Here is a 225,284-nt window from a genome sequence, read left to right on the forward strand (position 1 = left end):
GTTGTCGCGAGCATGGCAAGCCCCGCGCCCGCCAGCCGGCCAACCCTCCGGCACCGAAGCCTTACCAATCCCCAATCCCCAATCCCCAATCCCGGCCCTCAGCCCTCAGCCCTCAGCTCTTGCGCCGCGCCTCCAGCAGATCCAGATTGCGGATCAGGCGGCGCGCGATCTCGTCGGAGATCCTGCGCTGGCGGGTCAGCTTGAACAGTTCCTGGCGTTCGGCCTGCAGCCCGGCGTGGCGCAGCTGGCGCAGCACGTCGTCCAGCCGCCGCGCCTCTTCCGGGTCGCTCTCCATCGCCTCGCCGTGGTCGAGGTGGCGCTGGTACAGGGCGCTGACCCGGATCGCCGCCTCGTTGTACAGGTCGGCGTGCTCGCTGTCCTGCACCAGCCGCTGGCGCAGCGTCTCCACCGCCGCCAGCGCCGCGCGCGAGGATTCGCGCCGCGCCAGGTCCTCCTCCAGGCGGTCGCTGGGTTCCTCCGGCAGTTCCAGCCCGCGCAGCAGCCGCGGCAGCGCCACGCTGGCGACCAGCAGCGAGGTGACGATCACCGCGCTGGCCAGGAAGATCGCCAGGTCGCGCGCCGGGAACGCGGCGCCGTTGGGCAGCGCCAGCGGCAGGGTCAGCACGCCGGCCAGGGTGATCGCGCCGCGCACCCCGGCCAGCGAGGTGGCCACGATGATCCGCGATGGCGGGCTGCGCCCGGACTCGCCGCGGCGCCGCGCCTTGAGCAGGTTCCAGCGCAGCGACAGCCACACCCACACGAAGCGCAGCAGCAGCAGGCCCACGTAGATCGCCAGCGCATAGCCCAGCAGCCACCATGGGTTGAGGTGCCCGGCCTCGTCGATGTTGTGCACCGCGCCCTGCACGATGCCCGGCAACTGCTCGCCGAGCAGCACGAACATGATGCCGTTGAGGGTGAACTGGACCATGTCCCACACCGCCGAGCGCTGCACGCGCATGCTGCCCGGCGCGCGGCCGCTCAGTTCCACGTAGCTCATGCTGATGCCGGCGGCGACCGCGGCGAGGATGCCGGAGGCGTTGATCGCCTCGGCCAGCAGGTAGGCGGCGAACGGCAGCAGCAGGTTGACCAGGATCGCCGCGCCGGGCTCCTCGCCGACCTGGCGCCAGATCCAGCGCTGCGCCAGGCTCGCGCCCAGGGTCACGCCGATGCCGGCGGCGACGCCGACCAGCGCCACCCACAGGAAGGTCAGCGAGGCGTCGGCCAGCGAGAACGTGCCGGTGACCGCGGCGGCCACCGCGAACTGGAAGCAGACCAGGCCCGAGGCGTCGTTGAGCAGCGATTCGCCTTCCAGGATGTGCATCAGCCGCTTCGGGATCGGCGCGCGCGAGGCGATCGAGGACACCGCGATCGGATCGGTCGGCGACACCACCGCGGCCAGCGCGAACGCCACCGCCAGCGGCATCGCCGGGATCATCCAGTGGATCAGGAAGCCGGCGCCGACCACGGTGAACACCACCAGCCCCAGCGCCAGTTCCAGGATCGCGCCCTTGTCGCGGAACAGGCCCTGCTTGGGGATGCGCCAGCCGTCCAGGAACAGCAGCGGCGGCAGGAACAGCAGGAAGAACAGTTCCGGCTCCAGCGCGTAGCCCTTCTTGAACACCCCGGCGATGACCGCGCCCAGGCCGATCTGCACCAGCGGCAACGGCAGCGAGAACGGCAGCATGCGCACCAGATAGCCGCTGGCCACCACCGCCAGCAACATCGCCAACACCACTTCGATCGAATGCATGCTCGTCCGGACGGCGGCGCCGCGCCGACGGCAGCGCGCCATGAATGGGGGAAGCGGCAAGCAAAGCGCACCGCAGGCGCGATGTCCAGTGGCCGCAGCGCGCGGCGTTTAGGCGGCGGCGCGGCGGCCGTTGCAACCGGGCCTGCCGCGCAGGCCATGGAACACGGCACGCGCTAGTATCGCCCATCCCTGTCCGCGCCCGAACCGGCGCAACGCCGCCGGAGACGCCATGCTGACCATCCAACAGCTCAATGCCTTCATCGACGACCCGACGGTCAGCGACAACGTGTCGCAGATCTGGGCGCTGATCGGCCAGCATTTCGAGCAGGCCCAGGCGAGCCTGCCGGCCGAGCACGCGATGCCGCGGCGCGAGCTGTCCTTCCACGACCACGTGCGGCTGCTGGGCTATCTGTGCCTGCTGCTGGAAGGCGTCCCCGGCGACCTGGTGGAGATCGGCGTGTGGAAGGGCAAGTCGCTGGTGCTGATGAACGAGGTCAGCAACCGCCAGCGCCGGGTGATCGGGCTGGACCCGTTCGCGCTGCCGAACCAGTTCGAGGAGTTCAACCACTACCGCCAGCTGCTGCTGCCCAATGCGCAGTTCATCCGCGGCTACTCGGAATTCTGCGCCCAGCACTTCTTCAACATGAAGCCGGAGGTGGCGCTGCTGCACATCGACGGCGGGCACACCGGGCGCAACGTGCTGCTGGATTTCCTGCTGTACGGGCCCAGCGTGGTGAGCGGCGGGTTCGTGGTGTTCGACGACTACGGCGACCACCAGCACTCCCCGGAAGTCGGCCCGGCGGTGGACCTGCTCCGCGCCACCGGCTACTTCAACGCCTTCCACGTGCTCGGCTGCGCGCACGGGTTCGAGAACAGCTACGTGCTGCAGCGCCTGTAGGCCGCCGCGTGGACGGCGCCGCGCGTGCGCTCAGCGGCCCCGCTGCGCAGCAGCGTCCGCCGCGGCGGTGCGCGGGGTCTCCGCGGCCTGGGCCAGCGCGTGCAGGTCGTCCACGAACCCGCGGTAGGCCGCCGCGCCCGCCTCGCCGCCGCCCTGGCGCAGCACCCACGACGGATGCACGGTGGCCAGGGCGCGGGGGCCGTCGGCCAGCGCCTGCCACTGCCCGCGCTGCGCCATCAGCGCGAACCCGTTGCCCAGCACCGCGCGCGCCGCGGTCGCGCCCAGGCACAGCACGATGCGCGGGCGCACCCGCGCCAGCTCGCCGGCCAGCCAGAAGCGGCAGGCCTCGACCTGCGCGCGCTCGGGATTGCGGTGCAGCCGCGCCTTGCCGCGCTGCTCGAAGCGGAAATGCTTGACCGCATTGGTCACGTACAGCCCGGCGCGGGCGATGCCCAGCTCGCCCAGCGCGCGATCGAACAGGCGCCCGGCCGGGCCGACGAACGGCCGCCCGCTCAGGTCCTCCTCGTCGCCGGGCTGCTCGCCCACCACCATCACTGCCGCATCGCCCGGGCCTTCGCCGAACACGGTCTGCGTGGCCGGCTGCCACAGCGGGCAGCGGCGGCAGTCGCGCGCGGCCGCGCGCAGCGCCTCCAGGCTGTCGCCGGCGTCGACCGCGGGCGCCGGCGGCGGCGCGGGAATGCGCCGGCGTACCGGCGCCGGCGCGCGTTCGGCCATCTCGCGCACGCGCTGCCCGGCCTCGCGGATCAGGCCCGGCAGCAATCGCGTCTCCGGCAGGTTCTTCCAGTACTTCTGCGGCATCTCCTGGCGCATCATGGTCGGATTGAGCCGCGCCGGATTGAAGATGTTGGCGTAGTAGGTGCGCCACAGCGCGTCCTGCGCGTCGTCGGCCGGCGCCGCGTCGCGCGACGCCCCGGCTCCGAACTGCAGCGCCTCCCCATCCCAGCGCACGCTGCGGTACGGCGTCAGGATCGCCCAGCGCATGCCGGCGAAACGCCGCGCGAAGAACGGCGCGACGCGATCGACGATGTAATGCTCCGGCTCGAACCAGGCGACGAACGCCTCCGCCTCGCCCGGCACCTCGCGGAAGCGCACGAACGCCTTCATCTTGTGGCTGTCGCGGCGCACCGCCTGCGCCCATTGCTGCGCCCGATGCACATCGGCATCGGTGACCCGCTGCAACAGCGCCCGCTCGCCCGCGGCGATGCGCCACAGCAACCGATACAACACCGCATGCCGCTGCGGATCGCGATGGCACAGCACCGCCCCGGCCAACGCCAGGAACTCCGCCGATACCCGCGGCGGCGGCACCACCGCCGGCAACGCCCCCACATCGACCCCGGCCAACAGACCGCCCTGCGCATCCGCATCCCAGACCAACCTCTCCGGCGCCACCTGCGCGCACCACCCCGCCCGCGCCGCCGCCCGCCAGGCCTCCAGACTCCACCCCGGCACCACTTCAGCCTGAAACACCGCCCGCCCCCCGCTTCCAGCCAACCCCAGAACCGACCACCGCCACGCCCTCCGGCTCACCGATCCGGCGCATCGGCGAACGCTCGATCACCCGCTCGCAGGGAGCACCCCACCCGCCACCGCAACCGCTGTTGCTGTTGCTGTTGCTGTTGCTGTTGCTGCCACCATCGCAACACCCCAGCTCCCGCACCACCACCATCCCACCCAGTCAATCAAACAACCCACCCTGCCGCGGCGCCGGCGCCAACTGCGCCCGCAACCGCTGCGGATCGTCCAACCGCCGCCGCGGATGATGATCGGCCACACTGACGAACGGCAGCACCTTCTTCATCGGCATCCGCAACCGCGCCAGGTCTTCCACCCGCAACCGCGCATGCCGCCGCGCCAGCAACAACCGCTCCACATTGCGCGTCCCCAGTCCCGGCACCCGCAACACCATCTCCCGCGCCGCCGTGTTCAGATCCACCGGAAACCGCTCCGGATGCCGCAACGCCCAGGCCAGCTTCGGATCCACGTCCAGATCGAGCATCCCGCTGGCCGCCTCCGGCGCGATCTCCTCCACCGAGAAATCGTAGAAGCGCAGCAGCCAGTCGGCCTGGTACAGCCGGTGCTCGCGCTGCAACGGCGGCGCCTGCAGCGGCAGCTTCGACGAGGCATCGGGAATCGGGCTGAACGCGGAGTAGTAGACCCGCCGCAACCGGTAGTTGCCGTAGAGGTTGTGGCTGGTGCGCAGGATCGCGCGGTCGTCGGCGCCGTCGGCGCCGACGATCATCTGCGTGCTCTGCCCGGCCGGCGCGAAGCGCGGCGGCTTGGCCCGGATCGTCTTCTCGGCCTTGCGCGCCTCCTTGCTCTCCTCGATGCGCCAGCGCAGCTCGCCCATCGCCGCGCGGATGCCGCCGACGTTCTTTTCCGGCGCCAACCGCGCCAGGCCCTGTTCGGTCGGCAGCTCGACGTTGATGCTGAGCCGGTCGGCGTAGCGGCCGGCCGCGGCCAGCAGTTCCGGCGCCGCATCGGGAATGGTCTTGAGGTGGATGTAGCCGGCGAAGCGGTGTTCCTCGCGCAGCTGCCGCGCCACCTCCACCAGCTGCTCCATCGTGTAGTCGCTGTTGCGGATGATGCCGCTGGACAGGAACAGGCCCTCGATGTAGTTGCGCTTGTAGAAATCCAGGGTCAGCTTCACCACTTCGGCCGGGGCGAAGCGCGCGCGGCGCACGTTGCTGGAGACGCGGTTGACGCAGTACGCGCAATCGAACACGCAGAAGTTGGTCAGCAGGATCTTCAGCAGCGACACGCAGCGGCCGTCGGGCGTGTACGAATGGCAGATGCCCATGCCCTCGGTGCTGCCGATGCCGCCGCTGCGCAGCGAATGGCGCTTGTCCGCGCCGCTGGAGGCGCAGGAGGCGTCGTATTTGGCCGCGTCGGCGAGCACGGCGAGCTTTTCCAGGGTGTTCACCCGCGGACGATGCCCGCTGGCCGTCTCAGCCTGTGAGACGGCGATGCGCCCTCGGCTTCACCGCGATGAACGGCTCAGGCGGGCGCCGAGGCGGCGCGGCATCCGCTCAGGCCGCGGCGCGCTGCGCGGTGCCGTCGAACCGGTACAGGTCCATCGCCAGCAAGCCGGCATCGATGCCGGCGTCGATGCGCTGCGCGCCCAGCCCGTCCGCGCCGGCCGCGCCCATCGCGAAGTAGATCGGCAGCCAGTGCTCGTCGGTGGGGTGCGCGCGCTCGGCGAACGGCGCCTGGCGGCGGTAGTCGAGCAGCGCCGGCAGGTCCTCGCGCCGCAGCGCCTGCTCCACCCAGTCGATGAACGGGCGCACGTACGGCGCGTCCTTGCCCTCGGCGTAGCGGCCGAAGTCGTGCAGGTTGTGGGTGATGCTGCCCGAGCCGACCAGCAGCACGCCGTCCTCGCGCAGCGGCGCCAGCGCGCGGCCCACCGCCAGCTGGTGCGCCGGCCCCAGGTCGGGCTGGATCGACAGCGGCACCACCGGGACGTCGGCCTGCGGATACAGCAGCGACAGCGGCACCCATACGCCGTGGTCCAGGCCGCGGCGCTCGTCCACCTGCGGCTGCAGGCCGGCGCGCGCGAGCCGCTCGGCGACCTCGTGCGCCAGCGCCGGCGCGCCCGGTGCCGGGTACTGCATCTCGTGCAGCGCGCGCGGGAAGCCGCCGAAGTCATGGATGGTCTGCGGCTGCGCCGCCGCGCCGACCAGCGGCCGCCGCCCCAGCCAGTGCGCCGAGGCCACCACGATCGCGCGCGGGCGCGGCAGCGCCGCCGCCAGTTCGGCCAGCCGCGCGCCGACCAGGCCCGGCTGCAGCGCGGTCATCGGCGAACCGTGGGAGACGTACAGCGAAGGCAGGCGGGACATGACGGGTTCTCCATGGGAATGGCGCGGCGACCGCATTGCCGGGCGACGCGGCCGCAGGCGGTCGGCAAGGACGCGTGCCGTGCGCCGGGGCGACGACGCCGGCCGATGACGCAGGAATCCAGGGTATTCCCGACCCATGGGGAGATAAATTACCCTCCGGCCAGATATCTATTTCGGGAACGGCAACAATGGATACGCTGGACGCGATGCGCGTGTTCGTCACCGTCGTCGACCGCAACGGTTTCAACGCCGCCGCCGAGGCGCTGGGCATGTCCACCGCCAGCGTCACCCGGCAGGTGGCGTGGCTGGAGAAGCGGCTGGGCCTGCGCCTGCTCAACCGCACCACCCGCCGGGTCAGCCCGAGCAGCGCCGGCACCGCCTACTACCAGCGCTGCCAGGTGCTGCTGGCCGAGTTCGACGACATGGAGGCGGCGGTCGGCGAGCAGGCGCTGACCCCCTCCGGTACGCTGCGGATCAACGCGCCCTTCAGCTTCGGCATCGCCCGGCTGGGCCCGCGCCTGGCCGGCTACCGGGCGCGCTATCCGCAGGTGGCGCTGGACCTGTCGCTGTCCGACCGGCTGGTGGACATCGTCGAGGAAGGCTACGACATGGCGATCCGCATCACCCGTCAGGTGACGCCGACGCTGATCGCGCGCAAGCTCGGCGAGGTGCAGGCCTACCTGTGCGCCTCGCCGGACTATCTGCAGCGCGCCGGCACGCCGCGCCTGGCCGCCGACCTCGCCGGGCACGAGTACCTGAACTACAGCTACGTGCCGCTGGAGGAGATCACGCTGCACGGCCCCGACGGCGAGACCCGGGTGCGGGTGCACGGCGGGCTGCGCGCCAACAGCGGCGACGTGCTGCGCGAGGCCGCCATCGCCGGCATGGGCATCGTGCTGCAGCCGGACTTCATCGCCCAGGACGCGCTGGAGGACGGGCGCCTGGTACGCGTGCTGCCCGACCACCAGCTCGGCCCGATCGGCGTCTACGCGGTCTATGCCAGCCGCAGCCACCTGGCGCCGAAGGTGCGCAGCTTCATCGACTACCTGGTCGAGGTCGGCATCGAGCGCGAGATGCACGGCGACGCGGCCGCCTGACCCGCGGGTCGCCGGCGCCGGTCGGACACAACATCCTGCGCGTGGCGATGATCGAAGCGGCGGCGCATGCGCACAATGCCCGCGCTTCCTCCCCTCCTCCAGGAATTCGCCATGAGCAAGATCGCGATCGTCTATTTCAGCGGCTACGGCCACACCGTCAAACAGGCCGAGGCCGTGCACGCCGGCGCGGCCAGCGTCGGCGAGGCCACGCTGTACCGCATCGACCAGGACGGCAACCTGCCGGACGCCGCCTGGGACGCCATCGGCCAGGCCGATGCCATCATCTACGGCAGCCCGACCTACATGGGCGGGCCGGCCTGGCAGTTCAAGAAGTTCGCCGACGCCAGCTCCAAGCCGTGGTTCTCGCAGGCATGGAAGGACAAGGTGGCCGCCGGCTTCACCAACTCGGCCTCGGTCAACGGCGACAAGTTCGCCACCATCGCCTACTTCTGGACCCTGTCGCAGCAGCACGGCCAGATCTGGGTCGGCACCGGCCTGCTGCCGGCCAACACCAAGGCGCACGGCCCGGCCGACACCAACTGGACCGCCGGCTCGGCCGGCGCGCTGGCGATCTCGCCGTCGGACGCCTCGCCGGAGGAAGCGCCGCGCGTCGGCGACCTGGAAACCGCCCGGCTGCTGGGCCAGCGCGTGGCGCAATACGCGGCCAGGCTCAAGCGCTGAGCCGCGTTCCCGCGTCGCCACCGCCACGGTGGCGACGCAGTTGGCCGTCGCGCGCCCGGCGCCGGCCAGGCAGTGCCGCCGTTACCCGGCCGGCGCATTCGCCGCGCGCAGGTGGTCGATGAACACGCGCAGCTTCGGCGCCAGGTGCTCGCGCGCCGGGTAGTACAGATAGAAGCCGGCGAAGGGCTGTTGCCAGTCGTCGAGCACGCGGACCAGGCGGCCGGCGGCGACGTCGGCCGCGACCACCGACTCGAATCCCTGCGCCAGGCCCAGGCCCGCCAGCGCGGCGGCGTGGGTCAGGCCGCTGTCGTTGAACACCAGGGTGCCGTTCACCTCCACCTCGAAATCGCGGCCGTCGCGGGTGAACTCCCAGGCCATGCGCCGGCCGTTGCTCATGCGGTGCACGATGCAGTCGTGCTCGACCAGGTCGGCCGGCGTCTGCGGCACCGGATGGCGCCGGAAATAGGCCGGGGCGGCGCAGATCACCTGGCGCTGCATCGGTCCCAGCGGCACCGCGATCATGTCGCGCGCCAGGCATTCGCCGAGGCGGATGCCGGCATCGAAGCCCTCGGCCACCACGTCCACCAGCGCCGCGTCCACGCACAGCTCCACTTCGATCTGCGGATAGCGCGCCAGGAACGACGGCAGCCACGGCATCACCAGCTGGTCGGCGACCACCCGCGGCAGGGTGATGCGCAGGCGCCCGGCCGGGCGATCGCGCACCGCGTCCAGGTCCAGGAACGCCGCCTCGATCTGCGCCAGGCCCGGGCTGACCCGCTCCAGGAAGCGCGCGCCATGCTCGCTCAGCGCCACCCGCCGGGTCGTGCGATGCAGCAGGCGCACGCCCAGCTGCGCCTCCAGCGTGCGCACCGTCTGCGACAGGGCCGAGGCCGAGACGCCCAGTTCGTCGGCGGCGCGGGTGAAGCTGGCGTGGTGGGCGACGCGGGCGAAGGCGACCACGGCAGGCAGGGGACTTGCGGCCATTATGAAGTTCAGCTTCAAGGAAGATGCGGACTATGCCAGTTTATCGGCTTGGTCGAGCGGCGCATCCTGCCCCTCCCGCGGTCACGGACCGCTTGCCAGGAAGCTTCCCATGTCGCTCGACCACTACCGCCTGCTCGGCCGCTCCGGCCTGCGTGTCAGCCCGATCTCGCTGGGCACGATGACCTTCGGCAACGACTGGGGCTGGGGCGCCGACGCCGCCGAGGCCGAGCGCCTGTTCGCGCGCTACGTCGAACGCGGCGGCAACTTCATCGACACCGCCAACATCTACACCAACGGCAGTTCCGAAACCCTGCTCGGCACGTTCGCCCAGGGCCGCCGCGACCGCCTGGTGATCGCCAGCAAGTACACGCTCAACCCCTTCCCCGGCGACCCCAACGGCGGCGGCAACCACCGCAAGAACCTGCTGCAGTCGGTGGAGGCCAGCCTGAAGCGGCTGCGCACCGACTACCTGGACCTGCTGTACCTGCACATCTGGGACGACACCACGCCGGTGGAGGAAGTGATGCGCGGCTTCGACGACCTGGTGCGCGCCGGCAAGATCGTCTACGCCGGCATCTCCGACACGCCGGCCTGGCAGGTGGCGCGGATGCAGACCCTGGCCGACCTGCGCGGCTGGTCGCCGCTGGTCGCGCTGCAGATCGAATACAGCCTGGCGCAGCGCACGGTCGAGGCCGAGCTGGTGCCGATGGCCGAGGCGCTGGGCCTGGGCGTGCTGGCCTGGTCGCCGCTGACCATGGGCATCCTGACCGGCAAGTACAGCCGCCAGGACCTGGCCGCGGTGCAGCGCCGCGCCGCCGACGGGCAGGCCGGCGCCGAACGCGGCGATGCCGCGCATGCGCACGAGATGCTGACCGAGCGCGCGCTGGACATCGCCGACGTGGTCAAGCAGGTCGCCGCGGAGATCGGCCGCTCGCCGGCGCAGGTGGCGCTGGCCTGGCTGCTGCAGCGGCCGGGCGGCGGCGCGATCCCGATCGTCGGCGCGCGCACGCTGGCGCAGCTGGACGACAACCTCGGCGCGCTGGAGCTGCAGTTGGAGGCGCAGCAACTGCAGCGGCTGGATGCGGTCAGCGCGGTGGCGCATCCGTTCCCGCATGCGTTCGTGCGCCTGCCGATGCCGCGGCAGCTGGTGTCCGGCGGCACGCGCCTGCAGCCGCGCACGGCTGCGCGCTGAACGGCGCGACCGGATGCGTTGCCGACGCTGCGCGAACGCCGGCCGTGACATGGTCGGCACCTGCACGCAGCGCGGCGCGGCACGGCGCGTTTGCAGGATCGGACAAGCATCCTGCGCGATCGCGATAACGCCGCGGCGCGCCGCGCCCGCATCCTCCGTGCCCCTGCGGCGGCATCCGCGCCGCACCGTTTTCCAACGTCTCCCCCACTCCCAACAGGAGCTTCCCGATGCAAACCCGCACCCTCGGCCGCAACGGCCCCCGCGTGTCCGCCCTCGGCCTCGGCTGCATGGGCATGAGCGCGTTCTACGGCGGCCGCAGCGACGACGCCGCCTCGATCGCAGTGATCCACGCCGCGCTGGAGCACGGCGTCACCCTGATCGATACCGCCGACATGTACGGCCCGCACACCAACGAAGTGCTGGTCGGCAAGGCGCTGGCCGGGCGCCGCGAGCAGGCGTTCCTGGCCACCAAGTTCGGCATCAAGCTTGATCCCAACGATCCCAGCGTGCGCGGCGTCGACGGCCGCCCCGAGTACGTGCAGGCCGCCTGCGAGGGCAGCCTGCAGCGCCTGGGCGTGGACCACATCGACCTGTACTACCAGCACCGGGTGGACCCGAACGTGCCGATCGAGGACACCGTGGGCGCGATGGCGCGGCTGGTGGAACAGGGCAAGGTGCGCTTCCTGGGCCTGTCCGAGGCCGCCGCCGGCACCATCCGCCGCGCGCATGCGGTGCACCCGATCACCGCGCTGCAGAGCGAGTATTCGCTGTGGTCGCGCGATCCGGAGAGCGACCAGGTGCTGGACACGGTGCGCGAGCTGGGCATCGGCTTCGTGCCCTACTCGCCGCTGGGCCGCGGCTTCCTGACCGGCGCGATCCGCTCGCCGGAGGACTTCGACGCCGACGACTACCGCCGCCACTCGCCGCGTTTCCAGGGCGAGAACTTCGCGCGCAACCTGCAGCTGGTGGAACAGGTGCGCACGCTGGCCCAGGCCAAGGGCGTGACGCCGGGCCAGCTGGCGCTGGCCTGGGTGCTGGCGCAGGGCGAGGACCTGGTGCCGATCCCGGGCACCAAGCGCCTGGCCTACCTGGAAGAGAACCTGGGCGCGCTGCAGGTGACGCTGAGCGCCGAGGATCTCGCGCAGATCGAGGCGATCTTCCCGGCCGACGCCGCCGCCGGCACCCGCTACCCGCCGACGATGATGGCGACGCTGAGCCGCTGAGCCGCAGGGTCGATCCCGGCCGCGCCGCGCCTGCGGCCGGCCGGCACGCGGCGCGGGCCGATTTGCCCGCGCCGCGCCGGCGTCGCATGATGCCGGACGTGATCTCGTTCATCGTCCCCGCCCACGACGAAGCCGCCCTGATCGGCGACACCCTGGCGTCGTTGCACATCGCCGCACAGGCGCTGCACCTGGACTTCGAAACCCTGGTGGTGGCCGATGCCTGCAGCGACGACACCGCGCAGATCGCGCGCCGCCACGGCGCGCAGGTGCTGGAGGTGCAGCTGCGGCACATCGCCGCCACCCGCAATGCCGGCGCCGCCGCCAGCCGCGGCCGCTATCTGCTGTTCGTCGATGCCGACACCCGCGTCAACACGCCGGTGCTGGCGGCGGCGTTGCGCGCATTGCACACCGGCGCGGTCGGCGGCGGCGCGCAGGTGCAGCTGCTCGGCGACATCGCCTGGCACGAGCGCATGGCGCAAGTCCTGTTCGGCTGGCTGTTCCGCCGCACCGGCATCGCCCCGGGCTGCTTCCTGTTCTGCACGCGCAGCGCCTTCGCCGCCGCCGGCGGTTTCGACGAGCGCTACTACGCTGGCGAGGACGTGGCGCTGAGCCGCGCGCTGGCGCGGCACGGCCGCTTCGTGATCCTGCGCGAGCCGGTGCACACCTCCGACCGCAAGCTGCGCAGCTTCAGCAAGCGCGAGCACCTGGGCCTGCTGCTGCAACTGCTGCGCCGCGGCCGCGGCATGCTGCGCTCGCGCGATGCGCTGGGCTTCTGGTACGGGCAGCGCCGCGGCCGCTAGGCGCGCCGTCCATTCCCATACGGGTTGGGTGGGCCTGCAAAGCGGTTGCGCCGCATTCGGGCGGCTTTCTACCATCTGCACATGGGCGAGAACGGCAAGCTGGAGATCAGGAACGCGGTGATGGCGGACCGGCAGGCCATCGTGGCGTTGATGGCGGCGCTGGACTATCCCGGCACCGAGGGCTTCATCGAGGCGCGCCTGGCGCAGCTCCTGGCGCATCCGGACGAGGCCTTGCTGGTGGCCGCCGCAGGGGACGACGTGGTGGGCGTGTTGTCGCTGCATTTTCTGCCGCAGTTGGCATTGGCCGGCGACATAGGCCGCATCAGCTATTTCTGCGTGGACGATCGCGCGCGCGGCGCCGGCGTGGGGCAGCGCTTGCTGGCGGAGGGCGAGGCCCTGGCGCGGCAGCGCGGCTGCGACCGCCTGGAGGTGCACTGCCATCGCCGGCGCGAACGGGCGCACGCCTTCTACCGGCGGGAAGGCTTCGTCGAAGCGCCCAAGTATTTCGCCAGGTTGCTGCGCGATTGAGGACCGTCTGAGGTCGCCAGCGGCAGGCAGCGACGCGATCTTCCGGCGCGCGGTTGCCGGCGCCGATCCGCTGGCAGTACGCTGCGCCCCCCTTGCGCGAGCTTTCGCATGACCGTCGAACCCAGCAGGCCCATCGCGGTGCGCATCCTCGGCACGGGCGACTATCTGCCGGCGCGGCAGGTGGCCTCGGAAAGCTTCGACCGGCGCTGGGGCAAGCCTGCCGGCTGGACCTTGCGCCATGCCGGGGTCGGCGTGCGCCACTATGCCGGGGCCGAGGAACCGGCCTCGCTGATGGGCGAACGCGCCGCGCGCGCGGCGCTGGCGGCGGCGCAATTGGAACCGCGCGAGGTCGATTGCGTGATCTCCGCCTGCAGCGTGATGGAGCAGGCGATCCCGTGCAGCGCGGCGCTGCTGCACGCGCGGCTGGGCCTGCAGGGCAGCGGGCTGGCGGCCTTCGACGTCAACGCCACCTGCCTGAGCTTCGTCGCCGCGCTGGACCTGGCCGCCTGCGCGATCGCCGCCGGCCGCTACCGGCGCGTGCTGATCGTGTCCAGCGAGATCGCCAGCGTCGGCCTCAACGACGAGGACATGGATACCGCGCCGCTGTTCGGCGACGGCGCCGCGGCGGTGGTGCTGGGCGCGGACACGACCGGCAGCGGCTCGCAACTGCTGGCCGCGCACCTGGAAACCTATTCCGAAGGCATCGCGCATTGCCGGGTCCGCGCCGGCGGCACCCGCCTGCGCCTGGAACACGGCGTGGAGGCGTTGCGCGCCGGCTCGCTGTTCGAAATGAACGGGCGCGCCACCTATCGCCTCGCCGCCGCGCAGTTGCCCGGGTTCCTGCAGCGGCTGCTGGACAAGGCCGGCGTGGAGCTGGCGCAGTTGCAACGGATCGTGCCGCACCAGGCCAGCGCCAAGGCGCTGCGCCATCTGCAGGCCGCGCTGCGGCTGCCGACGGACATGCTGGTCAACGTGATCGGCACCCGCGGCAACCAGATGGCCGCCTCGATCCCCGGCGCGCTGCACCAGGCCATCGCCGACGGCCGCATCGTGCGCGGCGACCTGGTCGGCCTGGTCGGCTCCGGCGCCGGGCTGGCGTTCGGCGGCGCGGTGCTGCGGTACTGACATGGCGCGCATCCTGGTCACCGGCGCCTCCGGCTTCATCGGCGCGCACATCGTCCGCGCCCTCGCCGCGCAAGGCGCGCAGGTCCGCGCCAGCGGCCGCAATGCCGCGGCATTGGCCGCCTTCGCCGGCGATCCGCGCATCGACGTGGTCCGCGCCGAACTGTGCCGCGACGACCTGGCGTCGCTGCTGCACGGCTGCGAGGCGGTGATCCACTGCGCCGCGCTGTCCGCGCCCTGGGCCAGCGCCGAGGTGTTCCGCCAGGCCAACGTGGTCGCCACCGAGCGCATGCTCGCCGCCGCGCAGCGCGCGCAGGTGCGCCGCTTCGTGCACTTCAGTTCGCCGAGCATCTATTTCCGCTTCGCCGACCAGTACCAGGTGACCGAGGACTTCACCCCGCCGCCGCGCTGGATCGGCGGCTATCCGCAGACCAAGTGGGAAGCCGAGGAAAAGGTGCGCGCCGCCGCCGCGGCCGGGCTGCCGGCGCTGGTGCTGCGCCCGCGCGCGGTGTTCGGCCACGGCGACAACGCGATCGTGCCGCGCCTGCTGGCGGTGGCGCAGCGCGGCTGGTTCCCGCTGGTGCACGGCGGCCGCGCGATGATCGACGTGTGCTGCGTGGAGAACGCGGTGGCCGCCGCGCTGGCCGCGCTGCGCGCCGAGCAGTTCGGCGACGGCCGCGCCTACAACATCAGCAACGGCGCGCCGATCGCGGTGCGCGACCTGCTCACCGAACTGTTCGCGGCGCTGCGGTTGCGCGTGCGCCTGCTGCCGGTGCCGCGCCGCCTGGCGCTGGCGCTGGCCACGGTCGGCGAACAGATCGCGCTGCGCCGCCGCGGGCAACCGGAGCCGCGGCTGAGCCGCTACGGGATCGGCGTGCTCGGCTATTCGCAGACGCTGGACATCGGCCGTGCCCGCCGCGAACTCGGCTACGCGCCGGTGCTGTCCACCGAGGCCGGGATCGCGGCCCTGGCGCGCGGATGAGACCGCCGCGGCAGCGTCCGGATTGGGCATGCGCGGCATCGTGCGGCGACGCATGCGCACGCGTCAGTGCGGGAGCGGCTTCTGTCTCGGCGGGGCTTGCCCGCCAGAGCGCCGCGGCCGAAACATCGCCCACGCATCGCGCAGCCAGGCGAGGACGGGCATGAGCGCGCCGACGCTGCGCTGGAGGCTGTACGAAGCCGGGCACTGCACCCATCCCGAGCGCGCCACGCGCCGCGGCGCGGCGCTGGCGCCGTGCCAGTTCCCGGCGCTGGCGGCGCTGCTGCAGCATCCGGTGCACGGCAACCTGCTGTTCGACACCGGCTACTCGCGGCACTTCCTCGACGCCACCGCGCATTTTCCCGAGCGCCTGTACCGGGTGCTGACGCCGGTGCACCTGGCGCCGGGCCAGTCGCTGCGCGAGCAGCTGGCGCGCGACGGCATCGATGCGGCGGCGATCGGCTGGATCGTGCTGTCGCATTTCCACGGCGACCACGTCGGCGGCGTGGCCGATTTCGCGCAGGCGCGCATCGCCTGCGCGCGGCAGGCCTGGGACGACCTGCAGCGGCGCGGGCGGCTGGCCGCGCTGCGCGAAGGCTTCCTGCCGGCGCTGCTGCGCGGCGCGCGCGAACGCATGCACTGGTTCGAGGACCTGCCCGTCGGCGCGGCGCCCGCGGCGCTGCGCGACTTCGGCGCGCCGCGCGACCTGTTCGGCGACGGCAGCGTGCTGCTGGTGCCGCTGCCCGGGCACGCGCCCGGCCATTACGGCCTGTGGTTCGAGGATGCGCACGGGCCGGTGTTCCTCATCGCCGATGCGGCCTGGTCCAGCGCCGCGCTCGCCGACGGCACGCCGCCGCCGGCGCTGGTCACCCGCCTGCTCGGCGAGCACCGCGTCTACCGCGACACGCTGGCGCGGCTGCACGCGCTGCGCCTGGCCGAACCGGCGCTGCGCCTGGTGCCCTCGCATTGCCGGCAATGGCGGCCGGCCGCGCGCGCGGCCGCCGATGGCTAGCGCGCCGGCGCTGCTGATCACCGGCGCGCGCGCGCCGGTGGCGCTGGACCTGGCGCGGCGCTTCGCCGCGCAGGGCTGGCGCGTGCACCTGGCCGACAGCGTGGCCTGCCGCATCTCCGGCTGGTCGCGCGCGGTCGCCGCCAGCCATCGCATCGCCCCGGCGCGCTACGCGCCGGCCGCCTACATCGCCGACCTCAATGCGCTGGTCGCGCGCCACCGCATCGCGCTGCTGCTGCCGACCTGCGAGGAAGTGTTCTACCTGGCGCGCTACCGGCAGGCGCTGCCGGCGCAGCTGGACGTGCTGGTGGACGCCTTCGACACGCTGCGCGCGCTGCACAGCAAGTGGCAGTTCCTGCAGCTCGCGCGCACGCTCGATGCCGAGGTGGACGTGCCCGACAGCGCGCAGGTGCGCAGCCTGGCGCAGGCGCGCGCGTGGGCCGGCAGCGCGCCGCTGGTGCTGAAGCCGGAATACTCGCGCTTCGGCGTGCACGTGCGGGTGCATCCGGATGGCCTGCCCGCCGCCGCGCCGCCGCTGCCCGAGCAAGGCGACTGGGTCGCGCAGCGCTATTGCGCCGGCGAGGAGCGCTGCTCGTACGCGGTGGCGCGCGACGGCGTGCTGCTGGCGCATGCGGTGTACCGGCCGCGCTACCGGTTGCAGCGCAGTTCCAGCTACTACTTCGAAGCCGCGCCGTCGCCGCAGATCGAACGCTTCACCGCGCAGCTGGTCGGCAAGCTCGGTTTCAGCGGACAGATCTCCTTCGACTGGATCGTCTCGGCGCAGGGCCGCTGCAGCGTGATCGAATGCAACCCGCGCGCGACCAGCGGCCTGCACCTGTTCGCCGCCAGCGACGCGCTGGTCGCGGCGCTGGACGGCAGCTGCCGCGATCCGGCGGCGGTGGTGCGCCCGGCGGCCACGCGCGCGGCGATGCTCGGCCCGCTGATGCTCGGCGTCGCCCTGCCGGCGGCGCTGCGCCACGGCCGACTGCGCCGCTGGCGCGAGGACTACGCCCGTGCCGACGACGTGCTGGCGCCGCGCGGCGACCGGCGCCCGCTGGCCGGCGCACTGCGCGACCTGGGCAGCCATGCGCGGCTGGCGCTGGCCCAGCGCTGCACGCTGCGCGAGGCCTCCACCCGCGACACCGAATGGGACGGCGAAGCCCTGCCGCCGCCATGACCGCCGCCGAAGCCGCTGACGACTACGCGACGCAGGCGCGGCGCTTCGCCGCGCTGCATGCCGGCCGCGACGCGCGCAGCGTGGCCAGCAACCTGCACGCCCGCATCGAGATGCTGCAGGCCGGCACGCTGGCGATGCCGGTGACGGTGGGCCAGGCGCACCCGGGCAATGCATGGGTGTGCTCGCCGCGCACCACCTATGCCGACTACGCCGCCGAGGAGGCCGCGCGCCTGCTGCCGCGCGCGCTGGCCGCGCCGCTGCGCGGGCTGTGCGGCGGCATCGGCGCATGGCTGGACTGGGCGCGGATCGACCGCGCGGTCACGCTCAACAACTGGCTGCTGTCCACCAACCTGTATCCGCCGCTGCCGCCCGACGGCCTGGGCGCCTTGCTCGATGCCGCGCGCGCACGCTGGCCCGACCACGCGCTGTGGTTCCGCTCGTTGAACCGGGTGGACACGCCGCACTGGCTGGACGCGCTGCAGGCGCAGGGCTTCACCCTGATCGGCAGCCGCCAGGTCTATCTGTACGAGGACTGGCCGCGGCTGCTGCGCCACCGCGACCTGGCCCGCGACCTGAAGCTGACCGCGCGCACCGACCTGCAGCGCTGCGGCAACGACGCCATCGGCGAGGCCGACTACCCGCGCATCGCCGCGCTGTACGCGCAGCTGTACCTGGACAAGTATTCGCACTGCAATCCGGCCTACCACGCCGACTTCCTGCGCGCCTGGCACCGCGCCGGGCTGCTGCGCTTCGACGGCTTTCGCGACGGCAGCGGCGAACTGGCCTGCATCACCGGCCTGTTCGGCATCGGCGGGACGCTGACCGCGCCGATCGTCGGCTACGACCTGCGCCAGCCGCAGCGGCTGGCGCTGTACCGCACGCTCACCGCCTGCGGCTTCGAACACGCGCTGCGCCATGGCCGCCGGCTCAACCAGAGCGCCGGCGCGGCCACCTTCAAGCGCCAGCGCGGCGGCACGCCGGTGATCGAATACAGCGCGGTGGACGCGCGCCACCTGCCGCTGCGCCGGCGCCAGCCGATCGCCGCGCTCGGCGCGCTGACCGAACGCATCGGCGTGCCGCTCATGCGCCGTTACCGGCTCTGAACGGCGTCGCCCGGACCCATCCCGGCGCTGCAGGCAAACGCAGGACCGCTGGCGGCGCATGCGACCCGATCCATCCGACCGGGAGCGCCGCGGCCGGTCCCGATCGCGCCGGGAATCGCTAAAGACTTCGCCTGTGCCGCCGATAATTCGGCATTCGTTCGCGGCACGACCACGATGGACCTAAACGATGTTTCTCGCCGGCCTGTCCCGTGTCCGCGCACCACGCTCACGGCGCCGCCGTTCCTTCGCCAGGCAGGCCGGAACATCGGGCGCGTTCAAGCCGATGCATCGGCTGTCGCCGCGCCGCCAGCGCACCTGCGTCGCCCTGTCCTGGGCGGCATCTGAACATCGTTTACTGCCGCGGATCGGGGGCCCTGTGGAGTGGATCGCGCACCTGGCGCACGCCGGCACCCTGCTGATCGTCAATGCGTTGCTGGCGGCGGTGTCGGCGGCGGTGTTCCTCGCCATCCATTGGACCGGACGCAAGGCGACGCCCGTCCGCGGATTGCTGCTGCTTGGCCTGAGCTACGGCACCTTCGCCGTCGGCTTCGGCATCCTGCTGCTGCCGGCATTGCCGGTGTACGACGCCAACGTGGTACTGCTCGGCAACCTGACGCTCGATCTGGCCACGGTGTTGACCCTGGTGGCGGTGAACGCCTACCTGCGCCGGCCCCTGGTGCAGACGCGGATCCTGGTACCGGTGGCGCTCATCGGCCTGGCGGAGATCTACTGCCTGCAGCAGGGCGGGGTCGATCTCCGGATCATGGTGATCTTCGGCTGCGCCCTGCGCGGCCTGTTGACCGTCGCCACCGGCGTGGCCCTGTGGCGCCATGCCGACGCGACCGCGCGGACGGCGGCGCGCTTCACCGCCGCCTTCCACTTCCTGTGGGCCTTCATGCTGCTGCTGCGCATCGCGTGGTGGTCGTTCAACCCGTCCGCGGACACCGGCCACGACCCGACCTCGACGTTCGGATTGCTCTCGCGCATGGTGCTGACCTCCATCATCACCCCCGGGTTCCTGTGGATGCTGACCCGGCAGATGCATGCGGAACTGATTCGCCACGCCTCGCAGGACGCCCTCACCGGCGTGGCCAACCGTCGCGTCATGTGGGAAAAGGGCGAATCGGCCACGCAGAGGGCGCGCGACAGGAATTCGCCGATCGCGGTGCTGATGATCGACGTCGACCACTTCAAGAGCATCAACGACCGCCTGGGCCACACCGCGGGCGACCAGGTCCTGGTCGCCATCGCCGACACGCTCGCGCGGCACATCCGCAGCCCGGACCTGCTCGCCCGGGTGGGCGGCGAGGAGTTCATGGTGCTGGTCCCGCACGGCGACGAAGCGGTGGTGCGCGACATCGCCGAACGCCTGCGCCGCATGGTGGAGCGCCAGGAGATCGTGGCCCCGTCCGGCGCCCCGGTCGCCTGCACGGTCAGCATCGGCTACTGCATCTCGGCGCAGGCGCAGGTCGAGTGGCAGAAGCTGGTCCTCATCGCCGACCAGGCGCTGTACGCGGCCAAGCGCGGCGGGCGCAACCGGGTGACCGGAACGGTCGTCGCCTAGCGCCCCGCGGCACACAGCGTGCCTGCATCCGCGCTGCAGCAATGAGACCGCGCGCACCGGAACAGCAGCGCAGCACAGCGCGACAGCGCAGCGCAGGCCGAGCACCGCAGCGGCGCCGCGCCGCCTGCCGCCCAGCGTGCACCATCGGGCGCATCGATCCAGGCACCGATGCGCCGCGCATGCGACGCTAGCGGCCATGACCGACTGGCATCCCTCGCTGTACCGACACTGGTTCGCCGTGGCCCGCGCCGACGCGCTGCGCAGGCGGCCGCTGGCGGTGACGGTGATGGACCGGCACGCGGCGATCGCGCGCTGCGCCGACGGCAGCCTGCTCGCGCTGGAGGACCGCTGCCCGCACCGGCATGCGCCGCTGTCGGCCGGCTGCGCCACCGGCGACGGCCTGGCCTGCCCGTACCACGGCTGGCGCTTCGACCGCGACGGCGCGCTGCGCGAGATTCCCGGCATGCCGCCCGGGCAGGCGCCGCCGGCGGTGCGGGTACGCGCATTCGCCGCGCGCGAGCACGACGGGCTGATCTGGCTGCGCCCGGATCCCGCCGGCGACGCCGCGCCCGCGCAACTGGTGCAGGCGCTGCAGCCGCCGTCGCGGCGTTTCCTGTGGCGCACGCGCTGGGACGCGCACGTGGTCGATGCGCTGGAGAACTTCCTCGACCCGCTGCACACCCACCTGCTGCATCCGGGACTGGTGCGCCGCGGCGGCGCGCGCACGCCGATGCGCGCCTGCCTGCAGACCAGCGCCGGCGGCTTCCACGTCGACTACAGCGGCGCCGCCGCGCAGAGCGGCTGGCTGTACCGGCTGTTCGAATCGCCGCGCACGCTGGAGCGCGCGCATTTCGCCGCGCCCGGCACCGCGCAGATCGAATACCGCTACGCGCGCGGCGGCCGCGTGCGGATCAGCCTGCACTTCACCCCGGTCGGTCCGCGCAGCACCGAGGTGTTCGCCAGCCTGCACGTGGACGGGCGCTGGGCGCCGGCGTGGGCGGTGCGCTGGCTGGTATGGCCGCTGCTGCGCAAGGTCGGCGAACAGGACCGGCGCATGCTCGCGCTGCAATCGCGCAACCTGCAGCGCTTTCCCGGCGTGCGCGGCGCCTCGACCACACTCGATCTGGTGCGCGAGCCGCTGCGCCGCTACTGGGACGGCGAGCCGCTGCCGGCGCCCGGCGCGCAGCAGTCCATCGACCTCATGCTGTGACCGCGTCGGACATGCCGAGCGCGTCGATCGCCTGCGCCAACGGCACCGGCCGCCCGATCAGGTAGCCCTGCACATGGTCGCAGCCATGCGCCCGCAACCATTGCAACTGCTCGGCGCTTTCCACTCCTTCGGCCACCACTTCCAGACCCAGGCTGCGGCCGAGCGTCAGCAGGGCCTCGCAGATCGACGCATTGCGCGCGTCGCGATGCACGTCGGCGACGAAGCTGCGATCGATCTTCAGTGCATCCAGCGGCAGGTCGCGCAGGTAGGCCATGCTGGAAAAGCCGGTGCCGAAATCGTCCAGCGCCACGCAGACGCCGAGCGCGCGCAGCTGCCGCAGCACCTCCAGCGCCTGCTGCGGTTGCCGCATCAGGCTGCTTTCGGTCAGCTCTAGGTGCAGGCCGTCGGCGGCCAGGCCGGCATCGGAGCAGGCCTGTGCCAGGTCGGCGACCAGGTCGCCATCGAAGAACTGCAACGCCGAGACATTCACCGCCACCGGCAGCGCCGGCCAACCCTGCGCCGCCAGCTGCCGCCGCGCCTGCGCCGCGGCGCGCATCACCCAGCGGCCCAGCGGCAGGATCAGCCCGGTGTCCTCGCACAGCTGGATGAACTGATCCGGGGCGATGTGGCTCCCGTCCGCCTGCGGCCAGCGGATCAGCGCCTCCAGCAGGCGCGGCGCGCCGGTGTCGGCACGCACCACCGGCTGGAAGTACAGCTCGAATTCCTGCCGCTCGATCGCCTGGCGGATGCGCCCGGCCAGGCGCAGGCGTTCGCCGATGCGCGCGGACATGCTGCGCTCGAAGCGGGCGATGCCGCGCCCGTCGGCCTGCGCCGCGTGCGCCGCCTGCGCGGCGCTGCCGATGGCCTCCTCGGCGCCGGCGGCATCGTCCGGACAGAGCGCCACGCCGACATGCGCCTGCAGCTGCAGGGCGAAGTCGCCGCCCTGCACCGGCGTGGAGACCGCCTCAAGCAGCGCCTGCAGCGCCTGCGGCAGCTGCTGCGGATCCAGCACCGCCAGCACGAAGTCCTGCGATGGCTGATAGGCGGTCAGGCCGAAGCGCTCGCCGAGCCCGCGCAGGCGCGTCGCCACCGCGCAGCGCACCGCATCGCCGGCGGCGCGGCCCAGGGTGTCGCCGATCAGCGCCAGGCCGCGCAGCTGCACGTAGGCCACCGCGTAGGCGGCTTGCGGCCGTGCGTTCAGCGCCTCGGCCAGCGCGCGCGGATTGAGCAGCCCGGTAGTGACGTCATGGCTGGCGCGGAACGCGAGTTCGCGCTCGTAGGCCAGGCGCTGGCTGACGTCCTCGGCCAGGATCAGCCGCGCCGGCGCGCCGCCGAGCTCCAGGTCGGCGCTGTGGACGCGCACCGACAGCAGGCTGCCATCCTTGCGCCGGTGGGTCCAGATGCTCGGCTCGTCGAAGCCCTCGCGCGGCTTGCGCACGTCAGCCAGCAGCCGCTCGGCATCGCCGGCCGGTCGCAAGTCGAGCAAGGTCATCGCCAGGAACTCGTCGCGGCTGTAGCCGTACTGGCAGATCGCGGCCTGATTCACTTCCAGGAAGCGCAGGCTGTCCACCGCGAACATCCAGAACGGCAGCGGGTTGCGCTCGAACATCAGCCGGAACTGGCGCTCGGCATCGAGCAGCCGCGCCGCCACCTCCAGCCGCTCGCTCACGTCCTGCACCGCACCGGTCATGCACATCCCGTCGCGTCCCTGCACCAGCGCGCCGCGCGCGGCCAGCCAGCGCAGGCGCCCGTCCGGCATGTGCATGCGGTACACCGCGTTGTACTCGCCGCCTCCGTGCACGGCGTCTTCGTAGCAGCGCGCCACCCGCTCGCGGTCGTCGTCGTGCACCCGGGCCAGGAACGCGTCGACCGTCATGCTCATCCGCGGCAGTCCCAGCATCGTCCCCGTGGGCTCGGCCAGCGACAGCTGGCGCTGGTCGGTGTCGATCTGCCAGGTGCCGATGCCGCCCATCTCGTGCGCCAGGCGCAGATCCTCGTCGCCGCGGCGCAGCCGTTGCAGCAGATGCCGCTGGCGGCTCTCGGCACGGCGCAGGCTGCCGAGCAGATAGATGAACCCGGCCAGATACAGCAGGTACACCGCGCCCGCGCCACCGACGAACCACCACCAGCCCGCCAGCGCCTCGCGCACCGACAGCCCGGCCACCGCCAGCAGCGGATAGTCGCGCCCGCCGCTGATCGCCACCATCCGTGCCTGGTGGCCGATCATCGCTTCGCGCATGCCCAGCGCCAGGCCCTGCGGCTGAGACCGGGCCAGGTCCGGCGGCAGTTGCACGCGGCCACCGGCAACCGGGCCGCTGGCGGTCAGCAGCAGGCCCTGGGCGTCGATCAGGCCGACCACGCCGTCGTGCCCGGTATCGAAGCCGGTGACGATGGGTTGCAGCGCCGCAACCCGCCAGCGCGCCAGCACCCAGCCGCCGGAGGCCAACGGCAACGCCAGGCGCACCACCGGCTCGCCGTCGGCGGTGCGCTGCAGCGGTCCGACGAACACATCCGCGCTCTGGCGCTGCGCCTGCCGCGCCCACTGGCGCACGCTGGGATCGCTCGCACCGCCGAGCCAGCGCGCGCCCTGCGCATCCAGCAGGGCCACGCTGTGCAGTTCCGGATGCCGGGCCAGCAGGCGCTGCAGCGAAGCCTCGACCAGCGCCGGCGCGCGCGCCGGGATCTCCGCGCGCAGGGCCTGTGCATTCGCCGCCTCGCCACGCAGTGCCTGCCCGAGGATGTGCAGCTTCATCTGCAGCAGGCGGTCGGCGCTGGTCGCCAGCGCCAGGCTCTGCCGCTGCGCGGCCGCCAGCCGGTTGTCGCGGTCCTGCACCAGAACATAGACGAGCGCGCAGGCCATCGCCACCGCCAACAGCAGACCCCACACCAGGATCGCGTGCAGTGGCGCACGCAACGCACGCCGCAGGCGTTGCCTGAAGCGCAGATCGCGCGTCTTGGGGGTGGCGGAGAAGCGGCGCGGCATAGGTCATGGTTAGAGCGGCACGGCGGCGGCGAACTTGACCGCGCCGGGTGCTCCGCAGTTGCCTGCGCCGTTTAGGTTCGCCGGTGCCGCCGAGCCGCTATCTCAGTCGGGCCAGCGCGCCAGTTGTTGCGGCGCGATCCCCACCCGCCGGCAGGCGCGTTGCGCGATGCCGTCGTTGAGCGCGATGCGGAACAGCGGCGCCAGCCCGCGCAGCACCCATGCCGACGCCGCTGCGCGGACGCCTTGCAGGCGCCCGCGTCCGAGCATCGCCGTGGCCCAGGGCGGCAGCAGCGCCGCGCCGGCGCCGAGGAACAGGTCGCGCGACAGGCCCGCGGCCGGCACCGGCAGGCGCAACCCGGCCAGCACCGCCAGCACCTCGCGAGCGCGCGTCCACCCGCAGCTGCGGTTGCAGCTGCGCGAAGTAGGCCTGCACTTCGCGCTCGGACGCCGGCACCGCCTGCGCGCCCAGCGCCTCGGCCACGCGCCGCACTTCGTCGTAGTAGCGGTCGGCGATGGGCTCGGGCACCGGGCGGCAATAGCGGCGGTAGCCGTGCAGGAAGCCGTAGGCCTCGGTGACGTGCACCCAGGTGAGCAGCGCCGGATCGTCGGCGGCATAGGCGCGGCCGTCTGGCGTGCGGCCGCGGATCCGGGCGTGGATCGTGCGCACGCGCTGGATCAGCCGTTGCGCCTCGGCCTGCGGCGCGTAGCTGGTGGCGGCGACGAACTGGGTGGTGCGGCGCAGGCGCCCGACCAGATCGTCGCGGAAATTGGAATGGTCGTACACGCCGGCCAGCGCCAGCGGATGCAGGGTCTGCAGCAGCAACGCGCACAGCCCGCCGGAGAGCATGCCGGGGAATTCGGCATGGATGCGCCAGGTGACGCTGTCCGGGCCGAACAGGCCGGCGTCGCCGCGCGGCTGGTCGTAATCGATGCTGCTGTGGCCGCGCGGGAACGCGCCCAGCACCCAACGGCGGATCTGGGCGGTGGCGGGAGCGGTGAGCGTGCGCAGCATGGCGGTCATCGCGCCATGGTAGCGAGCGGCATGCATGCGCCGCGCAAACCGCGCTGCCGCGCGCAGCGCGGGTGCTGCGCCGGGACCGGTCGGCGCGGGCGGATGCCGCCGCGCCCGTTGTGCAGATGCAGCATGCCTATCGCGGCCGGTGTGCTAGAAAGAAGCTGCTTCAAGATTGCCAAGGGCGTCGCCGCCTGTCACCGCATCTGCAAGGAGCCTGTCATGATCGCTTTGTTCAAGGGGTTGGGGTTGTTGCTGGAGGACAACGCGCTGCACCAGCGCTCGTTCCCCGAACAGGTCGCGCATTGGCAGCACAAGAGCGAGGCCCAGCTGCGCTCGGAAGTCGACCTGCTGGCCAAGGCCAAGCAGCAATGGCTGGTGGCTTCGATCGTCGGCTGGCAGGCGATCTCGCTGGTGATCCTGGGGGTCATCACCAACCAGCTGTGGCAGCACGACTACCACGTGACCTTCTCGCGCGTCGTCATCGTGTTCAGTTCCTGGGTCGCGATCCTGTTCGTGATCTGGTTCATCGCCAACATGTTCGACCGCACCGCCGGCTTCGAGCGCTGGCTCACCGCCTTCAACAGCCGCGAGCCGCTGTCCGTCGACGCCGATACGGTGGAGTGCGTGGCCGATGCGCTGAACATGGCGCGCAAGTATCCGGAGATCCTCGAATACAAGCGCGAGGTGGTCGCCAACCGCGAACTGCGCCACGAGGACATCCGCATCATGCGCGAGATGGGCCGCATCCGCCTGCATGCCGAACTGGTCGCCGCGCTGACCCAGTTCGAGGGCCTGCCGCCCGGCGGCCAGACCGGCGTGTTCCGCGTCGCCGGCTGAGCCGGCTGCGGCACGCGTTTCCCGCTGCGGCGCGCATACGAGCGCGCTGCGGCGCTGCGCAGCGGATGTCGGGCTTTCCGCGCTGCCACGCAGTCCGTTCCGCAGTCGTCGCCACCTCCGTCGCCGCTGCCTGCCGCGACGTCGCCGCACGCTGCCGCCGATCGCACGCACGCCATGAGCTGAAGCCGCTGCCGTTCGCGGCGGGATGACCGCATGTAGGCGCGGCATTCCTGCACGTGCGCCTGCGCGGCGCATGCCGTCTCCGCGTCGCCACGACCATCGCAACGCCGGCAACGGCGCCGCGTCTTCCCGCTGCCCGCATCCGCGCCTGCGGCGCTGCCGCGTGGAAGCGCACCTGGACCTGGCCTGCAACCATGTCGCCGAAGCGATGCGCCGGGGGCGACCGGACCGCCTTCCACGCCCGCGGCGTCGGCCGGCACCCGTGGGCTGCCGGAGCCACGAACACTCGAAACCGGTACACGCCGCGCCGGCCGCGGACGCTTCGCAAAACCCTCTTCGCGAAATATAATCATTCTCGATTAGCCCTCCCCGCCTCTACCCCACGGTCCCGATGAAACTGCATCCCCTCCCGCTCGCCTGCCTGCTCGGCATGGCGGCTTCCGCTCCTGCGCGCGCGACCGACATCGCCGATGCCGCGCAGGCCACCGCGCTGCCCACGGTGCAGGTCCGCGCCGAGGCGGCCGACGACGGCTTCCGCAGCACCGCACCGGCGCACGCCGACAAGTCGGACGCGCCATTGGCGCAGACTCCGTTCTCGATCACCGTGGTGCCGCGCGCGCTGCTGGACAGCCAGCAGGCGCAGACCCTGGCCGATGCGCTGCACAACGTGTCCGGCGTGGTCGCCAACACCTTCGGCCGGCGCGGCTGGGACGACCTGATCATCCGCGGCCAGACCGCCTCCGACTCGCTGTTCGTCGATGGCCTGCGCACCGCGGCCAACAACCGCGTCGCCGAACAGCTGTTCGGCATGCAGCAGGTGGAAGTGCTGAAGGGGCCGGCCTCGCTGCTCTACGGCCAGGTCCTGCCCGGCGGCTTGGTCAACCTGATCAGCAAGCGCCCCGAGCGGCAGCCGCTGCGCCGCGCCGAACTGGAAGCCGGCAGCGACGGCCTGCGCCAGGGCAGCTTCGACCTGAACCAGCCGCTGTCGGCCAACGGCAAGGCCGCGCTGCGGCTTAACGGCCTGGCGATGAATTCGGAAGACCCCACCGACCACGTGTACTTCCGCAGCCGCTGGATCGCGCCGTCGCTGTCGCTGGACCTGGGCGAGCGCACCGATTTCGTGATCCTCACCAGTTACCAGGAGCGCGACTACATCCGCCAGCAGGGCCTGCCGTGGGAAGGCAGCGCCGAAGCCAATCCGAACGGCAGGATCGACCGCTCGCTGTTCACCGGCGAGCCCACCCAGCCGCCCTACCACAGCCACCAGAGCCGCGTCGGCTATGTGCTGGACCACCGCTTCGATAACGGCTGGACCCTGCACCACGCCGCGCGCTGGCAGGAGTTCGGGTTGGACGGTTTCTTTATCGCCAACAACGGCCTGGCCGCCGACCTGCGCACGCTGCGCCGCACCGCCACCGACCAGCACTACGACGGCCGCACCTGGGTGCAGGACACGTATCTGCAAGGCGGCTTCGCCACCGGCGCCTGGCAGCACACGCTGACCGCCGGCGTGGACGCGTTCAAGACCTGGGAATGGAACGTGCAGTCCACCTGCCGGGTCGGCACGCTGGACATCTACGCGCCGGTCTACGGCGGCGCGATCACCTGCCCGGCCACGCCCACCCGCGACAACCTCAGCGTGGTCGCCTCCGGCGGCCTGTACCTGCGCGACCGCATCCAGTTCGCGCCGGACTGGCAACTGCTGCTGGGCCTGCGCCACGACCGCAGCCGCAACCGCAGCGAGGACCGCCTCACCGGCGTGGACGCGCGCAACGACGCCAGCGTCACCACCGGCTCGGCGGCACTGATGTTCGATGCCGGCGGCGGGCTGCGCCCCTACGCCAGCGTGGCCACCTCGTTCTATCCGAACGTCGGCACCGACGTGCAGGGCGCGCAGTTCGATCCGGAGCGCGGCCGCCAGGTGGAACTGGGGGTGAAGATGGAACTGGACGCCGGCACCAGCCTGAGCATGGCGCTGTACGACCTGCGCCGGCGCAACGTGCTGCAGAGCGATCCGCTCAACGACGGCTACAGCATCGCGGTCGGCGAACAGCGCAGCCGCGGCGTGGAGCTCAACGCCGCCGCCGACCTGGGCAGCGGGCTCAGCCTGTTCGCCGGCTACGCCTACACCGACGCGGTGGTCACCGACGATGGCGCGCAGCGCGTCACCACCGTCGGCGACCGCCTGTACAACGTGCCCAGGCACAGCGGCTCGCTGTGGCTGCAGTACGCGCCGCACGGGGTGGACGACGGCTGGACCGTCAGCGGCGGCGCGCGCGCCGAAGGCGAGAAGACCGCCTACGGCCACCGCATCCCCGGCTACGTGGTGTTCGATGCCGGCCTGGCCTACCGCCAGGGCCACCTGCGCTACGCGCTGAACCTGAAGAACGCGTTCGACCACGACTACTACGCCGGCGGCCTGCAGCGCGCGGTGGCGCTGGGCGACCCGCGCACGCTGCTGTTCTCGGTGGGCGTGGACTACTAGGCGCGTTCCCTTCCGCTGCGTGCCCCCTGTAGGAGCGACTTCAGTCGCGACGCGCGGAGGTGGGATTGGCGGCGGTTCAGGCTGCCTGTCGCGGCTAAAGCCGCTCCTACAGTGCACTCAGCGAGTTCGCCGCGAGATTTCGGCTAAAGCCGCTCCTACAGTGCGCCCCGCGAGTTCGCCGCAAGATTTCTGCAGGAGTGGTTTTCATCCGCACGAACGAAGCCGTCCATCGCCCGGCTTCGGCAGCAGTCGGGACTGAAGTCCCACAGTGCACCCAGTCGACCCGCGGCAAATCGACTGGTCTGCCACACGCCCCTGTAGGAGCGACTTCAGTCGCGACGAGCGAAGCCCGCAAAAACTCGGCGGCTTCGTGACTGTCGGGCAGAAGCCCGTTACAGCATCCGCAGCAAAAAGCCTGGAGCCTGCCGCGCTCAGCCCCGCACTCAGCCCCGCGCGCAACGCTGCGTCGCGGACGGGGTCTCGGGCGTGACGCATTGGTCGAAATCGGGCGACAAGCCGCCGATCTCGCGGCGCTGGCCGACCGGCAGGTCGAACTCCTGCAGCATGCGCGGCACGCACGCCGCCGGATCGTTGCCGTTGGGCGCGCCCGGCGCCGTGCAGGTCGCGTAGACCTGGTAGTGGCAGCGGCCGCTGCGGCTGTCCACGCAACGGAACGTGGCCAGCCCGCCGCGGTAGGTGGTGCGGCTGAAGATCACCGCCACCCCGCGCTCGCTGGTATGCACCACCGATTCGCGGCTGGCGCTGGTGGACAGGTCGAGGTTGGCGTGTCCCTGGCAGCCGGCGATGCCGAGCAGGCACGACCACAGCATGGAAAGCAGGCGCATGGCGAATTCCTTGTTCCAGTGCGAAATGGCGGAGGCGGCGCTACATGCCGCGGAACAGACTCATGTACGGCTGGCTGACGGTCAGCACTTCGTCGCGGTGGCGCAGCTTCATCCGGCCCTTGCCGGTGTCGTCGCGGACCACCGAGGCCACCGCCTTCAGGTTGACGATGGTGGAGCGGTGGATCTGCCGGAACGCGGCCGGGTCCAGCACGTCCAGCAGTTCGCGCAGCGGCGTGCGCAGCAGCGCTTCGCCGTCGCGGGTCAGCACCGTGGTGTACTTGTTGTCGGCCTGGAAATAGACCACGTCGTCGAGCAGGATCAGCCGCGTCTCGCGGCCGCTGTTGGCGGTGATCCAGGCCAGCGGCGGCGGCGCGGTGGGCGACGGCGGGCGCTGCCCCAGGCGCTGCAGCAGGGCATCGAGCACCGCCACGTCCGGGCCCTGCGCGGCGCGCGCCTGCAGCCGCTGCACGGTCGCCAGCAGGCGTTCGCGCGCGATCGGCTTGAGCAGGTAGTCCACCGCGCCCTGTTCGAACGCGTCGATCGCGTACTGGTCGTAGGCGGTGACGAACACCACCTGGGTGCGCGGGCTCAGCTCGCCCAGCGCGCGCGCCACCTCGATGCCGCTCAGGCCGGGCATGCGGATGTCCAGGAAGGCCACGTCCGGCTGGTGCTCGGCCAGGCGTTCCAGCGCGCTGGCGCCGTCCTCGCATTCGGCGACGATGCGCAGCTGCGGCCAGACCTCGGCCAGCAGCGCGACCAGCGCGGTGCGCAGCAGTTCCTCGTCCTCGGCGATGACCGCATCAACCATGGCGCGCTCCTGCCGGCAGCGGCGGCGGCACCGGCGGCGACGGCGATTGCCATTGCGGCGGACATGGCAGGGTGATCGTCGCGGCCACGCCGCTGGGGAAGTTGGACACGATCGCGAACGTGGCCGCGCCGGCATAGGTCAGGCGCAGACGTTCGCGCAGGTTCTTCAGGCCGATGCCGGTGCCGCTGGACTGGCTGTTGAAGCCCAGGCCGTCGTCGGCGACGGTGACGGTGACGTGGTCGTCGAAGGCGCGCGCCAGGATCCAGATCGTGCCGCCGCCGGGCTTGGGCTCCAGGCCGTGCTTGATCGCGTTCTCCACCAGCGTCTGCAGCATCATCGACGGCAGCGCCAGGTGCTTCATCGTCTCGGGCACCTGCACTTCCAGTTGCAGCCGCGCGCCCATCCGGATCTTGAGGATCTCCAGGTAGGCCTGGGCGCGTTCGAGTTCCTCGCCGAGCGAACTCAGCGCGTCCTCGGCGCTGGGCAGCGAACGGCGCAGGTACTGGATCAGGTAGCCGAGCATCAGGTCCGCGCGCGGCGGATCGGTGCGCGCCAGCACCTGCGCGCTGGCCAGCGTGTTGTACAGGAAGTGCGGTTCGACCTGCGCGTGCAGCAGGTTCAGCCGCGCCACGGTCAGCTCCTGCTCGGTGGCCGCCTGCGCAGCGGCGGCCTGCTCGTCGCGGCGCTGCTCGGCGACGCGGCGCGCCACGGCGCGGCTCAGCGCCTCGGCGTTCTCGTAGTTGCTGCCCTCGTCGACCGCGAACAGGTCGATCCAGGCGCTGGCGTCCGGCTCCAGCAGCAGGGTCAGGCTGCTGGTGCCGGCGCCGGGCGTCACCGTCGCCAGCACCTGGTTGCGCTTGACCGCCACGCGCGCGGCCAGGTTCCAGCGCGAGGGCTTGCGGCCGTTGTACGGATCGATGCGGCGCACTTTCGCGCGCACCTGCAGGCTGTCGGCGGCGCTCTCGATCTCTTCCACCCGCGGCAGTTCACGCACCGCCGCATCGACCAGCGCGAACGCCTCGCGGGTGTCCAGCGGGATCTCGATCTGGCGCCGCTGGCGGCTGGACAGGGTGGCGCTGTCCAACTGCCCGGCGATCAGCCAGACCCGGCGCAGATGGGTGATGCCGGCGACCAGCGCCGACAGCATCAGCAGCATCGCCAGCAGGCCGAAGAACCAGCCCGGCGGTTCCTCCATGCCGTAGAACAGCCCGCTCCAGACGAAGCCGGCGACGATCAGCGCCGCCGCCCAGGCGCAGAGCAGGCGGACGATCAGGGACAGGCTGGAAACCATGGCGGCGGGGATCGGTGACATGGCCGCGAGCATAGCCGCGGCGGCGCGGGCCGCCAGTCCCCCGGCGACGAAACCGCGCCGGCGCGGACGGGACGCCGGATCGGCGGAGCGAAACCGCGGCGCTGGCGTCGGTGCGGACGTCGGCCGCGCGGCGGCCCCCGGGGCCCCGGCCGCCGCCACCGGCTTCGGCAGCGATGCGCGTGGTGCGTCCCGTGCGCCGCACCGGCCGTTCGCCTGCAGGCGCGCATGGCGCGGGCGGGCCACGCGACGCGAGCGCGGCCGCTCGCGTAGACTCCGCTCGCACGATCGAGGAGCCCGGCATGCACCGACGACATTTCCTGCGCAGCGGCGCGCTGGCCGCCGCCACGCTCGGCGCCGGGCCGTTGCTCGCCCACGCGCGGCGCGGCGCCGCGGCGGCGCCGCCGGCGTCGCCCGCCCTGCCGGTCCTCCCTGCACCGCCCGCCCCCGCCGCCTTCGCCACGCCGGCGCCGCTGGCGCCGATCCGCGCCAGTGCCGACCGCATCGTCGCGCTGCACGCCTGCACGCGGCCGTTCCGCGCGCAGGGGCCGCGCATCGAGGCCGAGCGCATCGGCCGCAAGACCGTGATCCACAACTACGGCCATGGCGGCAGCGGCTGGTCGCTGTCGTGGGGATCGGCGGCGATCGCCACGCAGCTGGCGCGCGCCACCGGCCAGTCGGAACTGGCGGTGATCGGCTGCGGCGCGATCGGCCTGACCACCGCGCTGGTCGCGCAGCGCGCCGGGCTGCGCGTGCGCATCTACGCCAAGGAGCGGCCGCCGGAAGTGCGTTCCTCCTTCGCCACCGGGGTGTGGTCGCCGGATTCGCGCGTGTGCAGCAGCGCCTACGCCACGCCGGAGTTCGGGCGGCGCTGGGAACAGATGGCGCGCACCTCGTTCGGCATGTACCAGAACCTGCTCGGCCTGCCCGGCGATCCGATCGAGTGGCGCGACGGCTATGTGCTGTCGGATGTGCCGTTCGACCAGCCCAGCGGCCATGGCGGGAACGGCGAGCCCGATTACCCGTCGCTGGAGGCGCAGTATCTGGCCGACCTGGGCCCGAACTCGCAGGCGCTGGCACCGGGGCAGCATCCGTTCCCGGTGGCGCACGTGCGCCGCTACACGCAGTTGGTGTTCAACATCAGCGCCTATGCGCGGCTGCTGCTGGACGACTTCCTCGCCGCCGGCGGCGAGATCCAGACGCGAGAGTTCGAAAGCCCGCGCCAGTTCGCCGAACTGCGCGAGAAGACCCTGGTCAACGCCACCGGCTACGGCGCGCGCGCCCTGCTCGGCGACGACAGCCTGGTGCCGGTGCGCGGGCAGACCGCGCGGCTGGTGCCGCAGCCGGAAGTCACCTACGGGCTGGTTTACCGCGGCCACAACCTCAACGTGGTACCGCGCCGCGACGGCCTGCTGGTGCAGGCGCAGGCCGACGGCGACTTCGGCAATCCCGACGCCACGCCCGACCGCGCCGCCTCCGAAGCGGCGGTGGCGCGGCTGGCTGCGCTGTTCGCGTAAGCCGCGCGGCGCGCTGGTTCCCCAACCTCGCCGTGGCGGCGGCGACTTCGGTCGCGCGATCGATGGACATGCCGCCTGCGCGCTGCTTCGCTCGCCACGCCGTGGCGGGCGAGGCAGCGGTCGCCGAAGCCCCGGCGCGCCGCTTCGCAGGCGAGCGGCTGCGCTTCGCTCGTGCCAGCGCGCGGACGCCGTGCTGCGCCTCGCCGTCGCCTCCGCGACCGACCGGCGCGCGGGACATGCGTGTACGCGCTACAGCCGGCTGACGCCGCGGATGCGGATGTCGCCGCTGTCCACGCCATGCCGCTGCGCCGCCTGCGCGCGCAGCTGCTGCAGCAGCCGCTGCGGGTCCAGCGGCTCGCCGCTGTCCCAGCTGTGCGCCAGCGTGCCCCAGGCCACGCGCTGGCCGTAGCTGTAGGCCTCGTAGTCGGCCAGGTAGTGGCGCGCGCGCTCAGGTACCGACGTGCACATCGCCTTCGTAGCCGTTGCAGCCCAGGTGTTCCAGCGCGATCGACAAGGCCAGCGCGTAGCTCTGCGCGCAGTAGCCGCCGACCTGGCCCACGCGCTGCCGCGAGGCCACGCACAGGCAGGGTTCGCGCCGGTCGCAGGCGTCGTCGTGCACTTCCACGTACGGCCGGCCGAGGCGCGCGACCGCCGCGGCGGTGGCGGCGCTGTCCGAGCATGCGCCCGGATCCAGCAGCAGCATCTCCACCTGCGCCGCATCGGCCTGGGCCAGCGCCTGCAGCAGTTCGGCCTCGCTGGCGCAGCCGCGCACCGCCAGGGTCTTGCCGGCGCGGCCGGCATGCGCGAGCAATTGCCGCAGCACCGGCGGCGCGATGCGCGCCGGGCGGCCGCGATGGCCGGCCACGCAGTCCGGGCCGCGCAACAACAGGATCGACATGGCCGCGCCCTCAGTTGGCCAGCGCGGCGCGTGCGCCGAGCCGACGCGCGGCCACGCCCAGCGCGATGGCGTAGCTGTCGGCGAGCGCGCCGTTGGCGATCACCGTCAGCAGCGGCGCGTGGCGCGGATGCAGCAGCGGCTCCAGCGCCTGCGCGCTGGCGTCGTGCATCTCGATGTACGGATGGCCGAGCGCATCGAGCGCTTCGCGCAGCTGCGCGCCGTGTTCGGCCAGCTCCGCGGCCGGCAGCTCGCCGGAATCCAGCAGCACCAGCTCGGTCTCGTCGTGCGCGCCCTGCCGCAGCCGCGCCACGATCTGCGCCGCATCGGCGCAGGCCACCGGCACCACGCGGGCGCCGGACGCGCCGGCCAGCCGCCGGGCCACGGCAATGGCCGGCGCATCGCGGTGCGGGCCCTGGATCAACAGAATCGACATGGAACACATCCAACGGAAAGGACGCTGCAGACTCTAGGCGCGTGCCGCGTAAGCGCGCTATTTCGCCATGGCGTTGGGGCGTAAAGCTTGCGTAAGAAGTGCCGGGATTGGGGATTCGGGATTGGGGATTCGCAAAGGCGCCGGGCCGCGAAGCTCGGCTCTACGATGTCCTTTCTTCGAATCCCCAATCCCGAATCCCCAATCCCGGCAATGCGCCCCCGCTGCACTTCTGCGATCATCCGCGGTTTCCCGCTGCCGTCGCCGCCTGGAACGATGCCATGACCCAAACCGCCTTGCGCCGCGATGTCGGCCCGTTCGCCCTGATGCTGACCGGCCTGGGTTCGATCATCGGCTCCGGCTGGCTGTTCGGCGCCTGGCGCGCGGCCGGGCTGGCCGGCCCCGGCGCGATCTGGGCCTGGCTGCTGGGCGCGGCGATCGTCACCACCATCGCCCTGGCCTATGCCGAACTGGGCGCGATGTTCCCCGAGTCCGGCGGCATGGTCCGCTACAGCCACTATTCGCACGGCTCGCTGGTCGGCTTCATCGCCGGCTGGGCCAACTGGATCGCGATCGTGTCGGTGATCCCGGTGGAGGCCGAGGCCTCGGTGCAGTACATGGCATCGTGGCCGTGGCAATGGGCGCAGGACCTGTACGTGCAGCAGCCCGGCGGCGCCGGCGAGCTGTCGGTGCCGGGCCTGTACATCGCCGCGGCGCTGGTGCTGGTGTATTTCCTGCTGAACTTCTGGAGCGTCAAGCTGTTCGCGCGCTCCAACAGCCTGATCACCGTGTTCAAGCTGGTGGTGCCGGCGCTGACCGGCGTGGCGCTGATCGCCAGCGGTTTCCACGGCGAGAACTTCAGCGTCGGCCTGCATGGCGGCGCGCACACCATCGATTTCGCCGCGGTGCTGACCGCGGTGGCCACCGCCGGCATCGTGTTCAGCTTCAACGGCTTCCAGAGCCCGGTGAACCTGGCCGGCGAGGCGCGCGATCCCGGGCGCAGCATCCCGTTCGCGGTGCTGGGTTCGATCGCGCTGGCGACGGTGATCTACCTGATCCTGCAGGTGGCCTACATCGGCGCGGTGCCGCCGGACCTGCTGGCCAAGGCCGGCTGGCACGGCATCGATTTCCGCTCGCCGTTCGCGCAGCTGGCGATCATCGTCAACCTGCACTGGCTGGCGATGCTGCTGTACGTGGACGCCTTCGTCAGCCCCAGCGGCACCGGCATCACCTACACCGCCACCACCGCGCGGATGATCTACGGCATGGAGCGCAACGGCACGCTGCCGGCGGTGCTGGGCAAGCTGCATCCGCACTGGGGCGTGCCGCGCCCGGCGATGTTCTTCAACCTGGCGGTGTCCTACCTGTTCCTGTTCTTCTTCCGCGGCTGGGGCACGCTGGCGGCGGTGATCTCGGTGGCCACGATCATCTCCTACCTGACCGGCCCGATCAGCGCGATGGCGCTGCGCCGCCACGCGCCGGAGATGCACCGCCCGCTGCGCATCGTCGGCCTGCCGGTGCTGGCCGCGGCGGCCTTCGTGCTGGCCACCGAACTGCTGTACTGGGCGCGCTGGCCGCTGACCGGCGAGATCATCGTGCTGATGCTGGTGGCGCTGCCGGTGTACGCCTACTACCAGCACCGCCAGGGCTGGCAGGATTTCGGCAAGCACCTGCGCGGCGCCAGCTGGCTGATCGCCTACCTGCCGACCATCGCGCTGCTGTCGTGGGCCGGCAGCACCACCTTCGGCGGCCATGGCTATCTGTCCTACGGTCCGGACCTGGCCGTGGTCGCGGTGGTCGCGCTGGGCTTCTATTTCTGGGGCGTGCGCGCCGGCTGGCGCACGCCGTCGCTGCAGCAGGCCAGCGCCGGCTGAGGCCGGCGTCGGCTCAGGCGCCGCGCAACGCCTGCAGCAGGCGCGAGACCAGCGTGGCGCCGATCAATCCCGGCAGGCTGCACAGCAACAGCAATGTGGCGGTCTCGGCGACGGAGTCGAAATCCAGCCCCAGCAGCGCGAACGCGGCGCCGAGGCAAGCCAGCGACAGCAACCATCCGGCCAAGCCGGTCCGTACATGCGCGTACCAACCACGCGCATCCGACCAGCGCCGCGCGACGAGGGCGCCGGTCAGCAGCGCCGGTAGCGCACCGGGTATGTAGGACATCAGCGCCATCATCAGTGCGACGGTCAGCGCATCGCCGGGCGACAGGGCCTCGGACCAAATCAGAAGCATGAGCGCCGCGACCAGGAACGTCCCCAGTGGCGGGCCCGCCATCACGAAGGCCAGCACCACCCGGGCGCGCATCCACCGGGGATGCGATGCCGCGGCCGCAGCGGGCCGGGGCGCGTCTTCCTTGATCGCAACCGCAGGCGGCCCGGATACGTCAGGCGCCGCCGATGCAGGGTCCGGCGGCGCGTTCGTCATGCCGCAGCCCGGCTCACCGCCGCTGCGCGGCGCTGGCGTCGCGGGTGGCGCGGAACTCCGAGTCGCTGCTCCAGTTGGGCCATTGCGGCGAGTTGGCCAGCTCGGCGCCCAGCGTGTACAGCACCTGCAGGTCGCGCGCGGCGCCGGCGAAGGTCCAGCTCGGCAGCCATTCGTCGCCGGGCTGGTGGTAGCGCTTGGCGGTGTAGTCGTCGGCGGCGGCCTTGCCCGCCTTGATCCCGCCGTCCACCCAGTCCTGCCCGGCCGCGAACGACAGCGCCGGCACGCCGCGCTTGGCGAAGGAGAAGTGGTCGGAGCGGAAGAAGTAGCCCGCTTCCGGCTTCGGGTCCGGCGTGTAGCGCAGGTCCCAGCGCTTGGCGACCGTCTTCAGCTCGTCGAGCAGGTCCAGCTTGGCGGTGCCGTAGATGCCGAAATCGCGCGACGGGCCGAACGGGCTCATGCCGTCCATGTTGATCACCGCCACCGTGCGCGCCAGCGGATACAGCGGCTTGGAGGCGTAGTACTCCGAGCCGAGCAGGCCCTTCTCCTCGGCGGTGACCGCCAGGAACACCACCGAGCGCTGCGGCGCCGGGCCCTTGGCGAACACCCGGCCCAGTTCCAGCAGCGCGGCGGTGCCGCTGGCGTTGTCCAGCGCGCCGTTGAAGATGCGATCGCCGTTGGCGTCCGGAGCGCCCACGCCGATGTGGTCCCAGTGCGCGGTGTAGATCACGCTGTCGTCCGGGTGGGTGCTGCCGGGCAGCCGCGCGACCACGTTGTGCGAGGTGATCACCTCCGACTTCACCGCGTAGTCGGCGTGCAGCCGCTCGCCCTTCAGTTCCACCGGCTTGAACTCGCGCGATTGCGCCTGCTTCTTCAACGCCTCGAAATCCAGCCCGGCGCGCTTGAACAGGTCCGCCGCGACGTCGCGCTGGATCCAGCCCTCGAGCGCGGGATGCGCGGACCTGGGATCGTCGCGGACCACGTCGAACATGCTGTTGGTGTTGGAGCTGGCCACCGTGGCCCAGCCGTAGGAGGCCGGTGCGGTCTCGTGCACGATCAGCACGCCGGCCGCGCCCTGCCGCGCGCCTTCTTCGTACTTGTAGGTCCAGCGGCCGTAGTAGGTCATGCCCTTGCCGTCGAACGCGCCCTTGCCGGTCTCGAAGTCCGGGTCGTTGATCAGCACCACCGCGATCTTGCCCTTGAGGTCCACGCCCTTGAAATCGTCCCAGCCGCGCTCCGGCGCCTTGACCCCGTAGCCGACGAACACCAGCGGCGCGCCGTCGATGGCGACCTGGCTGCTGCCGTCGAGCGCGGCGCGCACGGCGATCTGCTGGCCCTGGGTCAATGCCTGGCGCTGGCCGCCGGCCTCGATCGCCAGCTGCGGGGTACCGACGATGTCGGCGCGGCGCAGCGGCACCGCCTGCGTCCACAGGCGCTTGCCGTCGCGCAGATCGCCGCCCGGCTGCAGGCCGGCGGCCTGGAACTGCGCGCTCAGGTAGGCCACGGTCTTGTCCTCGCCCGGCGTGGCCGGCGCGCGGCCCTCGTAGGCGTCGGACGCCAGCGTCTTGACGTCGGCGGAAATGCGCTGCGTATCGAAGCCCGGCGCGGACGGCGGCGCCGCCATCAGTGCGCCGGACACCGCCAGCGCCAGCATGCCCATGATCGGTCGCTTCACTCTTGCCCCTCGGTTGTGGTTTGCAGGTCCGAGTGTAGCGACGGATGCCGTGGCCGGCGCGCGAGCGGGCGGCGCTGTGCCATCAGTCACGTTCCGACCCCGCCGCGCGCCCACTATGCTGGACCATTCTCTTTGCCAGGCCCGGCCCATGCTCCGACCCTTGTCGCTGTTGATCTCCAGCATCCTCACCCTCGGCGCCGGCGCCGCGATCGCCCCGGCCAGCGCCGCGCCGCCGGCGCTGGCGGCCAAGGCCACCGTGCCGGAGATCGCCTACACCCGCTTCACCCTGCCCAACGGGCTGACCGTGGTGGTGCACGAGGACCACAAGGCGCCGGTGGTGGCGGTGAGCATCTGGTACCACATCGGCTCCGGCGACGAGCCGGCCGGCAAGACCGGCTTCGCGCACCTGTTCGAGCACCTGATGTTCTCCGGCTCGGAGAACCACAAGGGCACCTACTTCCAGCCGTTCGAGAAGGTCGGCGCCACCGACATGAACGGCACCACCTGGTTCGACCGCACCAACTACTTCGAGACCGTGCCGACCACCGCGCTGGACATGGCGCTGTGGATGGAATCGGACCGCATGGGCCACCTGCTCGGCGCGATCGGGCAGAAGGAACTGGACACCCAGCGCGGCGTGGTGCAGAACGAGAAGCGCCAGGGCGAGAACCGCCCCTACGGGCGCGTGGACGAGAACATCCTGGCCAACATCTTCCCGGCCAACCATCCCTACCAGCACGACACCATCGGCTCGATGGCCGACCTCGACGCGGCCTCGCTGGACGACGTCAAGCAGTGGTTCCACGACAACTACGGCGCCGCCAACACCACCCTGGTGCTGGCCGGCGACATCACCGTGGCCCAGGCCAAGGCCAAGGCCGAGCAGTACTTCGGCGACATCCCCGCCGGCAAGCCGGTGCCGCGCCAGCAGCCGTGGATCACCCCGCTGGCCAAGCAGACCCGCGGCGTGCAGCACGACCAGGTCGCGCAGCCGCGCATCTACCGCACCTGGGTGGCGCCGCAGCTGGGCACCGACGACGCGGTGCAGCTGGACCTGGCCACCACCGTGCTCGGCGGCGGCAAGACCAGCCGCCTGTACCAGCGCCTGGTGTACCGCGACAACCTGGTGGACGACGTCTCGGCCAGCATCCAGCCGTTCGCGCTGGCCAGCCAGCTGCAGATCAGCGCCGACGTGAAGGACGGCGTGGACCCGGCCAAGGTCGAGGCCGCCATCGCCGACGAACTGAAGAAGTTCCTGGCCGAAGGCCCGACCGCCGACGAACTGCAGCGCGCGCAGGTCAACTACCGCGCCGGCTTCGTGCGCGGCCTGGAGAAGGTCGGCGGCTTCACCGGCAAGGCCGCGATCCTGGCCGAGGGCCAGGTCTACCGCAACGATCCGGGCGCCTACAAGCACGACCTGCAACGCGCCCAGGCCGCCACCGCGGCCAGCGTGCGCAAGGCCGCCGACACCTGGTTCGGCAAGGGCGACTACCTGCTGACGGTGCTGCCGGCCGGCGAGGGCTTCGACCCGGTGGCCGAGGACAAGGCGCTCAAGCCGCTGCCCGCGGCCGACGGCAAGCCCGCGCCCAAGCTGCCGGCCAAGGCCAGCTACAGCGCCGGCAAGAACCAGGTCGATCGCGCCGCCGGCATCCCGGAGACCAACCAGTTCCCGAGCCTGAGCTTCCCGCAGCTGCAGCGCGGCAAGCTCAAGAACGGCATCGAGGTGGTGCTGGCCGAGCGCCACACCATCCCGGTGACCCAGATCGAACTGCTGTTCGACGCCGGCTATGCGGTCGACCAGGGCGGCAAGCTCGGCACCGCCAACTTCACCGCGGCGCTGATGAACGAGAGCACCCGCAGCCTGGATTCGGTGGAAGTGGCGCAGCGCCGCCAGCGCCTGGGCGCGATCACCAGCGTGGCATGCGAACTGGACAGCTGCGCCGCCTCGCTCGATGCGCTCAACGACCAGCTGGCGCCGTCGCTGGCGCTGTTCGCCGACATCGTGCGCAACCCGGCGTTCAAGGCCGAGGACATCGAGCGCGTGCGCGGCCAGTGGCTGGCCTCCATCGCGCAGGAGAAGACCCAGCCGCAGGGCCTGGCGCTGCGCACCCTGCCGCCGCTGCTGTACGGTCCGCAGCATCCCTACGGCGTGCCGCTCACCGGCAGCGGCACCGAGGCGGCGATCAAGAGCCTGAGCGCCAGCGACCTGACCGCGTTCCAGGCCAACTGGCTGCGCCCGGACAACCTGCGCATCCTGGTCGCCGGCGACACCACCCTGGCACAGATCATCCCGCAGCTCGACGCCGCGTTCGGCGACTGGCAGCCGCCGGCCACCGCGCGCCCGGGCAAGACCCTGGCGCAGGTCGCCGCGCAGCCCAAGCCGCGGGTGTTCCTGATCAACCGCACCGACGCGCCGCAGTCGCTGATCCTGGCCGGCCTGCTGGCGCCGTCCACCAAGGCGCCGGACAACCTGGCCATCGGCGTGGCCAACGGCGCCTTCGGCGGCACCTTCACCTCGCGGTTGAACATGAACCTGCGCGAGGACAAGCGCTGGGCCTACGGCGCCAACAGCTTCATGCTGGATGCGCAGGGCCAGCGCCCGTTCCTGTTCTTCGCCCCGGTGCAGACCGACAAGACCGCCGAGTCGGCCGCCGAGATCCTGAAGGAAGCCAAGGCCGTGGTCGGCGACAAGCCGCTGACCAGCGATGAGATCGCCAAGATCAAGAACCAGCGCATCCGCGCCCTGCCGGGCAGCTTCGAGACCACCGGCGCGGTGCTGGGCGCGGTCGAGAGCATCGTCCAGTACGGCCGTCCGGACGACTACGTGCAGACCCTGAAGGCGCGCCTGGAAGCGATCGACCAGAACGCGGCGCAGGCGGCGATCAAGCAGATCGTCGCGCCGCAGGCGATGACCTGGGTCATCGTCGGCGACCTCAAGCAGATCGAGGCGCCGGTGCGCGCGCTGAAGCTGGGCGAGGTGCAGGTGCTGGACAGCGACGGCCAGCCGGTCAAGGCGAAGGCCAAGGCCGCCGCCAAGCAGTAAGGCCGCACGCGCATGGCCGGGCGGTCCCGGCCATGCGTCAGGCACGCAGGCGCGCGCGGATCGCCCGCGGTGCCGCGATGCTGCGTCGATGGCCCATCGGCCAGGCGACATGGTTGCGCGCCGGCAGCGCCGCCGCTGTCCGACCGATCGCGTGGAGCGGCGACACGCCACTGTTCGGTGCGCCGTTCGATGCTGTACTGCCCTGTCCACCTCTAAGCGTTCGCCAACGACTGTGGCGGCACCTTCCCGTGCCTGCGTCCGGGGTTGGAAACGTCCGCCATTTCGCCACCGGCCCCTTCGGTGTCCTCGGTTTCCTGCACAGGCTGACCGCAGGGAACAGGCAGGCAGCGGGTAGCCGAACCGGCAAGACGCGCACCGCCGGCATCGCCCTTCACGGCCCTTGGCCGCGGCGCTTGCTATCCCGGGTACCCGTCCCGCCCGCCATTGCCCGATGCCGACCGCCTCGCCCCGCCGCACCGACGCCGCACCGCGCATCCGCGTCGGCTGCGCCGGCTGGTCGATCGCCAGCACCCAGCGCGCGCTGGTCGGCGACGGCGCCAGCCAGCTGGCGCGCTATGCCACTCGCTTCGACGCGGTCGAGATCAATTCCTCGTTCTATCGCCCGCACCGCCCCGCCACCTACCAGCGCTGGGCCGAGAGCGTGCCGGCGGATTTCCGCTTCTCGGCCAAGCTGCCGCGCACGATCACCCACGACGCGCGCCTGTACCGCGTCGCGCCGCTGCTGCAGACCTTCCTCGGCGAGGTCGGCCACCTCGGCGACAAGCTCGGCTGCCTGCTGGTGCAGTTGCCGCCGAGCCTGGCCTTCGACGCGCGCACCGCCGCCACCTTCTTCGCGATGCTGCGGCGCCGCTGGCACGGCGGCATCGCCTGCGAACCGCGCCACGCCAGTTGGTTCTGCGCCCGCGCCGAGGCGCTGTGGCAGCGCCACGGCATCGCGCGCGTGGCCGCCGATCCGGCCCTGAACGCCGCCGCCGCGCAGCCGGCGGGCACGGCGGCGCCGGCCTACTGGCGCTGGCACGGCGCGCCACGCATTTATTACAGCGACTACCCCGACGCCGTCCTGCAGCAGTTGGCCGCACGCGTCGTCGCCGCCACGCCGGCGGCGGGCGAGGCGTGGGTGATTTTCGACAACACCGCGCTGGGCCACGCCCTGGACAACGCCGCCACGCTGCAGGGGCAGTTGCGCGTGGGAGGCAGTGGCGTCGGCCCAGGCACCTGACGCAGCGCGTCACACGGACGCCGCCAACGGCCACGTCAGCCGCGAAGCGCGGACCGGTGACGCCGCCATTCACGAACACGCGCGCACCGGCAATCATGCCAAGCGAGCGGCGAACCTGTGGGAGCGACTTCGGTCGCGACGGGCCTTACCGATAGTGCGTCGCGGCCGAAGTCGCTCCCACAAAAGCCCGCGCTTGCCGTGGACACCTGGGTCGCATGCTCCAGGCGCTGGGCTTCGGGCGCCTGCCCACCCCGGCGGCCCCAGGCTATGGCCCATGGCAATCGAACTGATGGCGGCCGCCTCCGACACACCGTGGAATCCGTACCGCAGCGCGATTGGCCCCGCTCTTGCATCGCTCCGGGCATGTCCCCGCCGTCCACCCTCCGATTCAAGCCGGCCGGCCCCGGGCCGATATCGCCAGATCGGCCACCTGCGTCGTGCCTGGACCGAGACCGCTCCGCGCTTTCCCCGTTCGCCGGCATGCGGCCGCCACCGCCACCGGTTTCCCGCCTCCCGCTTCGGTCGTTTACCATGCCGCACGCATCCTGCTCTGGACCCGAGATGAGCCATGCCGCTCCTCCCTGCTGCACCCCGCTGCTGAGCCTGTCGCTGGGCCTGCTGCTGGGCGGCTGCGACACCGCCGCGGCGCAGGCCGCGCCGGCCGCGGTGCAGACCGCGCCCGCGCCCGCGCCGCTGACCCCGGACCTGGCCTACCCCGAACTGTTCCAGGCCGTGCAGCAGCAGGAACTGTTCGACGACCAGAAGCATTTCGTCGATGCGCTGCCGCTGCGCGACCCGGCGCTGATCAACGCCGACTACCTGGCCCAGCGCCAGCAGCCGGGCTTCGACCTGCGCCGCTTCGTCGCCGCCAACTTCGAGGAATCCGGCCCGGTGCAGACCGAGGCGATCCGCCAGGACACCGGCCTGCGCGAGCACATCGACGCGCTGTGGCCGCTGCTGGTGCGGCGCCAGGTGGACGTGCCGGCGCACAGCAGCCTGCTGTCCCTGCCGCAGCCGTACGTGGTGCCGGGCGGGCGCTTCCGCGAGGTCTACTACTGGGACTCGTACTTCACCATGCTCGGCCTGGTCGAGAGCGGCGAGACCGAGCGCAGCCGGCAGATGCTGGACAACTTCGCCTACCTGATCGACACCTACGGGCACATCCCCAACGGCAACCGCACCTACTACCTGAGCCGCTCGCAGCCGCCGTTCTTCTCGCACATGGTGCAGCTGCAGGCCAAGGTGGAAGGCGACGCCGCCTATGCGCGCTACCTGCCGCAGCTGCAGAAGGAATACGCGTACTGGATGGAAGGCGCGCAGGCGCTGGCGCCGGGCAACGCGCACGCGCACGTGGTGCGGCTGGCCGACGGCAGCCTGCTCAACCGCTACTGGGACGCGCGCGACACCCCGCGCCCGGAAGCCTGGCTGCACGACGTGCGCACCGCCGCGCAGGCCAAGGACCGCCCGGCCGCGGAGGTCTACCGCGACCTGCGCGCTGGCGCCGAGAGCGGCTGGGACTATTCCAGCCGCTGGCTCGGCGACCGCAAGACCCTGGCCACGATCCGCACCACCGCCATCGTCCCGGTCGACCTCAACAGCCTGCTCTACCACCTCGAATCGACCCTGGCCCTGGCCTGCGCCAAGAACCCCGGCGCAGCCGGCTGCGACACCGACTACGCGGCCCTGGCCAGCGCGCGCAAGACCGCGATGGACAAGCACCTGTGGAGCGATGCCGGCTACTACGCCGACTACGACTGGCAGCAGCGCCGCCTGCGCGACCAGGTCACCGCGGCGGCGCTGTATCCGCTGTTCGTCGGCGTCGCCTCGCCGGCGCGCGCCAAGCGCAGCGCCGCCACCGTGCAGGCGCAGCTGCTGCGTCCCGGCGGCCTGGCCAGCACCCGCCTGCACACCGGCCAGCAGTGGGACGAGCCCAACGGCTGGGCGCCGCTGCAGTGGATCGCGGTGAACGGCCTGCGCCGCTACGGCCAGGACGCGCTGGCGCAGCGCATCGGCAGCCGCTTCCTGGCCCGCGTGCAGGCGCTGTTCGCGCAGCAGCACAAGCTGGTGGAGAAGTACGGCGTGGACGCGCAGGCCAGCGGCGGCGGCGGCGGCGAATACGCCCTGCAGGACGGCTTCGGCTGGACCAACGGCGTGACCCTGCTGCTGCTGGACCTGTACGCCACGCCCGCGGCGCCGGCCACGGCCGCGCCGGCGGCGCAGCGCCAGCCCGAGCCGGAGCCGGCCACGCCCTGAGGCGGCGGCCGGCGGGTATGCTGCGGTCCTTGCCCACACCAAGGACCGAAGATGAGCGTACGTACCCTGGCCGAATTCCTGTCCGCCTCGCGCGAGAAGGACGCGTCCGCCGACGCGTTCGAACTGGAGAACCCGCACCTGCTGGAAGTGCGCCTGGACGGCCTGGTCTGGGCCAAGGCCGGGGCGATGGTCGCGCGCAAGGGCGCGGTCAAGTTCACCCGCCAGGGGCTGATGGAACAGGGCCTGGGCAACCTGCTGAAGAAGGCGGTCAGCGGCGAAGGCATGCAGCTGATGAAGATCGAGGGCCAGGGCCGCGTGTACCTGGCCGACGCCGGCAAGAAGATCACCCTGCTGCGCCTGGCCGGCGAGGCGATCTTCGTCAACGGCAACGACGTGCTGGCCATCGAGTCCGGCATCGACAGCCAGATCACCATGATGCGCAAGGTCGCCGGCATGCTCTCCGGCGGCCTGTTCAACGTGCGCCTGAGCGGCCACGGCATCGTCGCCATCACCTCGCACTACGAACCGCTGACCCTGCCGGTCAACGCGCAGACCGGCCCGGTGTTCACCGACCCCAACGCCACCGTGGCCTGGTCCGGCGGGCTAACCCCGGAGATCGTCGCCGACGTCAGCCTGGGCACGCTGCTCGGGCGCGGCTCGGGCGAAAGCATCCAGCTGCGCTTCGCCGGCGACGGCTGGGTGGTGGTGCAGCCGTACGAGGAAGTGGCGCTGCAGGCCAAGAGCTGAGGCGTGGACGCGTGCAGCCGGCCTTGGCTGCGCGTGGAAGCGCTCGACCTCCGCGCATCGCCGTCGAGACGGCGCGGCGCGCGCTGCAATGGTGCGCGCTGCGCTGCGGTGACGACGGGTTGCGGACGTGGAAGAGGCGACCGGGCTCGAGCGGTTGCGCACGAGTCGCATGGATTGCCCCCCCTCACGGTGCTGCGAAATGCGCTGTGCGTGGAGAAGGCGGCTCGGTGTGGCCCTGGACGCCAGGCTTGGCACCGCGCCAGGCCGCGCAACGCCCGAGGCCGAGCACGAGCCTGACCGACACCGCCTCGGCGCGCCTGGCTGTGCCGCGGCCCCGTACGCGGGCGGTGGATGCGCAGCTTCCGACCTGCCGCAGGAGATCGGGCCGCGCGCTACTGCGCCGGCGTCTCCGCCTTGATCCCCATCGCCTCGCGATAGCGCTGGTACAGCGCCATCACCTTGTCGATGTACTCGCGCGTTTCCGCATAGGGCGGCACGCCGCGGTAGCGCGCCACCGTGCCGATGCCGGCGTTGTAGGCGGCGGCGGCCAGCGTGCGGTCGCCGTCGTAGCGGCGCAGCAGCGCCTTCATGTAGCGCGCGCCGCCGGCGATCGACTGGTCGGCGGCGAACGGATCGGCCACGCCGTATTCCTTCGCCACGTCCGGCATCAGCTGCATCACCCCCTGCGCGCCCTTCGGCGAGACCGCGGCCGCGTCGAAGCCGCTTTCGGCATGCGCGATCGCGCGCAGCCACGGATCGTCCACGCCGGTGGCGCGCGCCGCGGCACGGAAGTGCTTGGCGTGCATGTTCAACTGTGGCGCGCCGACCTTGCCCAGGCCCGGATGCGCAGCCTCGCCCGGCGGGGTCACCGCGGTGAAGCGCAGGTACGGGCGCGAGCCGGGCAGGTTGCGCGTGGAATACACCAGCCGCCCGTCCTGCTCGCGCTCGTACAGGGTGCCGCTGAACACGCCCATGCTGCCCCACAGGTTGGGCGTGGCGATCGCGGCATCGTCGAGTTCCTTCGGCGTGCACTTGGAGCCCGGCTCCGGCGCGGTGGCCAGGCTGACCGTGCCGTCGCGCACGCAGCGGTACACCGTGCGCGCCTGCGCATCGGCGATGGCGCAGCAGCACAGCAGCAGGCTCAGCAGCGTTCGGACACAGGCCATGGGACGGGAGACGGGGCGGACGAAGGCAGGGCGCGCATCATCGCGCACCGGGCGTCGGCGCGGGTGAGGACCGGCCGGGGGGCCCTTCTGCTCCGAAGGGTCACCGACGCTGCGGAGGTTGCTGGCTCCGTTCGTCGCGACTGAAGTCGCTCCCACAGGGACTTGCGGCAAGCCGGTCAGGTGCACTGCAGGAGCGGCTTCAGCCGCGACAGAAGCCATGGGGTGCCTGTCGCGGCTGAAGCCGCTCCTACAAAGGCGAGCGGCCGAGCCGATACGGCGCGCAGGCCGCCAACTTCTGGTCCGCGCTCGCCGCGCATCGATGGCTTCGTTCGTGGTGGTTGGAAGCGCTCCGGCACGAGCCGCGGCCGCCTTCCTGGGTGGGACTTCTGCCCCGACGGGCCACCGACGCCGCCGAGGCTCCTGGGCTCCGCTCGTCGCGACTGAAGTCGCTCCCACAGGGACTCGCGGCGAGCCGGTCAGGTGCACTGTAGGAGCGGCTTCAGCCGCGACAGGGAGCCTGAACCGCCGCGGATCCCAACTCCGCTCGTCGCGACTGAAGTCGCTCCCACAGGGACTTGCGGCGAGCCGGTCAAGTGCACTGTAGGAGCGGCTTCAGCCGCGCCAGGGAGCCTGAACCGCCGCGGATCCCAACTCCGCTCGTCGCGGCTGAAGTCGCTCCTGCAGGGACTTGCGGAGCGCCGGCTGGGTGCACTGTGGGAGGGACTTCAGTCCCGACTGCATCGAAGCCTGCGCTCGCACCACGCCGCTCGTCGCGGCTGAAGCCGCTCCTGCAAAAGGCGAGCGGCCGAGCCGCTATGGCGCGCAGGCCGCCAGCTTCTGGTCCGCGTACCACAGTGCGCGGCGCGCCAGGTCGTAGGCGCTGTCGGCCTCGCGCGGCAGCAGTTGCTGCGCCAGGACCGGATCGGCGCCCTTGGCCATGGCCTTTTCCACGCGCTGCAGGGCGTCCAGGTGGAACAGCGCGGGTTGCAGCAGGCGGCTGCGCTGCGCCGCCGGACAGGCCGCGCGACGCTGCTCCAGTTCGCCGATCGCCTTGCGCAGGCGGCGGCTGGCCTCGCCATCCAGCCCGGGCGCCTTCTCGAACGCGATCGGCGCGGCCTTGTAGGCGTCGCCGGTGGCCTCGCTGCCCAGATCGCCCGGGCGCTCGTGCAGCCCGGGATTGAAGCGCACATCCGGCGGCGGCCGCGCCACCGCCGGCTGGTGGGTGCTCTTGGGCAGCAACTTCTTCATCGCATTGCCCATGCCCTGCATCGCCACGTCGCCCAGGGTGCCGTCGCTGGCCCAGTCCTTGTCGAAGCGGGTGCGCTGGTAGTCGATCGGATTGGGGCGCTCGAACAGGCGCTTGGCCTTGGCCAGGTCGCGCGGGTTGGTGGTGCCCGGCGGCGTGCCTTGCGGCTCGGCGAACGGATCCACCGCCACCCCGTCCGGCAGCCGCGCGCTGCCGTCGCGCGCGTACAGCGTGGCGGTCAGCGCCGCAGGTGCCGGAGCGGCCGCGCTGGCCCGGGTTGGCGGCGGCAGAGCGGGCGGCGCTTGCGCCGAACGCGCGGCAGCCGGCACGCGCGACGAGGACGCCTGCGGCGCCGACTGGGCCGCGGGCGCATGCCGCGGCAACGGCGCAGCAGGTGCCGCCGGGCGCGGCACGAACACCAGCCGCAGCGCGTCACGGGCAGGCGCCGGCGACGGCGACGGCGCGATCAGCAGCAACCGGCCCAGCAGCAGCAGGATCAGCAAGGTGATGGCGGCCGCGCCCAGGCGCAGCAGCCGGTCTTCCACTGGCGCAGACGTCACGACGATCGGGATTCCATAGCGAGGCATGCGTCCACCGGAGGATTGTCTCCGGACCCCGCTATGGTGCCGTGAGTTCCTGTGCCGGCACGTGTCAGCCGGCGTCCGATGCGGGCACGCCATGGCACGCGCCGCCGGACGGCAGGTGCAAACCCCTGCTGCGCTTGGCGCTGCGCCACGCGGCGCGGAAACCGCTAAGGTGGCCCGCGCCGATCCCGCGACAGCCGGCGTACAGCTGCGCGCGCCGGCGCCACCCGATGACACCCCTGCAATGGAGAACGCAATGATCCGATGGCTGGGCGCCTGCCTGCTGAGCGCCGCCGCGGCGCTGCCGGCGACCGCCGCGAGTTCGCACCTGGACGCCATCGCGCAGCGCGGCGCGTTGCGCGTGTGCACCACCGGCGACTATCTGCCGTACAGCCTGCTGCGCGCGGACGGCCGCTACGAAGGCATCGACATCGCCCTGGCGCAATCGCTCGCGGCCAGCCTGGAGGTGCCGGTGCAGTGGGTGCCCACGCGCTGGGCGACGCTGCTGCCGGACCTGCTCGCCGATCGCTGCGACATCGCCGTCGGCGGCATCTCGGTGTCGCTGCCGCGGCAACGCCACGCCTGGTTCAGCGCCGTGCTCGACGTGGACGGCAAGATCCCGCTGGTGCGCTGCGCCGACCAGGAGCGCTATCGCGACGTCGCCCGGATCAACCGCGCCGAGGTCCGCGTGATCGAACCGCGCGGCGGCACCAACGAAGCCTTCGCCCGCCGCGAACTGCCGCGGGCGCAGCTGACCCTGTCCGACGACAACACCGCGATCTTCCGCGAACTGGCCGAAGGCCGCGCCGACGTGATGATCACCGACGCCTCCGAAGCGCGTTTCCAGCAGCGCCGCAATCCCGGCCTGTGCGCGGTGAACCCTCAACAGCCGCTGCAATACAGCGAGAAAGCGTTCCTGCTGCCGCGCGACGACATGGCGTGGAAGGCCTACGTGGACCAGTGGCTGCACCTGAGCAAGGCCAGCGGCGAATACCGCAAGGCACAGGCGCCGTGGCTGGGGGAGGCTGCGGACCAGCATCGGTAAAACGGTCCGTTGCCGCGATCTGCATTGCACGGCAGCGTTCATCCGTGCGGCGCGTGGAGGACACCATCAGCGTCCTTCGCATGCGCTGGCTGTGTCAGAACACTTCCCGATCAGTGGATGGAGCAACACAGCATTGTGGGAGCGACTTCAGTCGCGACGGGCGTCACCGGTAAAGCCTGTCGCGACTGAAGTCGCTGCTACACGATGCATATCTGCAAGCTCCGGAATCGCTTCTCCAGCCGGCTCAGCGTCACTCGCCTGAGCACCTCGCCGCGCCGCGGCCCGCCTATTCCAGCGTCACCGGCAGATCGCGATTGGCCGTGGCCTGGTTGCCGCTGTAGTCGCGCGCGGTGATGCGGATCAGGTAATCGCCGGCGGGCAGCGCGTCCGGTTGCCACAGGCCTTCGGCGATGCGGCCGTCGCGCACCGTGTTGGTCACCACGTAGCGGAAACGGGTGCGCGCGCTGCCGTGCACGGTGATGCCGCTGTCGGCGGCGTAGGCCACCTTGACCGCGTCCGGATCGGCGGGCATGCGCTCGAACTCGATGGTCGGCCGCGGCGCTGCCGCGCCCGGCAGCGGCTGGCCGCGCGCGTCGAGCACGTCGTAGCCGAGCGCGTACAGTCCCAGGCGCCGCCGCGGCAGGTTGCGGTCCACCTGGTCCCAGGCCTCCACCACGATCTGCACGCCGCCGGTGCCGCGCGGCACCCGCACGCGCCCCTGCGTGGCCGGCAGCGCCTGGCCGCCCGCATCGCGCAGCTCGATGCGCTGGATCTGCGGCGGATAGTGGTCGGCGTAGTCGCGGAAGCCCAGCAGCACCGCGTTGCGCTCGAAGCCGTTGGCGCCCACGCTCAGGTGCACGTGCGCCATCGCATTGATCGTGCCCAGCGCGTCGCCGGCGGCGAAGCGGGTGCCGCGCAGCACCCGCACCCGCTCGGGCACACCGCTGTCGTCGGCGAGCAGGTGGAAACGCTGCGGATCCAGCACCGCGCCCTGCGCGGTGCGGCCCACGCGCATGTGGATGTAGCCGAGCTGGTCCAGCGCCATGCCTTCGCCGAGCTTGCCCAGCGCCCAGGTCGCATTGGCGCTGGCGATCTTGGCGTCGGCGATGGCGTAGACCGTCTGCCCGACGTCGCCGCGGATGTCCAGGCCCGCATGCAGGTGGTCGCGGCTCTCGCCCTGGTAGTTGCCGCGCACTTCGCCAAGCGTACCGACCACTTCGTGCCAGCCGTCCTGCGGGCGCAGCGGCCAGCGGCCCTGGGTGACCGGCAGCGGCTGCGCGGCGGCCGGCCCGGTCACCGGCGGCGGCGCCACGGCGGCCGCCTGCGGCGTGGTCGGTACCAGCCGGTGCACGCGCGCGCTGCCGGCATCGGTGACGTAGACCGCGCCATCGGCGGCGACGGCGACGCCGGCCGGACGCGCCAGGCGGGCCTGGCTGCGGTCGCCGGACAGCACCAGCACGTGCCCGGTCGAGGTGACCTGCAGCACGCGGCCATCGTCGCTGCCGACGTAGCAGTGGCCATCGAAGGTGAGCGCCAGGCTCAGCGGCCGCGACAGCGGCGACGCATCGCTGGCGCCGGCCAGGGTGAGCACCCGCCCGTCCGGCCACAGCTGACGGATCGCGTCGTTGCGCAGGTCCGCGATCCACAGCACGCCGGCGCGATCGAGCTTCAGGTCGGTCGGCGTATCGAAGCGCGCGGCGGCGCCGGTGCCGTCCGCGTAGCCGGGGCGCTCGCCGCCGGCGAGCGTGCGCACCTGGCCGTCGCGCTCGATCACGCGGATGCGGTCGTTGTAGGTGTCGGCGACGTAGACCCGCCCCTGCGCATCCACCGCCACGCCCATCGGGCCGTTGAAGCGCGCCTGCGCGGCCGGGCCGTCGCGGAAACCGGCGGTGCCGTCGCCGGCCAGCGTGCTCACCACGCCCTGCGCGCTGAGCGTGCGGATCGCATGGTTGCCGGTGTCGGCGATGTACAGCGTGCCCGCCGCGTCCACGGCGATGCCCGACGGCGTCGCGAACCGCGCCGCGCCGGCGGCGCCGTCGGCGAAGCCTTCGGCGCCGCCGGCCAGGGTGGACACGCTGCCGTCGCGGCCGATGCGGCGAATGCGGTTGTTGTCGCCGGCATCGGCGACGTACAGCACGCCGTGCGCATCGACCGCGAGGCCGTAGGGATCGGCGAAGCGTGCGCGCGCCGCGGCGCCATCGGCCAGGCCGCGCACGCCGTCGCCGGCCACCCACTGCAACTGCGCCAGCCAGCCCAGCGGGGTCGGCGCCGGTGCGCTGGAGCCGCGCGCCGCGGTGTGGGGGCGCAGGCTCGGCCACCATGCGAACAACGCGAGCGATACGAGCGCCAGCGCCAGCAGCCACACCCCGGTCTTTCTCATGCCCTGCCCGCGCGACGAATGGTCAGGCACCTTAGACAAAGCGCGCGGCGCAGGGAAGCGCTCGCGCCGCGCCGCATCGCAGCGACTTCAGCCCATGCACCCGGGACCGACGGGGTCGGTCCGGAGCGCGCGCGATCAGCCGCCCTGGCCGAGCTGCTCGGCCAGGTCGTTGCGCGGCGAGCGGCCGTACAGGCGGCTGTATTCGCGGCTGAACTGCGAGGGGCTCTGGTAGCCGACGCGGTAGCCGGCCGAGCCCACGTCCATCCGCTCCACCACCATCAGCCGCCGCGCCTCGCGCAGGCGCAGCTGCTTCTGGTATTGCAGCGGGGTCATCGAGGTGACCGCGTTGAAGTGGTGGTGCAGCGAGGAAGCGCTCATGTTGACGTGGCGGGCCAGGTCCTCGATCCGCACCGGCTTGGCGTAGTGCTGGCGCAGCCACGCGATCGCCTTGGCGATGCGGTTGCTGGGGCTGTCCTCCTGCGCGATGCGCAGCAGGTTCGGCCCGCACGGGCCGGTCAGCAGGCGATACAGGATCTCCTGCTCGATCAGCGGCGCCATCGCCGCGATGTCCTCGGGCCGTTCCAGCAGCTTGAGCATGCGCAGCGCCGCATCCAGCAGGGCCGGGTCGGCGGTGTTGACCGACACCCCGCGCACGCACACGGCACTGGCCTGCGCCGGCAGCGGGATGCGCTCGAGCAGGTCGCGCAGCCGGTCCGGGCGGATCGCCATGCCCACCCCCAGCAGCGGCCGCTCCGGGCTTGCCTGGGTGATCCGCGACACCACCGGCAGGTCCAGCGCCACCAGCAGGTAGTTGCCGACGCCGTAGTGGTACTCCTCGGTGCCCAGGCTCAGGCACTTCTCGCCCTGCGCCACCAGGGCGAAGCATGGCCACTGCGCGGTGTGGGCCTTGGGCGATTGCGCCGTGCGGTGCGAGCAGAAGAAGCCGTCGATGGCGGTGTCGCCATCGCCGTCGGGAACGGTCAATCGGGCAACCAGAGCGGCCATTTCTTGATAGCGGTCGGCAAGCGCGGTCATCGGCGTCGGGCGCAGGGCGGTCAATCCAGGGACGTACAGCTTGCCTGATGCTGCGACGGCGCGGTCGACGCCGCCATCCGGTTTGCAGGATCGGACAAGAATTCCGCGGGATCGCGCTAACGCGCAGCGGCGCCGCGCTCGCATCCTGTGCAGGCCGGATCCCCCCGCGTCCACCGGAGTGCTCCCATGCCCACCCTGTCCCCCTCCCGCCACACCTGCGCGCCGCGTGCCGCCGCGCCAGGCCGCTCCCTTCCCCTTTCCCACCACCGCGCCGCGCCGCGCAAGGCGCAGGGCTGAGCCGATGCACGCGCATACCGAAGCCCTGGAAATCACCACCTTCCGCCTGCTGGACTGCACCTGGCGCACCTTCCTGCGCGCCAACGCCGAGGTCGACGCCTGGCTGCAGCGCCAGCCCGGCTTCCGCTCGCGCCGCATCGCGCGGCGCCGCGACGGCACCGTGGTCGACATGCTGTTGTGGGACAGCGTGGCGCACGGCACCGCCTCGGCGCGGCGGCTGATGCGCGAACTGCGCGGCGCCGCGATCCACGCGCTGATCGACCCGGACACGGTGTCCTGGGACATCGCGCCGGTGCAGCACGTCAGCGGCGAGGAGACCGGCGACAGCGAGCCCGAGACCGAAGCCGACAGCCTCGCGGCCTAGCCGCGCGCGCCGGCGGTGCGCGCCAGGCCGCGGCGGTGCGGCCGTGGGGACATCGCCGCGCGCGGCGTCACACCCAGCCGCGGCGCCGGAACCAGGCCAGCGGCACCACCACGCTCAGCGCGATCACGCCCAGCGCCCAGAAATAGGCGTCGTGCCACTTGAGTTCGGGCATGTAGGCGAAGTTCATGCCCCAGATGCCGACCAGCACCGTCGGCGGGATGCCCACCACCGACGCCACCGCCATCACCTTCATGACGTTGTTCTGGTCCATGTTGATCATGCCCAGCACGCTGTCCAGCAGGAACTCGACGCGGTCGTCCAGGTGCTGCTCGAACTCGCTCAGGGTGACCAGGTCCTTGTGCAGCAGGCCGATCCGCTTGGCCGCATCGGCGCCGAACCACTCCGGCGTGGCGCCGTCCAGGTAGGTGGCCAGGCGCAACAGGCCCTGGCCGGCGTTGTGCATGCCGCCGAGCCGCCGCCCCATGCCGCCCACGGCGTGCAGCATCCGCTCCAGGTCGCGCGACTTGTGCGGTTCGTCGAAGGCCGTGCGGGTGGTCTCGGTGATCTCCGCCTCCAGCGCTTCCAGCCGGTCCGCCAGGCGCCCGACCAGTTGGTCGAGCAGGCGCAGCAGCAGGTCGTCGCTGGTCCGGCACGGATGCTGCTCCAACTGCGCGGCCACCGCTTCCAGCGAGCCCATGCGCTGCTCGCGCTGGGTCACCAGCACCCGCGGCGACACCGCGAAGCCCAGCGGTGCGGTCGGGCCGTCGTCGTCCTGGAAGCGCGGCACGTTGAGGAACAGCACGTCGCCCTCGACGCGGACCCGGCTGCTGAACTCGATCTCGCCGATCGCCGCCCGCGTGGGCAGGGCGAAGCCTACGCTGCGGTCGGCCTCGGCCAGCTCCTCGCTGCCGGGCTGGCACAGGTCCACCCAACAGAACGGCTGGGCGGACGTTCCGGCGCTGCGGTGGATCGTGATCATCGGATCGGCTTCGTGGCGGAGAGGGCGCGAGCATCCTCCGCCGTGCGTGCAGCGTCAACGCGCCGCAACGCGGCGATTCAGCTGCGGCGGCGGCGCGCCCGCCGCGAACCGGCGTCAGCCGCGGGCCACGCTGCGGCGCTTGAACGCATAGCCCACTCCCAGGATCAGGAACCACGCCGGGCTGGCCAGCAGCGCCTGCCGGGTGTCGGTCTGCAAGGTCAGCAGCGCCAGCACGAAGGCGAAGAACGCCAGGCACACGTAGCACATGGCCACGCCGCCGGGCATCTTGAACGCCGAGGCCGCGTGCAGCTGCGGGCGCTTGCGCCGGTAGGCGACGTACGCGCACAGGATCAGCGACCAGACGAACATGAACAGCACCGCGGCCAACGTGGTGACCAGGGTGAAGGCGGTGACCAGGTTCGGGATCAGGTACACCAGCAGCGTGCCGCCGAGCAGGCAGGCGCAGGAGAACAGCAGCCCGCGCGCCGGCACCGCCGCGCGCGACAGCCGGGCGAAGCCGCGCGGCGCATGCCGCTCCTCGGCCAGGCCGTACAGCATGCGGCTGGTGGAGAAGATGCCGCTGTTGGCCGACGACGTGGCCGAGGTCAGCACCACGAAGTTGATCAGGCTGGCCGCGGCCGGCACCCCGGCCAGCACGAACAGCTCCACGAACGGGCTCTTGCCCGGCACCACCTCGCGCCACGGCGTCACCGCCATGATCGCCACCAGCGCCAGCACGTAGAACACCAGGATCCGCACCGGGATCGAGTTGATCGCCTTGGGCAGGTTGCGCCGCGGGTCGGCGGTCTCCGCCGCGGTGGTGCCGACCAGTTCGATGCCGACGAAGGCGAACACCGCGATCTGGAAGCCGGCGAAGAAACCGCCGATGCCCATCGGGAACATGCCGCCGTCGTTCCACAGATTGGCCAGCGAGGCCACGTGCCCGGACGGCGACTGGAAGCCCCACACGACCAGCCCGGCGCCGGTGAGGATCAGCGCGCAGATGGCCACGATCTTGATCAGCGCGAACCAGAATTCCATTTCACCGAACAGCTTCACCGTCACCAGGTTCAGGCCCAGCAACAGCAGCACGCACAGCATCGCCGGGATCCACGGCGCCAGGCCGGGGAACCAGAACTGCGCGTAGGCGGCGATCGCGATCACGTCGGCGATGGCGGTGATGATCCAGCAGAACCAGTAGGTCCAGCCGCAGAAGAAGCCGGCCCAGGGCCCGAGCAGGTCGGTGGAGAAGTCGATGAAGGACTTGTACTCCAGGTTGGACAGCAGCAGCTCGCCCATCGCCCGCATCACGAAGAACAGCATCGCGCCGATGATCAGGTACACGAACAGGATCGACGGTCCGGCCAGGCTGATGGTCTTGCCCGAGCCCATGAACAGGCCGGTGCCGATGGCGCCGCCGATCGCGATCAGCTGCAGGTGGCGGTTGGACAGGCTGCGCTGCAGATGGTCGGGCTGAGCGGACGGTTCGGACATGGGCGCGGCCGGCGGCGGAGGACGCCACAACATAGAAGATGGCACGCGCCCGCGCCAGGGCGTTGCGCACGCTTCGCATGCGGAAAACGGCACACGACACGGCGCGTGGGAGCCATCCGCCCGCGCCGGAAGCGGGAACGGCGGCGCACGCGGCGCCGCGCCTCACACGATCTTGGTGCGCCGCCACCACTGCGTGACTTTTTCCTCGCGCACCAGCGTGAACAGCCCGGCGCCCAGGATCAGCGCGATGCCCACCAGCATCGGCCAGTCCAGGTGATCGTGGAACAGCCAGTAGCCGAAGCCGATCGCCCACAGCATCTGGCTGTACTGGGTCGGCGCCACCGCGCTGACCGGCGCCGCGCGCGAGGCGTACATCAGGAAAATCGCGGCCATGCCGGCGGGCAGCCCGTAGCCGGCCAGCAGCAGCCATTGCTGCGGGGTCGGCCACACGAAGGTCGGCAGCATCAGCAGCGCGCCCATCAGCAACGGGCCGAGCACGCCGGCGCCGTACAGGGTCAGGCGCTTCTCGCCCGGCCCGGCCATGCGCAGGCTGATCACCGACACCGCTCCGACCAGGCCGCAGACGATGGCCGCGACGTGGCCCTCGCCCAGATGCCGGAAGCCCGGCCGCAACACGATCAGCACGCCGACGAAGCCGACGATCACCGCCAGCCAGCGCCGCCAGCGCACCTCCTCCTTGAGCAGCAGCACCGACAGCACGGTGACGAAGATCGGCATCAGGAAGATCAGCGCGAACGCCTCGGCCATCGGCAACAGGGTGAACGCGGTGACCGCGGACAGGTTGCCGACCGCGCCGGTGAACGCGCGCAGCAGCCAGATGCTGGGCCGCTGCGCCACCACCACCTCGCGCCAGCGGTCGCCGGGTTTCTTCAGGAACGGCAAGGCCGTGAGCATCAGCAGCGCGCCGAAGAACACCACCTCGTAGGCCGGCAACGCCCCTTCCAGGCCCTTCACGAACGCATCGCTGATCGAGTAGGCGGCGTAGCAGGCGAAACCGAGCAGCACACCTTTGAGCATCGCGGATCCTGGCAGTTGGCGTGGCGTGGGCGCCGGCCATCGAGGGGGGAGCGCCGCATTATGCGTTGCCACCGCCGCTGCGACCATGAAGGCGCGACGCGGCGCGTCGGCGCACGACTTCGCCGCGAGGCTCGGTTACGATGCCTTCCCGCTCCGACGACCTTGGCTTGCGCCGTGCGCGCTGGCGCATCCCCCTACCGACGTGAACCCGTATTCCGGCCCCCTGCTGACCCGCCCGCTCGCCGCCGCGCTGCTCGCCGCGCGCGATGGCGGCCACGCCACCTGGACCGGATCGCTGGACCTGCAACGCAGCGAAGGCCAGGCGCTGCTCGCCGCGGACGGCTGGCAGTGGCGCGGGCAGCCCTATCCGTATCCGCCGAAACTCAAGGACCGCACGATCTACTACTGGGACGGCGAGGACTTCGCGCCGGTGTCGCGGTTCGGCGGCGCGCTGATCAAGCTGGTGCCGACCGAATGGGGCGCGCCGACCTTCGAGATCGACGGCATCAAGATGCTGCCCAGCGCGCAGCTGTCGCCGTTCGAGGATGCGCGGCGCAAGGTCGCGCTGATCGAACCGCGCGGCAAGCGGGTGCTCGACACCTGCGGCGGGCTGGGCTATTTCGCCGCCTGCGCGCTGGAGGCCGGCGTGGCGCAGCTGCATTCCTTCGAGAAGAACGCCGACGTGCTGTGGCTGCGCACGCTCAATCCGTGGTCGCCGGACCCGGCGGCCAGCGATGGCCGCCTGCAGCTCGCGCATGCCGACGTGGCCGAGGCCATCGCCGCGATCGCCAGCGACTCGATGGATGCGCTGCTGCACGATCCGCCGCGCTTCGGCATCGCCGGCGAACTGTATTCGCAGGTGTTCTACGACCAGCTGGCACGGGTGCTGCGCCGCGGCGGACGGCTGTTCCACTACACCGGCAGCCCGAACAAGCTGACCAGCGGCCGCGACGTGCCGCGCGAGGTGGCCAAGCGCCTGGAAAAAGCCGGCTTCCGCGCAGAGCTGGCGCTGGACGGCGTGCTGGCGACGCGCCGCTAGCCGCCGCCCGACGCGCACCGCCCCGTAGGAGCGGCTTCAGCCGCGACAGGCACCGCCAGCAAGCCCAGCGTGGCCAAGGCCGCCGGCACAACGCGTGAACCAGGCGCGCCCGCGCGCCGCACTCACACCGAAGCAGCGATATGCTCGCGCAGCCAACGATGCGCCGGGTCGCGGTGCACGCGCTCGTGCCACAGCATGGCCATCTCGTAGCCCGCCACCGCCAGCGGCGGCTCGCACACCTGTAGGCCGGGATGCGCGCGCAGCAGCCGCGACGGCAGCATCGCCACCAGGTCGGTGCGCAGCAGCACGTCGATGACGAACAGGAAATGCGGCACCGACAGCACCACCCGGCGCTGCAGGCCGCGCTCGCCCAGCGCTTCGTCGGTGACGCCGCTGAACCCACCGCCGTCCGGCGACACGATCACGTGTTCGAGCTTGCAGAACTGCGCCAGTGTCGGCCGCCGCTTCAGCCGCGGATGCCCGGCGCGGCCGGCCAGCACGTAGCGTTCGGCGAACAGGGTGCGCTGGCGCAGGGTCGGCGGCGCGCCGGCGCGGGTGTGCAGGGCCAGGTCGATCTCGCCCTGCTCGGCCTGGCGCGCGATCTGCGGCGGCGACATCTCCAGCACCGCCAGGCGGGTGCCTGGCGCCGTGCTGCGCAATGTCGCCAGCGCCGGCAGCAGGATGGTCGATTCGCCGTAGTCGGTCGCCGCCACGCGCCAACGGTTGCCGGCCTGCGCGGGATCGAACGGCGCGGCCGGCGCGACCGCGCGCTGCAGCGCTTCCAGCGCCTGCCGCAGCGGCGCGCGCAAGGCGTCGGCGCGCGCGGTCGGGCGCATGCCGCGCGGGCCGGGCAGCAGCAGCGGATCGTCCAGCGCCTCGCGCAATTTCGCCAGGTGCACGCTGACCGAGGGCTGCGACAGATGCAGGCGCTCGGCCGCGCGGGTCACGTTGTGCTCGGCGAGCAGCGCGTCCAGGGTCAGCAGCAGGTTCAGGTCCAGGCGTCCGAAATTAAGCATGGTAATTCCTGGAATGTCCGCAATTCATTTCAACTATATCTTGCCGTGGCCTACCTTGCCCGCATCCCGTCACCGAGGTCGCCCATGAACGTGTTGCTGGTCTACGCCCACCCCGAACCGAAATCGCTCAACGGCGCGCTCAGGGACTTCGCCGTGCAACGCCTGCAGGCCGCCGGCCACCACGTGCAGGTCTCGGACCTGTACGCCGTGCAGTGGAAGCCGACGCTGGACGCGCACGACAGCCTGGACGGCGCAGCCGGCGACCGCTTCGAACCGTCGCTCGATTCCAGGCGCGCGTTCGCCAGCGGCCGCCAGCGCGAGGACATCGCCGCCGAGCAGGACAAGCTGCGCTGGGCGGACGCGGTGCTGCTGCAGTTTCCGCTGTGGTGGTTCTCGCTGCCGGCGATCCTGAAAGGCTGGGTGGACCGCGTCTATGCATATGGCTTCGCCTACGGCGTCGGCGAACATTCCGATGCGCGCTGGGGCGACCGCTACGGCGAGGGCACGCTGGCCGGCAAGCGCGCGATGCTGATCGTCACCACCGGCGGCTGGGAATCGCATTACGCGCCGCGCGGCATCAACGGCCCGATCGACGACGTGCTGTTCCCGATCCAGCACGGCATCCTGCACTACCCCGGCTTCGACGTGCTGCCGCCGTTCGTGGTCTACCGCACCAGCCGCATGGACGCGGACCGGTTCGCGCAGACCCGCGACGCACTGGGCGAACGCCTGGACGCGCTGTGGAACACCGCGCCGATCGCGTTCCGCAAGCAGAACGGCGGCGACTACGCGATCCCGGCGCTGACGCTGCGGCCGGAGGTCGCCCCGGGCCTGACCGGATTCGCTGCGCACGTGCGGGCGCCCGGCGAGGACGCAACGCCGCAATAGGCCTGGCCCGCATGGCGCATGGGATCGCGAAGCGCCTGTAGGATGGCGCGTGCGACAACGGTGTCGCGCCCGTCATCGGATCATGCAGCACGTGACCCTCGCATCGCTCGCCCGCCTGTTGGTCCTGTGCGCCGCCGCGCTGCTGGGCGCATGCGCCACGCAGGCGCCGCGCGCGCCCGAACGCACGCCGGCCGAGGTCAAGGCCGACATCGCGCGGCGCATCCCGGCGGCGATTCCCGACCGCAGTGGCTGGGCCAACGACGTCTACGTCGCGCTGTCCTCGCAGGAACTGGCCACCAGCGCCGACAACATCTGCGCGGTGCTGGCGGTGATCGAGCAGGAGTCTACCTACCAGGCCAACCCGCCGGTGCCCGGGCTGGGCAAGCTGTCGCGCGCTGAACTCGGCCGCCGCGCGGCGGCGCTGCACGTGCCTGCGTTCATGCTCGATGCGGCGCTGGCGCTGCGCTCGCCGAACGGCCGCAGCTATGGCGAGCGCATCGCCGCGGCGCGCACCGAGCAGGAACTCAGCGGCATCTTCGAGGACGTCGCCGGCAGCGTGCCGCTGGGCCAGCGCCTGTTCGGCGATCTGAACCCGGTGCGCACCGGCGGCCCGATGCAGGTGAGCATCGCCTTTGCCGAAGCGCATACCGAGGGGTATCCGTATCCGCTGCAGACGGTGCGCCACGAAGTGTTCAGCCGTCGCGGCGGGGTCTGGTTCGGCACGCGGCACCTGCTCGGCTACCCGAGCGATTACGACGCCCTGCTGTACCGCTTCGCCGACTTCAACGCAGGCTGGTACGCCAGCCGCAACGCGGCATTCCAGGCCGCGCTGGCGAAGGCCAGCGGCACTACCCTGGCCCTGGACGGCGACCTGCTGATCCCCGGCGCCGGCATCGACCAGCCCGGCGCCACCGAGCGCGCCGCACGCAGCCTGGGCGCGCGCATAGCGCTGCGCGACGAGGCGATCCGCCGCGACCTGCAGCGCGGCAACGCCGCCGACTTCGGCGACACCGCGCTCTACCGCAAGGTCTTCGCGCTGGCCGAGCGCAGCGCCGGCAAGCCGCTGCCGCGCGCGGTCCTGCCCGGGATCACCCTGGAAAGCCCGAAGATCACCCGCACCCTCACCACCGCCTGGTTCGCGCAACGCGTCGCCGAACGCTGGCGCCGCTGCATGGGCAGGTGACGCCGGCGGGCCGGTGCGCTACTTCGGCTTGTCCAGCACCAGGAATACCCACGCGATGGCGACGGCCAGCAGCAGCAACAGGACGGTGAAGAAGCCGTCCCATGCCATCCAGAACCAGTAACGCCCGGGATCGGCGTCCAGCAGATACACCTGCGGCGAACCGAAGCGCGCGCCGCTCGTGTACACACCGCTCAGCAACGCCTTCACCCACACGTACAGCTTCAGCAGCGCGCTTGCCGCCATCGTGGCGACCACCAGCAGCGACACCGGCCAACGCAACCAAGCGGCCAGCCGGTGGCCCGCTCCGCGCGGAGGTTCGCGCTCATGCTGCGCTCGTCGGTGCTTGGCCATCGTCTCCATCGCCTGCGGTCGTCGCCGGCATTTTAAGGCCGCAGGGCATGCGAGCGCGGCAACTGCGTCGGCGCAGCGATGCCGCTATACTCGCCGCGCACCGGCCGGACCGCCGCCACTGCACCCGTCAAGGAAGATCGCGCCGGCCTCGCCCCGGCATGCCGCATGCGTCGATTCCCTTGTCCTTTCGCTACCGTGCCGGTCGCCGGCGGGTGGCTCGTTTCGTTACAAGGAAATCCTCTTGAAGAATCTCATCATCCTCGTCCTGCTGGCACTGTGCGCGACCGTGCTGTCCGCCTGCGATCCCACGACCGGCAACAAGTCCATGTCCCCGGACGACTACCTGACCCACAACGTCTCGGTCTGGAACGGCATCGGCACGGCGATCGCGCCGTGGATCGGCGGCGAGCGCGGCGAGCAGCTGCTGACCGATGCCAGCAACCTGAAGTCGATGCAGCCGCACCGCAACGCGCTGAACAATCCGCGCAAGCAGATCGCCGGGTACGGCAAGGGCTACGAAGGCTTCGGCATTCCCGAAGACGCGCAGGACGTGGACGCCAGGCTGAAGGCGTACCAGAAGAGCACCGACGCGATGCTGGCGACGATGCAGGAAATCACCGCACTGCCCGACGGCTACACCGAAGCGCAGGTGCAGCCGCTGCTGGAACGGCTGAACACCGAATCGGATGCCTACGACAAGGACGCCGCGGCGCTGGACGCCGCGCAGAACGCCTACGCCAAGAAACACCGCATCAAGCTGGTGAGCCACGGCTGAGCGGCAGCGGCCCTGCGTCAGAGAAGCGGCCTCCGGGCCGCTTTTTTTTGCCTTGCGCCGTGTAAGCAGCCGGTCAAAGAAGGATGAGCACCTGCCCCCGGCTTGCTGCGGCTAGCGCCCCGCCCGCTGCTGCGGCAAGCCGAGCAGGCCGATGCGGCGGAACCACATTTCCAGCGGCACCGTGACCAGCGGCGGCAGCGCCGCCAGCAGGCTCAACAGCCACGCCCACCACGGCCAGCGCAGGCGGACCGCGGCGATCACGCTGGCGACCAGATAGACCAGGAACGCCACCCCGTGCAGGCGGCCGAACAGCCACACGCCCAGCTCGGTGGTCTGGGTGCCGTACTTGAGCAGCATGCCCAGCAGCAGCCCGGCCCAGGTCAGGCCTTCGAAGAAGGCGGCGAAGGCGAACAGGCGGCCGGCAGGCGGGATCGGATGGGAAGGCACGCGCAACTCCAGTGGGAAGGAAGACGCCGCGACGCGATGGCGGCGGCGACGCCCGCTGGCGATGCCATTCTACAGAGTCGGTGCTGACGCCGGCACCGAGTGGCCGTGGCGCGCCGTCACGCCCTCATTCGTCGTCGAGCAACCTGTCCAGCATGCGCTGCGGTTGCTCCAGGAACGCGCGCGTCAGCCGGTAGTGCTCGGTGTCGCGATACTCCACGCGCTGCAAGCCGCCGTGCGCAAGGCGCCTATGCGTACGCTCGCGACGGCGAGCGACGCTGGATCGCCAGCGAAGCAGCGACCGCTCCGCTCAAGCGCGATCCCAGCCCGCCGCTGCGTCAAACCCTGTGTGTAGACGCGGGTACGCCGCGCACCGCAACCGCCCTTAGCGGCGGTCCTCCAGCACCGCCACCCCTTCGGGCGCAAGCTGCACCACGTCGCTGGCGGCGCCCGCGCCGAGCAGCGAACGCATCGGCGCCGGCAGCCGCACCTGCTGCGGATCGGCGCCATGGTTGATCAGCACCACGACGCGGCGGCGGCCATCGCCGCGCACGCCCACCTCCACCTCCGCGGGCACGTCCGCCAGCGGCGCGCGCACCTGCGCCTCGCGCAGCCAATCGCTGGTGAGGCGATCGAGCGTGGCATCGTCGAGCCAGGCGCCGACGTAGCTGATGCGGCCCTTGCCGACGCGCCGGGTCAGCAGCGCCGGCTCGCCGTCCAGCCAGCCGTTGGCCTGGCCATAGCGCAGCGGCACCTCGGTTTGCGGCGAGCGCGCCTGCAGTTGTTCGGCCCAGATCCTGGCGCTGCCGGTCCCGGTGGTTCCGGCGACCGGGATCGGCTTGTCCAGCGCATAGAACTGCTCCACGCGCCCGCCCAGCAGCTCGCCGAGCGGGCCGGGCTGGCGCTGCGGCTGCAGGCCGTTGTCGGCGTTCTTCATCGCGCTGCGCGGGCCGAGCACCAGGTGCCCGCCGCGTTCGACGTAGGCCTTCAGGCGCCGCGCCTGCGCGTCGCTGAGCACGTTGAGCGAAGGCGCGACCACCAGCTTGTAGCCGTCCAGCGGTGCCATCGCCGAAACCACGTCGACCACCTGCGCCTGCTGCCGCAGCGGCCGGTAGAACGACTTCATCTGCACCACCGCGTCGAAGTCGGCCGAGTGCTTCTGGAACCCGAGCGCCCAGCGGCTGTCGAAATCGTTGATCAGCGCGACGTCGGCATGCGGCGTGGTGCCGGCCAGCGCCGCGCCGGCCTTGGCGAACTCCGCGCCGACCTGCTGGATCTCCGCGTACACCGGCACCGGCTCGCCGTCGGCCCCGACCAGGGTGCCGTGGTATTCCTCCTGCCCGTTCGGCGCCGCGCGCCACTGCCAGTACGCCACCGCGTCGGCGCCATGCGCGACCGCCTGCCACGCCATCGCCCGCACCTGGCCCTTGCGCAGCGCCATGTTGGTCGCGCGCCAGTTGACGAAGCCCGGCTGGGTCTCCATCACCCAGTAGTTGCGCTGCTTGTAGCCGCGGGTGAGGTCGTGGCGCGCCGCGTTGTCCACCCAGTCGTAGCGCTCGCCGGCGACGTAGTCGTCCCACGCGGCGATGTCGAGCACCTCGTGCACCTTGTAGGCGTCGAAGCCGGCGAACCAGCCCATCGTGTTGGTGGTGATGAACTGGCGCGGATCGGCGTGCGGCCGGATCGCGGCGATCTGGTTGCGCGAGTAATCGGTCCAGGTGTCGCTGACGAAGCGCTTCCAGTCCAGCAGCAGGGCCGGATTCTGCCCGTCCTCGTGCACCGGGATCTGCGCGAAATCGTTGTAGGTCTGGCTCCAGTACGCGGTCGCCCAACGCTGGTTCAATTCCTCGATGCTGCCGTACTTGCGCTGCAGCCAGGCATGGAACTGCGCCTTGGCTTCCGGATCGAACGAGGCCTGCGCGTATTCGTTGTCCAACTGCCAGCCGACCACGTGCGGGTTGCGGCCGTAGCGCTGCGCCATCTGTTCGGCGATGGCGTGGGCGAAGCGGCGGTAGCGCGCGCTGGCGAAGGAGAACTGCTGGCGGTTGCCGTGCTCGTCGCGCATGCCCTCCTGGCTGATGCGCAGCGTGTCCGGATACGCCTGGGTCAGCCACGCCGGCGGCGCCGCGGTCGGCGTGCCGAGCACCACGACCATGCGGTGACGCGCGGCCGCGGCGATGGCGCGGTCCATCCAGCCGAAATCGTACTGGCCTTCGCGCGGCTCCATGCGGCTCCACGCGAACTCGCCGATCCGCACCACGCGCACGTGCGCCGCCTCCATCAACGCCAGGTCGCGTTCCCACTGCGCTTCCGGCCACTGCTCCGGATACCAGGCCACGCCCAGCAGCAACGGCGCGGCATCGGCGTAGCGCGTGGCCTGCGCACGGGCGTCGGGCAGCGCCGCCGCCAGTGCGAACAGCGTGCCGAACAACAGTGCCGCCGCGCGCTGCGGGAACCAGGAAGGTGATGGCATATGCGAACTCGTGCGAATGGGAGATGGCGGACAATCCAAGCAGTCGCCGCCCACCATTGTGCGCGTGCCGGGCGGTGCGAACTTGTGCAACTTGCCGAACTTGGATGCGCAACTGTGCACAAATCGAAGTCGCCCCCGCCCTTCCGCACGGCCACAGACTGCTGACCGCGGCGCCGCGCCTTGCATCGCGCGATGCGCCGGCATGCGCACAACACATGCGATGCCACGTCATGCATGGCGCATGCGCCAGCCGCCGCATTCCGGGCGGCACGCGCGTGTCCCGGGACAGCCCCGCGACTGTTCCACACGCCTGCGGCTCGCTTCGCGGATGCGCTCCATGCGCCGGCTGCGCGCTGCATCCCATTTGGCGCAGTTGGCGCATGCACCGATTGCCGATGTCATGCCCGGAGGCGTAGCGTCCCGCCCTGCCACGAATCCCGTTCCTTCCCCTGGAGACGACGCATGAGAACACCGCGGATGCTCGGCACCTTGCTGGCGATGGCCATCGCCGCCTTTTCCACTGCGCCTGCCTCGGCGCAGAACGTCACCGTCAATCCGAACGAAACGTACCAGACCATCCAGGGCTTCGGCGGCATGAGCGGCGCCGGCTGGATCGCCGATCTCACGCCGGCCCAGGTCGACCTGGCCTTCGGCAGCGGCGACGGCCAGATCGGGCTGTCGATCATGCGCATGCGCATCGACCCCGCCAGTTCCGGCTGGAGCCTGCAGGTTCCGGCCGCGCTGCGCGCACGTTCGCATGGCGCGCTGTTGCTGGCCTCGCCGTGGTCGCCGCCTGCGTACATGAAGTCGAACAACAACCTCAACAACGGCGGCAAGCTGCTGCCGCAGTATTACGGCGCCTACGCCAAGCACCTGCTGGACTTCTCCAGCTACATGTCCGGGCAGGGCGCGCCGCTGTACGCGATCTCCCTGCAGAACGAACCGGACTGGCATCCGGACTACGAATCGGCGGAATGGAGCGCCAGCGACTTCACCAGCTTCCTCAGCACCCAGGGCGCCGGCTTCGGCAACCTGAAAGTGCTCGCGGCCGAGTCGCTGAACTTCAATCCCACCCTCACCGACGCACTGCTCAACAGCAGCGCCAGCCAGCACGTGGACATCATCGGCGGGCATCTGTACGGGGTGCAGCCGAAGGACTATCCGCTGGCGCGCAGCAAGGGCAAGCCGCTGTGGATGACCGAGCACTACACCGACAACACCGACGGCAATGCCTGGCCGTCCGCGCTGGGCGTGGCCAGCGAGCTGCACAAGAGCATGGCCGCCAACTACAGCGCCTACATCTGGTGGTACATCCGGCGCAGCTACGGCCTGATCACCGAGGGCGGCGCGATCAGCAAGCGCGGCTACGCGATGGCGCAGTACGCGCGCTTCGTGCGCCCCGGCGCCAGGCGGATCGGCGCGACCGCCGCGCCGTACAGCGATGTCGCCGTCACCGCCTACAAGCGCGCCGACAACAAGCTCGTGCTTGTGGCGGTCAATACCGGCAACCAGTACCGCGAACTGAAGGTCGCCCTGCCCAGCGGCAGCGCCGCCAGCTTCACCAAGTACAGCACCTCGGCCAGCGTCAATGTCGGCTACGGCGGCACCTACCAGGTCAGCAACGGCCAGACCGCGTTCTACGTCGATCCGCAGAGCGTGGCGACGTTCGTCGGCAACTGACCAGCTGACGGGCGCATAGCGCATTCAAGAACGGATCCACGGCGCAGTGCGTCGCGGATCCTGCGCTTCGTGCGTTTGGCGTTCGGCCGCCACGTGCCGCAACATCGGCTCATCACTACGCTTTTTGTAGGAGCGGCTTCAGCCGCGACCGCACGCACACCGCGCGTTCTGCATTCATGCGGAGCGCGGTAGCGCTGCGAATAGCATGTCCGGACCACGACTACGCAAAACGCCACAATGGCACCGTCGCCATCGCACTGCTCTCATCCAATGCGTTGCGCAGCCCGGCTCAGTTGCCGCAGCGCGCTCGTGGCCAGGGCTCGAAAGCCTGCCGAAATGGCCGCGGCCTGCGCCACACGCCCCCAGAAATCCAGCGCCATCTTTGCCGCGGCACGCCACTCGTCGTGGTGTTCCGGCGTGGGCAGCGCGAGCGCATAGTCGCGCTCCACCACCTCGCCGCTCACCGCGGGACGAAACGCCATCGGCAGCATGTCGTACGCCGGAGCCAGCGCCAGCGGACGCGTCCCGGCAAGCAGCATGCCCGCATTGCCCAGGTGCATGTCGTTGTTGCCGATCAGCACGCCGAACCAGCCATACACACCGAGCCGCCGCGCGTCGTCGTGATCGAGCCAGCCGTCGCGCTGCAATTGCCTGGCGAACAACCACCAGTCGATGCGCCCATGCCCGTAGTAGGCCGCATCCAAGGCGGCCAGCGAGACGAAGCCGCGACGTCCCAGATCGGGCATGCGATCGAAGCGGGTGGATTGCAGGAACACGCGGCCGCCGGCTTCGACGATCTCACTCTCGGCGGCGGCCATGCCGTGCTCGCGCAGCACCTGCCCGGCCAGCTGTTCGCAACGCAGCAGATCCGCCCACCGCTGCGCCGCGGGCGTGCCGGCGCGCTCGCTGAACTTGACGATGACGGACTGGAAGCGGCCGTCGTGGTGCAGCGTCGCGACGAATTTGGGCTGCTCGCCGCCTGCCGATGACCCGACGTCTTCGCCGCGCAGCGCGGCTTCGGCACGTTGCGGATACGCCTGCAGGCGCTGCGCCTGCGCGATCGTCTCGGCGGGTTGCAGCAGGCCCTGCAGCGCGCGCTGCAGCGCGGATTCGCCCAGGACCAGGTCGCCGGGCTGGTCGTCGCCGTGCCGCAGCAATGCGAGCACGATGTCGTCGGGCTGCCAGCGCAGCAGGTCGGGCGAGGCGCCGATGTCCTCGGCCACGCGGCGCGCGAAGGCGCGCCCGAGGAAACCTTGCGGCCGCTGGTCGTCGAGGAACCAGGGCAGGCTCGGGAACACGCCGCTCGCGAATTCGCCATGCAGCAAGGCCGGACAGGCGGCCTGGGGCGCAAACAGGTAGCCGTCGCCATGCAGCGCGTGCAACTCGCCAAGCGTCTCGGCCCGGCCTTGCGCGGTGATGCGGAACAGCGGCCAGCGGTTGCCGGCGCGCCCGATCTGGCGGCTGAGCGCGTAGCGGGTGGCGCGGGCCTTGCCGATCCGCACCACGCTGTCGCCCGCGGACGCCAACAGGCGCGACACCGTCGGCTGGCTGATCCCGAGCGCCGCGCCGATCTGGGCCGCGGTGCAGCTCCCCTGGCGAAGCAGAAGCGCGGTCAACTCACGGAGGCGGGACTCACCCATGGCGCGCAATTGAATAGGTTCGTGAATAGATACACTATTCCAGTGGATCGAAATCCACAAGTGGATCAGATACTTCGCTTGTAATTCCTGTAGCCGACAGGAAAAGTTGAATCAATAAAGATTGGATTTCTCGCTGAATGCCGGTGCGGGCGACTAGGCAGGCCTGCAGCATCCCGGTGGCGACATGGGGTGTATGCGGCGGCGGCCCTGAGAGAAAAAAGTGGAATTCCAACCGCCGGAATCGCAGGCGCACGGCTCCCCAAGGCCCGCTCGGCGGCCCTCCAAGGACCTCCGAGCGGGGACGTCCCAACGCCCTAGACCCAGTTGTCGTCGTCCAGGCCGGTGTCGTCCGAAAAGTCCTGGTCGGCGTCCTGCAGCGGTGCGTCGTCGTAATAGTTGTTGGTCACGCTCTCGACCACCTGCGGCGGTGCGCTTGCGCCGCCCAGGAATCCGCCGTGGTGGCCGCCGAGCAGGCTCTCCACGCCCTCGAACAGGAACATGCCGCCGGCCACGCCGGCCGCCGTGGTGGCCGCGGCGCCGAGAAAGCCCGGACCGCGCGCGGCCGGTGCCGCGGCCGGTGCCGGTTCCGCCGCACCGGCACCGCTGCCGAACACGCGCTCGCGCCATCCCGGGGCGGCCTGCGGCGCGGGCGCCGGCGGCAACGGCGGCGGCCCGGCATTGAATCCCTGGCCGAGAAAGCTGGCGGGCGGCGGCGGCGGCGCGGCCTGTTGCAGCTGCGCAATCTGCGCCTTGGCGTTCTCCAGCGCATGCTCGAGCAGCAAGGTCCGCTGCACCAGCAGATAGGCCGCATCGGGCTGGCCGGCCAGGCGCTCGCGGATCAGCGCGTCCGCCTGCGGATCCTTCGCCACGGCGCCGGCGCTGCGCAGGCGGGCCAGGAAATCTTCGAGGAGTTGTTGTTCTTGCGGGGTCATACCAGTACCTGGAGGAGGTGACCGGCCCAATGCCGGCAGGCACAGCATGGGCACGGCCGCGCCGGCGCCAAGGGAGACGTCGCGCCCTGGTGCGGCGACATTCATCAAGGCCGCAGGATCGGCAGTTCCCCCTTCGACCATCAGCAGCGGCATCCCGGCTCCGTGCCCGGCATGACTTTCGACATTTCCGCGCCCTCACCAGTTGACTACAGTTGTAGTCAAATACGACGCGACGGGGAACGACGATGACGCCACACCGCATGCGCTGGATCCTGGCCCTGGCATGGGCGGCCTCGGCGCCGGCGTGGAGCGGCGAGCAATGGATCGTGGCCACCGATCTATGGGGCAACCGGGTCTACCAGACGCTCGAACTGGACGCGACCGGCACCCAGCTGCAAGGCCGGCTCGACGCCGATCCGGTCAGCGGCACCCGCCACGGCAAGACGGTGGCATTCGTTGCAACCTCCGCCAACGGTGGCGTCTCCCGCTTCGACGCCACCGTCGATGGCGACCGCATGCGCGGGCGCAGCGACCAGCCCGATCCCAATGCCGCCGACGTGCGCGCCCTCCATCCCTTCGAGGCCTGGCGCGTGCCGGCGCGCAGCACCGAGGCGGCGCGCACGCATCGCTTCGCGCCCCGCGACTACGCCAATACCTTCAGCGCCGATCGCGCGCCGGTGCTGGTGCTCTGGCCGGGCGACACGCTGCGCACGCAGACGCTGGATTCCGGCGGCGTGGACGCAGGCGGCGTCACCCGTGCGCTGTTCGGCAATCCGCAGGTCGGGCCATTCTTCGTGGCCGGCGCCGAACCCGGCGACACGCTCGCCATCCACCTGGTCTCGCTGCGGCTCAACCGCGACCACGCCGACAGCCTCGACGGCCTGGTCGGGCGCCTGCAGACCCCGCGCGTGTCCGCGCAGGCCGCCGGGCTCGGCAAGCACGTGCGCTGGCGCCTGGACCGCGACGCACTCCTCGCGCATCCGGTGGATGCCGACGGACCGATGAAGCGCTTCGCGGTCCCGCTGCAGCCGATGCTCGGGGGCCTGGCGCTGGCGCCTGGCTTCGGCAGCGCCGCCCTGTCCACCGGCGACACCGGCGCCAGCGGCGGCAACATGGATTTCAACGCGGTGGTCGAGGGCAATACCGTGTACCTGCCGGTGCAGCAGCCCGGCGCGCTGCTCTACCTCGGCGACGGCCACGCGCTGCAGGGCGATGGCGAAACCACGCAGTGGGCGCTGGAAACCTCGCTGGACGTGGACCTGCGGGTCGAACTGATCAAGCACCGGGCGATCGCGATGCCGCGGGTGGAATCGCCCGAGCAGATCATGACCCTGGGCCAGGCCGGCTCCAGCGACGAAGCGCTGCGCGTGGCCACCTCCGGCATGCTGCACTGGCTGCAGCAGGACTACGGCCTCTCGTTGGCGCAGGCCACCCAGGTGCTGGGCGTGGCGGTGCACTACCGGGTCGCCAACCTCGCCGGGCGCAGCATCGGCGTGGCGGCCAGCATCGACAAGGCGGTGCTGCGCACCTTGCAGACGCCGACGCGCTGAACGCGGAAACCAGAGCATTCGTCCAGGCACTGCAATCGGCAACACATCGCGGGAGGTTCCCTTGTAGGAGCTACTTCAGTCGCGACGGGCCTTACCGACAGCACCTGCCGCGACCGATCGCCCGAGATCAACGGCGCCGCGCTGCAGGCCACACGCCAGAACCCATCCCCTGCCCTGCAGCCGCATTCGCACTTGGACGCCTACTCTTCCCCAGCTTCCTCCGCCACGCCATCGCCGCGCGGCAGCCGCACCGCCCACATGTTGTCGACCAGGTTCGGATACGGGCGCCCGTTTTCCTCGGCACGCTGCCGCGCCGCGGCCTTCTGCGCAGGCGACAAGGGTTGCGCGCGCTGGCCGCGCGGCTTGGGTTTCTTCCAGGGTGGCGTATCGGAAGCGCGCATGGAGATGACTAGGAACCAAGGAAAGCACAGCGTGGCGCACTCCGATGCGTGGACAAGTGAACGCCGTGGGCGCAGTCCATGCGCCTGGGGTTCCCGCCGCCCGCCCTATTCCGAGTCGATTCCCGCCAGCGCGAACACCCACGCTGGCACCACCGGCTCGCCCGCGTAGAAGTCCTTCGGCTTTTTCTCGGCCATCGCCCAGCGGTGCAGCCAGCTGATGCCGCCCCTGCCGGTATAGCCCTCGGCGTACCGATATGCCGGATCGCGCAGCGCCTCGTCCAGGGTGATGAACGCATAGCCGCGGCGGCGCGTGGCCGCGATCAGCTCAGGGAACGCAACGGCATTGAGTTCGTTGGCGTGCATCAGCCACACCTGTGCGATGCGGCGGCCGAACAGCCGCTGGGACTGCGCTTCGAAATAGTCCAGCTTGTTGAGCATGTACGGCACGTAGCCCTTGCGCAGCCGCAGCAGCGTGGCCTCGCGCGCCGCGCCTTCCGGCGCGGTCTCCAGCACCCGCGCATAGGCGAAGGCCCACACCCACTCGCCGTTGTCCACGGTGACCGGCGCAATGCGGTAACCGCGCGCGCCGACGAACGCGACGACCGCCTCGCGATCGGCCTCGCTGCGGCCGGTGGCCAGATACGGATGGCGGAACCAGCGCAGCGGTTGCCCGTACTCGGCCAGCAGCGGCCGCAGCGTGCGCTCGCCACGCACGATCGCATCCTCGTACGCGGGAACCCCCACTTCGTGCAGGTTCACGTGGCCATAGGTGTGATTGCCCAGTTCGTAGCCGGCGTCCAGCCAATCGCGCAGCATCGCCACGCGCTGCGCTTGCGGCTGGCCGTCCTGTTCGAGCTTGTCCTCGTTGACGAAACCGACGATGGGCACATCGGCCTGCTTCAACGACGCCATCAGCTGCGCATGGAACGCCGGCACCTGCGCCGCCGGCGTCTTGCCCATGCGCTGCCACGGCAGGTCGTCGATGGTCACCGCAATGCGCCGGTCGGGCTCCTGCGCCTGCACCTGCGCGGCACCGAAGACGGCCAGGGCGGCGAGCAGCACACAGCGGCAGTAGCGTTTCATCGGCGATCCCGGATCCGGAGCGGGCCAGTCTAGCGGATGCCGCACATGCGCCCGTGCCGGATGCGGGGCGCCGTATCGCAGCGGCCATCGCCGGTCACTGCAACGCCCGCTGCGCATCGACGATCTCCACGCCCTGCAGTTGCCCGAGCCAATTGTCGAACCATGGCTTGTGCGACACGCCGACGATCGACAGCACGCGTGCGCCGGGCTTCTCGCGGAACGTCTGCTGGAGATTGGCGACCATGCGCAGGTTGCGGATTTCCCAACCGCTCACCCAGATCTGCGGATAGTGCTGCGGCGACGCCGCGCGCAGCGCGGCGCCGGCATTGGCGTCGGCGTAAATCGCCAGATTCTCGGGGCGATTGATGAAGCGGTACAACGGCAGCAGGTCGCTTCCCTGCTTCAGCGCCTGCTGCTGCCGTTCGATCCGGTCCAGCGCGGCCCCGCCATCCTTCCACGCCCGCTCGATCGACTGGCCGAACGCCTTCCTGTCGGCGACCTGGATGTTGTCTCCGGTGTGATCGTCCACCGGATGCACCCGCGGCAGGCCCAGCCGCGCCGCCAGGCGCGCGCCGATGCGGTAGTTCTCGTTGCTGCTCGCGGCGATCTCGGCAAGCGCCGCCACCAGCGCCGCATCCAGGCCATCGCCCGCGTGCCGCTCGGCCGGCGCCAACTGCAGCCATTGCGCATAGGCGGACGCGCGCTCGTTGGCCGCCAGGAACACCGCCGCCAGCCGCCGCCGCTGCGCAGGCGTCGGGTGCGCAGGCCAGGCAGCGAGCGTGGCCTCGACTTCGGCGAGGGCGGCGGGCACGTCCAATCCCGTCGCCGCCTGCGCCTGGTCGGTCGCCGGGCAATAGTCGGCGCCGTAAATACGGGGATGGCGCGCGGCGAGATCGCACTGCTCGCCGCCGATGGCCTCGATGGCGATGACCTCCGGCTTGAACGCCGCGAGGCGATCGAGCAAGGGGTCCAGCGCCGCAGGCGCAACGCCGCCGTCGATCTCGCGCAGGTGGACCGAGCCCAGCACCAGCACCTGCGTGCGCGGCCCCGCCATGTCCTTGTCCAACGCCGCCAGATCCACCTGCGCCTGCGCAGCGGCAGGCAGCGCCAGCGCCAAGCACCATCCGAATCCGACCATCGACCGCCATCGCGCCATGCCGTGCTCCATCCACATTGCGGGCGGACAGTGTCGCCAAACACGCGCGCCGCCGCCCGTGCCGTTGGATGGTGTGCCGAAAGGGAGGCGCTGGCGACATGCGATGGGATTTTCACCACTGGCGCGACACGTGCGCGCAATCGCCACGCACACAACCAAGCGGGCTCGCCTCTTTGCCATCCCAAGGAGGGATGAAAAGAAGCGAGCCCGCTCGGTTGTTACAAGAAATGCCGGCGGGTGTTTGCCGGCATTGCTCGAGCAAGGCGACAGGTCGAAAACCTGTCACGCCCGCATGCTTACATCGACTTCTTGATCTCTTCCGCCTTGGCAAGATGCTGCTCGACGTGCGTCCTGGTCTCGGTCAGGTGCTTCTTGACCGGATCGGTCGAGGCCGCCGACATCATCTGCGAGTCGATCAGCTGCAGCGCTTCCTTGTGCCCGGCGATCATCGCGTCGATGTAGGCCGCGGCGTAGTCCTTGCCGGATTTCTGCCCCAGCGTGGTCAGCTCCTGCTCGCCCTTGGTCTCCAGCTGCTTGACGTCCGGCGTTTCGGCCAGCGTGCCCAGCGCCTTGGTCTTTTCCAGGTTGTCGGAGTGTTCCTTCTCCATCATCTTGGCGTAGTCCAGCACCGCACCCGTCACCTTCTTGTCCTGCGCCTGCTTGGCCGCGGCAATCTCGTTCTTGTTGACCGCACCCAGCAGGCCCAGCGCGATGTCGTCACCGGAACTGGCGCGCGCCGCGCCTTCCGGCGCCGGGCTGGCCTCGCCGGCCGGCGGCGTGGTGGGGGTCGCGGTGCCACCTGCCGGAGTAGGCTCGGTGGAGGCGGCCGGCGTGTCTGCAGTGGGTGCCGGAGCGTCGTTGTCCTTGTTCGGCTTGCAGCCGGCGATGGTCAATGCACCGACGATGGACAGCACCAACAGTGAATGTTTCATATGCGATTCCTTCCTCCAATGGGGAGACCAGCATCGCGCTATGCGGGTGAAGAAGGATCATGCAGTCGGAATGAATTCTTCAGTTTTGTAGCGCGGCGATGAAAACGCAGACGTGTGATCGATTGTCCAAGGCCAGCGGCCGTTCTTGGACGAGCAGAACGATGCCTTTGCGCGGCGCGCGTTCGTCCCGTGCTGATCACCACTCATCCACCAGCACTTCGCGATCAATACCTGAGCGCGTTCGCGGCGGGCGCGAGCGGCGCAAACCGCGCGCTCCTGAAATCGTGCAGCAGACGGAAGACCCGTTCGCCGTCCTGCGCGTGATCCCGAAACCCACTTTTCGTGAGCCGGTACAGGCAGCCGTCGCGGGCGAAGACCAGATCACCGCCGTCCCAGTCGGCCCAATCGGTGCCGGGCAGGTCCAGCAACACGGCTCCCTCGCGGTCCAGCACGCGATGGTCCAGGCTGTACCACGCTTCATTTTCGCGGCCGATGGCATGCAGCAGCGACTGCAACCGGCGGCCGCTGGTGCCCGCCTTCTCCCACACACGCGGATGGGTGAAGCGGTAGAGCACGCCCGATGTGACGCCGCCGGTTTCGCCCGCACCCGCGTCGATCACCTGCCAGCCGTCGCGCTGCCGCAACACGCTGTCGATCGGCTCGTCTTCGCCACCGCCCGAGCCGCGCCCGAATGGCCGCACCTGCATGTCGTGCGGCACGCTGAAGCCGGTGGGCAACGGAAAGGGATCGCGCCCCTCCTGCGGGCGATGGTTCAACAGCAACGTCCGCTCGTCCTCGAACATGCCGCCGCCGCCCCAGGCATCCCCCTTCGGCCACAACGCCAGCGCCGTGAGAAACGGCGGCCGCGAGAGCGCCGTCCACGTGCCGAAATCCCCGTGCTGCTTGGACGCGAAATAGACCAGCAACCTGCCCGACGGCGACAGATCGCAACGCCGCTCGTAGATACGGCCCTTGAACCATTGCCCGTGCTCGAACGTGTCGTCGCGCAGGTCCCAACGGATGAGCTGCACCCGCTTGGTCGGACCGCGGCGGAAGATCACACCGGTACGGCCCTCGCGCGCCAGCAGCGCATAGAGCCGGGTGGCTGGTGGGCGCTGTTCCCCGTGGTGCTGAGTCACTTCCAATCGATCGCCTCCATCCACTTACGCTGCCAACCCTGCTACGCACGTCCGTCGATGAAACCCACGTTGCGCCCTCTGTCTTTCCCGATCGTACCTCCATGTGTCGGCAAAAAGCGTGCATGCGAGACGGGCGCGGGGCGTCATCAGCAATTCCTTGCGCGGATGCCGCACGGCACTTCTTTGCCGGCGCGCGAGTGGGGATCCATGCGCCTCCACACGCATGACAACCGCAAAAATACCAAGGTAAGCTGCGGCCACTCAACCGCTGCCGATGCCACGCCCATGCGCCGTGTTCAGACCGATGCCCTCTCCATCGACCTGCCCGATCGCTTCACTGTCGTGCGGCAGGTCGGCCAGTTCATCAAAGCGGCGTATCCCGTCGCCGACGACGAAGTCTCGCTCGGCATCGTCATCGTGCAACGCGAGTCCCCGCCCGATGCGGCCGCGGCCGATCCCTGGGTGGACTTCCGCGCCCAGTGCCGGACCCGGCGCGGCGAGGTCACGGTATTGGCCGAGCAGGAACTGGCGATCGATGGCCGCCCTGCGTTGCAGATGACCGTGCAGGGCAACGGCTATGCGTATTTGTTCGCCATGGTGCCGCTGGACGACGCACTGTATCTGGACATCGTGGGCGACTGCCCGGCCGGCACCGAGGCCGAGCACTTTCCCGTGCTCGACGACGCCCTGCGCAGCCTGCGCGTGACCGGCGACCCCGCCGCCGCGCTGGCGGCACACGACGCCTGGCTGCAGAACATGTTCGGTAGTCAGGACGATGAGGACGGCAACGACGATGGACATCCCGCGCCCGTGACCGCACCGGCGGAACCCTTCCGCATTCCCGAGGATGGCCGCGACGTCTTTCTTATCGACGACCTGTCGCTGGACTTCCGGCGCGAGACCGGGGCAAGCATCGGCAATGCGGGCAGCACCGGCGACGAACTGGTCATCGACCTGCAAGCACGTGCGCGCAAGGCGGACGCGGCCGCGCGTGCGCATCTGGTGGACGATGCCAAAGTCTATTTCCGCTTCTCGGTGAAGGGCATCCACCGCGCAGGCGTACCGACCGGCCGCATCCGCTTCGAAGACGATCGCGAGCCGGCCCACCAGGCCTATCTCTGGTCGGGCGGGCTGCGCTACGACCTCAAGCTCTGGGGAGAACTGGTGCTGGAACAGGGCTGGGTCGGCTTCAGCGGCTACCTGCAGGCGTACGGCTCGGGCCATCGGTACCCCGTACGCATCGCACACAAGCTGGCGACGGAGACCCTGGACTGGTCGAACTACCGCTTCAGCTCGATGGACGAGCTGTCGAGCGCAGCGCATGGCGTGCCGCGCCACGCGCAGCTCTCCAACCTGGCGGGGCCCACGCTACCGGAGGCGCTGTACGCCTATCCATCGCTGCGTTCGCTCAGCATCTACTACGACGACGAAACCGCCGGCGCCAACGGATTGCGGGAATTGCCGGACGCAATCGCCCGCTTCTCCGCCCTGGAGGAACTGAGCGTCGTCAGGGCCAAGGCCCTCGAGCATCTTCCCGCCTCGCTCGGCACGTTGCGCGCATTGCGGCGCCTGCACATCACCGGCAGCGGTATCCGCGCCGTGCCGCCGGAACTGCTGTCGCTACCGCTGATGTATTGCGTGCTGGACGACAACGCCCTCGAGCAGCTGCCCGAGGTGCCGTTCCCGGCCACGCTCAAGACGCTATCGCTCGCAGGCAACCAATTACAGACCGTGCCTGCCGGCATCGCGGCGTTGCCGGCGCTGCAACGGCTGGACCTCACCAACAACCCGTTGACCGCGCTGCCCGCCGGCCTGGAGTGCATCGAACGGCTGGAACTGGAACTGCCGAAGAAGCACGCCCTGCTGGACTACCGCTACAAGGGCGCCGACGGCCAAGGCACGGTCGCCTTCGACGACGACGCCTACTTCGTGCGCAGCGACCCGGGCCTGGCCCGGCAGTTGGAGCAGGCGCTGGCAAGCGACGCGCAGTGGTCGCCCCACCACCCCGGAATGCACGCGCTGGCCTGGCGCGCAATCGCGCTGGCCACGGACGAGGCGGACGACTACCGGTTGCGCGGCAACACGCGCTTCGGCGGGCTGCCGGACCTGCCGCCGGACCTGCCCTACCCGCGCTTCACCGCCTTCGACGGTACGGTCCGGCCCATGCAGTTCATCGCACAACTGGACTGCGCGCAGCTGGCTCCGCTGCAGACCTACCTGCCGCGGGAGGGCGTGCTGTACTTCTTCATCTCGGACCAGGAAGACCTCACGCCGCAGGTCTTCCACTACGCCGGCCCGCGCGCGGCACTGCAGACCGCTGCGGACCTGGCGAGCGACGCGACCTTGGTCGACGACCAGGACGGCGGCAGCCTTCCCTACCGCGCGAGCGCCGCCAGTTGGATCAGTGTGCCGCACTTCTATTCCGACGAGGCGTACTACCAGGGCGCGGCCGCGGGCCTGGACGGCCTGGAGGAAGCATATGAGCTCGTCGAATCGCTGCGCGATCGGCTGGCGGCGCAGTCCACCGTCTCCCCGGTGCACGGCGTGAACAGCCACGTGTTCAAGCAACACGACACCCCGCTCAGCGAGGCCGCCAACCGCCTGCACGGCCGTCCGGAGGATTTCATAGTGCTGCTGCGCGTCGCCTCGGATGCGAACCCCGGCTTCTGCTTCTGGGACGCGGGTGAGCTGTACTTCGTGATCCACAAGAGCGACCTCGCCAAGCAGGACTTCTCCAACGTGTACTGCGGGCTGGAGAGCAGCTAGGCGCGCGACCTGGGTACGGGCATCGGAGCAGGCGCGCCCTGCTGCCCGCTTCCACCATCGCGAACCTTTTGCTGCTTCGCGCATGGTGTAGCTCCTTTTCACTCCTGCGAGCGTCGCCATGGCAGAACGGCAATGCGCCACGCACCGCGGCGTCACTTGTGCGCGCAGGCAATCCAGCCGCCGCGCTCGCGGCGTGTCTCGCCGCCCGCATCCGATGCTGTCTTACGAAATCGCGTCATCCACGCCGCGGCAACCGTTGTGCGCATTCATGCCTTCGCAAAGGACAGATGGCTAAGCTGCGCTGGACGCCACGGACGCATGAGAACGCACGATGTCGCAGCACGCCATCGAGGACCTGATCGAGAGCACGATCCACTTGGTCGACCGCAACGCACTGGACGGGCCAAACCAATCCGCGCTGATCCACGCACTGCTGCATCTGCAGGCGCGCTACGACACCAGCCTGACCTGGTTCCGGCTGCCCGAGGTGCTGCTGCGTCACGGCGTGCTGGTGCGTACGCCGGCGGAGGCCATCGCCGATGCCGGGCTGCGCGCGCAGGCGCTGGCCGCGGACGAGCCGGGCTGGGTCGGGCGCGATGACGATGCGGGCTACCTCGAATGGGAAGGCCGGGCGCGTGTGCTCTATCGGCAGGCCGATGCCGGCCAGGCCCTGCCGCTGCCGACGCTGTTGCGCAGCGTGCTCACGCTCGCCGACCAGGCCGACGAGACCGAACTGTTCACCGACTGGTACGCGCTGCTGGCGAACGGCTGGCTGGACGAGACATTCACCGCCGAGGACGGCGTGGCGCCCACGCTCGATGGCCTGCTCGCGTCGGACGACCTCCAGGCAATCCGCGCGTTGGCGGCGCGCCGTGGGCTCAAGCGCCGGCGTGGCGTGTCGCAGGACCTGGCGCTGCCGCGGCTGACGGACAGCAGCGAGAGCGACGAGGTCGAACGCAGCTTCGGCCTGCGCTTCTTCCTGGAGCCCAAGCGCAAGCCGTCCCTCCTGCTCGCCGCACGCGACAAGGCGCTGATCCAGCAGGCCAGGGTGCGCGAACTGATTCCCGCGCTGGTCGGGCAGGAGCTGGGCGCCGCCCTGCAGGCCGCCGGCTGGTCGCCGGTGCCGGCCAGCAGGGACGGTCAATGGTGTTGGATCCGCGAGCGCGACGGCAGCCGCCAGTTCGTCTGGGCCACCCATGAAATGAGCCAGGGCATGCTGATGATCCAGGCGGGCGTGCAGCACGCGCAACTGCTGGCATGGCAACGGCGTGAGGCCACCACGCAATTGCACGCCCTGCATTTCTACGCGATCGCCGCAGGATTCTTTGCCGAGGAGGTGAAGCAGAGCGCGGACATCGGCGATTTCGGCGGATGGGCGCTGGATGCCTCCAGGAACGATACGCAGCTGCGCGCCGCCATCGAGCGCCTGATTGCCGCGCTGCCCGCACTGGATGCGAACTACTTCGGCTTCATCGACCAGCAGTTCCCGGAGCCGTTTTTCGCCCGCGGCGCCGACACCCTGCTGCACCTGCTCGAAGATGGCGATGACGACGGCATGGTACCGCCGGACGTGCTGTTCGACAGCCCCGACAGCCTGTTGCTGGCCTTCGTCTTCCACCACCTGCAGCATGGCGACCAAGCCGGTGCCACGGCAATCGTCGAGCGCCTGCGGACACGCCAGGCCGAGCGCGGGCGCCTCAGCCCTTGGCATCGCGACCATGTGGCTCCGTTCCTGCAGCAGTGGGACGAAGGCCGGCGCGACATGGTGATGCCGCCGGTGCTGCATGCACTGCTGATCGGCCACCTGCGAGCTCAAGAATCAGGTTGAGCGGCGTCAATCACCTCGCCGGCACAGCTGAATCGGCTGTCGATCATGGGCACGACTTGAGTCGTCGGCGCTCGGCGACAGGCAGCGTGCGGCCGATGAACACGCGCAGCTTTCCGTTCGACGCCGTGGTCTGGCACTGGTATTGCCCCAGCCGGTTCGCACGATCCTGACGCAGTGAAGCGCATTCCATGCCGTGGCACCTGGCGTAGACAGCGGATCGTGCGTGTGCCGGATCATCCTCTCCATCACAGAATAACGCGCGTCGCGCTTCCTACAGTCGGCTCGGTCGCGGGGTCCCGCGGCCTTTCATCCACAGGAGAGCGACGATGAACCTCGAATGGTTGAGCGCGCGGCTGTCGGCAGCAGGAACGAAGACGATCAAGGTCCACTGCATGGGCCTGGCCCTGGCAGCGGCCATGGCAGGGCTGGCGTCAGGCGCCGCGAACGCCGCGACGCCGCAGGCGGCGCCGAGCGATGCGCTGACACGTGCCCAGGCGGTGGAGCACGATCTCCCCGCCATTGCGGCGGCGCTGGATGTCGATCCCGCACGCGCGCGCAGCATCATGAACGTGCAGGAGCACGCCGCCGACCTGGCGGACACGCTGCGCACGCAGTACGCCGATCGGCTCGCGGGCATGTACCTCGAACACGATCCGGTCGACAGGCTGGTCGTGCGCCTGACCGGCGACCAGGCGGTTCGCCCGCAGTTCCACACCTTCGGCACCGATGCGCTCGAAGTGACCTTCGAACCCGGCGCGACGCACACCGTCGCACAGCTCGCCAACGGGCTGGAACGGGCCATGGCCACGGGCCTGCGCGAGAAGGCATCCGGCATCCACGCCGGCTACGTCGACGAGCGCACGGGCACGATCGTCGTCGAGGTGGACCAGGGCACCCGCAACCCCGCCCGACTGATCGCGCAACTCGAGCAGCTCGCGGGCGTACCGGTGCGCATCGAAGCCTCGCCGCGTGCGGTGACGCAGGCGGTCTACGGCAGCGGCAGCATCTCCTCGCTGTGCACCACGGGCTTCGCGGTCAACCACGCGGCCAGCAACCAGCACGGCGTGCTGACCGCCGGGCATTGCGACACCGGCGCGGCACAGACCTACTCCGGCATCGACGGCGCATCGCACACGCTGAACGAGGTGGCGCTGCTGGCCAATGCCAATGCCGACCTGCTGCGCCTGGGCAACACCGCCGTCGCGTTCGGCGGCTACTTCTATGCCGACGCCTGGCGCGCGGCGACGGGCCGCCGCACCCGCGCGGCGACCACGACCGGCGCCGTGCACTGCCACTACGGACGCAACGGCGGCTACAACTGCGGCAGCGTGCAGTCGACGGTGGCCAACCCGGGCAGCATCTGCGGCCCCAGCAACACCTCCGCCTGCAATGCGGTGTACGTGCGCGTGGCCGGCAGCTCGCTGTTCTGCATCGGCGGCGACAGCGGCGGCCCGTGGTTCACCGGCACCACGCTTGCCGCGGGCATCCACTTCGCCGGGCCCACGGCAGGCGGCAGCCCGTGCTACTACACCAGCACCGACTGGGCCTACGACAGCATGGGACTCAACCTGCTCTATCCGTGAAGCGCAGGCGCGACATGATGCTGCGCAGCGTGTATTGGAGATCGGCCGGTGTATAAACGGCCGATCTTCTGGCGAACGTGGGAAGCACCATGCGAGTTCCGGGAATTGCATTGATGATGTGCCTGGGTGCAACGGGTTGCGGCGCGGCAGACGACACCACGCCAACGCCAGCGAGCGCACCGGCCGACGCAGCCGCGACGGCGCCGGCGGCCGCCACGCCGGACGAACGGATGGAGTCGGCCACTGGCCCGATCGTGGAGCGGATCCGCACGCAGTACGCCGAACGCCTGGCCGGGCTCTATTACGAGCGCGAGCAGAAGCGGATCGTGGTCAGGCTCACCGGCACGGAACCCGTGGCACCGGAAGCGCACACCGTTGCAGGCGGCACCTTGCAGGTCGTGTTCGAAACTGGCGCGGCCCACTCGTTCGCGGAATTGGAGCGGATCATGGCCGACAGCACCGCCAAGATCGCGGCGGCGCTGCCGACAGTGCACGGCCGCTACGTGGACGAGCGCACGGGCGCGATCGTCATCGCGGTCGCACCCGGCGGTGCGGACGGCAAGGCGAAGGAAGCGGAGCTGACCCAGTCGCTTGGAGTGCCGGTGCGCATCGAGGTGGAGGCACCTGCGGTGCCGCAGCGATAGCGGCACCGCGTTCTCAGGCACTGTCGCCGAACAGCACGAACATCAGCAGCGCCGCCGCCACGGCCAGGGCGATTCCGACCAGACGTACTCTCTGCCGGCGGGCGTTGCGCCGTTTGATGTCCGGCAAGTCGAACCAGTAGCCACTGTCCTGGTGCGGCGGGGAAGACTGGTTTCGCTTCGAAGATCCAGGAGACATGCGTCACTCCAGCTGCAACTTCGGTGGAGGCGTCGCACGCGCGCTGCCAGGACATGGCAACGTCGCGTGCGCCGCCGGTCGGTGTCGTGTCAGAAGCGGAACAGATAGCCGGCGGAGATCCGGGTCTGCCGCGATTGCTCGAGCAACGGGCTGTCCTTGATCCCATCGCCGAACTGGGTGCCGGCCACGTCCACGAAGAACGTGTGGCGCTCGGCAGGGCTGTAGTCCAGCCGCAGCCCCACCTCGACATTGACCGTGCCCTCGCCCTCGTAGGCCGGACGGGCCGCCGTGGCTTCCTCGGGACGCACGCCGTAGTAATAGGCCACGTACTTGTCGTCCACCCATTCCGCGGCCACACGCGGGGTCAGGCCGAAGCGACCCATGCCGAAGCGGTGTTCGGCCTGCACGCGCCCGCGCGCGCCCTCGCTCTTGTCCATCACGTCCACCAGGTACTCGGCGGAGATCTCGGCAAACGGGCTGTTCCAGGTCACCGCACCGCCGGCCCAGATGCTGTCGTCGCGCTCCTGCATGCCCTTCAGGTAATCGGAGTCGTCCGGGTCGTAGCCGTCCAGGGCGTAGCGCGCGCGCACGCGGAAGTTCAGCACGTCGCTGTCGTTGATCTTGAAGTCGAACCGCCCCGCATTGATCTCCGTCCAGCGGTTCTCGAAATAGACGATCGGCAGGCCCTTCGTTTCCTGGTCGTAGTCGCGGTAGGGGCGGTCGATCACCGCGGCGCCCAGCCCGATTCCCCAACGCGATGTCTTGGCCTCCGGCACCTCGGCCTCCTGGGCGCCGGCGGGCAGCGCAGCGGCCAGCCCGATGGAAAGGACACCGGCCCACCCCAGCGCAACGCGCGGCGACGATGTGGTTGGCGACGAACGACGAGATCCCTCATGACGCATCTTTGAATCCTCGATAGGGCCAGCCATCGGCGGCCGGCAAGCGGTTGGGGTCGCCCTGGCGGCAAGGCAGCTGCTCCCGCCCGATCGCCGCCGCGTCGCGTGGTGGGAACACAGCACTACTGACCGATCGGACGGTAGGAATCCTAACGCTATAATGACCGCGTGGTCATTACAAACCCGGCTACGGTAATTGGGCGTTCAGCTTGCGTCCGCCGACCGCCGCACCCGACGTGCACCGCATCGGCGCAAGCCAACCAGTGCCATAGCGGCCCAGCCGCTGCCCGCCGTCGTGGCACCACCCGCTACACTGGCCGGTCTAGGTCGCTTGCCGCGCTCGCAGACTTGCCGGACTGGTCTGCCGGGACCGGAACGGCCGAACGATGGAGGCAGCCTCATGGCGACGAAGAACGCGAAAAAGACGCCTGAAACGGCGGACGGCACCAAGAAGAAAAGAACGCGACTGCCCCCGGAGGTCCGCCGCAAACAGATCCTGGAGGCCGCGCTGGTCGAGTTCAGCGCGCAGGGTTTCGCCGCCACCAGCATCGCCATGATTGCGCGGCGCGTCGGCATCTCCAAGGCCAACGTCTACGTGCATTTCTCCAGCAAGGACGAGATCTTCGAAACCTTGCTGCGGTCGCTGTCCGCGCTGGGAAGGAACGAAGGCAACTGGCGCCAGATCGAGGACACCCACGACGTGCCCGGCTTCATCGACAACCTGATCGATGCCACCTATGCCTCGTTCACGCCCGAGGCCCTGGCCATCCTGCGGCTGATGATCGCCGAAGGGCATCGCATCCCGGACGTGCTGGCGAAGTGGAACGAATCCAACGCCGACGCCCGCGCCGAACGTCAGGCCATCGTCGACGAGCAGGTGGCCGCGGGTCGGATGAAGCGCAGCCCGCTCAGCGAACACTTCCACTTCGCCATGACCCCGTTCGTATACGCCAGCGTCGCCAAACTGGTGTTCGGCGACGCCGCCACGGAAGAAGTGGAACGCATGAAGGAAACGCACCGCAAGCTGCTGCATCAGCTGCTGGAGCCGTAAGCCGGTGACGCCGCCGGCACCTGGCGCATCGCCGGCGGCAGCGGAGCCGATAGCGCCGGAAACGCATGCCGTTGCAGGCAGCACGCTGCGGGTCGTGTTAGAACCCGGCGCACCCAACTCCTTCGTGGAGTTGAATCAGATCACGGCCACTAGTGCGGCCAGGATCCAAGCAGCATTGCCGACAGCGCATGCCGCTAAGTCGACGAACGCACGGGCGCGATCGCCATCGCGTCCCACCGACGATGTTGACGACAAGGCGAAAGAGGCGGAGCCGGCGCAATCGCTGGAGTACCAATGCGGATCGAGGCCGAGGCGCTTGCGGTGCCGCAGCAACAGCCGCTGCAGCGGTAGTAGCTCTGGCACGGTGGCGCGCCATGGCGCACGCAGAGCCGGCCTCGGCTCCACACATGCCTGGAGGTCGAACGTGCGCCACCGGTGCGGCCAGAACCGAAGCGCCCCCATTCTGCCGCCGTGCATTGCGTCGGCCGAAGCGGTCCGCTCCCGATCCTCCAACCTAGGTGAAAAACCTTCAAGACCGCTTCCTTACCGATCCGTTGATCGAGCGCCTGTCACCAACGCGCCGTAATCCACCGCCTGCCCCGGCCCACACCGGTCTGCCTCACATGCCCACGAGGAACGTCTGGCCGGTGTAGCGCCCCTGGAACACGTCGATGGGCTTCCCGGCCCACTGGGTGACCTCGGCATCCAGTGCGCGGTACTCGTCGCTGCTACGTTTGTAGGCGTACATCCTTCCCATCTGATAAACGCGTGCGCTGCCCGCGCCGTACACCTGGGACTCGGCATACCCACTGTTCAACACGGCTGCCAGCTTGGCGCCCGGCTCCACCGTCAGCACCCAACGCACCGGCTCATAGGAACTGAGCGCGAGGATGATGGGCTTTGCCGAGCGCCGCACGTGGACATGGACGGTCCCGGTGCGATGCGAGTTACCAGGCACGGCCACCGCATCGGCGCCCTCGTAGATCCCGACCGCCTCGATACGCGCTGTACGGCCTACTTCTGCCAGCGGCCCAGGCCGCGTCAGCGTCGGCGTGGATGCAGCCTGGGAGCCCCGGCGCTGGCTTGCTAACAAAATTGCAGTCCGCCTCGCCCACATTTGCGCCTGCTCAGCGGTCATAGCAGGATTGCCCGGGGCCGGAACGTCCATGGCACGCAGCTTGCCCAGCACGCCTTGGATCTGCGCCGCTCTTGCAGCATTCGTCTGCGCCACCGCCTGAGTGCGCATCTCCAGGTAGGCGCTCGCGTCCATCGGTGGTTGCGACACAAATTGATCCACAAGGCCAATCCTCGACCCATCGATGATGGCGTTGCGGTTCACCGATTGGATATAGATCACCCGGCTGGCGCTGGCCTGCGGAGAATCAATTTTCGCTAGGGTGCGCTTGCTGAGCGAATAGAGGTAGGCCTGGCTGCCATCAAGATCGTTGGTCAGAAAGCCTGTCAGTATCAGGCGATCGGTATCCGGGGTGGTGGTCACCGAATTCACCTTGAGCGGGTCCAGCGTGACGCTCGACATTTGCAACGAAGGCAACTGGATCCGCCTCACTGTGCCAGCGGTGGAGAACGCGAATGTTCCGTCGGACGACAGTTCCGCACCTCGCCATCCACCAGCCGGCATTTCCCGTTCGGAAAGCAACTGCACGGTCCAGCCACCGGAACCGCGGCGCAGTTCGATTTCCGCCGCGCTTTTCCACTTCATCAACACATAGCGCAACGGCTTCCCTGGCACGGGCAGAACGTTCTCAAGGCCTCCACCCGCTGCCATCGGAACGGGGGACGTCGTCCCGGTCGTGAAATCCAGGAAGACGATTCCGGCAATGGCGTTGTCCCCCGTACGCTCCGTTTGAGCCTCGTAGATCGCTCCTACGTCGCCGACCCAATGGAAGTCGAGCTGCCGCACGGGAAAGGTCGCGAGTATGTCGCCGGTCTCGGTCTCGCTGACCTGCGCCTGCGAATCGCCGTTGCTGCCAACCAGCAGACGCCCATTGGGCGAGAACGAGCCAGTGAGCCACCTCCCCTCGCCCTGCGCCACCACCTGGCCGCTACCGATGTCCACGACCATGTGCTTACCCGCCGTCTCCAACATCGCAACGCCCGCGCGCGGAGCGAACTTGACGCCTTGGATGTAGCTGGGCGCCGTCAGGACGCTCAGTGGAGATTTCGGCACTTCGCGCAATGGCGGAGCGGCCAGCAGCAGGCCAGCGCGTCGCAACCCCAACCACTGGCGTAATGCGTCGTCAGCACGTGCAAAACAGGCCTTGTCGGTCAGGCCGTTGCGAATGTCTTCCGCACTGGCAAATAGGGACGGCTCATAGCCACCGGAGCAGCTGCGCGCGCGCTGCGTCAAACGTGCCCGGTACTCCACCTCGAGTGGCGCCACATCCTGCGAAAACGATGTCGCGACTGCATTCAGCCGTGACTTGCTGGCCAAGACTTCGCTACTTGGAGGCATGGCCTCGTTGATCCGCTCCTCCGCCGACCGTCCAAGATTCCCGCAGCCTCCCAGGCAGGCCGCCATGGAAAGCAGCGCCACTATCCCTGTTACAGACTTCATGTCTTCCCCCTGATTGGATTCCTAGCCGGCTCCTACAGCGGCGACGGAATAATAGTGGATATCCCGGGCATTTTGGGTCGCCACTCCACGCCTCCCGAGGGAAAGGCAATTGGCGCCGGATCGAGGACACGCAGGATGTTACCGGCCTAATCGAAAATCTCGTCGGCCGACCTAGGCAATCCTTCAAGCCCGAGGCCTTGGCCGCCCTGCGGCTGATAGGGGATGGGACAAAGCGCAGGATCCAAGTTCGCGGCGTCGTTCACCGATCACCGCACGATGCGGGAATATCAGGCAGGACAAACCCGCCATCACTCGATCGCGTTGGGTAGCGCGGCGTTTCTATCCGGACGCACGGCTACGCTGATGTTCCTTGGCAGAACTGCACGCTCGCTCTGCACTCCTCTCAAGATTCCCACGCAGGCGTTGGTTCATACGCTCGATGCCATCGAGGCGCTGGAAGAGCCTGGACTCCGGGGGCAATAGCGCTTGAAGAGACCCACTGAACGGCACCGACCAGCTCTGTTTCAACGACTCAACCGGTCTTCCAGCGGGAACACCGGTATGCCAAGGCAGCATCAGCGCCATCTGCGAATTCGACGACATGACGATTGGCGGCCCATTACGGAAAACAATCTGCACCACGACAAACGGGTAATCGTCCGTCCATCGCATGCCATCGCCGTAAGACGCGTCGACGATGCCTTCAACCCCCTCACGCGCCACCTCCGCACGTGCCGCCGCAAGAATCTCCTCGGTACCGCATTCGGAAGCCGGGCTGCGCGTGACTGGCTTGAAGACAAGCAGACGTCGCGTGCTGACAGTCTTCGCGATCTCGTGAATCCCTTCTCGACGTGACCATGCAGGCGCATCGACTGCTCCAAGGAACTTCCGAAAATCGGCCTCCTGAATCCTGGCATCGATCACGCTGGGCGCTTTGCCGCCAGACCCAAGAAACCCCTTTATCTGGAAGCCACCCTGCGGCAACGGCCGGATGGTGAACTCTTCATTCACCGTGTCCCAGCCGCTGTGTTCGTAGTGGATCTCTACCTGCTGGATGGATCGCTCATCGAACGAGAGGGATTGCGGCTTTGGCTTCCCACTGCAGGCGACAAGTCCACCGCACAGGCTGATGGTCAGCCACAAAACACTCTCCCACCTCGGATAGAGATACCGCATTGGCTCGCTTTCCATCGAAGACGCTCGACCCAGTTGAACAGAATCAGGCGCGCCTCGTCTATGTCTATGCGCGCCGGCACTGACCTCCACTCAAGCGGCATGACCGTCCTCCTGACCTAGGGGACTAACGAGAAGAAGACGAATCTGGATCCGCGCATCGCGCAAGATCCCAAGCAGTCGCTTCAATCGCGCCCTGAGCGCGGAGGATCCATGTATTTTCTAGCCCATCTGATGAGGCTTGGCCTGCACCTGATTGAGCTGCTCCGCTTCCTGGGCCTGACGCTGCGCCTGGTTCAAGGACTGCAGTTGCGCCAGCGACTGTTCGACGGATTGGCCCAGGGCATCCTCGGTGCGCATGTGCGCGCGCAGATGCGCGGGATCGTTCAATGCGCCTTGGACAACGAACAGGTTCTCGCCCGCCCGTACATTGCGCGAGTCCTCGCTGAGTACCACATGATCGATCCGCGATAGCCCGTTCTCCTTTGCCAGACAGGCGGCGCTCGCTGCGAGCTTGGCGCTGTTGGCGTCGTACTCTCTCCCCAGGCCTTGTTCGAGAAGGCGTACGGCATCTTCTGCCTGCCGATGCAGCGGGTCGCGCTCGGGCGCAGCGCTGCCGTGGAGATCCAGGTAGCTCGGTGCGTCGCGCGCCGGTCGATTCACTTCCGGCGGGAACACGCGCGGCGCAATCTGCTGCAGCGTGGCGGGATCAAGGTCGCCCGTGGGCGTAAGACCTCGCGCCTGCTGATAGTTGATGACGGCCGGCTGCATGGACAGGCGATAGACGCCATCTTCTTGCAAAGGCTGCCCATCCGCACCGTGGAAGCCTTCTGCATTCAACACCCGTTGGGCATGCTGCACGACATCCGAGGATTCGCCAATGCGGATGATGCCATCATCGATAACGGGCCTTGGCTCGATGCCATGTGTCCGCCTACCTGGATCGAGGGAAAGCCGGCCGCTTGCAATGTCCTGCATGTAGTTTTCGGCTTGCTGGTAGTAGCGCGTATCGATTTCCATGTGCACGTGCTTACCCGCAGCAGGAAGGCCTCTATTGCTCTGAGTACCCAAGGCCTGGCCGTACTCTACGGTATTGCCTACGGATACGCTGATGGGATCCATATGCAGTATGCGCGCCACAAGCTCGCCACCCTGCCGATCATAGATGTCGACTGCACCGAATCCGTTGGAGTCGACCCGAGCAACATATCCAGCAACGGGCGACGGAACGTCCACTGCCCGCACACCCGCTCCGCCGGATGCAATACGGCTATCCTCCAGCATGAAGTCCTTGATCAGGAGCACTTGGTCCTCGCGCAATGCACTTGCCGGACCTCCGTCGGTTCTTCGGGTCTCGAGCTCTTGTATCTCGCCACCAATCACGCCGTAGGAGCGAGTACGCGAATTCTCGACATTCACCGGGATTCCATCCACGACTTGGGCACCGGCATTCGACACGGGATGATGGATAACGAGGCCTTCGAGGTCCTCTACAGCGCGGTTGCCCAATCTTGCGCTATGCAGTTGTTGCAGCCTGTACGGAACAGGCTCTTGACCATTTCCGGATTGCTCTTCCTGTGCCATTTCCACCAACTCCTTGATCGATTGTGCTGTTCTTGGCTATTTGCAACGACGATAGTGCCGGGTCGATTCACCATCGGAGATGGTGAGATGATCGCCCTTGAGGATGTACAAATCGGCTGTCTTGATGCCCGGTGCGTTATCCGACGTAGCTGTCACCGCCCAAGCTAGAGGATTCACAGATACCCGCTTGATGGAGACGGGAGTCTCTCGATGCTCATAACCAACTAGCCGTCCCTTTTCCACACGCATCGGCGAATCTGCATCGGGGTTGACTGGCAGCTTGCAAGACTGTGGCCCAATATCCCAAGTACCCCGGAGCTCCGTAGGATACGCAACCGCCAGATGGCCACTTGTCGCGCATGCGCAGCAGGAGATCATGGACAGCGCTGCAGCCAATAAAGTGCCACTCAATTCTCGCATAGCAACTCCTGTTGTCTCTTAGATAGCGTAGCGAATTCCCAACAGTGTCCCTAGCTCGACTACATCAGGATGCGATTCGACAAACATCTTCGCATCAACAGATGGACGAGCAAAGTCTTTAGCTGATTCGTGCGCACACTCATTGTTCATCCTCGGAATCCATACAATCCTCATCAAAAGGCGCTTCCTTGCCTGCGATGTCTGGATGAAGCGCAACGCTACGGCGATAGTCGGAACCGTACTTCTGATATCGAACAAGTTGCCCATTTTCTAGCTGAAACTTGTCATCTGGACCTGAGAACGCGGGGCACGCGGCGTAGCCTTTTTCTCCGTCATCGCTGCAGTAGCGGACATACAACACGGTTCCATGCACTTGTCCCTGCAGCTGCCCATCACTGCCGCGTACGTTGGTTCCCTCGCTCCAATCTCCCGTCACGCGATCACCGTGCTGTTGCAGATGCAAGCTCAGATAGTGGCCCGAGTCGCATTTCTCGGCATACCCCCACTCCCCGGAAAACGCAGGAGGCCTGCTCGCGGAAGCGGAGCTGGCACACGACGTGATCAACCCCATTGCCACACCTAGAGCGGCGACTGGAAAGCCCAACCTGCGTCGTTTTTGCCTAGCCATCGGTCACTCCTTCGACATGGTCTGCGGCTCGTATGCGCGGAAGATAGCAATTAGACCTGCGGCATTCCACAGATCTGCGAGATGAATCTGCATCGCTCCGCCAGCCTACCGGCGGAGCGTTCTTGCCTCCCCCAGTCATGGGGCATCAATGCAACAACTCGCCTCCGGCAGGCTGTTCGTCCCACTGCACCGCATAGACAGCCCGCTCCTCGCGTACGCCATTGGGCGTGGGTTCGCGCAGCGGCTGGCGCTCGATCTGCAGCAGCAGCGCCCGCATCGCGTTCGCTGCATCGCAGAGCGTGTCGCCCACCGCTGGTAATGCCTGGCCGGCAAGCCCGGTTGCATCGCCAACCGCCACCACCCGGGCATGGGCCGAGACGGTCTCGGCCAGCAGGGTGAGTTGGTCGAGTTGCGCCAGCGTGATGCGGAAGGCGCCGCCGCCCACGTCCGGCGCCGCCTCGACGGTGGCAGCGGGCCGGGCGCCGTGCGTCGTGTCGGTCCGCTGCGCAGGATAGGACAGCGCGTCCAGCACCAGTTCCACCTGGTCGGCCAACAGCTCCAGACAGAGCGCCAGCTCGCCCATGCGCACTTTGGGCTCGGCGGCACGCTCCTCGTCCGGCGTGCGTGGCTGCGCCAGCCGGACCAGGAACCTCACGTGATCGTGCAGCTTCGCCAGCCGGAACTGGCTCTCCTCCGGCAGGAAATAGCCGGGCATGTCTTCATCGTCCAACCGGTCGTACGCCATCGTTGCCTCCTCGCTCCATGAAGGGGTCCGGCCGCCACGAACGGCGGGCGGGAAGTCGGGAGGTTCGAAACCGCTAACAGACGGCGGGCGTATTTCCCCGAAGGGTGTTGTATTAGCCGCCCTCCCGACGTAGGCATCGCGTCGGCTTGCGCCCGAGCCTCGGGCACAAAAAACCCACCGGTTTGTCGGAGGTGGGTACCGCTGTTAGAGGAGTTTCGACGCTCCGCTCAACCAGGCTGCCAAAACATGCGCCGCATGTCAACTGCCTGGATAAAGTTCCGGTCACGATCTAGTAGACAATATCGCCATCAACCTTCTCACTAGAATTTCTTTGAAAATCGCCTTATTAGCGGGCCAAGTGCTTGCAAACTTAGCGAACCCTCGCTTAACTAGCCATACCAGTGACGCTGCTGTTCTATAAAGGGTATGAACATGGACCAGGAGAAGGTATTTGACTTGGAGAAGTTCAAATTCTCTCAACTTGAAGCGTTGTCTCAATACGATAGGCAGCTTGAGAGGCTGAGGCTAGGACGCAAAGAGATCACCTCAATTGAGACAGCTGTCCGAGGCGCAGTAAAAAACCTAGAGCGGGGCGCCCGCTCTTTTGTAATTTATGGCGAGCCCCAAAGTGGCAAAACAGAGATGATGATATGCCTGACCGGCAAGCTTATCGACATGGGACAGCAGCTCATCATTCACTTACTGAATGACAGCGTCGATTTACTTACACAGAATCTCGGAAGATTCAAAGAATCCGGATTATCTCCGGCCGCCAGAAACTTTAGTGAGATTCTAGATCCCGCTGTCAAGATGAAAGGGAATGCATATATAGTTTTTTGCAAAAAGAACGGCTCTGACCTTCGGAAACTTATTGAAAAAATATCTGGAATCGAACCCGTTGTGGTCATCGATGATGAAGCAGACTATGCATCCCCCAACTCTAAGGTTAACCGACCCGGAGAACGCACCCCAATTAACGACTTAATTCATCAAATACTTAACAAAAGTGGCATATATATCGGAGTCACGGCCACACCGGCCCGTCTTGATTTGAATAACACTTTTGATAATGACAGCAAATACTGGGTTGACTTTCCAGCCCACTCGCATTACACGGGGCAAGACATTTTTTTCCCGATGGAAAGCCAGCCAAAATATCAACGCACGCTACTTCCAGATGCGGGCGACGACCCGAAGTATTCTCGCCAGGCACTTTTTGGATTTCTTGTTAACGCAGCCCACTTGAACATTACCGTTCTAGAAAGAGAACGTAACTTTTCTTTCCTCATTCACACCAGCGGGAAAAAGATCGATCATAAAAGCGATTGGGGTGTTATCCATTCAACTCTCACAGCCTTAGCTGATGAAAAAAGCGCGGAATTTGCGCGCTATGTGGAAGCAATCTGGTTCCTCGCGCGATCTCGATATCCAGAAGCCGATACAGATGAGATAACTCGATATATATTGAGAAATATATCAAGGCACGCACTTGTTGTATTGAACAGCGAGCGTGACTGGAAGGACAATTCTAGTGCAGCCACAAATCCCCAAAGTTTATTTACCATAATAATTGGCGGAAATATCGTCTCTCGCGGCGTAACATTAAACAATCTGCTTTCAATGTTTTTCACACGCGACGTTAAACATAAAATCCAGCAAGACACTTATATTCAGCGCGCGCGCATGTTTGGGGCCAGAGGTGAATACCTGGCGTTTTTTGAGTTGACAATTCCGCAGGCGCTTTACTTAGACTGGCATCGTTGCTTCGTTTTTCACAAATTGGCACTTTCGGCTATTCGTGAGGGGCTTGGCTCGCTTGTATGGATCGGAGACAGCAGGATTTCGCCGGTCTCTTCTAGTAGTATCAATCGTGGAACAGTTGATCTTGACCGTGGCGAGATGGCATTCCCAATCTTTGACCTTACAGACAAGATTATTTCAATTTCAAGCGGAACCGACGAATCACTTGCGAGGTTGCGCGCTTTAGCAGAGATAATTGAGGATACTAATCTTCCCCAGTATTTGATTCGATTTATTGAAAGAACGTCCGCAGGCCAGTACGGTCTAGTTGCCCTACATCCACCGATGAATATAACAGGGTACACCGACGCAAATCACGAACAAATTTCTCGCGCCAAAGGCTTTATCGGTAACACTCAGCTCAATAAGTCACCAACAGCTGTGCACCACGTGTTCTTGGCGCGCAACAACCAAGGCAAAGCTCGTATTATCTATAAATACCGAGGCAACATTCAGTTTATTAAGAACATGACCAATGATCCCTGAGTACCAAATGCGACATGGATCTATTCTATCGGCCCTAATAGCGGACGTTGGAAGAGAGATCCGAATTCAAGGACTTGACAAAGATGGTCGTCGAGCAAACTACTTATTCGATGGAAGTACCATGGTTCACATCAAGCACGCGTCACAGCGCATCACACCCTGGCATTTCCAGTTCACTCAAGATGTTACTGCCGAATTAACAGAAATGAGCGAGCGTTGGACGGCTTTTATTGCACTGGTATGCGGAACCGACGGATATTGCGCAATACCGATGCAACTAGCGCTATCTCAGACAAAGCACGGACAGTCTCTTTGGTTTAGAGCGAGCCGGACAGCTCGGAAGCAATATTCAATCCATGGACCTCGTGGAACCCTGAGTGGAAAATTTGAGAAAAATTTAAATTGCATTATCGATCAGATCAATTCTGCGTCAACGTAAAGGCTTCTACGCTTTCCTTACGCATCCTATTCTCGATGATACTGCCAGGTGAACTTATCGGAAGATATCGCCGACCTCCTGGTATCTCCCTTGTCTGCCTTGAAATGGAAACAAATCCCTCTTTTTCGGCAAGCCAAGAAAAGAGATCAGAACTTCTCACTTCAACGCCTCGAACCATAGAGTCCGCGAGAACTAAAACCAGGCGACCGCCAGGCTTAAGAGCGGACCTCATTTGCCGCATCACATCATGTGCGTCTGATGCATATTTGCAGATGATTGTCTGCTGTCGCCTTGGAAGCTGACCAATATCTGGGATAATGTTTTCGATGCCTGGAAACATAAAAACATCAAAGTGCCTATTTTTACCAGATCGCTCAGTGCCAACTGAGTTGGCACGGATCTTCCTAAGATCGGGAATGGTATACCCGAGCCACGTCAAAGCAAGCTTATGTCCCCTCAAATAATCAATCGCATTCAGATAAGGCGGGGACGTAAATATCGCATCAACCTTACCTATCCCCATCTTAGTTAATGCTCGACAGTCACCTTTATAAACATCGGCCTGCCCTACCTTTGCTTGTTCGGCCAAAAGGGTACATACAGTTGAAACAGCAGAAATAAATCCCCCATAGACATCGTAGTTATTTTCGTCCCGAACCCTATGGGGCCTGCTGTGGGACACATCCCAAGCGAGCGATGCGCCGACTTTTTTGGTCACAATGGTTCTGCTTAAACAGAGAGCAAGAACTTGAGTCAACTCCGGAAGCTCTTTTCTAAGCTCATAAAGTCCAAACACCAACCTTGCCAAATGTGTTCTTTGAGGGTCAGCAAACCAGTACTCAAGAAAATTTCTGGTTTCTACACAAAGTCGAACTTGAGGCAACGATGTAAAACGAGCACGCGACCGCTTTGCCGCATCCACAAGCTGTAGAGCAGCCGTCTTCACGTGCTCCGACCTTGGAGAACTAAGCCAAACACGGCTCATTAGGACAGCAAGCGGGTCCACGTCGATACCAATTGCTCGATGCCCTTTGGCAACCGCCTGCTTAAGTACGACCCCGGACCCACACATCGGATCAAGAACCACCGACTGCTTAGGAAGATCATCCAGCCAGCATGCAATTGCATCTGTGGCCATCCGAGCAGGAAATGGATGTATGGCTCGCACTGATATCTCTACAAGTTGATTAGTACCGTACTATAAACCTGATTTGCGAATTTTTAAATAGGGAACTAAAATGTGCAGCAACGCTAAAAACCTAACAGTACTGGCTCGACCACTCATATCGTCCAGTCGCTCAGCTATGTCAAGCGCGTTACATTTAGCACAATGTCAAGATCAGGTGTCAGCTCACACATGCTCTCTATCTGTAAGCACCACATCCAATTTGAGTGATTTACCAACCCCACTTAAGCCTATCGTAGAAGCAAGCCAGCTTTCGATAACTGCTAGCATAATTGGATCGCTCATAATCCATCTTCTCCTCATTCCCTATTAAAAAACACCTTAATGCCTCCAAATCTATTTTCCCGGGATGCAAAAATGGAATGTATGCCGCTGCATTCTCAGGCGTGCAGCCAGCAATCACCTCCTCTGCATTCGAATTCCTCCAGCGCCGCCTAAAAGGCGCGGCATATTGCTTGGTCCTAAAATCCTTAACATCTCTGTCCACCCATTTATCAAGAGCGAGACCACTGGCTATATATTCATCCCGCGAATTTATACCAATTGCTCTAAGATACTTCATTACAGGAACATTCTTTGTGTTCCGCCCGGCGGACCTGATAGCGAAATCGACAATTTGGCGCGCGTCATACGCCCTATCTTCATGCAAAAGATCATGTATTAAATCCTGATTTTCTATAGCAGCGTATCCAATTCCAGCAAGAGCGGGAGCGTGCCCTGCTCCAACTACACCGACCCCCACTAAAAACTCAACGTCGTCCTTATTATCTATTTCATCAATACCAACTACACAGAGTTTTTTCTCAGGTTCAGCTGATTGCACCAGCTCGTAAAGCTGCTCCTTACAGAAACGAAGGACTCTCGCTGGAATCTTACGCTTTGTTTTATCTATAGCTTCGTAGATTTCTATAAAATTATCCGTCTTGATAAGGACCAGTGGTATCTGGACGCCATCCACTGTCATATATGTATCAGAAATCGAGTGATTTTCTCCGACGCTGGGGCGTTGAATGAAAATCAAATTTTTGCGAAGCTGATCGATCTTGTCTCTTCCTATGCAAAGAGAAATCGATTTAAGTAATGACTGAATATTAGAATCCGAAATTGAGTAGCCCATGAAGATAACGGGATGCTCAACAAATAGAGTTATTAATTTCGCCGCAAGGTATGCATTTCTTTCGTTAAATTTATCGTAGTCAGAATCTGACAGCACAAGCGATTCTGGCCTTCCACAGCTACCGTGGATTTTGTATATTTCGCCAATTTCCTGGGGGTTCGAAAAAAGCAACTCCTCTTGACCGACGTACACCTTGTAATCGGGAAATACCTGCTCTAAGAACAAGTCCCAATTTGTAGTTATCACTCCGTCCACATTCAAATTTGATAGTAACCTGACTTCATCAGCATAGGAGGTTGAAAGTGCTATCGCCTGGTCAAGGCTTTTCAGATACTCGCAAATTTCTATCCTGAGTGCAGAAGACTCGTTAATTGCCTTTTCTCGAAACCTATCAACGCTTGCTATATAGTCGGAGGAGGACCACCAATGCGCGTTGAAGTCTCTAGCAAGAATTTGTGCTGCGAGCGGATAGCTCCCATTGGCTGTAGAGAGATAATACTCAAAAGGCTTGCCCGTAACACAGAATTTTGAAAGCAACCCCTTCCAATCCTCCAACCCAAGATAACGACGTGACAAACCTGAACCCACAAAAAGAAAAGGGCCGGCGGGTTTTGAGGAGAAAATATCAACGAGAGCAGTCCCGATATTCAACGTGCACTCCAACGCAGAGAGTAAAGCTACAGCAACCCAAGTAAGTCACCTTAGCTATTTTGAAAGCTCAATAGAACCAAAAAAGATTCGATTGCTCGGGTCAATCCTGTACTGTTTGATCGCGCAAGTCATATTTTCCCAGTTATCTTGCGCTCCTTTGGCGTCCAACACGGTGAAGTGTATTGGCACGAAAGTACCAACCTGGCCTGCAAAGGCACGCTGTCAGCTGCGATCACCTGTGCCTGTGCCAAATACCGCAGCAATTCCTCTTCCCATCACGCCGCCACATCCACGTATTCAACCTGACTCGACGGCAGCGGAATCACCTCCCCATCCTCGCGCATACCCGCCAGATGCAACTCGATCGCCTCGCGGATCAATCCCTCAACCTCCGCGGTGGTCGCACCCGTCGCTACACAACCAGGGAGATCCGGCACGTAGGCAGAGTAGTTGTTACCCGCTTGCTCGATGACGACGGCGTAACGCATGGCGATTACCTCTTCAGGCCGGCCTGTTTGAGAATGCTGTTCAGGGTGCCGGGAGCCACATCATCGCTCGGCTTGCCGGCAACTGTCACGCGGCCTGGGTAGACAGGATGCTTGAACTGGCGGTGGCTGCCGGCCTGGCCGACTTGCTGCCAGCCTGCGTCCTTGAGTTGTTGCAGCACGTCGCGGATTTTCGGGGGCATGTCGCGGTCCTTGCGAATGCGGGCCGGACAGGGGAAGAGTGGCCTCTTCCGCTGCGGCCCCCTCTCCCGCGTGGCGGGAGAGGGGCAGAGCGTTATTGCCTGATGGGTCGGTTAGACCCCAACCGGATTAGCCTTCTCCGGATCGATCTTGTACTGCTTGATCGCCCGCGCCACGTCCTTGCCCGTCATCTTCCCGTCCTTCGCCAGCGCCGCAATCGCGGCATGCGCGATGTAGTACCGGTCCACTTCGAAGAACCGACGCAGGTTGGCACGGGTGTCGGAGCGGCCGAAGCCATCCGTACCCAGCACGGTGTAGTGCGCCGGCACGAACGCACGGATCTGGTCAGCAAACGCACGCACATAGTCCGTCGCCGCCACCACCGGCCCCTGGCGCCCTTCCAGCAGCTGGGTCACGTACGGCTTGCGCTGCTCGCCTTCCGGATGCAGGCGGTTCCAGCGCTCGGCATCGAAGCCGTCGCGGCGCAGTTCGTTGAAGCTGGGGCAGGACCAGATGTCGGCGGTGACGCCGAAGTCCTTGTCCAGCAGTTCGGCGGCGGCGATGGCTTCGCGCAGGATGGTGCCCGAGCCCAGCAGCTGCACGCGCAGTTCGCCCTTCTTGGGCTTGCCGGCGTCGGTCAGCAGGTACATGCCCTTGATGATGCCGTCCTCTGCACCGGCCGGCATTTCCGGGTGGGTGTAGTTTTCGTTCATCAGGGTGATGTAGTAGTACTCGTCCACCTGCTCCTGCATCATCCGCTTCATGCCGTACTGCATGACCACGGTGACTTCGTAGCCGAAGGTGGGGTCGTAGCTGCGCACGTTGGGGATGGAGCCGGCGATGACCTGGCTGAAGCCGTCTTCGTGCTGCAGGCCTTCGCCGTTGAGCGTGGTGCGGCCGGCGGTGCCGCCGAGCAGGAAGCCGCGGGTGCGCATGTCCGCCGCCTGCCAGGCGATGTCGCCCACGCGCTGGAAGCCGAACATGGAGTAGTAGATGTAGAACGGCAGCATCGGCACGTTGCTGACCGAGTAGCTGGTGCCGGCGGCCATCCACGAGGAGATGGCGCCCGGCTCGCTGATGCCCTGCTGCAGCACCTGGCCGGACTGGTCTTCGCGGTAGAACATCAGCTGGTCCGCGTCCACCGGCTTGTACTTCTGGCCGAACGGGGCGTAGATGCCGATCTGGCGGAACATGCCTTCCATGCCGAAGGTGCGCGCTTCGTCGGCCACGATGGGCACGATGCGCGGGCCCAGGTCCTTGTCGCGCAGGGCGATGTTGAGGCTCTGCACGAAGGCCATGGTGGTGGAGTAGCTGCGCTCGCCGCTGGACTTGAGCAGGCGGTCGTACTTGTCCAGGCCGGGCACGTCGAAGGACTGGTCGGCCTTGCGGCGGCGCTGCGGCAGGTAGCCGCCGAGCGCGGCGCGGCGCGCCTGCAGGTACTGCACTTCCGGCGAGTCCGGGCCGGGGTGGTAGAACGGCACCTGCTCGGCGTCGGCCAGCTGCTTGTCGCTGAGCGGGATGTTGAAGCGGTCGCGGAACGCGCGCACGGCGTCGTCGTCCAGCTTCTTGGTCTGGTGGGTGGGGTTGAGCGATTCGCCCGAGGAGCCCATGCCGTAGCCCTTGACCGTCTTGGCCAGGATCACGGTGGGCATGCCCTTGGTGTTCACCGCCTGGTGGTAGGCGGCGTAGACCTTGTGCGGGTCGTGGCCGCCGCGGTTCAGGCGCCAGATGTCGTCGTCGGACAGGCCGGCGACCATGGCCGCGGTCTCCGGGTATTTGCCGAAGAAGTTGGCGCGGGTGTAGGCGCCGCCGAAGGCCTTGCAGTTCTGGTACTCGCCGTCGACGGTTTCCATCATCAGCTTGCGCAGCACGCCGTCGGTGTCCTTGGCCAGAAGCGGATCCCAGTACCCGCCCCACAGCAGCTTGATGACGTTCCAGCCGCCGCCGCGGAACACGCCTTCCAGTTCCTGGATGATCTTGCCGTTGCCGCGCACCGGGCCGTCCAGGCGCTGCAGGTTGCAGTTCACCACGAAGATGAGGTTGTCCAGGCCTTCGCGGCCGGCCAGGGCGATGGCGCCCAGGGTTTCCGGCTCGTCGCTCTCGCCGTCGCCGATGAAGCACCACACCTTGCGGTCGGACTTCTCGATCAGGCCGCGGTGCTCCAGGTACTTCATGAACTGCGCCTGGTAGATGGCGCTGAGCGGGCCCAGGCCCATCGACACGGTGGGGGTCTGCCAGAAGTCCGGCATCAGCCACGGGTGCGGGTAGGAGGAGATGCCCTGCCCGTCCACTTCCATGCGGAAGTTGTTGAGCTGGTCTTCGCTGATGCGGCCTTCGAGGAAGGCGCGGGCGTAGACGCCCGGGGAGCTGTGGCCCTGGATGTAGAGCAGGTCGCCGGGGTGGTTGTCGGACGGGGCGCGCCAGAAGTGGTTGAAGCCCACGTCGTACAGGGTGGCGCTGGAGGCGAAGGAGGCGATGTGGCCGCCCAGGTCGCCCGGCTTGCGGTTGGCGCGGACCACGGTGGCCATGGCGTTCCAGCGGATGATCGAGCGGATCTTCCACTCGATGGCCGCATCGCCCGGGCTCTTGGCCTCGTTGGCGGGGGCGATGGTGTTGACGTACTCGGTGGTCGGCGAGAACGGCAGGTAGGCACCGGAGCGGCGGGTCAGCTCGACCATGTCCTCCAGCAGCTGATGCGCGCGCTCGGGGCCCGCCACATCGATGACGGCCTTGAGCGATTCGATCCACTCCTGGGTCTCAGTGGGGTTCGGATCGTTCTGCAGCACCTCGTTCAACCAGTTCATAGCGCTCCCGTCGGTCGCACGCACGCGCGCGATTGCATGTGTTTTTCGAAGCCTCCAAGTGTAGCGCAACCGCCCCGCCGGACCTCGTACGCCAGCGTATGGAACGGACTGTCACATTGGCGCCCCGGCGCGTGCGGATGGCTACGCGGCCGGGCGCGGCTGCGCTTATGATCGCGGCGACCCCCGCGGAGCGCCGCCATCGTTGCCTCATCCTCAGTGCAGGACGCTCCAGCGGTCGCCTGGCGGCACAGCCTGCGCACGCGCATGGTGCTGTGGGGCAGCCTGATCCAGGTGGCGCTGCTGCTGGGCCTGGCGGTGCTGTTCTACCTGGGCGCGCGCCAGGTGGTGGTGCGCAATGCGCGCGAGGAGGTGGCCGGGCTGACCCAGCAGACCGCGCGCAGCCTGGACGCGACGCTGGGGTCGGTGCAGGTGAGCGGGCGCACGCTGGCGGCCAGCGCGGCGGCGGTGGGGCGGCAGCCGGTCAACCTGCGCAACCTGCTGCACGCCACGCTGGAGGGCGACCCGGACATCGCCGGGGCGCTGCTGGTGATCGAGGCGGGCGCGCTGAAGGGCGACGACCGCGGCTTCGCCTGGCACCTGCGGCGCACGCGCAGCGGCGTGATCGAGCAGCCGGCCGAGGCGCTGGGGTTCGACTACCGCAGCATGCCCTGGTACCGGCGCACGCTGGCGGCGCCGGCGCCGTGGTGGTCCGAGCCGTACAGCGACGCCTCCACCGGCGGCGATTTCCTCACCACCTACAACCTGCCGCTGCGCCTGCCCGGCGACGGCCCGCAGGCGCGCGCGATCGGCATGGTCAGCGTGGACGTGCCGCTGAAGCGGCTGCAGGCGATCGTCGGCGAGCTGCCGGCCAGCGCCGGGTTGCAGCCGATGCTGCTGTCGCCGGACGGGCTGTTCGTGCTGCATCCGGACCCGGCGCTGCGCTTCCGCCGCACCCTGGAGGCGCACGTGGCGCGGGCGCGGCCGGACCTGTCGCCGCTGGCCCGCGCGGTGGCCGCGCATGCGCCGGTGCGCTTTTCCCACACCGCGCCCGACGGCGAGCGCTACCTGACCCAGAGCGCGGCGGTCGGCGACACCGGCTGGACCTTCGCGCTGACCGTGTCCGAGCGCTACATCGTGGCCGGGCTCAACCGCATCGCGCTGTGGGTGGGGCTGGGCGGCGGCACCGCGCTGCTGCTGTGGCTGTGGCTGCTGCGCGGCTACACCGCGCGGCTGGCGCGGCCGATCGAGGACCTGACCAACTCGGCCGGGCACTTCAGCCAGGGCGAGTTCGACTACCCGCTGCGGCACGTGGAGCGGCAGGACGAGGTGGGGGTGATGGCGCGCGCCTTCGACCGCGCGCGCGGGTCGATCAAGCTGCAGCTGGAGGAGATCGCCACCCTGGCGCAGGCGCGGCAGCGGATGCAGAGCGAGCTGTCGATCGCGCGCGACATCCAGCAGGCGATGCTGCCCGGCGGGCGCACCTTCGACAGCGCGCACAAGCACCTGGAGACCTACGCGCTGCTGGAGCCGGCGACGATGGTCGGCGGCGACTTCTACCAGTTCTTCGAGACCGAGCCGGGGCTGCTGTGGTTCGTGGTCGGCGACGTATCCGACAAGGGCGTGCCGGCGGCGCTGTTCATGGCGCGGGCGATGACCGTGCTGGAGGTGGCCGCGCGCCGCCACAACCGGCCGGACGCGATCCTGATCGCGGCCTCCAGGCGCATGGTCGAAGGTAACGACACCTGCATGTTCGCCACCGTGCTGTGCGGGCTGATCGACGTGCACAGCGGCGACTACTGGCTGTCCAGCGCCGGGCACGAGCCGCCGGCGCTGCTCGGCGCCGACGGCCAGGTGCAGCTGCTGGCGCTGGAATCGGGACCGCCGCTGGGGATCGAGCCGCAGACCCGCTATCCGGTGGTGCGCGGGCGCCTGGCCGCCGGCGCCACGCTGCTGAGCTACACCGACGGCATCACCGAGGCGATGGACGCGCACGACCGGCCCTACGGCGATGCGCGGCTGCTGGCCGCGCTGCAGCCCGGCATCGACGCGCAGGCGCAGTGCGCGCGGGTGCTGGCCGACGTGCACGCGTTCACCGCGGGCGCACCGCAGTCCGACGACATTACCCTGCTGGCGATACGTCTGCGCCAGGACCCGACACGGGAGGGAGCGACATGAAACTGCGGCTGCAGATGGCGCCGGCGCTGGACACGCTGGCGCAGCTGAGCGACACGCTGGAGGCGGCGCTGCTGCGCCACGGCGTGACCTGGGAGCACGTGAGCCGGGCACGGCTGATCGTGGAGGAACTGGCCTGCAACACCCTCGAGCACGGCCACCTGAGCGGCGAGCAGCCGCCGGTGGAAGTGACCTTGCAGGTGGAGAGCGGCGCGCTGGTGCTGGAATTCCACGACAGCGGCCCGGCCTTCGACCTGCGCAGCGCGCCGCCGCCGGACCTGGACGCGGACATCGCCGAGCGCCCGATCGGCGGCCTCGGCCTGCACCTGGTGCGGCAACTCGCCGACCACATCGACTACCGCCACGACGCCGGCCGCAACGTCGTGCGCATCACCTTGCTGCAGCCCTTCGGCCCCATCCCCCAGGAGTTCCCCGCATGACCACGTTGAGCCTGCAGATCGACCCCGCGCAGGACAAGCGCCAGCGCATCACCCTCAGCGGGCGCCTGGACACGCACACCTACCAGGCGCTGGACGAGGCGCTGGCGCCGCTGCTGGCCACGCCGATCACCACGTTGGTGCTGGACCTGTCGCACCTGGACTACATCAGCAGCGCCGGCATCCGCTCGATCTTCAAGGCGCGCAAGGTGCTGGCCACGCGCGAGGGCCGCGTGCTGGTGGTCAACCCGCAACCGCAGATCCGCAAGGTGTTCGACGTGGTCAAGGCGGTACCGGTGAACGAGATCTTCACCTCGGTGCAGGAGCTGGACGATTACCTGGATGAGATGCAGCGCAGGGTGCTTGAGGAGGGGGATGGGGGGTGATGGGGTTTTCTCGGAACTCGGAACTCGGAACTTGGGACTTGGGACTTGGGACTTGGGATTCGGGGTCTGGGGTCTGGGGTCTGGGGTTTGGCGCGGATGCGAGGGTTCGGGGGTTCGGGGGTTCGGGGGTTCGGGGGTTCGCGCTGCAGGCTAGCTTCACTGTAGGAGGGGCTTCAGCCCCGACTGGATCCGAAGCCGGCCACTGACCCCTCCCCGCGTCGCGACTGAAGTCGCTCCCACAAGGGGCATTCGGATTATCGGCGCGTGGCGGCGTACAGAGGCTTCGACCCTGACCGCATCCGAAGCCGCCAGACAGGATGGCTCCGCTCGTCGCGGCTGAAGCCGCTCCTACAGGGCTCCGCCAGCGGCTCGCTGGATGAACTGCAGGAGGAAGCACTTGCCCATTTCGGTATCCCTCCCGACGCTTCCGAAGCCCGGCTCTTGCCCTATCCCGCGTCGCGACTGGGGTCGCTCCCACAATGGGCATGCCGATCGCTGCGTGCGGCGTCGCGCAAGGATTCTGGTCCTGGCCGCATCTGAAGCCGGGAAAGCGGTCGGCTCCGCTCGTCGCGGCTGAAGCCGCTCCTACAGGGGCTCCGCCAGCGGCTCGCTGGATGAACTGCAGGAGGGGCACTTGCCCATTTCGGTGTCCGTCCCGACGCTTCCGAAGCCCGGCTCTCGCCCATCCCGCGTCGCGACTGAAGCCGCTCCCACAAAGGCTGCGCTAGCCGGGCGGCATCGCACCGCCTCTCGCAAGGCGGCAGGCAGCCCCTCCTTCGATAGCACTTCCGATAGCATTTAGCACTTCGGATAGCGCTTCCGGCCCGCGCCTGAATCATGGCCAGGATCGGCGCCGCGCGTTCGGCGGGAAGCGCGCCGTCCAGGGCGGCGCCGACCTTCTTGTGGGAGCGACTTCAGTCGCGACGCGACCAACCTCAACCCACGCGCATCGGCGAGCGGCACCGCTGAACGATCACCCACTCCATTCGCCCGCGCACCCGGCACCGCCTTGTCCACGACCTAGATTCGATATATCGTTTTGCGACACTTCGACATATCGAAACGATGCCTCGCCCAACCGACCCCGGCCACCGCCACCCGCACCGCCTGTTCGACGAGGACAGCCCCGGCCGCGGCGCGCATGGCCGCAGCGGCGGGCGTGGCGGGCGCCCGCTCGGCCATGGCGACCTGCGCCTGCTGCTGCTGGCGATGATCGAGACCCAGCCGCGCCACGGCTACGAGCTGATCCGCGCGGTCGCCGACCTGTTCCATGGGCTGTACACGCCCAGCGCCGGCACCGTCTACCCGACCCTGGCGCAGCTGGAGGCGCAGGGCCTGGTGCAGGCCGACGCCGGTGCGGCGCGCAAGCGCTACGCGATCACCGCCGATGGCCGCGCCTTCGTGCAGGCGCAGCGCGCGCACCTGGACGCGGCCGTGGAGCGCACCCACCACAGCGCCCGCGCGCTGGTGCGCGCCAACGTGCCGGCGCCGGTGCGCGAGGCGATGCGCCGGATCAAGCACGGGCTGCTGGCGCGCCACGGCCGCTGGACCGAGGCGGAGATCGCCCGCGTCGCGCAGTTGCTGGCGCAGGCCGCCGACGGCATGGAGCGCGGCGATGACTGAGCCCTGCCCGCGCATCGCCGCCACCGCGTCTCCGTGTCCGCAGGCGCCGCGCGCCGCTTCCTTTCTCTTCGAGGATTTCGCATGAACCCCCATCAGAACCGCCTGCTGCGCCATCCGCTGAAGATGCGCCACCTGCAGGTGCTGCGCACCCAGCCGCTGACCCCGCACATGCGCCGCATCGTGGTCGGCGGCCCGGACCTGGACGGCTTCGTCAGCGCCGGGCCCGACGATCACGTCAAGCTGTTCTTCCCCAACGCCGACGGCGCGTTCGTGCTGCCCACGATGACCGACAACGGCCCGGTCTACCCCACCGGCGCCGCGCCCTCGCCGGCGCGCGACTACACCCCGCGCCACTACGACGCCGCGGCGCAGGAGCTGACCCTGGATTTCGTGCTGCACGGCGACGGCCCTGCATGCCGCTGGGCGGCGCGCGCCAACCCGGGCGACCCGCTGGTGGTCGGCGGCCCGCGCGGCTCGTTCGTCGCGGCCGACGACTACGACGCCTACGTGCTGATCGGCGACGAGACCGCGCTGCCGGCGATCGGCCGCTGGCTGGAAGAACTGCCGGCCGGCGCGCAGGTGCAGGCGCTGATCGAGATCCCCGGCTTCGCCGACCGCCAGGCGCTGGCCTCGCGCGCGCAGGTCAGCATCACCTGGCTGGAACGCAACGGCGTGCCGGTGCTCGGCAGCCAACTGCTGGAAGACGCGCTGCGCGATTTCGAGCCCCCGGACGGCGACGCGTTCTACTGGATCGCCTGCGAATCGGCCCGCGCGCGGATGATGCGCAAGTTCGTCGAAGGCCGCCTCAACGCGCCCAAGGAGTGGGTCCGCGCAACCGGGTATTGGAAGTCGGGGCGCGAGGAAGAAGAGGCATGAACTTGCGCGATGGCGCGCGCTGCGCTTGAGCGCTCGCTGTGGATGCTGTCGTTTGCCATCCCTGCGGGAAAAACTGTAGGAGCGGCTTCAGCCGCGACGCTTTTTCTTGGCGCATCCGATCCGATGGGTTCATTTCCCCGGTCGCGGCTGAAGCCGCTCCTACACAAGCGCGTAGCAATGCGGAGCCTGGTGTCGCGCATCGGGACTGAAGTCCCTCCCACACAATGGATGCTCACCCGCTAAACCACTGTAGGAGCGGCTTCAGCCGCGACGCTCCCTTTGCGGGAGGGACTTCAGTCCCGACTGCAGCCAGTCGAAACGCGCGTGGCACCGCTCGCCACCACCCATGTCGCGTTCGACCCCGTGGTGCCCATCCACACGCCAGCGCAAACGAAAACGCCCGCCGAGCGGCGGGCGTTTCGACTCCAGGACGACGGCCGATATCAGGCCGTCACCGCAGCGCGCAGGCTTACTTCGCGTCCTGCAGCGCCTCGGTGGTGATGCGGATCTTGACCTCGTCGCTGACGTTGGGCACGTACGCGCCCAGGCCGAAATCGCTGCGCTTGATCGTGGTGGTGGCGTCGAAGCCCAGCGCCGGCACCTTCTTCATCGGGTGCTGACCGGCGCCGTTGAGGGTCACCGCCAGCACCACAGGCTTGGTGACGCCCTTGACGGTCAGGTCGCCGGCCACGCTCAGCTTGTTGGTGCCGGCCGCGCTCACCTTGGTGCTCTTGAAGGTGGCGGTCGGGAACTTGGCGGCGTCGAAGAAATCGCCGCTCTTCAGGTGCTCGTCGAACTTGGCGGTGAAGCTGTTGAGGCCCGACAGCGGCAAGGTCACCTGGACGCTGGACTTGCCCACGTTCTCGGCGTTGTAGACCAGGGTGCCGTCGACGTCGCCGAAGTGCGCGGTGGGGTTGGAGAAGCCGAGGTGGTTCCACTGCACCAGCACGTCGGTGTGGCTCGGGTCCAGCTTGTAGGTGCCGGTGGTGCCCTTGATCGCGGTGGCGGCCGCAGCGGCCGGCGCGGCGAAGGCGGTGGTGGCCGGCTGGGCCACGACGACGGCCAGCGCCAGGGCGAGCGGGAGCAGCAGTTTGCGGGTCTTGTTCATGGGCGTAGAGCTCCTGGGAAATCGGTGGTTGGGAGAAACTGCGGCAAGCGCAGGCACAACGGCGTGAGGGTGCAGCGAAAACGGTGCGGCTTACTCGATGCGCGCAGCCTCGTCGAAACTCAGCCGCGGCAGGCGCGGGAACAGGCCGGTGGGATCGCCGTAGCCGAGGTTGACCAGGAAGTTGGACTTGATCGCGGTGCCGGCGAAGAACGCCGCATCGACCTTGGCGTTGTCGAAGCCGGACATCGGGCCGGCATCCAGGCCCAGCGAACGCGCGGCCAGGATCAGGTAGGCGCCCTGCAGCGTGCCGTTGCGGAACGCCGACTCGCGGCGGCCTTCGCGCGGGCCGTCGAACCAGCTCTTGGCGTCGGCGTGCGGGAACAGGTACGGCAGCTTCTCGTGGAAGTCCTCGTCGTGGGCGACGATCACGGTGACCGGCGCGGCCATGGTCTTGGCCAGGTTGCCTTCGGACAGCGTGGGCTTGAGCTTCTCCTTGCCCGCGGCCGAGGTCACGAACACGAAGCGCGCCGGGCTGGCGTTGGCCGCGGTCGGGCCCCACTTCAGCAGGTCGTACAGGGCGCGCAGGGTGTCCTCGCCGACCGGGGTGTCGCGGAAGGCGTTCTGGGTGCGGGCGGTACGGAACAACTGATCCAGGGCAGCGTCTTGCAGGGCGTCGGACATGCGGGAGTTCCTTTCGTCAGTGGGACACCGGCCGCCCATGGTGAGCGGTCCCGGTGCAAGGCGGCCAGTGTAGAGTGGCACGATAGCCGCAACACCCAGCCGCAATGCAACGGATTACTACCAAACGTGAAACGATCGGGCGCGCCCTGGGCGATTAGCGATGGCCGTGCCGGCAACGCGCGCCAGGCCGAAGCGCTGGCCGCTGCGCTGGCCGCACCAGCGCCAATTCCGGCCGCGGCGCTGGTGTTGCACCCGCACATGCCCTGGCGCTGGCTGGCGCCGCGGCGGCTGCTGCCCGGCGCGGCGCACGCCTACGGCCGCGGCTTCGCCGACCTGCTGCGGCAACCGCCGGCACTGGCGATCGGCTGCGGCCGCCAGGCGGCGCTGGCGACGCGATTGCTGCGCGCACGCGGCAGCCGCGTGGTGCAGGTGCTGGATCCGCGCCTGCCGCCGCGGCACTGGGACGTGGTGGTGGTGCCCGAGCACGATCGCCTGCGTGGCGACAACGTGCTGACCCTGCTCGGCAGCCTGCATCCGGTCGACGATGCCTGGCTGGCGGCCGGACGCGCGGCGTTCCCGGCGTTCGGCGCGCTGCCGTCGCCACGCACCGCGCTGCTGGTCGGCGGGCCCGCCGCGCTGGCGCCGTGGACCGCCGATGCGGCGGCGGCGCTGTTCCGGCACATCGCCGCACAGTTGCGCGACAGCGGCGGCAGCGTGCTCGCCAGCACTTCGCGGCGCACGCCGCCGGCGGTCGCCGCCGCATTGCGCAGCGCGTTCGCCGGCGTGCCGGGAGCGATCTGGTGCGGCGAGGACGATGGCCCGAATCCATATGCCGGCCTGCTGGGCTGGGCCGAACGCATCGTCTGCACGCCCGATTCGGTGAACCTGCTGTCGGAGGCCTGCGCGACGCGGGTACCGGTGAGCGTGGCGATGCCGGCATCGGCGCGCGGCCGGGCGCGCGACTTCCATGCGGCGCTGCGCGCGCGAGGACGCCTGGGCGGGGAGGAGGCATTGGCCGAAGGCGGCGGCGCGTGCGCGCCGCTGCGGGAGACTGCGCGCATTGCGGCGCAGGTCCGTGTGCTGCTGGGGTTGGATGGCAGGTAGCGCCGGTCCATTCGACTGCGGCGGAACATCGGTGCAGGTGTGCACGCGCGCTGCGTCAGGCAACCTGTAGAAGCGCTCTTGCCGCGTGTCAGGATCAGCCCGGATGGCCGGGCCGTCAGGTTCGCCATTTCGTTCTTCGCAACTGATCGTTCGAGGTTGCCCGAGCTCGCTCCCTTAGGCGCTTGCGGCCAGCACGTTGGGTGCTGCAGGAGAGCGCTCGTCGTCTTTCATGACATCCCGGCTTTTGGGAAGCCGCAAGGTTCATCGCTGCGCTCGTCGCGACTGAAGTCGCTCCCACAGAGGGCCACATGGGACTCCATGGCTCCCGGCAGCGCCTGGGCGCCCTGTGGGAAGGATTTCACGGCACCTTGGGCCATGCATCGCCAAGTGCCTCTGTAGGAGCGGCTTCAGCCGCGACAGGAGAATGAAACGGTCCGATCGATCGAGCCGAGAAAAGCGTCGCGGCTGAAGCCGCTCCTACAAAGGCCCCTGCCAGCGCTAGGTATGTGCAGCACGGCCATCGGCCGCGACAGTGGCGCAAACGCGATCTCCGCCACTCGCCGTGTCGCTCCACGCCAGACGGCATGCGCCTCGCCACCGCAAAACAAATCCGCACGCTCGCCGCGCAGACGGCAAACGCTGTCGCACTCGCGGACATTGTCATCGCAGTGTCAGCGTCGTTGCATCTGCCGTTAACAGTTCGGCAACACCCTGGCACCTGGAATCTGCGCCGCCCACGCGCCCGCTGCTGTTTTCGCGAACGCGTCATGCGCCGGCCGTTCCCACCTCCCCCGTTGCCATGGAATTCCCGATGCCCCGTCCCTACCCGCTCGCCGCCGCGCTGGCGCTCGTGCTGTCGTCCCTCGCCACCCACGCCGCAGCCGCCGATCCGGCCCCCGCCGGCGCCACCGCGACCGAGACAGGCGCCGATAGCGCGGTGCAGCAGTTGGACGCGGTCTCGGTGATCGGCCAGGGCGAGACCCGCCAGGTGCAGCGCATCACCCGCCAGGACGTGCCGGTGCTGCCGCCGGGCACCAGCATCCAGAAGCTGCTCAACCGCATTCCCGGGGTCAACGTGCAGTCCAACGACGCGTTCGGCGCCAACGAGGAATCGCAGACGGTGAGCCTGCGCGGCTTCAACGGCACGCGCCTGGGCTACACGCTCGACGGCCTGCCGCTGGGCGACAACGCCTACGGCAACTACAACGGACTGAACATCAGCCGCGCGCTGATCGCCGAGAACTTCGGCGGCGTGGAGCTGGCCTCGGGCATCGGCAGCCTGGGCACCGCCTCCACCAGCAACCTCGGCGGCACCGTGCAGTACTTCTCCGACGATCCGGCCACCGAGACCGGCGTGCGCCTGTCGCAGACCGTGGGCTCGGACGCCAACCGCCGCACCTACCTGCGCCTGGACACCGGCGAGCACAACGGCTTCTCCGCCTACCTGTCCGGCATCTACGCCAGCGCCGACATGTGGGCCAAGCCGGACTCGCCGACCAGCACCGCGCAGTTCAACGGCAAGGGCGTGTACCAGTTCGACGGCGGCAAGATCACCGCCTTCGTCGACACCTCGCGCACCTCGCAGGCCGACTACGCCTACCTGTCCAAGAGCGGCATGCGCCGCGGCCTGGGCTGGGACTGGAACCTGTACGCGCCGGACTGGCAGCGCGCGCTGGCCGCGGCCTATTGCGCGCCGGCCACCCGCGATCCCAGCCGCTGCGCTTACAGCGGCGGCGTGGACAACATCGACGATGCGTACTACCAGAGCCGCGCGCTGCGCAACGACGACCTGTACTACCTCGCGGGCGACTTCCAGCCCTCAGACACGGTGAGCGTGCACACCCAGGTCTACCACCACGAGAACGAAGGCCAGGGCCACTGGTGGTCGCCGGGCCAGGCCTCGAACCCGGGCACGCCGCAGGCGCTGCCGATCTCGATCCGCAGCACCAACTACACGATCAACCGCACCGGCGGCATCGCCTCGCTGGGCTGGGACCTGGGCCCGCACCACCTGGAAGCGGGCGTGTGGTACGAGCGCAACAAGCACCACGTGGAGCGCAACTTCTACTGGATCGACGGCCCGATCAACGATGACCTGTTCCTCAGCGGTCCGGACCGCCGGCTGTTCTCGCAGGACTACGTGATCACCACCAAGCAGGCCTACCTGCAGGGCACCTTCAAGCTGCTCGACGAGCGCCTGACCCTGGACCTGGGCGTGAAGAGCCCGCACACCACGATGACCGCGCGCGAGACCCCGGGGATCGCGGTCGAAGCGCCGGTCGCCAACGGCAGGCTGAAGGCCAGCGAGGCGCTGCTGCCGCAGGCGGGCGTGAGCTACCGCCTGGCCGAGGGGCAGGAAGTATTCGCCTCCTATGCCGAGAACATCGCCGCGTTCCAGGGCGGCGGCGCCGGCGGCCCGCTGCTGGTCACGCAGGCCTCGTTCGACGCCAGCGCCGGCGCGCTGGAGCCGGAGAAGTCCAAGACCTTCGAGGCCGGCTACCGCCTGGTGCGCGACACGTTCGAAGCCTCGCTGGTCGGCTACGACGTCACCTTCGACAACCGCCTGCTCTCGCTCAACCCCTGCCCGAGCATCCAGCAGGGCACCACCCCGGCGTGCACCACGCGCTTCTTCAACGTCGGCTCGGTCAGCAGCCGCGGCGGCGAGCTGACCTTCATCTGGAAGCCGACCGCGCACCTGCAGTGGTACAACTCGGCCTCGGTCAACCGCTCCACCTACGACGACAACTATGTGCAGAACGGCGTGACCATCCCCACCGCCGGCAAGTACACGGTGGACACGCCCAAGCGCATGTTCACCAGCGAGATCAGCTGGAACTACAACGGCTGGAACGCGAACCTGCGCGGCAAGTACACCGGCCAGCGCTACTACACCTATACCAACGACCAGGGCTTCGGCGGCTATACCGCGTTCGACGCGGGCACCGGCTACGACTTCGGCGCGGTGTCGTTCCTGCAGGACCTGAAGCTGTCGTTGAACGTGACCAACCTGACCGACAAGCGCTACGCCTCCAACCTCACCGCCTTCAGCAACAGCGATCCGAACGGGCGTTCGCTGGCGTTCCACGCCAGCGCGCCGCGGCAGGTGTTCCTGACCCTGGACGCGCGCTTCTGAACGCGCGCATCCTGCCCCCACCCGCCAAGGAGCGCATGCGATGATGAAGCCGATGGTCTGGCTGCTGGGAGTTTCGATGGCGCTGTCGCCGCTGACCGCCGCGGCCGAGGCCGCGGCACCGGGTAACGGCAAGCCGCTGGTGATCGGACACCGCGGCGCCAGCGCGCTGCGTCCGGAGCACACGCTGGCCGCGTATGCCAAGGCGATCGCCGACGGCGCCGACTACATCGAGCCGGACCTGGTGTCGAGCAAGGACGGCGTTCTCGTGGCACGCCACGAGAACGAGATCGGCGCCACCACCGACGTCGCCGCGCATCCGGAGTTCGCCGCGCGCAGGGCGGTCAAGCAGATCGACGGGCAGCGCGTGGAGGGCTGGTTCACCGAGGACTTCACCCTGGCCGAGCTGAAGACGCTGCGCGCGCGCGAACGCCTGCCGCAACTGCGCGGCACCGCCTTCGACGGCCAGTTCCAGCTGCTCACCTTCGACGAGATCATCGATTTCGCTGCGGCCGAAGCGGCCACGCGCGGGCGCCCGATCGGGCTGATCCCGGAGATCAAGCACGGCACCTACTTCCAGTCGCTGGGCCTGGCGATGGAGGACAAGGTGCTGGCCGCGCTGGACGCGCATGCGTACACGCGCCGCGCGCCGGTGGTGGTGCAGTCGTTCGAGATCGGCAACCTGCGCTACCTGCACGGCAAGCTCGGCGACACCCATTCGAACGTGCGCCTGGTGCAGTTGCTGGGCGATCCGAAGGAGCGTCCCGGCGACCAGCTGCGCGACGGCCCGACCTATGCGCAGATGGGCAGCGCGCAGGGCCTGCGCGACATCGCCAGGTATGCGCAGCTGGTCAGTCCCGGCTTGCGCGCCATCATCCCGGTCGATGCCGACGGCGCGCTGGCCAAGCCCACCGCCTTCGTCGCCGACGCGCATGCGGCCGGGCTGCAGGTGGTGCCGTATACGTTCCGTCCGGAGAACCATTTCCTGCCCAAGCGGCTGCAGGATGCGCGCGGCCCGGCGGCGGTGAACGCGGACGGCAGCCTCGCCGAGATGCGCGCGTTCCTGGCGGCGGGCGTCGATGGCTTCTTCACCGACGACCCGGCCGTGGGGCGCGCGGCGGTGGACGGGACGGCAGTGTCGCGCGAGCGCTGAAGCGCGTTCTGCAGGCGTCACCAGCCATCGTGTGGGAGCGACTTCAGTCGCGACAGGCCTTCCCGGTAGAGCCCGTCGCGACTGAAGTCGCTCCCACAAAAAGCAGCGCCTGTACCTTTTGTAGGAGCGGCTTCAGCCGCGACCGGCGCCTTTCCCGGTAATGCCCGGTCGCGGCTGAAGCCGCTCCTACAGGGCGCACAGGGTATGTGGCAAGGATGGCACGGCGGTACCGTGCAAACGCCCGGGCATTTCCCGACTACCCGCCATCCTTGTGGGAGCGACTTCAGTCGCGACAGGCCTTCCCGGTAGAGCCGTCGCGACTGAAGTCGCTCCCACAAAAAAGCAGCACCAGCCTCTTCTGTAAAAGCGTCGGCATGCGGCGCTGGCCGCCGCGCCTCGGCATCGCGATAATGCGGCGCTTCGTCCCGTCTGCAGCGCCGCCTCCGTGCATCCGCCTTCTTCCTCGCCGCCCTCCGCGTTCGCCGCGTTGACCCCGCGCGCCCTGCTGCTGGCGGTGCTGGCGATGGGCGCGGTGGTGTTGCTGTCGAACGTGCTGGTGCAGTTCCCGATCAACGACTGGCTGACCTGGGGCGCCTTCAGCTATCCAGTCGCGTTCCTGGTCAGCAACCTGATCAATCGCCGCTTCGGTCCGCGCGCGGCGCGGCGCGTGGCGTGGTGCGGCTTTGCGCTGGCGGTGCTGCTGTCGATCTGGATCGCCACCCCGCGCATCGCCGCCGCCTCGTGCCTGGCGTTCATCGCCGCGCAGCTGCTGGATATCACCGTGTTCGACCGCCTGCGCCGCGGCCGCTGGTGGCGCGCGCCGATCGTCGCCACCACCTGCAGCGCGACGCTGGACACCGCGATCTTCTGGTCGATCGCCTTCGCCGGCTCGGCGCTGCCGTGGGTCAGCTGGGCCGCTGGCGACCTGGCGGTGAAGCTGGGCATCGGCGTGTTCCTGCTGGCGCCGTTCCGCGCGCTGCTGTGGCGCACGGCGCCGCCGGCCGCGGTCGACGCGCCGGCCACGCGCATGCGGCGGCAGTAGGCGGAAACGTCCAGGCGCGATCAGGTCCCGGGTTGCCGCACCATCAACCGCGCCGTTGTCCCCGCCCACGCCGCGGCGGCCGCGCCCAGCCGCGCTGCACGATCGGCGCGCGATCAGCCAGCCACACGCAAGGCCTATGACCCGCTGCGCCCCGGCTCGAACGCCAGCCCCTTGGCCTGCGCCGCGGCAGTGATCGCCGCGCGCGCGCGCGCGATCGCCTCCGTGCTCGCGGTCAGCCGCGGGCGGCGGTCCAGCGTGCAGGCCAGGCCGGCGTCGACCAGCGTCGCATGCGCGTCGCGCAGCGCGGCGGCGGTGGGCGCATCGAACCACGCCGTCGTCGCCAGCGCGTCGATCAGCGCCGGGGTGTCGCGCGGCTGCGCCAGTTCCGGATGCTGCGCGGCGCCGAGCAGCACCCCGGCCTGCAGCAGGAATTCCAGGTCGACCAGGCCGCCGGCGCCCTGCTTGAGATCGAAACGCGCCGCATCGCTGCGGTCCAGTTCGGCGCGCATGCGCGCGCGCATCTTCAGCACTTCCTCGCGCAACTGCGTCGCCTCGCGCGGGCGCGCCAGGGTCTGCGCGCGCACCTGCTCGAAGCGGTGCAGCAACGCGGCATCGCCGGCCACGCCGCGCGCGCGCACCAGCGCCTGGTGCTCCCAGGTCCAGGCCCGCTCGCGCTGGTATTCGGTGTAGCTGGCCAGCGACGACACCAGCGCACCCTTGCCGCCGTCCGGGCGCAGGCGCACGTCGATGTCGTACAGGCGCCCGCCGCCGGTGACCGCGCCGAGCAGGGCGATCACCTTCTGCGCCAGCCGCGCGAACCAGCGCCCGCTCTCCAGCGGGCGCGCGCCGTCGGAGGCCTCCACGCCGGCGGCGTGGTCGTACAGGAACACCAGGTCCAGGTCCGAGCCGATGCCCAGTTCGATGCCGCCGAGGCTGCCGTAGCCGACGATCGCGAAGCTGCCGCCGGGCACTTGCCCATGCGCCGCGACCAGCTCGGCGCGGGCCAGGCGCAGCACCGTGAGCACCACGCCTTCGGCCAGCTGCGCGAGCTGGCGGGCGCTGCGCACCGCCGGCTGTCGCCGGTCCAGCGCGGCCAGCGCGATGCGGAAACTCAAGGCCTGGCGCGCTTCGTTGAGGCCGCGCAACGCGGCTTCCGCGTCGTCGCCGGCGGCAGCCACCGCGCTGTCGCACAGCCGCCGCATCGCGGCCGCATCCGGCATCGGCCCGGCGACCCGGCTGTCGAGCAGTTCGTCGAGCAGCAGCGGATACGCGGCCAAGCGTTCGGACAGGAACGCGCTGCGCGCGAGCACGTCGACCAGCCGCGCCAGCGCGCTGGGCTGTTCGTCGAGCAGCGCCAGGTAGCTGGCGCGGCGCAGGATCGCCTGCAGCAGGCCAAGCACGCGGTGCAGCGCGGCATCGGCCTGCGGCGAGCGCGCAGCGGCGTGCAGCAGCGCCGGCAGCACCCGATCCAGGCGCGCACGCGCCGCGTCCGACAGCGTGCGCACGCCCAGCGACTGCACGAAACCGCGCAGCGCCTGGTCGGCGCCGTCGGCATCGGCGAAGCCGGCCGCGGCCAGCACCTGCGCGCCGGCCTCGTGCGGCAGGCCGCGCCAATAGCTGGCCAGCGCATCCGGCGCCACCGCCTGCACGCGCGGTGCCAGCAACTCGGCGAACTCGGCCGCGACGCGATCACGCTGCACCTGCAGCGCCGCGTACAGCTGCGCCCAATCGGCGTAGCCCAGGCCGAGCGCGATGCGCGCGCGGTCCAGCGCGTCTTCGGGCAGCGCGTGGGTCTGCGCGTCGCGCAGCATCTGCAGGCGGTTCTCGACCTGGCGCAGGAACCGATACGCCTGCGCCAGCGCCGCGCCGTCCTCGGCCGCGACCTGGCCGCCGGCGACCAGCGCCTGCAGCGCCGGCAGCAGGCGGCGCTCGCGCAGCGCCGGCTCGCGGCCGCCGCGGATCAGCTGCAGCGACTGCACCAGGAATTCGATCTCGCGGATGCCGCCAGGGCCGCGCTTGATGTCGTCCAGGCGGTCGCGGCGCGCGACTTCGGCGGTGATCGCCGCCTTCATCTCGCGCAGTCCGTCGAGCGCTGTGAAGTCCAGGTAGCGCCGGTACACGAACGGGCGCAGCGTCTGCAGCCAGTCCTCGCCGGCGGCGACGTCGCCGGCCACCGCGCGCGCCTTCAGCCACGCATAGCGTTCCCAGTCGCGGCCCTCGCGCTGGAAATACTGGTCCATGCCGGCGAACGACAGCGCCACCCGCCCGGCGCTGCCGAACGGGCGCAGGCGCAGGTCCACGCGGTGCGAGAAACCGTCGGCGGTGGTGTCGTCCAGCAGCCGCGCCAGGCGCTGGCCGAGGCGGGCGAAATACTCCTCGGCGGCGAGCGGGCGCGCGCCGTCGGACTCGCCGCCCTGCGGATAGGCGTAGACCAGGTCCACGTCCGAGGAAAAATTCAGTTCGCCGCCGCCAAGCTTGCCCAGGCCGAACACCACCAGCCGCTGCACGCTGCCGTCGGCGGCGCGGACCACGCCGTGGCGCGTGGCGAACTCGCCTTCCAGCGCCTGCAGCGCCAGGCCCAGGCAGGCCTCGGCCAGTTGCGTGCTGCCGGCCAGGGTCGCGTCGACGTCGTCCAGGCCCAGCACGTCGCGCCACACCAGCCGCGCGGAAGCGGCGGCACGGTAGCGGCGCAGTTGCGTCGGCCATTGCGCCGGTTGCGCCGGATCCAGCTGCGGCACCGGCAGCGGCGGCGGATCGGGCTGCGCCAGGTGCGCCAGCAACGCCGGCTGCCGGCACAGCGTGTCGAGCAGGAAATCGCTGGTCAGCAGCGCGCAGGCCAGGTCGGTCTCGAACTGCGGCCGGGTCGGCCAGGGCTGCGCGGCCACGGCCTGGCGCAGGCGCGCCAGACTGCGTTCGAGCAAGGGCTGCAGGGTGTCGGGAACCACGAAGGAAGGCGCGGGCATCGGCCGATTCTGGCATCCCGGCGCGCCTGCAGACAGGGGCGCGGGCACATCGCGCCGGGACGAACGCGTGAGCGCCGGCGGCATGCAGCACCCCGGCCAGGCATTGCCTTGTGAATCGAAAGGCAAAAAAAAGCCCGCTTGCAGCGAACTGCCAGCGGGCCTTGCTCCCTCCCCCACGTCGGGATGCAGGGCGATCTTGGGCGCTTTTTTTGAACATTGCACGCTGCAGTGCAAAACGATACCGGGCGGTACATTCTGCTGCGATGCATTATGCGGCGAGCGGGTGTTTCACAGGTAAAGCACCACGCGTGGCGTGGCGGATACGCAATGGTCCCGAGCGCTCCACGGCTTGGCGGCAGATTGCGCGGTCGTCATGGCTGCCTGGCCGATCTTGCACGGCAACGGATGATGTTGGTACCGAGCAGCTGCCATCCGGGCAAGCGCAGAGAAGCGCTACCAGCGCGGCGACGCGACGACGCGCAATCGTTGCACCGAGCGCGCCGCCAACTGGGCGGCGGATAGTGGATCGGTCATGACCGTGCTTCGTCGATCTCGCGCGTCGCGACGGATGGTCCTGACTGCCCGTTGGCGATCTCCCAGTGGGATTTGAACGCTGCGCCTGCAGAGGAACGATCGCGTCGCGCGTGCGCTGTGCCAAGGCGCGCCGTGAAACGAGATCGAGGCGGCTCGGCGGAGCGCAACGGCGGCGCGAGGCATGCCCGGCCGCACGTTTGCATGGCAATGTGAGGCGATGGCACCCGCGGCCGCTCACGGCGCCGAAGACGCCGGCGCCGCGCTGTCCGGCAACCACGCCGGCTGTTGCTCGTACCACTCGCGCGCGTTGAGCAGATGCCATTGCCGCTGTTCGCCGCGCAGCGCCACGCCGACGCCGAGCACGCCCCAGCGCGCGTACAGGTCGCCCTGGGTGCCGGCGTCGCCGACGCGCAGGCGCGCGCGCAGCGACACGCGCCGGTTTTCCGCGGACAGGCGATCCAGCCACAGCGCATCCTTGCGCCAGCGCAGCTGGCCGCTCGCATCCAGTTGCCCGGCATCGGCCAGCTTGAGCAGCCACGCCGGCGCATCGCTGCGCTGCGCGAACACCGCCAGCACCGGGCCGGCGTCGCGCATCTGGATCTGCAGCTGCGCATCGGCCTGTCTGGCCGGCTCGGCGGCGATGCGGCCGCGCGGGACGCGCAGCGTGGCCCACCAGTCGCGCTGCTTCGGCGCATCGCCGTAGCGCACGCCCTGCAGGCGCAGCGTGCTGCCGCTCAGGTCGAAGCGTTTGTCGTGCAGCTGCGCGCGCCGCAGCTGCGCGTCCAGGTCCAGGTCGCCCACCAGCGCCAGCCCGGCGGCCTGCAGCTGCGCCTGGCGGCCTTGCAGGCGCACGTTGCCGGCGCCGACCTGGCCGGCCGCATCCAGGCGCAGGTCGCCGCTGAGCGAGCCGCTGCCGCCGAGTACGCGCACCTGCGATGCCGGCAGGTAGCGGTTGTAGGCGCGCAGGTCGGGCACGCGCGCGTCGTCGAAGCGCAGGCGCGCCTGCAGCGAGTCGTGCAGCGTCGCCAGCGTGCCGTCGCCGTCCAGGTCCAGGCGCAGGTTCTCGCCCTGCACGAACACCGCCTTGGGTTCGCCCACCGGCGTCAGCGCGAAGGTATGCATGCGCACGTTCATCTGCGTGCGCGGCCGCGCGGCGCTACCGACGATGCGGCCGACCGCCTGCGCCTGGCCGCGGATGCGCACGCGCATCACGTCGGCCACGGCCTGCACGTCGGGCACGTCGAGGCGGCTGCCCGGCTGCAGCGCGCCATCGGCCAGGCGCAGGTCGGCAGACACGTCACCGCCGCCGGCGAGCCGGAACCACGGTTTGCGCACCAGCAGGTCGCTGATCCAGTTCAGCGATTCGAAATGCCAGCGGCCCTGCAGCGTGCCGGACAGGCGCGGCAGCAGCGCCGCCGGGTCGGCGAAGGGAATGCTGCGCCCGGCGATGCGCAGGTCGGCATCGATCATGCTGCGCGGATCGACCTGGCCGGGCAGGCGCGCGCGCAGCCGGACGTCGCGATCCACGTCGAGCAGCAGCGCCAGCACGCCGCGATCGGTGGCGCCGACGCCGGCATGCAGCGGCACCCGCCAGTTGAGCTTGCTGCCCGGCTGCAGCTCACCGCGCCGCATGCGCAGGCTCGCCTCCACATGGCCGAGCCCGGGTTCGGTGCTCAGCCGGGTCTGGCCGCCGGCCGTGTCGATGCGCAGCGCCACGCTGCGCCCGTGCAGCTGCAGCGCCAGGTCGGTGATGCCCAGTTTCTGCCGGCCCGGCGCCTGCGCCCGGTAGTGGCGCGGGAACGAGAAGCGCGCGTCCACGTGCGCCTGGTCGGCGATCTGGCGCTTGCCGTAGCGCACGCTGGCGTCGTCGAACACGATCTGCGACGGGAACAGTTCCGACGGCCCGCCGCGCAACTGCTTGAGGAAGCCCACGGTGCCGTGGCCCTTGCCTTCGATCGCCAGCTCGCCGAAGCGCGCGCGGCGCAGGGTGCCGCTGTGGATCGCGTCGAAGCGCAACGTCCAGCCCTGGTCGCTCTGCGGCGGCGGCGGGATGGTGTCGGCGACGCGGTCGAGCTCGCCGACCACGTTCACCGCCTCCAGCCACGGCAACCGCACTTCGCGGTGCAGCAACGGCAGCAACGCGATGCGCGCGCTGGCGCGGTCGGCGCGCAGCACCCACACGGTGCGCTGCACGTGGCCGCGCATGCGCACGTTCCACGCGGTGACGAAGCCCGGCAGCACGGTCAGTGCCGGGCCGGTCTGCATGCGGAATTTTTCCGGCCTGCGGTTGGTCGCCATGTCGAACAGCGGCGTGTTGAGGAACACGTTGCCCAGCAGCAGGTACAGCAGATAGGCGACCAGCAGCGCGCGCAGCAGCAGGCGCCACGGCCGCGGCAGGCGCCGGTAGCGTTCGAGGGCGGCGTTCAACGAGAGGCGGGCGGAGGGCGGCACCGTCGCACTATCGCCGTGCCGCGGCGTGGGGCGCGTGAAAGGCCGCGCCGCCATTGCCCCATCGCCGCAAACCCGGGCCTGGCGCGATCCGCGATAATCGGCGTCCCCACTCCCATCGCACGGTCGCCCATGTCCGCCGAACGCATCCTCCACGCGCGCCTGCGCGAGCGCATCGTCACCGCCGAGGCCGCCGCCGCGCTGATCCAACCCGGCGAGACCGTGGCGATGAGCGGCTTCACCGGCTCCGGCTACCCGAAGGCGGTGCCGATCGCGCTGGCGCAGCGGATCGAGGCCGCGCACCTGCAGGGCCAGGCGTTCAAGATCCAGTTGATGACCGGCGCCTCCACCGCGCCGGAACTGGACGGCGCGCTGGCCAAGGCCGACGGCATCGCCCTGCGCATGCCGTTCCAGACCGACCCGGACGCGCGCCAGCGCATCAATGCCGGCACCCTGGACTACATCGACATCCACCTCAGCCACGTCGCCCAGCATGTGTGGTTCGGCTTCTACGGCGAGATCGACACCGCGGTGGTGGAAGTGGCCGGCATCCGCGAGGACGGCAGCCTGATCCCGTCGACCTCGATCGGCAACAACAAGACCTGGCTGGACCTGGCCAAGAAGGTGATCGTCGAGGTCAACGACTGGCAGCCGGCCGGCATCGACGGCATGCACGACGTGTACTACGGCACCGCGCTGCCGCCGCAGCGCAAGCCGATCCCGCTGCTGCACGCCGACGACCGCATCGGCGAGCCGTCGTTGCGCTGCGACCCGGACAAGATCGTGGCGGTGGTGCGCACCCACGGCCCGGACCGCAACAGTCCGTTCACGCCGGCCGACGCCACCAGCGAGCGCATCGCCGCGCACCTGATCGACTTCCTCAAGCACGAAGTCGGCAAGGCCCGGCTGCCGGCCAACCTGCTGCCGCTGCAGTCGGGCGTGGGCAACATCCCCAACGCGGTGCTGGCCGGACTGGCCAGCAGCGGCTTCCGCGACCTGAGCGCCTTCACCGAGGTGATCCAGGACGGCATGCTCGACCTGCTGCGCAGCGGCGTGCTCAAGGTCGCCTCGTGCACCGGCTTCGCGCTGAGCCCGGAGGCCAACGAGGAGTTCAAGCGCAACATCGACTTCTACCGCCAGCGCATCATCCTGCGCACGCAGGAGATCTCCAACCATCCGGAACTGGTGCGGCGGCTGGGCTGCATCGCGATGAACGGCATGATCGAGGCCGACCTGTACGGCAACGTCAACTCCACCCACGTGATGGGCAGCCGCATCATGAACGGCATCGGCGGCTCCGGCGATTTCGCCCGCAACAGCTTCCTGTCGATCTTCCTCAGCCCCAGCACCGCCAAGCACGGCAGCATCTCCGCGCTCGTGCCGATGGTCAGCCACGTCGACCACACCGAGCACGACGTCTCGATCATCGTCACCGAACACGGCCTGGCCGACCTGCGCGGCCTGCCGCCGCGGCACCGCGCCCGCCAGCTGATCGACCACTGCGTGGACCCGAGCTACCGCGCGCAGCTGGAAGACTATTTCGACCGCGCGCTGCGCGACAGCTACGGCAAGCACACCCCGCACCTGCTGCCCGAGGCGCTGTCCTGGCACCAGCGCTGGCTGGATACCGGGACGATGCAGAGCACCGGCTGAGCGCGGCGCGCCGAACTTGCCCGCGGTGAAGGAGGAAAGCGGATCCGACGCCGGTCCGCCGCAGCGGGATGCGTATCCGCCATGGCCACGGTGACCAGCGCTGCTTGTCACCGCGCAACCCCGCATGTCAGCCTCCGCGCATGAATTCGCTTTCCGATCGTTCCATCCCGTCGAGTTTTGCCGACCTTGCCTCGCTGCTCGCCGACCGGCGGCGTGCGGCGATGCTGCTGGCGCTGATGGACGGACGCGCGTTGACCGCCACCGAGCTGGCCGCGGAAAGCGAGATCGCCGCGTCGACCGCCAGCGGGCATCTGAGCCAGTTGGTCGCCGGCGGCATCCTGGACGTGGTCAAGCAGGGCCGGCACCGCTATTTCCGCCTGCGCGACGCGCAGACCGCCGCCGCCATCGAAACCTTGATGGGCCTCAGCGCGCGCGCCCATGGCGCGGGCTGCGCCACCGGCCCCGACGACAGCGCGCTGCGCTACGCCCGCGTTTGCTACGACCATCTCGCCGGCACATGCGGGGTACGGCTGTTGCAACGACTGTGCGAAGCCACCTATCTGGTCGCCGACAGCACCGGCTTGCGTCTTACCGAACCCGGTCTCGCCTGGTGCCGGACAATCGGCGTAGACACCGCGCCATGGCAGGGCCAGCGCCGCGCCGCCTGTCGCCACTGCCTGGACTGGAGCGAACGGCGCATGCACCTGGCCGGTGCGCTGGGGGCCGCACTGCTGCAACGGCTACTGGATCTGGGCCATCTGCAACGGCAAAGCCAGGGCCGCGCACTTCGCATCGACGCGGCTGGCGAGCGTTTCATCGACACATTGGCGTTGCCCTAGCAGTTTCGCCGCAGCCTGCTTCAGGGCCGATCTCCTCGCGCAAGCGTCAGGACACTTTGCCGTGCACCGAAGCATTTCCCAGCGCGGCCCTGCACTCTGGCGGTCTTCACCGCGAACACGCCATGCATTCTCTCGACGCTTACCTGCAACAGCACTACCTGGAGGCCGCGCATTTCGCGGCGCACTGCGGTATCGACCCTGCCGAATTGGACGCGTTGATCGCAGGGCAATCGATACCGGCACCCAGCTACGTGGTCAGCGGCGGCACTACCGTGCATTCGGCGGTGTTCGGCGCGCTGCCGGCGCCGGGCGCGCGCGACGGCCGCTATTTCCATCCGGCCATGGCGCCGTGGGTGGCCCGCGCGCGCCATCTGCGCGCAAGCTTCGGCGATGCCGCGGTTCCCGAACGGATGCGCGACATGTTCGCGCGCAACCTGCGCACCGCGCTCGCTCGCTGCGACCGCACGCTGTGGCGCTTACCCGACAGCTTCGACGCCGACGGCGCCGAACGCAGCGCCGGCCTGGAACGCCGTCTGCAGGCCATGTGGGCGCATTTTCTGCAGGGGACCTATGGCTTGTGCGTGGCCATGCCCAACGACGAGGCCGCGATCGCATACAAGGACATCCTGCAGGAGAAGCTGGTCGCGCTCAGCGACAACGGCAGCCGCGAAAGGTTCGATGCAGGCGAACGCGAACGGCTGCTGCAGCTGATCGATGCCTACGCACAGGCATCGATGCCGTTCTCGCCAGTCGAATTCCCGCGCAGCAGCCGCAAACGGCTCGTGGACGACCTACGCGCGCGGCTGCTCGCCTCGGGCAACGCATGATCGAGCACGCGGATCACACCGAGCAGGCCAGGCGATAGGCGCAGCGATCTTCAAGCATGTTCTCTGCCGCAGACCGCCCAGATCGTCGGCGCCGCTGCCTATGCGTCGGCAGGCGCCGCGACCGGCGCCGCGCTGTCGTCCAGCGCGTGCAGGAACGCCAGTTTGCGCGCGCGCGGCAGTTGCTTGAGCGCCCATTCGGCGCGCGAGGCGGCGGCGCGGTCCGGGTAGGCGCGGCTGGCCAGCAGCCGCAGCGGCGGGTTGGCGCGGGTGTACTTGGCGCCGGTGCCGCGCAGATGCGCCTGGAAGCGCGCCTCGAGGTCGACGGTGATGCCCGCGTAGTAGCTGCCGTTGCGACATTCGAGCAGATACAGGAACCAGGGCGTGGAGTCGGCCATGCGCGCATTATCGACCAGCGCGCGATTCGCGCCACTGTCCGCAAGCGTTGCATTGCCCAATGCGCTTGACCTCTGGGCATGCCTCTCTGCCGATCCATCCCCATCCGATGCCAATGCCGATCATCGCGATCGCCTCGCCGCGCTGAACCGCCACGAAACCGGCTTTAACGCAACCCGAACACCTTGCCAGTCGCTGGCACACGCCGGCAAACCGCAGCCACGGCGCGGGCGCATAAATTCACCACCGGCCGGATGCCGTCGATGAAGAGGCTCTCTCCCTTTGGATTCGACGGCACGGCCGGGTCTTTTTGGGCGGCACGCAACGGACACCTCGGGCGTTGCCTGTGACCCGCCACCGGATCAATACCGCTTCGACGATCCACGCCTGGCGCCGCATCGGACGCGCCTCCCCAGCCTTTGCTGGCGACGCCGGCATGTTGCAGCTGAAGCCGCCTACAAAGACGTGCGTCCCCCTGCTGCGCGCGCTGCGGAAGAGGCTTCCACCCCTGCTGTCACCGGAGGTGGAGAGATCGCCGCTTCGCTCGTCGCGGCTGAAGCCGCTCCTACAGAAGAGCGGCGCGCGTGCCGTGTGGTGTTGCTCAGGCCGCCTGCGACAACCGCGCCTGGCGCCGCGTGCGCACCGCCTGCGCCAGCCGCTCCAGCACCTGCACCGAGCTGTCCCAATCGATGCAGCCGTCGGTGATGCTCTGCCCGTAGACCAGCGGCTGGCCGTCGACCAGTTCCTGCCGCCCACCGACCAGGTGGCTCTCCACCATCACCCCGACGATGCGGGTCTGCCCGGCTTCCAGCTGCGCGGCGATGTCCTCGACCACCTTCGGCTGGTTCTCCGGATTCTTGCCGCTGTTGGCGTGGCTGGCATCGACCATCAGCCGCGCCGACAGCCCGGCCTTCTCCAGCGCCAGCGCGGCCGCCTCCACGCTGGCCGCGTCGTAGTTGGGCTGCTTGCCGCCGCGCAGGATCACGTGGCAATCCGGATTGCCGGTGGTCGCGGCGACCGCGGTCTGCCCGTCCTTGGTCACCGCCAGGAAATGGTGCGGGTGCGAGGCCGCGCCGACCGCGTCGACCGCGATCTTGACGTCGCCGCCGGTGCCGTTCTTGAACCCGACCGGGCACGACAGCCCCGAGGCCATTTCCCGGTGCACCTGGCTCTCGGTGGTGCGCGCGCCGATCGCGCCCCAGGCCACCAGGTCGGCGATGTACTGCGGGGAAATGATGTCGAGGAATTCGACGCCGGCCGGCAGGCCGAGGCGGTTGATGTCGCGCAGCAGGCCGCGCGCCACGCGCAGGCCCTTGTTGATGTCGAAGCTGCCGTCCAGGTTGGGGTCGTTGATCAGGCCCTTCCAGCCGACCGTGGTGCGCGGCTTCTCGAAGTACACCCGCATCACGATCTCCAGCGCATCGCCGTAGGTCTCACGCAGCGGGCGCAGGCGCTGCGCGTAGTCCATCGCCGCGACCGGGTCGTGGATCGAGCACGGACCGATCACCACCGCCAGGCGGTCGTCGTGGCCATGCAGGATCTCGTGCAGCGCCGCGCGCGAGGTCGCGACGGTCTGCGAGGCCTCTTCGTCGCAGGGCAGCAGCGACAGCAACTGGGCGGGCGGGGTCAGCGGTTCGATCTTGCGGATGCGCAGATCGTCGGTGTGGGGAGCCATGGGAATCTCTCGTCGGGGGTCTGGGTGGGGGCCAGGTCCGGCGGCATGAAAAAAGCCGCCAGGGTCGCTGGCGGCTTCTCGGGGATGCGGCTGAAGTTTCCTTCAGGGTGAACGCATTCCTTCCTCCGCCAGCGGCATCGGAAAACCGTAGTACCAAAAATAAAAGCTGCGGTTGGCGTTCATGGGATGCATTGATAGCACAGGCGTTTTGCGAGTGCCACAGTTGCTGATGCAACTGTGGAGCCGGGATTCGGGATTCGGGATTCGGGATTCGCAAAGCAGGTTCTCGCACGTCGGTCGGTTCTCGGCTCTTCCGGGTCCCGAGTCCCGGCTCCAAAGTCGAACACAGGCCACCGCGCACAAAAAAAGAGCCCCGCATCGCTGCGGGGCTCCTTTCGACTGCGTGCTGCAGGTCGGCTTGCGCCGGCGCGGATCAGAAATCCATGCCGCCCATGCCGCCCATGCCGCCGCCCATGCCGCCACCGGCGGCCGGCTCTTCCTTCTTCGGCGCATCGGCCACCATCGCTTCGGTGGTGATCATCAGGCCGGCGATCGACGCGGCGTTCTGCAGCGCCGAACGGGTCACCTTGGTCGGGTCCAGGATGCCGAACTCGACCATGTCGCCGAACTCACCGTTGGCGGCGTTGTAGCCGAAGTTGCCGGTGCCTTCCTTGACCCGGTTCAGGATCACCGACGGCTCTTCGCCGGCGTTGGTGACGATCTCGCGCAGCGGCGCTTCCATCGCGCGCAGCGCGATCTGGATGCCGTGGGTCTGATCTTCGTTGGCGCCCTTCAGCTCGCCGATCGCGGTCAGCGCGCGCACCAGGGCCACACCGCCGCCCGGGACCACGCCTTCTTCCACGGCCGCACGGGTCGCGTGCAGGGCGTCTTCGACGCGCGCCTTCTTTTCCTTCATCTCGATCTCGGTCGAAGCGCCGACCTTGATCACCGCCACGCCGCCGGCCAGCTTGGCCACGCGCTCCTGCAGCTTCTCACGGTCGTAGTCCGAAGAGGTCTCTTCGATCTGCGCCTTGATCTGCTTGATGCGCGACTCGATGCCGGTGGTTTCGCCGGCGCCGTCGATGATGGTGGTGTTCTCCTTGGAGACCTGCACCTTCTTGGCGCGGCCCAGGTCCTTGATGGTCGCCTTCTCCAGCGCCAGGCCCACTTCCTCGGAGATCACGGTGCCGCCGGTCAGCACGGCCATGTCCTCCAGCATCGCCTTGCGACGGTCGCCGAAGCCCGGGGCCTTGACCGCCACGACCTTGACGATGCCGCGGATGGTGTTGACCACCAGGGTCGCCAGCGCTTCGCCTTCCACTTCCTCGGCGACGATCAGCAGCGGCTTGCCGGCCTTGGCCACGCCTTCCAGCACGGGCAGCAGGTCACGCACGTTGGAGATCTTCTTGTCGTGCAGCAGGATGAACGGGTCGTCCAGGTCGGCCGACTGGCTCTGCTGGTTGTTGATGAAGTACGGCGACAGGTAGCCGCGGTCGAACTGCATGCCCTCGACCACGTCCAGCTCGTTCTCCAGGCCCGAGCCTTCCTCGACGGTGATCACGCCTTCCTTGCCGACCTTCTTCATCGCGTCGGCGATGATATTGCCGATCGACTCGTCGGAGTTGGCCGAGATGGTGCCGACCTGGGCGATCGCCTTGTCGTCGGCGGTGGGCTTGCTGATCTTCTTCAGCTCGGCCACGGCGGCCACGACGGCCTTGTCGATGCCGCGCTTGAGGTCCATCGGGTTCATGCCGGCGGCGACCGCCTTGGAACCTTCGCGGATCAGCGCCTGCGCCAGCACGGTGGCGGTGGTGGTGCCGTCGCCGGCGTTGTCGGAGGTCTTGGAGGCGACTTCCTTCACCATCTGCGCGCCCATGTTCTCGAACTTGTCGGCAAGCTCGATTTCCTTGGCGACGGAGACGCCGTCCTTGGTGATGGTCGGGGCGCCGAAGCTCTTCTCGAGCACGACGTTGCGGCCCTTCGGGCCCAGGGTGGCCTTGACGGCATTGGCGAGGATGTTGACGCCGCGCACCATGCGCGAACGAGCGTCTTCACCGAAACGGATATCTTTGGCAGCCATGTGTGTAACTCCGGGATTCGTGATTGGGGATTAGGGATTGGCTGAGAGCGAGGTTCGGGGGAGATCCGGGACCGCAGCGGCGAGCGCCGCGCCAATCCCGAATCCCCACTCCCGAATCCCGCGATCGGCGGCGTTTAGCCGACGATCGCCAGGATGTCGTCTTCGCGCAGCACCTTGTACTCGACGCCTTCGGACTTGTAGCTGGAACCGGCGTACTGGCCGTAGATGACCTTGTCGCCAACCTTGACCGCCGGGGCGCGGACGCTGCCGTTGTCCAGCGGCTTGCCGCTGCCGATGGCCACGATCTCGCCCTTGGTGGACTTTTCCTTGGCCGAATCCGGGATCACGATGCCGCCGGCGGAAATTTCGTCGGCTTCGATCGGCTTGACTACGACGCGGTCGTGAAGCGGCTTGATGCTCATTGAGAGAGACCCTCTTAAGTGATTGATTGGTCTAGGAAAGGCTGGCGATGTTAGCACTCGCATGTGACGACTGCCAGCAACGCTCGCGAAAAAACCCGGTACGCCGGGATGCGCTTGATGTGGTGCTGGCCGGCGCCCTTTCAAGGGCCGGGCCGCAAAAAATTTCGCGGCGGCGCCCGCCCGGCCCCGGAACCGGCACCCGATTCCGCGACGCTGTCACAGAGGCAGGCTAGGCTCGCAGACCCAGGGGGGACCATCCAAAAGGAGTTGTCGATGAAGCCATCCGCCGTTGCGCTACCTCTTGCCTGTCTGCTGGCCCTGGCCGGCCACGCCCAGGCCGCCGTGTTCATCAACGAACTGCACTACGACGACGCCACCGCCGCCGGCGATACCGGCGAGGGCGTGGAGATCGTCGCCACCGCCGGCGAGAGCCTGAGCGGCTACAAGGTCTACCTGTACAACGGCAGCAGCCCCGGCAGCGCCGCGGTCTATGCCACGACCTCGGTGCCCGCCGGCAGCCTGGTCACCTGCGGCGGGCAGGTGCGCATCGCCACCGTCGGCTATGCCAGCAACGGCGTGCAGAACGGCCCCAACGACGGCCTGGCGCTGGTCGACGGCAGCGGCCAGGTGGTGCAGTTCCTCAGCTACGAGGGCGCGATCACCGGCGGCGGCGGCCCCGCCGCCGGCCTGGGCAGCCAGAACCTGCCGGTCAGCGAGAGCAACAGCACCGCGGCGGGCACCTCGCTGCAACTGCGCGGCAGCAACGGCAGCGCCGCGGCCGACTTCAGCTGGGCGGGCAGTTCGGCCAGCAGCTTCGGCGCCTGCAACAGCGGCCAGACCTTCAGCGGCGGCAGCAGCAACGCCGCCCCGTCGGTGACCGCGACCACCCCGGCGCAGGGCGCCAGCAACTTCCCGGCCGCCGGCGACCTGGCGGTGACCTTCAGCGAGGCGGTGACCCTGGCCAGCGGCGCGTTCGGCCTGAGTTGCAGCCAGTCCGGCACGGTGGCGCTGAGCTACCCGAGCAGCGGCAGCCAGTTCGCGATCTCCACCGACACCGCGCTGGCCGCCGGCGAGAGCTGCAGCCTGAGCATCCTGGCCGCGCGGGTCAGCGACGCCGGCGGCGCGCATCCGGCGCAGGACAGCAGCATCGCCTTCAGCGTCGCCAGCGGCGGCGGCGGGACCAGCGGCTACTACTCCCGGGTCAACACCGCCAACGCCAGCCAGTTGCGCTGCTCGCTGCACGAGACGATCAAGGGCCACACCGTCTACCCGTACAGCAGCAGCTCGGGCACCAGCACCTGGACCATCCTGGAGATCGCCGACGAGGACCCGAACAACAGCGGGCGCATCCTCGACGCCTACCGCAACCGCAGCTACGCCAAGGGCACCGACCGCGCCGGCAGCGGCAGCGGGCTGAAGTACAACCGCGAGCACAGCTGGCCCAACTCGCTGGGCTTCGGCTCGGCCAGCGGCGACAAGGGCCTGCCCTACGCGCCGTACACCGACACGCACATGCTGTACCTCACCGACGCCACCTGGAACGCGGACCGCGGCAACAAGCCCTACGCGAACTGCGACAGCAACTGCGGCGAACGCATCACCGAGGCCAACGCCGGCTTCGGCGGCGGCAGCGGCAGCTACCCGGGCAATTCCAACTGGGTGCGCACCCCGGACGGCAACGGCGGCAGCTTCGAGGTGTGGAACCACCGCAAGGGCGACATGGCGCGCGCGGTGATGTACATGGCGATCCGCTACGAAGGCGGCACCGATGCGGCCACCGGGCAGTCCGAGCCGGACCTGGAACTGACCGACGACCGCAGCAAGATCGTGCAGACCTCGTCCTCGCCGGCTTACATGGGCCTGCTGTCGACGCTGGTCGCGTGGAGCCAGCAGGATCCGCCGGACGCCGCCGAGCGCGCCCGCAACGAAGTGATCTACAGCTTCCAGGGCAACCGCAATCCGTTCATCGACCATCCGGAGTGGGCGACCTCCGGGCTGTTCACCTCGGCCAAGCCGGCGAGCTGCCAGCTGCTCGACTGACGATGTGCCCCCGGCGCGCCGGATGCGGCGCGCCGGGGTTTGGCGAACGATGCCAGTGGCGCCGGCACGACAGCGGCCGCCACCCGCGGCGCAAGGGCAGCCGCCGTTCCTACATGGATCAGCCCTGGATGAAGGCGCAGCGGCAATCGCGGCCACGCGTTTTCGCCGAAGGCAGGCACCGTCCCGCCTTTGCGATTCCTCGCCGCTCTGGGCGGCCGCACGCAAGCGGCGCCGGATTTCATCACCGGCAAGCTGCAGACCGCTGCAGCATCCCCGTCCCGCCAGTCCGCCGCCGCGCGGGTGCGCCGCAACCGGCGTCCACAGCCATGCCCGCATGCCCGGACGCACCGGCAAAGCCCTGCCGGCGTCCCTATACTGTCGGCCGCATGTCTTCGCCCCCACTCCGCGTGCTGTTCAGCACCTGCCCCGATGCGGCCAGCGCCGCGCGGATCGCCCAGGCCTTGGTCGACGAACGCCTGGCCGCGTGCGTGAACCGCCTGCCCGGCGTGCAGGCCACCTACCGCTGGCAGGACACCGTGGAGCAGGCCGAGGAAGTGCTGCTGCTGATCAAGACCGCCGCCGACCGCGTCCCCGCGTTGCAGCGGCGGCTGGGCGAACTGCACCCCTACGCCGTGCCCGAGCTGATCGAGGTCGAGGTCGCCGGCGGCCTGCCCGCCTACCTGCAGTGGGTGTACGCCGAAACCCGTGAGGAACCGTAAACCGATGACCTTGCTGCACCGTCTCGCCGCCCTGTGCCTGCTGGCCGCGGCCGCCTTTCCCGCCCTGGCGATCAGCGAAAAGGACCTGCTGCCGGTCGACCAGGCCTTCGTGCTGACCGCGCAGGCGCCCGAGCGCGGCCGCATCGAACTGCACTGGAAGATCGCCGACGGCTACTACCTGTACCGGCACCGGATCGCGGTGCGGGTGGAAAGCGGCTTCAAGGCCAACCCGACCCTGCAGTTGCCCGCCGGGCACAAGAAGGTCGATCCCTATTTCGGCGAGGTGGAGACCTACCGCGGCCAGCTGAGCGCGGTGCAGACCGGCGCCGCCGCCAGCGGCGTGGACACGCTGCAGGTGGAGGTCCGCTACCAGGGCTGCGCCGATGCCGGGGTGTGCTATCCGCCGCAGAAGCGCCTGCTCAACGTGGCGCTGCCGCCCGACGACACCGGCGCGGCGGCCAGCGCGTCCTCGCCGCTGCCCGGCAGCGGACCGGGCAGCGCCGGCCCTGCCGCCAAGCCGCTGTTCGGCGCCGGCGCCGGCGCGGTGCAAGGGCTGCCGCTGCCGTCGGACCAGGCGTTCGGCTTCGAGGCCATCGTCGGCGACGGCAACACCCTGTTGCTGCGCTTCACCCCGGCGCCGGGCTACTACCTGTATCGCGACCGCACCGCGCTGGCGCTGGAAGGCGCCGCCGGCATCCGCACCGGCCTGCCGCAATGGCCGCAGGGCCGATCGCACAAGGACGAGCACTTCGGCAACGTGGTGGTGTATTTCGACCAGGCCGAGGTCACCGTGCCGCTGCAGCGCCAGCGCGCCGACGCGGCCGAGGCGACCCTGGTGGCCACCTTCCAGGGCTGCCAGACCGACGGCATCTGCTATCCGCCGATGACCCGGCGGGTGAAGCTGTCGCTGCCCAGGGGCAAGGTCAGCCCCGCCGACCAGGCCGAGGTGGCGCCGCTGCTGGTGACGCCGCTCAACAGCAGCCAGGCCGACGCCAACGCCGACGAGGCCCCGGTGACCGCCGCCGACGCGGCGGCGACGCCGGACGCGTCGGTGCACAACGCCGCGCGCAGCACCGCGCCGGAGGCCGAGCCGCAGAACCTGCTGTGGATGCTGCTGCTGGCGCTGTGCGGCGGGCTGGTGCTGAACCTGCTGCCGTGCGTGTTGCCGATCCTGTCGCTGAAGGTGCTGGGCGTGGCGCAGAGCGGCGAGAGCCGCAGCCGCGCGCGCAGCCATGCGCTGTGGTACACGCTGGGCGTACTGGTGTCCTTCGCCGTGGTCGGCGGCATCGCCGTCGCCGCGCGCCTGCTGTGGGGCTTCCAGCTGCAGCGCCCGGGCTTCGTCGCGGTGCTGGTGTACCTGATGTTCGTGGTCGGGCTCAGCCTGTCGGGCGTGTTCACCCTCAGCGCCAATCTCGGCGGGCTGGGCCAGTCGCTGTCCTCGCGCAGCGGCCCGGTCGGCGACTTCTTCACCGGCGTGCTGGCCTGCGTGGTGTCCAGCGCCTGCATCGGCCCGTTCATGGGTCCGGCGCTGGGCTATGCGCTGACCGCGCCGCCGGCGATGGCGATGCTGGTGTTCCTGACCCTGGGCCTGGGCCTGGCGCTGCCGTTCCTGCTGATCGGTTTCGTGCCCTCGCTGGCCAGGCGCCTGCCCAAGCCGGGTGCGTGGATGGAAACGCTCAAGCAGGTGCTGGCGTTCCCGATGTACCTGACCGCGATCTGGCTGCTGTGGGTGCTGGGCAAGCAGCGCGGGGTGGACGCGGTGGCGCTGCTGCTGGTCGGCGCCACGCTGCTGGCGCTGGGCCTGTGGTGGTTCGAGCGCGCGCGCTGGCGCGGGCACAAGCTCGGCATGCGCCTGGCCAGCGTGTTGCTGCTGCTGGCGCTGGCGCCGGCCTGGGGCGTGACCCGGCTGCCGCCGCCCGGCGCCACGGTGGAGCGCAACACGGTGGCCTATTCGCCGGAAATGCTGGACCGGCTGCGCACCGACAACCGCGTAGTGTTCGTCAACATGACCGCCGACTGGTGCGTGACCTGCAAGGCCAACGAGCGCAACGTGTTCAGCGGCGACGCCTTCCGCGACACGCTCAAGCGCGTGGACGCGGTCTACATGAAGGGCGACTGGACCAACGAGGACCAGCGCATCAGCGCCTTCCTGGCCGAGCACAAGGCGGTCGGCGTGCCGCTGTACGTGGTCTACGGCCCGGGCGCGCCGCCGACCGTGCTGCCGCCGGTGCTGAGCCAGGCGGTGGTCGAGGACGCTTTGCTGCGCGCGGCGCGATGAAGGCCACGCCGCCGCGGCTGCTCGCGGTCGCCGCGGTGGCGGCGGTGCTGGGCGTGGCCGCGGCGCAGCTGTGGTGGCGCGCCCCGCCGGCAGCGCCGCGCGCGGCCCCCGGCAGCACCGCGGGCGCGGCACGCGCCGCCGCGGCCCGCCCGGGCGACATGGCGCCCGCGCTGCGCCTGCCCACGCTCGACGGCGGCAGCCTGACGCTCGAACGCTTCCGCGGCCGCCCGCTGCTGGTCAACGTCTGGGCCAGCTGGTGCGAACCGTGCGTGCGCGAGATGCCCGAACTCGATCGCCTGGCGCAGGCGCAGCCGGCCGACGGCCTGCAGGTGCTCGGCATCGCCCTGGACCGCCCCGAGGACGTGCGCGCGTTCCTGCAACGGGTGCCGATCGCCTACCCGATCGCGCTGGAAACCCCCGGCCCGGCCGACGCCAGCGTGCGCCTGGGCGACACCCAGGGCCTGCTGCCGTACAGCGTGCTGATCGGTGCCGACGGCCGCATCGTCAGGCAGAAACTCGGCCCGTTCGCGCCGGGCGAAGCGGAGCGCTGGGCGCAGTTGCCGTAGGCGCGACCTTCCGCAACGATGCTGCGGCCCTGCGATGTGCGGGCCGCGGGCCTGCTTGGGCAGACGGCAGGCATCCGATACCGGCTACTGGAAGCTTCGCGGCGGCGTAGCCAACACGGCCGCGCGCAGCCCGAGGGCGCCGGTCGGCAGAGGCTCCGCGTGCGCAAGGCTGCGATCTGCGCAACGGGTGGAGCAGCAAGCCCCTCTCCCCAGGAGAGGGATTGGGCGAGGGTCGGGGGGCGAATCCGCGGCCAAGAGCTGGAAGTCACGATGCCGCCCAGCACGTTGTGTGCGTTCAAGCGCGGGACCTACCATCGAATCGAACGAAGCGGACGCACGCGCCGCAGCGGTTCAACCTGGCCAAGACGGCTGCTCGCACTGGGGATGGGAATGCCGAAACAGAATCGTCGTTGGCTGATGCCGGTCGCGCTGGGGCTTGCCCTCGCGGCGGCCGCACTGCACCTGGGCTGGGAATACACACACGGCGGGGTCAAGAGCCACCACCTGCTCGACCGCGCCGACCTGCCCGCGATCTCGAACTGGTGGGGCCTGATCGTGCTTCCGCTGCTGGGCGCCCTGGCCGGCCGGACGGTCGGCCGCAGGGCGCACGCCAGCCCTTCGGCACTGCCGCGCGCACTGGCCGCCTTCGTCGCGGCGCTCGCCGCGGGCGCGGCGCTGTCGGCGGCCTTCGTCGCCGGCAACGAGCCGGCGGCGTCGGCGCTGTTTCTGGCGATACTGGCCTCGGGCCTGGTGGTGCCCGCCTACCGCGCGGAGTACGGCTTCGGTTTCGTGCTCGGCATGACGTTCGTGTTCGGCTCGGTGCTTCCAAGCATCATCGCCCTGCTGGTGGCGGGGATCTCCGCTGCGGCTCATCGCATCGCATGGCCGGCGGCCATGTGGCTCGCCAGACGGGCGCGCGGACGCGAATCGGGCGCCGGCGGATGAGGGCGGGCCGGGGCACAGGCGCGTTCGCGCCGCCGCAGCGCTCGCCATATGAAACATCCATTTAAACAACCACACCTCCGCCGACGCCAGCGTGCGCCTGGGCGACACATCCAGGGCCTGCTGCCACACAGCGTGCTGATCGGCGCCGACGGCCGCCTCATCAAGTAGAAACTCGGCCCGTTCGCGCCGGGTGCAGCGGAGCGTTTGGGCGCGGGCACTGAGGCGCGCTGGTGGGCGAGTCTGGTCGCGCTGGGTGGGATCGCGTTTGTTCCGGTCTGGTCGCGTCGCGACTGAAGTCGCTCCCACAGAAAGCCGTTCCGCCACGGACATCGCCGGATCGGTGCCGCTGGTCGGGGCGCTGGATCGCCTGCCACTGCGGTTCGCCGCCAGCACGGCCGCGGGCGGCCCGCACCTGCCCCAGCCCGCCGGACTGAAGCCCCTCCTGCAGTGCACCCCACCGGCTGGCGCGGCCCCAATGTAGGAGCGACTTCAGTCGCGACGGGCCTTGCCGGTGACGCCTGTCGCGACTGAAGTCGCTCCTGCAGGAAGCCGAATCGTCGCGGCGCGCTCATTCCAGAAATCGCTTCGGCAGAATCGGAAGCGGCGGCAGCAGATCGGCCTGCGTCAGACCACCTGCCGCTGCGGTGCGCCGTGGGCGCTGCCGCTCGCGGCCCGCGCCTGCCCCAGCGTTGCCAGCTCCTCTGCCAGGCGCTGCGCGCCGGCGCGCAGTTCCGGCACCGCAGTGATCTCCCACAGCACGCCGCGCAGCAGCGGCCCCAGGCAGTACAGGCCGGCGACCGGATGGCCGCTGCCGTCGCGTACCTGCAGGCGCGCGTCCACGACCACTCCCAGGCCCAGCGGATCGGCCTGCAGCAGGCCGGCATCGCGCATCGATGCGACCAGCGGATGGCTGGTGCGGGCGACGTCGGTGTCCAGCCCGGTGGCGCGGATCAGCACGTCGAAGTCTTCGGTGCGCGCGCCGCTGCCGGCGCGATCGCGGATCACCGCCTCCACCGCGTGTTCGCCCAGCCGCGCGCGCAGCAGGCGGCCGGCGCGAATGCGCAACTGGCCCTGCTGCTGCAGCTGCGCCAATGCGTTTGCCGCGGCCGGCGCGAGCCGGTGCCGCGCCGCTTCCCAGTACGGGCGCAGGTGGCGCAGGAAGCGCGAGCGCGCCGCCGGCGCCAGGCCCTGCCAGAACGGCTGCAGGTGCGGGCGCAGCGCGTCCACCACGCAGCGCCAGTCCTCCACCACCGTGGTCAGCTGGCGCAGGCTGCGCACCAGGCCGCCCAGATCGTGGTGGCGCAGCGCCTGCGCCACGCTCGGCGGCAGCGTCACCGGCGCGCCCGGCACCGCCAGGTGCGCCTGCGGCGCCAGGCCGCGCCGCGACAGCGCGGTGATCGGGCCGCGATGGCCGCGCCGGCGCAGGGTCAGCGCGACATCGGCCATGGTCAGGCCGGTGCCGACCAGCAGCAGCCGCGCCTGCGGCGGCACTTCGTCCAGCACGCCGTCCTGCCACGGCCAGCCGATGTAGCGCCGGTGCACCGCCAGGCGCGGGCCGATGCCCGGCAGCGCCGCCGGCGGCAGCGCGCCGATCGCCAGCACCACCACGTCGCTGACCACGTCCTGCCCATTGGCCAGGAAGATGCGGAAGCCGTCCGGATCGCGCTCCACCGCCACCGCCTCCTCGCCCACCCGCGCCACCTCGACCGCCGATGCGGCCAGCGCCACGTCCAGGTGCTGCTCCAGGTAGCGGCCGTACAACAGCCGCGGCAGGAACTGCAGGCGCTGCCCGGGATCCAGTTGCAAGGCGTCGGCGAACCCGCCCGGGTCCTGCGGGTCCACGCCCAGGTCCTTGGCGCGCACGTTCAACAGGTGTTCCGGGCGCGCCGCGCCGTAGGCGATGCCGCGGCCGTAGGTGTCGGCCACGCCGATCAGGGTGATGCGGCTGGCCGTTCCCTGCCTGGCCAGCGCCGCGGCCAGCACGTTGCCGCAGAATCCTGCGCCGATGATCGCAATTCGCATGGCTCGCACTCCTGGCCGGTCGGGCGTCCTTTGTGCCCGGGATGGCGCCCGCGGGTGTAAATCGCCGGTTAATGCGGGCCAACCGTCGCCATGGCGATCCGGCATCAGCACATGCGCTGGACACATGAGCGATGACCCACGGACCTGCGCGCGGGGGTGGCCCGTCGTGGTCGCTCGACGCCGGCACAGGCACAGGCACATCGATGCGGCGCCATACCCGGCTGCGTGGCACGCGACTGCGGCACGCCACGCCGTCGCCCGCTCTGGAACCGCCGATGGAGGGAACCTCGGCATGGGGCTGGCGATGGTCGAGCGATGCCAGCGGGCGCGAAGGGGCGGATCGCGGCGCAGACACACAGTCCATGCGGCGCTTTACCGGCCACGAGGCAGCTGCGGCGCGCCGCGTCTGCGCCCATGCTGGATCGTCCGTTCCAGGCGGACGCGGTTCCCAGCATTTGGCTACGGCACCGTGTGTCTCGCCTGTTCCAGGCAGATGTTCCAGCAATGCGTGGCACGCGCGCCCGATGCGGCTACTGAAGCCCTTCTTCCGCCAAGGCCTGCTGCACCGAGGGCCGCTGGTGCACGCGCCCGTACCACGCCTGCAGGTGCTGCAACCCGTCGAAGTGGATGCCGGCCTTGTAGTGCGAGGTCAGCCACGCCGCCTGGCCCCAGCCGACCAGCGCGTAGAGATAGGCGTCGGCCACGGTGAACGCATCGCCCATCAGGAACCGGCGATCGGCCAGCTGCGCGTCGACCCAGGCGAAGCGCTGCTCCAGCTTCGGCCGCGCCGTCTCCACGTACTGGCCGGCGAGCCGCGCATACAGCAGCGGGATGAAGCCCTTGTGGATCTCCGAGCCCAGGAAGTTCAGCCATTCCTGCAGGCGGTAGCGCGCCATGCTGCCATTGGGCGGCACCAGGCCCAGCTCCGGCTTCCGGTCGCCCAGGTACTGGAGGATGGCGGGGCCTTCGCGCAGCACGCTGCCGTCGTCGAGTGCGAGCGCCGGCACGTAGCCCAGCGCGTTGACCTGCTGGAAATCCTCCCCGTCCCCGGTCAGGTGCGTGCGGTGGTCGACCTTCACCAGGGCCGCCTCGAGGCCGAGCTCGCGCAGCGCGATGTGCGCGGCGAGGGAGCACGCGGCCGGGATGTAGTACAGCTTCATTGCGATCTCCAGAAAACAGCGGCTGCCGCCTCACGGGCGGCCGCTGCATTCTAGAAACCTGGTATAAAAATGAAAGAAGGCACGATAATGTTGTGTAGGTACAAAATTTATACCTAGGCGGTCGCGGAGCCCACGATGAAAGACAACGTTTCCGGATGCTCCGTGGAGGAGGCCATGCGCCTGCTCGGCGGCAGGTGGCGGCTGTTACTGGTGTCGTACCTGCTCGACGGGCCCAAACGGTTCAACGAACTGCGCCGCGACATCCCGGCGATCTCGCAGCGGATGCTGACCCTGGACCTGCGCGCGCTGGAAGAGGCGGGCCTGGTCCAGCGCACCGTGTATCCGTCCGTGCCGGTGAAGGTCGAGTACGCGCTGACCGACGACGGGCGGCGCCTTGAGCCCGTGGTCGCGGTGATGCAGGAGTTCGGGCTGTGGGTCAAGGCCAGGGCCGGCGACAGCTGAGCGAGGCGGGTTCGCGCCTGAGGCAGGGGCGGACGACCGTCCCCCGCTTGCGCGCGACTTCGGCGGAAACACGCGGTTCCCTGCAACATCGCGGGTCGCACAACGCGCCGGCGCCGCCATGCCCAAGGCGATACACCGCGCCGTCGTCGGTTGGCCGGCGATCGAACTAAGATGGACGACAGCAATGGGCTTTACCGACATACCCGCCGCGCAGGGGCTTGCCATTCCCCATTCCCCATTCCGGTTCCCCATTCCCGCCCCACCCACCGCCACAAAACCCAACACCCGTTTAAAACACACGCAACTTCGCCGAACTGGACAGTAATGCCGGCTTCGCGCAGACTGCCGCCCTTTCCGCTGCTTTGTCTTCCATGGCGCGACTGCTGCTGCTGCATGGCCCCAACCTCAACCTGCTCGGCACCCGCGAGCCGGGCGTGTACGGGCATACGACGCTGGCGCAGATCGATGCGGCGCTGCTGGCGCAGGCCAGCGCCGCCGGGCACCAGCTCGACAGCCTGCAGTCCAACGCCGAGCACGTGCTGGTGGAGCGGGTCCAGGCCGCGCGCGAAGACGGCACCGCCTTCATCCTGATCAACCCGGCCGCGTTCACCCACACCTCGGTGGCGCTGCGCGACGCGCTGGCGGCGGTGGCGATCCCGTTCATCGAGATCCACCTGTCCAACCCGCACAGCCGCGAGCCGTTCCGCCACCACAGCTATTTCAGCGACCACGCGGTCGGCGTGATCTGCGGCTTCGGCGCCGACAGCTACCGCTACGCGATGGACGCGGCGCTGGCCCGGTTGGGACCGCGCGCATGAGCGGCATCACTTCCTTCAGCGCGCGTCGACCGGCGCTGCGCCACCTTTAGTCCGCGTTCGCCGGGCCGCGCGCCCGGTCTTTCCCCGATTCACCTCAAGAGGCCGTTATGGATCTCCGTAAAATCAAGAAGCTGATCGACCTGCTGGAAGAGTCCAATCTCGCCGAGATCGAGATCAAGGAAGGCGAGGAAAGCGTGCGCCTGGCGCGCACCCCCACGGGCATGATCGCCAGCGCCCCGCAGTACGCCGCCCCGGCCCCCGCCGCGGCGCCGGCGGCCGCGCCGATGCCGATGAGCTCGCCCACCGAGGCCTCCACCGGCGGCACCGCCAAGCCCGGCAACGCCCTGCCCGAGGGCCACGTGCTGCGCGCGCCGATGGTCGGCACCTTCTACACCTCGCCCTCGCCGGACAAGCCGGCGTTCGTCAGCGTCGGCCAGGCGGTCAAGGCCGGCGAGACCCTGGCGATCATCGAGGCGATGAAGATGTTCAACCCGATCGAAGCCGACGTCTCCGGCACCATCGTCGCGATCCTCAGCGAAAGCGGCGTGCCGGTGGAGTTCGATCAGCCGTTGTTTGTGATTGGCTGAGTCGCCGGGATTGGGGAGTCGTGATTCGGGATTCGCAAGAGCGGCCGCACGAGCGCCTGTTGGTGTGGCGCGACGCGATGTCGCTGGTCGAATCGGTCTACCGCTTCACCCACGGCTTCCCCGATTCGGAACGCTTCGGACTGACCGCGCAGATGCGGCGCGCGGCGATCAGCGTTCCGTCCAATATCGCCGAGGGCGCCGCGCGCCGCTCCACCGCCGAATACCTGCACTTCCTGTCGATGGCACGCGGCTCTCTCTCGCAATTGGACACGCAACGGCAGATCGCCGAGCGTTTACAGTTCCAGGCCGCCGATACCGCAACGATTGAACTGATGGATCGCACGTTCTCCCGGCTCAACGCATTGATCCGCTCGCTTGAAGGCTCGCGCGCGCTGCGCGAACCAAGCGCCCTGTACGAATCCCCAATCTCGAATCCCCAATCCCATGCTCGATAAAGTCGTCATCGCCAATCGCGGCGAAATCGCGCTGCGCATCCTGCGCGCGTGCCATACGCTCGGCATCCGCACGGTCGCGGTGCATTCCACCGTGGACCGCAACCTCAAGCACGTGGCGATGGCCGACGAGTCGGTGTGCATCGGCCCGGCGTCCTCGGCCGAGAGCTACCTCAACATCCCGGCGCTGATCGCCGCGGCCGAGGTCACCGACGCGCAGGCCATCCATCCCGGCTACGGCTTCCTGTCGGAGAACGCCGACTTCGCCGAGCGCGTGGAGCAGTCCGGCTTCATCTTCATCGGGCCCAAGGCCGACACCATCCGCCTGATGGGCGACAAGGTCGAGGCGATCCGCGCGATGAAGGCCGCCGGCGTGCCGTGCGTGCCCGGTTCGGGCGGCCCGCTGGGCGAGGACATCGTCGCCAACACCAAGATCGCGCGCGAGATCGGCTACCCGGTGATCATCAAGGCGGCCGGCGGCGGCGGCGGCCGCGGCATGCGCGTGGTGCATTCGGAGGCGGCGCTGAAGGCGGCGATCGAGACCACCAAGTCCGAGGCCAAGGCCGCCTTCAGCAACGACCAGGTGTACATGGAGAAGTTCCTGGAGAACCCGCGCCACGTGGAGATCCAGGTGCTGGCCGACGGCCAGGGCAACGCCATCCACCTGGGCGAGCGCGACTGCTCGATGCAGCGCCGGCACCAGAAGGTGGTGGAAGAAGCGCCGGCGCCGGGCATCACCGAGGAACTGCGCGCCGAGATCGGCAAGGTCTGCGTGGACGCCTGCGTGCGCATCGGCTACCGCGGCGCCGGCACCTTCGAATTCCTGTTCGAGAACGGCCGCTTCTACTTCATCGAAATGAACACGCGCATCCAGGTCGAGCATCCGGTGACCGAGCGCATCACCGGCATCGATTTGGTGTGCGAGCAGCTGCGCATCGCCGCCGGGCAGAAGCTGACCATCAAGCAGAGCGACATCGTGCTGCGCGGGCATGCGATCGAGTGCCGCATCAACGCCGAGGACCCGGAGACCTTCATGCCCAACCCGGGCCTGATCACCGGCTTTCACCCGCCCGGCGGCCCCGGCGTGCGCGTGGACACGCACATCTACAGCGGCTACAAGGTGCCGCCGAACTACGACTCGATGATCGGCAAGCTGATCGTGCACGGCCCCGACCGCGACACCGCGATCGCGCGCATGCGCGTGGCGCTGAGCGAGATGGTGGTGGACGGGATCAAGACCAACATCCCGCTGCAGCAGCGGATCATGCGCGACAAGGGCTTCCAGGCCGGCGGGCAGAACATCCACTACCTGGAAAAGCGGTTGGCCGAGCGCAAGAACAAGTCGATCGCGTTGGTGTGAGGGGCTGGGATTGGGGATTGGGGATTGGGGAGTCGCAAAGGCGGAGCCCGATTTCTGATCAGTCCTGGGAGGCGCATGGTTTTGATGACGCGCCTCCACAGCCTTCCGAATACGCGCGTGGTGGGCTGAAGATCGAACCGGCAGCCGTGGTGGTTGCGCGCGATCGGCATCGCCGCCGGGTCCTGCATCAGCGCCTGGCGTAGCGGCTGGGCGGTTCGCCCACGTGGCGGCTGAAGGCGACGCTGAAGGCGCTGGTCGAGCCGTAGCCGACGCGCTGCGCCACCTCGCCCACGCTCAGGCCGTCGCGCCGCAGCAGGTCCTTGGCCACCTGCATGCGCCAGGCCAGCAGGTATTCCATCGGCGGCACGCCGACCGTGCGGGCGAAGCGGTCGAAGAACGTCGAGCGCGACAGCGCCGCCGCCTGCGCCAGTTCGCCCACCGTCCAGGCATGGTCGATGCGCGCATGGATGCGCTTAAGCGCCACCGCCAGCCGTTCGTCGCCCAGCCCACGCAGCAGGCCCGGCGGCGCGTTCCCCGCGCTGGTCCAGCGCATGGCCTCCACCAGCAGCATCTCCACCAGTCGCGACAGCATGTAGGCGTTGCCCGGCTTCGCGTCGTGGTACTCCTCGCCCACCATCTGCACCAGTTGCATCAGGCGGCCCGCGCCGCGCACGTGCACCACCGCCGGCAGCAGCGAGACCAGCAGCCCGGCCTGCGCGCTGTCGAACAGGAAGGCGCCGCCCAACGAGCGCATGTCCGGCGCGCCGTCCGGGTCGCCGTGGCGGCGTTCGCCCTGCCCGCCGGGCACGAGCTTGGGGTCGATGAACACCGGCGGCGCCGGCACCAGGCTGGAGAGCGTGAACGCCGGCGTGGCCGGCAGCAGCACGAAATCGCCCGCGCCGATGGTGATCGGCGCATGCCCGTCCACCGCCAGCACGGCCGTGCCTTCCAGGACGATGCAGAACCCCGGCTGCCCGTACTCGGCATAGCGCACCGCCCAGTCGCCCTTGCCGCTGATCAGGTTGGCGAACACCGCTCGCGGGTGCAGCAGGCGGACGACGTCGGAAAGCGGATCGCTCATTCGGACTTTGGCTAAAACATTACGGATTGCGCATTATCGATCATCCTGAGCGGCTGGCCTATCGTTCTTCCCGTCCCACCCACCCTTCGGAGAACGCAATGAAGAAGACCGTCCTGATCACGGGCTGCTCGTCCGGCTACGGCCTGGACACCGCGCGCCACTTCCTGGCGCAAGGCTGGAACGTCGTCGCCAGCATGCGCCAGCCGCAACCGGCGCTGTTGCCGGCCTCGCCGCAGCTGCGCGTGCTGGCGCTGGACGTGACCCGGCCCGACAGCATCGCGCAGGCGCTGCAGGCGGCCGGCCCGATCGACGTGCTGGTCAACAATGCCGGCATCGGGCTGTTCGGCGCGTTCGAGGCCACGCCGATGGCGACCGTGCGCGAGGTGTTCGAGACCAACACCTTCGGCGTCATGGCGATGTGCCAGGCGGCGATCCCGCAGATGCGCCAGCGCGGCGCGGGCGCCATCGTCAACGTGACCTCCAGCGCCACCCTCGCGCCGTTCCCGCTGGTGGCCGCGTACACCGCAAGCAAGACCGCGGTGCAGGGCTTCACCGCGTCGCTGCAGCACGAACTGCGGGCGTTCGGCGTGCACGCCAAGCTGGTGGAGCCCGGCTACGGGCCGTCCACCCGGTTCACCGCCAACGGGCAGCAGCGCATGCAGGGCCTGATCCCGGACGCCTACGCGCCGTTCGCCCGCGAGGTGTTCTCCAGCCTGGGCCACCCGGCGGCGGTGACCACGGCACCCGATGTCGCCGAGGCGATCTGGCACGCGGCCAACGACGCAACCGACCGCCTGCACTACCCCGCCGGCGCCGACGCCATAGCGCTATCCGAACAGCGCTAGGTCACCACATGCATCCGCAGAACACGACACCCCGAGCCGCACGGGACCGGCAGGAACCGGGAACCGCCTTTGCGAATCCCCACTCCCGAATCCCCAATCCCGGCTACTTCCCCTGCGTCCCAGCCACCGGCTCGGCGCCCAGGCTCGAGGTCGGGCTGACGATCATCACCGTCTCGGTCGAGCCGTCCGGCCAGACGATCTGGAAGGTGCTGCCTGGCGGCAGCGTGGAGAACGGCATGCCGCTGCGGGCGCGGTAGATCGCCGCCACCTGGGCGGCGCCGGCGCGGCGCACGTCCGGGTCGGCATGCGTGGTGGTCAGCTCGACCTTGGACAGGCCGCGGTAGCGCTGCTCGCTCGTGTCGATCAGCAACAAGCCGGCCGCGGCCGCCGAGTAGGCGACCAAGGCCAGCACCCAGAACCAGAACTTGGCGCCGTGCAGCCATTGCCGGTATTTCATGAGCCTGCTCCTGTCCTGTCCACCAGGCGGTTGACCATGTCGTTCATCGTGTCCGTGCCTTGCCGCGGCACCGCGGCGTCGTAAACAAAACTGCTGAAATCCTGGGTCGGGTCCTGCGAACAGATCCCGCCGTTGGCGCAATAGCGGGTCATCAGCTCGCTGTCCGGGCCGCAATCGAGCCCCAGCCGGCACGCCGCCAGTTGCCAGGCCAGTTCGGTGAAGGCGGTGCCGGCGATGCGCTCGTCCAGGCTGTCGTCGCCGCTGGCGGCCAGGCCCATCGCCGGCGCCAGCGCCATGTACGCGTCCGGATCGCCGGAGGCGCGGACCCGTTCGACCAGTTCGCGCTTGTAGTCGGGCGAGGGCTGCAAGGGCTGCCCCAGCGCCAGCAGCGCCGCTTCGGCGGCCAGGTTGCCGCCGCGCGCGGCCTGCACGCGCTGGGCGACGATGGCCTGGCGGGTCAGGCCGTCGCCGGGCACGAAGCCGGCGCAGCGGCGGCCGACCCGCGCGCGCGCGGCGACCATGCGCGCCGAGGTCGGCAGCCGCGCCGCGTCGATGGCGCGGGTGTCGGCGGCGAAGCCGGCCGGGTCCATCGCATAGCCGGCGCAATAGTCGTAGATGCGGCTGAGCAGCCAGGACGCATCGGCGTCGCCCTGCGCGACGGCGGCGGACAGCTGCTGCGCGGAGCGGTACAGGTCCGGACTGCGCTCCAGCGCGGCGCGGCGGTCGGTCGGCAACGCCTGCAGGGCCGACACCGATGTCCGCGGCCGGCGGTCCTGGGCCGCCGTCGCCAGGTCGGGCGCTGCCGTGGCCGCCGTCTCAGCGGCGACGGCCGGCGTCGCGGGCGCGGCGGCCGGCAGCACGGCGCGGTAGCCGACCACGCCGAGCAGCAGCGCGGCAGGCGTCAGCAACAGCCAGGTTTTGCGGGACACGGCGAAGGACATGCGCGAAGGCGATGAGGGCGGCAGGCGGCAAGGGCGGCCGCGCGTGGGGAACCGGCGGCCGCCGCAATGTCGCAGTCTAGCGCAGCCGATGGCAGGCCACGACACGTGCGCCGCCACGGCGCGATCGCGGCCGGCGCGCGCCGGGCCGGCGCGGCGGTCGTCTAAGATGCCCGGTCTTCCCCCCTCGTGCCCGACCGATGCCGTTCCTCGAACTGACTGTGCGCTGCACCGACGCCACCCAGCCCCGCTACGAGAACGCGCTGGAGGACGTCGGCGCGCTGGCGGTCACCCTGCTCGACGCCGAGGCCGACACCAGCAACGAGCGCGCGATCCTGGAACCGGGCGTGGGCGAGACCCCGCTGTGGGGCACGCTGGTGCTCAGCGCGCTGTTTCCCGCCGAGCAGGACGCGTTGCTGCTGCTGGCCGCGCTGGAAGCGTTCGACCCGGGCCTGGACTGGGCCCAGGCCACGTTCCGCAAGGTCGACGACCAGGACTGGGAGCGCGCCTGGCTGGACCAGTTCCAGCCGATGCGCTTCGGCGCGCGCACCTTCATCGTGCCGTGGAACCACGAGCTGCCGGAAGACGCGCACGGCGCCGACGCCGCGGTGGTGCGGCTGGACCCGGGCCTGGCGTTCGGTTCGGGCACCCACCCGACCACTGCGCTGTGCCTGCGCTGGCTCGACGCCCTGGCCGCCGACGGCGCCCTGGCGCAGGCGCGCGTGCTCGACTTCGGCTGCGGTTCCGGGATCCTGGCGCTGGCCGCGCTGAAGCTGGGCGCGGCGGCGGCGGTGGGCGTGGACAACGATCCGCAGGCGCTGCTGGCCACGCACGACAACGCCGAGCGCAATGCGGTCGGCGAACGGCTGGCGGTGCATCTGCCGGCCGACGAACCGCCGGCCACCTACCCGGTGGTGGTCGCCAACATCCTGGCCTCGGCGCTGGATGCGCTGGCGCCGACCCTGGCCGAACGGGTGGCGCCGGGCGGGCGCATCGCCCTGTCCGGGATCCTGCACGGCCAGGAGCAGGAACTGCTGCAGCGCTATGCGCCGTGGTTCGAGCAGTTGCGCACCGAACAGGACGGCGACTGGATGCGCATCGACGGCGTGCGCCGCAGCTGAGGCCGGTAGTACGCCGCCGTTTCCTGGCCGCGCAGGCCGGTGCGTTCACGCCGCCCTGCGGCCAGGCTGCGGATCGCCACCGTCAGCAGCGCCGCCTCGGCATGGATCGCCAGCACCCGCGCGTGCGGCCGCCAGCCCTGCGCGCGCAGGCAGCGCTCGTGCCAGCGATGGCCGCGCCGCGCCCGCGGCAGCCGCCAGGCCAGTTCCAGCGCCACCGCGCACACCGCCGCCGCGCCCAGCGCCTGCACCAGCGCGGCCCAGGCCGCGGCGTGCAGTAACAGCCACAGCGCCAGCGGCGGCGGCGCGGGCGGATACGGCAGCGCGAACACTCCCCACGACCAGCCCTGCCTGACCGCGCGGTGGCGGCCGTCGGCATCGGCCCAGATCCGGTAGCGGCGCGCGCCGATCCCCGGCGGCGGTCGCGTGGGGCGGCAGCCCGCGTGCAGCGGCGCGCGCGCGAAACGGGGGTGGCGGATGATGGCCTGCGGCGGGGCTTCCTGCGTGTGCATCGGCGCGTCCTGGTCCATGGCAGCGGTCGGTCACTGGTCCTGCGTGGCAGGCGGTGCGGCGTCTTCGCCACGCCCACCTGCCGGCAGCGACAGTATCAACAACAAAAAGGTAATTGAAAGCCGTACGAACCAACCTCTCCGGTCGACGCGGCTATACCTCGCCTCCCCCTGCGGAGGTGAGCGTGAGGAGCGTGAGCAGCAAGCTGTACGAACGGGTGCGCGAGGCGCGCAAGCTGACCGGCCTCACCCAGGAAGCGCTGGCGCTGGACCTGGCGGTGACCCGCAGCGCCGTGGCGCAGTGGGAGATGGCCGACGGCACCGCGCCGGCGGTGGAGCACCTGATCGCGCTGGCCCGCCGCAGCGGGCTGACCTTCGAATACCTGGCCACCGGCCGCGGCGAGCGCGTGTTCGGCGAACCGCTGTCCGTCGCCGAGGAAGCCGCGCACTACCGGCAGTTGTCCGACCAGCAGGCGCGCCTGCTCGACGGCTTCGAGACCCTGAGCCCGCGCCAGCGCGCCGGCCTGCTGGACCTGATCGGCGCCGGCAAGAAGCGGCGCTGAGCGGCGGGCCGGGCGCTCTTGCAGGAGCGGCTTCAGCCGCGACCGGGCCTGGCCGGGGTACTTGTCGCGGCTGAAGCCGCTCCTGCAGGAAGCCGAAGAGGCCGGCCCTGCACTGCAGCCCGCGCCGCTGCGTGCTTGAATAGCGCTCTCGTTGTCGCCGTCGCCCGCGCATGCCCGATCCCAACCCGCCCCGTCCCAGCCTCGCCACCCTGCTGCGCCAGCCCGGCCGGTCCGCACCGGACCAGGCCGATGCCGCCACGCCGGCGGACGCGGACCCGGGCGCCGATCCGGATGCGGCCGCCAGCCAGGTCGCCGCGCCCGACCCGGGTCCCGGCGTTGTGTCCCGCGCCGACGTCGCCCCGGCGCCAGCGCAAGCGACACCGCCCGCGCCGGGGCTGGCGCCTGCGATGGACACGGATGCGTCGCCGGTCGCATCAGCTTCCGTGGCGCCGCCGCCCGCCTCCGACGCTGGCATGTCGACCGCGCCGCTCGGCGCTGGCGCATCGGATGCCGCATCGGGGTCGGTCCTGGATCCCGAACCGGACCCGGAGCCGGTCCAGGAGCCGACGCCAGCGCCGGCCCTGACGGCCACGGCCTTCCCCACGCCAGCCGCCGCGCCCAGCTTCATGCGGCGCGGCGCACCGCGCCGGCCGGTGCTGCGCGCCGCGCCGTGGCAGTGGATCGCGCTGGCCGGGCTGTGCCTGCTGCTGGCGCTGCAGATCCTGGTCGCCGACCGGCAGCGGCTGGGCGCCGATGCGCGCTGGCGGCCATGGGTGGCCGGCGTGTGCCAGGCGCTGCGCTGCAACCTGCCGCCGTGGCGCGAGCCGGGTGCGTTCACCATGCTCAGCCGCGAAGTGCGGCCGCTGCCCGGCCGCGCCGGCATCCTGCAGATCCAGGCCACGTTCCGCAACGACGCGCGCTGGGCGCAGGCCTGGCCGCTGCTGCAACTGTCGCTGGCCGACGCCGACGGCCGCACCATCGGCAGCCGCGTGCTGCGTCCGGAGGAATACCTGGGCCGCGCCCGCCCCGACGCGGCGACGCTGGCGCCCGGGCAGAGCGCGCAGGTGGCGTTCCAGGTGCGCGAACCGGCGGCCGGCACCGCGGCATTCAGCTTCGACTTCCACTGAAACGCTGTGACACCGCGATCCGCCATGGCAGCCAGGCAGGTCACGCGCTAGACTCGTCCCCCCGCGCCGGCCCTCCCGCCCTCCGGCGCCGCCGTCATCCGGGGACCCGTCGAACTTGAACGCTGCCACCACTCGTCCTGACTCCAGTCGCGGCGCGCCGAAGCCGCCGCTGCGCGAACACGTCGCGCAGTCCGTGCGCCGCTACCTGCGCGATCTCGACGGTTGCGACGCCGACGACGTGTACGAGATCGTGCTGCGCGAGATGGAGATCCCGTTGTTCGTGGAAGTGCTCAACCACTGCGAAGGCAACCAGAGCCGCGCCGCGGCGATGCTGGGCATCCATCGCGCCACGCTGCGCAAGAAGCTGAAGGAATACGGGTTGGCGTGAGGGGCCGGGATTCGGGATTCGGGATTCGGGACTGCAGGACCACGTTCTCGTGCAAATCGCGGTCAAGCGAACCAATAAAAAAGCCGCCTTTTTCTGCAGAAAAGGCGGCTTTTTCTATTTCAATCTCGGCGCTTCCCTGTAGGAGCGGCTTCAGCCGCGACGCGTTAGCGGTAAGGCGTCGCGGCTGAAGCCGCTCCCACAGGAGGCGGCGCGCTCCCCGCGAATCCCAAAATCCCCAATCCCCAATCCCGAATCCCGGCCCCCCTCACACCCACCCATACCGGATCAGGTGGAAGAACACCGGCGCGGCGAAGCACACCGAGTCCAGCCGGTCGAGCACGCCGCCGTGGCCTTCGATCATGTGGCCCCAGTCCTTGATGCCGCGGTCGCGCTTGATCGCCGACATCACCAGGCCGCCGAAGAAGCCCATCAGGTTGGCCACCAGCGCCAGCGCGAACGCCTGCAGCGGCGAGAACGGGGTGATCCACCACAGCGCCGCGCCGAGCAGGCTCGCCGACAGGAGGCCGCCGACGAAGCCTTCCACGGTCTTGGACGGCGACAGCTTGGGCGCGATCAGGTGCTTGCCGATCAGCTTGCCCCACACGTACTGCAGCACGTCCGAGGACTGCACCACGATCACCAGGAACGCGAACAGCAGCAGGTTGCGGCCTTCGTAGCCGGGAATCTCCAGGTTCAGCAGCGCCGGCACGTGCGAGATGCAGAACACGCAGATCATCAGCCCCCACTGCACTTTCGCGGTGCGCTCCAGGTAGCGCGTGGTGTCGCCGCCGATGGTGGCCAGGATCGGCAGCACCAGGAACGCGTAGACCGGGATCAGCAGCGTGTACAGGCCGTACCAGCCGCTCCACACCAGCCAGTACTGCCACGGCAGCACGATGTAGAACGCGGCCAGCAGGGCGTAGTAGTCGCCGCGCCGGGTCGGCGCCAGGGTGATGAACTCGCGCAGCGCGAACAGCGACACCAGCGCGAACAGCACGATCACGCCGATGCGCCCGAACACGAACGCCAGCGCCACCACCGCCGCCATCACCCACCACGCGCGGATCCGCGCCACCAGATTGTCGAGCACCGCGCTGGGGCGTTCGCGCGCGCGCCAGCGCAGCGTCTCGGAGATCAGCGTGGCCAGCAGCAGCACCGCGGCGATGCCCAGGAACAGCCAGATCGTCTGCTGCCGCAGCGAGGATTGCTGCAGGTGGTCGCTGAAGGCGATCGGGTTCATCGCGCCGCCTCCATCTGTTCCGGCGACAGCGCCAGCAACGCCGCGCGCGTGCGCTCCAGGAACGCCTGCTTGTCCTCGCCGGCGCCCAGCCGCAGCGGCGCGCCGAAGGTGGTGGTGCACAGCAGCGGCAGCGGCAGCCACTTGCCCTTGGGCATCACCCGCTTCAGGTTGTCGATCCACACCGGCACGAATTCCAGTTCCGGCCGGTGCCGCGCCAGGTGGTAGATGCCGCTCTTGAACGGCAGCACGCCTTCCTCGGTGTTGCGCGTGCCTTCCGGGAACAGGATCAGCGAGCCGCCGCCATCGACCGCTTCGCACAGGCAGTCGATCGGATCGCGGGTGCGCTGCGCGGCCTCGCGCTCGATCAGCACGCCGTTGAACACCGCGTGGATCAGGTAGCGGCGCAGCGCGTCGCGCTGCCAGTAGTCGGCCGCGGCCACCGGCCGCACCTCGCGCCGCAGCGACGCCGGCAGCGACGACCAGATCAGCACGAAGTCGCCGTGGCTGGCGTGGTTGCCGTAGTACACGCGGCGCTCGCTGGAAGGCATGCAGCCGCGCCAGAACGCGCGCGCCCCGGTCAGGGTGCGGATCGCGGCACTGCAGCCGCGGGCGATCAGGCGGTCGATCATTTCCACTCCAGTTCGCGCACGATGGCGCGCAGGCGAATCGCGAGGGTCAACACGGCGCCGGCGACCAGCAGCGCCAGCGCCAGGACCACAATGGTTTGGGCGATGGCACTGCGCTGCAGCAGCAGCGCGGCGGCGGCCAGCAACGCCGCCAGCGACAGCCAGTGCATGCGCTGCACGCGCGCCATCGGCCCCTGCACCGGCTCGCTGACGCCGCAGGCCAGGCCGAGCATGCGCACGTAGGCGGTGCCCACGCACAGCAAGGCCGCGGCCCAGCCCAGCTCGGCGCCCCAGCTCAGCACGTGCTGCAGGCCATAGCCCACGCCCAGGCACACCAGCACGTCGGAGAGCCGGTCCGGCGCATCGTTGTAGACGGCGCCGGCGCGGCCGACCATCTGCGCCTGCCGCGCCATCAGCCCGTCCAGGCGGTTGCACAGCAATCGTCCCTGCAGGCCGAACGCGGCCAGCACCAGCAAGCCGGCGGCGGCGCGCGGCGGTTCGCGCCAGGCCAGCGCGAACATCAGCGCCGCCAGCACCGCGAAGCCCAGCGCGCTCCAGGACAGGCCGTTGGGCGTGGCGCCACGCGCGCGCAGCGCCGTCGCCAGGCGTGCGCGCCGCTGCGCGCGGCGTTCGCTGACCGTCGGTCGTGCCATCAATCGCCGCCTCCGCCGCACCCGCCGCAACCGCTGCTGCAACCGCTGCCGCCGCCTCCATCGCCGCCGCTGCTGCCGCTGGTGCAGCTGCTGCCGCCACCGTTGCCGCTGCTGGCGACGAGCGGCGTGCGCAACGCGTGGTAGTCCGCCCATGGCGTCCCCAGCAGTACGCCGGTTCCAGCCAGGGCCAGGGGCGCTGCCAGGTGCGACGCCTGCGGCGCGGGCGCCGATCCGGCGCCTGCGCGCCATGCCGCATCGCGCTCGGCGAGCACGCGCTCGCCGGCGACGCTGCGCCGCGGCGGCGTCAACAGGAAGCCGAGCGCGAGCATCGTCACCAGCACCATCGCCGCGACCAGGAAGCCGACCGGGCGCTGCAACTGCAGGCCGATGTCGATCTTCAGCGCACCGGCGCTCCACAGCGCCAGCAGCGGCGCGGCGCCGAGCAGGCGTGCGCACCAGGCCTGGCCGCGGCCGAGCAGCAGGCGCTTGCCGATCAGCGCCTCGCGCAGCGGCGACGCATCGTCGCGCAATGCCTGCAGCGCCAGCGGCAATTTCGGGTTGGCGCGCACCAGCAGCAGGGCGCGCTGCAGCGCCGCCGGCACTGCAGCGTCCGTGACCTGCAACTGGGCCGCGTCGCGGTGGCTGCCACGCAGGCTCGACGGCGCCAGCTGCAACTGGACTGCGTCGCACGCCAGCAGCAAGGCCAGTTGCATGTCCGCCACGCGCTCGCTGCCGCCGGCCAGGAACGCCAGTTCGGCGCTGTCCACCTGCCGGACCGCGCGCTGCTGGCCAAGGCCGCACACCGCGCGCCGCAGCCGCACGGCCAACGCGCTGGCCAGCCCGATCGCCGCCAGGAACAGCAGCAGGAACGAACCGCCGCGCCAGTGCAGCGGCGACGCGGCGGTATTGATCGAACTCAGCCATCCGCCCAGCAGCAGCGTCGCCAGCAGCCACCGCCACAGCGCTTTGCCGCCCTCGCGCGGCATCGGCCAACGCCGCGCCGGGACGTCGCTGCGCAGCCGCAGCTGCAGCGTCGTGGTGCCGCCCGGCGCCGGCCAGCATGCCGCCGGCGGTTCGCCGAAATGGCGGCGGTAGCGCGCCAAGGTGGTCCGGTACTGCAGCGCGTGGCGTTCGGCATCGGCGGCGTCGCCGCGCCCGGGCCGATGGTGCAGCGTGGTCTGCAACACCTGCGGGCAGAACCGCTGCCAGTATTCGTGGGTATCGGTGAGATGGGTATGCCAGACCTGGTCGATCAGCGCGCTGGGCGTCGCGTCCTCGCCTCCGCTGCAGGCCAGGAAGCAGAAGCGCCGGTATTCCTCCACCGCCTGCGCGGCCTCCGCCAGGGAGACCCTGGCTTCCTTGGCCACCCGGCGCACGAACGCCGGCAGCGCGTCGTCCTCCTCGCCGAAACGGTAGGCCTGCAAGCGCTGCCACAATGCCTGTTGCGCGGCATCGGCGTGGGGCAGCGGCGCCGGATCGGCGGATGCGGTCATGGCCTGCGCCCCATCATGCGCACTGCGCCGCGATCGGCGCCGCCAGCACCGCCGCCAGCTGCAACGCCAGGCTGGCGACCTGCCGCCGCAGCAGGCCGCGCATGCCGCGCCAGCGCGCCTGCCAGTCGCGCGGCGGCGGCAGGCGGCGCAGCAGGCCGAGCCGGTGCAGCGCGGCGTCAAGATCGGTGCCGGCCTGGTCCAGGTCCGCTTCGGCCAGCACCGCTTCGAGCAGCGCTGCATCCAGGCCGACGCGCGCGGCCCAGTAGCGCTGCACCACGCCGGCGAGCACGCTGAGCAGGCACAGCGTCGCCGCCAGTGGCGCGCCGACGCTGGCGTACCACGCGCCCAGCAGCAGTGCGACGGCGAACAGCACCAGCGACAGCCGGTCCAGCGGCGATGCCTGCCGCAGCAGCGCGGCCATCGTGCGCAGTTCCAGCCGCGTGCTCATGCCGGCAACTCCAGGGCGCGCGGCGGTGCGTGCGGCGCGGCGCATGCGGCGGCGATGGCCTCGCGCTGCGCAGGCCCCAGCACCACCCGCGCTGCGCGTGCGCGCAGCAGCGCGAGTGCGGCATCCAGATCGGCGGCACGGCCGCTGCGCAGCAGCCAGGTGGCGACCGCGGCGGCGCTGCGCGAATAGCCCAGCGCGCAGCACACCAGCACCGGGCCGTGGCCGCGTGCGGCCTCGATCGCGGCCGCGGCTTCGCGCAATGCCGGCGCGGGCGGCGCGACCAGATCCAGCATCGGCACCGTGCGATCGTGCGGGCCGGCCTCGCGCAGCGACAATTCGGCGCTGACGTCGACCACCGCAGCAAAGCGCGCGCGCTCGCCGCGGCCGGGAAGGCGCCCCAGCCAGACCCCGTCGGCGATGTCGCGCGGCGCCGGATCGCGCCGGGTCCAGGCGCGCGAATTGAGCCAGGCCCCGGCCAGGTACGGCGCATACAGCCAGCGCGCGGCCAGGCTGAGGCGGCCGTCGGCGCGCTTCTGCAGGCCGATCGCGCCGAGCAGCGCGTAGTCGAGCGCGACCAGCAGCAGCGACAGCGCCGGCCACAACAGCCACCACGCCGCACCCCGCGCCACCCATGCCAGCGCGACGCAGGCGGCGCTGCCGAGCAGGTAGGCGGCGGCCAGGCGCCAGCGCGCCGGATCGCGTGCCAGGGCCAGCGCGCTCCACGGCGGTGCGATGCGCTGCGGCCACAGCCACACGCACAGCCAGCCCGCGGCCAGGCCGGTGGGAATGTCCAGGAAATGGTGCTGGTAGGTGGTCAGCACCGACACCCCGATCAGCGCGAACCAGGCGTGCAGCGCGGCGCGCGCCAACCCGTGCAGGTGCTGCGCATAGCGCACCCACAGCACCACCAGCAGCACGATGTGCAGCGACGGCGCCTGGTTGAACGGCTTGTCGAAGCCGAGCAGCACCGCGAACAGCCAGCCGAACACGCCCTCGCTAGGGGGCCGCTCGAAACCGAAGCGCAGCGGCCACAGCAGGAAGCAGCCCACCGCCAGCAGCTGCGCGGTCAACAACCGCTTGGCGTGCGTGTCCAGTTCGGCGCGCGTGCGGCACACGAAGAAGGAGACCACGTAGAACAGGTCGATCGACCAGTACGGCACGATCGTCCACGGCCAGAACGGGATCTGCGTTTCCCACGCGAACGGCAGCGACGGCACGCCCGTGCGCCGCTCGGCCAGCGTATTGGCCAGGCCGTAGCTGAGGAAGAAGAACGGCCCCAGCAGCGCCAGCCAGAGCAGCGCACGCCGCCACGGCCGCGGCGCCGGCACGCTCACGGCGCGATCCGCTGCGCCAGCGACACGGTGAAGATGCCCCACTCGTCGATGCGCTGTTCGAGCTTGCGGAAGCCGGCCGCGCGCACCAGCTCGTCCATCTCCTGCTGGGTGCGGCGGCGCATCACCCAGGCCGCGCCGCCACGGTGGCTGGTCAACGCGCGGGCGATGAATTCCAGCTGCGGATGCCAGGGTTGGCCGGTGTAGGCGAGATAACCGCCCGGTTCGACCGCGGCGGCCACGCCCTGCAGCGAGCGCAGCACCTGGTCGTTGTCCGGGAACAGTTCGTACAGGCCCGACACCACCGCCAGCGTCGGCCGCGGCTGCAAGGCCGCCAGCGCGTCGCGGTCGAAGGCGTCGCCCTGCTCGAAGCGGGCGATGTCGGCGGCGCCGAGTTCGGCGATCAGCGCGCGGCCGCGCTCCACGTTCAAGTCGCTGAAATCGCGCAGGACGATCGCGTCGGCGCGCTGCTCGCCAGCGGCCAGCGCCTCCAGCACGTAGCGGCCGTGGCCGGCGGCGATGTCGAGCACGCGCACCGGCGCGCCGGCCGCGCGCAGGCGCTGCATGGCCAGGCGCAGCAGCTCGTGCAGGTGGGTGCGGCGCACGCGGATGCCGCGCCAGCCGATCGCATCCAGGTAGTTGCGGTCGATGAAGCGGCCCAGCGGGCCCTTGCCGGCGGCACGGTCGCGGTACACGTAGTCCAGCGTGCTGCCCGAATCGAAGCCGGTCTGCAGGCCCAGCGCCACGCCCTCGGACAGGGTGCCGCCGAAGCGCAGGTTGGCGCGCACGAAGCGCCAGCGCAGGTCCTGCAGGCTGTATTTCTCCGGCGGCCAGGCCAGGCGTTCGGCTTCCTCGAAGGTCGGCCCGCGCCGGTGCGCCTGCAGCAGGCTGGGCCGCGCCGGCGCCTCGGCGAAGCGCTCGCGCACGAAGCGGCGGATCTGCGCCAGCGCCGGCGCGCGGTCGCGCTCGCCCAGGGTGTCGTGGAAGAACCCGGGCAGCAGGTGGCGCTCCTTCACCGGCGAGGACAGCCGCTCGTAGAAACGGTCCTGCGGGCCGCGATGCACGACGAAGTCGTCGCCGGACACCAGCAGCTGGACCGGCACGGTGATCGCCTGCGCGTCGCCGACCACGCGGTCGGCGGCGGCGTACACGCCCAGCAGCACGCGCACCGAGATCGGCCGGGTGATCAGCGGATCGTCGCGGTAGCTGGCCACGCGCGCCGGGTCGTGGGTGAGCCACTGCGGCTTGACGTAGCTGTTGACGAAGAAGTTGCCGCGCAGCTTGTGCAGCAGGGCCAGCCCGGGCCGCGCGAACGGCACGTACAGCTTGACCTTGAACGCCGGCGAGGCCAGCACCAGCGCGCGCAGCGGCGGCGCGTAGTCGTGCACCCAGGTGCTGGCGATCACCGCGCCCACGCTCTGCGCGATCACCACGATGTCCTGCACCGCGATGCCGTGGGCGTCGCCGATGTGGGCGATGAAGCGGTCCAGGTCGCGCACCAGCGCCGGGAAACCGGGCGCATCGCCGCGCGCCCCAGGCGAGCGGCCGTTGCCGCGCGCGTCCCAGGCGAACATCGCGCACTCGTCCAGGCCCAGCTCGTCGGCCAGGTGCAGCACCCGCCCGGAATGCTCGTGGCCGCGGTGCAGCAGCACCACCGCGCGCGGCTGCGCCGCTGGCGCCGGGGCCGGCCAATGCCGGTAGAACAACCGTGTTCCGTCGAAACTGCCAAACTCGCTTTCGCTGACCTGCCGCATCCGTTGCCGATTCCCTGTCGTGATACCTGTTGCCGTGAGTGTCGCTGCCGCCGTCGTGTCGTGGCCGTGCCGCGCAGGCGGCTCAGCGCGCTGCGGCCTCGCGCAGGCCGGCGGCCACGCGCCGCAGCACCGTCGCCGCGCACAGCAGCGCCAGCGCGATCGCGAACCCGTCCACCGTCTTCGCCCCCACCCAGCCCGCGGCCAGCAGCAGCCCCAGCAGGCCGATGGCGAAGGCGCGATCGCTCTTGCCCATCGGTCCGTCGTAGCGCCGTCCGGCGCCGACCATCAGCCCCAACACCCCGGCATACTCGGTCAATGCCGCCGCCAGCGCCAGCGCCCACAGCCAGCCCGCGTTCGCGCCGGGCACGCTGGCCAGGCTCAGGTACAGCGCCGCGTCGGCGATCACGTCGCTCAGTTCGTTGAGGTAGGCGCCCAGCCTGGACTGCTGCCCGAACTCGCGCGCCAGCATGCCGTCGACCGCGTTCAAGGCCATGCGCAGCAGCATCCACGCCGGCAGCAGCGCATACCACAGCGGCTGCGCCGGCCCACGCCAGAACACCCAGGCGGCGACCAGCAGCGACACCGCGGCCGCGCCCACGGTGACCTGGTTGGCGGTCACGCCGAGCCGGTACAGGCCGCGCACCCCGGGGCGCAACAGGTCCTGGAAGCGTCCTTTCAATGCGTAGATCGAAACCATTGCGGGGTCCTGAGGGTCCATGCCGGGGCGGCGCAGCCTACAATATCGGCTCCCCGCTCCGATGTGTGCCCTGCCCCATGCCCTCCGATTTCCTGCCCGTTCGCCGGGCATTGCTGTCCGTTTCCGACAAGACCGGCCTGATCGACCTGGCCCGCGCGCTGGCCGCGCGCAACGTGGAGCTGCTGTCCACCGGCGGCACCGCCAAGGCGATCCGCGAGGCGGGGCTGGCGGTCAAGGACGTGTCCGAGCTGACCGGCTTCCCGGAAATGATGGACGGCCGGGTCAAGACCCTGCACCCGCTGGTGCACGGCGGCCTGCTCGGCCGCGCCGGCACCGACGATGCGGTGATGGCCGAGCACGGCATCGCGCCGATCGACCTGCTGGTGCTGAACCTGTACCCGTTCGAGGCGGTCACCGCCAAGGCCGACTGCACGCTCGCCGAGGCGGTGGAGAACATCGACATCGGCGGCCCGGCGATGCTGCGCTCGGCGGCGAAGAACTTCGCGCGCGTGGCGGTGGCCACCGATCCGGCGCAGTACGCCGACCTGCTGGCCGAGTTGGAGGCGCACGACGGCCAGCTGTCGGCGGCCAAGCGCTTCGCGCTGTCGGTGGCCGCGTTCAACCGCGTGGCGCAGTACGACGCGGCGATCAGCAACTACCTGTCCACGGTGGCCGACCCCGCGAGCGAGGTGCCGGTGCGCGCCGCGTTCCCGGCGCAGGCCAACGGCAGCTTCGTCAAGGTGATGGACCTGCGCTACGGCGAGAACCCGCACCAGCAGGCGGCGTTCTACCGCGACCTGTGCCCGGCCCCGGGTTCGCTGGCGACGTTCGAGCAGCTGCAGGGCAAGGAACTGAGCTACAACAACATCGCCGACAGCGACGCGGCCTGGGAATGCGTGCGCCAGTTCGACGCGCCGGCCTGCGTCATCGTCAAGCACGCCAACCCGTGCGGCGTGGCGGTGGGCGCGGGCTGCGGCGATGCCTACGAACTGGCCTATGCGACCGATCCGACCAGCGCCTTCGGCGGCATCCTCGCCTTCAACCGCACGCTGGACGCGGCCACCGCCAAGGTCATCCTCGACCGCCAGTTCGTCGAGGTGCTGATCGCGCCGGACTACGAAGACGGTGCGCTCGAGTACGCGAAGAAGAAGGCCAACGTGCGCGTGCTGCGCATCCCGCTGGCGCCGGCCTCCGTCGGCTTCATCGACACCAAGCGCATCGGCTCGGGCCTGCTGATGCAGACCGCCGACGACCGCGTGGTGACCCGCGACGAACTCAAGGTGGTCACCCGCCTGGCGCCGACCGAGGCGCAGTTCGCCGACCTGCTGTTCGCGTGGAAGGTGGCCAAGTACGTCAAGTCCAACGCCATCGTCTACGCCAAGGACCACCGCACCATCGGCGTCGGCGCCGGGCAGATGAGCCGGGTGTATTCGGCGCGCATCGCCGGCATCAAGGCCGCCGATGCGGACTTGGTGGTGGAAGGCTCGGTGATGGCCTCCGATGCGTTCTTCCCGTTCCGCGACGGCATCGACGCGGCCGCGGCGGCCGGCATCAAGGCGGTGATCCAGCCCGGCGGCTCGATGCGCGACGCCGAGGTGATCGCCGCCGCCGACGAGCACGGCATCGCCATGGTGTTCACCGGCGTGCGCCATTTCCGCCACTGAGCGGCCAGGAACCCGGACGATGACATCCACTTCGCTGCGCCACGGCCTGCCGTTGCTGCTCGCGCTCGGCATGGCCGCGTGCAAGCCGACCGCGGCGCCCGCCCCGGCCGCGGCGCCGGCCGCACCGGCCACCACCGCTGCGCCGGCGCAGGCCGCGCACGTGCCACGCACCGAGCGCCTGCAGGCCTTCCTGCAGACGCGCTACGGCAAGCAGGCGCGCCTGTCGGAAGGCTGGTCCGGCCAGGCCGATGGCCAGGCGGTGCAGAGCGAGGTCTGCGCCGAACAGCCGGTGGTGGTCGGCAGCCAGGTCCAGCAACTGCTGGCGGTGTGCCACCGGCTCGACGGCGGCGGCCATGCCAACCCGGGGCTGATCGACTTCCTGATCCTGCGCGACGACGGCCAGGGCCTGGCGGTGGTGGCCGAGAAGCTGGCCGACGGCTTCGGCAGCGACGGCGACCCGGGTGCGGTCGACATCCTGCGGCTGGGCAGCGATTTCTACGGCTTCGTGGTCTACAGCAGCTGGATCGGGCAAGGCCTGGTGCTGGAATCGCAGGACCTGGTGCTGCCTGGTCCCAACGGCCTGGTCAACGCCGGTTCGGTACGCCAGCACATCGACAACCAGGGCGCGCTGGACTGCAGCGACGAAGGCCGCGACCCGCAGCAGACCGCCGCACAATGCCAGGCGCAGCTGTTCGACGTGGACTTCAGGCTCGCCGTGGACGACAGCGACCCGGCCGCGCGGGTGTGGCCGGTGACCATCGAGGAAACCGGCATCTCCTGCGGCAAGAAGCTCGGCACCACCCAGGTGTTCGCGTTCGACGCCAAACGCTGGGCCTATCCGTTCCCCGATGCGATGCAGCGCGAAAGCTGCGAATAGCCCTTCCTTCGACATTACGAGACACGCCTTGAAAATCCTCGTCATCGGTTCCGGCGGCCGCGAACACGCCCTGTCCTGGAAGCTCGCCCAATCCCCGCGCGTGGACGCAGTGCTGGTCGCCCCGGGCAACGCCGGCACCGCCACCGAGGCCAAGTGCCGCAACGTGGCGGTCAAGGTCGACGACCTGGACGGCCTGCTGCAACTGGCCCAGGACGAGGCGGTGGCGCTGACCGTGGTCGGCCCGGAAGTGCCGCTGGTGCTGGGCGTGGTCGACCGCTTCCGCGCCGCCGGCCTGCGCATCTTCGGGCCCAGCGCCAAGGCCGCGCAGCTGGAAGGCAGCAAGGCCTTCGCCAAGCAGTTCCTGCAGCGCCACGGCATCCCCACCGCGTTCTACGAAGTGCACACCGAGGTGGACGCGGCGCTGGCCTACGTGCGCGCCAAGGGCGCGCCGATCGTGATCAAGGCCGACGGCCTGGCCGCCGGCAAGGGCGTGATCGTGGCGACGACCCTGGACGAGGCCGAAGCGGCGGTGCGCGACATGCTCTCCGGCAACGCCTTCGGCGACGCCGGCGCGCGCGTGGTGATCGAGGAATTCCTCGACGGCGAGGAAGCCAGCTTCATCTCCATGGTCGATGGCGCCACCGCGCTGCCGATGGCCACCAGCCAGGACCACAAGCGCGTCGGCGACGGCGACACCGGTCCCAACACCGGCGGCATGGGCGCGTATTCGCCGGCGCCGGTGGTCACCCCCGAGGTGCATGCGCGGGTGATGCGCGAAGTGGTGGAGCCGACCGTGCGGGGCATGATCGCCGACGGCGTGCCGTTCACCGGCTTCCTGTACGCCGGGCTGATGATCGACGCCAGCGGCGCGCCCAAGGTGATCGAGTTCAATGTGCGCTTCGGCGACCCGGAGACGCAGCCGGTGATGCTGCGCCTGCAGTCGGACCTGGTGGAGCTGGTCGAGGCGGCGATCGACGGGCAACTGCACGCGATCCAGGCACAGTGGGATCCGCGCCCGTCGCTGGGCGTGGTGCTGGCGGCGGCGCCGTATCCGGACAAGCCGGTGGTCGGCGAGGCGATTTCCGGCCTGGACCAGGTGCCGGCCAGCGCCAAGGTGTTCCATGCCGGCACCGCGCTGGACGCGCAGGGCCGCGTGCTCAGCGCCGGCGGGCGCGTGCTGTGCGTGGCCGCGCTGGGCGACAGCGTGTCCGACGCGCAGCGCAATGCGTATGCCGGCGTGGCGCAGATCCACTGGCCCAGCGAATTCCACCGCAGCGACATCGGCTGGCGCGCCATCGCGCGCGAACGCGGCGCATAGGCGCACAGCCACGTCACTGTGCGCCTTCTGTAGGAGCGGCTTCAGCCGCGACAGGCACGACCGGTAAAGCCGGTCGCGGCTGAAGCCGCTCCTACAGGACAGCATCCGCAGCGCGGATGCTCTAGCCTGTATCGCCATCGGCCTCCGAGGAGATCCCATGGCACTCGCTCCCGCCATCCGCAAGCAGTTCCGCGAACTGGCCGCGCACACCGACGGCATCGACAGCGCGGTCTACGCGAAATACGCCAAGGATCCGCTGGAGCCGATCATCGGGCTCGGCCGCAAGAATGCGCGGCTGTGCTTCTTCGGCCGCGATCCGGGCCGCACCGAGGTCGAATACGGCGAGCCCTTCGTCGGCAGCGGCGGGCAGCTCGTGCGCGAGGCGCTGTACCGGCACCTGCACGACGGCCAGCCGCTGCCGGATTTCGACGCCTCGCTGAAAGTGGGCCGCGACTTCTTCTGGATCAACACCGTGCCGTACAAGCCGCTCGGCAACAAGGCCTGGTCGATGCAGGTGAAGCGGCGTTTCCATCCGCTGATGCGGCAGCTGCTGATCGAACAGTGGCGCGGCCGCGACATCGTCACCCTCGGCCGCGAAGCCTTCCTGTGGTTCGGCATCGACCAGCCCAAGGACGTGCGCGCGCGGCTGGACGCGTTCTGGGCCGACGAGGCGCGCTTCACCGCGAGCACCGAGGTCGAACTACGGACCGAGCGCGGCACGTCGCGGCGCTTCGCCCTGCATCCGCTGCCGCATCCCTCGCCGCTCAACCAGACCTGGTTCAAGCGCTTTCCCGCATTGCTGGACGCGCGCCTGCGCCAGCTGGAGATCTGAGCGGCGCCCGCGCTCGGCCGCAAGGCCGTACCGGGCATGGCGCGCGTTCCGGCAGCCGGCGGCAATACGGCGCGCCACCGTTGCGTTATCGTGTTGCCGTGCCGAAACACTCGATCGAATCGCGCCTCAGCCGCCTGTGGGCCCACGAAAAGGCCAGCTATGGCCTGCGCGTGTTCATCGCCCTGGGCGCGGCGATGGGCGTGTGCTGGCAACAGCAGCAACTGACCGCGCTGCCGGCGATCTTCCTGGGCACCATCGCCAGCGCCATCGCCGAGACCGACGACAACTGGCTGGGCCGGATCAAGTCGGTGCTGCTGTCGCTGCTGTGCTTCGCCGCCGCGGCGGCCGCGGTGGTGCTGCTGTTCCCGTATCCGCTGGCGTTCGTCGCCGGCATGGCGCTGTCCACCTTCGCCCTGACCCTGCTCGGCGCGCTCGGCGAGCGCTACGCCTCCATCGCCCAGGCCACCGTGGCGCTGGCGATCTACGCGATGATCGGCATCGACCATGGCGCCCGCGCCGGCCACGTCGGCGGCAACGCCTGGCACGGCATCGCGCTGTTGCTGCTCGGCGCCGCCTGGTACGGGCTGCTGTCGATCCTGTGGACGCTGCTGTTCGCCAACCGCCCGGTGCGCGAGCGGCTGTCGCGGCTGTTCTTCGAACTGGGCCGCTACCTGCGGCTCAAGGCCGCGCTGTTCGAGCCGGTGCGGCAGAGCGACCTGCACGCGCGGCGGCTGGCGCTGGCCGAGCAGAACGCGCAGGTGGTGGCGGCGCTGAACGCGGCCAAGACCGCGATCATGAGCCGCTTCGGCCGCTCCGGCCGGCCCGGCGTGCAGTCCGGCCTGTACTTCCGGCTGTACTACATGGCGCAGGATTTCCACGAACGCGCCAGCTCCTCGCACTATCCGTACGAAGCGCTGACCGACGCGTTCTTCCACAGCGACGTGCTGTACCGCTGCCAGCGCCTGCTGGCGCTGCAGGGCAAGGCCTGCGCGGCGCTGGGCGAGGCGATCCGCTTGCGCCAGCCGTTCGAGTACGGCGAGCAGACCCAGCAGGCCACCACCGACCTGCGCCAGTCGCTGGACTTCCTGCATGCGCAGGCCGATCCGCGCCAGGCGCGGCTGCTCGGCTCGCTGGAACTGCTGGTCACCAACCTGCAGAGCATCGAGCGGCGGCTGTCAGAATCCGCGCAGTCGGACACCACCAGCGACAACCTCGACACGCGCCTGCGCGATTCCTCGCCGCACACGCTGCGCGAGATGCTGGTGCGCGTCGGCCAGCAGCTCACCCCCGGCTCGGTGCTGTTCCGGCACGGGCTGCGCATGGCGATCGCGCTGGTGGCCGGCTACGCCGTCATGCAGTCGATGCACGCCAGCAACGGCTACTGGATCCTGCTCACCACCGCGTTCGTGTGCCGGCCCAACTACGGCGCCACCCGGCTGCGCCTGGCGCAGCGCATCGCCGGCACCCTGATCGGCCTGGGCGCGACCTGGGCGCTGATGCAGCTGTTCCCCGGCACCGAGCTGCAGCTGCTGTTCGCGCTGTCCGGCGCGCTGCTGTTCTTCGTCACCCGCACCGACCGCTACATGCTGGCCACCGCCGCGATCACGGTGATGGCGCTGTTCTGCTTCAACCTGCTCGGCGACGGCTTCGTGCTGATCTGGCCGCGCCTGCTCGACACCCTGATCGGCTGCGCGATCGCCGCGGCGGCCTCGTTCCTGATCCTGCCCGACTGGCAGGGCCGGCGCCTCAACCAGGTGATGGCGACGGTGCTGGCCAGCTGCGCGCGCTACCTGGCGCAGGTGCTGGAGCAGTACCGCAGCGGCATGCGCGACGACCTGCCCTACCGCATCGCCCGGCGCGACATGCACAACGCCGACGCCGCGCTGTCGGTGGCGCTGTCCAACATGCTGCGCGAACCCGGCCGCTACCGCCGCAACCTGGATGCGGGCTTCCGCTTCCTGGCGCTGTCCAACACCTTGCTCGGCTACCTGTCGGCGCTGGGCGCGCACCGCGCGGCGCTGGCCGGGGAGGCCGACCCGGCCATCGACCGCGCCGGCGGCTACCTGCAGGACGCGCTGGGCGCGATCGCCGAGGCGCTGGTGCAGCGCCGGGCGCTGCCGCCGGCCGACGAATCGGCCGAACTCGCGCTGGCCGATGCGCTGGAACAGGAAGAAGGCGTGGACGAGGCCAAGCGGCGGCTGGTGCGCAACCAGCTGGCGCTGACCCTGCGCCTGCTGCCCAAGCTGCGCGCCGCCGCGCATGCGGTCACCGCTCCGGCAGCGGCGCCAGCGCCGCCTTCCGCGCTGCCGGCCGCACGCTGACGCCCATCCACAGCAGCGCCGCCACCGCCAGCGCCGCGCCGCCGACCACCACCCCGCGCCAGCCGGCGTAGGCGTAGGCCGCGCTGCCCAGGCTGGAGCCGATCGCCCCGCCGATGAAGTAGCAGGTGACGTAGGCCGAGGTGATGCGGTTGCGCGCCTTCGGATCCAGCTGGTAGATCACGCTCTGGTTGCCGATGTGCACGCCCTGCACCGCCACGTCCAGCAGCAGCACGCCGGCGATCAGCAGCCACAGCGAGTGCGGCGCGGCGGCCAGCAGCAGCCACGACAGCAGCAGCATGGCCAGCCCGCCCCAGCCGACCCAGTGCCCGGCGCCGCGGTCGGCGAGCTTGCCCGACAGGTTGGCGGCGAACGCGCCGGCGGCGCCGATCAGGCCGAACAGGCCGATCGTCGCGGTGCCGTAGCCGTAGCCGGGGCCGGACAGCAGGAACGCCAGCGTGGTCCAGAACATGCTGAAGCCGGCGAAGATCAGCCCGCCCAGCACCGCGCGCGAGCGCAGCACCGGCTCGTCGCGCAGCAGCGCCAGCACCGACCCGATCAGGTGCGGATACGACAGCCGCGGGTTGCCCGGGTGCCGCGGCAGCGCGCGCCACAGCAGCGCCGCCACCAGCAGGATCAGCGCCGCCGCCACCCAGTACACGGTGTGCCAGCCGCCGGCACCGGCCAGCAGCCCGGACACAGTGCGCGCCAGCAGGATGCCCAGCAGCAGGCCGCTCATCACCGTGCCGATGACCCGGCCGCGCTCGTGCGGCGCGGCCAGCGTGGCGGCGAACGGCACCAGGGTCTGCGCGGCCACCGAGCTGAGGCCGGTGATGAGGGTGCCGAGCAGCAGCAGCGCGAAGCTGGTCGAGGCGGCGCTGATCAGCAGGCCCACCGCGCTGAGCGCGTACAGCCCCACGATCAGGCTGCGGCGCTCGAAGCGGTCGCCCAGCGGCACCAGCAACAGCAGGCCGGCGGCATAGGCCAGCTGCGCGGTGGTGACCACCGCGCCGGCGCTGCGCACGTCGATCGCGAAGGTCTGCGCCAGCACCTCCAGCAGCGGCTGCGCGTAGTAGTTGCTGGCCACCGCCAGGCCGGTGGCGGCGGCCATCAGCAGCACCAGGCCGCGGTGCATCGGGGGGTGCGGGGAGGTTTCCATGAGCCGGATCCAGGGGAGCGAAGGAATGGCGCCAGTCTGGTCGGGCGCAATCGATCTTTCCAATGTATTGTTTTCACTCCATCCATCTTGTTTGCAGATGCCATGCTGACCCTGCGCCAGCTCGAATTCGCGGTCGCGGTGGCCGAGGAAGGCAGCTTCACCGCCGCCGCGCGCCGCTGCCATACGGTGCAGTCGGCGCTGAGCCACCAGATCGCCAAGATCGAGCAGGCGCTGGGCGCGCGGCTGTTCGAGCGCGGCGCGCGGCAGGTGCGCACCACCGCCGCCGGCGAGGTGTTCCTGCACAACGCCCGCGAGACCCTGCGCGCGGCCGAGCGCCTGCACGAGGAAATGGCGCAGACCCTGGGCACGGTGCGCGGACGCCTGCACATCGGCCAGATCTCCTCGCTGAGCACGGTGCAGGTGCCGGCCCTGCTGCGCCGTTTCCGCCAGGCGCACAGCGCGGTGGACGTGCATCTGCGCACCGGCATGAGCGATGCGCTGCTGCTCGAGCTGGCCGAGGGCCGGCTGGACGTGGCCCTGGTCGGGGTCGGCCCGCACATCGTGCTGCCCGAGCAGCGCCTGCTGCTGCACGAGGAACCGCTGGCGCTGATCGCCGCGCCCGGCAACCGCTTCGCCGCGCGCGCCGAGGTGGCGCTGCACGAACTGGAGGACGCGCCGATGGCCGGACTGATCGCCGGCGCCGGCGTGCGCGGCATCATCGACCGCGCCTTCGCCGAGGCCGGCCTGCGCCAGCGCCTGCAGTACGAGGTCACCCATGCCGATCTGCAGCGGCAGCTGGTGGCCGAGGACCTGGGCCTGGCGATCGTGCCGCAGACCATGGCCGCGGCGATGCACGGCGTGGCGATGATCGCGCTGCGCGAGCGCTTCCGCTTCCTGACCTATGCCACCTGGCGCGCGGACCCGACCCCGGCCGCGCGCGCGCTGATCGCCCTGCTGCGGCAGGGCCGCGCGGGCAGCGACGACACCGGCTAGCCGGAGCCGCATCAAATACACGGCTAGCCTTCCCCGCCCTGCGCCCCTGTAGGAGCGACTTCAGTCGCGACGAACGGAGCAAGACACCATGGTGCCTCTTCCAAAACGGCAACGCTCGCGCGCCCCCCGCAGACAGCACCGCCGACACAGGCCGCATCGCCGCACCGCCTGCCCCGCCGCCCCGCCTCCGCCGCGCAACGAACCTGCTAGGCTGCGCGCGTTCGCAAAGGAGCCTGCATGTCCGGCCACAGCCAGTTCGCCCTGCTCAAACAGCGCCGCTTCCTGCCGTTCTTCGTGGTCCAGGGATTGGGCGCATTCAACGACAACGTGTACCGGCAGGCGATCATCGGCCTGCTGTTCTACCTGGGCGTCACTCCCGAGCAGCGCACGCTGTACACCAACCTGGCGCCGGCGCTGTTCATCCTGCCGTACTTCCTGTTCTCCGCGCTGGCCGGGCAGATCGCCGAGAAGCTGGAGAAATCGCGGCTGGTGGTCATCACCACCACAATGGAGATCGCGATCATGTCGCTGGCCGCGGTCGGCTTCCTGACCGAGAACATGGCGGTGCTGCTGGTCGCGCTGTTCTGCACCGGCCTGCAATCGACCCTGTTCGGCCCGGTGAAGTATTCGATCCTGCCCTCGGTGCTCAAGCCGGAGGAACTGACCGGCGGCAACGGCCTGGTCGAGATGGGCACCTCGATCTCGATCCTGTGCGGCATGATCCTGGGCGGGCTGATCTTCCAGATCGCCGGCAGCCACGGCCCGGTCGCCGCGGCCACCGCGGTGGTCGCGCTGGCGGTCACCGGCAACCTGGTCGCGCGGCTGATCCCGAAGGTCGACGCCGGCGCGCCGGCGCTGAAGATCAACTGGAACCCGCTGCCCGAGTCGCTGGCGATCATGCGCCTGACCCGGCGCCAGCTGGCGGTGCGCAACGCGGTGCTCGGCGTGTCCTGGTTCTGGTTCATCGGCACCGTGCTGACCGCGCAGCTGCCGACCTACGCCGAACTCAACCTCGGCGGCGCGCAGGACCTGTACATCTTCGCGCTGGCGCTGTTCTCGATCGGCACCGGCACCGGCTCGCTGCTGTGCGAGAAGCTGTCCGGGCGCACGGTGGAGATCGGCCTGGTGCCGCTGGGCGCGTTCGGCATCAGCGCGTTCATGCTCGACCTGTATTTCGCCCGCCCCGGCGGCGCGCTGCAGGCCGGGCTGGGCATCGGCCAGTTCGTGCACCAGGCCGGCAGCTGGCGGATCATGCTCGACCTGGTCGGCATCGGCCTGTGCACCGGCCTGTTCGTGGTGCCGCTGTTCGCGCTGATCCAGAGCCGCACGCCCAAGGCCGAGCTGTCGCGGGTCATCGCCGGGCTCAACATCCAGAACTCGATGTTCATCGTCATCGCCGCGATGGTCGGCATCGCGCTGCAGATGCAGCAGCTGACCCTGTTCGGCACCCGCATCCCGATGCCCGGGCTGAGCATCCCGCAGGTGTTCCTGGCGCTGGCCATCGCCAACGCGGTGGTGGCGATCTGGATCTTCAGCATCGTCCCCGAATTCCTGATGCGCTTCCTCAGCTGGGTGATGGTGCGCGCGCTGTACCGGCTGCGCCTGCACGGCATCGAGCGGCACGTGCCCGACGAGGGCGCGGCGCTGATCGTGTGCAACCACGTTAGCTACATGGACGCGCTGGTGCTGGCCGCCTCGATCCCGCGCCCGGTGCGCTTCGTCATGTACTACCGCATCTTCAACATCCCGGTGATGCGCTGGATCTTCCGCACCGCCAAGGCGATCCCGATCGCCGGCGCGCGCGAGGACCCGGCGCTGATGCAGCGCGCCTTCGACGAGATCGACGCGGCGCTGGCCGAGGGCGAACTGGTGTGCATCTTCCCCGAGGGCGCGTTGACCAAGGACGGAGAGATCGCCAAGTTCAAGTCCGGCATGGAGAAGATCGTCGAGCGCCGCGCGGTGCCGGTGCTGCCGATGGCCTTGCGCAACATGTGGACCAGCATGTGGAGCAAGCGCGATTCGCGGCTGCGGCGCATGCGCGTGCCGCGCCGCTTCCGCGCGCACGTGGAGGTGATCGCCGGGCCGCCGGTGCCCGCCGCCGAGGCCAGCGCCGAGCTGCTGGAAGCGCAGGTGCGGCAGCTGCGCGGGGATGCCGCGTGAACCTGCGGGGTGCCTGGAAACGCCGCTTCAGGTAGATTAGGCGCCGGGGAGACGCCTGCATGCTGCGGCGGCGTCCATTTCAGGGGTCGATCAGTGAGTCAGGTTTTGCCACCACCACCGCCCAACGGCGCGGGCATCTACGTCCCCAACAATCTGGTGTGGGCGATCCTGTCCACGCTGTTCTGCTGTCTGCCGCTGGGCGTGGTGTCGATCGTCTACGCCTCGCAGGTGGACGGCAAACGCGCCGCCGGCGATGTCGCCGGCGCCCGCGAGGCCTCGCGCAAGGCCGGTCTGTGGGCGATGTGGTCCGCGCTCGCCGCGCCGATCCTGATCGCCCTGTGGTTCCTGCTGTTCGGCGGCATGGCCATCCTCGGCAGCCTGCTCGAGCAGTGAGCACGCCCGCCTTTTCGTTTTTTTCTCGTTCCACCACGCAACCGGAGTAACACGGATGAATACCACCGCACCGCAAGTGTCCAACAACCTCGTCTGGGCGATCCTGAGCACGCTGTTCTGCTGCCTGCCGCTGGGCATCGTCTCGATCGTGTTCGCCTCGCAGGTCAACACCAAGCTCGCCGCCGGCGACATCACCGGCGCCCGCGAATCGTCGGAGAAGGCCAAGAAGTGGGCGATCTACTCGGTCATCGCCTGGGTCGTGCTGGTCGTGCTGTACCTGATCTTCATCTTCGCCCTGGGCGGCCTGGGCATGATGCAGCAGTCCACCACGTCGTACTGATCGCGCCGGGCCGCCGCTGCCGCGCGCAGCGGCGGTCCTTGCCGATCGCTTGCGTTCCTTTCCGAACACGATGCTTCCGCGCGGCCGCCCCCTGCCCCGCTGGCTGCCGCTGGCCGCGCTGAGCGCCGCCGCCGCGGCGGCGACGCTGGTGCTGCGCCGGGTCGATCCCAACGTGCCGGGCAATCCGTTGCCGGCCTGTCCGTTCTACGCCCTCACCGGGCTGTACTGCCCCGGCTGCGGCAGCACCCGCTGCCTGCATGCGCTGGTGCACCTGGACCTGGCCCACGCGCTGGCCAGCAATCCGCTGCTGGTGGTGGCCCTGCCGCTGCTGGCGATCATGGCGCTCAATGCCGCCGGACTGCGCATGCGCCCGCTGGCGCCGCTGCTGAAGATCCTCGCCGATCCGCGCCTGTGGCTGTGGCTGCTGCTCGGCTACGCCGTGCTGCGCAACCTGCCATGGTTCCCGTTCGTGCTGCTCGCGCCGCATTGAGCGCGACACCGCCATGCCCAACGATGGAGGCCAGGCGGCCACCTCGTCTAGACTCCCTCCCATGCCCAGCGCATAGCCACTCAAGGAGATCCACATGAGCACCGTCAGCCCCGTCACGCCCCCGCCCGCCCCCACGCCCGGCGCGATCCCCAATCACCTGGCCTGGGCGATCATCGCCACGGTGCTCGGCTTCTGCCTGTGCTGCCCGGCGATCATCCCCGGCATCGTCGCGATCGTGTACTCCAGCAAGGTCAACGGCCTGCTCAACCAGGGCGACCTGGAAGGCGCGCGGCGCGCTTCCAACAGCGCCAAGACCTGGTGCTGGGTGACCACCGCGCTGGCCATCATCGGCCTGCTGATCAACATCGGCATGGTCGCCACCGGCGGCATGCAGAGCTACATGGAATACGTGAACCAGATGCAGCAGATGAGCTGACCGGCATGCGCGCCTGGCAACAACGGGCGTGCCTGGGCGCCGGCGCCGCGCTTGCGGCGGCCGGCGCCACGCTGCTGTACCGGTTCGATCCCAACGCCGCGGACAATCCGTTCGCGCCGTGCCTGTTCCACGCGCTGACCGGCTACTACTGCCCCGGCTGCGGCATGACCCGCGCCTTGCACGCCCTGGTGCACCTGGATCCGCTCGGCGCGTTCGCGATGAATCCCGGGGCGATGCTGGGCCTGGCCGTGCTGCCCGGCCTGATCGCATGGAAGGCCGGATGGCGCGCGGCGTGGTTCGCGCCGGTGGTGGCGCTGGTGGCGCGGCCGAACTTCTGGCTGCTGGCGCTGCCCGGCTACTGGATCGCGCGCAACCTGCCGTGGTTCCCGTTCACCCTGCTCGCGCCGGGCTAGCTCACCCAGCCGGCGATCACCAGCAGCGCCAGCACCACCAGCCACAGCAGCAGCACCCGCCAGATCTGGCTCATCGCATCGCGCAGTTCCGGCAGCCGCCGCAGCAGCGGCACCGCCATGCCGGCATCGCTGTAGTCGTGCGCCTCGTCGTCGAGTTCGCCGCGCACGCTGGCGCAGGCCACCGGGCCGAGGAAGCCGCTGTCCAGCTGCCAGCGCTTGCCGCCGGCCGCGCGCCAGGCGCCGAACACGCTCTCGAAATTGCCGACCAGCGCCAGCGAGAAGGTCATCAGCTGCGCCACCGGCCATTCCAGCGCCGCCAGCGCGGTGCGCGCGCCGAGCGCGGTGGCCAGCGGCAGCCGCGGCGCATACGGCCCGACCGCGGCCAGCGCCAGCAGGCGGTAGCCGAGCGCGCCGACCGGCCCCAGCAGCAGGAACCAGAACAGCACCGCGAACCAGCGCCGCAGCGCGCTGAACGCCACCGCCTCGACCAGCCCGGCCGGGTCCTCGCGCAACGGCCCGCCGTCGGCCTGCAGGTGCGCGACGGCGACGCGCCGCGCGGCCACGTCGTCGGCCTCGATCACCGCTTCCACATCGGTATCCAGATCGCGCGGCCCCCAGCTGAAGGCCAGTACCAGGACGCCGAACAGCAAGGCCAGCAGGCCCAGCTGCGGCGCGGCCAGCAACCACTGCAGCAGGCCCATCAGCAGCAGCGCCGGCAGCAGCGCCAGCGCGATGCCGTAGCGGCCGCGCCAGGCGCTGCCCGCGCCGGTGTGCGCATCCAGCCACGACAGCCAGTCGCCGTACGCGTCGAAGCGACGCAGCGAGGCCACCATGCCGGGCGCGACGTGGCCCAGCACCAGCGCAACGATCACAGCGACGAGGGTAGTGAACATGCAGGTCCTCCGGGACCGGTTCTGAAGCGTGCGCGCAGCGGCCGCAGCGCCGGGACGGTGCGCGCCGGCCTAGCCGTGCTCGCCGGCGCGGCGATACCAGTCCGCCACCAGCGCGCGCGCGATGGAAATCCGCGGCGGCAGGCGCAGGCCGTGGCCGTCGTCGGCGCCATCGCCCAGCGTCGCCGCGCGCTCCAGGGCCGCGCCGATCTCGTCGCGCCCGAACCAGCGCGCATCCTCCAGTTCGCCATCCACCTGCGGCGCATCGGGCTCGGCCAGCGCGCGGAAACCGAGCATCAGCGCGCCGGGGAACGGCCACGGCTGCGCGCCGTAGTAGCGGCAGCTGCCGGGGCGGACCCGCACCTGGGTTTCCTCGGCCACTTCGCGCGCCACGGTCTGCTCCAGCGACTCGCCCGGTTCGACGAACCCGGCGATCACCGAATAGCGCCGCGCCGGCCAACTCGCCTGGCGGCCCAGCAGCAGCCGCTGGCCGTCGCTGACCGCGACGATCACCGCCGGATCCACGCGCGGATAGTGCTCGCTGGCGCACTGCGTGCAGGTGCCGAGGAAGCCGCCGCGGCCGAACGCGACGACGCCGCCGCACACGCCGCAGAAGCGGGTGCGCGACTGCCAGTGCAGCATGCCGCGCGCATAGGCGAACAGGCTCGAGGCGGCGGCCGGCCACTCGGCCGCGGCGCGGCGCAGGTCGATGCGCTGCGGCGGGTCGAGCTGGGCATCGAGCGTGGTCGCGGCCAGCGCGAACCAGGCGCTGCCGTCGCGCAGGCCGAGGAAGATCGCCTGCGCGGCGGCGTCGCCCAGCGCCGCGCCGGTCAGCGCCAGCGGCTGGCCCTGCGCGTCGGCGTAGGCGTTGCCGTCGGCATCGAGCAGCAGCAGGCGCGCCTCGGGCCAGGCGCGGCGCAGCGCGTCGGGATCGTTGCGCAACGCATCGGCGCGGTCGATGACCGCGTCGGCGAACACGAAGGAGGGGGAAGTCAGGTCGGACATGCGGCGCAGGGTGCAGGCAAACCGCGCATCCGGCAAGCCGCAGCGTGTCTACACGCTGAAGCTGCTGCCGCAGCCGCAGGTGGTCTTGGCGTTGGGGTTGCGGATCACGAACTGCGCGCCGTGCAGGCCCTCGCTGTAATCCACTTCCGCGCCCATCAGGTACTGCAGGCTCAGCGGGTCGACCAGCAGGGTGACCTCGTCGGTGCGCACCGACAGGTCGTCCTCGGCCCGGTTCTCGTCGAACTCGAAGCCGTACTGGAAGCCGGAACAGCCGCCGCCCTGGATGTACACGCGCAACGCCAGCGCGTCGTTGCCTTCCTCGCGGATCAGCTCGCGCACCTTGGCCGCGGCGGCGTGGGTGAAGTTCAGCGGCCGCTCCAGCGACTGGTAGTCGGGCGCGGGCGCGGCACTGGGCAGGGAAACGAGAGTGCTCATGGCAGCAGGATGGGGGCGGCCGCGGGCCGAATCAAGCGTCCGCCTTGGCCAGCACGCGCTGCGCCGGCTCGGCCTGCGGCTCCTCGTGCAACTGCTCCGGCGGGGCCAGCGCGGCCATGCTGCCGGCATGGATCAGCCGCCCGGTCAGCTGCGCGCCGGCGTTCATCTCCACCACCTGGTAGTGCACGTTGCCCTGCACCCGGGCCTTCGGCGCCAGTTCCACGCGCTCGGCGGCATGCACGTCGCCGATCAGCTGGCCGTTGATGACCACCACCGGCGCACGCACCTCGCCCTCGATGCTGCCGTGCTCGGACAGGGTCAGCGTCGCCGGCGCGCCGTCCTCGGCCAGCACCTTGCCGAGGATGCGCCCTTCCACGTACAGGCCGCCGCTGAACACCAGATCGCCCCGGATCACCACCTGCGCGCCGATCAAGGTATCGACCACGGTCTGGCCGCTGCTGCGACCGTTCTTGTTCCCGAACATAAGCTGCCTATTCCCCTTTGCCGTTGCCGGCCAGTGTCCAATCGAAACTCTGGGTGACCGACGCCCCTCCGCCGGACAGCGATACTCGCACCCGCTGCGGGGTGAAATCCTTGGGCAGGATCACGCTGCCGTCCAATTGCTGGAAATACCGGAACGAATAGTCCTGGCCGGGCACGCCGCTCTTCTGGTGCAGCTCGTCCCAGCCCACGCTGGTCAGCTTGCCGCCGCGCACGCCTTCCACCGCCAGGCGCATCTGGCCCTGGCTGATCGCGCCGCGGTTGAGGTTCTGGGTCAGCACCACGTTGTAGTGCCAGGTGCCGCCGGCCTCGGCCGAGAACTCCGCCGAATGCACGGTCAGGCCCTTGCGCTGGCTGGTCGCGCCGACCAGGCGCTCGTAGAAGGCCACGTCGGCGCGCAGCCCGGCGATCTCCTCGTCGCGCTCGGCCAGCGAACTCTGCACCGCGTTGTTGGCGGCGCGGCTGATCTGGTCCGAACGCGCCAGCGTGGCCTGGCGCTGGTCGAGCGCCTGGATCTGCCGCTGCTGCGCCTGCAGCTTGCGTTCGGCCTCGCGCAACTGGTCCCGCACCTCGCCCAACGCGGGCGCGGCCTGGCGGCTGGCCAGCAGCCAGGTGCCGGCCAGCGACAGCAGCCAGGCCACGGCGACCAGCAGCCACAGGCCACGGCCGCGCGCCGGCGCGGCGCCGTTGGGCACGATCTGGAAACGGGGGACGGGTCGGTTCATCGTCAGAGCGCGCCACCGGGACGGCGGCGGCGTCGATCCTCGCGGGGGTTCGGGCCGGCCAGCTAGTGTAAGCCACGCTCCTGACCGGCGCCGGAGCGTCCGCCGTCGGCGCGGACGGCGCCCTCCTGCTGGCCTTCGCCGCACGCTTGGCCGATAGTGGCCGCCACACGCGCATATGCGGGAGCGCCTCGCCATGACCGACGCCCATCTGTTCGTAATCGGCATCCTGCTGGCCTGGCTGGCCGGCATCCGCGTCTACCTGACCGTGTTCGGGATCGGCATCGCCGGCCTGCTCGGCTGGCTGGAACTGCCGCAGGCGCTGCAGGCGACCGAGTCGTGGTGGGTGCTCGGCACCTCCGGCGCACTCGCGCTGGCCGAGTTCTTCGCCGACAAGATCCCCGGCGTGGATTCGGTGTGGGACCTGCTGCAGACCCTGACCCGGATCCCGGCCGGCGCGTTCCTGGCCGCGGCCACGCTGTCGCCGGACGGCCAGCTCGGCGCCGGCGCCCTGGCCACCGGTGCTGGCGTGGCCCTCACCAGCCATGTGCTGAAATCCGGTACGCGTGCATTGCTGAACACCTCGCCGGAACCGGCCAGCAACTGGATCGCCTCGCTGACCGAGGATTCGGTGGTGATCGCCGCACTGGCGCTGGCCCTGGCGCACCCGTGGCTGGCGTTGGCCGTGGTGCTGGGCGCCAGCGTGCTGGGAGCGCTGCTGGTGTGGTGGGTGTGGCGCACGCTGTGGCGTGGCGTGCGCCGCCTGCTGGCGGTGCCCGCCGATGCCGCCGTGGCCAGGCCGAACCGGGATGGTTCCCTGCCTTCGTGAACTTCATCGCATAATCGAACGTGCACCAGGATAAAACCGCGATGGCCGCCAGAGACACCGCACCGCTTTCCAGCCGCGACGAAGCGCGTTCGCGCAACGTCCGCGCCGAGACCCCGCCGCCGCACTACTGGCGGCGCTGGGCCGCCGACGCCGTGCCCGATGCGCCCGCGCCCGACCCGGCGCCGCATGCGCAGGACGATGCAGCGCCGGCCGCCGACGACCGGCCCGCTGCCGACCCGGCGCCGAGCGCGCCGAGCGCGGCGCCCGACGGCGGCGCGCCGCCGCAGCCGCTGGACGCGCCGTACCGCGTGCTGATCGTCGAGGACGACCGCTCGCAGGCCCTGTTCGCGCAGAGCGTGCTGCACGGCGCCGGCATGCAGGCGCAGGTGGAGATGCAGGCCGAAGGCGTGCAACAGGCGATCGCCGAGTACCGGCCCGACCTGATCCTGATGGACCTGCACATGCCCGGCCTGGACGGCATGCGCCTGACCGCGCTGATCCGCCAGCACCCGCAGCACCAGCTGCTGCCGATCGTGTTCCTGACCGGCGACCCGGATCCGGAGCTGCAGTACGACGTGCTCGACAGCGGCGCCGACGATTTCCTGACCAAGCCGATCCGGCCGCGGCACCTGATCGCCGCGGTCTCCAACCGCATCCGCCGCGCGCGCCAGCAGGCGCAGCAGAGCGCCAGCGACGGCACGCCGCTGAACAATCCCGAGACCGGCCTGCCGACCCGCAGCCATGTGCTGCAGCTGCTCGGCGAGTCGCTGCGCGCGCGCAGCGGCGGCGGCCTGTTCTTCATCGAGATCGCCAGCGCGCTGGGCCTGCGCGAACGCTACGGCTACGCCTCGTTCGAGCGCCTGATGACCCAGGCCGGGCGCCGCCTGGCCAGCGTCACCGCGCCGCAGCCGCTGGCCCGGCTCAACGACAACAGCTTCCTGCTGCTGGCCCAGGACAGCGACCTGGACGCGCTGCGGCGGCGCGCCCAGGCACTGCGCACGGCCCTGGCCGACCATGCCTTCCCGCTGCGCGAGGACGAAGCGGTGCACCTGCGCTGCGCGATCGGCTACGCCGACCTGGCGCAGGGCTTCGAGGACGCCGGCAGCGCGCTGGAGGCGGTCGAGCGCACCGCGCTGCAGGCGCGCCTGCATCCGCAGGGCGTGGCCGCGTACGCGCCGCCGCGCGAGGAAGAGGACCTGGGCCGCCTGGCGATGTTCGAAGGCCAGCTGGAACCGGCCTACCAGCCGATCGTCGCCGTCGCCGGCGGCGACACCGCGCAGTACCAGGTGCTGCTGCGCCTGCGCCAGCGCGACGGCACCCTGCTGTCGGCCGGGCAGGTACTGCCCGCGGCCGAGGCCGGCGGGCGCATCGCCGACCTCGACCAGCAGGTGCTGGACCACGCGCTCGGCCTGCTGCACCTGTACCAGCACGCCACGCCGCCGCTGCGCCTGTTCGTGTCGCAGTCCTCGCGCACGCTGGCGCGCGGCGCCTTCGCCGACTGGCTGGTCGAGGCGATCGGCCGCCGCGGCGTCACCGGCACCTCGCTGGTGATCGACCTGCGCCTGGACGACGCGCTGATCCACACCGTCACGCTGCAACAGTTCTGCGCGCGGCTGATGCCGCTGGGCGTGCAGTTCTGCCTCAGCCAGTTCGAACCCGGCGCCGAGGCCGAGGCGCTGCTCAACCAGCTGCCGCTGGGCTACCTGCGCCTGTCGGCGCGCTTCGCCACCGCGCATGCCGATCCCGTGCTGCGCGACCAGCTGCGCGCCACCATCGACCTGGCGCACCGCGCCGGGCTGCTGATCATCGGCCAGCAGATCGAGGAAGCGCAGGCCGCCGCGGCGATGTGGATGGGCGGGGTCGATTTCATCCAGGGCAACCTGGTGCAATCGGTCGGCGACGAACTGAACTTCGATTTCCAGAACGCGGTGCTGTAGCGATGCCCGCACGCCGGCGCCGGCCCCTGCCGTGGCTGGCCGCGTCGAGCGCGGCGCTCGCCGCCGCCGCCGCGCTGCTGGCGGTGCCGGCCCTGGCGCCGCCGCCGCCGTGGCAGCTGCTGGCGCCGGCCTGCATCGGCGCCGCCGCGCTGCTGGCCGCGCTCGCCGCCTGGCGCGCGCGGCAACAGGCGCGCGCGCTGGACGCGGCGCTGGCGCGCGCGGCGCTGGCCGAGTCCGAACGCGACGCGCTGCAACGCGACGTGCACCTGCGCGAGCGGCTGGAGCGCGAACTGCTGCAGGCCAAGCAGGCCGCCGAAGCCGCGGTGATGGCCAAGGGCGAATTCCTGGCCACCATGAGCCACGAGATCCGCACCCCGCTCAACGGCATCATCCCGATGCTGGAACTGATCGCGCGCGGCCAGCTCGGCACCGAGCAGCGCGAGATGCTGCGCGCCGCCAACGACTCCTCGCTGCAGCTGCTGCGCATCGTCGACGACATCCTCGACTACTCCAAGCTGGAAGCGAACCGGCTGGAGCTGGAGATCACCAGCTTCCACCTGCGCGAACTGCTCGACGGCGTGCTGCAGCTGATGCAGCGCTCGGCCGAGGCCAAGGGCCTGCGCATGGCGCTGCAGCTGGACCCGGCGGTGCGCCTGCCGGTGCGCGGCGACCCGCTGCGGCTGCGGCAGGTGCTGAGCAACCTGATCGGCAACGCGATCAAGTTCACCGCGCGCGGCGGCGTGGACCTGCGCGTGCGCCGCCTCGGCGAGACCCCGGCGCAGCACCTGCTGCGCTTCGAGGTGCGCGACACCGGCATCGGCATCAGCCCCGAGCAGCAGGAGCGGCTGTTCCGCTCCTTCACCCAGGCCGACGCCTCCACCACCCGCCTGTACGGCGGCACCGGCCTGGGCCTGGCGATCTGCAAGCGCATCGTCGACCTGATGGGCGGGCGCATCGGCGTGGAATCGGGCAGTGACCAGGGCGCCACGTTCTGGTTCGAGATCCCGCTGCTGAAGGTGATCGGCGACCTGCCGCAGGCGCAGGGCAGCCTGCCGCGGCTGCACGCGCTGCTGGTCGGCGCCGACCAGCGCCTGTACCAGCGGCTGAAGCTGCTGTTGCCGAACTGGGGCATGCAGCTGAGCAAGGTCGACTCGACCCAGGAAGCGCTGGAGCGGCTGCGCGCCGGCACCGCCGCGCGCCTGCCCTACGACCTGGTGATCGGCGACCTCGACGGCCTGCGCCAGAGCGCGCGCGCGCTGCAGCGCGCGGTGACGCGGCTGCCGGCGCCGCACGCGGTGCGGCTGATCTGGCTGTACGGCGAGGCCGAGATCCCCGAGGAGATCCGCGCGCATGGCGCGCTGCTGTCGCGGCAGGCCGCGGACCTGGACCTGCGCGGAATGCTCGCGCTCGCACCGGCGCCGGTCGCGACCATGCAGACATCGCTCGAATCCACATCCCACCTCCAGCACGATGCCGACGCAGCACAGGCGCCGGTCTCGCCCCCCACACCGGACTCGCACGCCCCGGACCCGCACGCCGCGGCGACGCCGGCCTCGCCGGCCGCCGACTACCGCCTGCTGCTGGTCGAGGACAACCCGGTCAACCTGCTGGTCGCGCAGAAACTGCTCGACGTGCTCGGCTACCGCAGCGACAACGTCGCCGACGGTACCGCCGCGCTGGCGCAGCTGGCCACCCAGGCCTACGACCTGGTGCTGATGGACTGCCAGATGCCGGTGCTCGACGGCTACGCCGCCACCCGCCAGTGGCGCCAGTCCGAAGCGGCGGCGGGACGGCCGCGGCTGCCGATCGTGGCGATGACCGCCAACGCGATGGCCGGCGACCGCCAGCGTTGCCTGGAGGCCGGCATGGACGACTACCTGTCCAAGCCGGTCGACCGCGAGCGCCTGCTGCAATGCCTGCAACGCTGGCTGCCGCACCGTGCCGCCCAGGCGATGCCGGCGGAGGCAGAGGCCGCGCCAACCGGCGGCGGGCTGCCGGCGGCGGCGCAGACTCCGCAAGCCGCGTCGATGCCGATGCCGGCGCCGACGCCGACGCCGTTGCCATCAGCGGAAACCGCTGCGCCCGCGCCCGACGCCAGCGTGGCCGATCCGGCGCCGATGCCGCCGCTGCCGCCGACGCCGCTGCCGGTGCTGGACATCGCGGTGCTCGACGAACTGCGCGAGCTGGCCGGCAGCGCGACCACCGCGCAGATCGTCGACCTGTTCCTGGGCGATGCGCCGCAGCTGATCCAGCGCATGGAACAGGCCGCCGCGATCCCGCAGCTGGAGCCGCTGCGCGCGGCGGCGCATACGCTGAAGTCCTCGGCCGCCAACGTCGGCGCGCTGGCGCTGTCGGCCGCGGCCTCGCGCATCGAGACCGGCGTGCGTGCCCACCAGCTGGAGCGCCCCGCCGTGGCGGTGGCGCTGGTCATCGCCGAATTCGCGCGCGCGCGGCTGGCCTTGAACGGCTACCGCAACACCTTGCGCGACACCGCCGCTTCCTAGGCAGCGCGCGCCCTTGCGACGGCGCGATCCTGACGTCTACGTAGGTCCGCGATGCGTTTGTAGGAGCGGCTTTAGCCGCGACAGATCCTGTCGCGGCTAAAGCCGCTCCTACAAAAAAGCTGACGAAATTCCGATCGACACCATCCTACGCGCCGGTCTCCCGTGCCCGAGCGCTCGCGCCTCGGCCGGCGCTGGCCGCGTGGGCGACGGCATGTCCCGCGCGCCTGCGCACAGCGGTGCTGAAGATGCGCCGCTGCCGCTCAATCCTCGAGCTTGGTCAACAGGTAGTTCGGTTCGCCGATGCGGCCGATCAGGTCGAGCTGGGTTTCCAGCCAATCGATGTGTTCTTCCTCCGACTCCAGGATGTCGGCCAGCAGCTGGCGGCTGACGTAGTCCTGGATCGACTCGGCGTAGGCGATGCCTTCGCGCAAGGTGGTGGTGCCGTCCTGCTCCAGGGCCAGGTCGCACTCGAGGATTTCCTTCGGGTTCTCGCCGATGCGCAGCTTGCCCAGCGCCTGGAAGTTGGGCAGCCCCTCGAGGAACAGGATGCGGTCCGCCAACTTGTCGGCGTGCTTCATCTCGTCGATCGATTCCTTGTACTCGTGTTCGGCCAGCTCCTTCAGCCCCCAGTTCTTCAGCATCTTGGCGTGCAGGAAGTACTGGTTGATCGCGGTCAGCTCGTTGTAGAGGACCTTGTTGAGGAACTCGATGACCTTGCTGTCGCCCTTCATCGCACCGCTCGCTGAATGCTGGAAAGCGCAGACTTTAGCGAATCGGCCGCGGCCGTGAAGGAACGCGAATCGTGATCATCCCGCTGCGCATCCGCACGGCGGAAGCCGCGGCTTCAGGCGGCTTGGGCCAGGCCGCCCAGCATGGGCAGGGGCAGGTCGCGCAGCAGCGCGCGTTCCAGCAGGTCGCCGGCCATGTCCAGGCACGAGCCGCAGGTGGCCCCGCAACCGGTGCGCATGGTCAGTTCGGACACGGTGCGGCAGCCGGCGTCGGCGGCTTCGCGGATCTGGCGATCGGTGACCCCATTGCAGATGCAGACGTACACAGTGGCGTTGGCGGCAGGCGGCGCGGACTGCGCCTGGCGCCATTCAAACCAAAGTGAGAATGGTTGTCAATTCCGGGCGTTAATCGTTATTAATACGGGCGGCCCAGGGCCCGCCGCGCTTGCGGGGCCGCTTGCGCGGGCGCTCGTGGCCGGCGGTGTTGCCGGGCATCCACGCCTCCTGCGCCAGGGTCGGCATGGCGCGGATCCCAGGCCCGGCGATGCGTTGCGCCAACGGCGCCAGGTGGCGCAGAGCGCGCGCGTAGACGCCGCGCTTGAACAGCACCACGTGCTCCACCGGGTACCAGAAGTCGACCCAGCGCCAATGGTCGAACTCCGGGGTCTCGGTCAGCTCCAGGTTCAGCTGGCTCTCGTCGCACTGCATCTGCAGCAGGAACCAGACCTGCTTCTGGCCGATGCACACCTGGCGTTCGTTGCGGCGGATGGCGCGGCTGGGCAGCCGATAGCGCAGCCAGCCAGGCGTGGCGCCGAGCACTTCGACGTGCTCGGGCAACAGCCCGGTCTCTTCACGCAACTCGCGGTACATGGCCTCGACCGGGGTCTCGTCGGTATTCATGCCGCCTTGCGGGAACTGCCAGCCATCCCGGCGCACGCGACGTGCCCAGAACACCTGACCGTCCGGCCGCATCAGCACGATGCCCACGTTCGGTCGATAACCGTCCGGATCGATCACGATGCGGACTCCTGAAAAATCTACTGGCTCCGACTCTGCCATGGCTGCGCCCGGCCCACAAGCGCGGCAAAAACCCGTTGACAGCCGCCCGATTTGCTATAAGAATTGGCGGTTCACCAAGGCTATGTAGCTCAGCCGGTTAGAGCACAGCACTCATAATGCTGGGGTCGGTGGTTCGAGTCCACCCATAGCCACCATGGTGTCCACGCAGCAGGCGTGCGATAATTGCGATCTGCGACATTGCCCCGTCGCCAAGCGGTAAGGCACCTGACTCTGACTCAGGCATTCGGTGGTTCGAATCCATCCGGGGCAGCCAAACACAAAAAAAAGGCCGATCGAAAGATCGGCCTTTTTTTTGTGTTTGGCTACGGGTTCGCGCAGGCGCTTTGCGCCTGCGCCCCACACCTTGCTGCGCAAGGTGCGGGCCCCGGCCTTCCCTCTCCACATCCCCGCGCCTGTCGGCGCGCGCCCTTGGACTCCAAGGGGGCTTTTCACCAGACCCTTTGATGCAGGCTGAGGTAAAGCCCCGACCCTCGTGCGGGGCGTGCTCGACTGCCGATTTTGAAGACGCATTGCCCTGGACGCCACGCTCGGACGCGCGCGATCCGGGCGACCGCCATCGCCCGACTCCATTCGACCGCGCGCCAACCACCAAGGCGCAGCACCCATTCCCCCAAACGACAAAAGCCCGGCCAGGGCCGGGCTTTTGCGTGCTTCCCAGGGGAATCCCGAAGGATTCCGCGCCAGGCGCGGTGGATCAGCGCTTGGAGAACTGGGTGGCGCGGCGGGCCTTGTGCAGACCGACCTTCTTGCGTTCGACTTCGCGGGCGTCGCGGGTCATGAAGCCGGCCTTGCGCAGCTCGGACTTCAGGGTCTCGTCGTACTCGACCAGCGCGCGGGCGATGCCCAGGCGGATCGCACCGGCCTGGCCGGTGGTGCCGCCGCCGGCGGCGGTGACGAAGATGTCGAAGCTTTCGGTGTTCTTGGTCAGCTCCAGCGGCTGGCGCACGATCATGCGCGCGGTCTCACGGCCGAAGAACTCGTCCAGCGGACGGTTGTTGACGGTGATGTTGCCGGTGCCCTTGCGCAGGAACACGCGGGCGGTGGAGGACTTGCGGCGGCCGGTGCCGTAGTTTTGCGTGATCGCCATGATTAGATATCCAGAACTTGCGGCTGCTGGGCGGTATGCGGATGCTCGGAGCCCTTGTAGACCTTGAGCTTGCGGTACATGGCGCGACCCAGCGGTCCCTTCGGCAGCATGCCCTTGACCGCGATCTCGATGACGCGCTCGGGGTGACGCTCCAGCGCCTGCGCCAAGGTCTCGGTCTTCAGGTTGCCGATGTAGCCGGTGAAGCGGTGGTACTTCTTGTCGTTGAGCTTGTTGCCGGTGACCGTGATCTTCTCGGCGTTGATCACCACCAGGTAATCGCCGGTATCGACGTGCGGGGTATAGACCGGCTTGTGCTTGCCGCGCAGACGGCGGGCCAGTTCGGTGGAAAGCCGGCCCAGCGTTTTGCCGGCGGCGTCGACGAGATACCAGTCGCGCTGGACGGTCTCGGACTTAGCGGTGAAGGTGCTCATTAGAAGACTCGGTTGGTCGGGCGGATTCCTGCAGTTGCCTGCCTGAACTTTGCCACGCGTTGTGAATTGCAAAAACGCAAGAGGCGAAATTCTACGCGCCGCCGCCGGCGCATGCAAGCCCACCCCTGCCCGGACCGCCCCGGGCGGCGGCCGCGCTTGGCATCGCGGCGACCCGAGGGGAAAATCGGGTCCCCACCGCGTCCCAGGCCCTTCGATGACGGCTCCCCGCCTGCACACCCCGCTTGACCGCGCCCTGGTCGAAGCCCAGCGCGCCCTGGAAACGGTGTTCGGCGATCCGCCGGCGCAGCGTCCCTATCCGGCGGCGGCGACCGCCGACGTGGTGCTGGCGCCGGACGAGCGCCGCCATGCCGCCGGGCTGATGCGCATCAACCATGTCGGCGAGGTCTGCGCGCAGGGCCTGTACTTCGGCCAGGCCGCGGTCGCGCGCGACCCGGCGACCCGCGCGCACCTGCTGGAAGCGGCACAGGAGGAAACCGACCACCTGGCCTGGTGCGCGGCGCGGCTGCGCGAACTGGACAGCCGCCCGAGCCTGTTCAACCCGGTCTGGTACGCCGGCAGCTACACCATCGGCACCCTGGCCGGGCTGCGCGGCGACGGCTGGAACCTGGGCTTCGTGGTGGAGACCGAACGCCAGGTCGAGGCGCACCTGGACGAGCACCTGCAGACGCTGCCGCCGGCCGACCTGCGCAGCCGCGACGTGCTGCGGGTGATGAAGGCCGACGAGGCCCGCCATGCCGAGCACGCCGAGCAGGCCGGCGCGCGGCGGCTGCCGGCGCCAATCCCGTCGCTGATGGCGGCGGCCTCGCGGCTGATGAAGGCGGTCGCCTACCGGCTTTGAGTATGCCGCGGCGCCCGGGCGACGGGCGCCGCGCTGGCATTGCGACGGCATTCGGGTTAAAGTGAACGAGCGCTGACTGGTTTCCACGTCTGCCTATCCTGTTCAGCGACCGGCGCTCCGCTCCCGGTGCCGTCCGATTCCGCTGCACCACTGCGCCGAGCCAGGCCGCTCGCGCCCGCCTTCATGACCGACATGCCCGCACGCGCCACCCACCTGCCCTCGCCACGGACCCGCTGGCTTTCGCGCCTGCTGTTCGCGAGCCTGTTCGCGCTCGGCGGCGGCGGGCTGCTCTACCACCTGCTCGGCGACTACCGCCATGCCAGCGCGATCCTGCGCGACCACTCGGTGGCGACGGTGCCGGTGATCGCCGACGGCGCGTTCGGCGCGCATGCCGAGCCGCTGGTGCGCTACCGCTTCCACTATGTGTTCGAGAGCAAGGGCCGGCTGCACCGCGGGGCGTTCGAGGCCAGCGGCGCCGAGGCCGGGCCGCTGCTGCTGGACGGCGCGACCGTGGAGATCGCCTACGCCAACGCCGACCCGTCGCGGTTCGGCCGCCTCGACCAGTTGCAGCACGCCGGCAACCTGGGCGGCATGCTCACCCGCCTGGCGATCGCGCTGTCGATCGCCGCGCTGCTGGCCGCGGCCGCGCACCAGCTGCTGATCGGGCGCGTGCTCGGGCCGCGCCGCACCGCCACGGCCTGAGCCGCAGGCAAGCCCCCACGCCGCTGCGGCCGGCGTGGCGCGTGCGCGTCACGGCGTTCCCGACGCCGGAAAGGCCGCCACTGCGTTCGTCGCGACTGAAGTCGCTCCCACAGGGGCCTGCGGCAAGCGCGCCGGGTGCGCTGTGGGAAGTCGTTGCCCGCCCCGAACCGCCAGCGCTCAGGACTGGACCAGCTTCAGCCCGATCACCCCGGCCACGATCAGGCCGATGCAGGCCAGCCGCGCCGGCGAGGCGCTGTCGCCGAACAGCGCGATGCCCAGCGCGGCCGTGCCCAACGCGCCGATCCCGGTCCAGATCGCATACGCCGTACCCAGCGGGATGTCCTTCAGCGCCTGGGTCAGCAGCCACAGGCTGATGCCGGCGCCGGCCAGGGTGCCCAGCGTCGGCCAGGGGCGGGTGAAGCCTTCGCTGTACTTGAGGCCGAGCGCGAAACCGATCTCGAACACGCCGGCAAGCAGCAGGTAGAGCCATGGCATTGTCTTTCTCCGTAGACAAATGAAAACAAAAACGGCCCGATGTCTGCACATCGGGCCGCCGTCGGCAAGGGTCGCAGCGCAAACGCCGCGGGGCGGGCCGTCCCGCCGAATGTGACGCGCTACTCGGCCAGGTTGCGACCGTGGAACAGTTCCTCGATCTCGCGCTTGAGCAGCGCCTCGATGCGCATGCGCTCCTTGAACGAGAGGTTCTTGGCCTTTTCCTCGAACAGGTATTGGTCCAGGTCGAAGTCCTTCAGGTGCATCTTGGTGTGGAAGATGTTCTCCTGGTAGACATTGACGTCGAACATCTCGTAACGCGCCTTGATGTTCTTGGCCAGGAAGTTCTGGATCGAGTTGATCTTGTGGTCGATGTAGTGCTTCTTGCCCTTCACGTCGCGGGTGAAGCCGCGGACGCGGTAATCCATGATCACGATGTCCGATTCCAGCCGCTCGATCAGGTAGTTGAGCGCCTTCAGCGGCGAGATCACCCCGCAGGTGGCGACGTCGATGTCGGCGCGGAAGGTCGCGATGCCGTGCTGCGGATGGGTTTCCGGGTAGGTATGGACGGTGATGTGGCTCTTGTCCATGTGCGCGACCACCGCGTCGGAGATGATCTCCTTGCCCGCCAGCTTCTTGTCGATCACCGGCTCTTCGGAGATCAGGATGGTCACCGAAGCGCCCTGCGGATCGTAGTCCTGGCGGGCGATGTTGAGGATGTTGGCGCCGATGATCTCGGCCACGTCGGTGAGGATCTCGGTCAGGCGGTCGGCGTCGTACTGCTCGTCGATGTACTCGATGTAGCGCTGGCGCTCCTCTTCGGACACCGCGTAGCAGACGTCGTAGATGTTGAAGCTCAACGCCTTGGTGAGGTTGTTGAAACCTTGCAGCCTCAGGCGAGGCAACGGCTTGACCACGGCGTGATCCTCTAAAAGATGGATGGGGGAGAAAGGGCAGCAATTATGGGCCAAACGCGCCCATAGCGAAACGTGGGGACTGGCGCTGGTTTGCCGCAGGCAACGCGTCCCGTTAAGCTTCGGGACTCACGCAGTAGCGAAGCCGCCATGAGTCCCGGAAACACCTCCACTGCAACACCTGTGCGCATCGCTCCAAGTCCCCTGACGTTGGACACGGCCACGATCGACCGTTTCCTGGCGCACAGCCACCGCCGCCGCTATCCGGCGCGTACCGACGTGTTCAGGCCGGGCGATCCGGCCGGCACCCTGTACTACGTGGTCAGCGGCTCGGTCAGCATCATCGCCGAGGAAGATGACGATCGCGAACTGGTGCTGGGCTATTTCGGCAGCGGCGAGTTCGTCGGCGAGATGGGGCTGTTCATCGAGTCGGACCAGCGCGAGGTGATCCTGCGCACGCGCACCCCGTGCGAGCTGGCCGAGATCAGCTACGAGCGGCTGCACCAGCTGTTCCTGGGCTCGCTGTCGGCCGACGCGCCGCGGGTGCTGTACGCGATCGGCGTGCAGCTGTCCAAGCGCCTGCTCGACACCTCGCGCAAGGCCAGCCGCCTGGCGTTCCTGGACGTCACCGACCGCATCGTGCGCACCCTGCACGACCTGGCGCAGGAGCCGGAAGCCATGAGCCACCCGCAGGGCATGCAGCTGCGCGTGTCGCGGCAGGAGCTGGCGCGGCTGGTCGGCTGCTCGCGCGAGATGGCCGGCCGGGTGCTGAAGAAGCTGCAGGTCGACGGCATCCTGCACGCCCGCGGCAAGACCGTGGTGCTGTACGGCGCGCGTTGAGCGCAAGCCGCGCGCCTGCCCGCCGCGCTAGCGGCGGCCGCGTTCCCTTGCGATGGTCCTGAGCGAGACGTTCTATTGGTTCGTGCTGGTCGGCCTGGCGGCGCAGCTGGTCGACGGGGCGCTGGGCATGGCCTTCGGCCTGGTGTCCTCTTCCGTCCTGCTGAGCATGGGCCTGCCGCCGGCGGCGGTCAGCGCCAGCGTGCACAGCGCCGAAGTGTTCACCACCGGCGCCTCGGGCCTGTCGCACCTGGCGCTGGGCAACGTCGACAGGCGGCTGTTCCTGCGCCTGGCGCTGCCGGGCATGGCCGGCGGCATCCTCGGCGCCTACGTGCTGACCCAGTTGCCCGGCGACCTCATCCGCCCCTTCGTGCACCTGTACCTGCTGGGCCTGGGCGTGCTGATCCTGCTGCGCGCCGCCGGCCGCGCGCTGCCGCGGCAGCAGGTGCGGCGGGTGCCGCTGCTCGGCTTCGTCGCCGGCCTGCTCGACGCCAGCGGCGGCGGCGGCTGGGGTCCGGTGGCGACCTCGACCCTGCTGGCCCACGGCGGCCAGGCGCGCACCACGATCGGCACGGTCAACGCCGCCGAGTTCCTGGTGACGCTGTCGATCTCGCTGACCTTCCTGCTGGGCATGGGCGTGCAGCACCTGGAGATCGTGCTCGGCCTGCTGGTCGGCGGCATGCTGGCCGCGCCGCTGGCGGCGGTGCTGGTGAAGCGGGTACGCGAACGCTGGGTGCTGGTGGCGGTGGGCCTGCTGGTGCTGGGGATCAGCCTGTACCAGATCGGCGGCGCGCTGTACCGCTGGCAGGCCTAGCGCGGCGCGCCGGGTCCAGCCGCGGCGTCGCCGCCGCGATCGCGGCAGCCCCAGTTCAGGATCGGCGTGCCGGACGGCAGCTCGCGCTGGAAACGCGCCACCGCCGAGGTCTTGGGATTGACCACCACCGGCGCGGCGGCGGCCTGCAGCAGCGGCAGGTCGGCGGTGCTGTCGGAATAGGCGATGGCGATGTCGGCGTAGCCCAGCTCGCGCAGCATGCGCATCTTTTCCTGGTTGTGGCAGTGGCGGGTGGCGGTGACCGCGCCCAGCCGCGGGCCGATCAGGCTGCCGACCACGGGTACGTCCTGGTGCGCGACGAAGCCGAGGATGGCGCGCGCCAGTTCCGGCGGCGCGCCGGTGGCGACCACCACCCGGTCGCCGGCGGCGCGGTGCCGGGCGAACACCTCCAGCGCCTGCGGCAGCAGCCGTTGGCGGATCTGCGCCTCGTGGCGCAGCACGTACTGGTCGATCACCCGGTTGAACTCGCGCGCGCGGTGCAGGCCGAAGCTGGCGATCCACACGTAGCCGGAGATGCCGGTGCGCCGGGTCGGCAGCATCGCCACCAGCGGCCCCAGCAGCGGCGTGGCCAGCAGCGCGGCGGCCAGGCGCAGCGGGTTGCGCCGGATCAGCCAGGCGAACAGATGGCTGCCCGAATCGCCGTCGTACAGCGTGTGGTCGAAATCGAACACCACCAGCGGCGCGTCGGCGCGCGGGGCGGGATACGGGCCGCTCATGGTTCGAAGAACAACTGGCGCAGCGCCTCGCCGGGCTCCTCGGCGCGCATGAAGGTCTCCCCGACCAGGAACGCGTGCACGCCCGCCGCGCGCATCGTCGCCACGTCGGCCGGGCCGAGGATGCCGCTCTCGGTGACCAGCAGGCGGTCGCGCGGCACCGCCTCGCGCATCGCCAGCGTGGTCTGCAGCGATACCTCGAAGGTGCGCAGGTTGCGGTTGTTGATCCCGATCAGCGGCACCGGCACCTGGAGCGCGCGCTCCAGCTCGTCGATGTCGTGGACCTCGACCAGCACGTCCATGCCCAGCTCCAGCGCCAGCGCCGACAGCTCGGCCAGCTGCATGTCGTCCAGCGCGGCGACGATCAGCAGGATGCAGTCGGCGCCGAGCGCGCGCGCCTCGTACACCTGGTACGGATCGACCGTGAAGTCCTTGCGCAGCACCGGCAGCGTGCACGCCTCGCGCGCCTGCTGCAGGTAGGTGTCGTGGCCCTGGAAGAAGTCCTCGTCGGTCAGCACCGACAGGCAGGCGGCGCCGCCGAATTCGTAGCTGACCGCGATGTCGGCCGGGTGGAAGTCGGGGCGGATCACGCCCTTGGACGGGCTGGCCTTCTTGACCTCGGCGATCACCGCCGGCGCGCCGTCGGCGATCGCGGACTGCAGCGCGCGGGCGAATCCGCGCACCGGCGGCGCGGCGTGGGCGCGGGCGACCAGCTCGGCCAGCGGCACGCGCGCGCTGCGCGCGGCGATCTCTTCGGCCTTGCGGGCGAGAATGGTGCGGAGGATGTCGCTCATGCGCTCGGGATCGTGGGGGACGCGGCATTATCGGCCATGTGGGGCTGAACGGGCCGGGATCGGGGATTGGGATTGGGGCTCGGGAACAGCGTAGGGTCTGGCGCGATCGGCAAGGGCAATGGGATGGACTCGCGCGCGCCTCGCGCCGGTCGGCTCAGTCCTTGGCCTCGCGCGCGTCGAATTCGGCCTGATCGGACAATTCGAAGTACAGCACCTCGGACCAGTTCGTGAGCCCCAGCGGCCGCTCGGTGGCGCCGGTCCGGGTGCTGTCGCAGTCGTCGTCGAAGCGCAGGCCGTGGAAGGCGTCGAGCGGCGGCGCGCCCTCCTCGGCCGCCAGGCGACGCAGCAGGCGCGCGGCATCGTGGAGGTCGGCCGGCAAGGCCTCGAAGGTGGCGCCGACCGCGCGGCATCGCGCGATCTCCTCCTCCACGCAGTTGCGCAGATCCTGTTCTCCGACCGCCGACATCATGTCGAGCTCGATGGTCTCCAGCAGCAGGAACGCGTCGCGGTTGGCCTCCAGGAAGGCGACAGTTTCGTCCAGCCAGCCCGGCAGCTGTTCGACCGCCGCGGGTGCCTGGACCGGCGCTTCGACCGGTGCGGGCGCCGGCAAGAACAGTTGCCTGAGGCGTCCCATCAGGGACACCGGCGGCGCCACGGCCGGCGCGGGCGGCAGCGGCACCGAAGGCGCGGCCGCGATGACCTTGACGATCTCGGCGAAGCGCTTGACCCGTTCCAGGCCCGGGGCGAACGGGCTGCTGATCGCATGCAGGCGCGCGGGCTGGTCGGCGTCGGCTTCTTCGCCGGCTTCTTCGTCCCCGTCTTCGTCTTCGTGCCCGTCCACGGCTTCGGCCCCACTCTCGGCTTCGTTTTCGCCCTCATCCTCGTCGTCGTCCAGGCCTTCGGCCACCAGCGACGCGCACAGCTGGGGATCGGCCGACAGCAGCAGCCGGTACACGAACGGCACGTCGTATGCCCACTCCGAGAGGCTGGAAATCGTGTCGGGCCGATCGCCATACGAGGCCGGCCGGTTGCTGAGGCTGTAGAGATAGGATCGGTTGGCCATGCAAACCCTTTGTAGTCGTGCGCCGCCGACGCGGCGCAGCAGGCAGCTTAGCGCGGCGGCCGACGGGCCGACCGACCGGGACGATCCTGGCATCGTCCCGCAATCAATGAACGGAGGCGTCCGCCCGGCACCACGACGCGAACGACGCGCCCATGCACGCCGCATGGCCGGTGGCGGCGATTGGATGACAGCGGCGAGGAAACCGGCACTGCGCACCGCGACGCCGGCGCCCTCAGGCGGGAAGGTTCCGTGCCGCCTTCAGTCGCGAACGCCCGCCAGCCGCCGCGTGCACGCCACATACGCCTCCAGCTTGGCGCGCGCGCGGCCGTCGGCGATCGCCGTGCGCGCCAGCGCGATGCCGGCGCCGATGTCGGCCGCCACGCCGGCCACGTACAGCGCCGCGCCGGCATTGAAGGCGACGATGTCCAGCGCCGGGCCGGGCACGTTGTCGAGCACGCCACGCAGCATCGCCATCGACTCGGCGGCGTCGGCCACCTTGAGGTTGCGGCTGGCCGACATGGCGATGCCGAAATCCTCCGGATGCACCTCGTACTCGCGCACCTGGCCGTCGCGCAGCTCGCCGACCATGGTGCCGGCGCCGAGCGAGAGCTCGTCCATGCCGTCGCGGCCCCACACCACCAGCGCGCGCTCGGCGCCCAGCTCGTGCAGCACGCGCGCCTGGATGCCGACCAGGTCCGGATGGAACACGCCCATCAGGATGTTGGGCGAGCCGGCCGGGTTGGTCAGCGGGCCGAGGATGTTGAAGATCGTGCGCACGCCCATCTCGCGCCGCACCGGCGCCACCACCTTCATCGCCGGATGGTGCACCGGCGCGTACATGAAGCCGATGCCGGTGGCGGCCAGCGCCTGCGCCACCTGCTCGGGCTGCAGTTCGATCGCCGCGCCCAGCGCCTCCAGCGCATCGGCGCTGCCGGACTTGGAGGAGACGCTGCGGTTGCCGTGCTTGGCCACCTTGGCGCCGGCGGCGGCGGCCACGAACATCGCGCAGGTGGAGATGTTGAAGGTGTGCGAGCCGTCGCCGCCGGTGCCGACGATGTCGACCATGTGGGTGCGGTCGGCGACCTCGACGGTGCGCGAGAACTCGCGCATCACCGCGGCGGCGCCGGCGATCTCGCCGATGGTCTCCTTCTTCACCCGCAGCCCGGTGAGGATCGCCGCGGTCATCATCGGCGAGACTTCGCCGCGCATGATCTGCCGCATCAGCCCGACCATCTCGTCGTGGAAGATCTCGCGGTGCTCGATGGTGCGCTGCAGGGCTTGCTGGGGGGTCAACGTCATTGCGGTTCCTGGGACGATCAGAGGCTGGCGTGCTCGAGGATTTCCTGGCCCATCAGCACGCAGTCGCCGTCCCGCATCCGGAAATAGAGCAGGCGCATGCGGTACTCGCCCTTGTAGACGTAGCCCATCACTTCCAGGACGTCGAAGCGTTGCTTGGCATTGGCAGGATTGGCGATGGACGGCAGCGGCCGGGCCGGGCCGGGCACCTGCGCACGCTCGTCGCCACCGACATGGAAATCCAGCAGGCGCTTGGCTTGCGCCACGGCCTGTTTGGCGCACTGCGTGGTCGAGGGCACCGGGGCGGCGCGGACCGGCGCCACGGCCAGGATGGCGCTGGCGGCCAGCAGGAGCGACAGGCATCGGTTCATCGCGGGCGCTCCAGGAAATTGCTCAGCAACGCGTGGCCGTGTTCGGTGAGGATGGATTCGGGATGGAACTGCACGCCCTCGACCGGGAACTGGCGATGGCGCAGGCCCATGATCTCCTCGACCGTGCCGTCCTCGTGCTCGGTCCAGGCGGTGACTTCCAGGCATTCCGGCAGCGTGGTCTTCTCCACCACCAGCGAGTGGTAGCGGGTGGCCTCGTAGCGGTCCGGCAGGCCGGCGAACACGCCGCGGCCTGCATGGCGGATGCGCGAGGTCTTGCCGTGCATGATGGTGCCGGCACGCACCACCTGCCCGCCGTAGGCCTGGCCGATGCTCTGGTGACCCAGGCACACGCCCAGGATCGGCGTGTGCGCGCCGAGCCGCTCGATCAGCTGCAGCGACACCCCGGCCTCGTTCGGCGTGCACGGGCCGGGCGAGATCACGATGCGTTCCGGCGCCAGGCGCTCGATCTCGTCCACGCTGAGCGCGTCGTTGCGCACCACCTTGACCTCGGCGCCGAGCGCCTGCAGGTACTGCACGAGGTTGTAGGTGAAGCTGTCGTAGTTGTCGAGCATCAGCAGCATGCGGTGTATCCAGTTGATTAGTAAGGCGCAGAACCCTGGAATCCGGATTCATCCCCGCCTGGATGCCCGCGATTTTAGTCGATACCCCGCGCCGCCAGTCGGGCGACTGCAGGGAGGCCATAGTGGCATGGGCACGAAAACCCGGCCAAGGCCCGTCCCGGCCGCGGAGGTCCGCCGGTATTCGATGTCTGCCGGCGGCGCGCGGACGTGCGCGGCGCGAACGGCATGCGTCCCGCCAAGCGCAAGGCAAGCGGATGCGTGGCGGCTGCATGCCGCCTTGGGCTGCGGCGGCGCGGCTACGGCGCGGCCACCCGTCCGTCGCGCACCGGGACGAACAGCAGGTCCTGGTAGTCGTAGCTGAAATCGGCCAGCGGCGAGACCGGCTTCATCGTGATGCGCGCGACCTTGCCGTCGGCGTCCAGCGCGAAGGTGACGTAGGCCGGCTCGAGGGAGCGGTCGTCCCATTCGGTGCGGAAGGTGTCGTACTGCCAATGGCGCAACGTCCCGGCCATGTTCGGGGTCTGCTTGAAGTCGATGCGCAGCTTGCCCGCGCGCTCGGCGATCTCGATCGGCCCGTACCATGCATCGGCATAGCCGCCTGCGTAGCCGGCCGCGGGCAACGAGGGGCGCGACGCCTGGCGCGCGCCCTTGCCGGCGGCCTGCAATGCCGCCAGGCCGCCCTCCAGCCGCTGCCGGTTCCAGGTGTCGAACGCCGCCACCCAGTCGCGCGGCTGCAGGCCCAGATAGTGGTCGAGCAGTTCGTAGCCCAGGCCGCGCATCACGCCGACGTCCTCGGCATTGATCTGCAGCGAAATGCCCAAGTTGCGCTCGGGCACCAGCACGATGAAGGTCAGCACGCCGAACACCGCGCCGCCGTGCTGCACGACCTTGACGCCGCGATAGTCCTGCACGTTCCAGCCCAGCGCGTAACTGGAGAACTGCGGCGTGATGTCGGCGATCGGCGCCGGATAGGCATTGATCGGCACCGGCACCTGCGGGGTCCACATCGCCTGGGCGGACGCCTCGCTGTAGAGGCGCTTGCCGTCGCCGCCCGGCAACGCGCCGAGCGCCAGCTGGATCTGCAGCCAGCGGGCCAGATCGTTGGCGCTGGAGGACAGGCCGCCGGCCGGCGCGCCCACCTGGCCCAGCCCTTCGCGCTCGGGCAGCGCCTGCTGCGGGCCCAGCCCGCGCATGCGCGGATCCAGGCGCGCGTGCGGCTGCGCCCGATTCGGGTTGGCGAAACGGTCGCGTTCGTCGCTGACCGAACTGGTCATGCCCGCCGGCTTGAACACGCGTTCGCGCATGAAGCTTTCCCAGTCCTGGCCGCTGGCCGCGGCGATCACTTCGCCGGCGACCACGTACAGGATGTTGTCGTAGGCGTAGGCGCTGCGGAAGCTGGTGGCCGGCTTGAGGTGGCGCAGCGCGCGCACGATGTCGCCGCGGCTGCGCGAACTGCGCGGCACGAACAGCAGGTCGCCCGCGCCCAGCCCCAGGCCGCTGCGATGGACCAGCAGGTCGCGCACGGTCATCTCGCGCGTCACCCAGGCGTCGTACATGCGGAACTCGGGCAGGTGGTCGATGACCTTGTCGTCCCAGCCGAGCTTGCCCTCGTCCACCAGGATCGCCAGCGCCGCGGCGGTGAGGGCCTTGCCGGTGGAGCCGGTGGGGAAGAGGGTGTCGGCATCGACCGGCTCGCTGCCGCCCAGGCGGCGGACGCCATAGCCCTTGGCATGCACGATCCGGCCCTGCTCGACGATGGCGATCGCCATGCCGGGCACGTCGTGTTCGGCGAGCACGCGCTCCACGCGCGCGTCGAAGCCCGGCGGCGGCGCGGCGGCGGCGGTGGCGGCCAGGGCAAGGCCGGCCACGACGAACGCGGCCTGCAGGCATTTCGGAATGGTGGCCATCGTGTGCTCCCGGAAAGGTGCGCTAGCGGGGATCGGCGCCGAGGCGCTGCGGACGACGCCACAGCAGCCACACGCCCCAGGTCATCAGCGGCAGCGCGTACACCGCCAGGAACAGCCAGGTCAGCGTGCCGTAGCCCTTGGCGATCAGCCCGACCAGGCCGACCGCGCTGGCGGCGTACACCGCCAGCAGCATCGAGCCGACCGCGATCGCCGGGCGCAGCGCGCGCGGCATCGGCCGCTGCCGCTCCTCGAAGGTCTTGGCCACGCGTTCGTTGATGGCGTGCAGCAGCGCCACGCCGGTGTCCACCAGGGTCAGCAGCACCGCGATCTGGAACGCCCACTCGAACCACGGCGCATGCAGCTTGCCGAGCAGGAACGCCGACGGCAGCGCCTCGGCGCCGATCTCGTGGGAGTAGCCCATCATCGCGATGTAGAACACCACGCCGGGCAGCATGCCGAGCGGGCCGGCCAGCGCGCCGGCGGTCAGCGCCTCGCGCCGGCTGTGCAAGTGGCGGATGCAGAACAGGACCGCGGGAATGGTGGCGACGTTGTAGCCGGCGTAGCGCAGCCCGGCGCCGAACCAGCCGCCGGCCAGCGGCACGGTGGCGAAGTTGCCCTCGATGCGCTCGCCGAAGGCGACCACGCTCCAGACCAGAAACACCAAGTAGACCAGGTACAGATAGCCCACCGAGGCGGTGAGGAAGGTCTCGATCGCCGCGCTGCTGTAGACCAGCATCAGCCCGGTGGCGGCGATCATGCCCAGCGAACCGGCCAGCTTCGGCAGGCCGAACAGGCTGTGCGCGATTTCGCCGGCGGCCGCGCCCATCACCGCCAGGATCACGATCATCAGCGCGAAATAGCCGATCTCGAACAGGAACCAGGCGCGGCCGAGCAGCACCTTGAAGAACGAGCGATAGTCGTAGGCGCGGGCGACCCGGGCCAGCTCGAAACTGACCATCAGCACCGCGCTCCACACCAGCATGCTGACCGCCATGGCCAGCAGCCCGCCCCAGGGGCCGGCCGGCAGGAAGAACTCCACCAGTTCGCGCCCGGTGGCGTAGCCGCCGGCGATCACCGCCGCCTGGAACACGAATCCCGGCAGCAGATAGCGCTGGAACCACGTGGATGCCCCGCTCACCGCACGCACCGTTGCGGGTGGACGCGACACAGGGCGGGAGCATGGTCGATGGGGTTCATCTCAGGCATTCCTCCACCAAGGTGTCGAACGCCGCGCCGCCGCGCACCGGGTCGGCGACCGCGCAGCCCAGGCGCCGGCTCTCCGCCGCGCACAGCGCCTCCGCCGCGGCAGCGTCCAGGTGCGCGGTGTTGAGGCTCACGCCCGCGCACCGGATCGACGGGTTGGTGCGCCGCCCGAGCTGCAAGGCCAGCGCGATGGTGTCCTCGATGCTGGGCAGCGCGAACTGCGGATGGCCCAGCACGCGCGCGCGCCCGGGCTGGTGGCAGACCACCACCACGTCGGGTTGGCTGCCGTGCAGCAGCGCCAGCGAGACGCCCGCATAGGCCGGATGGAACAAGGACCCCTGCCCTTCGATCACGTCCCAGTGGTCGTCGGCGGCCGCGGGCGACAGCAGCTCGGCCGCGCCGGCGGCGAAGTCCGCCACCACCGCGTCCATCGGGATGCCGCTGCCGGCGAGCATGATCCCGGTCTGGCCGGTGGCGCGGAAATCCGCTGCGACGCCGCGCCGCGCGAACGCCCTGGCCAGCGCCAGCGCGGTGTACTTCTTGCCCAGCGCGCAGTCGGTGCCGACCGTCAGCAGCCGCTTGCCGCTGCGCGGCGTGCCGCTGGCGACACGGAGGCCCGGCGGCGGCTGGCGCACGTCGATGAGCTGGCGCCCCAGCGCGGCGGCCGTCTCGCGCAGGCGCTCGATCTCGCCCATCCGCACGTGCATGCCGCTGACGATGTCCAGGCCGGCCTCCAGCGCCTGCACGATCGAGTCCACCCAGCCCTGCGGGATGACGCCGCCGGCATTGGCCACGCCGATGACCATCGAGCGCGCGCCGCGCGCCGCGGCCTCGGCCGGCGTCAGCCACGGCAATCCGGCGCTGACCGTCGCGCCCGCGCAGGCGAATTCGCCGACGCAACGCTCCGGCGCCCAGTCGCGCAATCCGAACGCGGTCTTGGCGTAGCCGGGTTCGGTGACGTCGCCGAGGAACAGCAGATGCGGCCCTGGCAGCGCCTTCACCGCCGGCGGGGATGACACGTGGGTCTGTGGCATACGCGGTCGTTCACCTGGAAGATCGTGGGCGCGGGCCGCCGCTGCATGGCGGCCGATGCGAAGGCTGCCGCCGGAACGCGGCCCTGCGACTAGAACCGGTAGTCGAGTTCGACGCCGACGGTGCGCGGGCGGATCGGCACCGCCGTCACCTGCACGGGCGTACCGCTGACCTCGCTGTCCAGCGACGTCAACGAGGACCAGGCGTCTTCGTCGGTGACGTTGTTGGCGTACAGGCGCAGTTCCCAGTTGTTGCGGCCGATGCCGGCGTACAAGTCCAGGACCCGGTAGCTGTCCAGTTGCAGCGGCGCGGTGATCGTCTCGTCCAGCACGGTGGCCGGGTCGCCCGGGGCGGTGATGCGCTGGCGTTCGGTCGTCGCGTTGACCTGCGAGCCCACGCCGCGCAGCGAGGCGCCCACCTGGCCGTTGAAGCCGCCGGCGGTCGCGAACGCATATTCGGTGTTCAAGGCCCACGACAACCTGGGCGCGTACGGCATCCGGTCGCCGGCGAGGCCGCTGTTGAGGACCACGTCGAAGCCGTCCTGCGGGATCACCGTGGGCTCGAAGTCGTTCTTGATGCGGGCCTTGGTGTAGGCGACGTTGACGCCCACGCTCCAGCGGTCGGTGGCCAGGAACAGCGCGGACAGTTCCGCGCCTTCGCTGCTCGCCTCGCCGCCATTGACCAGCCCGCCGATGCCGTTGAAGGACGCGCCGACCTGGATGTCGTCCCACTCGATGCGGAACGCGGCCAGGTCCAGCTGCACGCGGCGGTCGGCGAGCTGCGACTTGAGCCCGAGCTCGTAGCTGGTGAGCATCGAGGAATCCACCTTGGGCGGGATGCCGGGCAGCGCCACGTTCGGCCCGCCGGGCTGGTAGCCGGTCGCCACGCGCGCGTAGAGCATGCTGTCCTGGCCCAGCTTGAACTGCGGGCTCAGGCTCCAGGTGAACACGTCCTCCTCCGACTCGCCGGGCGTGTCGCCGAGCGGGACCAGGATGCCCTCGCTCACGTTCTGGCTGAACCATTGTTCGTTGCGCGCCTGGCGCACGCCGGCATCGAGCTTGAAGCGCTCGCCGATGCGCCAGGAGCCATTGGCGAACACCGCCAGCTCCTTGTAGGTGCTGGGCATGCCGAGCAAGGTCAGCGTCGAATACGATTGGTCGTAGGGCGCCGGCAGCGCCGCGCCATCGCGCTGCCGCAGCGTCGCCAGCTGGCTCTGCAACGCGTCCTCCTTGGTGTAGAAGGCGCCCAACAGCCACTCGAAGGCGCCGCCGCTCTTCGAACTCAGCCGCAGTTCCTGGGTGATCTTGTCCAGGTCGAAGGTGTAGCGCACGAACGAACTGCCGGGCTCCGGCAGGCCGAGCAGCAGGTTGGCGACCTCGCCGAACTGGATGGTCGCATCGGTCTGGGTCATGGTGTCGGTCTGCGACCAGCCGGTGGCCGACACCAGGTCCGCCCAGCCCAGGTCCCAGTCCAGGCTCAGCGAGGTCAGCGTCAGTCGCTTGGAAAACGGCTGCGGCTGCCAGGTCCTGTCCACGCGGTCGCCGAACAGCGGCGCGAGCGTGTCCGGGTCCAGCGCGGTGCCGCCGCGGTCGTCGGCATCGATGCGCTGCTGCAGCACCGACAGGTTCAGGTCGACGGCGTCGCCATCCCAGAACAACGCCCCGCGCGCGCCAATTTGCTCGCCGCCGTTGATGTCCTTGCGGCCGTCGGTGGCGTTGTCGGTGTATCCCGGCAGCCCGTTGCGCGCGAAGCTCATGCGCAGCCCCAGCCGATCCTCCTGCAGCGGCACGCTGGCGCCGAAGCGGGTGTTCCAGGCGTGCTCGCCGCCGGCCACCGAGCGCAGGCCGACACCCAGGCGCAACTCGTCGCCGCTCAGGTCCGGCGCCCGCGCCACGTACTTGAGCAGGCCGCCGATGGCGCCTGCGCCGTACAGCGTGCCTTGCGGCCCGCGCAGCACTTCCACGCGGGTGATGTCGTAGGGCAGCACGTCCAGCATCAAGGTGTTGGCGCCCTGGTAGATGCCGCTCGATCCCACCGGCACCTCGTCGATGTAGGTCGCCACCGTGGCGCCGGAGGACAGCGCCGAGATGCCGCGCAACGACACCGAGGTCTGCCCGGGGCTGCCGTTGTCCTGCACCTGCATTCCCGGGATCAGGCTCGCGTAATCGGCCAGCGAACTGGCGCCGAGGTTTTCCAGTTGCCGCTCGCCGAGCACGCTGATGGACGCGGCGACGTCGCGGACGTTCTCCACGCGCTTGTTGGCGGTGACCTCCACCTTGTCCAGCGTCGCCAGGCGTTCGGCCGTGGCCGCCTGGGGCTCTGGGCGCTGCTGCGCCGGGACGGGGGCCGCGACCGCCCACGCCAGGCTGCCGGCGATGGCGATGGCGAGGGACAACGGCGAGCGGTACCACGGGCGGGCGGACGGAAACGCGTTCATCTTGTTCTCCCCGGATGGCAATCCATGCGTTGCGAACGGCCCGCTGTGGGCGTCGCGGCGGTCGGCCATGCTCTGATCAGGGATAATGGTCCTAATCAGAGAATTGTCAATACATCTGGAAAACACCTGCAGCCGCCGGTGCCGGCGCACGGCGCCGGCCACCGGCTCAGTTCCGCGCTGCGTCGCGCCAGCCCGGCCCGCGCACCACGCGTCCCGGTTTCGCGCCGGTGTGTTCGCCCTGGCGCAGCACCTGCACACCGTTGACGAACACGTCGCTGACGCCGGTCGCGTACTGCTGCGGCGCCTTGTAGCTGGCGCGATCGGCGATGCGGGCCGGATCGAACACCACGATGTCGGCAAAACACCCAGGCTGCAGGCAGCCGCGGTCGCGCAGTTTCCAGTTCGCCGCCGGCAGGCCGGTCAGGCGGTGGATGCCCTCCTCCAGCGGCATCAGCTTGCGGTCGCGCACGTAGTGGCCCAGGAACCGGGCGACGTTGCCGTAGGCGCGCGGATGCGTGCTGGACTTCAGGAAGACGCCTTCCGGCGCCGACGATTCGGCATCCGAGCCCAGGCTGGTCCACGGCTGCTTCAACCCCAGCTCGACGTTGTCCTCGCTCATCAGGAAATACGCCGCGGCCGCGCGCGGCGAGCCGTCCTCGACGATCAGGTCGAGCAAGGTCTCCTCCGCGGGTTTGCCGCGCGCCTTCGCCACTTCCGCCAGAGACTTGCCGAGCAAGGGCTTCAGCGCTTCGTTCTTGAACTCGGTCAACAGCACGCGCTCGTCCGAGCCGGTGAGCAGGCGGATATTCTCCCAATCGACATTGGGATCCTTCATCTCGGCGAGCACGCGCGCGCGGATGGCCGGATCCTTGAGCCGGGCGATCATCGCCGCGTTGCCGCCGGCCTGCACCCACGGCGGCAGGCCCGCGCTCAGCCCGGTGCCGCCGGCGGTGTAGGCGTACATGTTGGCGCTGACCGCCAGGCCCTGCCTGCGCGCCGCGTCGATCTTCGCGATCGCCTGGGCCATCTTCGGCCAGTTCTTCTCGCCCGCGGCCTTGAGGTGATAGACCTCGGCGCGCTGCCCGGTGGCGCGGGCGATGCCGATGGTCTCGTCCAGCGCTTCCAGGAACCGGTCCGCTTCGCTGCGCATGTGCGCCACGTAGCCGCCGCCGGATTCGGCCGCGGCCTGCGCGAGCGCGGTCAGTTCGCGCGTATCGGCGAAGGCGGCCGGCGGATAGATCAGCGAGCTGCCCACGCCCAGCGCGCCTTCGCCCATCGCCTGCCGCACCAGGTCCTGCATGCGCACCAGCTGCGCCGCATCCGGCGCGACGTCGCCCTCGCCCAGCTCGTGGATGCGCACCGTGGTGGCGCCCACGAACGAGGCGACGTTCGGCGTGACGCCGCGCTCGTGCAGATGGTCCAGATACTGGCCCAGCGTGGTCCATTCGATCGGGTAGCGGATGTCGCCCTGCTGCTTCAGCGCGTCGGCCTTCATCGCCGCGTTGTACGGGCCCATCGACCAGCCCTCGCCGAAGATCTCCAGCGTCACGCCCTGCTTGGTGTCGCTCATGCCGCGGCCATCGGCGATCAGCGATTCGTTGGCCCAGCTCAGCACGTTGATGAAGCCCGGCGCCACCGCCTGGCCGCGCGCATCGACGGTGTGCGTGGCCGTCGCCGCGCTTCCCGCCGGCAGCAGCGCGGCGATGCGGTCCCCGCGCACGGCCACGTCGACGCTGCGGCCGGCCGCGCCGCTGCCGTCGTAGACCACGCCGTTGCGGATCAGCACGTCGTACGTTTCGCCGGCGGCCGCGGCGGCGGGTGCTGGCCCGCCGCCTGCGAGCGCCAGCATCAGAACGGAAAGTCGCAATCCGGACATCGGTGTGCTCCTGTGGAAACCGCGACGCCGACGGGCGGCGCCGCATGGTGGAAACCGGCAGACGTCAATGCGGGATGCCCTTCGGCAGTGGGTCCGCGGCGGCGGGCGGCGGCGATTCCGCCGACGCGGGGCGGCGCGCCCGTTCCGCCTGGCGGATGGGCCGGTCCAGCATCCACAGCAGGCAGGCCGCCAGCGCGGCCAGGCCCGCCAGCAGCACGAAGAACCCGGCGTGGCCGATCCGCGACCACAACGCGCCCACCGCGCCGGCCAGCAGGCTGCCGGTGAAGATCGCCAGGAACCATGCGGCCACCGTGGTCGCGCCCAGCCGCGGCGGCGCCAGGCGCGCGAACAGGCCCAGTCCGGTCGGCAGGATGTACAGCTCGCCCAGGGTGAGGATCGCGAAGAACGCCAGCAGCCATGGCCAGCCGACGCGCCCGCCGCCGGCCGCCCCGTCCAGCGCCGCCAGCAACAGGTAGGCCAGCGCGACGATCACCGCGCCGATCGCCATCCTGCGCGCCGGCGACGTGTCGCGGCCGGCGTCGGCGCGGCGCCGCCAGTGCAGCAGCAGCAGCGGCGTCATGCCGATGACCAGCAGCGGATTGAGCGACTGGAACCAGGTCATGGGAATCACCGCATCGCCCCAGGCCCGGTCCACGCCGACGTCGATCCACAGCGACAGCGTGTTGCCGATCTGCTCGTAGGCGCCGCGGAAGATGGTCGCCGCAAGGCCCACGCCCAGCAGCAACAGCCACACCCGCCGGCCGTCGCCGGCAGGTTCGTCCGCAGCGGCCGGCACATGCGTGCGCGTGCGGCTGTCGGGCGGAAGGTAGCCGCGGCCCAGCACGTAGATGGCCAGGCCGACGAACATGCCGATGCCGGCGGCGCCGAAGCCGTAATGCCAGCCGTAGACCTCGCCCAGGGTGCCGCAGATCAGCGGCGCCATGAAGCCGCCGATGTTCAGGCCCACGTAGTAGACGTTGTAGGCCCTGCCGCGGCGCGGGTCGTCGGCGGCGTACAGGTCGTTGATCTGGCTGGGCAGGCTGGGCAGGAACAGCCCGTTGCCCAGCGCGATGGTCGCCAGCGCGACGTAGAACAGCGGTTCGAACGCCATCAGGAAATGGCCCAGCGCCATCACGCTGCCGCCGATGATCACCGCGTTGCGCTTGCCCAGCCAGCGATCGGCGATCGCCCCGCCCAGGATCGGCGTGAAATACGCCATCGCGGTGTAGCTGCCGTAGATGAAGGAGGACTTTTCCTGGCCGAACAGCAGCTGCTTGGTCATGTAGTAGACCAGCAGCGTGCGCATGCCGTAGTAGGAGAACAGCTCCCACATGTTGGTCAGGAACAGGATGGTCAGCCCGCGCGGCTGGCCGAACCATGTCTTGTCCGCCGCCTCGCTCATGCGCCGGCCCTGTGACCCCAGACCTCGTCGCCGCAGGCGATGTGGCCGTCCTCGTAGCGCACCGACGGCACGCGGTCGCGGGCCAGGAAGATCGGCCCGTCCAGGTCGACCACATCGCAGAACTGCCCCAGCACGAACGCCGGCGCCGCGGCCAGGCTGGTGCCGCACATGTTGCCGACCATCACCCGTTTGCCCAGCTCGCGCGCGCGCTTGGCCATCAGCAGGCCCTCGGTGAGCCCGCCGCACTTGTCCAGCTTGATGTTGATCACGTCGAAGCGGTGGTGGCGCGCCTCCAGTTCGGCCAGGTCGAGGATGCTCTCGTCCGCGGCGAAGGGCAGCGCGCGGTCGATGCCGTCCAGGTCGCTTTCCCGGCCGCGCGCGCACGGCTGCTCGAGCAGCGCGACCTGCGCGGCGACCAGCGCCGGCAGCAACCGCGGCAGGGACTCCGCATCGTAGCCCTGGTTGGCATCGACCCCGATCCAGGTCCCGGGGCAGCGTGCGCGCACCGCACGCACGCGTGCGCCGTCGAGCTCCGGGTCGCCGGTCAGCTTGAGCTTCAGCGCGCGCGCCTGCACGTAGGCGGCCGCGCGCTCGGCCATGACCGCCGGCGCGTCGGCACCCACGGTGAAGGTGGTCAGCAATGGGCGCACCGCCTGCAGCCCGGCCAGCGCCCACACCGGCACGCCGCGGCGTTGCGATTCCAGCTCCCACAGGGCGCAGTCCAGCGCATTGCGCGCGCCGCCGGCGGGCAGCAGCGCGCGCAGCGTGTGCCGGTCGATGCCCGCTTCGATGCGCGGCCGCAACGCTTCGAGCGTGGCGATCATCGTCTCGGGACGATCGTCCGTGTAGTACACGCCCGCCGCCTCCCCGCGCCCGCGGTGCGTGCCGTCGCGCAGCGTGACCACCGTCGCCGGCATCGCGTCGAACACGTGTCCGGCGATGCGGAACGGCGCCGACAGCGGCAGCGGTTCGTTGTGCAGATCGAGTTCGATGGGGCCGGCGATGGTCACGCGCACCTCGCGAAAGACATGCAGGGAAGTGGCGGGCAGCGGGTGCCGCCCGCCTCGCTCAGTAGTACGCGCCGTAGCCGATCAGGTGGTGGGCCAATCCCACCCACAGCAGGTACAGGCATGCCAGCGCCAGCAGCACCGCCCACAGCTTGGCCAGCCAGCGGCGCCTGCCGCGCAGCACCTGCCATGCGTTCCACAGCGACAGCGCCGCGCCGACCGGGAGCGCCACCAGGGCGAACAGCCGCAGCGCGTTGATCATCGCGTCCGAACCGGCCCCGGTCATTTCCAGGTCGCTGAGCATCGCCACCACGAAGCCGAGCGCACCGCCGATCGACAGCAGCACCGCCAGGGCCGCCAGCCGCACCACGCGATGGGCGCGCGCGTCCTGCCCCGACAGCGCGTAGGCGACGCCATAGTGGCGGCGCACCAGCGCCGAGACCGGCCACGCCAGCACGGTCAGCAGCAGCACCGCCAGGCTCGCCGCCAGCAACGGCAGCGCGAGCGAGCGCCACAGCGACAGGCGCTCGAACACCATGATCGCCGCGTAGGGCTCCATGCTGAAACGCACGACCTTGCCGTCGACCACGTCGGCGGCCAGGCGGTCGCCGCCGGCGACGTCCTGCCACAGGTACGGCGCGATCTCGCGCCACTTCTTCGGCGCGCCGCTGGCGTCCGTCGCCATCGACACGCTGATCGTGCCGTCCTCGTTGGCCGTCACCTTGACCTGGCCCAGCAGGTTCACCAGCGACAGCAGATTGCTTTGCGGACGGCGGCTGCTGTCGTAGTGCCCGACCATCTGCTGCGCATGCAGCCTGGCCTGCTCCGGCGCGACGCCGACGGCGGCGCGCGCCGCCGGTCCCGGCAGGTAGCGGTCGGCGAATCCGCGCACCAGCGCGCCGCGGATATGGCCGGTCGCCCCATCGCGGCCGCTGCTGTTCATGGACACGAAGATGCCGATGCCGTCGTCCAGGAACAGCTGCAGATCGCTGTGGAACCACATGGTGTCGCCGCCGTGCGCGATCGCGCGGTGGCCGTTCATGGTGGTTTCGTAGAAGCCGAGCATCATCCGGTTCAGCGGCCCCACCGACGCCTGCCCGGTGGAATGCATCTTGCGCGCGGTGTCCGCCCCCAGGATGCGCGCATCGCCGTAGGCGCCGTCCTGCAGGTGCGCGATCATGAAGCGGCCCATGTCCGCACCGGTGGCCGCCAGGCTGCCCGCCGGCGCCAGGCTGATGAACTCGTAGTCCTTGGGCTTGCCGTCGGAGGCCTTGTCGTAGCCCTTGGACACCTTGGCCAGCAGGGCCGGCGGCAGCGGTTGCGCGAAGCTCGAATGGGCCATGCCCAGGGGCTGGAAGATGTGGCGCGCGATGTAGGCGTCGAACGGCTCGCCCGACACGCGCTGCACGATGTAGCCGGCCAGCGCCGTCGCATAGTTGGAATACGCCGGCGTGGCACCGGGCACGTGGATGCGTTCGGGAACCCAACGCTTCAGCGCCGCCTCCAGCGGCACGATCTGGTCGGCATGCGAGGTGATCAGGCCGCGGATCTGCTCTTCCAGGCCGGTGGTGTGGGTCATGATCTGGCGCAGCGTCATCGGCTTGCCGTCGCGCGGCGGAATCTTGAAGTCGATGTAGCGGTTGACGTCGGCGTCCAGGTCCAGCTTGCCTTGCTCGACCAGCTGCATGACCGCCGTCCAGGTGAACAGCTTGGACACCGAGCCGGGCCGGAACAGGGTGCCGTCCGGGTCGACCGGCGTGCGCTTGTCGATGTCCGAGTAGCCGTAGCCCTTCTGCAGCAGCACCTGGCCGTCCTTGACCACCACCACCACTGCGCCGGCGATGTCGCCGCTCTCCAGCGCGTAGGGCAGGTAGCCGTCCAGCCAGGCCTCCACGTCGGCGCGGGCCAGCACGGGCGCGCCGGTGGTCGCGCTGCCGGTGTCGGGCAGCGGCGAAGCGGCCGCGGTGGCCGGCGCCGGCGCCGGCGGAACGGCGGGCGGGATTGAAGGCGCCTGCCGCGCACTGACGGGCGCAAGCGATGCCACGAACAACAGACAGCCGCACAACGCGAACGGGATGACGCGCATCGCTTCTCTCCGAGCTGGTGATGAGCAATCCCGCGGCCTCGAACACCGGCGGATGCGGGCTGTCTTTGTCCTGATTTGGTAATAATGATCCCAATCGGAGAATTGTCAACCATGTCAAAAGACCCGGCCCATCCCGCTGGGGCCCTTGGCCTTCGGCCTTTCCAACCTCATCCACTAAGGCGATGATGATCCTGCCCAGGACGCTTCCCCAGGCACGGGCATTCCCTCAGGAGAGCAGGTAAGGATGAATTCGCACCACCCCACCATCGGCGGACTGCTGCGCTCGCTGCGGGCGCGCAAGGGCTGGACCCTGAAGCAGATGAGCCAGCATTCCGGCATTCCGCTCTCCACCCTGTCCAAGGTCGAGCACGACCGCCTGACCCTCACCTACGACAAGCTGCTGCAGCTCAGCCAGCGCCTGCAGCTGCGCATGTCCGAATTGTTCGCCGAGCAGGACGACACCCCCGAACCCGCGGTGACCGCGCGCCGCAGCATCGGCCGGATCGAGGACGCGATCCGGGTCAACACGCCCAACTACGATTACTACTACCTGTGCCCCGAGCTGCGCCGCAAGCGCATGATCCCGGTGCTGACCAAGGTGCGCGCCAAGAGCATCGAGGAGTTCGGCGAACTGGTCCACCACTCGGGCGAGGAGTACATCCACGTGCTCGAGGGCCGCGTGGAAGTGCACACCGAGTTCTACGACCCGATCGTCCTGGATGCGGGCCAATCGGTCTACATCGACTCCAACATGGGCCACGCCTACCTCGCCGCCAAGGGCTGCAAGGAAGCCCTGCTGCTGGGCGTGTGCTCCAGTTCCGACGAGCAGTTGCTGGAATCGCTGATGACGCTGCACGGCGACGAGACCGCCACCGGGCGCGTGCGCCAGAAGGCCGGGGCCATTGCGACGAAAACCGCTGCGGCCAAGCCGAAGGCAGTCCGTCGCAGTCCGGCCGCGGCCAGGAAAAAACCCTGACGCAGGCAACGCCAGGCGCGCGTCGCGCGGATGCTGCCGAGTGCCGATGCTGGCGGTCAGCACCGGCAACATGGCGCGGGCTCATGAGCTCGCCTTCATCCTTCCTCTCCTTGGTGAATGTCAGCCGGTCGCGCGTTGCGTATCGGAGTGCACGAGCGCGGCGAAATCGCGGCACAGCGTATCGACCGCGTCGGCCTGGGTGGCCCACGAGGTCACGAAGCGGATCACCCAGCGGCCGTCGCCCAGCCGTTGCCAGCGCTCGAAGTCGTAGCGCTGCGCCAGCGCCTCGACCGCGGAGGACGGCAGCGCCACGAACAGCTGGTTGGTCGGCGACTCCGAGGCGAACTGCGCGCCGGCCGCGGCCAGGCCGTCGCGCAGCCGCGCGGCCATGCGGTTGGCGTGCGCGGCCAGCTCGTAGTACAGGCCGTCCTCGAACAGCGCAGCGAACTGCGCCCCCAGCACCATGCCCTTGGCCAGCAGCGCGCCGCGCTGCTTGAGCAGGTAGCGGAAGTCGGCCTGCAGCGCCGGGTTCACGATCACCAGCGCCTCGCCGAGCAGCGCGCCGTTCTTGGTGCCGCCGATGTAGAACGCATCGGTCAGCGCGGCGACGTCGGCCAGGCCCAGGTCGTTGCCCTCGGCGGTCAGCGCGCTGCCGATGCGCGCCCCGTCCAGGAACAGCCACAGCCCGTGCGCGTCGCAGACCTCGCGCAAGGCCTGCAGTTCGCGCTTGCGATAGACGGTGCCGAGTTCGGTGGTGTTGGACACGTACACCAGCCGCGGCTGCACCATGTGCTCGTTGTCGTGCTCGGCCAGCAGCGGCGCGATCAACTCCGGGCTCAGCCGGCCATCGGCCGCTTCCACGGTCAGCACCTTGTGCCCGGTGGCCTCGATCGCGCCGGTCTCGTGGATGGCGATGTGTCCGCTGGCGGCGGCGATCACCGCCTGGTGCGGACGCAGGAACGCGCCGATCGCGGCCAGGTTGGTCTGCGTGCCGCCGACCAGCAGGTGCACGTCGGCGTGCGCGCAGCCGATCTCGCGGCGGATCAGCTGCGCGGCGCGTTCGCTGTGCCGGTCCAGGCCGTAGCCGCCGTTCTGCTCGGCGCTGGCCGCGGCCAGCGCGGCGAGCAGGCGCGGATGCGCGCCTTCGCTGTAGTCGTTGCGGAAGCTGATCCGCGGGTTCGGCGCGGACACGCTCACAGCCCCCTCGCCGCCTCGGCCACCGCGCGGAACAGCGCGCGGCCCTTGTTCATGGTTTCGTCCCATTCGGTCTGCGGATCGGAGTCGTAGACGATGCCGGCGCCGGCCTGCACGTGCAGGCGGCCGTGCTTGATCACCGCGGTGCGGATCGCGATGGCGGTGTCGGCGTCGCCGTGCCAGCCCAGATAGCCGATGCTGCCGGCGTAGACGTTGCGCTTGATCGGCTCCAGCTCGCGGATCACTTCCAGCGCGCGGATCTTCGGCGCGCCGCTGACCGTGCCGGCCGGGAACGTGGCGCGCAGCACGTCGGCGTAGCTGAGCCCGGGCAGCAGCGTGCCGGTGACCTCGCTGACGATGTGCATGACGTGGCTGTAGCGCTCGATCACGAAGCGCTCGCCGACTTCGACGCTGCCGGCCTGCGACACGCGGCCGGCGTCGTTGCGGCCCAGGTCGATCAGCATCAGGTGCTCGGCGCGCTCCTTCGGGTCGGCCAGCAGCTCCGCCTCCAGCGCCAGGTCCTCTTCCACGGTCTTGCCCCGCGGGCGGGTGCCGGCGATCGGCCGCACGGTGACCTGGCCGGCTTCCAGCCGCACCAGGATCTCCGGCGAGGAGCCGACCACCTGGGTGTCGCCGACGTCGAGGAAGTACATGTACGGCGACGGGTTCAGCGCACGCAGCGCGCGGTACACGTCCACCGGGCGCGCGCTGAACGGCACGCTCAGGCGCTGGCTCAGCACCACCTGGAAGATGTCGCCGGCGCGGATGTATTCCTTGGATTTCTCCACCGCGGCGATGAAGCCATCGCGGGTGAAGCCGGACACGAAGTCGCTCTCGTCGAGCACGTCGCGCGCCAGCGGCGCCGGATAGCCGGCGCCTGGCTGGCGCAGCGTGGCGGTCAGCGCGTCCAGCCGCGCCTGCGCCTGCTCCCAGGCGCCGGCCTCGCGTGGATCGGCGTGCACGATCAGGTACAGGCGGCCCTTGAGGTTGTCGAACACGGCGACCTCCTCGGACAGCATCAGCAGGATGTCGGGGGTATCGAGTTCGTTGCGCTTGTCGCCGCTGGCCAGGCGCGGCTCGATGTAGCCGATGCATTCGAAGCCGAACCAGCCGACCAGGCCGCCGGTGAAGCCGGGCACGCCGTCGAGCTTGGGCACCGAATGCGCCGCGCGCAGCGCCTCGACCTCGGCGAACGGATCGGCGACGTCGCGGCGCTCGATCAGCGCGCCGTGGTCGCGCACCTCCAGCGTGTGCCCGCTGAAGGTGTACACGCGGCGCACCGGCAGGCCGATGATCGAATAGCGGCCGAAACGTTCGCCGCCTTCCACCGATTCGAACAGATAGGTGTGCGGGGCATCGGCGAGCTTGAGATAGACCGACAGCGGCGTGTCCAGGTCGGACAGCACTTCGCGGACGACGGGGATGCGGGTGTGGCCTTCAGCGGCGTAGCGCTGGAACTGCTCGCGGGTGATCAAGACGGCTTTCCTTCCGGGACTCGGTGGCGGGGCGGACGACGGCTGCAGGCCACCATCGCCACGCACGGCGAGCGGAAGTGAGGGAAAGCGGAGTCGTCAGGCTGGACACGGCGGCTACTTTACCGCAACTGCGATGGCTGGCAACGGTTGCAGGCGGCACCATCGGCGTTGCGTTGCGTGGGGTGATGCGCGGCCTGGATGGAGGACCGGGGAAAAGGCGTCGGGATTGCCTGGACTGGAAGCAGTCGGGACTGAAGTCCCTCCCACAGTGCACCCAGCATTCTCGCCCCGAGCCCCTTGTAGGAGCGACTTCAGTCGCGACGAACGAAGCGGCGGAGCAGGCGGCTTCGGAAGCAGTCGGGACTGAAGCCTCTCCTACAGTGCACCCAGCATGCTCGCCGCAAGCCCCTTGCAGGAGCGACTTCAGTCGCGACGAACGAAGCGGCGGAGCCGACGGCTGCGGAAGCGTCGGGACTGAAGTCCCTCCTACAGTGCGCCCCAACATGCTCACCGCAAGCCCTTGTAGGAGCGACTTCAGTCGCGACGACAAAGCGGCGGAGCCGGCGGCTTCGGAAGCAGTCGGGACTGAAGTCCCTCCTACAGTGCACCCAGCACGCTTGCCGCGAGCCCTTGTTAGGAGCGACTTCAGTCGCGACGAACGAAGCGGCGGAGCCGGCGGCTGCGGAAGCGGTCGGGACCGAAGTCCCTCCTACAGTGCACCCAGCACGCTTGCCGCGAGCCCTTGTTAGGAGCGACTTCAGTCGCGACGAACGAAGCGGCAGAGCCGGCGGCTTCGGAAGCGGTCGGGACTGAAGTCCCTCCTACAGTGCACCCAGAGTGCACCCAGATGCTCGCCGCGAGCCCCTTGTGGGAGCGACTTCAGTCGCGAGGCGATAACCACGCGACAAGCTGCCCCGCCGCCGCGCCGCTACCCCGCGCGGCCGCGCAGCAACGCCGAATCCAGCGGCAGGTGCATGCGCAGGCGGCCGGGCACGCAGTCGATGCGGAAATGCCGCGAAGTCTCCGGCTCGCCATCCAGGTTCAAGGTCAGCGGGATGGCCGCCTCGATGCGCAGCCACGGCAGCCGCGCGCGCACCGCCACGCGCTCCAGCGCGGCCTGCTTGCCGGAGGTGACCAGCGTGCCCAGCGTGGCGGCGACTTCGCCAGTCATCTCCGGGACGATGGTCAGGTCGAGCAGGCCGTCGTCGAGCAGCGCGTCCGGGCACAGCGCCTGGCCGCCGCCGGCCTGGCGCCCGTTGCCCAGGCCCAGCGCGATGAATTCGCCTTCCCAGGAAAACTCCGGCCCCTCGAACCGCGCCTGGATCGGGTCGATCTGGCCCAGCTTGCCCATCCCGGTGATCAGGTAGGCCAGCCCGCCGAGCATCTTCTTCAGGCCCTCGTCGGTCTCCACCGTGACCTGGGTGCCGAAGCCGCCGCTGGCGACGTTGGCGCACCAGTGCGGGCCGTGCTCGGCCTCGATGCGCAGCAGGTCGATGGCCACTGCCGGCGCCTGCGCGATCAGCTCCAGCGCGTCCAGCGGCGTGTCGGGGATGCCGGCGGCGCTGGCGAAATCGTTGGCGGTGCCCAGCGGCACCAGGCCCAGCGCCGGCAGCGCCGCGGCCGCGGCGTCGCGGTGGGCCAGCGCGCTGGCCACTTCGCTCAGGGTGCCGTCGCCGCCGGCGGCGACGATGCAGTCCGCGCCATCGGACACGGCCTCGGCCACGTAGCGTTCGGCGTCGCCCTCCTCCCAGGTCACCCGCACCTCCAACCGGATGCCGCGCGTGCGCAGGTCGGCGACGGCCTCGCGCAGGGCTTCGTCGCCCGCGGACTTGCCGTTGAGGATCAGACGCCAGTGCGGTGTTGCCATACGGACCTTCCCGGGATCAGGCCCGCAGCCTAGCCGGCGGCGGATGCGGGGCTCGTGAATGCGCCGTGCACCGACCGCGACCGCGGCGGTACCTCAGCGACGCTGCCCGCGCCTTCGCACACCCCCGGCACGAACGCCGGCGCCGCTGCCGCACCGGCGAAAGGGCGAGGACCCGCCCCTGTTGGCCGAGCGCGGCGCCACTTCCGGGCCGCGCTCCGGTCGCGGTCGGCGATGCGTTCTGGCACGCGGGAGCGCCCAGCGGCGAGGACGTGGCGCATGCGGGCCGTGCGCCACGCGGCGCATGAGGCAGCGGCGGCGCCCATCGCATCGCCGCTCCAACCCCGGCGACGAGCCCCGCGCTGTCTGCCGCCGTGTCATACGCCCGTCACCGATCGCCCGGACCATGGGAGTCCATAGCAAGGACGACGGATGGAGGCAGGATCAGCCTCCGATTTCTCCCAGGGGCCGCACTGGCGACAGTGCGGTTCTTTCTTTTGCGTCGGCGCCGCCGCTCAGCCGGCCGCGAACCTGGCCAGCGCCTCGCCCTGCAGCCGGTACACGGTCCATTCGTCCTGCGCCCGCGCGCCGGCGGCTTCGTAGAAGTCGATCGCCGGCCGGTTCCAGTCCAGCACCGACCATTCGAACCGGCCGCAACCCTCGGCCACGGCCTGCCGGGCCAGGTGCCGCAGCAAGGCCTTGCCGGCGCCGCCGCCGCGGTGTTCGGGGGCCACGTACAGGTCTTCCAGGTACAGGCCGTTGCGGCCGAGCCAGGTCGAGTAGTTGTAGAAGTACACCGCGTAGCCGATCGGCTGCGCGTCGGCTTCGCAGATCAGCGCATGCGCGGTGGCGCCCGGGCCGAACAGGCTGGCGCGCAGCCCGGCCTCGTCGGTCTGCACCGCGTCCTCGGCGCGCTCGTAGCGGGCCAGGTCGCGGATCAGGCGCAGGATCAGCGCCGCGTCGTCGGCGGTGGCCGGGCGGATGTGCAGCGCGGCCATCTCAGCGCCCCGCCACCGCCGCGCGCATCTGCGCGATCACCGCGGCATAGTCCGGGGCGTTGAAGATCGCCGAGCCGGCGACGAAGGTGTCCGCGCCCGCCGCGGCGATCGCGGCGATGTTGTCCGGCTTGACCCCGCCGTCGATCTCCAGCCGGATCGGCTTGCCGCTGGCGTCGATCCTGCTGCGGACCGCGCGCAGCTTGTCCAGCGCCGCGGGGATGAAGGCCTGGCCGCCGAAGCCCGGGTTGACCGACATCACCAGCACCAGGTCCAGGTCGTCGAGCACCCAGTCGAGGATGTCCACCGGGGTGGCCGGATTGAGCACCAGCCCGGCCTTGCAGCCGTGCGACTTGATCAGCTGGATCGTGCGGTGCACGTGGCGGCTGGCCTCGGGATGGAAGCTGATGAGGCTGGCGCCTGCCTCGGCGAAATCCGGGATCAGCCGGTCCACCGGCTCGACCATCAGGTGCACGTCGATCGGCGCGGTGACGCCGTGCTTGCGCAGCGCCTGGCACACCATCGGGCCGATGGTCAGGTTCGGCACGTAGTGGTTGTCCATCACGTCGAAATGGATCCAGTCGGCGCCGGCCGCGAGCACGGCGTCCACTTCCTCGCCGAGGCGGGCGAAGTCGGCGGACAGGATGGACGGGGAGATGATGCAGTCGGACATGGCGGAGGTCTCAGCGCTTGCGCAGGGTGCGGATACGGTCGTAGGCGGTGTTGAGCTGGCTGGCCTTCTTCTCGGCCCGCGCCCGCAGCTCCGGGCTGGCGCCGGCGACCTTGTCGGGGTGATACTGGGAGATCAGCCGGCGATAGGCCAGCTCGATCTCCGCATCGGTGGCGTCGCGGGTCACGCCCAACTCGCGGTAGGGGTCCTCGCGCTGGCCGAGCTTGAACCAGTCGGCGTCCAGCGCATGCCCGACCAGCAGCCCCAGCGCCGCGCCGAACACCGGATTGGGCCGGAACAGCAGCGCCCCGACGATCGCGCCGAGCAGTTTTCCGTACCAGTGCATGGGCGAGGGCGGGCTCGGCGGACAAGGCCTCGTATTTTACGGCACAGCGGGCCTTTCCGGCCGTACACTACGCGGCCCGCTGTCGAGCCGCGGGCCCGCCGGGTCCCGGGACAGCCGCCATTGCGAAGTCCGTAGGAGTGCCTGTGTCCACCACGCTGTTGCAATCCGATCTGCCCGGCCTGCCGTTGCGTCACCGGGGCAAGGTCCGCGACGTATTCGATATCCCCCGCGACCGCCTGCCTGCCGACGCCCCGCCCGGGGACTACCTGCTGATGGTCGCCACCGACCGCCTGTCGGCGTTCGACGTGGTGCTGCCCGACCCGATTCCCGGCAAGGGCGAGATGCTGTGCCAGGTCTCCAACTTCTGGTTCAAGAAGACCGAGCACCTGATGCCCAACCACCTCACCGGCATCGACGTGGCCGCGGTGCTGCCGGCCGGCGTGGACGCGCAGTTGTACGCCCGGCGCGCGGTGGTGACCAAGAAGCTCAAGCCGGTGCCGGTGGAGGCGATCGCCCGCGGCTACCTGATCGGCAGCGGCTGGAAGGACTACCAGCGCACCGGCAAGGTCAGCGGCATCGAACTGCCCGACGGCCTGCGCCAGGCCGAGAAACTGGCCGAGCCGATCTTCACCCCCTCGACCAAGGCCGCGGTCGGCGACCACGACGAGAACATCGACTTCGACGCGATGGTCAAGACCGTCGGCGCCGAACTGGCCGAGCGCGTGCGCGACGCCACGCTGCGCATCTACCGCTTCGCCGCCGACTTCGCCGCCGAGCGCGGGATCCTGCTGGCCGACACCAAGTTCGAGTTCGGCACCGACGCCGACGGCCGCCTGTACATCATGGACGAGATGCTGACCCCGGACTCCTCGCGCTACTGGCCGGCCGACGAATACCAGGTGGGCACCAGCCCGCCGAGCTACGACAAGCAGTTCGTGCGCGACTACCTGGAGACGCTGGACTGGGGCAAGACCGCGCCCGGCCCGCGCCTGCCGCAGGACGTGATCGACCGCACCCGCGCCAAGTACGCCGAGGCGCTGCAGCGGCTGGCGGGGATTTCGATCGACTGACCGCAGCGGCGCGCGGACGCGCGCTGCGGCGGCGCGCGCGCCGGCAACGTGCAGGCGCTCGGGTGGCGGGCATCGCGTCCGCCGCGCGCGCGTCAGCCCGCCGCGGCGCCCTGCAGGTCCGGCTCGCGCTGCATGCTCCGCTGCAGCCCGCGCAGCAGCGCCCAGGCCAGCAGCGATACCGCGACCACCACGTAGCCGACCACCGCGAAGTGCTGCAGCCGGCCGTCGGCCCCGATCGTGACGATATGCCCGGCGACCAGCGATGCCAGGCCGCCGGACAGTTGCTGCACGGAGGCGCTGATCGCGTTGAAGGCGCCGCGCTGCGGCAGTGCCGGCACCGACGCCGCCAATGCCTGGAACGGAATCATGCGCGAGAAGATCGCGGCGAACAGGAACACGTTGACCACGATCAGCACCGGCAGCGGGACCGGGCCGAGATGGGTGTAGACCAGCACCATCACGCTGGACAGCAGCGTGCCGAAGGTGAACACAGGCAGGATGCCGAACCTGTCGGTGGCCCTGCCGATCAACGGGCCGAACACGATCGCGCACAGCCCGGTGATCAGGTAGATGGTCGGCAGGCTGTGCAGAGCGATGCCGAGATTGCCGACGATGTAGGCGCTGCTGAACGGCATCAGCATGAATCCGCCGGTGCTCAGCAGCGCGGTCGCGGCGAACGCCAGCAGATGGCGCGGCACGGTCAGCGTATGCAGCAGATGCCGCCACGCGCCGTGTTCGCGCGGCGCCTGCAGGTGTCCGGTGACCGGCTGCAGCCGCCACGCCACGACCAGCCCGGCGAGCAGGCCGAACGCGGCCATCGCCAGGAACGGCGCGTGCCAGTCCCAGCGGTTGGACAGGTACAGGCCGATCGGGATGCCCAGCACCTGGCTGGCGGCGAAAGCGGTCTGGATCAATCCCATCACCCGCCCGCGCAGTTGCGCGGGAAACAGGTCGGTGGCGATGGCCAGCACCACCGAGCCGATCACGCCGCCGAACAGCCCGGTGACGATGCGCGCCAGCAGCAGGCTCTCGAAGCTCCGCGCCAGCCCGCACCACGCGGTGCCGACGATGAAGCCGGCGTAGAAGAACAGCAGCAGCCGCTTGCGGTCGAACCTGTCGGCGAAGCCGGCGGTCAGCAGCCCGGAGAGGGCGGCGCTGAACGCATACGCCGACACGACCAGGCCGAACTGGGTCGGGCCGATGCGCAGCGCGGGCATGATCGTCGCGCCCAGCGGCGACATCAGCATGAAATCGAGGATGACGGCGAACTGCAGGAAGGCCAGCATGCCGGCCACCACTTTCTGGTAAGCGCTGAAGCCCGGGGGCGCGGCGGAGGTCTGCGCGCTCATGCCGGTTGCACCCGGCGCAGCACGATCGCGTGTTCCGGGCACGCTTCCACGCACAGGCCGCAACCGCGGCAGGCGTCGGCGTTGGGCGCGTATGCGACGCGCATGCCGTGCACGCGCAGCTTGAACCGCTGCAACAGGCCAAGGCGCAGATAGTCGTCGGCATCGATGCGGCGCAGTTCGAACACCTGCTCCGGGCACACCCGGACGCAATCGCCCTTGCCCTCGCAGCGTGCCAGTTCCACGCTCGGCGCCACGGCGCCGGGCGGCTGCTTGCACACGGTCTTGGCAGCGTGGATGGGCGTCATTGGCGCTCGCCCCGATGCCGGCGGCGATGCATGCCGTGGCGGAACTGCTCGCGCTCTTCCGGGGTCATCGCCTGCCACTTCTCCCAGTGGCGATGCCGGCGCCATCCTCCGTGGCCGCGGAATCCGCCGAACAGGATGCGGCTGAGCACCAGCAATCCCACCGCGTGCGGATAGTCGATCGGGCGTGCGCCGCTCAATGCCAGCGGCACCACCGCGTTCCACAGCAGCATGACCACCGCGCCGAGCACGGCGACCGCCGCGAGGGCGATCACCGGCTTGCCCACGTACCAGATTCTGGAAAATGCCATGTCGTTCACTCCTTCATGATTCGAGTTCGTCGTAAGCCGCCTGCAGCCGCGCGCGCAGGTACAGCACGGCGTAGCGCTTGCGCGCCAGCAGGGTGTTGATCGCGATGCCGCTGTCGTCCGCCATCTGCCTGAAGCTGCGGCCCTCGAATTCGTGGGCCACGAACACCTCGCGCTGGGTGTCCGGCAGTTCGTCCAACGCCTGTTGCAAGGCCGCCAGCAGGCTCGCCCGCGCATACGCGGCCTCCGGCCCGCCATCGGGCGCGGGCAGTTCCAGGTCCAGGCGCAGCGTGTCGTCGTCGCCGTCCTCGTCTGCGCCGCCGATGCGCGCGTCCGGCGGCTGCGCCCTGCGCTTGCGGAAGCGGTCGATGATGCGGTTGCGCGCGACCTGGAACAGCCACGCGCTGGCCTGCTCGATCGGCGCGGGCAGCCGGTAGGCCTGCACGAACTCGGAGAGCACGTCCTGCAGGATGTCCTCGGCGTCGGCCCGGTCGAGCACGCGGCGGCGGATGAAGTTGCCGAGCCTGGAACGCTCGCGCAGGACCGTCGCGGCGATGTCGCGGTCGGTCTCGGGCGCTGGGTGCGATGGGCTCATGCTGTTGCAGACGTGACAGCGCGGCCGATATTGTGGCCGGCCAAGATGTTTTTTGCGCTGCCCGGCGCGTCGCCCTGCGTGGCGGCGCTGGCGCAGGGACGCGCGAGGCCGCCGTTGTCTCCGCGCCGGTCCCGGGATGGCGCTATGCTGGCCCGGTTCCTGGGAGGGAAGATGGATACCACCGCCTACGCGCGCCCGATCGACCGCTACTTCGCCAGCTATTCCGACGATCACCGCAATGCCGCCAACCAGCGCATCCACGTGGTCGCGGTGCCGGCGATCCTGTGGTCGGTGGTGGCGCTGCTGTGGTGCATCCCGGTCGGCGGCAGCTGGTTCCAGAGCGGGCTGTGGGCGGCGCTGGGGATGTTCGCGGCATGGATGTACTACAACCGGCTGTCGCGGCCGCTGGGCTACGGCATGCTGGCGGCGTTCTTCTTCTGCGGCTGCCTGTGCCGGTTGCTGGAGGCGCGCATCGGCCTGCCCGGCCTGCTGTGGCTGGCAGTGGGCGTGTTCGTGGTGGCGTGGATCGCGCAGTTCGTCGGGCACAAGCTGGAAGGCCACAAGCCCAGCTTCCTCACCGACCTGGTGTACCTGCTGATCGGGCCGGCCTGGGTGCTGGCCAAGCTCTACCGGCGCATGGGCTGGCGCTACTGAACCGGGCGCCGCCCGCGCTTCAGCGCGACACGCCCAGCATCGCCGCATCCGGCGCGAACGCGCGCGGCGCATAGCCGAAATCGCGCTGCGCCGGCGCCAGGTCGAACACCAGGTCCTCGCCCATGCGCTGCAGCGCGGCGCGGTTCATCCCGCGCAGGCGGCCGCCGGCATGGGCGACGGACAGGGCCAGCGCGAACAGCGCATGCGGCAACGGCAGCAGCCGCGCCGGCGGCTGCAGCGCGGCCAGTACCCGCCGCACCATCTCGCGGTAGCTGAGCACCTCGCCGCCGCCCAGCGCATAGCTGCGGCCGTGCGTGGCCGGATGCGCCAGCACCGCCAGCGCCGCGTCGGCCAGGTCCTGCACGTGCACCGGCTGGCGCAGGCCGCGGGCGCTGCGCGGCAGCACGAACCAGCCGCTGCGCCGCGCCAGCGCCGCGATCGCGCTCAGCGTGCGGTCGCGGCCGGCGCCGTAGACCAGGGTCGGGCGCAGCACGGTGACCGCGGCGGCGCGCTCGGCGGCCACCGCGAACAGCGTGGCCTCGGCCTCGCGCAGGCGCCGCGCGACGTCGCGCTCGGCGGCATCCAGCGAATCGCGCTTGACCTCCAGGCTGGTGGAGCCGAACGCGACCACGCGCGGCGCGCGCAGCGGCGTGCGCCGGTACCAGGCGGCGAACGCATCCAGCGGCCCGCAGCTGAAGATCGCATCGGCCTGCACCGGCGGCGCCTGCAGCGCGCCCAGTTCGCCCAGGTGCCAGTGCACGCCGGCGCGCGGCGGCTGCGCCGTGCGCGAGACCGCGTGCACCTGCCAGCCGGCGGCCAGCAGGCCTTGCAGCAGGCGCTCGCCGATCTGGCCGCTGCCGCCGAACAGCAGCGCGGTGCGCCCGCCCGCGGCGTCGGCAGGCGTGGCGGAAACGGCGGCGGCGGCGATGGCGGGCGTGTCGGTCATCGCGCAAGCATAGCGAGCGCACGCCGCCGCGCCCAAATCCCGGGCGCCGTTGCGCACTCGCAGGTGCGTCACCCGGCGTGCGCTACGCTGCAAGAATGACCTTGCATGCGCCGACCACCATCGCAGGCCAGCGTCAGGACACGCCTGTTACACTCGGGCTCCTGCTCGCGAATCTCGCATTCCCTGCATGATCCCCGTCCTGGACATCCTGCTGGCCTTGCCGTTCCTGATGGCGGCGGCCGTCGTCGCCCTGCGCCATCGTTCGCGCGCCACGCTGGCGTGGATCGCTGCGGCGGCGCCGTTGGCCGGGCTGGCGCTGCTGGGCGCGCTGACCCCGACCGTGCTGGACGGCGGCATCGTCCGCGCCGACCACGCCTGGCTGCCGCAGATCGGATTGCTGTTCTCGCTGCGCCTGGACGGGCTGGCGTGGATGTTCGCCGGGCTGGTGCTGGCGATCGGCGCGCTGGTGGTGATGTACGCGCACTACTACCTCGGCGCGCGCGAGAACGTGGCGCGCTTCTACGGCTATCTGCTGCTGTTCATGGGCGCGATGCTGGGCATGGTGATCGCCGGCAACCTGCTGCTGCTGATGGTGTTCTGGGAACTGACCAGCATCAGCTCGTTCCTGCTGATCGGCTTCTGGTCGCAGCGCAAGGACGCGCGCGACGGCGCGCGCATGGCGCTGGTGATCACCGGCGGCGGCGGCCTGGCGCTGCTCGGCGGAGTGTTGCTGCTCGGGCGCATCGTCGGCAGCTACCAGCTCGATGCGGTGCTGGCCGCTGGCGCGACGATCCGCGCCAGCGCGCTGTATCCGTGGGCGCTGGGGCTGATCCTGCTCGGCATCTTCACCAAGAGCGCGCAGTTCCCGTTCCATTTCTGGCTGCCGCATGCGATGGCCGCGCCGACCCCGGTGTCGGCGTATCTGCATTCGGCGACGATGGTCAAGGCCGGCGTGTTCCTGCTGGCGCGGCTGCATCCGGCGCTGGCCGGCAGCGAGCTGTTCTTCTACGCGGTCAGCGGCGTCGGCGCGGTCACGCTGCTGGTCGGCGCCTGGTACGCGATCTTCCAGCACGACCTGAAGGGCCTGCTGGCGTATTCGACGATCTCGCACCTGGGCCTGATCACCATGCTGTTCGGGCTGTCCACGCCGATGGCGGTGGTGGCCGGCGTGTTCCACATCCTCAACCACGCGGTGTTCAAGGCCTCGCTGTTCATGGCCGCGGGCATCATCGACCACGAGACCCACACCCGCGACATGCGCCGGCTCGGCAACCTGCGCCGCTGGATGCCGTTCACCAGCGCGCTGGCGATCATCGCCTCGCTGTCGATGGCCGGCATCCCGCTGCTCAACGGCTTCCTGTCCAAGGAGATGTTCTTCGCGCAGGCGCTGGACGCCGACGGCCCGGCGGCGATGCGCGCGTTCACCGCCACCGCGGCGCTGCTGGCCGGCGTGTTCGGCGTCGCCTACAGCCTGCGCTTCGTCTATGAGACCTTCTTCGGCGACGGGCCGCGGCAGCTGGATGCGATGCCGCACGAGCCGCCGCGCTGGATGAAGATCCCGGTGGAGATCCTGGTGCTGGTGTGCGTGGCGGTCGGCATCGTGCCGGCGCTGACCGTGGCGCCGGTGCTGCGCGCCGCGGCCGGGGCGATCCTCGGCGACGCGCTGCCCGACTACAGCCTGGCGGTCTGGCACGGCTGGAACGCGCCGCTGGCGATGAGCATCGCCGGGGTGGTCGGCGGCGTGGCGCTGTACTTCGGCCTGCGCCGCCTGACCGTGCTGTACACCGAAGTGCGGCGCTCGCTGGGCAAGCGCGTGTTCCACTGGCAGGTGGATGCGCTGTTCGGCATCGCCGTGCGCTTCACCCGGTTGCTGACCAACGGCAGCCTGCAGCGCAGCCTGCGTTGGCTGCTGCTGAGCGCGGTGGTGGTCGCGGCGGCGCCGTTCATCGCCGCGCCGCCGCTGTGGAGCCAGTGGCCGGCGCCGCAGCCGATGCCGCTGCTGGGCTGGGGGCTGTGGCTGCTGATCGTCAGTTGCGCGCTGGCCACGCTGTTCCTGTACCGGCAGCGCCTGCTGGCGGTGCTGGTGATCGGCGGCAGCGGGCTGGGCGTGAGCCTGGTGTTCGTGTTCCTGTCGGCGCCGGACCTGGCGCTGACCCAGTTGCTGGTGGAGATGGTGACGCTGGTGCTGATGCTGCTGGCGATGAACTACCTGCCCAAGGCCTCGCCGGTGGAACCGCAGCGCTGGCGCAAGCTGCGCGACGCGACGCTGGCGATCGCCGCCGGCACCGGCATGGCGCTGCTGGCGTATTCGGTGATGACCCGGCCGGCGTCGACGATGGCCGGCGAGCTGTTGCAGCGCGCGCTGCCGGAAGCCTACGGGCGCAACGTGGTCAACGTGATCCTGGTCGATTTCCGCGGCTTCGACACCTTCGGCGAGATCACCGTGTTCGGCATCGCCGCGCTGGTGGTGCATGCGCTGCTGCGGCGCGCGCGGATGGCGCCGGAGAAGGTGATGCCGGGTCCGCCGATCAAGCTGCCGGTGCCGGCCGACCTGGCGCAGCTGATGTTCCCGCTGACCCTCACCGTGTCGATCTTCCTGTTCCTGCGCGGCCACAACGCGCCCGGCGGCGGCTTCATCGCCGGCCTGGTGCTGGCGGTGCCGCTGCTGATCCAGTACGTGATCCAGGGCGCGGCGTCGGTGGAATCGCGCTTCGGCTTCGACTACATCCGCTGCATCGGCCTGGGCCTGTTGCTGGCCGCGCTCAGCGGCATGGCCTCGATGGCGTTCGGCGTGCCGTTCCTGACCAGCGGCCACTACGACCTCTACATTCCGCTGATCGGCGACATCCCGCTGGCCAGCGCGCTGGGCTTCGATACCGGCGTGTACCTGGTGGTGTTCGGCGGCACCATGCTGACCCTGTCGATGATGGGCACGATCAAGCCCTCGCGCACGCGCGAGTCGCAGCGCGGGCAGATCGATCCGGCGCAGCGGTCGGCGCGTACCGGGGAGATGCGCTGATGGAACTGGCCCTGGCGAGCGCGATCGGCGTACTGACCGCGGTCGGCGTGTACCTGCTGCTGCGCGCGCGCAGCTTCGACGTGATCCTGGGCATGACCGTGCTGTCCTACGCCACCAACCTGCTGATCTTCGCCGGCGGGCGGCTGGTGCAGGGCAAGGCGCCGGTGCTGCGCGACGGCATCGCGCCGACCCTGGCCGAGCACGCCGATCCGCTGCCGCAGGCGCTGGTGCTGACCGCGATCGTGATCGCCTTCGCGATGACCGCGGTCAGCATCGTGCTGGCGATGCGCAGCCGCGGCGACAACCGCAGCGACCACGTCGATGCGCGCGTGGATCCCGACGGCGGCAGCGCGCTATGAACCACCTGGTGATCCTGCCGATCCTGATCCCGCTGCTCGGCGCCGCGCTGTCGCTGTTCGTCGAGCACCGCCGCTACGGACGCCACGTGCGCCGCGCGGTGGCCTGGACGTCGATGGCGGCGCTGGCGGCGGCGGTGGTCGCGCTGTTCGTGCGCGCCGGCGACGGCCAGGTGCAGGTCTACCTGCTCGGCGACTGGCCCTCGCGGCTGGGCATCGCGCTGATGGCCGACCGCCTGTCGGCGTGGATGCTGCTGACCACCACCCTGCTCGCCGCGGCCTGCCTGCTGCACGCCTGCGCCGGCTGGGACCGGCGCGCGCCGCACTTCCACGCGCTGTTCCAGTTCCAGCTGGTCGGGCTCAACGGCGCGTTCCTGACCGGCGACGTGTTCAACCTGTTCGTGTTCTTCGAGGTGATGCTGATCGCCTCCTACGGTCTGCTGCTCAGCGGCGGGCGCGGCCTGCGCCTGCGCGTGGGCTTCCACTACGTGGTGTTCAACGTCACCTCCTCCACCCTGTTCCTGATCGCGCTGGGCCTGCTGTACGCGCTGCTGGGCTCGTTGAACATGGCCGAGCTGTCGCAGCGCATCGCCCAGGCGCCGCCGGAGAACCTGCGCCTGATCAAGGCCACCTTCGGCCTGTTGCTGCTGGTGTTCTGCGCCAAGGCCGCGCTGCTGCCGCTGTACCTGTGGCTGCCGGAAACCTATGCGCGCGCGCCGGCGCCGGTGGCGGCGCTGTTCGTGGTGATGACCAAGGTCGGGCTGTACGCGGTGCTGCGGGTGAGCACGCTGATCCTCGGCAGCCAGGCGCAGGCGCTGGCCGGCTACGGCCGCGACTGGCTGCTGTGGCTGGGCATCGGCACGCTGCTGCTGGCCGCGCTCGGGGTGTTGGCCGCGGTGCGCCTGCGGGTGCTGGTCGGCTACCTGGTGATCGTGTCGGCGGCGACGCTGTTCGTCGCCTTCGCGCTGGACGCGCCGGGCACGCTCGGCGCCGGCCTGTACTACCTGGCGCACAGCAGCTTCGTCGCCGCGGCGCTGTTCCTGATCGCCGACCTGATCCGGCGCCGCCGCGGCGACGCCGGCGACCGCAAGGAAGTGATCGCGCCGCTGCCGGGCAAGACCGTGCCCGGCGTGCTGTTCCTGATCGCGGCGATCTCGGTGGCCGGGTTGCCGCCGCTGTCCGGGTTCCTGGCCAAGGTCGCGATCCTTGGTGCCACGCCGGCGGCCAACGTCGGCCCGGTGTGGGCCGCGGTGCTGCTCAGCAGCCTGATGGTGATCATGGGCCTGACCCGCGCCGGCGTGCGCCTGTTCTGGCGCGTGCCGGGCGACCAGCACCTCGACGACGACGGCACCGAACGCCTGCCGCGGCCACCACCGCGCAAGGCGCGCGCGCGGCCGCTGGAAACCGCGGCGACACTGCTGCTGCTCGGCTACGGCGTGGCGATGAGCGTCGCCGCCGGGCCGCTGCTGCGCTACACCGAGGCCGCCGCCGCGCAGCTGCTGCGCCCGACCGACTACGCCACCCAGCTGCGCGCCACCGCGCCGGCGCTGCGGGAGCCCTGACATGCGCCGTCCCTGGTTGCGCCGCCTGTTCCCCTCCTGGCCGCTGAGCGTCACCGTCACCGTGTTCTGGCTGCTGATGAGCGACAGCTTCAGCCTCGGCCAGGTCCTGCTGGGCGCGCTGCTGGGCGTGGCCGTGCCGCTGTTCGCCGCGCGCCTGGACCGCGAGTTCGCGCGCATCGGCTCGCTGCGCTCGGTGCCGAAGATGCTGTGCGTGGTCGCCTGGGACATCGTGCGCTCCAACGTGGTGGTGGCGCTGCAGGTGCTGGGCCCCGAATCCCGGATCCACCCCGGTTTCATCTGGGTGCCGCTGGACATCGCCAACATCCACGGCATCGCCGCGCTGACCAGCATGATCACGCTGACCCCGGGCACGGTGTCGGCGGCGCTGTCGGACGACCGCAAGTACCTGTTGGTGCACGTGCTGCACCTGGACGACGCCGAGACCGTGATCCGGCAGATCAAGACGCGCTACGAAGCGCCCCTGATGGAGATCTTCCCATGACCAGCCACATGTTCATCGAAGGCACCATTGCCGTGTGCATGCACGTGGTGGCGCTGGCGATGCTGCTGGCGCTGTGGCGGCTGCTGCGCGGGCCGACCGTGCCCGACCGCATCCTGGCGCTGGACACGCTGTCGGTGACCGCGATCGCCGAGCTGATGCTGTTCGGCATGTACCTGGATTCGCCGGTGTATTTCGAGGCCGCGCTGGTGATCGCGATGCTCGGCTTCGGCAGCACCGTGGTGCTGAGCAAGTACGTGCTGCGCCGGGACATCGTCGAATGATCGGGCTGCTGCAGGTCGGGCTGTCGCTGCTGCTGATCGTCGGCTGCTTCTTCATCCTGCTCGGCGCGCTGGGGCTGGTGAAGCTGTCGGACTTCTTCAAGCGCCTGCACGCGCCGACCAAGGCCAGCACTCTGGGCGTGGGCTGCGTGCTGCTGGCCTCCGTCGGCTATCACCTGTTCCTGGGCCAGGACCCGCAACCGCGCGAACTGCTGATCACCGCGTTCCTGTTCATCACCGCGCCGATCAGCGCGCACATGATGGCCAAGGCCGCGCTGTCGCTGATGATGGAGCAACGCCCGCAGGTGCCGGGCAGCGACCACGCCGACAAGGAAGGGCTGCCGCCGCCGGCGCAGCACGACGAGCGCTAGGCGACCAGGCCGCAGCCGACGCAATGTGGTAGGAGCGACTTCGGTCGCGACGGGCGTTGTCGCGAGCCCACCGCGACGTGTGGCTCGCGGCGACCCGGAATCCTCCCCCAACCGACATCTTCCGAATCGAGCCCCGACCGCACCGGCAATGCTTTTCCGATTCCCGATTCCCGATTCCCGATTCCCGAGTCCCGACGCTCACCCCACCAGCACCACTTCCAACCCGATCCAGGCCAGAAACGCCACCAGCAGCACCGCGCCTTCGCCGCGGCTGATGCGCATGTCGCCGCGCAGCATCGGATACAGCACCACGCTGAGCGCGACCGCCGCCGGCAGTTCCAGGCGCACGAACGAGGCCGGCAGCGGCAGCGGCCGCAGCGCCGCCATGCCGCCGATCACCACCAGCAGGTTGAACAGGCTGGAGCCGAGCACGTGCCCGACCACCATGTCGCCCTGCCCGCGCCGCGACGCGGCGATCGCGGCGGCGGCTTCCGGCAGCGCGGTGCCGATCGCGACCGGCAGCAGCCCGACCAGCAGCGGCGACAGGCCCCAGGCGGCGCCGAGCCGCGGCGCCGCATCGACCACGAGCTTGGCGCCGAAATACAGCAGCACGATCGCGATCAGCAGGCGCAGCAGGTTCAGGCCAAGCGCAGTGCGGGTCACCGCATAGCCGGACACGCCGAGCTGGCGCGCGGCGTCCTCGCTGCGCGCGCGGCGCAGCAGGAACACCAGCACGCCGACGAAGCCCAGCAACAGCAGCACGCCTTCCAGCCGCGAGATCGCCCCGTCCAGGCCGAACCCGATCAGCGCCAGCGTCGTCACCGCCAGCAGCACCAGCAGCGGCGACAGCATCCGCGT

The 225,284-nt window shown here is 69.8% G+C and carries 197 protein-coding genes, 2 tRNA genes and 1 pseudogene (1 of these 200 cut by a window edge); 93 read left to right on the forward strand and 107 right to left on the reverse strand.

Annotated elements, in window-relative coordinates:
• Nucleotides 1-112: 112 nt before the first annotated feature.
• Entirely contained in the window at nucleotides 113-1,750 is a 1,638-nt protein-coding gene (locus OCJ37_RS18020) for a Na+/H+ antiporter (RefSeq protein WP_263111064.1), read from the reverse strand.
• Nucleotides 1,751-1,979: 229 nt separating this feature from the next.
• Here OCJ37_RS18020 and OCJ37_RS18025 point away from each other — a divergent pair, with 229 nt between their 5' ends.
• Nucleotides 1,980-2,648 carry a class I SAM-dependent methyltransferase gene (locus OCJ37_RS18025; protein WP_263111065.1) on the forward strand — a complete coding sequence of 223 codons (669 nt, stop codon included), beginning with the start codon at nucleotides 1,980-1,982 and terminating at the stop codon, nucleotides 2,646-2,648.
• Nucleotides 2,649-2,678: 30 nt separating this feature from the next.
• Here the strand turns inward: OCJ37_RS18025 and OCJ37_RS18030 are convergent, their stop codons facing one another.
• The 3 genes from OCJ37_RS18030 to OCJ37_RS18040 all read right to left on the reverse strand — a co-directional run bounded on the left by OCJ37_RS18030 (nucleotide 2,679) and on the right by OCJ37_RS18040 (nucleotide 6,505).
• On the reverse strand, nucleotides 2,679-4,139 hold the full coding sequence (locus tag OCJ37_RS18030; RefSeq protein ID WP_263111066.1) for a UdgX family uracil-DNA binding protein: 1,461 nt from the start codon (nucleotides 4,137-4,139) through the stop codon (nucleotides 2,679-2,681).
• A gap of 208 nt (nucleotides 4,140-4,347) precedes the next feature.
• A complete protein-coding gene (locus tag OCJ37_RS18035; protein ID WP_263111067.1) occupies nucleotides 4,348-5,592 on the reverse strand; it encodes a putative DNA modification/repair radical SAM protein in 1,245 nt (414 codons plus the stop codon).
• 106 nt (nucleotides 5,593-5,698) lie between these two features.
• On the reverse strand, nucleotides 5,699-6,505 hold the full coding sequence (locus OCJ37_RS18040) for a DODA-type extradiol aromatic ring-opening family dioxygenase (RefSeq protein ID WP_263111068.1): 807 nt from the start codon (nucleotides 6,503-6,505) through the stop codon (nucleotides 5,699-5,701).
• Between the two features lie 188 nt (nucleotides 6,506-6,693).
• Between OCJ37_RS18040 and OCJ37_RS18045 the strand changes: the two genes are divergently transcribed.
• Both OCJ37_RS18045 and OCJ37_RS18050 read left to right on the forward strand, forming a co-directional pair.
• Nucleotides 6,694-7,602, forward strand: a complete 909-nt coding sequence (locus tag OCJ37_RS18045) for a LysR family transcriptional regulator (RefSeq protein WP_263111069.1) — start codon at nucleotides 6,694-6,696, stop codon at nucleotides 7,600-7,602.
• 111 nt (nucleotides 7,603-7,713) lie between these two features.
• Complete coding sequence (locus OCJ37_RS18050; protein ID WP_263111070.1) at nucleotides 7,714-8,283, forward strand: flavodoxin family protein; 570 nt, start codon at nucleotides 7,714-7,716, stop codon at nucleotides 8,281-8,283.
• An 81-nt stretch (nucleotides 8,284-8,364) separates the two neighbouring features.
• Here OCJ37_RS18050 and OCJ37_RS18055 read toward each other — a convergent pair whose 3' ends face one another.
• A complete protein-coding gene (locus OCJ37_RS18055; RefSeq protein WP_263111071.1) occupies nucleotides 8,365-9,267 on the reverse strand; it encodes a LysR family transcriptional regulator in 903 nt (300 codons plus the stop codon).
• Between the two features lie 109 nt (nucleotides 9,268-9,376).
• On the opposite strand from OCJ37_RS18055, the gene OCJ37_RS18060 reads away from it, so the two are divergent.
• From OCJ37_RS18060 to OCJ37_RS18110, 11 genes are all read left to right on the forward strand, one after another.
• The gene (locus tag OCJ37_RS18060; protein ID WP_263111072.1) at nucleotides 9,377-10,459 is read left to right on the forward strand and encodes an aldo/keto reductase; all 1,083 of its coding nucleotides are present in this window, start codon (nucleotides 9,377-9,379) and stop codon (nucleotides 10,457-10,459) included.
• A gap of 227 nt (nucleotides 10,460-10,686) precedes the next feature.
• Complete coding sequence (locus tag OCJ37_RS18065) at nucleotides 10,687-11,682, forward strand: aldo/keto reductase (RefSeq protein WP_263111073.1); 996 nt, start codon at nucleotides 10,687-10,689, stop codon at nucleotides 11,680-11,682.
• Nucleotides 11,683-11,780: 98 nt separating this feature from the next.
• Nucleotides 11,781-12,482, forward strand: coding sequence for a glycosyltransferase (locus OCJ37_RS18070; RefSeq protein ID WP_263111074.1), 702 nt, complete (start codon nucleotides 11,781-11,783; stop codon nucleotides 12,480-12,482).
• An 81-nt stretch (nucleotides 12,483-12,563) separates the two neighbouring features.
• On the forward strand, nucleotides 12,564-13,010 hold the full coding sequence (locus OCJ37_RS18075; RefSeq protein WP_263111075.1) for a GNAT family N-acetyltransferase: 447 nt from the start codon (nucleotides 12,564-12,566) through the stop codon (nucleotides 13,008-13,010).
• 108 nt (nucleotides 13,011-13,118) lie between these two features.
• Complete coding sequence (locus tag OCJ37_RS18080; RefSeq protein ID WP_263111076.1) at nucleotides 13,119-14,135, forward strand: 3-oxoacyl-[acyl-carrier-protein] synthase III C-terminal domain-containing protein; 1,017 nt, start codon at nucleotides 13,119-13,121, stop codon at nucleotides 14,133-14,135.
• Between the two features lies 1 nt (nucleotide 14,136).
• The gene (locus OCJ37_RS18085; protein WP_263111077.1) at nucleotides 14,137-15,114 is read left to right on the forward strand and encodes an NAD-dependent epimerase/dehydratase family protein; all 978 of its coding nucleotides are present in this window, start codon (nucleotides 14,137-14,139) and stop codon (nucleotides 15,112-15,114) included.
• Between the two features lie 160 nt (nucleotides 15,115-15,274).
• On the forward strand, nucleotides 15,275-16,123 hold the full coding sequence (locus OCJ37_RS18090) for an MBL fold metallo-hydrolase (RefSeq protein WP_263111078.1): 849 nt from the start codon (nucleotides 15,275-15,277) through the stop codon (nucleotides 16,121-16,123).
• Entirely contained in the window at nucleotides 16,116-17,297 is a 1,182-nt protein-coding gene (locus tag OCJ37_RS18095; protein WP_263111079.1) for an ATP-grasp domain-containing protein, read from the forward strand. The genes OCJ37_RS18090 and OCJ37_RS18095 overlap by 8 nt, the downstream gene beginning before the upstream one ends.
• Nucleotides 17,294-18,400, forward strand: a complete 1,107-nt coding sequence (locus OCJ37_RS18100) for a hypothetical protein (protein ID WP_263111080.1) — start codon at nucleotides 17,294-17,296, stop codon at nucleotides 18,398-18,400. The genes OCJ37_RS18095 and OCJ37_RS18100 overlap by 4 nt, the downstream gene beginning before the upstream one ends.
• A gap of 376 nt (nucleotides 18,401-18,776) precedes the next feature.
• Nucleotides 18,777-19,964, forward strand: coding sequence for a GGDEF domain-containing protein (locus OCJ37_RS18105; RefSeq protein ID WP_263111081.1), 1,188 nt, complete (start codon nucleotides 18,777-18,779; stop codon nucleotides 19,962-19,964).
• Nucleotides 19,965-20,160: 196 nt separating this feature from the next.
• On the forward strand, nucleotides 20,161-21,174 hold the full coding sequence (locus OCJ37_RS18110) for a Rieske 2Fe-2S domain-containing protein (protein WP_263111082.1): 1,014 nt from the start codon (nucleotides 20,161-20,163) through the stop codon (nucleotides 21,172-21,174).
• Here OCJ37_RS18110 and OCJ37_RS18115 read toward each other — a convergent pair.
• The gene (locus OCJ37_RS18115; RefSeq protein WP_263111083.1) at nucleotides 21,164-24,157 is read right to left on the reverse strand and encodes a bifunctional diguanylate cyclase/phosphodiesterase; all 2,994 of its coding nucleotides are present in this window, start codon (nucleotides 24,155-24,157) and stop codon (nucleotides 21,164-21,166) included. The genes OCJ37_RS18110 and OCJ37_RS18115 overlap by 11 nt on opposite strands.
• A 97-nt stretch (nucleotides 24,158-24,254) precedes the next feature.
• The gene (locus OCJ37_RS18120; RefSeq protein WP_263111084.1) at nucleotides 24,255-25,178 is read right to left on the reverse strand and encodes an oxygenase MpaB family protein; all 924 of its coding nucleotides are present in this window, start codon (nucleotides 25,176-25,178) and stop codon (nucleotides 24,255-24,257) included.
• A 213-nt stretch (nucleotides 25,179-25,391) separates the two neighbouring features.
• Between OCJ37_RS18120 and OCJ37_RS18125 the strand changes: the two genes are divergently transcribed.
• Both OCJ37_RS18125 and OCJ37_RS18130 read left to right on the forward strand, forming a co-directional pair.
• Nucleotides 25,392-26,009, forward strand: a complete 618-nt coding sequence (locus OCJ37_RS18125) for a hypothetical protein (RefSeq protein ID WP_263111085.1) — start codon at nucleotides 25,392-25,394, stop codon at nucleotides 26,007-26,009.
• 571 nt (nucleotides 26,010-26,580) lie between these two features.
• Nucleotides 26,581-28,674 (forward strand): TonB-dependent siderophore receptor, encoded by a 2,094-nt coding sequence (locus tag OCJ37_RS18130; protein WP_263111086.1) that lies wholly within the window; start codon nucleotides 26,581-26,583, stop codon nucleotides 28,672-28,674.
• 443 nt (nucleotides 28,675-29,117) lie between these two features.
• Here OCJ37_RS18130 and OCJ37_RS18135 read toward each other — a convergent pair whose 3' ends face one another.
• From OCJ37_RS18135 to OCJ37_RS18145, 3 genes are read right to left on the reverse strand one after another with little or no spacing between them, the layout of a single operon-like run.
• Nucleotides 29,118-29,519 carry a hypothetical protein gene (locus OCJ37_RS18135; RefSeq protein ID WP_263111087.1) on the reverse strand — a complete coding sequence of 134 codons (402 nt, stop codon included), beginning with the start codon at nucleotides 29,517-29,519 and terminating at the stop codon, nucleotides 29,118-29,120.
• 40 nt (nucleotides 29,520-29,559) lie between these two features.
• Nucleotides 29,560-30,327, reverse strand: coding sequence for a LytR/AlgR family response regulator transcription factor (locus OCJ37_RS18140; protein WP_263111088.1), 768 nt, complete (start codon nucleotides 30,325-30,327; stop codon nucleotides 29,560-29,562).
• Nucleotides 30,320-31,618, reverse strand: coding sequence for a sensor histidine kinase (locus OCJ37_RS18145; RefSeq protein WP_263111089.1), 1,299 nt, complete (start codon nucleotides 31,616-31,618; stop codon nucleotides 30,320-30,322). Before OCJ37_RS18145 ends, OCJ37_RS18140 begins: the two co-directional genes overlap by 8 nt.
• Before the next feature lie 320 nt (nucleotides 31,619-31,938).
• Between OCJ37_RS18145 and OCJ37_RS18150 the strand changes: the two genes are divergently transcribed.
• On the forward strand, nucleotides 31,939-33,153 hold the full coding sequence (locus OCJ37_RS18150; RefSeq protein ID WP_263111090.1) for an FAD-dependent oxidoreductase: 1,215 nt from the start codon (nucleotides 31,939-31,941) through the stop codon (nucleotides 33,151-33,153).
• A gap of 249 nt (nucleotides 33,154-33,402) precedes the next feature.
• Here OCJ37_RS18150 and OCJ37_RS18155 read toward each other — a convergent pair whose 3' ends face one another.
• From OCJ37_RS18155 to OCJ37_RS18165, 3 genes are read right to left on the reverse strand one after another with little or no spacing between them, the layout of a single operon-like run.
• Nucleotides 33,403-33,621 (reverse strand): hypothetical protein, encoded by a 219-nt coding sequence (locus tag OCJ37_RS18155; RefSeq protein ID WP_263111091.1) that lies wholly within the window; start codon nucleotides 33,619-33,621, stop codon nucleotides 33,403-33,405.
• A complete protein-coding gene (locus OCJ37_RS18160) occupies nucleotides 33,602-34,051 on the reverse strand; it encodes a type II 3-dehydroquinate dehydratase (protein WP_263111092.1) in 450 nt (149 codons plus the stop codon). Before OCJ37_RS18160 ends, OCJ37_RS18155 begins: the two co-directional genes overlap by 20 nt.
• 10 nt (nucleotides 34,052-34,061) lie before the next feature.
• Nucleotides 34,062-34,484 carry a hypothetical protein gene (locus tag OCJ37_RS18165; protein WP_263111093.1) on the reverse strand — a complete coding sequence of 141 codons (423 nt, stop codon included), beginning with the start codon at nucleotides 34,482-34,484 and terminating at the stop codon, nucleotides 34,062-34,064.
• A gap of 278 nt (nucleotides 34,485-34,762) precedes the next feature.
• Here OCJ37_RS18165 and OCJ37_RS18170 point away from each other — a divergent pair, with 278 nt between their 5' ends.
• Complete coding sequence (locus tag OCJ37_RS18170; protein ID WP_263111094.1) at nucleotides 34,763-36,355, forward strand: APC family permease; 1,593 nt, start codon at nucleotides 34,763-34,765, stop codon at nucleotides 36,353-36,355.
• A 13-nt stretch (nucleotides 36,356-36,368) separates the two neighbouring features.
• Here OCJ37_RS18170 and OCJ37_RS18175 read toward each other — a convergent pair whose 3' ends face one another.
• Both OCJ37_RS18175 and OCJ37_RS18180 read right to left on the reverse strand, forming a co-directional pair.
• Nucleotides 36,369-36,902, reverse strand: a complete 534-nt coding sequence (locus OCJ37_RS18175; protein ID WP_263111095.1) for a hypothetical protein — start codon at nucleotides 36,900-36,902, stop codon at nucleotides 36,369-36,371.
• A gap of 13 nt (nucleotides 36,903-36,915) precedes the next feature.
• A complete protein-coding gene (locus tag OCJ37_RS18180) occupies nucleotides 36,916-38,574 on the reverse strand; it encodes a M28 family metallopeptidase (RefSeq protein WP_263111096.1) in 1,659 nt (552 codons plus the stop codon).
• A gap of 148 nt (nucleotides 38,575-38,722) precedes the next feature.
• Between OCJ37_RS18180 and OCJ37_RS18185 the strand changes: the two genes are divergently transcribed.
• From OCJ37_RS18185 to OCJ37_RS18200, 4 genes are all read left to right on the forward strand, one after another.
• Nucleotides 38,723-41,617, forward strand: a complete 2,895-nt coding sequence (locus tag OCJ37_RS18185) for a M16 family metallopeptidase (protein ID WP_263111097.1) — start codon at nucleotides 38,723-38,725, stop codon at nucleotides 41,615-41,617.
• 451 nt (nucleotides 41,618-42,068) lie between these two features.
• On the forward strand, nucleotides 42,069-42,857 hold the full coding sequence (locus OCJ37_RS18190; protein ID WP_263111098.1) for a DUF72 domain-containing protein: 789 nt from the start codon (nucleotides 42,069-42,071) through the stop codon (nucleotides 42,855-42,857).
• A gap of 561 nt (nucleotides 42,858-43,418) precedes the next feature.
• A complete protein-coding gene (treA, locus tag OCJ37_RS18195) occupies nucleotides 43,419-45,110 on the forward strand; it encodes an alpha,alpha-trehalase TreA (RefSeq protein ID WP_263111099.1) in 1,692 nt (563 codons plus the stop codon).
• A gap of 51 nt (nucleotides 45,111-45,161) precedes the next feature.
• Nucleotides 45,162-45,857: an AIM24 family protein gene (locus OCJ37_RS18200; protein WP_263111100.1), complete on the forward strand. Its 696-nt coding sequence runs from the start codon at nucleotides 45,162-45,164 to the stop codon at nucleotides 45,855-45,857.
• Nucleotides 45,858-46,249: 392 nt separating this feature from the next.
• On the opposite strand, the gene OCJ37_RS18205 is transcribed toward OCJ37_RS18200, so the two are convergent.
• Nucleotides 46,250-47,023: a lytic transglycosylase domain-containing protein gene (locus OCJ37_RS18205; RefSeq protein WP_263111101.1), complete on the reverse strand. Its 774-nt coding sequence runs from the start codon at nucleotides 47,021-47,023 to the stop codon at nucleotides 46,250-46,252.
• A gap of 813 nt (nucleotides 47,024-47,836) precedes the next feature.
• Nucleotides 47,837-48,829, reverse strand: a complete 993-nt coding sequence (locus OCJ37_RS18210; RefSeq protein WP_263111102.1) for a hypothetical protein — start codon at nucleotides 48,827-48,829, stop codon at nucleotides 47,837-47,839.
• A gap of 280 nt (nucleotides 48,830-49,109) precedes the next feature.
• Between OCJ37_RS18210 and OCJ37_RS18215 the strand changes: the two genes are divergently transcribed.
• Nucleotides 49,110-49,898, forward strand: coding sequence for a transporter substrate-binding domain-containing protein (locus OCJ37_RS18215; protein WP_263111103.1), 789 nt, complete (start codon nucleotides 49,110-49,112; stop codon nucleotides 49,896-49,898).
• Nucleotides 49,899-50,184: 286 nt separating this feature from the next.
• Here the strand turns inward: OCJ37_RS18215 and OCJ37_RS18220 are convergent, their stop codons facing one another.
• Both OCJ37_RS18220 and OCJ37_RS18225 read right to left on the reverse strand, forming a co-directional pair.
• On the reverse strand, nucleotides 50,185-52,278 hold the full coding sequence (locus tag OCJ37_RS18220; protein ID WP_263111104.1) for an NHL repeat-containing protein: 2,094 nt from the start codon (nucleotides 52,276-52,278) through the stop codon (nucleotides 50,185-50,187).
• Between the two features lie 135 nt (nucleotides 52,279-52,413).
• The gene (locus OCJ37_RS18225) at nucleotides 52,414-53,313 is read right to left on the reverse strand and encodes an AraC family transcriptional regulator (protein ID WP_317633197.1); all 900 of its coding nucleotides are present in this window, start codon (nucleotides 53,311-53,313) and stop codon (nucleotides 52,414-52,416) included.
• Nucleotides 53,314-53,614: 301 nt separating this feature from the next.
• Between OCJ37_RS18225 and OCJ37_RS18230 the strand changes: the two genes are divergently transcribed.
• On the forward strand, nucleotides 53,615-53,974 hold the full coding sequence (locus OCJ37_RS18230; RefSeq protein ID WP_263111106.1) for a hypothetical protein: 360 nt from the start codon (nucleotides 53,615-53,617) through the stop codon (nucleotides 53,972-53,974).
• A 67-nt stretch (nucleotides 53,975-54,041) separates the two neighbouring features.
• Here the strand turns inward: OCJ37_RS18230 and OCJ37_RS18235 are convergent, their stop codons facing one another.
• The 3 genes from OCJ37_RS18235 to OCJ37_RS18245 form a co-directional block, all read right to left on the reverse strand.
• Nucleotides 54,042-54,953 (reverse strand): CorA family divalent cation transporter, encoded by a 912-nt coding sequence (locus tag OCJ37_RS18235; RefSeq protein WP_263111107.1) that lies wholly within the window; start codon nucleotides 54,951-54,953, stop codon nucleotides 54,042-54,044.
• A 114-nt stretch (nucleotides 54,954-55,067) separates the two neighbouring features.
• The gene (cycA, locus tag OCJ37_RS18240) at nucleotides 55,068-56,447 is read right to left on the reverse strand and encodes a D-serine/D-alanine/glycine transporter (RefSeq protein ID WP_263111108.1); all 1,380 of its coding nucleotides are present in this window, start codon (nucleotides 56,445-56,447) and stop codon (nucleotides 55,068-55,070) included.
• A gap of 162 nt (nucleotides 56,448-56,609) precedes the next feature.
• The gene (locus tag OCJ37_RS18245; RefSeq protein ID WP_263111109.1) at nucleotides 56,610-57,485 is read right to left on the reverse strand and encodes a DMT family transporter; all 876 of its coding nucleotides are present in this window, start codon (nucleotides 57,483-57,485) and stop codon (nucleotides 56,610-56,612) included.
• Nucleotides 57,486-57,687: 202 nt separating this feature from the next.
• Between OCJ37_RS18245 and OCJ37_RS18250 the strand changes: the two genes are divergently transcribed.
• Complete coding sequence (locus tag OCJ37_RS18250; protein ID WP_263111110.1) at nucleotides 57,688-58,524, forward strand: class I SAM-dependent methyltransferase; 837 nt, start codon at nucleotides 57,688-57,690, stop codon at nucleotides 58,522-58,524.
• Nucleotides 58,525-58,646: 122 nt separating this feature from the next.
• On the opposite strand, the gene OCJ37_RS18255 is transcribed toward OCJ37_RS18250, so the two are convergent.
• Nucleotides 58,647-59,540, reverse strand: a complete 894-nt coding sequence (locus OCJ37_RS18255) for a LysR family transcriptional regulator (protein ID WP_263111111.1) — start codon at nucleotides 59,538-59,540, stop codon at nucleotides 58,647-58,649.
• An 84-nt stretch (nucleotides 59,541-59,624) separates the two neighbouring features.
• Here OCJ37_RS18255 and OCJ37_RS18260 point away from each other — a divergent pair, with 84 nt between their 5' ends.
• Together OCJ37_RS18260 and OCJ37_RS18265 are read left to right on the forward strand one after the other, a co-directional pair.
• Nucleotides 59,625-60,428, forward strand: a complete 804-nt coding sequence (locus OCJ37_RS18260) for an NAD(P)H-dependent oxidoreductase (RefSeq protein ID WP_263111112.1) — start codon at nucleotides 59,625-59,627, stop codon at nucleotides 60,426-60,428.
• A gap of 82 nt (nucleotides 60,429-60,510) precedes the next feature.
• On the forward strand, nucleotides 60,511-61,611 hold the full coding sequence (locus tag OCJ37_RS18265) for a DUF1615 domain-containing protein (RefSeq protein WP_263111113.1): 1,101 nt from the start codon (nucleotides 60,511-60,513) through the stop codon (nucleotides 61,609-61,611).
• Between the two features lie 18 nt (nucleotides 61,612-61,629).
• On the opposite strand, the gene OCJ37_RS18270 is transcribed toward OCJ37_RS18265, so the two are convergent.
• On the reverse strand, nucleotides 61,630-61,962 hold the full coding sequence (locus tag OCJ37_RS18270; RefSeq protein ID WP_263111114.1) for a hypothetical protein: 333 nt from the start codon (nucleotides 61,960-61,962) through the stop codon (nucleotides 61,630-61,632).
• Nucleotides 61,963-62,203: 241 nt separating this feature from the next.
• On the opposite strand from OCJ37_RS18270, the gene OCJ37_RS18275 reads away from it, so the two are divergent.
• Nucleotides 62,204-62,737, forward strand: coding sequence for a hypothetical protein (locus OCJ37_RS18275; protein ID WP_263111115.1), 534 nt, complete (start codon nucleotides 62,204-62,206; stop codon nucleotides 62,735-62,737).
• Between the two features lie 111 nt (nucleotides 62,738-62,848).
• Here OCJ37_RS18275 and OCJ37_RS18280 read toward each other — a convergent pair whose 3' ends face one another.
• Nucleotides 62,849-63,190, reverse strand: a complete 342-nt coding sequence (locus OCJ37_RS18280) for a DUF3817 domain-containing protein (RefSeq protein WP_263111116.1) — start codon at nucleotides 63,188-63,190, stop codon at nucleotides 62,849-62,851.
• 376 nt (nucleotides 63,191-63,566) lie between these two features.
• Nucleotides 63,567-65,654: a beta-galactosidase gene (locus OCJ37_RS18285; RefSeq protein WP_263111117.1), complete on the reverse strand. Its 2,088-nt coding sequence runs from the start codon at nucleotides 65,652-65,654 to the stop codon at nucleotides 63,567-63,569.
• 477 nt (nucleotides 65,655-66,131) lie between these two features.
• Here OCJ37_RS18285 and OCJ37_RS18290 point away from each other — a divergent pair, with 477 nt between their 5' ends.
• On the forward strand, nucleotides 66,132-67,334 hold the full coding sequence (locus OCJ37_RS18290; protein WP_263113730.1) for a glycoside hydrolase family 30 beta sandwich domain-containing protein: 1,203 nt from the start codon (nucleotides 66,132-66,134) through the stop codon (nucleotides 67,332-67,334).
• A 263-nt stretch (nucleotides 67,335-67,597) separates the two neighbouring features.
• Here the strand turns inward: OCJ37_RS18290 and yjjJ are convergent, their stop codons facing one another.
• Both yjjJ and OCJ37_RS18300 read right to left on the reverse strand, forming a co-directional pair.
• Nucleotides 67,598-68,974 (reverse strand): type II toxin-antitoxin system HipA family toxin YjjJ, encoded by a 1,377-nt coding sequence (gene yjjJ / locus OCJ37_RS18295; RefSeq protein ID WP_263111118.1) that lies wholly within the window; start codon nucleotides 68,972-68,974, stop codon nucleotides 67,598-67,600.
• Nucleotides 68,975-69,288: 314 nt separating this feature from the next.
• Nucleotides 69,289-70,059, reverse strand: coding sequence for a DUF2076 family protein (locus OCJ37_RS18300; RefSeq protein ID WP_263111119.1), 771 nt, complete (start codon nucleotides 70,057-70,059; stop codon nucleotides 69,289-69,291).
• 92 nt (nucleotides 70,060-70,151) lie between these two features.
• On the opposite strand from OCJ37_RS18300, the gene OCJ37_RS18305 reads away from it, so the two are divergent.
• A complete protein-coding gene (locus OCJ37_RS18305) occupies nucleotides 70,152-71,456 on the forward strand; it encodes an acetamidase/formamidase family protein (RefSeq protein WP_263111120.1) in 1,305 nt (434 codons plus the stop codon).
• 200 nt (nucleotides 71,457-71,656) lie between these two features.
• Here OCJ37_RS18305 and OCJ37_RS18310 read toward each other — a convergent pair whose 3' ends face one another.
• The 5 genes from OCJ37_RS18310 to OCJ37_RS18330 all read right to left on the reverse strand — a co-directional run bounded on the left by OCJ37_RS18310 (nucleotide 71,657) and on the right by OCJ37_RS18330 (nucleotide 76,167).
• A complete protein-coding gene (locus tag OCJ37_RS18310) occupies nucleotides 71,657-71,857 on the reverse strand; it encodes a hypothetical protein (RefSeq protein ID WP_263111121.1) in 201 nt (66 codons plus the stop codon).
• 105 nt (nucleotides 71,858-71,962) lie between these two features.
• The gene (locus OCJ37_RS18315) at nucleotides 71,963-72,940 is read right to left on the reverse strand and encodes a polysaccharide deacetylase family protein (protein ID WP_263111122.1); all 978 of its coding nucleotides are present in this window, start codon (nucleotides 72,938-72,940) and stop codon (nucleotides 71,963-71,965) included.
• A gap of 94 nt (nucleotides 72,941-73,034) precedes the next feature.
• Nucleotides 73,035-74,078 carry a DUF5694 domain-containing protein gene (locus OCJ37_RS18320; RefSeq protein WP_263113731.1) on the reverse strand — a complete coding sequence of 348 codons (1,044 nt, stop codon included), beginning with the start codon at nucleotides 74,076-74,078 and terminating at the stop codon, nucleotides 73,035-73,037.
• A gap of 314 nt (nucleotides 74,079-74,392) precedes the next feature.
• Nucleotides 74,393-75,028 (reverse strand): DUF4142 domain-containing protein, encoded by a 636-nt coding sequence (locus OCJ37_RS18325; protein WP_263111123.1) that lies wholly within the window; start codon nucleotides 75,026-75,028, stop codon nucleotides 74,393-74,395.
• A 224-nt stretch (nucleotides 75,029-75,252) separates the two neighbouring features.
• The gene (locus OCJ37_RS18330; protein ID WP_263113732.1) at nucleotides 75,253-76,167 is read right to left on the reverse strand and encodes a hypothetical protein; all 915 of its coding nucleotides are present in this window, start codon (nucleotides 76,165-76,167) and stop codon (nucleotides 75,253-75,255) included.
• Between the two features lie 207 nt (nucleotides 76,168-76,374).
• Between OCJ37_RS18330 and OCJ37_RS18335 the strand changes: the two genes are divergently transcribed.
• From OCJ37_RS18335 to OCJ37_RS18350, 4 genes are all read left to right on the forward strand, one after another.
• Entirely contained in the window at nucleotides 76,375-78,933 is a 2,559-nt protein-coding gene (locus OCJ37_RS18335) for a DUF1963 domain-containing protein (RefSeq protein WP_263111124.1), read from the forward strand.
• 1,555 nt (nucleotides 78,934-80,488) lie between these two features.
• A complete protein-coding gene (locus OCJ37_RS21025; RefSeq protein WP_317633235.1) occupies nucleotides 80,489-80,761 on the forward strand; it encodes a hypothetical protein in 273 nt (90 codons plus the stop codon).
• A 326-nt stretch (nucleotides 80,762-81,087) separates the two neighbouring features.
• Nucleotides 81,088-82,344 (forward strand): chymotrypsin family serine protease, encoded by a 1,257-nt coding sequence (locus tag OCJ37_RS18345; RefSeq protein WP_263111126.1) that lies wholly within the window; start codon nucleotides 81,088-81,090, stop codon nucleotides 82,342-82,344.
• A gap of 113 nt (nucleotides 82,345-82,457) precedes the next feature.
• Complete coding sequence (locus OCJ37_RS18350) at nucleotides 82,458-82,988, forward strand: alpha-lytic protease prodomain-containing protein (RefSeq protein WP_263111127.1); 531 nt, start codon at nucleotides 82,458-82,460, stop codon at nucleotides 82,986-82,988.
• A 13-nt stretch (nucleotides 82,989-83,001) separates the two neighbouring features.
• Here OCJ37_RS18350 and OCJ37_RS18355 read toward each other — a convergent pair whose 3' ends face one another.
• Nucleotides 83,002-83,184, reverse strand: a complete 183-nt coding sequence (locus OCJ37_RS18355) for a hypothetical protein (RefSeq protein WP_263111128.1) — start codon at nucleotides 83,182-83,184, stop codon at nucleotides 83,002-83,004.
• A gap of 89 nt (nucleotides 83,185-83,273) precedes the next feature.
• Nucleotides 83,274-83,960 carry a MipA/OmpV family protein gene (locus OCJ37_RS18360; RefSeq protein ID WP_263111129.1) on the reverse strand — a complete coding sequence of 229 codons (687 nt, stop codon included), beginning with the start codon at nucleotides 83,958-83,960 and terminating at the stop codon, nucleotides 83,274-83,276.
• A gap of 316 nt (nucleotides 83,961-84,276) precedes the next feature.
• On the opposite strand from OCJ37_RS18360, the gene OCJ37_RS18365 reads away from it, so the two are divergent.
• A complete protein-coding gene (locus OCJ37_RS18365) occupies nucleotides 84,277-85,131 on the forward strand; it encodes a TetR/AcrR family transcriptional regulator (protein WP_263111130.1) in 855 nt (284 codons plus the stop codon).
• Nucleotides 85,132-85,750: 619 nt separating this feature from the next.
• Here the strand turns inward: OCJ37_RS18365 and OCJ37_RS18370 are convergent.
• The 6 genes and pseudogenes from OCJ37_RS18370 to OCJ37_RS18390 form a co-directional block, all read right to left on the reverse strand.
• A complete protein-coding gene (locus OCJ37_RS18370) occupies nucleotides 85,751-87,706 on the reverse strand; it encodes a WD40 repeat domain-containing protein (protein ID WP_263111131.1) in 1,956 nt (651 codons plus the stop codon).
• Between the two features lie 339 nt (nucleotides 87,707-88,045).
• On the reverse strand, nucleotides 88,046-88,882 hold the full coding sequence (locus OCJ37_RS18375; protein WP_263111132.1) for a hypothetical protein: 837 nt from the start codon (nucleotides 88,880-88,882) through the stop codon (nucleotides 88,046-88,048).
• Between the two features lie 219 nt (nucleotides 88,883-89,101).
• A complete protein-coding gene (locus tag OCJ37_RS21030; protein WP_317633236.1) occupies nucleotides 89,102-89,899 on the reverse strand; it encodes an XVIPCD domain-containing protein in 798 nt (265 codons plus the stop codon).
• 45 nt (nucleotides 89,900-89,944) lie between these two features.
• A pseudogene (locus OCJ37_RS21035) lies at nucleotides 89,945-90,463 on the reverse strand (peptidoglycan-binding protein); the annotation flags it as partial.
• Between the two features lie 559 nt (nucleotides 90,464-91,022).
• Entirely contained in the window at nucleotides 91,023-91,319 is a 297-nt protein-coding gene (locus OCJ37_RS18385; protein WP_317633237.1) for a hypothetical protein, read from the reverse strand.
• A gap of 337 nt (nucleotides 91,320-91,656) precedes the next feature.
• Nucleotides 91,657-92,256: an XAC0095 family protein gene (locus tag OCJ37_RS18390; protein ID WP_263111135.1), complete on the reverse strand. Its 600-nt coding sequence runs from the start codon at nucleotides 92,254-92,256 to the stop codon at nucleotides 91,657-91,659.
• A gap of 432 nt (nucleotides 92,257-92,688) precedes the next feature.
• On the opposite strand from OCJ37_RS18390, the gene OCJ37_RS18395 reads away from it, so the two are divergent.
• Entirely contained in the window at nucleotides 92,689-94,542 is a 1,854-nt protein-coding gene (locus tag OCJ37_RS18395) for a Z1 domain-containing protein (RefSeq protein WP_263111136.1), read from the forward strand.
• A gap of 419 nt (nucleotides 94,543-94,961) precedes the next feature.
• On the opposite strand, the gene OCJ37_RS18400 is transcribed toward OCJ37_RS18395, so the two are convergent.
• The 5 genes from OCJ37_RS18400 to aceE all read right to left on the reverse strand — a co-directional run bounded on the left by OCJ37_RS18400 (nucleotide 94,962) and on the right by aceE (nucleotide 101,425).
• Nucleotides 94,962-95,927, reverse strand: coding sequence for a hypothetical protein (locus OCJ37_RS18400; protein WP_263111137.1), 966 nt, complete (start codon nucleotides 95,925-95,927; stop codon nucleotides 94,962-94,964).
• A 451-nt stretch (nucleotides 95,928-96,378) separates the two neighbouring features.
• Nucleotides 96,379-97,935: an SIR2 family protein gene (locus OCJ37_RS18405; protein ID WP_263111138.1), complete on the reverse strand. Its 1,557-nt coding sequence runs from the start codon at nucleotides 97,933-97,935 to the stop codon at nucleotides 96,379-96,381.
• A gap of 275 nt (nucleotides 97,936-98,210) precedes the next feature.
• Nucleotides 98,211-98,423, reverse strand: coding sequence for a type II toxin-antitoxin system HicB family antitoxin (locus tag OCJ37_RS18410; protein ID WP_053841641.1), 213 nt, complete (start codon nucleotides 98,421-98,423; stop codon nucleotides 98,211-98,213).
• Nucleotides 98,424-98,428: 5 nt separating this feature from the next.
• Complete coding sequence (locus tag OCJ37_RS18415; RefSeq protein WP_263111139.1) at nucleotides 98,429-98,623, reverse strand: type II toxin-antitoxin system HicA family toxin; 195 nt, start codon at nucleotides 98,621-98,623, stop codon at nucleotides 98,429-98,431.
• 111 nt (nucleotides 98,624-98,734) lie between these two features.
• Nucleotides 98,735-101,425 (reverse strand): pyruvate dehydrogenase (acetyl-transferring), homodimeric type, encoded by a 2,691-nt coding sequence (aceE, locus tag OCJ37_RS18420; protein WP_263111140.1) that lies wholly within the window; start codon nucleotides 101,423-101,425, stop codon nucleotides 98,735-98,737.
• A 264-nt stretch (nucleotides 101,426-101,689) separates the two neighbouring features.
• Between aceE and OCJ37_RS18425 the strand changes: the two genes are divergently transcribed.
• The 5 genes from OCJ37_RS18425 to OCJ37_RS18445 all read left to right on the forward strand — a co-directional run bounded on the left by OCJ37_RS18425 (nucleotide 101,690) and on the right by OCJ37_RS18445 (nucleotide 106,919).
• Entirely contained in the window at nucleotides 101,690-103,600 is a 1,911-nt protein-coding gene (locus tag OCJ37_RS18425; protein ID WP_263113733.1) for a SpoIIE family protein phosphatase, read from the forward strand.
• On the forward strand, nucleotides 103,597-104,037 hold the full coding sequence (locus tag OCJ37_RS18430; protein ID WP_263111141.1) for an ATP-binding protein: 441 nt from the start codon (nucleotides 103,597-103,599) through the stop codon (nucleotides 104,035-104,037). The genes OCJ37_RS18425 and OCJ37_RS18430 overlap by 4 nt, the downstream gene beginning before the upstream one ends.
• Entirely contained in the window at nucleotides 104,034-104,420 is a 387-nt protein-coding gene (locus tag OCJ37_RS18435) for an STAS domain-containing protein (protein ID WP_263111142.1), read from the forward strand. The genes OCJ37_RS18430 and OCJ37_RS18435 overlap by 4 nt, the downstream gene beginning before the upstream one ends.
• Before the next feature lie 1,209 nt (nucleotides 104,421-105,629).
• Nucleotides 105,630-106,043: a PadR family transcriptional regulator gene (locus OCJ37_RS18440; protein WP_263113734.1), complete on the forward strand. Its 414-nt coding sequence runs from the start codon at nucleotides 105,630-105,632 to the stop codon at nucleotides 106,041-106,043.
• Between the two features lie 81 nt (nucleotides 106,044-106,124).
• Complete coding sequence (locus OCJ37_RS18445) at nucleotides 106,125-106,919, forward strand: siderophore-interacting protein (protein WP_263111143.1); 795 nt, start codon at nucleotides 106,125-106,127, stop codon at nucleotides 106,917-106,919.
• Nucleotides 106,920-107,388: 469 nt separating this feature from the next.
• Here OCJ37_RS18445 and OCJ37_RS18450 read toward each other — a convergent pair whose 3' ends face one another.
• Together OCJ37_RS18450 and OCJ37_RS18455 are read right to left on the reverse strand one after the other, a co-directional pair.
• Nucleotides 107,389-108,027, reverse strand: coding sequence for a YceI family protein (locus tag OCJ37_RS18450; protein ID WP_263111144.1), 639 nt, complete (start codon nucleotides 108,025-108,027; stop codon nucleotides 107,389-107,391).
• 90 nt (nucleotides 108,028-108,117) lie between these two features.
• Nucleotides 108,118-108,708, reverse strand: coding sequence for a malonic semialdehyde reductase (locus OCJ37_RS18455; protein WP_263111145.1), 591 nt, complete (start codon nucleotides 108,706-108,708; stop codon nucleotides 108,118-108,120).
• A gap of 126 nt (nucleotides 108,709-108,834) precedes the next feature.
• Here OCJ37_RS18455 and OCJ37_RS18460 point away from each other — a divergent pair, with 126 nt between their 5' ends.
• From OCJ37_RS18460 to OCJ37_RS18475, 4 genes are all read left to right on the forward strand, one after another.
• Nucleotides 108,835-109,812: a mitochondrial fission ELM1 family protein gene (locus tag OCJ37_RS18460; RefSeq protein WP_263111146.1), complete on the forward strand. Its 978-nt coding sequence runs from the start codon at nucleotides 108,835-108,837 to the stop codon at nucleotides 109,810-109,812.
• A gap of 811 nt (nucleotides 109,813-110,623) precedes the next feature.
• Entirely contained in the window at nucleotides 110,624-112,945 is a 2,322-nt protein-coding gene (locus OCJ37_RS18465; protein WP_263111147.1) for a TonB-dependent receptor, read from the forward strand.
• Nucleotides 112,946-112,985: 40 nt separating this feature from the next.
• The gene (locus tag OCJ37_RS18470; RefSeq protein WP_263111148.1) at nucleotides 112,986-114,095 is read left to right on the forward strand and encodes a glycerophosphodiester phosphodiesterase; all 1,110 of its coding nucleotides are present in this window, start codon (nucleotides 112,986-112,988) and stop codon (nucleotides 114,093-114,095) included.
• Nucleotides 114,096-114,540: 445 nt separating this feature from the next.
• Nucleotides 114,541-115,137 (forward strand): queuosine precursor transporter, encoded by a 597-nt coding sequence (locus tag OCJ37_RS18475; RefSeq protein WP_263111149.1) that lies wholly within the window; start codon nucleotides 114,541-114,543, stop codon nucleotides 115,135-115,137.
• Between the two features lie 134 nt (nucleotides 115,138-115,271).
• Here OCJ37_RS18475 and glnE read toward each other — a convergent pair whose 3' ends face one another.
• Both glnE and OCJ37_RS18485 read right to left on the reverse strand, forming a co-directional pair.
• Nucleotides 115,272-118,100, reverse strand: coding sequence for a bifunctional [glutamate--ammonia ligase]-adenylyl-L-tyrosine phosphorylase/[glutamate--ammonia-ligase] adenylyltransferase (gene glnE, locus OCJ37_RS18480; RefSeq protein ID WP_263111150.1), 2,829 nt, complete (start codon nucleotides 118,098-118,100; stop codon nucleotides 115,272-115,274).
• Between the two features lie 768 nt (nucleotides 118,101-118,868).
• Nucleotides 118,869-121,061, reverse strand: a complete 2,193-nt coding sequence (locus OCJ37_RS18485; RefSeq protein WP_263111151.1) for a translocation/assembly module TamB domain-containing protein — start codon at nucleotides 121,059-121,061, stop codon at nucleotides 118,869-118,871.
• A gap of 153 nt (nucleotides 121,062-121,214) precedes the next feature.
• Between OCJ37_RS18485 and OCJ37_RS18490 the strand changes: the two genes are divergently transcribed.
• The 3 genes from OCJ37_RS18490 to OCJ37_RS18500 all read left to right on the forward strand — a co-directional run bounded on the left by OCJ37_RS18490 (nucleotide 121,215) and on the right by OCJ37_RS18500 (nucleotide 124,401).
• Nucleotides 121,215-122,735: a succinyl-CoA:acetate CoA-transferase ScpC gene (locus OCJ37_RS18490; protein WP_263111152.1), complete on the forward strand. Its 1,521-nt coding sequence runs from the start codon at nucleotides 121,215-121,217 to the stop codon at nucleotides 122,733-122,735.
• A 140-nt stretch (nucleotides 122,736-122,875) separates the two neighbouring features.
• Complete coding sequence (locus OCJ37_RS18495; RefSeq protein WP_263111153.1) at nucleotides 122,876-123,574, forward strand: ArsR/SmtB family transcription factor; 699 nt, start codon at nucleotides 122,876-122,878, stop codon at nucleotides 123,572-123,574.
• Nucleotides 123,575-123,630: 56 nt separating this feature from the next.
• A complete protein-coding gene (locus OCJ37_RS18500; RefSeq protein WP_263111154.1) occupies nucleotides 123,631-124,401 on the forward strand; it encodes a DUF6058 family natural product biosynthesis protein in 771 nt (256 codons plus the stop codon).
• Between the two features lie 98 nt (nucleotides 124,402-124,499).
• On the opposite strand, the gene OCJ37_RS18505 is transcribed toward OCJ37_RS18500, so the two are convergent.
• The 4 genes from OCJ37_RS18505 to OCJ37_RS18520 form a co-directional block, all read right to left on the reverse strand.
• Entirely contained in the window at nucleotides 124,500-124,796 is a 297-nt protein-coding gene (locus OCJ37_RS18505) for a GIY-YIG nuclease family protein (RefSeq protein WP_263111155.1), read from the reverse strand.
• Between the two features lie 599 nt (nucleotides 124,797-125,395).
• The gene (locus tag OCJ37_RS18510; protein WP_263111156.1) at nucleotides 125,396-126,469 is read right to left on the reverse strand and encodes a 3-deoxy-7-phosphoheptulonate synthase; all 1,074 of its coding nucleotides are present in this window, start codon (nucleotides 126,467-126,469) and stop codon (nucleotides 125,396-125,398) included.
• A 433-nt stretch (nucleotides 126,470-126,902) separates the two neighbouring features.
• Entirely contained in the window at nucleotides 126,903-128,549 is a 1,647-nt protein-coding gene (groL, locus tag OCJ37_RS18515; protein WP_263111157.1) for a chaperonin GroEL, read from the reverse strand.
• Nucleotides 128,550-128,683: 134 nt separating this feature from the next.
• Entirely contained in the window at nucleotides 128,684-128,971 is a 288-nt protein-coding gene (locus tag OCJ37_RS18520; protein WP_263111158.1) for a co-chaperone GroES, read from the reverse strand.
• Between the two features lie 273 nt (nucleotides 128,972-129,244).
• Here OCJ37_RS18520 and OCJ37_RS18525 point away from each other — a divergent pair, with 273 nt between their 5' ends.
• The 5 genes from OCJ37_RS18525 (at nucleotide 129,245) to OCJ37_RS18545 (ending at nucleotide 135,519) form a co-directional block, all read left to right on the forward strand.
• Nucleotides 129,245-131,011 (forward strand): endonuclease, encoded by a 1,767-nt coding sequence (locus OCJ37_RS18525; protein WP_263111159.1) that lies wholly within the window; start codon nucleotides 129,245-129,247, stop codon nucleotides 131,009-131,011.
• A gap of 386 nt (nucleotides 131,012-131,397) precedes the next feature.
• Nucleotides 131,398-131,730 (forward strand): divalent-cation tolerance protein CutA, encoded by a 333-nt coding sequence (cutA, locus tag OCJ37_RS18530; protein ID WP_263111160.1) that lies wholly within the window; start codon nucleotides 131,398-131,400, stop codon nucleotides 131,728-131,730.
• Nucleotides 131,731-131,734: 4 nt separating this feature from the next.
• Entirely contained in the window at nucleotides 131,735-134,008 is a 2,274-nt protein-coding gene (locus OCJ37_RS18535) for a protein-disulfide reductase DsbD family protein (RefSeq protein ID WP_263111161.1), read from the forward strand.
• Nucleotides 134,005-134,574, forward strand: coding sequence for a TlpA disulfide reductase family protein (locus OCJ37_RS18540; protein WP_263111162.1), 570 nt, complete (start codon nucleotides 134,005-134,007; stop codon nucleotides 134,572-134,574). Before OCJ37_RS18535 ends, OCJ37_RS18540 begins: the two co-directional genes overlap by 4 nt.
• Nucleotides 134,575-134,844: 270 nt before the next feature.
• Complete coding sequence (locus tag OCJ37_RS18545) at nucleotides 134,845-135,519, forward strand: hypothetical protein (protein WP_263111163.1); 675 nt, start codon at nucleotides 134,845-134,847, stop codon at nucleotides 135,517-135,519.
• 624 nt (nucleotides 135,520-136,143) lie between these two features.
• Here OCJ37_RS18545 and OCJ37_RS18550 read toward each other — a convergent pair.
• Both OCJ37_RS18550 and gstA read right to left on the reverse strand, forming a co-directional pair.
• Nucleotides 136,144-137,541, reverse strand: a complete 1,398-nt coding sequence (locus OCJ37_RS18550; RefSeq protein ID WP_263111164.1) for an FAD/NAD(P)-binding protein — start codon at nucleotides 137,539-137,541, stop codon at nucleotides 136,144-136,146.
• Between the two features lie 530 nt (nucleotides 137,542-138,071).
• Nucleotides 138,072-138,701 (reverse strand): glutathione transferase GstA, encoded by a 630-nt coding sequence (gene gstA / locus OCJ37_RS18555; RefSeq protein WP_263111165.1) that lies wholly within the window; start codon nucleotides 138,699-138,701, stop codon nucleotides 138,072-138,074.
• 135 nt (nucleotides 138,702-138,836) lie between these two features.
• Here gstA and OCJ37_RS18560 point away from each other — a divergent pair, with 135 nt between their 5' ends.
• The 5 genes from OCJ37_RS18560 (at nucleotide 138,837) to accC (ending at nucleotide 142,380) form a co-directional block, all read left to right on the forward strand.
• Nucleotides 138,837-139,163, forward strand: coding sequence for a winged helix-turn-helix transcriptional regulator (locus tag OCJ37_RS18560; protein WP_263111166.1), 327 nt, complete (start codon nucleotides 138,837-138,839; stop codon nucleotides 139,161-139,163).
• 371 nt (nucleotides 139,164-139,534) lie between these two features.
• Nucleotides 139,535-139,981, forward strand: a complete 447-nt coding sequence (aroQ, locus tag OCJ37_RS18565; protein WP_263111167.1) for a type II 3-dehydroquinate dehydratase — start codon at nucleotides 139,535-139,537, stop codon at nucleotides 139,979-139,981.
• Between the two features lie 107 nt (nucleotides 139,982-140,088).
• Nucleotides 140,089-140,568, forward strand: coding sequence for an acetyl-CoA carboxylase biotin carboxyl carrier protein (accB, locus tag OCJ37_RS18570; RefSeq protein WP_263111168.1), 480 nt, complete (start codon nucleotides 140,089-140,091; stop codon nucleotides 140,566-140,568).
• Between the two features lie 20 nt (nucleotides 140,569-140,588).
• Nucleotides 140,589-141,023 carry a four helix bundle protein gene (locus OCJ37_RS18575; RefSeq protein WP_263111169.1) on the forward strand — a complete coding sequence of 145 codons (435 nt, stop codon included), beginning with the start codon at nucleotides 140,589-140,591 and terminating at the stop codon, nucleotides 141,021-141,023.
• Entirely contained in the window at nucleotides 141,013-142,380 is a 1,368-nt protein-coding gene (gene accC, locus OCJ37_RS18580; RefSeq protein WP_263111170.1) for an acetyl-CoA carboxylase biotin carboxylase subunit, read from the forward strand. Before OCJ37_RS18575 ends, accC begins: the two co-directional genes overlap by 11 nt.
• A gap of 187 nt (nucleotides 142,381-142,567) precedes the next feature.
• Here accC and OCJ37_RS18585 read toward each other — a convergent pair whose 3' ends face one another.
• Nucleotides 142,568-143,461 (reverse strand): AraC family transcriptional regulator, encoded by an 894-nt coding sequence (locus OCJ37_RS18585; RefSeq protein WP_263111171.1) that lies wholly within the window; start codon nucleotides 143,459-143,461, stop codon nucleotides 142,568-142,570.
• A 98-nt stretch (nucleotides 143,462-143,559) separates the two neighbouring features.
• Between OCJ37_RS18585 and OCJ37_RS18590 the strand changes: the two genes are divergently transcribed.
• Entirely contained in the window at nucleotides 143,560-144,306 is a 747-nt protein-coding gene (locus OCJ37_RS18590) for an SDR family oxidoreductase (RefSeq protein WP_263111172.1), read from the forward strand.
• A gap of 103 nt (nucleotides 144,307-144,409) precedes the next feature.
• Here the strand turns inward: OCJ37_RS18590 and OCJ37_RS18595 are convergent, their stop codons facing one another.
• On the reverse strand, nucleotides 144,410-144,763 hold the full coding sequence (locus OCJ37_RS18595; RefSeq protein WP_263111173.1) for a hypothetical protein: 354 nt from the start codon (nucleotides 144,761-144,763) through the stop codon (nucleotides 144,410-144,412).
• Nucleotides 144,760-145,704: a hypothetical protein gene (locus OCJ37_RS18600; protein ID WP_263111174.1), complete on the reverse strand. Its 945-nt coding sequence runs from the start codon at nucleotides 145,702-145,704 to the stop codon at nucleotides 144,760-144,762. The genes OCJ37_RS18595 and OCJ37_RS18600 overlap by 4 nt, the downstream gene beginning before the upstream one ends.
• Nucleotides 145,705-145,901: 197 nt before the next feature.
• Between OCJ37_RS18600 and prmA the strand changes: the two genes are divergently transcribed.
• Nucleotides 145,902-146,822: a 50S ribosomal protein L11 methyltransferase gene (gene prmA, locus OCJ37_RS18605; RefSeq protein WP_263111175.1), complete on the forward strand. Its 921-nt coding sequence runs from the start codon at nucleotides 145,902-145,904 to the stop codon at nucleotides 146,820-146,822.
• On the opposite strand, the gene OCJ37_RS18610 is transcribed toward prmA, so the two are convergent.
• On the reverse strand, nucleotides 146,744-147,331 hold the full coding sequence (locus tag OCJ37_RS18610; RefSeq protein WP_263111176.1) for a hypothetical protein: 588 nt from the start codon (nucleotides 147,329-147,331) through the stop codon (nucleotides 146,744-146,746). The two genes, prmA and OCJ37_RS18610, sit on opposite strands and share 79 nt — an antisense overlap.
• Before the next feature lie 191 nt (nucleotides 147,332-147,522).
• Between OCJ37_RS18610 and OCJ37_RS18615 the strand changes: the two genes are divergently transcribed.
• The 3 genes from OCJ37_RS18615 (at nucleotide 147,523) to fis (ending at nucleotide 149,406) form a co-directional block, all read left to right on the forward strand.
• A complete protein-coding gene (locus tag OCJ37_RS18615; RefSeq protein WP_263111177.1) occupies nucleotides 147,523-147,891 on the forward strand; it encodes a helix-turn-helix transcriptional regulator in 369 nt (122 codons plus the stop codon).
• Between the two features lie 473 nt (nucleotides 147,892-148,364).
• Nucleotides 148,365-149,018, forward strand: a complete 654-nt coding sequence (locus OCJ37_RS18620; RefSeq protein WP_263111178.1) for a DUF3426 domain-containing protein — start codon at nucleotides 148,365-148,367, stop codon at nucleotides 149,016-149,018.
• 115 nt (nucleotides 149,019-149,133) lie between these two features.
• The gene (gene fis, locus OCJ37_RS18625; RefSeq protein ID WP_003471008.1) at nucleotides 149,134-149,406 is read left to right on the forward strand and encodes a DNA-binding transcriptional regulator Fis; all 273 of its coding nucleotides are present in this window, start codon (nucleotides 149,134-149,136) and stop codon (nucleotides 149,404-149,406) included.
• Nucleotides 149,407-149,671: 265 nt separating this feature from the next.
• Here the strand turns inward: fis and OCJ37_RS18630 are convergent, their stop codons facing one another.
• From OCJ37_RS18630 to OCJ37_RS18665, 8 genes are all read right to left on the reverse strand, one after another.
• Nucleotides 149,672-150,646 (reverse strand): phosphatidate cytidylyltransferase, encoded by a 975-nt coding sequence (locus OCJ37_RS18630; protein ID WP_263111179.1) that lies wholly within the window; start codon nucleotides 150,644-150,646, stop codon nucleotides 149,672-149,674.
• Nucleotides 150,643-151,275, reverse strand: a complete 633-nt coding sequence (locus tag OCJ37_RS18635) for a lysophospholipid acyltransferase family protein (protein ID WP_263111180.1) — start codon at nucleotides 151,273-151,275, stop codon at nucleotides 150,643-150,645. The genes OCJ37_RS18630 and OCJ37_RS18635 overlap by 4 nt, the downstream gene beginning before the upstream one ends.
• Nucleotides 151,272-151,925 (reverse strand): CDP-alcohol phosphatidyltransferase family protein, encoded by a 654-nt coding sequence (locus OCJ37_RS18640; RefSeq protein ID WP_263111181.1) that lies wholly within the window; start codon nucleotides 151,923-151,925, stop codon nucleotides 151,272-151,274. Before OCJ37_RS18640 ends, OCJ37_RS18635 begins: the two co-directional genes overlap by 4 nt.
• Complete coding sequence (locus OCJ37_RS18645; RefSeq protein ID WP_263111182.1) at nucleotides 151,925-153,418, reverse strand: TIGR04222 domain-containing membrane protein; 1,494 nt, start codon at nucleotides 153,416-153,418, stop codon at nucleotides 151,925-151,927. Before OCJ37_RS18645 ends, OCJ37_RS18640 begins: the two co-directional genes overlap by 1 nt.
• A 13-nt stretch (nucleotides 153,419-153,431) precedes the next feature.
• Complete coding sequence (locus tag OCJ37_RS18650) at nucleotides 153,432-153,866, reverse strand: hypothetical protein (RefSeq protein WP_263111183.1); 435 nt, start codon at nucleotides 153,864-153,866, stop codon at nucleotides 153,432-153,434.
• Complete coding sequence (locus OCJ37_RS18655) at nucleotides 153,863-155,200, reverse strand: phosphatase PAP2/dual specificity phosphatase family protein (protein WP_263111184.1); 1,338 nt, start codon at nucleotides 155,198-155,200, stop codon at nucleotides 153,863-153,865. Before OCJ37_RS18655 ends, OCJ37_RS18650 begins: the two co-directional genes overlap by 4 nt.
• Nucleotides 155,197-156,951 carry a bifunctional alpha/beta hydrolase/class I SAM-dependent methyltransferase gene (locus OCJ37_RS18660; RefSeq protein ID WP_263111185.1) on the reverse strand — a complete coding sequence of 585 codons (1,755 nt, stop codon included), beginning with the start codon at nucleotides 156,949-156,951 and terminating at the stop codon, nucleotides 155,197-155,199. The genes OCJ37_RS18655 and OCJ37_RS18660 overlap by 4 nt, the downstream gene beginning before the upstream one ends.
• 82 nt (nucleotides 156,952-157,033) lie before the next feature.
• Entirely contained in the window at nucleotides 157,034-157,648 is a 615-nt protein-coding gene (locus OCJ37_RS18665) for a CDP-alcohol phosphatidyltransferase family protein (protein WP_263111186.1), read from the reverse strand.
• A gap of 77 nt (nucleotides 157,649-157,725) precedes the next feature.
• Between OCJ37_RS18665 and purH the strand changes: the two genes are divergently transcribed.
• The 5 genes from purH (at nucleotide 157,726) to yccS (ending at nucleotide 164,660) form a co-directional block, all read left to right on the forward strand.
• On the forward strand, nucleotides 157,726-159,312 hold the full coding sequence (gene purH, locus OCJ37_RS18670; protein WP_263111187.1) for a bifunctional phosphoribosylaminoimidazolecarboxamide formyltransferase/IMP cyclohydrolase: 1,587 nt from the start codon (nucleotides 157,726-157,728) through the stop codon (nucleotides 159,310-159,312).
• 19 nt (nucleotides 159,313-159,331) lie between these two features.
• Nucleotides 159,332-160,189, forward strand: coding sequence for a hypothetical protein (locus tag OCJ37_RS18675; RefSeq protein ID WP_263111188.1), 858 nt, complete (start codon nucleotides 159,332-159,334; stop codon nucleotides 160,187-160,189).
• Between the two features lie 28 nt (nucleotides 160,190-160,217).
• Nucleotides 160,218-161,507, forward strand: a complete 1,290-nt coding sequence (gene purD, locus OCJ37_RS18680) for a phosphoribosylamine--glycine ligase (RefSeq protein ID WP_263111189.1) — start codon at nucleotides 160,218-160,220, stop codon at nucleotides 161,505-161,507.
• Nucleotides 161,508-161,664: 157 nt separating this feature from the next.
• Nucleotides 161,665-162,339 carry a uracil-DNA glycosylase family protein gene (locus OCJ37_RS18685; RefSeq protein ID WP_263111190.1) on the forward strand — a complete coding sequence of 225 codons (675 nt, stop codon included), beginning with the start codon at nucleotides 161,665-161,667 and terminating at the stop codon, nucleotides 162,337-162,339.
• An 80-nt stretch (nucleotides 162,340-162,419) separates the two neighbouring features.
• Nucleotides 162,420-164,660 (forward strand): YccS family putative transporter, encoded by a 2,241-nt coding sequence (yccS, locus tag OCJ37_RS18690; protein ID WP_263111191.1) that lies wholly within the window; start codon nucleotides 162,420-162,422, stop codon nucleotides 164,658-164,660.
• Here the strand turns inward: yccS and OCJ37_RS18695 are convergent.
• Complete coding sequence (locus OCJ37_RS18695) at nucleotides 164,605-165,816, reverse strand: MFS transporter (RefSeq protein WP_263111192.1); 1,212 nt, start codon at nucleotides 165,814-165,816, stop codon at nucleotides 164,605-164,607. The genes yccS and OCJ37_RS18695 overlap by 56 nt on opposite strands.
• Before the next feature lie 102 nt (nucleotides 165,817-165,918).
• On the opposite strand from OCJ37_RS18695, the gene OCJ37_RS18700 reads away from it, so the two are divergent.
• From OCJ37_RS18700 to OCJ37_RS18730, 7 genes are all read left to right on the forward strand, one after another.
• On the forward strand, nucleotides 165,919-166,809 hold the full coding sequence (locus OCJ37_RS18700) for a LysR substrate-binding domain-containing protein (RefSeq protein ID WP_263111193.1): 891 nt from the start codon (nucleotides 165,919-165,921) through the stop codon (nucleotides 166,807-166,809).
• Nucleotides 166,810-167,046: 237 nt separating this feature from the next.
• Nucleotides 167,047-168,969 (forward strand): MFS transporter, encoded by a 1,923-nt coding sequence (locus OCJ37_RS18705; RefSeq protein ID WP_263111194.1) that lies wholly within the window; start codon nucleotides 167,047-167,049, stop codon nucleotides 168,967-168,969.
• A 93-nt stretch (nucleotides 168,970-169,062) separates the two neighbouring features.
• Complete coding sequence (locus OCJ37_RS18710) at nucleotides 169,063-169,362, forward strand: CD225/dispanin family protein (RefSeq protein ID WP_263111195.1); 300 nt, start codon at nucleotides 169,063-169,065, stop codon at nucleotides 169,360-169,362.
• A gap of 55 nt (nucleotides 169,363-169,417) precedes the next feature.
• Nucleotides 169,418-169,702 (forward strand): CD225/dispanin family protein, encoded by a 285-nt coding sequence (locus OCJ37_RS18715; RefSeq protein WP_263111196.1) that lies wholly within the window; start codon nucleotides 169,418-169,420, stop codon nucleotides 169,700-169,702.
• A 70-nt stretch (nucleotides 169,703-169,772) separates the two neighbouring features.
• Nucleotides 169,773-170,192: a DUF2752 domain-containing protein gene (locus OCJ37_RS18720; RefSeq protein ID WP_263111197.1), complete on the forward strand. Its 420-nt coding sequence runs from the start codon at nucleotides 169,773-169,775 to the stop codon at nucleotides 170,190-170,192.
• A gap of 94 nt (nucleotides 170,193-170,286) precedes the next feature.
• Nucleotides 170,287-170,628, forward strand: coding sequence for a CD225/dispanin family protein (locus OCJ37_RS18725; protein ID WP_263111198.1), 342 nt, complete (start codon nucleotides 170,287-170,289; stop codon nucleotides 170,626-170,628).
• Nucleotides 170,629-170,633: 5 nt separating this feature from the next.
• A complete protein-coding gene (locus tag OCJ37_RS18730) occupies nucleotides 170,634-171,041 on the forward strand; it encodes a DUF2752 domain-containing protein (protein WP_263111199.1) in 408 nt (135 codons plus the stop codon).
• On the opposite strand, the gene OCJ37_RS18735 is transcribed toward OCJ37_RS18730, so the two are convergent.
• From OCJ37_RS18735 to OCJ37_RS18755, 5 genes are all read right to left on the reverse strand, one after another.
• Nucleotides 171,038-171,934 (reverse strand): hypothetical protein, encoded by an 897-nt coding sequence (locus OCJ37_RS18735; protein WP_263111200.1) that lies wholly within the window; start codon nucleotides 171,932-171,934, stop codon nucleotides 171,038-171,040. The genes OCJ37_RS18730 and OCJ37_RS18735 overlap by 4 nt on opposite strands.
• A 69-nt stretch (nucleotides 171,935-172,003) precedes the next feature.
• Nucleotides 172,004-172,936 (reverse strand): NAD(+) diphosphatase, encoded by a 933-nt coding sequence (gene nudC, locus OCJ37_RS18740; protein ID WP_263111201.1) that lies wholly within the window; start codon nucleotides 172,934-172,936, stop codon nucleotides 172,004-172,006.
• Between the two features lie 48 nt (nucleotides 172,937-172,984).
• Entirely contained in the window at nucleotides 172,985-173,371 is a 387-nt protein-coding gene (gene erpA, locus OCJ37_RS18745; RefSeq protein ID WP_263111202.1) for an iron-sulfur cluster insertion protein ErpA, read from the reverse strand.
• Between the two features lie 31 nt (nucleotides 173,372-173,402).
• On the reverse strand, nucleotides 173,403-173,855 hold the full coding sequence (locus tag OCJ37_RS18750; RefSeq protein WP_263111203.1) for a bactofilin family protein: 453 nt from the start codon (nucleotides 173,853-173,855) through the stop codon (nucleotides 173,403-173,405).
• Between the two features lie 7 nt (nucleotides 173,856-173,862).
• Complete coding sequence (locus tag OCJ37_RS18755) at nucleotides 173,863-174,597, reverse strand: DUF6776 family protein (protein ID WP_263111204.1); 735 nt, start codon at nucleotides 174,595-174,597, stop codon at nucleotides 173,863-173,865.
• A gap of 193 nt (nucleotides 174,598-174,790) precedes the next feature.
• Between OCJ37_RS18755 and OCJ37_RS18760 the strand changes: the two genes are divergently transcribed.
• From OCJ37_RS18760 to OCJ37_RS18770, 3 genes are read left to right on the forward strand one after another with little or no spacing between them, the layout of a single operon-like run.
• A complete protein-coding gene (locus tag OCJ37_RS18760) occupies nucleotides 174,791-175,423 on the forward strand; it encodes a DUF4126 domain-containing protein (protein ID WP_263111205.1) in 633 nt (210 codons plus the stop codon).
• A gap of 41 nt (nucleotides 175,424-175,464) precedes the next feature.
• Nucleotides 175,465-177,360, forward strand: coding sequence for an EAL domain-containing protein (locus OCJ37_RS18765; protein WP_263111206.1), 1,896 nt, complete (start codon nucleotides 175,465-175,467; stop codon nucleotides 177,358-177,360).
• Between the two features lie 2 nt (nucleotides 177,361-177,362).
• Nucleotides 177,363-179,864, forward strand: a complete 2,502-nt coding sequence (locus OCJ37_RS18770) for a hybrid sensor histidine kinase/response regulator (RefSeq protein ID WP_263111207.1) — start codon at nucleotides 177,363-177,365, stop codon at nucleotides 179,862-179,864.
• 260 nt (nucleotides 179,865-180,124) lie between these two features.
• On the opposite strand, the gene bfr is transcribed toward OCJ37_RS18770, so the two are convergent.
• The 3 genes from bfr to OCJ37_RS18785 form a co-directional block, all read right to left on the reverse strand.
• On the reverse strand, nucleotides 180,125-180,595 hold the full coding sequence (gene bfr, locus OCJ37_RS18775) for a bacterioferritin (RefSeq protein ID WP_145704796.1): 471 nt from the start codon (nucleotides 180,593-180,595) through the stop codon (nucleotides 180,125-180,127).
• 113 nt (nucleotides 180,596-180,708) lie between these two features.
• Nucleotides 180,709-180,918: a (2Fe-2S)-binding protein gene (locus tag OCJ37_RS18780; RefSeq protein WP_263111208.1), complete on the reverse strand. Its 210-nt coding sequence runs from the start codon at nucleotides 180,916-180,918 to the stop codon at nucleotides 180,709-180,711.
• A gap of 79 nt (nucleotides 180,919-180,997) precedes the next feature.
• Nucleotides 180,998-181,609, reverse strand: a complete 612-nt coding sequence (locus tag OCJ37_RS18785) for an RNA pyrophosphohydrolase (protein ID WP_263111209.1) — start codon at nucleotides 181,607-181,609, stop codon at nucleotides 180,998-181,000.
• Between the two features lie 120 nt (nucleotides 181,610-181,729).
• On the opposite strand from OCJ37_RS18785, the gene OCJ37_RS18790 reads away from it, so the two are divergent.
• Together OCJ37_RS18790 and OCJ37_RS18795 are read left to right on the forward strand one after the other, a co-directional pair.
• Nucleotides 181,730-181,806 (forward strand) — tRNA-Met (locus OCJ37_RS18790).
• A gap of 44 nt (nucleotides 181,807-181,850) precedes the next feature.
• Nucleotides 181,851-181,925, forward strand: a tRNA-Gln gene (locus OCJ37_RS18795).
• A 441-nt stretch (nucleotides 181,926-182,366) separates the two neighbouring features.
• Here OCJ37_RS18795 and rpsI read toward each other — a convergent pair.
• Both rpsI and rplM read right to left on the reverse strand, forming a co-directional pair.
• Nucleotides 182,367-182,759, reverse strand: a complete 393-nt coding sequence (gene rpsI / locus OCJ37_RS18800; RefSeq protein WP_003470251.1) for a 30S ribosomal protein S9 — start codon at nucleotides 182,757-182,759, stop codon at nucleotides 182,367-182,369.
• Nucleotides 182,760-182,761: 2 nt separating this feature from the next.
• The gene (gene rplM / locus OCJ37_RS18805) at nucleotides 182,762-183,190 is read right to left on the reverse strand and encodes a 50S ribosomal protein L13 (RefSeq protein ID WP_003470250.1); all 429 of its coding nucleotides are present in this window, start codon (nucleotides 183,188-183,190) and stop codon (nucleotides 182,762-182,764) included.
• A gap of 214 nt (nucleotides 183,191-183,404) precedes the next feature.
• Here rplM and coq7 point away from each other — a divergent pair, with 214 nt between their 5' ends.
• A complete protein-coding gene (gene coq7 / locus OCJ37_RS18810; protein WP_263111210.1) occupies nucleotides 183,405-184,049 on the forward strand; it encodes a 2-polyprenyl-3-methyl-6-methoxy-1,4-benzoquinone monooxygenase in 645 nt (214 codons plus the stop codon).
• A 183-nt stretch (nucleotides 184,050-184,232) separates the two neighbouring features.
• Nucleotides 184,233-184,751 (forward strand): hypothetical protein, encoded by a 519-nt coding sequence (locus tag OCJ37_RS18815; protein WP_263111211.1) that lies wholly within the window; start codon nucleotides 184,233-184,235, stop codon nucleotides 184,749-184,751.
• A 177-nt stretch (nucleotides 184,752-184,928) separates the two neighbouring features.
• Here OCJ37_RS18815 and OCJ37_RS18820 read toward each other — a convergent pair whose 3' ends face one another.
• Nucleotides 184,929-185,246, reverse strand: coding sequence for a DMT family transporter (locus OCJ37_RS18820; protein WP_263111212.1), 318 nt, complete (start codon nucleotides 185,244-185,246; stop codon nucleotides 184,929-184,931).
• A gap of 119 nt (nucleotides 185,247-185,365) precedes the next feature.
• Nucleotides 185,366-186,160, reverse strand: a complete 795-nt coding sequence (gene speD, locus OCJ37_RS18825; RefSeq protein ID WP_263111213.1) for an adenosylmethionine decarboxylase — start codon at nucleotides 186,158-186,160, stop codon at nucleotides 185,366-185,368.
• A 147-nt stretch (nucleotides 186,161-186,307) separates the two neighbouring features.
• On the opposite strand from speD, the gene crp reads away from it, so the two are divergent.
• Together crp and OCJ37_RS18835 are read left to right on the forward strand one after the other, a co-directional pair.
• On the forward strand, nucleotides 186,308-186,997 hold the full coding sequence (crp, locus tag OCJ37_RS18830; RefSeq protein WP_046979198.1) for a cAMP-activated global transcriptional regulator CRP: 690 nt from the start codon (nucleotides 186,308-186,310) through the stop codon (nucleotides 186,995-186,997).
• Between the two features lie 52 nt (nucleotides 186,998-187,049).
• The gene (locus tag OCJ37_RS18835) at nucleotides 187,050-187,808 is read left to right on the forward strand and encodes a sulfite exporter TauE/SafE family protein (RefSeq protein WP_263111214.1); all 759 of its coding nucleotides are present in this window, start codon (nucleotides 187,050-187,052) and stop codon (nucleotides 187,806-187,808) included.
• Here the strand turns inward: OCJ37_RS18835 and OCJ37_RS18840 are convergent.
• From OCJ37_RS18840 to OCJ37_RS18905, 14 genes are all read right to left on the reverse strand, one after another.
• Entirely contained in the window at nucleotides 187,805-188,542 is a 738-nt protein-coding gene (locus OCJ37_RS18840; protein ID WP_263111215.1) for a haloacid dehalogenase-like hydrolase, read from the reverse strand. The two genes, OCJ37_RS18835 and OCJ37_RS18840, sit on opposite strands and share 4 nt — an antisense overlap.
• Entirely contained in the window at nucleotides 188,539-189,333 is a 795-nt protein-coding gene (trpC, locus tag OCJ37_RS18845; RefSeq protein WP_263111216.1) for an indole-3-glycerol phosphate synthase TrpC, read from the reverse strand. The genes OCJ37_RS18840 and trpC overlap by 4 nt, the downstream gene beginning before the upstream one ends.
• Before the next feature lie 154 nt (nucleotides 189,334-189,487).
• Nucleotides 189,488-190,489, reverse strand: coding sequence for a DUF7822 domain-containing protein (locus OCJ37_RS18850; RefSeq protein WP_263111217.1), 1,002 nt, complete (start codon nucleotides 190,487-190,489; stop codon nucleotides 189,488-189,490).
• Nucleotides 190,490-190,654: 165 nt separating this feature from the next.
• Complete coding sequence (trpD, locus tag OCJ37_RS18855; RefSeq protein WP_263111218.1) at nucleotides 190,655-191,695, reverse strand: anthranilate phosphoribosyltransferase; 1,041 nt, start codon at nucleotides 191,693-191,695, stop codon at nucleotides 190,655-190,657.
• Between the two features lie 17 nt (nucleotides 191,696-191,712).
• Nucleotides 191,713-192,063 (reverse strand): hypothetical protein, encoded by a 351-nt coding sequence (locus OCJ37_RS18860; protein ID WP_263111219.1) that lies wholly within the window; start codon nucleotides 192,061-192,063, stop codon nucleotides 191,713-191,715.
• The gene (locus OCJ37_RS18865) at nucleotides 192,060-192,644 is read right to left on the reverse strand and encodes an anthranilate synthase component II (protein ID WP_263111220.1); all 585 of its coding nucleotides are present in this window, start codon (nucleotides 192,642-192,644) and stop codon (nucleotides 192,060-192,062) included. Before OCJ37_RS18865 ends, OCJ37_RS18860 begins: the two co-directional genes overlap by 4 nt.
• 296 nt (nucleotides 192,645-192,940) lie before the next feature.
• Entirely contained in the window at nucleotides 192,941-194,551 is a 1,611-nt protein-coding gene (locus OCJ37_RS18870) for a serine hydrolase (RefSeq protein WP_263111221.1), read from the reverse strand.
• A 22-nt stretch (nucleotides 194,552-194,573) separates the two neighbouring features.
• The gene (locus OCJ37_RS18875; protein WP_263111222.1) at nucleotides 194,574-195,689 is read right to left on the reverse strand and encodes a YkvI family membrane protein; all 1,116 of its coding nucleotides are present in this window, start codon (nucleotides 195,687-195,689) and stop codon (nucleotides 194,574-194,576) included.
• Between the two features lie 55 nt (nucleotides 195,690-195,744).
• A complete protein-coding gene (locus OCJ37_RS18880) occupies nucleotides 195,745-196,788 on the reverse strand; it encodes an N-acetyltransferase DgcN family protein (RefSeq protein ID WP_263111223.1) in 1,044 nt (347 codons plus the stop codon).
• Between the two features lie 89 nt (nucleotides 196,789-196,877).
• Nucleotides 196,878-199,223: a TonB-dependent receptor gene (locus OCJ37_RS18885; protein WP_263111224.1), complete on the reverse strand. Its 2,346-nt coding sequence runs from the start codon at nucleotides 199,221-199,223 to the stop codon at nucleotides 196,878-196,880.
• A gap of 166 nt (nucleotides 199,224-199,389) precedes the next feature.
• A complete protein-coding gene (locus OCJ37_RS18890) occupies nucleotides 199,390-201,099 on the reverse strand; it encodes an N-acyl-D-amino-acid deacylase family protein (protein WP_263111225.1) in 1,710 nt (569 codons plus the stop codon).
• 64 nt (nucleotides 201,100-201,163) lie between these two features.
• Nucleotides 201,164-202,501, reverse strand: coding sequence for a peptide MFS transporter (locus OCJ37_RS18895; RefSeq protein WP_263111226.1), 1,338 nt, complete (start codon nucleotides 202,499-202,501; stop codon nucleotides 201,164-201,166).
• Complete coding sequence (locus tag OCJ37_RS18900; RefSeq protein ID WP_263111227.1) at nucleotides 202,498-203,511, reverse strand: dipeptide epimerase; 1,014 nt, start codon at nucleotides 203,509-203,511, stop codon at nucleotides 202,498-202,500. Before OCJ37_RS18900 ends, OCJ37_RS18895 begins: the two co-directional genes overlap by 4 nt.
• A 58-nt stretch (nucleotides 203,512-203,569) precedes the next feature.
• Nucleotides 203,570-205,594 (reverse strand): serine hydrolase domain-containing protein, encoded by a 2,025-nt coding sequence (locus OCJ37_RS18905; RefSeq protein WP_263111228.1) that lies wholly within the window; start codon nucleotides 205,592-205,594, stop codon nucleotides 203,570-203,572.
• 244 nt (nucleotides 205,595-205,838) lie between these two features.
• On the opposite strand from OCJ37_RS18905, the gene OCJ37_RS18910 reads away from it, so the two are divergent.
• Nucleotides 205,839-206,570: a helix-turn-helix domain-containing protein gene (locus OCJ37_RS18910; protein ID WP_263111229.1), complete on the forward strand. Its 732-nt coding sequence runs from the start codon at nucleotides 205,839-205,841 to the stop codon at nucleotides 206,568-206,570.
• A 120-nt stretch (nucleotides 206,571-206,690) separates the two neighbouring features.
• Here the strand turns inward: OCJ37_RS18910 and OCJ37_RS18915 are convergent, their stop codons facing one another.
• The 6 genes from OCJ37_RS18915 to OCJ37_RS18940 form a co-directional block, all read right to left on the reverse strand.
• Nucleotides 206,691-207,761 (reverse strand): threonine aldolase family protein, encoded by a 1,071-nt coding sequence (locus tag OCJ37_RS18915; RefSeq protein ID WP_263113735.1) that lies wholly within the window; start codon nucleotides 207,759-207,761, stop codon nucleotides 206,691-206,693.
• Nucleotides 207,762-207,763: 2 nt separating this feature from the next.
• On the reverse strand, nucleotides 207,764-209,239 hold the full coding sequence (trpE, locus tag OCJ37_RS18920; RefSeq protein ID WP_263111230.1) for an anthranilate synthase component I: 1,476 nt from the start codon (nucleotides 209,237-209,239) through the stop codon (nucleotides 207,764-207,766).
• A 928-nt stretch (nucleotides 209,240-210,167) separates the two neighbouring features.
• Nucleotides 210,168-211,106 (reverse strand): lipid kinase YegS, encoded by a 939-nt coding sequence (gene yegS, locus OCJ37_RS18925; RefSeq protein WP_263111231.1) that lies wholly within the window; start codon nucleotides 211,104-211,106, stop codon nucleotides 210,168-210,170.
• A 512-nt stretch (nucleotides 211,107-211,618) separates the two neighbouring features.
• Entirely contained in the window at nucleotides 211,619-212,101 is a 483-nt protein-coding gene (locus OCJ37_RS18930; protein WP_263111232.1) for a GNAT family N-acetyltransferase, read from the reverse strand.
• A gap of 1 nt (nucleotide 212,102) precedes the next feature.
• Nucleotides 212,103-212,771, reverse strand: a complete 669-nt coding sequence (gene rpe / locus OCJ37_RS18935; protein ID WP_263111233.1) for a ribulose-phosphate 3-epimerase — start codon at nucleotides 212,769-212,771, stop codon at nucleotides 212,103-212,105.
• Nucleotides 212,772-212,781: 10 nt separating this feature from the next.
• Nucleotides 212,782-213,114, reverse strand: a complete 333-nt coding sequence (locus tag OCJ37_RS18940; protein ID WP_263111234.1) for a J domain-containing protein — start codon at nucleotides 213,112-213,114, stop codon at nucleotides 212,782-212,784.
• 143 nt (nucleotides 213,115-213,257) lie between these two features.
• On the opposite strand from OCJ37_RS18940, the gene OCJ37_RS18945 reads away from it, so the two are divergent.
• On the forward strand, nucleotides 213,258-214,184 hold the full coding sequence (locus tag OCJ37_RS18945) for a phosphoribosylaminoimidazolesuccinocarboxamide synthase (RefSeq protein ID WP_263111235.1): 927 nt from the start codon (nucleotides 213,258-213,260) through the stop codon (nucleotides 214,182-214,184).
• 92 nt (nucleotides 214,185-214,276) lie between these two features.
• Here OCJ37_RS18945 and OCJ37_RS18950 read toward each other — a convergent pair whose 3' ends face one another.
• The 4 genes from OCJ37_RS18950 to OCJ37_RS18965 are packed head-to-tail and all read right to left on the reverse strand — an operon-like array spanning nucleotide 214,277 to nucleotide 216,738.
• Nucleotides 214,277-215,533, reverse strand: coding sequence for an MFS transporter (locus OCJ37_RS18950; RefSeq protein ID WP_263111236.1), 1,257 nt, complete (start codon nucleotides 215,531-215,533; stop codon nucleotides 214,277-214,279).
• Entirely contained in the window at nucleotides 215,530-215,838 is a 309-nt protein-coding gene (locus OCJ37_RS18955; protein ID WP_263111237.1) for a 4Fe-4S dicluster domain-containing protein, read from the reverse strand. Before OCJ37_RS18955 ends, OCJ37_RS18950 begins: the two co-directional genes overlap by 4 nt.
• Nucleotides 215,835-216,146: a hypothetical protein gene (locus OCJ37_RS18960; RefSeq protein ID WP_263111238.1), complete on the reverse strand. Its 312-nt coding sequence runs from the start codon at nucleotides 216,144-216,146 to the stop codon at nucleotides 215,835-215,837. The genes OCJ37_RS18955 and OCJ37_RS18960 overlap by 4 nt, the downstream gene beginning before the upstream one ends.
• Nucleotides 216,147-216,159: 13 nt before the next feature.
• A complete protein-coding gene (locus tag OCJ37_RS18965; RefSeq protein ID WP_263111239.1) occupies nucleotides 216,160-216,738 on the reverse strand; it encodes an RNA polymerase sigma factor in 579 nt (192 codons plus the stop codon).
• A gap of 171 nt (nucleotides 216,739-216,909) precedes the next feature.
• Between OCJ37_RS18965 and OCJ37_RS18970 the strand changes: the two genes are divergently transcribed.
• Nucleotides 216,910-217,392, forward strand: a complete 483-nt coding sequence (locus OCJ37_RS18970; RefSeq protein ID WP_263111240.1) for an Mpo1 family 2-hydroxy fatty acid dioxygenase — start codon at nucleotides 216,910-216,912, stop codon at nucleotides 217,390-217,392.
• A gap of 19 nt (nucleotides 217,393-217,411) precedes the next feature.
• On the opposite strand, the gene OCJ37_RS18975 is transcribed toward OCJ37_RS18970, so the two are convergent.
• Nucleotides 217,412-218,338: an NAD-dependent epimerase/dehydratase family protein gene (locus OCJ37_RS18975; RefSeq protein WP_263111241.1), complete on the reverse strand. Its 927-nt coding sequence runs from the start codon at nucleotides 218,336-218,338 to the stop codon at nucleotides 217,412-217,414.
• A gap of 187 nt (nucleotides 218,339-218,525) precedes the next feature.
• Here OCJ37_RS18975 and OCJ37_RS18980 point away from each other — a divergent pair, with 187 nt between their 5' ends.
• Genes OCJ37_RS18980 through OCJ37_RS19005 form a run of 6 tightly spaced genes read left to right on the forward strand, consistent with a single transcriptional unit; the run spans nucleotide 218,526 to nucleotide 224,426 of the window.
• Entirely contained in the window at nucleotides 218,526-221,357 is a 2,832-nt protein-coding gene (locus OCJ37_RS18980) for a monovalent cation/H+ antiporter subunit A (RefSeq protein ID WP_263111242.1), read from the forward strand.
• Nucleotides 221,357-221,716, forward strand: coding sequence for a Na+/H+ antiporter subunit C (locus OCJ37_RS18985; RefSeq protein ID WP_263111243.1), 360 nt, complete (start codon nucleotides 221,357-221,359; stop codon nucleotides 221,714-221,716). The genes OCJ37_RS18980 and OCJ37_RS18985 overlap by 1 nt, the downstream gene beginning before the upstream one ends.
• Nucleotides 221,713-223,275 (forward strand): monovalent cation/H+ antiporter subunit D, encoded by a 1,563-nt coding sequence (locus OCJ37_RS18990; protein WP_263111244.1) that lies wholly within the window; start codon nucleotides 221,713-221,715, stop codon nucleotides 223,273-223,275. Before OCJ37_RS18985 ends, OCJ37_RS18990 begins: the two co-directional genes overlap by 4 nt.
• Nucleotide 223,276: 1 nt before the next feature.
• Nucleotides 223,277-223,777: a Na+/H+ antiporter subunit E gene (locus tag OCJ37_RS18995; protein WP_263111245.1), complete on the forward strand. Its 501-nt coding sequence runs from the start codon at nucleotides 223,277-223,279 to the stop codon at nucleotides 223,775-223,777.
• The gene (locus tag OCJ37_RS19000; RefSeq protein ID WP_263111246.1) at nucleotides 223,774-224,058 is read left to right on the forward strand and encodes a K+/H+ antiporter subunit F; all 285 of its coding nucleotides are present in this window, start codon (nucleotides 223,774-223,776) and stop codon (nucleotides 224,056-224,058) included. The genes OCJ37_RS18995 and OCJ37_RS19000 overlap by 4 nt, the downstream gene beginning before the upstream one ends.
• Complete coding sequence (locus OCJ37_RS19005) at nucleotides 224,055-224,426, forward strand: Na+/H+ antiporter subunit G (RefSeq protein WP_263111247.1); 372 nt, start codon at nucleotides 224,055-224,057, stop codon at nucleotides 224,424-224,426. Before OCJ37_RS19000 ends, OCJ37_RS19005 begins: the two co-directional genes overlap by 4 nt.
• Before the next feature lie 198 nt (nucleotides 224,427-224,624).
• On the opposite strand, the gene OCJ37_RS19010 is transcribed toward OCJ37_RS19005, so the two are convergent.
• Nucleotides 224,625-225,284: the 3' portion of a calcium/sodium antiporter gene (locus OCJ37_RS19010; RefSeq protein ID WP_263111248.1), read on the reverse strand. 291 nt of this gene lie beyond the right edge of the window; only the last 660 of its 951 coding nucleotides appear in the window; the start codon falls outside the window, past its right edge — the gene reads right to left on this strand; the stop codon is at nucleotides 224,625-224,627.

The sequence above is a fragment of the Xanthomonas sp. AM6 genome (assembly GCF_025665335.1).
GTDB lineage: Bacteria > Pseudomonadota > Gammaproteobacteria > Xanthomonadales > Xanthomonadaceae > Xanthomonas_A.

What these genes read in the sequence shown, in the direction of transcription:
- OCJ37_RS18470 (WP_263111148.1), top strand. Translation starts at nt 112,986, where the DNA reads ATGATGAAGCCGATGGTCTGGCTGCTGGGAGTTTCGATGGCGCTGTCG.
- OCJ37_RS18850 (WP_263111217.1), bottom strand. Translation starts at nt 190,489, where the DNA reads ATGCCAGGATCGTCCCGGTCGGTCGGCCCGTCGGCCGCCGCGCTAAGC.
- OCJ37_RS18325 (WP_263111123.1), bottom strand. Translation starts at nt 75,028, where the DNA reads ATGAAACATTCACTGTTGGTGCTGTCCATCGTCGGTGCATTGACCATC.
- OCJ37_RS18270 (WP_263111114.1), bottom strand. Translation starts at nt 61,962, where the DNA reads ATGGCCAAGCACCGACGAGCGCAGCATGAGCGCGAACCTCCGCGCGGA.
- OCJ37_RS18215 (WP_263111103.1), top strand. Translation starts at nt 49,110, where the DNA reads ATGATCCGATGGCTGGGCGCCTGCCTGCTGAGCGCCGCCGCGGCGCTG.
- trpC (WP_263111216.1), bottom strand. Translation starts at nt 189,333, where the DNA reads ATGAGCGACATCCTCCGCACCATTCTCGCCCGCAAGGCCGAAGAGATC.
- OCJ37_RS18415 (WP_263111139.1), bottom strand. Translation starts at nt 98,623, where the DNA reads ATGCCCCCGAAAATCCGCGACGTGCTGCAACAACTCAAGGACGCAGGC.
- OCJ37_RS18265 (WP_263111113.1), top strand. Translation starts at nt 60,511, where the DNA reads ATGCAGCACGTGACCCTCGCATCGCTCGCCCGCCTGTTGGTCCTGTGC.
- OCJ37_RS18770 (WP_263111207.1), top strand. Translation starts at nt 177,363, where the DNA reads ATGCCCGCACGCCGGCGCCGGCCCCTGCCGTGGCTGGCCGCGTCGAGC.
- OCJ37_RS18835 (WP_263111214.1), top strand. Translation starts at nt 187,050, where the DNA reads ATGGTCCTGAGCGAGACGTTCTATTGGTTCGTGCTGGTCGGCCTGGCG.
- OCJ37_RS18435 (WP_263111142.1), top strand. Translation starts at nt 104,034, where the DNA reads ATGACCACGTTGAGCCTGCAGATCGACCCCGCGCAGGACAAGCGCCAG.
- OCJ37_RS18335 (WP_263111124.1), top strand. Translation starts at nt 76,375, where the DNA reads ATGCGCCTCCACACGCATGACAACCGCAAAAATACCAAGGTAAGCTGC.
- OCJ37_RS18610 (WP_263111176.1), bottom strand. Translation starts at nt 147,331, where the DNA reads ATGCACACGCAGGAAGCCCCGCCGCAGGCCATCATCCGCCACCCCCGT.
- OCJ37_RS18150 (WP_263111090.1), top strand. Translation starts at nt 31,939, where the DNA reads ATGCACCGACGACATTTCCTGCGCAGCGGCGCGCTGGCCGCCGCCACG.
- OCJ37_RS18055 (WP_263111071.1), bottom strand. Translation starts at nt 9,267, where the DNA reads ATGGCCGCAAGTCCCCTGCCTGCCGTGGTCGCCTTCGCCCGCGTCGCC.
- OCJ37_RS18700 (WP_263111193.1), top strand. Translation starts at nt 165,919, where the DNA reads ATGCTGACCCTGCGCCAGCTCGAATTCGCGGTCGCGGTGGCCGAGGAA.
- OCJ37_RS18650 (WP_263111183.1), bottom strand. Translation starts at nt 153,866, where the DNA reads ATGAGCACGCGGCTGGAACTGCGCACGATGGCCGCGCTGCTGCGGCAG.
- OCJ37_RS18260 (WP_263111112.1), top strand. Translation starts at nt 59,625, where the DNA reads ATGAACGTGTTGCTGGTCTACGCCCACCCCGAACCGAAATCGCTCAAC.
- OCJ37_RS18765 (WP_263111206.1), top strand. Translation starts at nt 175,465, where the DNA reads ATGGCCGCCAGAGACACCGCACCGCTTTCCAGCCGCGACGAAGCGCGT.
- OCJ37_RS18170 (WP_263111094.1), top strand. Translation starts at nt 34,763, where the DNA reads ATGACCCAAACCGCCTTGCGCCGCGATGTCGGCCCGTTCGCCCTGATG.
- OCJ37_RS18100 (WP_263111080.1), top strand. Translation starts at nt 17,294, where the DNA reads ATGACCGCCGCCGAAGCCGCTGACGACTACGCGACGCAGGCGCGGCGC.
- OCJ37_RS18890 (WP_263111225.1), bottom strand. Translation starts at nt 201,099, where the DNA reads ATGTCCGGATTGCGACTTTCCGTTCTGATGCTGGCGCTCGCAGGCGGC.
- crp (WP_046979198.1), top strand. Translation starts at nt 186,308, where the DNA reads ATGAGTCCCGGAAACACCTCCACTGCAACACCTGTGCGCATCGCTCCA.
- OCJ37_RS21030 (WP_317633236.1), bottom strand. Translation starts at nt 89,899, where the DNA reads ATGGAAATCGATACGCGCTACTACCAGCAAGCCGAAAACTACATGCAG.
- prmA (WP_263111175.1), top strand. Translation starts at nt 145,902, where the DNA reads ATGCCGTTCCTCGAACTGACTGTGCGCTGCACCGACGCCACCCAGCCC.
- OCJ37_RS18390 (WP_263111135.1), bottom strand. Translation starts at nt 92,256, where the DNA reads ATGGCGTACGACCGGTTGGACGATGAAGACATGCCCGGCTATTTCCTG.
- OCJ37_RS18020 (WP_263111064.1), bottom strand. Translation starts at nt 1,750, where the DNA reads ATGCATTCGATCGAAGTGGTGTTGGCGATGTTGCTGGCGGTGGTGGCC.
- OCJ37_RS18235 (WP_263111107.1), bottom strand. Translation starts at nt 54,953, where the DNA reads ATGATCACGATCCACCGCAGCGCCGGAACGTCCGCCCAGCCGTTCTGT.
- OCJ37_RS18230 (WP_263111106.1), top strand. Translation starts at nt 53,615, where the DNA reads ATGCACGCGCATACCGAAGCCCTGGAAATCACCACCTTCCGCCTGCTG.
- OCJ37_RS18970 (WP_263111240.1), top strand. Translation starts at nt 216,910, where the DNA reads ATGGATACCACCGCCTACGCGCGCCCGATCGACCGCTACTTCGCCAGC.
- OCJ37_RS18640 (WP_263111181.1), bottom strand. Translation starts at nt 151,925, where the DNA reads ATGGCACGACCGACGGTCAGCGAACGCCGCGCGCAGCGGCGCGCACGC.
- OCJ37_RS18130 (WP_263111086.1), top strand. Translation starts at nt 26,581, where the DNA reads ATGAAACTGCATCCCCTCCCGCTCGCCTGCCTGCTCGGCATGGCGGCT.
- OCJ37_RS18760 (WP_263111205.1), top strand. Translation starts at nt 174,791, where the DNA reads ATGACCGACGCCCATCTGTTCGTAATCGGCATCCTGCTGGCCTGGCTG.
- OCJ37_RS18660 (WP_263111185.1), bottom strand. Translation starts at nt 156,951, where the DNA reads ATGCGGCAGGTCAGCGAAAGCGAGTTTGGCAGTTTCGACGGAACACGG.
- cycA (WP_263111108.1), bottom strand. Translation starts at nt 56,447, where the DNA reads ATGTCCGAACCGTCCGCTCAGCCCGACCATCTGCAGCGCAGCCTGTCC.
- OCJ37_RS18370 (WP_263111131.1), bottom strand. Translation starts at nt 87,706, where the DNA reads ATGAAGTCTGTAACAGGGATAGTGGCGCTGCTTTCCATGGCGGCCTGC.
- OCJ37_RS18675 (WP_263111188.1), top strand. Translation starts at nt 159,332, where the DNA reads ATGACATCCACTTCGCTGCGCCACGGCCTGCCGTTGCTGCTCGCGCTC.
- OCJ37_RS18440 (WP_263113734.1), top strand. Translation starts at nt 105,630, where the DNA reads ATGATCGAGACCCAGCCGCGCCACGGCTACGAGCTGATCCGCGCGGTC.
- OCJ37_RS18290 (WP_263113730.1), top strand. Translation starts at nt 66,132, where the DNA reads ATGCTCGGCACCTTGCTGGCGATGGCCATCGCCGCCTTTTCCACTGCG.
- OCJ37_RS18245 (WP_263111109.1), bottom strand. Translation starts at nt 57,485, where the DNA reads ATGCTCAAAGGTGTGCTGCTCGGTTTCGCCTGCTACGCCGCCTACTCG.
- OCJ37_RS18355 (WP_263111128.1), bottom strand. Translation starts at nt 83,184, where the DNA reads ATGTCTCCTGGATCTTCGAAGCGAAACCAGTCTTCCCCGCCGCACCAG.
- OCJ37_RS18220 (WP_263111104.1), bottom strand. Translation starts at nt 52,278, where the DNA reads ATGAGAAAGACCGGGGTGTGGCTGCTGGCGCTGGCGCTCGTATCGCTC.
- OCJ37_RS18520 (WP_263111158.1), bottom strand. Translation starts at nt 128,971, where the DNA reads ATGAGCATCAAGCCGCTTCACGACCGCGTCGTAGTCAAGCCGATCGAA.
- OCJ37_RS18695 (WP_263111192.1), bottom strand. Translation starts at nt 165,816, where the DNA reads ATGGAAACCTCCCCGCACCCCCCGATGCACCGCGGCCTGGTGCTGCTG.
- rpsI (WP_003470251.1), bottom strand. Translation starts at nt 182,759, where the DNA reads ATGGCGATCACGCAAAACTACGGCACCGGCCGCCGCAAGTCCTCCACC.
- OCJ37_RS18735 (WP_263111200.1), bottom strand. Translation starts at nt 171,934, where the DNA reads ATGTTCACTACCCTCGTCGCTGTGATCGTTGCGCTGGTGCTGGGCCAC.
- OCJ37_RS18145 (WP_263111089.1), bottom strand. Translation starts at nt 31,618, where the DNA reads ATGGTTTCCAGCCTGTCCCTGATCGTCCGCCTGCTCTGCGCCTGGGCG.
- OCJ37_RS18350 (WP_263111127.1), top strand. Translation starts at nt 82,458, where the DNA reads ATGATGTGCCTGGGTGCAACGGGTTGCGGCGCGGCAGACGACACCACG.
- treA (WP_263111099.1), top strand. Translation starts at nt 43,419, where the DNA reads ATGAGCCATGCCGCTCCTCCCTGCTGCACCCCGCTGCTGAGCCTGTCG.
- OCJ37_RS18320 (WP_263113731.1), bottom strand. Translation starts at nt 74,078, where the DNA reads ATGGTCGGATTCGGATGGTGCTTGGCGCTGGCGCTGCCTGCCGCTGCG.
- OCJ37_RS18535 (WP_263111161.1), top strand. Translation starts at nt 131,735, where the DNA reads ATGACCTTGCTGCACCGTCTCGCCGCCCTGTGCCTGCTGGCCGCGGCC.
- OCJ37_RS18975 (WP_263111241.1), bottom strand. Translation starts at nt 218,338, where the DNA reads ATGACCGACACGCCCGCCATCGCCGCCGCCGCCGTTTCCGCCACGCCT.
- nudC (WP_263111201.1), bottom strand. Translation starts at nt 172,936, where the DNA reads ATGTCCGACCTGACTTCCCCCTCCTTCGTGTTCGCCGACGCGGTCATC.
- accB (WP_263111168.1), top strand. Translation starts at nt 140,089, where the DNA reads ATGGATCTCCGTAAAATCAAGAAGCTGATCGACCTGCTGGAAGAGTCC.
- trpD (WP_263111218.1), bottom strand. Translation starts at nt 191,695, where the DNA reads ATGACGTTGACCCCCCAGCAAGCCCTGCAGCGCACCATCGAGCACCGC.
- OCJ37_RS18545 (WP_263111163.1), top strand. Translation starts at nt 134,845, where the DNA reads ATGCCGCCCAGCACGTTGTGTGCGTTCAAGCGCGGGACCTACCATCGA.
- OCJ37_RS18065 (WP_263111073.1), top strand. Translation starts at nt 10,687, where the DNA reads ATGCAAACCCGCACCCTCGGCCGCAACGGCCCCCGCGTGTCCGCCCTC.
- OCJ37_RS18040 (WP_263111068.1), bottom strand. Translation starts at nt 6,505, where the DNA reads ATGTCCCGCCTGCCTTCGCTGTACGTCTCCCACGGTTCGCCGATGACC.
- OCJ37_RS18120 (WP_263111084.1), bottom strand. Translation starts at nt 25,178, where the DNA reads ATGACCGCCATGCTGCGCACGCTCACCGCTCCCGCCACCGCCCAGATC.
- OCJ37_RS18950 (WP_263111236.1), bottom strand. Translation starts at nt 215,533, where the DNA reads ATGAGCGCGCAGACCTCCGCCGCGCCCCCGGGCTTCAGCGCTTACCAG.
- coq7 (WP_263111210.1), top strand. Translation starts at nt 183,405, where the DNA reads ATGACGGCTCCCCGCCTGCACACCCCGCTTGACCGCGCCCTGGTCGAA.
- OCJ37_RS18635 (WP_263111180.1), bottom strand. Translation starts at nt 151,275, where the DNA reads ATGATCGACCGCCTGATCGCCCGCGGCTGCAGTGCCGCGATCCGCACC.
- OCJ37_RS18425 (WP_263113733.1), top strand. Translation starts at nt 101,690, where the DNA reads ATGGTGCTGTGGGGCAGCCTGATCCAGGTGGCGCTGCTGCTGGGCCTG.
- OCJ37_RS18965 (WP_263111239.1), bottom strand. Translation starts at nt 216,738, where the DNA reads ATGAGCCCATCGCACCCAGCGCCCGAGACCGACCGCGACATCGCCGCG.
- OCJ37_RS18225 (WP_317633197.1), bottom strand. Translation starts at nt 53,313, where the DNA reads ATGACCGCGCTTGCCGACCGCTATCAAGAAATGGCCGCTCTGGTTGCC.
- glnE (WP_263111150.1), bottom strand. Translation starts at nt 118,100, where the DNA reads ATGCCCGCGCCTTCCTTCGTGGTTCCCGACACCCTGCAGCCCTTGCTC.
- OCJ37_RS18510 (WP_263111156.1), bottom strand. Translation starts at nt 126,469, where the DNA reads ATGGCTCCCCACACCGACGATCTGCGCATCCGCAAGATCGAACCGCTG.
- OCJ37_RS18185 (WP_263111097.1), top strand. Translation starts at nt 38,723, where the DNA reads ATGCTCCGACCCTTGTCGCTGTTGATCTCCAGCATCCTCACCCTCGGC.
- OCJ37_RS18285 (WP_263111117.1), bottom strand. Translation starts at nt 65,654, where the DNA reads ATGCCATCACCTTCCTGGTTCCCGCAGCGCGCGGCGGCACTGTTGTTC.
- bfr (WP_145704796.1), bottom strand. Translation starts at nt 180,595, where the DNA reads ATGAAGGGCGACAGCAAGGTCATCGAGTTCCTCAACAAGGTCCTCTAC.
- OCJ37_RS18160 (WP_263111092.1), bottom strand. Translation starts at nt 34,051, where the DNA reads ATGTCGATCCTGTTGTTGCGCGGCCCGGACTGCGTGGCCGGCCATCGC.
- purH (WP_263111187.1), top strand. Translation starts at nt 157,726, where the DNA reads ATGCCCTCCGATTTCCTGCCCGTTCGCCGGGCATTGCTGTCCGTTTCC.
- OCJ37_RS18630 (WP_263111179.1), bottom strand. Translation starts at nt 150,646, where the DNA reads ATGAACCCGATCGCCTTCAGCGACCACCTGCAGCAATCCTCGCTGCGG.
- OCJ37_RS18820 (WP_263111212.1), bottom strand. Translation starts at nt 185,246, where the DNA reads ATGCCATGGCTCTACCTGCTGCTTGCCGGCGTGTTCGAGATCGGTTTC.
- OCJ37_RS18600 (WP_263111174.1), bottom strand. Translation starts at nt 145,704, where the DNA reads ATGTCCTTCGCCGTGTCCCGCAAAACCTGGCTGTTGCTGACGCCTGCC.
- gstA (WP_263111165.1), bottom strand. Translation starts at nt 138,701, where the DNA reads ATGAAGCTGTACTACATCCCGGCCGCGTGCTCCCTCGCCGCGCACATC.
- OCJ37_RS18595 (WP_263111173.1), bottom strand. Translation starts at nt 144,763, where the DNA reads ATGAAATACCGGCAATGGCTGCACGGCGCCAAGTTCTGGTTCTGGGTG.
- OCJ37_RS18450 (WP_263111144.1), bottom strand. Translation starts at nt 108,027, where the DNA reads ATGAACAAGACCCGCAAACTGCTGCTCCCGCTCGCCCTGGCGCTGGCC.
- OCJ37_RS18075 (WP_263111075.1), top strand. Translation starts at nt 12,564, where the DNA reads ATGGGCGAGAACGGCAAGCTGGAGATCAGGAACGCGGTGATGGCGGAC.
- OCJ37_RS19005 (WP_263111247.1), top strand. Translation starts at nt 224,055, where the DNA reads ATGATCGGGCTGCTGCAGGTCGGGCTGTCGCTGCTGCTGATCGTCGGC.
- OCJ37_RS18750 (WP_263111203.1), bottom strand. Translation starts at nt 173,855, where the DNA reads ATGTTCGGGAACAAGAACGGTCGCAGCAGCGGCCAGACCGTGGTCGAT.
- OCJ37_RS18455 (WP_263111145.1), bottom strand. Translation starts at nt 108,708, where the DNA reads ATGTCCGACGCCCTGCAAGACGCTGCCCTGGATCAGTTGTTCCGTACC.
- OCJ37_RS18110 (WP_263111082.1), top strand. Translation starts at nt 20,161, where the DNA reads ATGACCGACTGGCATCCCTCGCTGTACCGACACTGGTTCGCCGTGGCC.
- OCJ37_RS18880 (WP_263111223.1), bottom strand. Translation starts at nt 196,788, where the DNA reads ATGCCACAGACCCACGTGTCATCCCCGCCGGCGGTGAAGGCGCTGCCA.
- OCJ37_RS18865 (WP_263111220.1), bottom strand. Translation starts at nt 192,644, where the DNA reads ATGCTGCTGATGCTCGACAACTACGACAGCTTCACCTACAACCTCGTG.
- OCJ37_RS18090 (WP_263111078.1), top strand. Translation starts at nt 15,275, where the DNA reads ATGAGCGCGCCGACGCTGCGCTGGAGGCTGTACGAAGCCGGGCACTGC.
- OCJ37_RS18085 (WP_263111077.1), top strand. Translation starts at nt 14,137, where the DNA reads ATGGCGCGCATCCTGGTCACCGGCGCCTCCGGCTTCATCGGCGCGCAC.
- OCJ37_RS18715 (WP_263111196.1), top strand. Translation starts at nt 169,418, where the DNA reads ATGAATACCACCGCACCGCAAGTGTCCAACAACCTCGTCTGGGCGATC.
- OCJ37_RS18980 (WP_263111242.1), top strand. Translation starts at nt 218,526, where the DNA reads ATGATCCCCGTCCTGGACATCCTGCTGGCCTTGCCGTTCCTGATGGCG.
- OCJ37_RS18995 (WP_263111245.1), top strand. Translation starts at nt 223,277, where the DNA reads ATGCGCCGTCCCTGGTTGCGCCGCCTGTTCCCCTCCTGGCCGCTGAGC.
- accC (WP_263111170.1), top strand. Translation starts at nt 141,013, where the DNA reads ATGCTCGATAAAGTCGTCATCGCCAATCGCGGCGAAATCGCGCTGCGC.
- OCJ37_RS18115 (WP_263111083.1), bottom strand. Translation starts at nt 24,157, where the DNA reads ATGCCGCGCCGCTTCTCCGCCACCCCCAAGACGCGCGATCTGCGCTTC.
- OCJ37_RS18410 (WP_053841641.1), bottom strand. Translation starts at nt 98,423, where the DNA reads ATGCGTTACGCCGTCGTCATCGAGCAAGCGGGTAACAACTACTCTGCC.
- OCJ37_RS18305 (WP_263111120.1), top strand. Translation starts at nt 70,152, where the DNA reads ATGACGCCACACCGCATGCGCTGGATCCTGGCCCTGGCATGGGCGGCC.
- OCJ37_RS18755 (WP_263111204.1), bottom strand. Translation starts at nt 174,597, where the DNA reads ATGAACCGACCCGTCCCCCGTTTCCAGATCGTGCCCAACGGCGCCGCG.
- OCJ37_RS18540 (WP_263111162.1), top strand. Translation starts at nt 134,005, where the DNA reads ATGAAGGCCACGCCGCCGCGGCTGCTCGCGGTCGCCGCGGTGGCGGCG.
- OCJ37_RS18200 (WP_263111100.1), top strand. Translation starts at nt 45,162, where the DNA reads ATGAGCGTACGTACCCTGGCCGAATTCCTGTCCGCCTCGCGCGAGAAG.
- OCJ37_RS18940 (WP_263111234.1), bottom strand. Translation starts at nt 213,114, where the DNA reads ATGCACTGGTACGGAAAACTGCTCGGCGCGATCGTCGGGGCGCTGCTG.
- OCJ37_RS18585 (WP_263111171.1), bottom strand. Translation starts at nt 143,461, where the DNA reads ATGAGCGATCCGCTTTCCGACGTCGTCCGCCTGCTGCACCCGCGAGCG.
- OCJ37_RS18725 (WP_263111198.1), top strand. Translation starts at nt 170,287, where the DNA reads ATGAGCACCGTCAGCCCCGTCACGCCCCCGCCCGCCCCCACGCCCGGC.
- OCJ37_RS18310 (WP_263111121.1), bottom strand. Translation starts at nt 71,857, where the DNA reads ATGCGCGCTTCCGATACGCCACCCTGGAAGAAACCCAAGCCGCGCGGC.
- OCJ37_RS18465 (WP_263111147.1), top strand. Translation starts at nt 110,624, where the DNA reads ATGCCCCGTCCCTACCCGCTCGCCGCCGCGCTGGCGCTCGTGCTGTCG.
- OCJ37_RS21025 (WP_317633235.1), top strand. Translation starts at nt 80,489, where the DNA reads ATGGTACCGCCGGACGTGCTGTTCGACAGCCCCGACAGCCTGTTGCTG.
- OCJ37_RS19000 (WP_263111246.1), top strand. Translation starts at nt 223,774, where the DNA reads ATGACCAGCCACATGTTCATCGAAGGCACCATTGCCGTGTGCATGCAC.
- OCJ37_RS18155 (WP_263111091.1), bottom strand. Translation starts at nt 33,621, where the DNA reads ATGTGCACGTCGGTACCTGAGCGCGCGCGCCACTACCTGGCCGACTAC.
- yjjJ (WP_263111118.1), bottom strand. Translation starts at nt 68,974, where the DNA reads ATGGGTGAGTCCCGCCTCCGTGAGTTGACCGCGCTTCTGCTTCGCCAG.
- OCJ37_RS18720 (WP_263111197.1), top strand. Translation starts at nt 169,773, where the DNA reads ATGCTTCCGCGCGGCCGCCCCCTGCCCCGCTGGCTGCCGCTGGCCGCG.
- OCJ37_RS18495 (WP_263111153.1), top strand. Translation starts at nt 122,876, where the DNA reads ATGAATTCGCTTTCCGATCGTTCCATCCCGTCGAGTTTTGCCGACCTT.
- OCJ37_RS18955 (WP_263111237.1), bottom strand. Translation starts at nt 215,838, where the DNA reads ATGACGCCCATCCACGCTGCCAAGACCGTGTGCAAGCAGCCGCCCGGC.
- OCJ37_RS18930 (WP_263111232.1), bottom strand. Translation starts at nt 212,101, where the DNA reads ATGGCCGCGCTGCACATCCGCCCGGCCACCGCCGACGACGCGGCGCTG.
- OCJ37_RS18705 (WP_263111194.1), top strand. Translation starts at nt 167,047, where the DNA reads ATGTCCGGCCACAGCCAGTTCGCCCTGCTCAAACAGCGCCGCTTCCTG.
- OCJ37_RS18125 (WP_263111085.1), top strand. Translation starts at nt 25,392, where the DNA reads ATGATCGCTTTGTTCAAGGGGTTGGGGTTGTTGCTGGAGGACAACGCG.
- OCJ37_RS18045 (WP_263111069.1), top strand. Translation starts at nt 6,694, where the DNA reads ATGGATACGCTGGACGCGATGCGCGTGTTCGTCACCGTCGTCGACCGC.
- OCJ37_RS18430 (WP_263111141.1), top strand. Translation starts at nt 103,597, where the DNA reads ATGAAACTGCGGCTGCAGATGGCGCCGGCGCTGGACACGCTGGCGCAG.
- OCJ37_RS18445 (WP_263111143.1), top strand. Translation starts at nt 106,125, where the DNA reads ATGAACCCCCATCAGAACCGCCTGCTGCGCCATCCGCTGAAGATGCGC.
- OCJ37_RS18080 (WP_263111076.1), top strand. Translation starts at nt 13,119, where the DNA reads ATGACCGTCGAACCCAGCAGGCCCATCGCGGTGCGCATCCTCGGCACG.
- aroQ (WP_263111167.1), top strand. Translation starts at nt 139,535, where the DNA reads ATGGCGCGACTGCTGCTGCTGCATGGCCCCAACCTCAACCTGCTCGGC.
- OCJ37_RS18395 (WP_263111136.1), top strand. Translation starts at nt 92,689, where the DNA reads ATGGACCAGGAGAAGGTATTTGACTTGGAGAAGTTCAAATTCTCTCAA.
- OCJ37_RS18990 (WP_263111244.1), top strand. Translation starts at nt 221,713, where the DNA reads ATGAACCACCTGGTGATCCTGCCGATCCTGATCCCGCTGCTCGGCGCC.
- OCJ37_RS18205 (WP_263111101.1), bottom strand. Translation starts at nt 47,023, where the DNA reads ATGGCCTGTGTCCGAACGCTGCTGAGCCTGCTGCTGTGCTGCTGCGCC.
- OCJ37_RS18315 (WP_263111122.1), bottom strand. Translation starts at nt 72,940, where the DNA reads ATGAAACGCTACTGCCGCTGTGTGCTGCTCGCCGCCCTGGCCGTCTTC.
- OCJ37_RS18885 (WP_263111224.1), bottom strand. Translation starts at nt 199,223, where the DNA reads ATGAACGCGTTTCCGTCCGCCCGCCCGTGGTACCGCTCGCCGTTGTCC.
- OCJ37_RS18060 (WP_263111072.1), top strand. Translation starts at nt 9,377, where the DNA reads ATGTCGCTCGACCACTACCGCCTGCTCGGCCGCTCCGGCCTGCGTGTC.
- OCJ37_RS18490 (WP_263111152.1), top strand. Translation starts at nt 121,215, where the DNA reads ATGTCCGCCGAACGCATCCTCCACGCGCGCCTGCGCGAGCGCATCGTC.
- OCJ37_RS18560 (WP_263111166.1), top strand. Translation starts at nt 138,837, where the DNA reads ATGAAAGACAACGTTTCCGGATGCTCCGTGGAGGAGGCCATGCGCCTG.
- yegS (WP_263111231.1), bottom strand. Translation starts at nt 211,106, where the DNA reads ATGGCAACACCGCACTGGCGTCTGATCCTCAACGGCAAGTCCGCGGGC.
- OCJ37_RS18645 (WP_263111182.1), bottom strand. Translation starts at nt 153,418, where the DNA reads ATGACCGCATCCGCCGATCCGGCGCCGCTGCCCCACGCCGATGCCGCG.
- OCJ37_RS18985 (WP_263111243.1), top strand. Translation starts at nt 221,357, where the DNA reads ATGGAACTGGCCCTGGCGAGCGCGATCGGCGTACTGACCGCGGTCGGC.
- aceE (WP_263111140.1), bottom strand. Translation starts at nt 101,425, where the DNA reads ATGAACTGGTTGAACGAGGTGCTGCAGAACGATCCGAACCCCACTGAG.
- OCJ37_RS18665 (WP_263111186.1), bottom strand. Translation starts at nt 157,648, where the DNA reads ATGGTTTCGATCTACGCATTGAAAGGACGCTTCCAGGACCTGTTGCGC.
- OCJ37_RS18135 (WP_263111087.1), bottom strand. Translation starts at nt 29,519, where the DNA reads ATGCGCCTGCTTTCCATGCTGTGGTCGTGCCTGCTCGGCATCGCCGGC.
- OCJ37_RS18505 (WP_263111155.1), bottom strand. Translation starts at nt 124,796, where the DNA reads ATGGCCGACTCCACGCCCTGGTTCCTGTATCTGCTCGAATGTCGCAAC.
- OCJ37_RS18590 (WP_263111172.1), top strand. Translation starts at nt 143,560, where the DNA reads ATGAAGAAGACCGTCCTGATCACGGGCTGCTCGTCCGGCTACGGCCTG.
- OCJ37_RS18050 (WP_263111070.1), top strand. Translation starts at nt 7,714, where the DNA reads ATGAGCAAGATCGCGATCGTCTATTTCAGCGGCTACGGCCACACCGTC.
- OCJ37_RS18860 (WP_263111219.1), bottom strand. Translation starts at nt 192,063, where the DNA reads ATGAACCGATGCCTGTCGCTCCTGCTGGCCGCCAGCGCCATCCTGGCC.
- OCJ37_RS18815 (WP_263111211.1), top strand. Translation starts at nt 184,233, where the DNA reads ATGACCGACATGCCCGCACGCGCCACCCACCTGCCCTCGCCACGGACC.
- OCJ37_RS18190 (WP_263111098.1), top strand. Translation starts at nt 42,069, where the DNA reads ATGCCGACCGCCTCGCCCCGCCGCACCGACGCCGCACCGCGCATCCGC.
- OCJ37_RS18730 (WP_263111199.1), top strand. Translation starts at nt 170,634, where the DNA reads ATGCGCGCCTGGCAACAACGGGCGTGCCTGGGCGCCGGCGCCGCGCTT.
- OCJ37_RS18960 (WP_263111238.1), bottom strand. Translation starts at nt 216,146, where the DNA reads ATGGCATTTTCCAGAATCTGGTACGTGGGCAAGCCGGTGATCGCCCTC.
- OCJ37_RS18870 (WP_263111221.1), bottom strand. Translation starts at nt 194,551, where the DNA reads ATGGCCACCATTCCGAAATGCCTGCAGGCCGCGTTCGTCGTGGCCGGC.
- erpA (WP_263111202.1), bottom strand. Translation starts at nt 173,371, where the DNA reads ATGAGCACTCTCGTTTCCCTGCCCAGTGCCGCGCCCGCGCCCGACTAC.
- OCJ37_RS18255 (WP_263111111.1), bottom strand. Translation starts at nt 59,540, where the DNA reads ATGCTTAATTTCGGACGCCTGGACCTGAACCTGCTGCTGACCCTGGAC.
- OCJ37_RS18375 (WP_263111132.1), bottom strand. Translation starts at nt 88,882, where the DNA reads ATGCGGTATCTCTATCCGAGGTGGGAGAGTGTTTTGTGGCTGACCATC.
- OCJ37_RS18175 (WP_263111095.1), bottom strand. Translation starts at nt 36,902, where the DNA reads ATGACGAACGCGCCGCCGGACCCTGCATCGGCGGCGCCTGACGTATCC.
- cutA (WP_263111160.1), top strand. Translation starts at nt 131,398, where the DNA reads ATGTCTTCGCCCCCACTCCGCGTGCTGTTCAGCACCTGCCCCGATGCG.
- OCJ37_RS18140 (WP_263111088.1), bottom strand. Translation starts at nt 30,327, where the DNA reads ATGGTTGATGCGGTCATCGCCGAGGACGAGGAACTGCTGCGCACCGCG.
- OCJ37_RS18905 (WP_263111228.1), bottom strand. Translation starts at nt 205,594, where the DNA reads ATGCGCGTCATCCCGTTCGCGTTGTGCGGCTGTCTGTTGTTCGTGGCA.
- OCJ37_RS18025 (WP_263111065.1), top strand. Translation starts at nt 1,980, where the DNA reads ATGCTGACCATCCAACAGCTCAATGCCTTCATCGACGACCCGACGGTC.
- OCJ37_RS18550 (WP_263111164.1), bottom strand. Translation starts at nt 137,541, where the DNA reads ATGCGAATTGCGATCATCGGCGCAGGATTCTGCGGCAACGTGCTGGCC.
- OCJ37_RS18095 (WP_263111079.1), top strand. Translation starts at nt 16,116, where the DNA reads ATGGCTAGCGCGCCGGCGCTGCTGATCACCGGCGCGCGCGCGCCGGTG.
- rplM (WP_003470250.1), bottom strand. Translation starts at nt 183,190, where the DNA reads ATGAGCACCTTCACCGCTAAGTCCGAGACCGTCCAGCGCGACTGGTAT.
- rpe (WP_263111233.1), bottom strand. Translation starts at nt 212,771, where the DNA reads ATGTCCGACTGCATCATCTCCCCGTCCATCCTGTCCGCCGACTTCGCC.
- OCJ37_RS18620 (WP_263111178.1), top strand. Translation starts at nt 148,365, where the DNA reads ATGTCGACCGCGCCGCTCGGCGCTGGCGCATCGGATGCCGCATCGGGG.
- OCJ37_RS18895 (WP_263111226.1), bottom strand. Translation starts at nt 202,501, where the DNA reads ATGAGCGAGGCGGCGGACAAGACATGGTTCGGCCAGCCGCGCGGGCTG.
- groL (WP_263111157.1), bottom strand. Translation starts at nt 128,549, where the DNA reads ATGGCTGCCAAAGATATCCGTTTCGGTGAAGACGCTCGTTCGCGCATG.
- OCJ37_RS18525 (WP_263111159.1), top strand. Translation starts at nt 129,245, where the DNA reads ATGAAGCCATCCGCCGTTGCGCTACCTCTTGCCTGTCTGCTGGCCCTG.
- OCJ37_RS18910 (WP_263111229.1), top strand. Translation starts at nt 205,839, where the DNA reads ATGAATTCGCACCACCCCACCATCGGCGGACTGCTGCGCTCGCTGCGG.
- OCJ37_RS18165 (WP_263111093.1), bottom strand. Translation starts at nt 34,484, where the DNA reads ATGTCGATTCTGTTGATCCAGGGCCCGCACCGCGATGCGCCGGCCATT.
- OCJ37_RS18840 (WP_263111215.1), bottom strand. Translation starts at nt 188,542, where the DNA reads ATGAGCGGCCCGTATCCCGCCCCGCGCGCCGACGCGCCGCTGGTGGTG.
- OCJ37_RS18300 (WP_263111119.1), bottom strand. Translation starts at nt 70,059, where the DNA reads ATGCCGCTGCTGATGGTCGAAGGGGGAACTGCCGATCCTGCGGCCTTG.
- OCJ37_RS18685 (WP_263111190.1), top strand. Translation starts at nt 161,665, where the DNA reads ATGGCACTCGCTCCCGCCATCCGCAAGCAGTTCCGCGAACTGGCCGCG.
- OCJ37_RS18345 (WP_263111126.1), top strand. Translation starts at nt 81,088, where the DNA reads ATGAACCTCGAATGGTTGAGCGCGCGGCTGTCGGCAGCAGGAACGAAG.